Raw genomic sequence first — 230,686 nt, 5'->3', positions numbered from 1 at the left:
CGAAGAAGAGGGCGGCTTCTGGATCGACCCGCCGTTTGACACTGGCGATGGCACGGCGCGCGAACTGGTGATCGGCCTGCGCATGCCCCCCGACGCCAGCGAGCACGACGCGAGCCAGTGGCTCGACCAGGCCGTCGTGGCATCGCGCGCGCACGTACCGACGCTTGCGCGCCAGCGCATGCGCGGTCTGTCGCGGCGGCGCCTCGCGCGCGAGGAACGCGCGACCTACGCGACGGGCAACGATACGGTGCTCTTCGCCGTCGCGATGGAAGACGCGTGGTTCGATCGGGAGCAACCGTTCTGCATCGGAGGCCGGGCAGCGACGCCCGGGCACGCGCCCTGGGCCGTGCAGCTATTCACGCCGACCGGCGAGGAACCCAGGAACGGTCGCCAGCGGCGGGCTGCGCATGCTTGACGCCGGTGACAAGAGCGAGGAGCGTTTGCCGCTCATGCACGCCTTCGTCACGGCTTTCGCGTACGCGGAGCAGGCGCGCGGACGCTACACCATGCCGACCGCGAGCGAGACTGACGCGCACACCGACGTGCAACCCGCTGGGAAACCAGCGGCCGATCCGCACAGCACAGCCGATGCGCTCGCCACGCAACTTCAGGCCGCCACGCGCAAGCTCGCGCGTGACGCGATGGCGTGGACCGGGGCGGCGGGCGAAGCGGACATTGCGGCCGCGCAGTACGCATACGTCGCGCTACTCGACGAGCGGCTGTTGTTTACCGATTGGCCCGGCGCGAGCGCGTGGGAAACGCAGCCGCTCGAGGCGCGCATCTTCGGCACGCGCGCAGCGGGTGAGCGCTTGCCCGACGCCATCGAAACATTGCTCGCGCAGCGCGATCCGGCGCAACGCGACCTCGCGAATGTCTACCTCGCCTGCCTCACACTTGGCTTCAAGGGACTGTTGCGCGGCGAATCCGGCGCGCTGCGCCACGACCAATTGCGTCACGCGCTGTTCGCGTTCTCCGTGCAGCGCGATCCCGAACCCGACCGGATCGGCGCGCCGCTAGAACTCTCCGCACTGGCGCCGCGCGAAACGCGTCCGCTCACGCAGACGTTCCCTGACCGCATGCGCCTCGGGCTCTTGCTCGGGGGCGGCTGCGCGGTGATGGTCGGCATTTCGCATCTCTTGTGGCTCTTCGCGACGGCGCCCGTGCGCACAGCGCTCGACCAGTTCGAAGCGGTGTCGCTCGCGGGGGTACGGTCCGTGCGGGAAGGCGTAGTGACCGTGCCTCGCGTCCAGGCATCGCCATCACACGCGCAATCGGGTGCGCCGGCCGCGGATAACCCAGGTTCGCAACCCGGGGCACGGCCATGACCGACCGGCTCCTCGTGGTGTTGATCGTCCTCATCGCGCTGCTGATCGCGAGCCTGCTGCTAGTGTTGTTGTGGCGCTGGCTTCGCGCGCGCGACGACCGGCGGCCGCAACGCAGTTTCGCCGCAGTCATCCGCGCGGCGCAAGCGGCCATGGGTGTGAATGACGCGTACTCGGTGCCGCGGGTCCTCGCCACCGGCACGCCCGCCACGCTCGATGCGCTCGCGCACAGCTGGCGCCTCGCATCGGCCGGCGAGTCCGGCTGGTTTGGGCGTGTCTGGTATGACGCAGAAGGCATCCTGATCGCCGAGCCGGGCGACGCGCTCGGGGGCAACGCCGAGCGTCAGCGCGGTGCCTGGCGCCGCCTCGTGCGCTCAGTGCTGCGCAGTCGCCCTGGGCGGCCACTTGATGCGCTGCTCTGGGTGATCGCCTACGACACGCTATTCGACGAAAGCGGTGAGATGCGCACCGATACCCAAGCCGCGATCGAGGCCTCACGCACGCTGCTGACGCTCCAGCGTCAATTCGGCCAGATGCTGCCGATCTATGTCGTCGTGAGCGGGTGCGACGCGCTGCCGGGCTTCGACACGCTCGCCGCGCGACTGCGGCGTGACCGGATCGAGATGCCGCTCGGCTGGACTTCGCCTTATGCGCTGCGGCGTAGCTTCGAGACTGCGTGGGTCGACGAGGCGTTTGCTGGCATGTGCAGCGCGCTCGCGTCGACCATCACCGAACTCGGCACACTGGACGGTTCACTGAGCGGCGATGTGTTCCTGTTGCCGCGACGGCTCGACGGATTGCGCGAGCCGCTACGCGAATACATCGACCCGGCATTGCGCGGCGCCGCTGACGGCACCGCGCCGTTGTTCCGCGGCATCTGGTGTATCGGCGAAGTGCCGCGCGCGGATGCATCCGACGTCGTCGATACCGGTGGCGGGCCGTTGCTTGAAGCGCCACGCGCCGCCGCGCCGGCATTCGCCGCGCCGGCATTCGCCGCGCGCCTATGGCACGACCTGCTGATGCCAGGGCAGGGACTTGCCGTAGCGATTCCACGCGTGCTGGCAATGCGTACGCGGCGGCATCGCGTGATTACATATAGTGCGATCGCGATCGCTTTCTGCTGGTGCGTGGGGCTCGGCGTGGCGACGTGGCGCGTGCGCAGCGATGCGCGCGCGCTCGCGACCAGCTACGACACGCTAACGATGGCGAGCGTCGCGTGGCGCGATTCGCGCGGCGGCGATACGGCGGCGGCCCACGCGCTCGGCAGCGTGGCCGACGCCTTGACCCACGTGCCGCGCTGGCAGCTCTCGACGCCGTTCATGCCGCTTTCCTGGTTCGGCCTCCACGATCGACTCGAACAGGCCCAGTACCACGTGCTGAGCGGGCTCGTGTTCGAACCGCTGCACGAACGGCTCGTCAGCCGTCTAGCCGAACTGGGCTGCGCGGATGCCGCCGACCCATCCGCGAACGAGGCCGCGAATGGAGCCACGAGTACGAACGCGGCAGACGCGGCGCCACGGCCCCAGGATCTGCCGGAGTACGTGTCCGGCACGCAGCTCGTGACAAACGCGACACAGCTTGAGCGCCTCATCGCAAGCTATAACGAACTCGCCGAGCCGGGAGGCGGCAACGCGGTGATGCTCGCGCAGCTCATGCGCGGCGCTGTCGGCGTGAACCTGCCGCCCGATCACATCGTCGACCGGGCAGGGCTTGACGAGGCCGTGCGCGAGATCGGTGCCGAATCGGGCACGCTGCCGTGGGACGGCCCGAACGTGCTCGCCGCGCAAGCGCGTGCGAGCGTGTGCTTCGAAAGTGCGTTCGACCACTGGTTCGACGACATCTATCTCGACTCGTCGCTCACGGACAACGCCGCGCGGATCCAGACCACACTGACCGATCTGAAGACGCCGGGCGCATCGCCCACGACCGACGTGCTCGCAGATCTGGCCACGCGTATCGACACGCTCGCGAACCAGGTCGAAACGGCCGATCACGGCTGGGCCGGAGCCCACGGACAGGAACTCGTACCCGGGCTCACTGCGACCTTGGATACCGCAAAGCACCTGCATCTGATCGGCGCAACGCCCGTGGATGCCGTAATCAAACATGAGCAGGCCAGGCAGCGCGCCTTTGCCGAACGCTGGCTCGCGAGCGGCAACCTGCCCGGCGTGCTCAGCTCCAATCCTGCGAGCGGCCTGCGGCTTGCCGCCGATCTGCTGCCATTGCGCGACGCGCTGCGCACACTGCTCGATCAGCCGTTCGTGTCCGGCGAATCGAGCGGGGCCTCCGAGATCCGGGGCGTCGATACCGCTTCGGCACAGCGCGCGCTGACGGTGCTCGCGACATACCGGCAGTACGTCGCGGGGCCGCTCGCGCAAGCGCCTGAAACATGGCGCGGCGCATTGCTGGCAGCGGCCGGCAATTCGACCGTGCACAGCATGATCATGGCGCTGTCGGCGCCTCCTGGGCACGGCGCGCCCGAAAACGTCGCGTTCGCGACGCAGGCGCAGCACCCGTCCTTCGACACACTGCGCAAGAACGCGCTCGACCTCGTCGAAGCGTTCGATTCACTCGGCCGTCCGGATCTTGCGCAGGCGGTGGTACTGCGCGTGAGCGATAACGCGCTCGACGTCCTGCGCTCGACCGATGCCCAGTTGCAATCGCTCGAACCGTTCCGGCCGCCCCGCGGTGATTTCTCGGCCTGGAACGGCAGCCCTGGCGGATCGCAGCGGGCATTCGCTGCCGCAACACCTGAAGCACTCCAAACTTATCTCGCCGCGCAGGCAGGGGCGGTGGCCGACACGGCAGGCGGCGCATCGAGCGCACTCGACTGGCTCGTCACGCAAAACCCGCCGCTCGCCCCCGCGGACGCCCGGCTCGTTGCGCGCTGGAAGGCGCTCTTCGCCGACCTCGCGCAGTACCGCGCGAAGAGCCCCGCGAGCGCGCTGGTGGCGGTGCCGTCCCTGATCGCCAATCAGCTCGACAAAATGGACCTCGACATCTGCAGTGCGTCACTCGCCCAGGCCGACGTTCCCGACACGAACGATATCGTCGCGAGCGCGGGCACGCGGCTCATTTCCTCGGCGCGCGAGCGCTGCTACCGGCTGCAGATCGGCACGGGGCTGGGCGCATACGATCAACTGCGTGCCGCGTTCGCGCGCGACCTGGCCGGGCGCTTCCCGTTTGCCGCCGATGCGAACGCACCAGCGGCCGACCTTCGGCAGACAACGGCCTTCGTTGCGCTACTGGACGCGAGACTCGCTGATGCGCAACGTGGCATGAGCGCGGCGGCCGCAAGCGGCGCTGCGCACTCTGACGCGCAGCAGTTTCTGGCGGAACTGGCGCTCGCGAAGCCGTGGCTCGATGCGCTTGCAGCGCGAGGAGCGGACGGCGCCCCCTTGGGCGTCGACGTGACGGTCGAGTGGCGCATCGACCGCGCCGATGAAGCGGGCGCCGATCAGGTGATCCAGTGGTCACTCGCGAGCGGCACTCAGATGCTCACGTGGCCTGCCGTGGGCGGCACGCCGCTGCGCTGGGCGCCGGGGCAACCCGTTGCCCTCGGTTTGCGCTGGGCGAAGGACAGCCCCTGGCGACCGATGCAGGACGCCGCGCAGCCGACGCTTTCGATCGAAGGCGAAGACGCCACCTGGGCGGCGAACGACCCGTGGGCACTCCTGCGACTGATCCGCCTGCACGCAGTGCCGGGAGAGGGTGCGGAAGGCATCGCACGCATGCTTCTGAGCGTTCCTGTGCGCGACCGCAAAGGCGCCACTCAGACTGCGCGCATGTTCATGCGGGTGGACATGGCCGGGGCATCGAAGACCGCGCTCCTGTATCCGGATCTGCCGTATTCGGCGCCGGGGCTCGGTACGCCCGGCACCTACGTGCCTCGAACCACGAGTTACAGGCGACGACCGGCCAATGAGACAACGGCGCAGACGGGGCGCGAATGAATCCGATATTCGACATTGAAGCACTGCTCCAGCCGATATCGAGCGACCTGCCCGCGGGCGTTTCGCTGCTTCACGATCCCGCCGTCGCGGCGATCAAGGAGGCCCGCCGCGAGGATGACTCGACATTGCCGCTCGGAGTCTGGCAAAGCGAGCTAAAGGTCGCGGACTGGGCCGCAGTCGAAATGGGATGTCGCACGCTGCTGATCGAACGCAGCAAGGACCTGATGCTCGCCGCGTGGCTGGGCGAAAGCTGGCTGCTTCGGCATGGCTGCACGGCGCTGCCGGTTTGTTTTGATTTGGTCTACGAATTGTGTGCCCGTTATTGGGAGACGCTGCACCCATTACCGCGTGATGGCGATTTTTCCTATCGGACTGCGCCGCTGGAGTGGGTCGAGCGGAACTATCCGGCCCTGCTCGAGGGACGCATCGGTCTATGTGCGGGGCCGAACGGCTCCACATTGACGCTGGCGCGCTGGGAGCGTGCCCAGCGCGAAACCGTTGCTCTTAAGGATCGCAAGGATGTTCCGGCCGCCAAGCGCGAGGAATCCGCGCGCGCGATGGCGGAACTGATCAAGGCCGTACAGGCGGCTTCGCCGGCCGCTCTATTGGACCAGCTCCAGGCGATTGGCGCCGCTCGGGCGGCCGTCGAGAAACTCAACACGTGGTGCGACGAGGCGCTCGGTGCCGAAGCACCGGGATTCGCGCGGACGAAGAGCACGCTCGGCACGATGGACGGGCTCTTGCGGACGTGGCTCACGATGCATCACAACTGGAAGGAAGATGCGATGGTTGAAGTCGCGCCGATTCAGGTGGCGTCCGCGTCCGCCGACGCCGCACAGGAAATACGTGCAACCGCGCCGCCTGGTGTGCCGCAGTCGCGCGGCGAGGCGTATCGAATGCTTGCCGTTATTGCGGAGTACTTGATGCGCTATGAGCCGCACAGTCCCGTGCCTTATATGCTCAAGCGGGCAGTGGATTGGGGCGGGAAACCGCTGCCTGAGTTGCTGATGGAGTTGATGGCCGGGGAGAATGGCAGGGCGTTGGCGGGGGCGTTGGGGTTGTTGCCGGAGGGTGCGCAGTAGAGACAGGACCGATCTGAATCGAGGGAAAAGCGCCATGAGAGAAAAATATCTATACGTCGAGGCAACCGGACTGACCGACGAGCCGAAAACGCTCAGTACTTACGCCGCAAGCTTCTTCGGAAATCGAAAAACCACCCGAAAAAACGATGCGACAGTGGCGTCTAAGGTGCTAGTCGCGGCGCTGGCGAAGAAAGGTGGATCCACCACGACGGCGTTGATAGCTTATGAGTCGGCTCATCTCGAGATCGGTACGACGCCGGTCTCGACCGTGCAGACCAAGCTCCGTGACTGGATCAATCTGCAGCGTAGCGTCAACAAACCGCCACTAAAGATTTGGGGCAAGCCCGAACCGCTGCCGGTTCTCGAAATCTCGTTCGAGCCGGCCACGCCGACGGCCCAAGACCTCGTCATGGAGGTGAGAGCGAAAATCGGCTTGCAGCCTGCCGCGACTTGCATCGGCTACGTTTATATCGGCGATGGCCGGTTCGAAGCGCCGAATCCAGCGCTGCAGCCGCCCGGTGCACTCAACGCGGTGTGTACGAGGCGCGGATTTCCAGGTCAACACTACATTCGTTACAACCATCGAGGCACCGTGCGTTATGTACGGCGGTACGTAATCCGAGGCCTCAACCAAAGCGACGCCAGGCGCCTTGCAGCAAGTGAAGCATTGACGCCGCCTGAGAGCGGGAACGAGGCGCAACCAAACGAAATCGTGGATAAGCGACCAAGCCTGGAAAAGAATGCCGAAAGGCACGACGTCAAAATTCGTACCCAATTGACGTTGGAACAGCAACTCCTGAGTCACACGCGAGGCTGGAAAAAACGCTTCGTCTCGACGACGACGACTCAGCGCACCGTTTATTCGACCAGGGGCACGGAGTTTCTTAGTGTCTTTGGTGCGGTCATCATCGACCTCGCATTCGTCGACCCGGATACCATTTTCGATCTCCATACACCAGCCGCTCTGGGCACGTTTGGTGCGAGCGGCGCCAATTTGCACACAAAGAGGAACGATCCGTATGAAGAGGAGCGGCGGCTCGCCGCGCGAGACGTCGTTCGAACAAGGGAACTGCTGATTCATAATCAAGTGCCGTTCAACTCAATCAAGTTTGCCGACGACGGTGACCGGGTTGTCGGTGTCTCGTGTAACAGCGAAGGCACTGCAAAATTTTTATTCCAGGCGGTCGAAGCTGCGTGGAAGAAGCTAGGACCAACACCTCCCAGTTACAAAACAACTGAGACGCTTGAGTATCCGTGGGAAGGGCGATGGTATAAGTTCTACCTGTTCGCTACAGCCGCGGATGCGGAACGCTGCCTCAGCGCGTTCGAGTTCGCGCTTCCGTACAGCCAGGGCGAGCGCTTCAAGACATTCAAATTTCCGGCTCAACTGCCGGCGGGATACGACCGCAGTGCCACCTAGGCGGAAACGCCAGGTACAAAATTCTGCAAAGAGCGGGAACAAATTTCTGCAAACCAACGGAGAGCGTAGGTCTACACAATTTTGTTCCCCAACATTGTTCGCTTGGATCGGTCTCCGGCGACCGGCAGAAACAAATTTTTGAAAGAATATTTGCATAATTTTGTTCCGCTGCCCACCAGTTGACGCAATCTTGTAGCGTTTTTGATCTTACTGCCGGGATTGACATCCCGGCAGTATCCGCTACGAACCCCCAGTGTGCCTTCGAGGCACCAGGAGGATGCGAGTCTACGGCTATCAGTGGGGGGCGTTGGCCGATGGCATGTCGCGGATGAGGGACCGCCTCCGACCCAGGTCGTGTGAAAACGCAGGCTAAACGTGAGGTTCGAGAAAGGCGACCCTTCAGATCGCGCTGTATCGGCTTGGCAGTGGGTTTGGAAGGGTAAAGCGACACCCGAAAACCGAGTACTTTTGCGTTTCCAGACGGTCTCGACCCGTTGCGGTCGTTCGACACGTGACGCCCAGCGAAGCTGCTGTTGGCTCCTCAACTCGTGAACGGCTGGTATTGGGTGGTTCAGCCGAAAGGCGACTAATGCTGATCGTGAAACGCCCCTGTCGCTCGTCCGCATTCAATTCTGCTGCGTCACGCTCGATGTGGCAAAGCACTGAGAAGAATGGAAGGGCGTGCCGCGCAACCTGACTGCTGTGGTTGGCGTCCAACTCGAAGAACTTTCGGCGGGCATGAGCCGCGCATCCGATTTCGGCGACGCCCTGACGGCGGCCAGCAACGCCGACCCTAGCACGATGGAAAAGCTGTCCAGCGCTCGCGCTACGAACTCGCGCGCGGTGTTCGCGCGCCGCGTTGGGAATAGACGCAGGCCCGCACGGACCAGAATCGGGTCGCCCAATGCCTAACCTACAAGACGTAGCCTTGTGTTGTGTCCAGCGACTACTGGCCCCGTGCGTCAGCCCTTTCCGACGGACCACTTGCGACGGCGAAACGCTATCTCCAATGCGTTGGCGTTGGCGCTCACATTTGCTTGAAGAGGCCAACGCAAGCGCGACTGACCGGCAAGAGATCCGCACAGCCAACCAAATGAATACGGAACCGGCCGAGCAGATCGCGTTCAACCCGGTCAATTGCCGCATACGCCACGATGGCGCTTCGATGCACTTGCGCAAAACTGTCGGCGTCGAGACGGGGCACCAGATCTTTGAGTGACGTCCGGATAATGTGTCTACGCTCGCGGGTCACGACTTCCGTGTACTTGTCGGTCGCCTTGAAGTACAGGACGTCGTCGATCGACACCAGATGGGTCGCATCTTTCAGCCCTACCGTCAGCCATTTTATCGGCGCGGCGTCATTGGCCGAAACGATGGACGCTGTGTTGGTGAGATCTGGGGCAAGCCGGTTGCCGCGTTGCAATTTCGCAATGCAGCGGAGGAGCCGCTCGTCGTTCAGCGGCTTCAGAAGATAGTCGACGGCCGAAGTTTCAAAAGCTTGTACCGCGTACTCGTCGTAAGCGGTGACGAATACCGCTCGTGTGTTCGAAAGCAATCGCGCTATCTGGAGTCCGTCGACACCGGGCATCCGGATGTCGAGAAAAGCAAAATCCGGTTGTTTGGCATTCAACTCAGCTAACGCGTCCACGCCGTTATCCGATATCGCGACGATCTGTAGCTCTGGCCAGAAGTGCGCCAGACGCGAAGCGAGTTCGGCGGACAGGTTCGGTTCATCGTCGGCGATCAGGGCAGTTGGCATATCAAGGCATTGGAATAAGCAGCATCGCGGTCACGCCACGCGACGCATTCGAGTAGACGGATAACGATGCAGTCTCGCCGTAAAGGCTTTGAAGGCGAGTACGTACGTTCGCCAGCCCAACGCCACCATGCAGTCTGGTGCTGTTGCCGAGACCCCCCCTGTATCGACCACGCTCAACCTTAAAACCCCTTGTTCCTGATGGCCGGTGATAATAATCTCACCGCCGTGAATGGCAGGCTCGATGCCGTGAATCACGGCGTTTTCGACGAGCGGCTGCAGAAGTAACGGCGGGAGCGCTATCTCGTGAAGCGCTTCCGGGACAGAAATGGTATATCGCAACCGCTTCTCGAGTCGCATGCAAGCAATGCTGAGCAGAGCCTCAACGAGTTCGAGTTCCTCGTTGAGGCGCGACACGGGCTTGCGCGTGCGCCCGAGACGTGCGCGCAAATAGCGGTTGAGACTGTCGAGCATGGTCGACGCGCGTGCCGAGTCGCACTCGATCAGGCTCTGAACATTCGCCAGCGTGTTGAAAAGAAAATGCGGCTCTATCTGCGCCTGGAGCAGCGCGAGACGCGCGGCAGTTTCCGATTGCTTTGATTCAGCCGCCTCCCTGCGCTGGCTTTCGAGCGCGGCACGCATGTGGGAAGCGCGGACGAGCACCGAGGTGAAGGCGCAGAGAAGCGCCGTCATCAGAAAGGATGGCGCGAACTCGAGCCACGTCGCCATACTGGTATGTTCGAGAAGCGGTGGCACATGTGTGTCCGTCATCCCAGCGAGTTCCACGCCGACCACGACGCTAACGGGCGCGATGAACAATATCTGTTTAAGCATGCCGAGTCTGCCGTTGGCGAGCCGACTTACCAGTTCGTTGAGAAAGAGCGCGGTGAATCCGATAGCGTTCGAAATTATCAGATACGAAATAAGCGGTGCTTTACGACTGCCGGCCCAAAAATTCACCGCGATAAGGCAATTCAGCAGCACGTAGCTAGTCAGGAAAGCGGCTCGGCCCTTTCGGCTCGTTCCAAATCCCATCGATGTAGCTAATCTGATTTGCATAGCTCAGTAGTAGAAGGTCATCAGTGCTTGCACGATTTGCGATTGCGTTTGCGCACCGTAGTTACTGTACGATGCCCCGTGGTTGGTCTGCCATTGCAGCGCGAGATCGGTGCGCGGCCAATGGTAGCGCGTTTCGAGCCATGTGAAGTAGCTATGATCCACCAGGTCGAAGCGCGCCATGGCGGAGAGATCGAGATGGCGCACGAACGCATCTTGCCAGCTTGCATAGAGGAAGAGCGACTGCCGGGTCGTCAATTCCTGGGTGCTTGCCGCTGTGTTGCGATATTGCCAGTAGCGCTCTGGATCACCGGCCAGCGCGTCCCAGGTTGCGCGATCCGCGCTAATGCCGTCGTAATCGTATTCGAGGGTTACGGAAAGCTTGTTGGGGAAGGTGTGCGTGAGTCCGGTTGCCAGTTTCGAATGGAAGCTCGCCGGCTGCGAAGGGTACGCGAGCTCATTGCTGCGCCCTCCAGAGTATTCGACAAATCCGACGGTCGAATCGCCGAGCAGCGTGGTCAGGTTGACGCCGATTTGCGGCGCGATTCCAGCACCGCCGTAAAGCAGCCATTGAGGCGCGAACTCGCCGAATAGACGCTGGGTCCCACTGAGCATGTACCGGAAGTTCTGGTTCGTCGCGCCGAAATCTGGATTGAAAGGCGCATCGCTCGGGTTGTTCTGGAGCGGCGGTGAGACGAGCGCGGACATCGAACCGCCGGCCCATAGCAGTTGGCTACGCAGCATCACACTGCCCTGGCGGTTCTCTCGGAGGCTGGCGGGGTCGATAGACACGACGGAACGTATCGCATTGGTTTTGAAAAAGTCTGTTGGATTGAAACCCGTGGCGACGCCTTCGCGCAGGTTGATACGGCCAGCATCGACAATCATCGCCTGGCTGGGTTGCCAACTCAGATAGGCCTGTTTCAACGTGTTGACGATGTTGTATTGCCCTGAAGCGCTGCGCCAACCGGCATCCACGCGATTGGACAACACAGCTTGCCAATCGCTCGCCAGTTTGCCGTTGTAATCGACGCTTGCAGAAACACGGGCGTTGTCGTTGAGCTGTACGTTGTTGGTCTGGCTTACCGACGAATAGTTGCCTGCGGCGAATTCGAATGCCGCCTGCCAATCGCTGTGACTGACCGGCGTGGCGGTCGCCGAATCGGCAAGCATTAGTGCGTCTGCGTCGCCCGACGCCATGGCCGGGCTCGCCGCAGACAGACACCCTAACGCGATCGCGATCAAAAGGCGCACTCTTACTGCGATTTGAAACGCGAAAGGTACGCACGTTGCAGCCACGCATCGGGTATATCGCGCCACGCGTAGTCGCCATAACGCATGACGGTGACCCAGGCGGGATCGAGGCCGTCGATGATGATCATTTCAGTCGGCCGCGTCATGCCGAGTGCCGTCTGGAATCGACGGAAATACGTGGTTTTCAGTAAGTTGCCGCTCTCCGACATGAAGCGGGCCTTGATCGGCCATTTGCTCGCGCTGTCGATCCAGAGTTCGATGGCGTGATAGGTCACGTCCGGCGTACGCGCAGTCAGGTCCAGTTTGTAGCAGTGCCGGGTCTGACGGTCGCCGTCGGCGATATCTTCCTCGCCGCTCAGCCTCGCGTCGTAGTCTTTCGCCCAGTTCACGGTCACGACGTCACCATTGGACGCTTGTCCCAACAGGCGCTGTTGCGGTGACAGGCGCACACTTGCCTGGCTCGACGGGTCGTAGAACCAGAGGTCGTTGCCGTTCTTGAGCAACAGCTTGTTCGTGTCGCGAGCGGGACTCTGGAACTGGACGAGACTCCTGAACTGGCCGTCGGCCGGATCGGCTTTCGAATACACGGTCAACACGTCGGTCGCCGTTTGCTGCCCCTGACGAAACTCGATGAGGGTTGTGGTCAGGCTGAACGGCTTGTCGGGATTGCGGATGGCGTCACTGTCCATCAGCAGTTGTTGCGCTGAAGGCGCGGCGCAGACGGCGGTCGATGCCATCAGCAGTGCGCCGGCACGCGTAATGAGCGATGTGAGCTTCATGGTGGTGTCCGATGTATCAGGCGAAGCGCAGCGAATCGACGATGGGCATACGGGCTGCCCGGCGAGCAGGCCACCATGCCGAGAATGTTGCTACCAGCACCACACCAACCGCGTAACGCGCGATCATGGCGATCTCCCCCCATACGCGTACTGTCAACGCCACGGGTTCAGTCTGGCCAGGCGGTACCCAATGCAGGCCGGCGTGATTGATAAGAGCACCGGCCCCAAGGGCACACAAGACACCAACGGCAGCACCGCAGACGCCAAGCAGAAAGCCCTCGTAGACGAACATCCGGCGGATTCCAGCGCGCCGCACGCCGATTGCGCGCAATGTGCCGATTTCATTGGTTCGCTCCATGACCGCCATATTCATCGTATTGCTGACAGTGAACATGACGACGGTCGCGATCAGCACGGCAATGAAGCCGAAGACCGCGCCGAACATGCCGGTAATCTGGCCGTATTGCGCGTTGAGCGTGGCGAAATCCAGAACTTCGAGGGGCTCACCTTGCAACGACGATGAGAGCAACGCGTTCAGGCGTGCTCGCGCTTGCGGCAACTGATCCGTGTGATGAAGCTGCAACTCGATTGCCGTCACTTTGGATTGCCCACCGCCGTAGACCAGCCGCTGCGCTTGGGGAAGATGCAGTTGCACGAACATGTCGTCGACTTCTTTCACGCCCTGACGCTGCGCCTGGACGACATTCAATTCAGCGATATTGGGTGCGCCATAGGCATTCGATGCCAGCAACTCGATGTGGGCACTGGGTGTTTTAGGCTTGGCTGCGGTTTCATTGGCTGATAGCGCGGCAATGTCGGGCGGCGCGGCGGCGACCGTTTTCACCTGGACGGGGGCTTGCGCATCCTGTCCGGTGCAGTGGGGCACGTCGAGTTTGTCGCACAGGCGCAGTACGCGCGCCACCCCTGTACCAATCACCGCGGCGTCGGGGCCGCTGTCCGTTAGCTTCAACTGGCGGGGGCGGTCGGGAAACCCGTAATCATTCCACGTCCGCATGCGATTCTGATCGGCGACGACCATGCCGACACCGAACACGGTGCGCGATACACCGGCGGAAAAATTGCCGGCAATGCCGTTAATGGACAGGACCGGGGTAATGACTGTCACCAGCGATGCCAGCTGCGGATCACCGCGCAGTACGTCGATGACATGTTCATAGTTGTCGATGCCGTAAGACACGGGGTCGCCACTGCCGTACAGAAAGTAATTGCTGTGCTGCAATTGCAGATGGCCGCTCTGCCTGACGTAGTTGCTTTGCAGTCCGTAATTGATGTCCGTTGTGTAGCCGCCGAACAGGAGTACCGCGGCGAGGCCGCTGACCATGGCCAGCATCGTGGTCGAAGAACGGCGCCGGTTGCGTAGCAGGTTGCGGAAAGCGAGGAGGAGGGTTTTCATGATGGTTGTCCTTCGACTGTTTCGGCGCGACGGATTTCGACGACGCGGCCGTCGCGGATCACCACGACGTCATCCGCGCACGCGAGCACCTGCGGATCGTGTGAAGAAAACACGAATGAAGTCTGGCGCTCGAGTTGCATGTCTCGCATGAGCTTGATGATGGCTGTGCCGCTTGCGCTGTCCAGATTCGCGGTCGGTTCGTCGGCCAGCACCAGGGACGGACCCGTGACTAGCGCGCGGGCAATCGCGACGCGTTGCTGCTGGCCGCCCGATAGTTCGCCCGGCAGACGGTGGGCTTTATCGACGAGACCCACTGCGTTGAGCAGGTCGAGGGAACGTTTGCGACGCTCCGCCCTGGATGCGCCCAGCAGCACCAGCGGGTACTCGACGTTCTCGTATGCGCTGAGCACGGGGAGCAGATTGAACGACTGGAAGACAAAGCCGATATGACGCGCCCTGAAATCCGCAAGGCGGTCATCGGTCATCGCTTTAATGGATTCACCTGCTACGGTCAGATCGCCGCTAGTGACGCGATCGAGGCCGCCTAGCAGATTCAGCAAGGTTGTCTTGCCGCTGCCCGACGGGCCGGATAGCACGGTAAAGCGGCTGTCGGCGATGTCGAATGACCCGTTGGCCACTGCCACGACCGCAGCAGCTCCCTCACCATAGATTCTCGTTACCGCCCTCAAGCTGGCTGCGATCATGTGTAGCTCCAGTGTGGAATGACAGCGCGAGCTTAGGTAACAACACCGGCGACCGGTGGGCGGTGCGATGAGCAGTTCTCGAGGCCGACGAATCGCAGATACGGCCGATGGAGGATCGCAATGTGGAACCGCGTGCGATTGGCGGGAAGTGCGATGGCGATGCTGAATTGCGCTGCGTCGCCTGACGAAGTCGGTGTGCTGCCGTATGCGCCGATGTCCGAGTCGGCCCGTGATGTAAAAGTCGGAATTCGTCAACCAGTGTCCTGGTTGAACGCGGTGCCCGCGTCGGTCATCTTACGTCCGGTGCCAATCGGGGTGCTTGCGACGCTCGTTCGCTCCGGTGCAAGCATTGCTGTCGCGTTTGACAAGGCAAGTCGCGCTAAGGACTGACGGCGTGCGTCATGACATTGCTTCTCTGTATCGAGACAGAGTCAACGCCACGACGCCCGATAACAGACGTGACCGTTCTATGGGTCGCGCAGCAATCATCTGAAATGACCTATCACTTGCCCGCTGCCTCAACAGATTGAATGGCCGCATGCCCTGCAAACAGCCCTCGCCTCTACGCGGCCGCGTAGGACCGCATCGGGTCGACAAGACTCTTTCGCCATTCGCGTGAATGGTCATTCACTTCCCGTTGATAACCACCGATGGTGAACGGCTATTAGGGCTGATTTCTTTTCCGGACGGAGCATGAGTGCGGTCTCACGCGTGCAGCGCCCCGACCTCCCGCAGCGAGGCCGGTTTTGCCCACGTTCGCCAATTGAGACAATGACTTTCCTTTTGGCGGATGCCGTTGATTATCAACCGAGTGAAGATAGAGGGTATGTTCGCGAGCGACGCATAGCCTAGGTTTTCCCGGATAAGGCGCGGATTCAGGTTACCGTCGGCCATGTGCGAGCCTCAGATGCAGCGCAGCCGGTAGGTCGAGACACGCTCGAACTGTGCCGCACGCCCGGCAAATGCATCGCTCGCAAGTTCAGTTGTTCCGCAGCGGCGAGGAAAATTCCTTTCGCGGTTGTATTCAATGCGGCTCGCATGAGGGGCTTCATGGATTTGCCCAGCAGCGGGCAGCGGCTCAGGCACGACCGCCACGCCAAAGCAAGCTACAGCACAGTCACCACAACCGATGGCCGGAGACGTAAGGCAGCACGGGCGACCACCTGTCAGTTGCTTGCCGACACCGCGCGCCCGCATGCTGGGCGCAGCCCAACTCGCGTCGTCGTGCTTCACGCTGCGACGGCCTCCGTGCGGACCAAGCCCGGATGGCATAACACCTGCATGGTGTACCGCGTGCGACCGGCCGCTTGACACCCCTGCAATCTTCCTGTTCAAGGAGATACACCATGAACACGTTGAACATCCACGATCTCGACAAATTCGTAGAGCTCGATCACGAAAAGATGGCCGAGATTCAAGGTGGCCGAATGAAACTCCCGGGCGTGTCGGGTGGTTCGATACTTACCTCCGCCGACGGCGACCCCGTTGGCGTGTATGTCGACGGCGTGCTGCAAAACTCCGTGGTCGACGGCTACTACCACGGCTGATAGTAGGGGGCGCACAACCTTGTGCGCCCCTTGCATTGACCAACGCCGCCAGGCACGCGCAAGCGGTGCATCATTTTTAGAGATGACCGGATTCCAGTGTTACTGCCGTGAGGCAGTGAGCGCGCACGGAGGGGGCGCTCACTCGGCGCATCGTTCGGTCGTTCTGACGTGGGCCTCGCACAAGCAAACAGCCCTACACAACGTAAAGAAATAAATCCGAATCAATCCGGCCTACCTCTCAAAGATATTGTCGATCTTTACGTTCGCGTGTACGACCAAATGTCCAAGGACGGTACTTCTCAGAGGCCTTCGATACGAGCGTGTGGACGCAGGGTGTTCGACGCAAGTCTATGGTTGAGTGGGATGTTCTACTTTTATCTTGCAACTGTCCATGTCGTTTTGCGGAAACAGCAGCAGAGTCGCGCAGGTCAATCTACGGACGAACAGGTCACAGGCACGTCAGAACAGAGGCGACCGAGCGCAGGAGTACGACCGCATTGCCGTTGGAACCGGTCGACGCGGGGCGTGCTGCGTTGAATACCGGTTCCGGGTCAAGAGTACGCATCCACGGACGGCGAGCACGAGATTCGCAGCTACAGAGATCCGAATGGCAGAAGAGCGACCTGAAGCGGCCTCACGATCGACGAGGATCGAATGTCAACAACAATGGCCGAAATTTTGTCACCCGAAAGCCGGTGCCAATGGCTGAAGCGCCTCCGGTACCTGCCGTTGAAGCTCCTACGGCACGTTCAGTGGCTGTCAGTCCGACAATCGGCATTCGTTGGCGCTCCCCGGAGCAGCCGCAGCGCGACGCCAGATGAGCGCGTATGACGAGCCGGGGATCGGAGCAGCCTGCCAAGGAAGCGGAAAGGCCACAGTCGCTATGACTGACCCGCGCCTGGCATCGATTGCCTGCACGCCGAAGCGCCACAACGACATGAGTACTGGACACGCACTTCTTCTGTAACCTCGCTGTCGACGGCAAGGCCGTAGTCGATGAACAACTCCTCGCCCGCAGCAATAGCGACGAGCGCGTGAATGAACACACGGTCGCCGACCTCGATCGCTTCGCAGTTTGGCATGCAGGCATGGTTGAGGAAACGCGCACTGTTCCCGCCGCGGCTGCCATCGATCACGCGTCCGCTGCTCAGGCCGAACACGAAGGTATGTCCGGCCACCGATTGCTGGCGGGCGGCTGCACGACGCCAGGTGGTGACGTCACCCTTGTATTCGATCAGTCGCTCACCGGCGGCAAGCGGCCGCAATGCGAACAGCCCCTTGCCGTGCACCGGTGAGCGCCGTGCCGTGATACGTCGCAGTCGCATTGCGTTGCCCTTCATCCCGTAACGTGAGTTTGTTGACGTGTGTCCGTTCAGCGGCGAAGCATATCGCCGCCGTCGCGCATATTCAATGCGCCAATATAGGTAATTGTGTGCAACTAACGGTCGACCACGCAAGCGACTCTAGTCCGCTGCGTGGAGCCACAAACCAGCTTGCAGAGCCGTGGCGCAATTCGTCGCCAGCCGTTCACAGTCGCGCGAAATCCTCAGCTGTCAGCTCAAGGGGCTTGGTGGGATGGGCGAGCACCTTGCGCTCGGCGACCGCACGGATGCGGCCATAGCCGCTCCGGAAAGCCTCGAGGATGTGGAAGTCATCAGCGTTGGGTTCGAGCCAGAAGTATTCCTGGAGTGCCTCGACCGCAATCACGCATTCAACGATGCCATGCGGTCGTGCGAGGCTGAAGGACACGCCGCGGCGGGCGTCAAGCAACTGGGGTTCGAGGTCGAGTGTTTCCATGGCAGATCAGCAAACAATCCAGAGACTTATCTTTATGGCTGGATCGTGTGTCGATGTCCGGAGAAAACTTGATCGGTCCTTTCGCGACTCATACAGCACTTTTGGTGCTGCTCAAGGCAATCATCAAGGTGCTTGCCGTTGAACACCCGAAGCGCGCCGAATTACCTTGCCCAGTAGAGTTGGCGGCAAATCGCTGCAGAATGCGGTCCTCATGGCCGCAGGCGAGGGGCGCCGGACCGGACAAAACGCTTGCAGGCGTTAACCGCCGTGCTGCCTGCTTGCAAGGCGAGGCGACCTGCGAAAGTGCTAGCATCAGGTTAGCGAAATTCCCCGGTAGATGGTCGGACAGTGAGCAAACCCACGGGAAGAGGCAATCATGCGCGAGCTTCCTCGATGCCCGCCGCGTCAGCGGTTCACATTCAGGCAACGGACGACTGACGACCGCCTGCCGGTATTCGCCGGACGGCGGCAGGGAGGAGAGGGATGCAGAACGGCAGACCGCCGCCGCGGCGCGTGACGTACGAGACAGGGATCCGGATCGGCGGCTCCGGATGGTTCGGCCGATTGCTGGCTGCGGTTCTGGGCGTGATCGTGCTCGTGGTGGCCGCGATGCTTTCAGTGGTGCTGCTCGCCGTGCTGTTCGGAGTGGGCACGATCGTCGTCGGCTATCTCTGGTGGAAGATGCGCGCGCTGCGTCGGCAGGCGCGTGCGTTCGGAGACGACGGTCGGACCGTCGACGTTGAGGTGGTCCACAAGGACTTGCCCGACGACGACTCCGCGAAACGCTGACGATCGATCCCGCGTGCGCCTGCGGTCATCCGCTTTTCACATCGGCGATTTATCCCCAGCCGGCGGTTATCGAAGCCGTGACGCCCTCCAGGGATGATCGTAGCGCCAGAACACCGTAGAACCGCCGTTTTTCGCGCCAGAAGTACGTTCCCCCCAAGTTGAGAACTTATGGGTCTTTCATCCTTTGCGGAGGGGGGCGCATGAACGTGAATGGTGCGAGCAGAAAAATCGGCGCGATCCTGGCTATGGTCATCATGAGTAGTGGATCGATCGATGCGAACGCGCAGACGGGCATGAACACGCGGGCCGGCGCGACGGTGCAAAGCGTGGCGTACTCGACGTCGCGGCTTCAGAACAGGCCGGACAGTGCCGTGAGTCGTGACGTCCGCAGCGCCCTCAGACGCACACCGAACCTGGATGCTTCAGGGATTCGGGTCGGGGCGCGCCTTGGCATCGTTACGCTCACCGGATGGGTACCGGAGCGAAGGCAGATCGCGATCGCTGGCAACGCGGCAAGATCAGTGCGCGGAGTCAGGTCGGTGTCGAACCAGTTGATCTTGCGAAACAGCCGTTAAACAACGTCTCGCAAGCGGGTCGCGCGCAATCCCGGCGCGTTGCGCCACGGCCCCCGTTCGCGACGATGCCGCAGCCGCGGCACTGTCACGTTGCTGAGATGGTCGGGTAAGAGTCGGTTACGAAACGGTCCGACGCTGGTGCGATAAATTCGGCGCGTGCTTCCCGCATCGTGTCAAGGCGGCTCGCCGCAAGCCCGGCACGACCTGGCACCTTGACGAAGTATTTGTGACGTTGCGCGGCGAGCCTTACCTGTTATGGCGCGCCGTCGGTCAGCACGGCGTCGAGCTCGATATCCTGCTACAGAAGCGCCGTGACAAGGCTGCAGCCAAACGATTTTTCAAGAGCGTGCTTGCCTCGTGTGCTCAAGCACCGCGCAAGATCGTGACCGATCAAATGCGCAGCTATCCGGCGGCGAAAGCCGAGATTCCTGAGCTCGATCACATCAGGCACGCATTCGTCAAAGCAAGTGCGCGGCTGAACAACAGGGCCGAAAACAGTCATCAACCGACTTGCGAACGCGAGCGACACATGCGTGGTTTCCGCGATCCTGAACGCACGCAGGCTTTCCTATCGAGCTTCGGTCCGATCCGGCAGCACTTCGCGCTCAAGCGACATCTACTGCGCGCCTCGCTCTATCGCAAACAACTCGCCGCACGCTTCGACGCCTGGCATCGCTTCAGTGAGATCACCCGAGATCCGTCCGCTTTCTGAGCAAATGCGCGTCCTCTCCGCTATTGCGTCGCAAACCCCTTAACGTGACAGCGCCCCATCGCCACATCAAATCCAGAACGAATGTGATGGGCGGTTTCAAACGGTTCAGGAATGTCGCGACCACGATTTCAGGCATCGATCTGACGCATCATATTCGTCGCTATAGCTCGTGACCGGGCCGTGTGGAACAGAAAAGACCGCCATCCGGCAACTACCGATGCGTCGTCATCCTGCATCTGTAAGGTAGTTTGTCATGTGTCAGGGCGCGGTTACATCCCGCGAGGCTTTTTCGCTCACGCGGATAAAAGAGGCAAGCGCGAGCCGTCCGGGAACGCCGATGCTCGCGGCGATGGAATAAACTCCTGTTTCCTGTAACCGGCACCCTCGATGAAGCGAACTACTGATATCTCCCTCGCGCAGGGGAAGGAGTCGCATCTGCGCGCCCTGTTCCTGCGCGGGCTGGACGGCGATGGTGCCGGATACCGGCAATTTCTCGCGGAACTGGGCGGGCACTTGCGTGGCTTTCTGCGGCGGCGGCTTCACGATCGTGCGGCCGATGTCGAGGATCTCGTGCAGGAGATATTGCTGGCAGTTCACAACGCAAGGGACACATATCGCGCGGAGGAGCCGCTGACCGCATGGATCCACGCAATCGCACGCTACAAGCTGGCAGATTACTTTCGGGTGCGCTCCCGGCACGACGCGCTGAACGATCCGCTCGACGATGCAGCCGAATTGCTCGCCGCACCTGATCTCGAGCCGGCGCAAGCAAAACGTGACGTCGTGAAGCTGCTGGAGCAGTTACCTGATCGCCAGCGTCTGCCGATCATGCATGTCAAACTCGAAGGACTATCCGTGATGGAGACCGCGAAGTTGACTGGCTTGTCGGAGTCGGCGGTCAAGGTCGGCGTGCATCGTGGACTCAAGGCATTGGCTGCAAGGATTCGAGGAACGCGATGAATACGGATGAATTCATTTCCCTGCTGGCGGCCGGTGTTTCGCCGGTGGACCGTCACGTGATCGCGAAACGCTTTTGCGTCGCAGTACTGGTTGGCGCGGCTGCTGCGACGCTGATCACGGCGACGCTGCTCGGCATCCGGCGTGACCTCACCGAAGTTGCACTCAAGCCTATCTTCTGGGCCAAGATCGCGCTGCCGTTATGTCTGATGATAGGCTCGCTGTGGATGTCGACGCGGCTCTCGCGGCCAGGCGTGCGCGCGGGTGGCAGCGGCTGGTTGATTGCTGCGCCGGTCGCGGCGGTGTGGCTGGCGTCAGCGTATGTATTGATGGCTGCGCCCAAGGACGCTCGGCTCGCGATCGTGCTCGGCGAAACCTGGCGAGTCTGTCCGTTCCTTATCGCGATGCTGGCGGTTCCCGGCTTTGCTGCGGTGTTTTGGGCGCTCAAAGGACTGGCGCCGACGCGGCTCGCTGTCTCGGGTGCGGCGGGAGGCTTGCTGGCCGGTGCGATTGCGGCGCTCGCGTATTGCCTGCATTGTCCGGAAATGGGCATCCCGTTCTGGGGTGTCTGGTATTTGCTAGGGATGCTGGTGCCGACGTTGATCGGTGCGCTGCTCGGTCCGCGTCTTTTGCGCTGGTAAGTGCCATGGCCGCATGCGAGCCTCGATGACACCGGCTGCACGAAGTTCTCCCGCTGGTCCCGACGAACTCATCACGCTGCTCGACATTCGCGTGCTGGGCCTGTCCCAGTGCCTTCTCAGCGAGGGTTTTGTGCTTGATCTGGACGCTAACAACGCGCTCGGCATGCACTACATCCTTTCAGGCGGAGGGACGTTGCAAATCGCTGGGGCTCGCGCCGATGGAACACCTGCTGACCCGGCACATGGCGCTCGCGAACGATCTGCTGCCCCGCTCACGCCCGCATCACCGAGATTGCGCAACGTGTCGGCTACAGCTCGGCCAGCACCTTCAGCGTTGCCTTCACGCGGCACGTCGGCCGGCCACCTACGCGGTATGCGCGCGAGGAGCAGCCGACCCGGGATGGCGGGTAAGCAGGCGCAAACTGGTTGCCGGCAGGCGCGGAGCGCGAGCCTCAGCAGGCGATGCTCCGAGCGCACCAAGCGCCGGTGTGCGCACTGCGAATATCAATCCGACCGCCTGTCGGAAGCCGGATCGGTAATGAGTCTCGTGCCGCGTCGGAAGGTGATATAGGCCCAGAGCCAATCCAGCAGGACCTTCACTCTGTTCGGCCCGCCGGTGAGGAATGCGATATGTGCGGCGCCCCAGAACCACCATGCTGGCGCACCCCACATGCGGATGGGGCCGATTTCCGCCACTGCGGCCTCGCGCCCGATTGTCGCGAGGCTTCCGAAATGTCTGTATCGAAACGGTGGTGGACGACGGCGTCCCGCAAGCTGCGCGTCGATCACCCGCGCAGCATATTTTCCCTGCTGTTTCGCGGCAGGCGCCAACCCCGGCACCGCTGCTCCGTTCCAGCCCAGACTCGAAGCAGCGTCGCCAATTGCATAGACGCCTTCAACTGCCGGAACAGAGAGGTCTTCGTTCACCCTGATTCGTCCCGACGCGTCCTCTGGCTGGTTTAGCCATTTGGCAACCGGAGACGCCGCCACCCCGGCAGCCCACAGGATGGTGTGGGATGCAATTCTTTCTTTTCCGAGATCGGCGCCATCCTGATCCACGCCCAGCACTCTCGTATCGAGGTAGACCGTGACACCGAGCTTCCGAAGGGAACGTTCCGCGGCGGCAGACAGGGAAGGCGGGAATGTCGGCAGAACGCGCGGGCCCGCATGAACCACGATGACACGCGATATCGACGGATCGAAGGTGCGATATTCCTGCTCCATCCCATGGTGCGCCAGTTCCGCGATGGCGCCGGCCAGCTCGATACCCGTTGGTCCTCCGCCGACGACGATGAACGTTAGCCACGCGGCACGGGATGCTTCGTCGGCGGCCGTTTCCGCCTCTTCAAATGCCCGCAGCAGACGGCTCCTGATGGAGGTTGCGTCCTCTATGCTCTTCAGCCCGGGCGCGTACGGCGCCCAATGATCGTTGCCGAAGTAACTGTGACGTGCGCCGGTCGCCAGTACGAGATAGTCGAATTTCAGGCTGGTTACGCCGATTAGCACTTCGCGGGTGGCGGTGTCGATGCCCGTGACTCTCCCCAGACGTACCTGCACGTTTCGTTGTCCGCGAAAGAGGCTTCGGATCGGCGTTGCGATTTCCCCGGGCGACAACGCTGCGGTGGCGATCTGGTAGAGCAGCGGCTGAAACAGATGATGATTCCGCTGGTCGATGAGGGTGATCCGGCACTGCGAATTGCGTAGACCGCGAACTGCCTCGATCCCGCCAAAGCCACCGCCTACCACCACAACATGTGGATGCCGATCCAACCCGCCTTCCGCGCTGCCCGGGCTGTTGAGCACCCAGTGGGTGAATAACTGATCCACCGAAATGACGCCGGGCCCCGTGGCTACAAACATAAGTAATAGGAGGAGAATTGCGAGCCGGTCGTCCATGGACATCGCTATGCCAGCGAGTGGAACCATGGCGGCATAGATGAACATCGCCGGTCGCGTCATGCAGCCGAAAGCGATGCAGAATGCGAGCATCGCGGCGATCCATGATGGATAGACAAACAGTGTTACCAGACTGTGATGAGTGGCCTGATGGAACAGGGAGGGCGTCGATGCGCAAGCGAGACAGAGCGATGCCGCTATGCCTGCGCGCGAAACGAGCAGCAGCGCAGGTGACACATATCGTTCTATCAGCTCATAGAATTTCCCGATCTGTCGGACCGGCCCAAGTGGAGCCCACGCCAAGCCCCGCCCCAGCATCGCGTCGAGGGAAAACGTTCCCGGACCCAGCACGACCAGCCACGCGAGCAGGACCAGCGTTGCGCCGCCCGGACCGAGGGCGATCGATCCGTATCCACCAACGAGCAACACCAGCGCTATGGGCCGGGTGAGGAGGCCTGCGGTGAGCAGGAGCGGCACGATACCGTGAAGCGCTGCATCAACGCTGGACGGAGCATGCAATCTGACGCCGGTTACGCCGCCTTGATTGCTTTCCGCCATGGCCATGATCTGATGCACGAGCACGATCTGTCCGAACCAGACGCGCGTGGCAAGAAGAAGCCACGGCATGCAAAGCGCGCGTACTTTGGGAGCCAGGCGGAGCAGGCGTTTGAAGGCGTTCCGGAGCATACGGCACCATTTCGAGTGAACCATCACGGCAAACGGGGCGTCGACGCGAATCTCACCAGCGCAGACAATGCGGCGCGACGGCCGAGCCGACTGCGGTCGTGATGACGATCGCGAGCACGTACCAGACACCCCAAAAAGGACCACCATCTCCGGGCAACGGAGCGACTAGACGAGCAATCCCTGCGCGCCGGCCAGCAGACCCGTGCCCGCGCCGGCGACGGCGAGACGCGTCGGTGCGAGCTGCTTCATCGCGCGCGTCATCACGGCGAGCGAGGTAGCGAGAGCAGCACGACGTTAGCCGTCGTCGCGCGCCATGTCATGCCGAGCATCAGCTTGAGAAGCACCCAGAACATCGTCGTGAGGATCCGCTCGGGCATGTCGCTGCCCACACCGTCCGGCGCGACCAGCAGGACCGTGCTGCCGGCGAAGCCGTGCAACGGCGCGCGTAAGGCGCCTCGCGACGGCGTTGCGCTCGATGGACGACACGTCGCACGCGAGCTGGGCGACCATTCCTCGCGTTTTCATGAGCGGTACGCGCGGTCACCGAGCAGATAGTCGATCGATATTACGCCGGGACCCCACGCGGCGATGGCGAGCGCCATGGCAGCCCACGTGATATGGATCGGCCAGCCGTCCGGCACTGTCAGCTCGATGATGCACGTCATCAGAAGCAATCCGGCGGCCGCGAAGCGCGTGCCGAATCCGAGCACGAGCAGCACCGGAAACCCGACTTCGCCGCACGCGGAGAGGAACGCGAAGAGGGCGGGCGCTGGGAACGGATAGGGGCCGCCAGGCAGATGGAGCTTGAATTCGTCGGTGAATAGATCGATGGCCGTGTCGTTGAGCTGCAGGAAACCGTGCCACTTGAGGATGCCCGATTTCCAGAAGGGCACGGCAAGCGCGAGGCGCAGCATGAGCTGCACGAACGACGGTTGTGCGAGCCGTTCGATGAAGCGCCGGGCACATCCGATCGCGTGCGCGACGTTGCTCGCAAAAGACGGTCTGGAGTCTTGTCGAGTTTGCATGGTGGTTACGCTCCCAGTTGAACGGCTGCGAACACGCCGGCCGAAATCATCGCGGCCAGGCTGGCCGGTAGGTCGAAGGAGTCGCTCTCCTCGAAGGCGGCCTGAGCGGCGGCGCCGAGCGGCATGCCCTCGATGAGCGCGACGAGAAACGCCGCTCCGCCCGAGGGCAGGCGCGAGACAATCACGTCGCATTCGGGCCGCGTGACGAGCGCGTCTTCTGCGTCGCTCGAATGCAGCGGGGTGACGGGGCCAGGCGCGCGGTTCATTGCGAAGATCGCGACGGCCGGGTAGCGCGAGCGCACGATGCGCGCGGCCGGATGCGGGACGAAGCGCACCTGTGCGAGCGAACCCGGATCGATGCTCGCGAATGCCTCGGCCGCGAGCGGAACGGCATCCTCGGCGTGATACGCGTCGAGCCACGCGCGCTCGATGCGTGCCGTATCCGCAAGCCAGGGCATGTCACCCGCGTATTCGTAGGTTTCAATGAACGCCGGAAAATCGCGTCCGTACTCGAACAATAGCGGTGAAGCCGGTGGCGTTGCACGCACGTGAAAGCGGGCCATCGCGCGGAAGAACTCGACGCCCGTGATGCGCTGCACGGCGGGATAAATCGCGGCGAGCGCATCGATGAGGCTGACTGTGACGTTGTTGCGATAGACGTTATAGCGCTTGACGACGCCCTTGCCGTGCGTAGCCACGATGCCTTTCGGCGTGGCGAGTTCGGGGTTCGTCAGTCCCCGCGCAAAGGTCGCCGCGTAGTCGATCGTGTATTGCTCAGGCTTCATGGTCGACGCGCTCCGGGTGATATATATCGGATTCCAATCCACCTTTGCGGGCAAGTTCGCAGACAATTCTCCGGGCCGCCAGTGCTTGTGCGCGCAGTTCAGGCCACGCAGGCAGCTGGCTGTCCCATTCGATCAGCGTCGGCATTGGTCCGGTGCGCGCGATCACATCGCGGTAGAGCGCCCATACCGGATTGGCTACGGCGCGGTCGTGGCTGTCGATGAGCAGCGGCGCGTGTTCGTCGTCGAGTTGCTCGCTGTGGCCGGCCAGGTGAATCTCGCCGACATATTCGAGAGGAAAATCCGCGAGATAAGCGCGTGCTTGATAACCGTGATTGGTCGCCGAAACGAAAACGTTGTTGACGTCGAGCAGCAGCCCGCAGCCAGTGCGCTGTGCGAGAGCACGGATGAAGTCCGTTTCGGTCATCGTCGACGACTCGAACGCCACGTACGTCGACGGATTCTCGAGCAGCATCGGACGTCCAATGGCTTCCTGCACCTGATCAATGTGTTCGCAGACCTGGTCGAGCGCAGCCTTCGTGTAAGGCAGTGGCAGCAGATCGTTAAAGAACGTGCCACCGTGCGAGGACCACGCGAGATGTTCGGAAACGAGCGCTGGTTCATAGCGCGCGACCAGCTCGCAAAAGCGCGCGAGGTGGCGGGCATCGAGCCCATCTGGTCCGCCGATCGACATGCAAACACCGTGCAGCGAGACCGGATAGCGCTCGCGGATTGCGCTCAATGCGCGGTGCGGCGTCCCGCCAGCGCCCATATAGTTCTCGGCGTGTACCTCGAAGAAGCCGTCCTGCAGGCCGTGTTCGAGAATCGCCGCGAAATGTTCGTGCTTGAAGCTAGTGCCCGCGAGCCCGGCCGCCCCTGGCGCTGCGCAAAGGGGACGGTCGGAGCCCGCCGCTGATCGGATGGAAGTGTTCATGACCGTCCCCTCCCTTTCGTCGTCGTCGCGATCAGGACTTGATCGGCGTGAGCGAACCGTGGCCACCGCCCGGCACGACGATGCTCGCGCAGGTGCCGCCCTGAACGAACTTCCACGAGTTGCCCTGGAAGTCGACCGTCGACGTTCCCTGGCAGGTTGTGCCCGGACCAGCGGCGCAGTCGTTTTGGCCCTTCAGCGCGACGCCGAAGCACTTTTCCTTGTGAGCGGCCATCGCGGCGCTCACTTCTTCCTTCGTGAGCGGCGCGGCATGAGCGACCGAAGCGAGCAGGCTTGCAACGGCACCTGCGAGCAGGGCCGAACTAACAGTGGTTTTTGCGGACATGGACGTTCTCCAGTGATTGAGTTGAGAGGTATCCGTCGTGGATACACCAGCTAATTCGCGTGATTCCGAACGTCGGTTACACGGATCGAATCTTTTGCATGAAGCTTGGAGGGGGAGAGGGCGCAGGACGCTCGCAGGAACTGCAGCAGGTGCTTTCTCGCGAAAAAAAATAATTCCGGCTGTAACCGGGATGCGTAACCGAACGAACTAACGGACTGGGGCAACGAACGTCCGCATCTGAGTGCGGCTTGATGGTGGCCCTGAATTCTGGCTGCGTTGAGTGGATATGCGGTTCCGCCCGCAACTTCCGCTTGCATTTCATGTGACTTACTGGAACAGCTTGGGCTGGCTGGATCCTTACTCGCTGGAGGCGGCCACGCAGCGCCAGGCGGAATACAGCGCGCGTTTTGGTGAGAGCGCCTATACGCCGGAAATGGTGATCGACGGTCAGAAGGGACTTGTTAGTTCGAATCGACGTGCGGCAGAGGCGGCGATCAAGTTCGCTCAAAAAGCCGACGAGGCAGGCGTTGATGTTAGTGGCGTGCGTCACGGCGGGACGCTATCAGTCACGGTCGGGCCCGGCACCGGTCGGGGGCAGGTCCACGGTGGTTGGATATGACGTCGGTCACGTGACAAAGGTTGGGCGAGGCGAAAACGCGGGTCGCGCGCTCACGGAGTCAAATATCGTTCGCTATAAACAGATGTGTAGGAGAGCTGAGGTTATAACTGGCGTGCCGCCGAATGAGCGTCACCAGTCAGCGTGCGGAGTTCTGGTTTCGCCATTCCTGAATGGAAGGAATGAAACGGCCGTGGAACCAGTTCCGACTATTTGATAAGGAATCGAAATTGCATGGGATGGTAAAAAAATTGATGTATTTTTCCGTGCACGTTGTCTTGCGTCAGGTGTGTTTCCTGTACTGCCAATCGACGCGCCGACAGAAAAACGGACGTCCAGTGTAGTGGCAGTGCCCGCAGCGAAATCGAGTCTACCAAGTCAGGAGTTCGCCATGTCAATTGTCACGTACAGGTCATCGTTTCTATTTCGAACCATCGCGCTCGCAACTGCGTTGGGATTCGCTTCAATCAGTATCGCGCAAGCCGATTCCGAGGACGGCCCGCAAGGAGCGGTCTACGTTCTCTCAAACCAGCTGTCGGGAAACTCGGTTATTGTCTTTTCTCGATCTGCAAACGGAACACTTACCTATGCGGCTACCTATTCCACTGGCGGAAAAGGAGCGGGCACTGGATCCGATCCGCTAGGCTCGCAGGGTTCGCTGACGTTGGACTCGGGCTTTCTGCTTGCTGTGAATGCCGGCAGCAACGATGTTTCGCTTTTCGCGATCGACGGCACCAAACTGACGCTACTCGACAGAGAGCCATCGGGCGGTCAAATGCCCGTCAGCGTGGCCGTCAAGGGAGCCATCGCGTATGTGCTCAATGCCGGTGGCACACCGAACATCAGCGGCTATTTTGTCGACGCGTTTGGCAAGCACCTCGTTCCGTTACCCGGCTCGCAGCGATTACTTGCTGGCGGAACCACGGCCCAGCCTGCGCAAGTCAGGTTCGCGCCGGATGGCGACGAATTGCTGGTAACCGAAAAGGGCACGCAACTCATTGACACGTATTCCGTCGGTTTTACCGGGTACGCCTCGACTGCAACGCCTCACGCCTCAAACGGCGTTACGCCGTTCGGTTTTTCCGTCACAGCACGCGGTTTTGCAATCGTCTCTGAGGCCGGGTCCGGTTCGGTTTCCTCATATGAGGTCGTGAATGGCAAGCATCTTGATTCGATCAGTGCATCGGTCCATCTGGGGCAGACGGCCCCGTGCTGGCTTGTCACAACCGGCGACGGACGGTATGCCTATACCGCCAATGCCGGTAGCGGCACAATCAGCAGTCTGCAAATTGGCGCGGATGGTACGCTAAGTTTGCTCAATCCGGCTGCAGGTACGCTCGACGCGCCACTCGACATGGCGCTCAGCAGTCGCAGCAAATTCCTCTACGTACGGGAGGGAAACGGCGCGGTAAGTGGTTTTCGCGTGATGCCTGACGGCACACTCGAACCGATTGGGGCCGTAACTGGCGTACCGTCCGGAGCCCAGGGGATCGCGGCGCGCTAGGCACGTCGCCCGCGACAGGCGATCTGCCGCAGAAATCCTGGACAGAAATGAGTGTTAGTGTTTCGGGTTGTGATGTGATGAACGCTCCTTTGCCGTGGGCATCACGACCTGCCCACTTTGGCATGAATCTCTCGCTGTTTAGCGGGAGTCGTCCATCACATCACAACCAACTTGTACAAGATGTCGGTATTATCGCAACGTCGCGGCTCGCGGAATTCACCTTCACTTTCTCGGTTCCCCGTTGATAGGCCATCCAGATATAGATGGATCGTTGTTCAGTGTCGCAAATGTAGCCGCGACCACCGCGCCCATGCGGTCAGCGCAGCAGCGTTGGGCACGATGTCATCGGGGCTCGATATGGCCAAGCCGCTCCGTCAGCGATTGCGGGCGGCCATCGAACAGCGCCGCGTAGTAGACCGTGTTCGACAACACATTCTTGACGTAGTCGCGGGTTTCGTTGAAGGGAATCGTCTCCGCGAAAATCGCCCCTTCCACCGGACGTGGCAGGTTGGCCTGCCATTTACGCGGGCGCCCAGGGCCGGCATTGTAGCCGGCGGTCGCGAGCACGGCAGAACGGTCGAGCTGGTTGTAAATCATCGACAGATAATACGTGCCGAGCAGGATGTTCGTGTCGATGTCATTCATCCTCGCCCGCGAAATCGTACCGAGCCCGATCTTCCTCGCGACCCACGCTGCGGTCTCCGGCATCACCTGCATCAGGCCGCCTGCGCCAACGTCCGAGCGCGCATTGATGATGAAGCGCGACTCCTGGCGAATGAGGCCATACGCCCATTCGACAGCGAACCCGGTGGACTGCGCATCGCGCTCGACAATCGTGCGGAACGGCGCCAGGTAGCGCAGCGAAAAATCATGCTCGGTCTGCGTCCGGTCGGCGGTGCTCACAGCCCGGTCATAGAGCTCGATGCGGCGTGCGTACTCGGCGACTGCGAGCAGTTGCCGGTCGGTCATGCCGCGCAACTGCCAGTTCCACTCACGGTTGCCTTCCGTGCGCAGGTGCAGCGCATAAAAACGTATTGCCAGCTCGAAGCCCGGTGTCTGGCCGGCCTTCTCAACTTCCTCGTCGGTCACTTTGGTCTGTGGCGGAATTACGATCTGCTGGCCGAGCGCTTCGGAGGCCAACTGGCCATAGAAGGTGTAGGTTCCCGCGATCTTTCCGAATTCCTGGTCGGCTGCCGCCACCTCGCTTCTCTGCTTCAAGGCGCGCGCGTACCAGTAGACCCATGCGGGTTGCGCGCGCAGCGCGGCCGGCATCTGCTCAATCGACCAGCGCACCATCGTCCAGTCTCCTGCCAGCAGCGCGCTGCGCGTGCGCCACTCATAGGCCTGGCTCGACAGGGGAGCGTTCGCCGATAGCCGGTACCAGTCCACCGCGCCTGACAGCTGCCGGGTCGCCGCCTGATAGGCAATCGTGCCCCAGCCTATAGCGCGTTCCGCCAGGGTAAGCGACGGTGCGATCGCGGTGAAGATGGCCGCGGCCGCCGCCGGATCGCTGGCCGCCACCTGCGTGATGGCGAGCAGCGCGAGTTGATGGGACGCCACATCCATCTGGACGCCTTTCGCGAGCAGCAGGCGCGGCTGGTTCGTCGCCTGATCGAGGAGCAGCGGATCCGGGCGCGCCGCGCCCAGCGCATCGACCAGTCTGCCACCCGTCGTCGTCGCGCCCTGTTCGTAGGCCTGGCGAATCTGCTGCCAGACATCCTCCGAAGTGAACTGCCGGTTACGGTCGAGCGCGGTGATCAGATCGACGCAGCCGTCGCCGTACCACTTCGGCTCGACGAGCAGCGCGCGCGCCGCGTCGGCCACGTTCTCACCCCGCGCGGCGCGCGACTCGAGCGCATAGCACTTCACCTGCGTGTCGTCGTCCAGGACGAACTGTGAATATTGCGAATCGAAATCGTGCCAGTCGTGGCGCGCCCCCAGCACGCGCAGGTAGTCGTTGCGTAGACGGTCGGCAACCGCCTGTCCGTCGTAGCGTTGCAGAAACGACAGCACCGGTGCGTCCGGCGCGTCGAGATTCGCATGCCCCGCGCCGTTGAACAGACGCGGCTTGATCTGGAAATAGCTGAGATAAGCCGGCGCCGGATAATTCGGGATCAGGCTCGCCAATTGCGCGGCACGCGCGGGATCGTTGTCGCGGGCAGCGTCATGCAACTTGATGAAAATCTGATCGTCCGCGGAAAACGAGGAAAACCGGGTGGGATGTCTGGCTAGCACCGTGCCAGATATAACGAATGTCGCGGCGGCAAGGGCAAAACCGACCGCGCGAGACACCCGGTGAAGTCGTGTGGACATCGCTGTTTTTTCGTTGTTTCGGTGCAGGAAATTGAGTCAAAGCTTAGGCCGCAATGCGGCGAAGCGAAGCTTCGAAAAACACTGGACTCGGCCCGCAATTCGGCCCTTTGCGAGCCGGATGCCAATTCGCTCTGTCGTGGCGTAGGCGCGCGTTCAGCGAACACCCTGTTCTCGCCGGCGTCGCGGGAATGGCAGTCGCACTGGTCTTCGCCTTTCTCACGTTCGAAGCGATCCGTCAGGGCGTCACCAACGCCGTGATCACCGGGTTTGGCGTTACCGTCGTTGCGCTTGCTGGTGCCGCGGCGTGCCTCGCCTGGCTCGCCCATCGCGAAGAAATTGTTAGCCATCGTCGACTGCGTAGCCTTGCCGCGACTGACGCGCAATGGCGCGCGGCACAACGAAAACGCACCCCGCTGCCCGTCCTGTTCAAAGACATCGACCCCTTCGTGAGAACATCGCGGAAGGGCTGGAGAGTCGCGCGCGCATTGCCGTTCACGCCCAGGATTTCTGTTCACTGTCAGACTTGGCGGGGAGAGCTTCGGACTAGCCGCGGGGCCAGCATCGTCGCCACGTTCCCTGTCCGGGCGCGCTCGGGAATGACTGCCTCCATGCGGGTTTCACGGGACGAACTTCTTGCCGTGACGCGCGGCGACAGACGGACGATGCCCAAGGCGCCAGGACGCCAGCGCACGCCCAGATCAGATCAGGGGGAAGGATACAGGCGTACGCGGCAGGCGATCACCGCCGCCTTGCATCATGCCGCAAATTTGAAGGACTATCCGTCGAGCGGTTTATGAGCTACAGATGCATCATGCGGGCAATCCGACGGGTGTCGTGACCGTGAGTGCCGGCGTTGAGTCGCTGGTTCCCGTGCAAGGTTCAGACGGACCACTGGGCCTGATCGGGGCTGCCGACAAGGCCCTTTACACAGCCAAGGCTCACGGACGTAACCGGGTGTGCAGCGCTCGCGAATCGCTGTCGAACTGAACTCCCTGACGCGTCCATCCGGGACGAAGTACGGTGCATGCGCACGTCAATGCGGGTTTCCAACAGGCCGACTCACCCCCGTTCTTCCTAATCGGGGGTGCGAACTTGGCCGAGGCCGTGTAAAAACGTGCAGAACGGCCGGTTGGTGAAGTCCTGTCGGGAGCACGATTGCGTTGGACCGAGACGCAAGCGGATGAAGTGATCGAGCTTTGCCGGTGAACAACGTCGGCGCGCGAGTTCACGCGGCTGCCAGCTTCATTGCGCGCATTGTCTTTGCGAACCCGAGAATCCTTATGACGCGCTTGAGGTTGTGCCAGCACATGCAAACTCATTTCGGCCGCGACATGGCCCAAACGGCGCGTCTGGAAGTGGGTCGAACCCATCCAGTGCTTGAGTGTGCCGAACACATGTTCGACCGTTCGGCGTCGTATCGTCATGGCGTCGAGCTGGCGATCCAGCCTTGACTGCATTGTCTCGAGCACCGCTTCGTGTTCCCATCGTCGGATACGCCGGTAATCAGCCGGTGTGCACTGGCTTTTCATCGGACACTTTGGGCAAGCGCTGCTCCAGTAGGTACGCAGGGTCATTGGATTTTCGCGCTCGACCGAACTGAATCGGTAAGTCGCCCGTTGGCCCGCCGGACACAGGTACTGGTCGTCTTTGGCGATGTAGATGAAGTCGGCCCGGTCGAATCGTCCGTCAGCCTTTGCACTAGAGGTTCGCATTTTCGGCACTAGCGCCGCGATACCGGCGTCATCGCAAGCCTTGATCTCCGGGGCACTGAAGTACCCACGATCGGCCAGTGCCTTGATCGTCTTCTCGCCCATGGCATCGCGGGCGGCCTTTACCATCGGGCTCAACTGCGTCCGGTCGTTGCCGATGTTCGTCACTTGATGGGCCACGATGAGGTGATGCTTCGTGTCGACAGCCACCTGAATGTTGTAGCCGACCACACCTGTGCCCTTGGCTTGCGACATCATCGAGCGTGAGTCGGGATCAGTGAGCGAGACCTGCTTTCCGGATAAATCATTCAACAGTTCTGCGGCATGATTCAGATCGCTCATCTGTTCGCGCAGCGTTTCAATCTTTTCCCGTAGCCGTTCGGCTTTTGCTTCTACCTCGGCCGGTTGTGTTCGGTCGGCAGTCTCCAGTGCATCCAGATAGCGCTGAATGCCTTGCTCGATTTGTTCCTGACGCTTTGCAATCTTGTTGGGTGTGAAGTTGTTATCGCAGCTGTTGACCGCCTTGAACTTGCTGCCGTCGATGACCACGACTGCTTGCGTGAAGAGTTTCAGGTCACGGCATATCACCACGAAGCGCCGACATACGTTGCGAATGCCGGGACCATTACTGCGCCTGAACTCGGCAATCGTCTTGAAGTCTGGCGCGAGGCGACCAGTCAGCCACATCAGTTCGACATTGCGTTGACACTCCCGCTCCAGGCGCCGGCTCGATTGCACGCGATTGAGATAGCCATAAATGTAAATTTTGAGCAGAACGGCCGGATGGTAAGACGGTCGGCCTGTAATCGCGGGCGTGGCCCCGTCAAATCCCAGGGAGGCCAGTTCGAGTTCGTCTACAAATGCGTCCACTATCCGGACGGGATTGTCTTTGGCGATGAAGTCTTCGAGACATTCCGGCAGCAGCGTCGCCTGATTGCGGTTCGCACCTTCGACAAATCGCCCCATCTCCGCCTCTCGCGCTAACAGGTTGATTCAGTCCAGGTGATCGGCCGGGTTTTGACATGGCCTCGGCCGTAAGCCGACCCTCGCGGGTCTGACCTGAATGGCCGCGTTTGGCCGACTGTCGCACGACGTATTTGTCCGTAGCCAACCTGCTTCTGCCGTCCAGGAAAGAGTTCGAAAGCCGGCTCCCAAGCCAACGCGAGACGATCGCTGTCAAAGGTTGGACCTTAGCTCGTTGACAGCCGGTGCGCATGACCATCCTACGGCGGCCGCCGCCTTCGGTGGTGGCGTGTCGGCAGCGCTGCTGCTTCGCTCAGTTCGCGGGCGCCGCTGTGAGCGGTTCGAGCCCGGTTCTCGCAATCGCCGGCGCCGCTTCCGGCGACGACAGAAAACGGATTAGAGCCTCAGCGCCGGCCGGATTTTTCGCAGCGGTGGCGATACCCCCGGAGTACATCGTGTACCTTTGTAATTCCGCGGGCAAACTGCCGACCACAGTCACCCCCTTTACCGGCAACAGTTCCACGACCTGCTGTAACCCGAGTTCTGCTTCACCGTTCGCGACGATAGTCGCGACCCGCTCGTCCGGAACCATGCGGCTCCTGCTTTTCACGCTCCCCTCAATGCCCAGACGCGCAAACAGTTCGTTGCCAATATAGACTCCACTCTCGCTGTGCGGATAGACGATTGACTTCGCTGCGAGCAGCGTGCGGCGCAATGCGTCCGCAGAGCTGATGTCCGGTTTCGTCGCACCTTCGCGAACCGCCACGCCGATGGGCGAGCGTGCGAAGTCCACCTTGCTGCCAGGCACCACCGTGCCGGCGTTAATGTGATGGTCGAGCGCATCGCTGACGACGATCAGGACGTCGGCCCACTCGCCACGCGCAAGCCGCACGGGGATGGCATTCACGGCCGTGCCCTCTGCGGGCCCCCAGATGGTGAACAGTGTATCGCCGGTCGCTTCCTCGAATTGCGGGCCCAGTTCGCGATACGCTGGGCCAAACCAGCCCGACATCATTACCTTGACTTCGCCTGCCAATGCCGCGCTGCTACCCAGTAACGCGAGCGTCAAGCAGAACGCAAGTGCGCGAACCCTCAGCTTGTGGATAGTCACTGTTCCGCCCCATCTCAATCGGCTGGCCCACCCTTGACGCGCAGCTTATCCTGATGCCGGTCATGATGGGAAGCATCTGATCGCACCGGTGCAATCTCGCTGGCTGTGGCTCGACGACGTCGAACTGACCTCGTACCCCATGCGCCCTTCTACACGCTCAGCCCGGTACGTGTTGCGTCCGCCGACAAAATGAACCGTTGCCGATACACGGATGATCCGGGTCTGCGTGGTCGCGAGGTTGCCGATTGGAGTATGAGTTAGGCGTCGGGCGGGTTCGCTTGAATCTCAGCATCTGGATCAAAACGAAGCCGGCAACGACACACAACGATTTTCCCGGGAGCGCACGGAATGCGCGACGATGACATCGCTGTGACTGCTGCCGATTAGTTCTATCCTCTTGCAACATAAGCAGTCCTGTTCATAGCGGAAGCTCGCGCATCCCATCTTCGTTATTGCGACACAGCCCCGCCTGGCTGCAATGTCTTTCATCGTCCTTCCGATTTCTCCACGACGAGGGGCGGTAGCGGACAGTCGAGCGTATCGCAAATGGCGCGGAGCAGCTCTGCTTCACGGACACTGACCTGCTGATTCGCGAGGATGCAGCCCGCGCAGGCGGCGACGATCCGGCGCTTGATTGCCGGCACGGATTGATTGAGCGTTTGCAGGGCCGCATCGAACCCGGCGAGGGAGCATTCCTCGCGGGGCGGCAAGCGGTGCGTGTGGTCGCCGCCAATGTATCCGCGCATGCCCGTATCGAATGCACGGGCGGCCTGGTCGCGTTCCGGCTGGCCTTCCCAGGCCAATAGCGCCAACACCGTCGCGACCTGGGGCGCCAGTTTTTTCGGTGAGCTGTGCACTGGACGCGTCTGACGCTGAGGCAGGAACTGGGCGTCGAGATGGCGATGCAGTACACAGCGGAGCGCGTACTCGTACAGGCTCAGCCGCTGGTCGGCGACCATCAGTAACTCTACCTGGGCGCGAAAAGCACGGTGCTGGCGCGGTGACATCTGCCGCAGGGCCGGCAAGGCCAGGTCCAGCAGGGGCAGCCGATGCGTGTCCGGCAGTGCCTGGACAGGGACAACAAGCCGCAAGGCTTCCGCGAAGTCCTGCGGCTCAGCGCCGGCCTTCAGTTGGGTCAATTGGATTTCCCGCAGGTTCGCCCTTGGGTCCATGAGAAGAGCATAGACGAGGGCGCGAGCGCTGAACGGCTCCTGTACGGCAACCCGGAGCACCTCGGGCATGCTGTCGTGCAGCTCGTGGGCGTAGTCAATCACTTCCGGATCGATGTGCCCAACCCGGGACGCCGTGTCGGCAGCTAACCCCAACACCGGCATAGGCACCTGAGGAAGCCCCGGGAACGTTGGTGGCCGGGCGAATGGCGGGACTCGGCTGGGGCGGCGCTCTTCGAGGTCTTCCCGATCGACGCCGACCGGCCGCACTTCCGGGAACCGGCCGTCGAACTGGGGATTGAGCCGGCGAATGCGCTCGACGAGGGGCGGGTGGGTGGCCAGCAGTCCGGTGAGTCCCGCGCCGGCGAAGGCGTTGGCGAAAAACATGTGAGCGGCCTCGGCGGCCCGGGGGGTGTCGATGCGCGACCCCTCGGCCAGCCCGCCAATCTTCTTGAGCGCCCCGCCAATCCCGTCGGGGTTGCGCGTGAACTGGACGGCGCTGGAGTCGGCCAGGTACTCGCGCTGCCGGGACACCGCTGCCATGATCAGCCGACCGAAGAACGCACCCACCAGTCCCAGCACAAACACGCCCAGACCCAGCAGCATCATGCCGCCACGGGAATCCTGTCTTCCCGAGGAGCGTCCGCGGGACGCGAACATGAGGCTGCGGCCGATGATGGACAACACCATGATCCCGAAGATCAGGCCGATCAGCCGGATGTTGAGCCGCATGTCACCGTTGAGGATGTGGCTGAACTCGTGGGCCACCACGCCCTGCAGCTCGTCGCGGGTCAAGTAATTAAGGCAGCCCTGGGAGACGGCGACCACGGCATCGCCTGGGGCGTAGCCGGCCGCGAAGGCATTGATGCCTGCCTCAGGCAGAACATATACGGGGGGCACCGGCACTCCCGCAGCGAGGGCCATCTCCTCGACGACGTTGAGGAGCCGTTTCTCGCGCGCGTCGGTGGTCGTGCCCGGCACCTCCTTACCTCCCAACATCAAGGCGACGGCCTGCCCGCCGGAAGCGAGCTGGGCCACCTTGATCGCGCTGGCCCCGCCGACCACAATGCCCACCCCCGGCGCCGCGATCAGGAGCATGTCAGGTTGCCACCAGGGCACTGGCTCGTGGGCGCCATACGTGCTGAACGCCACCAACAGGCCGTACACGAGGACGATCAGAATCAGGATCGCGAGGACGAAATAGACCACTAGCTGGAAGGTCTTGCGCCTTGCCGAATCCTGCTGCTGAAAGAAATTAGTGGCCATGGTCGGCGCGGTTTTGGGCGCTTGAAGCGCGGAGCCGTGGCGGTTCCGCGCTACCGGAACGACACCTTCGGCGCGGCGCGCTCGGCCTCCGCGGTTTCGAGCAGTGCTGCTTCCTTGAATCCAAACATGCCGGCCACCATAACGGCGGGGAAGACCTCGCGCCGGATGTTGTACTCGGTGGCGGCGTCATTGAAGGCTTGCCGGGAGAAGCCGATCCTGTTTTCGGTCGAGGTCAGTTCCTCCTGCAGGGCGAGCATGTTCTGGTTGGCCTTGAGGTCGGGGTACGCCTCGGACAGGGCAAAGAGCCGGCCCAGGGTGCCGCCCAACTGGGCCTCGGCCTGGTTGAACCCCCGTATGGCCGCCGGGTCGCTGGGGTTGGCGGCGACTTTCTGCTCGGCCGCCATCGCGCTGTTGCGGGCCTTGATGACGGCGTCGAGCGTCTCCCTCTCGTGGCCCATGTAGCCCTTGACGGCTTCGACCAGGTTCGGAATCAGGTCGTAGCGGCGTTTGAGCTGCACGTCGATCTGGGCGAAGGCGTTCTCGAAGCGGTTCCTGGCGACCACCAGCCTGTTGTAAATGCCCATGAGCCAGAGCGCGAGCAGCAGCCCGACGCCCAGGAGCACGAGCAGGATGATGATGGCGGGAGTCATCGCTCCTGACCTCCGACGAGATGACCGTCCCATCGCATGACGACTGGTGAAAGACGCCGAGGGACAGTCGAGTAACAAATGTTAACACTTCCATCGACGCCTAACCAGGCTCGTCTCCAATCGTTCTATCATCAGCCAGGAGCATGCTTCATGATGCACCATTTGGCTATTTGGTTGATAAATCTAGAGATATCTGTAGTGGCGACGGTGCCGCGGGAGATTTTCTGCCCGAACGGATTACAGCGCTACCGGGGCGCGATGACGATTTCAGGCGCAGCGTCGAAACCGCGCTGAAATCAAGATGATCGTGATCGAGCCGATCAACACGCGCTACATACCCCGCTATTTCCTGAACCGGCAGCAGGACGCGTACGACGTCTGCCGCGAGGTCGGCGCGCCGAACCTGAAGGCGCAGTTCGACCTGTATCACTGCCAGATCGCCGAAGGCGACCTCGCGGTGAAGCTGAAGACGCTGCTCGCAGGCATCGTCCATATCCAGGTCCCGGGCGTGCCGCACCGCCACGAGCCCGACGAGGGCGAAGTGAATTATCCGTGTCCGTTCGACCTGATCGATTCGCTCGGCTACGACGGCTGGATCGGCTGTGAATACATTCCGAAATGCAATTTGTCGGCCGGTCTTGGCTGGATCTGTCGTTGGCTGCCGGCTAATCGTCTCGGGCTCGCCGTTCTGGTCGATCCCTTCCTGAAATAACGAAGAGCAGCCGCCTTGTCACGATGGACTCGTAGCAGGAAGTCAACCATCTTGCCCTCCGTGTCGGGCGGCACGGTACAAATACTTCCATTGGCCTTTGACCTTGACGTAAGTCTCACCGACGCGCCGGCTCCTGCCCATCACACGCATGCGATTGCGAAGCGCCTCTTCGAACAGCGGCCCGAGCTTGATGAGCCAGCCATGCACGCTCGAATGATCCATCTCGATTCCACGCTCCAGCATCATCTCTTCGAGGTTGCGCAGGCTCAACGAATACGCCGGATACCGGCGCACGCACAGCAGAATCACCGCCAGTGGATAGTGCAATCGCTTCGGTACCTTGCCAAGGCCACCGGGCAGCGTCTTGTGTAGCGTCTTCGTTTTGCCATCATGCTCGTCATGCGTTACGGGTCGACAGATCTCACTCGGCCGCGTTAATGCGACAGAGACTAGCCGTGAGCAGGCCGACGCTCTACAACTGAAAAAAACAAACTAATCGGTCGCGAGGTTCCGGCATCCATGAAACGCCACAACAATCCATCACCGGCCCCTGAGCGGGGCAGAACTGGCGCGGCAGGTCGAGTCGTTTCGGCGGGACATTCCTGAACCGCCTTTCGACAGTTTTCGAACGCGAAGTCCGGTTCGTGAGACATGGCGGACTCGCGCGCGATGTATCCCCGAAGCTATCGGTCGTCACCGACGGGCGAACAACGTTAGTCGTCGTTCGTCAGGAGAACTGCGAAACGACGTGTCGATTCGAACGCGGAAAACGCAATGACCAGGCCGACGGTGATCGGCACTGCGAGGAAGGCACCCGCGATGCCCCAGATGGACGACCACACTGCCAGGCTGATCAGGATTACTGCGGGGCTCAGGTTCAGTGAGCCGCCCATCAGCCACGGGTCGAGGAGATGGCCGACCACGAAGTTCGCGAGCGTGAGCGAGATGAACAGCACGAGCGCCGCGTTCCACTGGCCGAACTGCAGCGCGGCTAGCAGCGTCGGCACCGCGACCGAGATCCACGAGCCCGCATACGGGATGAAGTTCAGCAGGCCGATCAGCACTGCCCAAAGCTCCGCGAATTCGAGTCCGACGAGCCGCATGCAGATCCAGCTCGCGATGCCAAGGATCGCGCCAAGCAGGGTCTTCATAGCGAGATAGACGCCGATCTTCGAGTTGATCTCGTCGATTACCGACACGATCCGCGTCGAGCCGCCCGCGAAGTTCACGAGCTTGCGGCGGTATTTCGCGTGCTCGATGAGAAAGAACGTCGCATAAAGCAGCACGACGATGATCGCCGCGAGTAGCGACGACACCGACGACAGCGTGGCGGTCATGATCGCCTGCACGTTGACGCTCGCCAACAGATCGCGGCGGATCGCAGCCCAGTTCGCCTCCGTTTCGATGTGCAGCAGCGCGGCGAACCTCGTAAGCAATAGGAGCAGCGTCGCCTCGTACTTCGGCGCGACGGCCATCAGCCGGTCCCTGTCAGACAGCAGCAGGTCGACCGACAGATAGACCGTGAAGAGCATCAGCGTCGCAGCGATCGCGTGGCGCAGGCCGTCCCGCAGGGGAGCACCGAGGTAGGGAAGGCGGCGCAGCAGCTTGGCGAGACCGAAGACCACATACGTCGCGATGATGGCGAACGCAATCGGCACCAGCACGGGGCGGCCGACATACAGTCCCCACCCGAGCAGTGTTGCGAGCACGGCCGCACATGTGCATTTCAGCAGACCCTGGTTCATGCGTTTCCTCGCGAGCAGCGCTGCCTGCCGGGTTGTGGGCCGCCGGGTCAGTCGCAGCGGGACTTTTCGTCGGATAGCGTCGGATCGGTGGTGCGGTGCCTGCGCCGTCCTCGCCATAGCAGGCTGACGACGAGCGCGACGACACCCGCGCCGATCACGATCGCCATCGCAGCCGGCAGGTGCGAGCGGACCCATGGCACGTTGCCAAAGAAATAACCGGGCCCCGCGAGTGAGCATATCCAGATCACTGCGCCGCCGGTCGCGAAGCGCACGAAGCGGCGAAACGGCATCTTCGTCGCGCCGGCGACCGCGGGCGCGACCGCCCGGACGATTGCGATGAACGGAGAGTACAGCAGCAGCGCGGCGCCGTGACGAGCATAGAGTGTGCGCGTTCGCCCACTGACCTTGTCGATCCAGCCGCTGCGCTTCGGTTTCCATACCGACGCGACCGCAAGTGCGAGCGCATAGTTGAACACGGTTCCGGAAACGGCGGCCCCGACCAGCACCGGCGCGAGCCACACAGGCTGCAGCACGCCGACAGCGGCGAGTGCGCCGGACAGGAACAGCAGCATGTCCGCGGGCAGAATGACGAGCGGCAGTACGCCGACACTGCAGAAGACGATCGCCCCGACGATTGCGTAGGCCAACGGTCCATGCTGGACCAGCAGCGCTTCGAGGTCCTGTTCCAGTCGCAAGACGAATTGCATGAACGTCGCCATGTGTGCCGGCTACGTGTCCGTTTGTCGAGGGAGCAGTATAACGGCACGCGTGCGGCGGGCCCGCACTGTGCGGCCGGCGGGCGGAAGCGCCTTGCGCACCGAGGTCGCGAGCAGCCAGCTAGCGCTGTCTCCCCGACCGCGTGCTGGAACTGGCGGTTTTAAGGGTACCAAACCGCCTGCGGCAAGGCTCTGCTAGTGCGTATACGACGCCGCAGCCGACTCATCAGAAGCGTGCGAGTGAAAACCAATGCGTTCAATGCGTTGAGCGAGTCATGAGCCTGTTGTCCACAGGCTTGTGCCCAGTTTCTGTGGGTAACTTGAGCGGTTATCGAAACGCCCGCAGAGAAAGTTGAACGGGGTGTGAGGACATCGTTTCCGGTTCCTCGAAGTCACGCGGGCGAGGCCGTTTATGGGCGCCGGAGCGGGCGGCCGCTCGCTCGAGCGGCTCCCGTTACGACGACGGAAGATCGATGGTGACAGACGGCTATTCCGGGAAGCGACCTGGATAACAGGCTCAGATAAATCACGCGGCTTTAACCGCTGAAAATACCCAAAATGGAAGTTATCTGGTTAAATTCGCGGAAGCCAATCGAGTTCGTCCACGTATATCGTCGATACTGGCACGCGGCAATCTACCCGCTGTCCAAAAAAGGGATCGTCAAGACACATGGAGAATCTTCTCGTCGAAATCAGTCCCGACAGATGGGACTTCCTGCTGGATACGCTCACCGCGCTCTCGATTCGTCTGTGCGCCGCTGCGGCGATACTGGTGATCGGATGGTGGGTCGCGCGCCGCGCTTCGTTGTCGCTGCGCCGGCTGCTCGCGCGTCAATCACGCATGGACGCCACGCTGCGACCGATCCTCTGCGACATTGGCCTGTGGGGCATCCGGATTGTCGCGATCGTCGGCGCGCTGTCGCAGTTAGGCATCCAGACGGCCAGTATCATTGCCGTGCTTGGCGCCGCCGGTCTTGCAATCGGTCTCGCGCTGCAAGGCACGATGCAGAACATCGCGGCCGGCATCATGTTGCTGGTGTTGCGGCCGTTCAAGGTCGGCGACTATATCGAAGGCGGAGCGGGCAGTGTCGCGGGCACGGTCGTCGAAGTCAATCTGTTCACGACGCGCCTCACCAAACCCGACGGCATTTGCGAATACGTGCCGAACAGCGCGTTGTGGAGCAATTCGATCCGCAACTTCAGCCGTAATCCGATGCGCCGGCTCGATCTCGAAGTGGAGATCTCGATCGGTGACGATGTGGATCGCGCGCTTGAGGCGCTGCGCACCCTCGCCGCGGCCGACCCGCGTGCGCTCCGCGATCCCGCGCCGCAGGTTATGGTCATCCGCTTCGACGACAGCACGGCGGTGCTGAATATCCGCGTCTGGTCGAACACGGACATGTTCTGGACCATGCGGTGGGAACTCGCGCGCCAGGTGCGTCAAACACTGACCGACGCGCATTGTTCGCTGCCGTTGCGCACCCGCGAATTGCACATCGTGCCGAGCGCGACGGCCGCAACGGCCACCGACACAGCCGCCGGTCAGGCAGGGTCATCCGCGATCAGAAAACCGGAGCAGGGGGTGTAACCCCCGGTTCTTCGATCCCGCGAATTGTCTACAAGCCGGCATCTATCGTCACGTCGGCCAGTTCCGCAATGTCCGCCTTCGCTGCCGGATAGCTGCGCAGTTGGTCAGTCACAATCCTGCGCTCGCGTACGTCACGCTCACGTCGCGTTCTAGCAGCAACTCCTCGATATCGCGCAGGCTGAGGTTGAAGCGAAAGGGCTTGTGCTGATGGCAGGCACATCAAAAGCCGAATGAACAGAAGCATTCGAGACCTTCAAAATGCGCACCGATCTTGCTGATAGGTGGGAGTCCATATACGGCTATACGAATATCAAAGCTCTTCAGAGTGGTTCGATGTTTTCTTAAAAGGGGAACATTCCGGCGCCTCTTCGTGCTGGATCAGTCGCAGCAAAGGGCTGATGGCCTGGTTTAGCAGAGGCTGGCGGTGCCGCACCCAAATCTGCATCGGCTCCGGCAGACAGCCAATTCGCGCTTTGGGTGCAAGCGCCGTTCTGCCGAAAGAGACGCGCCGGCAACGGAAATCGATTGCCTGCGTCAATGATGCATGCAGAAGGCGCAGATACAGCGGCACACCATTGCCGGCTGCTTCGCGATCGAAACCGATGTGCCAGACGACCGCCGTCTCCGCATCCTTGAGCGTGACAACGAAGCCATAAATCTGGCTACCCTTAACGGCGACGTGGAAAGCGACGCATGCGCCGGCAGCTAGCGCTAACGCAGGCCAGTATTCCTGATCCAGCATAAACGGGCGCAAGCTGGCATGGGCGTGAGTCTGCAGATAAAGATCCTGCAAACGTCCGGCGACCGACGCCACCGTCTCAAGGCGTTCGATCCGGAATCCAGCCGCATCGAACGGTTTGTAGATCTGGGACCTGACGGCATTGCGGTACTTGGAAGCAAGACTGGCAAGATAGTCATCGTGGGTATCGATGCCTTCGGGTAGCGTCAGCACCATGTTGGGCTCGGTTTCGACGGCAGAATAGCTGAGGTTCCCGAGGCAGGAACTGGGTACCTTGTCGGCCTCCAGAATGTCCTTAACCAGAATCACGTTGGTCTGACCATCCAGCTTTTCGGATCGGCGGGTACGATAGAGTGCCTCCGCCACCGCAGGCCACAGTTCCGCAGGAGTGCTGCCGGGCGCGAAACAAACGCCGTGCTGCCCGTAACTGAGCAGGTTGCCGCAGACAAGAATACGCTCTCTGAGTGGAACTTTGAGCTTGGGCTTGCCTTGTTCACCAAAGTGTTCGAGGCTCACCTGGACGATTTGCATGCAGACTGTGGCCAGCGGTCCGTCGTCATCCGAGATCAAGGCGTAGCGCGGCTCGAGATTGGCCGGACCTGCCACTTCAATCATTTGCAGGTATTCAGGCGAAAAATAAAAGCTTTGCCCGGCAGTTACTGTGCGCCAATCCTCGACATTAAGCTGTCGCAGACGATGAGCAATGGCGATTTGAAAGCCACTGGCGCGACGCAGTTTCTTGCGTAGTTGCAGGCGGGTGTTCAGTGGCTTTGGAAGTAGTTTCATCGCGAACGGGCGAGGATGACCGGCAAACTCAATTGGATGCCACATCTTGCTTCGCTGCAATGTTATCTAAGGCGAATCCTTCGCATGGGGCACTCGAAGAATCTTACGACCGCTTTGGTCCCGCGGGTGCAGGTTTTGCGGTCTCGTCGACGCGTGCTGATCGCAGTGATTGAAGCCAGTCAAACGCGCCGCTGGGTTCAGGGGCACGCGTCGGATCGCAATGCCATCGGGTTTCCACACAACCTGGATTATTCGCCGCCCGCTCGTCCTCGGTCAGGTAGACGTCGAATGCTCGGGCTCGCCTTCAGGCGCGCGTGACGCGCATGCTATATCGGGGTATCCGGAAGATCGCCCGGCAGTTCGGTCTCAATCTGATCGATGGTCGGCGGTCCGGTCTCAAGGGCAGCCGGCACTTCACGCATGAGCTGATACTCGGCGACGCCCATCGTTCTGGCCACGCCGCGTAGCGCATCTTGGGGTAATCGGATAGCGCGGCGCGTACCAGAGCGAACCCGATTGAACGGCGTGAATAGCGGCTGCCCGTCGGATTAGTGCGCGGCCGCTGTCTGCGTGGATGAATCCAACCCGTTGAAACGGTTGCCGCCGGTGTTAGTGGCCGGAGAGCAGGACGTCCGCAATGATGCCAGTTGCGATAGCGGCGAGCACGTAATCTCCGTTCACTCCAACCCAGTGATAGCCTCGCGGCGGCGGTCGCAGTCCGTGGCCGCGCCAGTCGTCGACTACGTAGTTGTGGTCGCGGTATTCAGGCGGAAGCCGATCGCCCTGGCGCCAGTCGGCACGCGGCATCGGGCCGCCCGGCCGGCCGCTATAGGCCTCGTGCGGCATGGGACCATGACCGTGACCGGGCGGCGGACGCATGTCGTGTTGTTGCGGGCCGTGCGCCGACCAGTCATTGTGACGCTGCTTGTCGTGAGGCTGGGCGAAAACGGGGATCGACGCGCCAAGCAGAGCGGCGATCATGAAATGCGCGAGTAATTTTGATTTCATGGCTGCTTTGACAAAAGAAGTGATCGAGATGAAACAGTCGCGTTTGACGGCGACTACGTTTCCCGAGTCAGTTGGTGTAGATGTGAGTGCGCAGTGTTTCTGCGCACTTCCATGGAAAGACAGGCGGACGGTCGGTCAGTCGCTTGTCAGCCGGTTAGTGACCGAAGTAGACCGAGCCCGGGCCGGTGCGAGCTGCCTCGCTCTTGTAGACAGGGCCGCCCGCTGCGGACGAGCCGCTTACGACGCCACCCACTCCGGAGGTGTCGCCAACGCTTTCGATCTCAATCACTTCTTCACTGACTGCCACGACGGTCACCGGGTGACTGCCGCTCACGCCGGGCGTGCCCGCGTGTTGCGCAGCGACCTTGGCTTCGGCAGCCTGGATGTCCGCCGGATATTCGCGCGGGTTTGCACGGGCCGGGTTGTAACCCGCCGCTTCGATCTCGACCAGTTGCTCACGGACTTCCGCGCGGGTCAGCGGATGGTTTGCTGCGACGTTTGCTGCGGCAAAAACCGTAATCGGAGCAGCGAAGGCGATGGCAGCCACAAAGGCGGCGAGTCTAACGATGGGTCTCATGATTACTACCTCCTTGGTTTCTGTTGGGGCGCTACAAGCGTGTGCTTGTCTTCGACCTTTAAGGCGATTGTAAGGAAATAGTAATTAAGGGTAAACGCCTATTTTGTAACCATATTTTTCATAAATTGCAATAATCACGATCTATCTGTGCAGAATTGTTGATCGCCTGTACATCTTGAATGGCAATCCGGATTCAGGCACGGATGAGCAGGGGCCGCCCTGCGATCCAGACATCGGCGCGCCACCCATTTTCACCGTCAAGCCACGCCTCATGGCGCAGAGCCATTTCCGGGGATCGGAAATGATGGGCATCACTTTGATGTCTCCCTCAGCTTGAATGGCGTCGTCTTGAGCTCGACCACGACGTAGCAGCGCAACTTCAAATGGTCGAAGAGCAGATCGATGAAAAATTCATCGCCAGCGACCTCCAGCCGGTACTGGCGTCCAACGAATGCGAAGCCGGCGCCCAGTTCGAGCAGGAAGCGCGTGATGTGCCGCGTGAGCGCATGCTCGATGTCGCGCTCCTGGGCGTTCTCGGTCAACCCGAGGAAGTCGAAGATATACGGATCCTTAAGCACCTCACGCGCGAGATCCGATTGGGGTGGGGGCAGCCGGTCGGCGAAATTCGTCACCGCGTTGCCGGCGCGCGCATGGGCCGCCGTCTCGATCTGCATGGTCAGCACGCTGCGCGACCAGCCGTGCTCAAGCGATTTTTCCGCATACCAAAGTCGCTGGGCGGCGTCATCCAATTTGTCGAGCAGTGTCACTACGTGCGACCACGGCAATTGTGCAACGGCCTGTTGCACAAATTCCGGCTGTGGAAAGGCGTGCGCGAGCGCACGCATGTACTTGAGGTTGCGCGGCGAGAATCCGCGCATGTCGGGAAACGCCGTTTTGAGATCGCCTGCGAGCCGGTCGACAACGCTCGCGCCCCAGCCCTGTTTTTGCTGCCTGTCGAGAATGTCGCGGCCGATCTGCCAGTACAGTGCTACCAGCTCGCGATTCGCGCTGGCCACGGTGCGCTGCCGCGCGCGCTCGAAGGCTGCTTGAGCTCGGTAAACCAGTGGCGATAATCCTCAGCCCACGCGGGCGTACCCAGATCTTTGGTCATGCGCTTTGGTCATCGGGCACGGGTTGTCGCGCCCGGAAGGAAATTATCCCGAGGGAACCGGCTGTAGACAAGCAGAGCCGGCGTGGAGTCGTCTCGATTGTAGCATCGCACCCTTTTTGAAAAGTTGATAAACTTGATTATGTCAAATCAGGTATTTCCAGACGAAGGCTCAAAGTCTGGATCTCAGCAATAGCAAACACCGCACATGCTTCGCGCGTTTATTTGCAACTGGTCGAGCCGACTGGATCGTGGCGTCATAAACCCGCGGTGAAAGAGTGCTGTGCCTTCCCCGGTTCGCCGGCCGTGTCGCGGCAGCCTAATCGCGATAAGCGCGGGCGAGTTAAGAGTCGGCGCCGCAAACGAAGCGAACTGACAGTCAAGCTCGCCACTTGCAGTCTCACGAGCCTTCATGACTGACGCTTTACCCGAGAGGGCAAGAAGTTCTTTGCTCCAAGGCGGCGGTGCGCGCAGCGACTTTCCGGGAAGCGGCACCGCGAGAGCGAACTTTTTCTTTTTCGCAAACGTTTGCCTCCCGAGTATCAAGTCTCCGCTGCCCAAGCCGAAAACACGTACATCGCCACGAAACTTTGGAGACCCCGACGTGACGCGCGTAGTGCTCTTACTTGCCGTAATGTTTGTGACAGGCTGCGCACAACTGCAGCAGCCCAATACGGCTCAAGCCGAGAAACCTGCGGTGTCGAACGTGATCATGAAGTTCGACATTCCCGCCGATGCACTGGGCGCGCGCGATCCGCAACTGGCTGCGGTGCTCGCCAAGGCGGGCGCGCTCGCCGCCGCGCAGAAGCAGCCCACCGTGATCCGCGCGACGGCGCTGGGCCAGGACTTCAAGTACATCAACCAGGCGATCTGGCGAGGCGTGCCGCAGCAGGGGCTCAAACCCACGCTCGAAAACCTTACGGCCGGCTCTAACCAGACGTACAGCGTCTCGATAGAGCCGCTACATGCGGGGAACTGACACGATGCGCCTGATTGCTTTCGCCGCGGCATCGCTATGCTTAAGTTCGGCCGCATGGGCGGGCCAGCCCGCCGCCAGCGCGCCTGCAACTACGGCCGCCGCTGCCACCCCTGCCACCACAGCCTCTGCGGACAAGGTCTACCCGCCGCTACCCACGCTCGCCATGCTGCCGCCCTCCACCGGCGACGACGACGACCTTCCCGCGCCGCGCTCGACGTCGCACAACAAGAAGAATATGCACCAGCACGATTGCCACTGCGCGATGCCGACGCCGCGCCTCGTCGTCTCCGATGCGTCGCGCACCTATCTCAAGGACATCGAGCGGCAGCTCGATTCCGCGCTGGCGCAGTAAAGCAGGATCTGGAGCCTCGACCCATGCACCAGCACAAGACCAACGCCTTCCGCCCTTTGCGGTCGTGGGCCATCTGCGCCTGGGTGGCGCTGCTGGCGCTCGGCAGTTCGGCCGCGCAAGCCGCCCCGCCCGCCGACGACTGCTTCGAAAAGGCCGGCGCTTACCAGGGCGTCAATCCGCTCGTGCTGCGCGCCGTGGCGTGGCGCGAATCGAAAGGCGACGCGACCGCCATCAACCGTAACGCCAACGGTTCGATCGACGTGGGGCAATTGCAGATCAATTCGATCCACTTTCCGGAACTCAAGAGCCGGGGCATTCCGCACCGCGCGCTTACGGACCCGTGCGTGAATATCTTTGTGGCCGCTTGGCTGCTCAAGCAGAAGATGGTGCGGTTCGGCAACACATGGCGCGCAATCGGCGCGTATCACTCGGAATCGCCGCACGAGCGCGACGCCTACGCGCGCAGCATCCAAGCGATTCTCGTGAGCTGGGGGCAGTTGCAGCCGGAGCGGTGAGGTTCAAGCGCAGGCCCGATCGGGCATTTTGCAGGTTCCGAAGTGAACCGGCCATTGGAATGACTGCTTTCTGCGTTGCGTGAACCGCAACTATTGGCCGATTGTCCGCGTTCGGCTTTCAGTGCCCTTAGCCGGCGCTCGAAAACATACCCTCATGCCAATGGCCGCTTTGTGGCCTCGTAATTCAGCGGGTACAAGCGGGCAGGAAGGGACATTCGAGACTGTCTTTCCATGGACATTCGTACGGCAGCTAGCGGTCCGCCAAGCGTCATTCAGGGGTGGAAGGGCTTTAAGAAAGGGTTTCAAAAAGGGCTTCATAGGGGCTGGCAGAAACGGTTCTGCTGAGCGCGTTCGCCCTTGGTTGGCACGGCGCAATCTTGAACAACCTGCGCCGCCTGCACAGCAGCCTGCGCTACCTTTCACCGCTAGAGTTCGAACAGTTGCACGCGCAAATACAAACATCGTCGCATTGCGGGTTGCCCGCCGACGGGCAGCGTCATGGGCGAGAGAAGCACCCCGCTGCCAGTCCGTGGACAACCCGCGCCTCACCGTCACATGGAGGCTAGATCACATTCAATCTCTGAATGCACAACTGTCCGTCGAAGCGGGTCAACTTCGACATGCCGCGCAGCAGGTGTCATGACGCTTCGCTCAACGGGACTGGGCACGCCAGCGCGCCGCAGTGGCGTTGCAATTCGGCGGCAGCGTCCATTCAACGTCCCCGGCATTAGGTGGCATGCCGGCAAAGCCAGGATTGAGCATTGCCTGGGAGACGCGAAGTCCAAGTGGCCAACGGGCTTTGATGGAGGCCATGACCTGCAAGATTTCGGCGTCACTCAACACGTCCTTGAAGGCAGGCATATAACTGATCTGGGACGGGTGTGTCGCGCTGAAACGCCCGTATTTGATCATGTGAAAGATATCCGCATCGGCGTGCTGCCAGGTATGGCCAGATTCATCATGAGCGGGCGCACGCCGAGGTGCGAACTGATCTTCGAGTTGCCAGAGCGGCTGGCCCTGCAGGTTTCGGCCATGACACGACGCGCACTTACGCAGGTAAACGACCTTTCCTGCGTTGACCAAGGCAGGGTCGTCAGCATTAGCGATGCGCGATGCGGCATCCGCGGGTGTCTTGGCGTGTACTCCTGCCACGCCAAGGCCGAGAACGACCGCTGACACCGTCAACGCGCACGTCAGGCTTGAGCCGGAACGAGAACCTGAGTTCACAAGCCCTTTCCCCTCGACCGGTCGGCATCACCGGACGCGTTTGCGCAGTTCATCAGCAAGCTTGTGTCCAGGAAGATCCCCAGACAGCAGTGCGGAAAATTCGCCGTCTGGATTCAGCAGGAACAGGAACGAACTATGGTCCACCGTGTACGCGTCGTCCTTTAGCTTCCGTATGCGATAGAAGACGCGATACGACTTGGCTGCGACCTTGACTTGCTCGGGCGTTCCGGTCAGGCCCACGATCCTGGCATCGAATGATCCCAGATAGGCCGAGAGGAGTTGCGCCGTGTCGTGCGCCGGGTCGACCGTGATGAACAGAGGCTGGATTTTCCCGGCGAGCGGGCCCAGCGCCTCAAGGGCCACACTGACCTCTGTCAGCACGGTCGGACACACATCGGGGCACGAGGTGTAGCCGAAATAGATCAGCTGCCATTTGCCGCGATAGGACTGTTCGGTGACGGCAGCGCCTGCCGTAGTGACGAGCGCGAAGTGCCCTCCAATGAGCGAGGGGGGCTGGGCGAGAGCGATGGTCGCTGCGGCAGCGCACATACAGGCCGCCATGCATGCACAAACGCGCGCGCGAGTGCGACCTCTGGCAGAGCGCACTCCTGCCACTGGCATGCGATCATCCATTGGGGCGTGCAAATCGGTATTCATGAGCGCGGCAGCACCCGGACGATAGCCATCATGCCGTTATCTTCATGGCCCAGGATGTGGCAGTGGTAGACAAAGTCCCCCACGTCAGCCCCCCGGAAATCCATGCGAACCTTGATGCTGGGATAGGGTCCTGAGCCACTCCAATACGGTATTTGATAGGTATCGAAGAGCTGTTCCTGGTCTCCAGACACAGGCTCGCCGTTCACAGCCTCTAACAGAAAATGGATCTGGTGTATGTGAAAGACGTGGTTCTCACCCGTGCGATTCTCTATGGTCCATTCTTCCACCGAGCCTTGGTGGGTCGTTACGGCGGGGGGCTCGTTGGGGTCGAACAATCTCGGTGTCGCCCCGTCAACGGTGATATAAAAATTGGTTGGACTGGCGGGATTGTTCGGGTCCGAAACCACCTCCGAGAAGTAGAGCTTGCGCGTTGCGCTCGGAACGACCTTGTCCAGTCTCTCGAAACGCTGAGGACCGGCTGGAGCAAAGGTGCTGGCCGGGATCTGCGCCAGGCTCGTTCGCCCCACGGTCCTGACGAGAGCCAAGGGCCGTTGGGGATCACTGTCGCCCAAGGGGCCCGTATCGACCTTCAACGTTTTAAGGACCGCTTGCTTCACAAGTGCCGATGGGCCGTCGACGATGAATTCGGCACGTCCCGCCGCGGGCAACAAGATGTGCTCGCTCGTGAGCATGTGGCCGCGTCTTGTCCCGTCTTGCGATCCGGTCGGTACACCGTCCAGTGCCACAATATGCAGCGGTTGCGCAACGTCGTCATACGCGAGCTGGAGATCCAGAATGGAATCAGCCGACGCATTGACGACGCGCCAGAATTCTTGCTGGTCTTGCTTCATTTCGATCACTGCAGGCGTCAACGCCGGGTATGGTACCGGCACGTAGTTCACGGACAGATCCCATGACGGCACGGCACCGCCTGGCGTGAGATTGCCCGCGACGGTCTGGTCTCGGATCACCAGCACGCGCTCGGGCAGACCGGCCACGGCTGGCTGCAATTGCTCCATGCCTTCAACAATGATGGCGCCGGAAGCGCCGCCTTGCAGGGCCGCCTCGGCGAGTCCGTGAACGTGCGGGTGATACCAATACAGACCAGGAGGCTCGTCAATGGGGAATTGGATCGAGTAGTTGAAGCTCTCATTCGAATTGATGAGGGTGCGAATGACGTTGTCCGAATGGCAGGCGGGCGAAGTGTTCGTCCCGTGAAAATGCACGTTCAGGGACGTGATGGTCATCATCGCAGAGCCGCACTGATCGGACGGGCTGGACATGACTTCGATCGGGGCACCCGCAGGCGGCGCCGGCACGTCGTTGTGAACGAGCACGTCCAGGCGATCCCCTGGCTTGATGTGCAGCGTCGGTGCTTGCGCCCCATCCGGCGTCACGAAACAGAACAGGGTTCGGCCATCCGCATCCACCGTCGTGTAGTAGTTGAACTCAACGGAGAGGACGCCATCCCTGGAATACAGATTCGGGGGCGGGACGGCCACGCTCCCTGCCACGGGCCGCGGACACGGGTTGCTCGTTTGCGCAAGCGCGCAAGCCGGCACGATAAGGAGCGACACAATAGCGCACAACAGGCGCCAGGCAAGCCTTCGATATCTCGAGACACCCCTTGTGCATCCGCATTTGCGATTGCAGTCGCCGAGGTACCATTCCCTCCGCCACCGCAAGCAGTCAAAAACGCTGAAACTGGCAAACGAATCGCAGTTCTCGTTTTTCACGCGGCGCTCCAATTATGTTATTAGCGGAATCGGAAGTCTGGCCATGAGTCACCCCGACGCCGCTTAATGCGAAAAATTTCAGTGTGGCTGTGCGGTCATCGCTATTTCGATCAGGGCTTCAGTAGTGTGTTACAGCAATCCGTCATTCTGCGATGGCCGTGACACACACACCTTGAGCATTGATGGCGATGAGAACCAAAGCGACGCGCAACGCGATGGCGAGCTCGCGCATGATCTTCCTGTTGATTGAAATTGAGCGTCGATGTAGTTGACCACGAAACGCGAGTCACGATGTACTCGGGAATGTAGGCCACGCGCTCTCATAATGATCCGGTCGAATTGCTTCTCTGTGCGGAAAGTCACACTTCTTCGTCGCTATCCGTATTTGTGAATTTTGAAATGCTTGCGGACAGGATTTGCTTAAAGTAGTTAGATATCCGTGTGATATTTGCCGGACGACAGCTTCGCAATACAGTGTGCTCAATGGAGAAAGCGGCGCTTTTTCAAGGCTGTCTTCGACGTTTCGTTTCATTGATAATTTCGCTTCAGCGGCGAGCCCCGATTTGGCTTCCGATAAACTCGCGGTACTTTCGCAAACTTTGCGCGCAAACGACCGTTGTTGACGCATTGGATCTTGCTGAGCGCGGGTGACGGCAGAAACCAGCTTCCTGCTGCGGATGACGCGCCTTCCGACGGCTGAAAATAACTTGGCACCGGTCTTTACGTCGAAGGCACGTCGATCATCGCGACAACGGTTTGCCCACAAACTTCGCACGCGGGCGTAGCAAGAACCCTAAAGTGCGCTGCTCAAGCACGTGGGCAACCCAGCCGCTGGCGCGACTGAGGATCCAAATGGCCGTGGCCGAGCCGTCCGGCATACCCAACGCGCGTGTCAGTGTTACCAGTGAAATCGCGACTCCGGGGCGGGATTCGAGGCTACTCCGAACATCGTCCAGAAACGCTAGCGTGTTCCGCGTTGCCGCATTGAGTTTCGGTAGCGAGCGCGTCAGTTCAAGAATGAGATCTGCACGGGGATCACCGCCTGGATACATCGGGTGATTGAATCCGAACAGACTCGCACCGTATTCCTTAACCAAACCTACCCTCTGGGAGAGATCCTTCGCAGAGGTCGTCTGTAACAAAGCCGTCTCAACCTTTTGCGTAGCGGTACCTGTAGAAAAGCCCAGATGTGCCCCTATTGCCGCGGATACGCAGTTGAAAAGGTCAGCATTTGTCGAAGCCGCAATACGCGCGGCGAACGTGGCCGGCGCAAGTTCGTTGTCGGCAAGGACGATGAGCGCTCCATTCACGGCACTGACTGCTTCCGGCGTCTGAGCAATACCGTTGATGCGTAGAAGGAAAGTAGCAAGTGACTCATGCGGCTGGCGTTCAACATATCGACGTACGGACTGCAGAAAGCCGAGACAGCCCGCCATCGTCTGCATGATCAGTCGCGCGGCGGGCACAGATGCGCCGTCCGCAATCTCCTGCGCTCCACGGCCTTGCATGCCCAGTCCGAAGGTAACCATACCAAGCAAGTTGCCGATATCGCCAGAAACAGGGCTCTTTCGGTAGTGATCCAGCAACTGCCTCACGTCGACGGGAGTAGCAATTGCGGGCCACGGTGCGAAATTGTCCTGCCACATGCCCGTTATCAATAGCTGCGCGACCGATTCAAAAGCAACACCGGTTCGCGCCATCTCGACAGCAGACCGATTGCGGTAAAGCGGACCCTCGGACGTCACCTGGGTGATCGCAGACGCAACTACGGGCGCTCCCCAATGCATCGTCGATTCCGCCGCGGCCACTGCCGGCGGCCGCCCACGCTTGCGACTGCGCATGCGCTCGACGTCCGTCCGGTAGTACAGGCTCTTACGCCCATCCGGGTGAGGCGCGGTCTTGATCATTCCCCGGCTCACATACGCGTAGAGAGTACCGGGCTTGATACTGAGCAGTTCGAGCACTTCGGCACGAGTCAACAGATCTTTGAGCATTTACTTGCGTTTGAATCATCGAACGTAATCAACAAATTGTACCGCTGCGCCAGTGAACACCACGGAAGCTCGCCGTTCCGGGGTGTCGCGCTCGTTATGTTGATTTGAATTCTCAATCTTGATTATTAACTGCACGAAGCCTATCGTTTGCGCATCGTCGAAGCAATGCAGCAATTGCCGCGAAAAAGCCACTATCGGTCCAGGAGGAAGGGGAAACCATGCACGAACTCAAGCGCGACTTCGCGACTCGCCAAGCCATGTTCATCGATCAAACCGGTGCAAGTCCACGCGACAATCACTATTGGGAACCGCTCGTCATCACTCGCGAGGAAATCGAGGCTGAAGTGGCGCGGCTTGCGGCGCTGCCGGCTCCGGAAGATGGTCGCCGTCAATCCCTCATCGTCCATCCGGCTGCAGACCGCACTAGTCCGGGACTCGCACCTGGCATCCAGGTGGTGCTTCATGTGCTGCTGCCGGGCGAATCGACGCGACCGATGCGCCACAACGCGACCGAGGTGAACTTCTGCATCCGTGGTGGTGGCCGCACAATCGTTGCCGGTCGTTCGATCTCGTTCCGCCAGTACGACGTCTGGAATCACCCTTCTTACGTTGCATATCAACACATCAACGATACCGACGAGATTCAGGTTCGCCTTACCTATTCGAACGTTCCCCTTCTGCAGCACATGGAAATCTACGTCCCCGATTTCGACGTTGCGCTCAACGTCGAGAGCGGCCCCGCGATCACCCACGCCGACGACGATCCCCGGCGCAAGAATCCGTTTGGTACCTTCCCGATCGGCACCGAAGGCGGCCTGCTCATGCCGTACGAGACGCTGATCAACCCAACGGTTATCGAATCGAAGCCGCTTCACTTTGCCTGGGAAACCGTCAAGTCTGAACTCGACAAACTCGCCGCGCTGAGCAGCGACTACATCGGTCGACGCCTGTACATGATGTACAACCCCGCTACAGGTCGCACGAATGGCATCACGCCGAACTTCTTCGCGACGATGACGATTCGCCCGCCGAAGATCGTTGATCGGCCGCACCGTCACGTCTCCGCTGCAATCAACTACTACTTCTCCGGCTCCGGTCACAGCATGGTTGCCGGCAATCGTTACGACTGGAAGGCGGGTGATCTGATGCTGTCGGCTCCGGGCTGGGCAGTCCACAACCATGCATCGCACGACGAGTCGGTGTACGAACTGACTATTCAGGATCAGCCGCTCAATATCTACATGGAATCGCTGCTTTGGCAGGAGAGCATGAAAGAAGCTCCCGCACTGCTCGGCACACAGACCGGATTCCAGACCAACCGTAGTGCAGCTGGCGCCTGAAGGTGACAACCATGAACCAACTAGCTGCACTGCAAGGGTCGATTACTCCGATCGTCACGCCGTTCCGCAATGGCGCCGTCGACTACGAAACGTACGCACGCCTCGTCGACTGGCAAATCGCCAACGGCGGGCACGGTGTGCTCGTCAACGGCACCACTGCGGAACCCAGCTCACTCACGGTAAGCGAACGCAACCGGCTCGTGGACGTCGCGATCGAAGCAGCCGCCGGACGCGTCCCGGTTCTCGCGGCCACCGGCTCGCAGTCACTCGCCGACACGCTCGAACTGACTGCACATGCGGACAAGGCGGCGGTTGCCGGACTGCTCGTCGTAACGCCCTATTACATCCGCCCGCCTCAGCGGGGTCTTGTCGAGTACTACGCTGAAGTTGCGGCTCGGACCGATCGTCCGGTTCTGATTTACCACATCCCCGGACGCGCAGCGGTCAGCATGGACTTGTCCACCGTCAAGGCCATCAAGGAGCGTGCGCCGAATCTCGTCGGCATGAAACACGCGGTCAACGATATGGGCTTCGTTACCCACATGCTCGACGCATTCGGTCCTGACTGGCGTGTTTTCGTCGGGCTCGAAGAACTGAGCTTCCCGATGCTGGCGGTCGGCGCGTGTGGGCTCATGAACGCCGTGGGCAATCTCGCCCCGCGCAAGGTCGCACAACTTTGCGAAGCCGTCGAACGCGGCGATCTCGAAGCCGGCCGAAAGCTGCATTTCGACCTGTTCGAACTGAATCTCTCGGTCTTCTTCGATACGAATCCGATTCCCATCAAGTACATGATGAAGCGGATGGGCCTACTGCCGACCAACGAACATCGCCTCCCGATGGTGTGCGCGACACCAGAACTCGAGAAGCGCCTCGACGGCGTTCTCGAGCGTGCAGGCTTGATCTAAGGACGGTGCGCCTATGAACAGAAGATCAGACGAGATGGCAACTCTTGCGCTCCGCCGCCCAGATCTGTTGCGCGAGGCCGCCTACATCGGTGGTGAGTGGATCACCTCGAATAGCGGTCCGAAGTTCAGCGTACGCGACCCTGCCACGGGGAAGACGGTCGGGTACGTACCTGACCTGGACGTGGGCGCAGTGAAGACAGCCGTCTCGCGGGCAGCTACCGCCTTTGACAGCTGGAAACGCACGACGGCCAGACAGCGCGCGCAGGTGCTGCGGACATGGAACGAAAAGATCCTCGAAAACATCGACGATCTAGCGCTCATTCTGACGACTGAACAAGGCAAAACGCTTGCCGAGTCTCGCGGCGAGATTCGATACGCCGCGTCGTTCATCGAATGGTTCGCCGAGGAGGCAAAACGAGTGAACGGGGACATCCTCCCTGCTCCGGTTGAAGGCAACCGCATCCTTGTTCTGAAACAGCCGATCGGCGTATGCGCAGCCGTTACACCGTGGAATTTCCCTGCGGCGATGGTGACGCGCAAGGTTGGGCCGGCCCTGGCGGCTGGCTGCACAGTGGTCCTGAAGCCGGCCAGCGCAACTCCGTTCACTGCACTCGCGCTGGCCGTACTGGCTGAGGCAGCGGGAGTACCTCCCGGCGTGATCAACGTTGTCACCGGTAGCGCTCGCCGGATCGGTGATGAACTCTGCAGCAATCCGATGGTCCGCAAGCTGACTTTTACCGGCTCGACGGAAGTGGGAAGGGAGTTAATGGCCAAGTCGTCAGCGACCGTCAAGAAAGTCTCGATGGAACTTGGCGGCAACGCCCCGTTCATTGTTTTCGATGACGCGGACGTGCCAAAGGCAGTTGCTGCAGCGATCTTTTCAAAGTTCCGTAACTCAGGACAGACGTGCGTGTGTACGAACCGCTTTCTCGTGCAAAACGGTGTCTACGACGCCTTCTGCGACGCGTTCGAGCAGGCAGTGTCTCAACTGCGGGTTGGCCCCGGGACTGTCGACGGCGTAGATCAAGGGCCGCTCATCAATGCCGACGCCATCACCCACTTGAGCGGGCTGATCGACGAGGCACGTGTTCGAGGCGCCACTGTGACCGTCGGCGGCGAACGTCATCCGCTGGGAGGCAACTTCTTCTCGCCGACCGTCGTGCGCAATGTTGTACCTGAGATGCGGATCTTCCGTGAGGAAGCATTCGGACCAGTCGCCCCAATCATTCGGTTCAGTACGGAAGCGGAAGGTATCGCTCTTGCCAATGATACCGAGTGTGGCCTGGCAGGCTACTTCTTCGCGACGGGTATGGAGCGCATTGTGCGCGTATTCGAGGCGCTCGAAACGGGCATGGTCGGTATCAACACGGGTGCAATCTCGTCGGAAGTGGTTCCGTTTGGTGGTGTAAAGGCGTCCGGCGTCGGGCGTGAAGGTTCGCGATATGGCATCGACGACTACCTCGAAATCAAGGCCGGCGTGCTCGCGGGCGCGTTCTGACAAAGCAATCAAATGCTGGAGACAAAAATGAGCACACAGATTCCGCGTCTCGACATGGAGTCACTACGCCCTGATCTGGCTACCTATCTTGAGCCCAGAGTCAAGCGGCTTGGCTATCTCGGCGAGTTATTCAAATGCGCCGGGAATGCACCCGATGTCATTCTTCAGTTCATGCATTTCACTGACGCGCTCAAGGACGCCCTCCCCGACCGCCTCACGGAGCTTGGCGCATTGACCGTCGCCGGCTTTATGGAAAATCGGTACGAGCGGTACCAACACGAGCGATTGAGCGTGAAGTTGGGCTTTCCCCGCGACTGGATAGCTCAGGTTGCCAAACTCGACCCGGCCGCTGCCAACACATTCACTGAGGTCGAGACCGCTGCGCAAGTCTATGCGCTCGCCGCCCTCAAAAACCGCGGCATCGGTGTCGACCAAGAGTTCGAGGCTTTCGCGAGCCTTGTGCCCCCGTCGGAAGCAATGGCTTTCGCATTGCTGATCGGTCGATATATCACCCACGCCATCGTGGTCAACACGTTGCAGCTGGCGCCGCCGGTGCCTTCGATTTTCGAGGAATGATAGTGCCATGACTTCCCCAATCTGGATTTCTGAGCAGAACGTCGTGGACCTGATGAGTTTGCCGGACGCAATCGGAGCCCTCGAACAGGGGCTCGCGCTTCAGGCAAGCGGTGAGGCCCGTAACATGGTCAAGACGCACGTCGCATGGGATGAGAACAATCTGCATGCGATTGGCGCGACTGTTCCGGGCAGCGGTCTCGTGGGAACAAAGACTTGGGCGCACACCACTGGCGGCACCTGCCCTTTGCTCCTTCTGTTCGATTCGACCACGGGGCAACTGAAGGCGATTATCGAAGCATTCGCGCTCGGGCAAATGCGCACGGGCGGCATTTCGGGAGTGGCGACGCGTTGGCTCGCGCGACGAGACGCTGACGTATTGGCCCTGATCGGTACCGGCAAGCAGGCGCTCGCTCAACTCGCTGCCGTTGCAGCCGTTCGCCCGCTTCGGCAGGTTCGGGTGTTCAGCCCGAGTGTGGAGAAGCGTCGCGCATTTATCGAACGTGCGCGGCAAACTTTCTCGAACATCGAAATTGTCGAGTCAGGCTCCGTTGAGGAAGCGGTAAAAGACGCGCCCATTATCACGACGGTGACCCGCGCGACGCAACCGTTCCTCCTCGCTTCGATGGTTGCGCCTGGGGCTCATATCAACGCAGTCGGTGCAATCACGGAAGAACGCCTCGAACTGGCAGATGACGTGTTCTCGCGCTGCGCACGCGCGGTGGTAGACGATCTGTCGGCAGCCCAAAAGCTGTCAATGGAATTGATCCGGACATATGGCGAGGCACAACGATGGAACGAAGTATCGTCCCTGTGCGATGTCGTAGCGCGTGAGCGTGGCCGAAACGCTAGCGACGATATTACTGTGTTCAAGGCCATGGGCATGGGCGTGTCAGACCTGGCACTTGGGGTAGAGATCCTCGCTAGAGCCGCCAGAGCCGGTGTTGGCATCGAGTTACCCACGCCGCTTCGCATCGCTCCCCGCCTTGCCTGACGGGCAGACGGGCAAATCAGGGACGCGGTTCCGGGCAAGTCGTCAAAGACAATACCGGACGCTGCGCCTTCACATGCCAGCCGACAGATGCACTCACGCCATTGCTCCATCAATGGATCAATGAATTCGAATTTACCGTCTTTATCCAGGTAAGATTGAAGAGCATGATTTCTTCAACGAAATTTTTGAGGAAACCATCATGCAGCGGGATCGGAGTCTGACATGGCGGAGAGTGGACGCCACAGATCTTGACCTTACGGGTTTCCAGGTCGCCATAGTGGGTGGCACCGGTGGTATCGGACGAGCGCTGAGCCGTTTCCTGGCCTCACGAGGCGCCCGTGTCATTGTCGTCGGCCAAACCTTCCGAGACGCTGAGATCCCGGGGATCCAGTTCATCAAAGCTGACCTCAGTTTGATGCACGAGTCGCAACGGGCGGCAGATCTTCTACGCGCGGAGACACTGGATCTGGTTGTATTCACCACCGGCATTTTTGCGGCTCCCCAACGGCAGGAAACTTCAGAGGGCATTGAGCGCGACATGGCGGTCAGTTACCTCAATCGCCTGGTCATCCTGCGACGCATCGCGCCCAAACTGGGCACGGGACGCTCGGCGCCACGAATCAAGCCACGTGTTTTCGTCATGGGCTATCCGGGAACTGGTCAGATCGGCACGCTCGCCGACCTTAACTCCGAGTCGTCTTACGGAGCAATGAGGGCGCATATGAATACAGTTGCCGGCAACGAAACGCTTGTACTTGACGCGGCAAAGCGCTATGCGAACGCCACGTTCTTTGGGCTGAACCCCGGTCTCATCAAGACAAATATCCGTGACAACCTGTTTGGAAAAAACTCGTTGAAGTCACGCGTCACGGAAATGTTGATTGGTCTGCTAACTCCCACTGCCGATACCTACGTCCGGCGGATAGCTCCCCTGCTGGTTTCGCCCGACATCGAGCAGCGCAGCGGCGCCCTCTTCAACCGTCGCGGCGAGGCCATCCTTCCCTCACCCGGGCTGACCGACGAGTATGTTCAAAAATTTATGTCCGCGTCCGAGAAATTGGTCGCCAAGGCGGATGTTTCCCTCACGACAAGGTAACGGCGAACGCGTCTGACTGAAAGCCAACGACCTGGTCGGCATTTGCCTTTTTACTGCGCTCTACTTAACCGACAGCACTTAGGCACCTAGCCACTTTCTTATAGCAAGGAAAACGCATCATGACGCAACTGTTCACCCAAGTCCAACTGGGACGCTACGACCTGAAAAATCGGCTTGTCATGGCTCCAATGACCCGCAGCCGGGCAAATTTCGACGGCACGCCTGGCGATCTCGCAGCCGAATATTATGCACAGCGCGCCAGCGTGGGCCTGATCGTTACCGAAGGCACGCAACCGTCGGACGATGGACAGGGTTATCTCACTACACCGGGCATTTACACCGACGCGCATGTCGCCGGTTGGAAGAAGGTCACTTCCGCAGTGCATGCCGAGGGCGGGCACATCTTCTTCCAACTCATGCACGCGGGACGGATGTCGCATCCCGATAACACGCCGCATCACCGCCAAGGTGTTGCGCCCTCCGCAATCGCCCCGGGAACGGGCATGTTCACGGCAAAAGGTATGCAAGATATCCCCGCGCCGCGCGCCCTCACCACCGAGGAAGTGCATCAGACCGTCGCTGACTTCCGCTTCGCGGCGCGCCGTGCGATCGAAGCGGGCGCCGATGGTGTCGAGATCCATGGCGCAAACGCCTATTTGATTCAGCAATTCCTCGCCCCGAGCGCGAATACCCGCACCGATGAATATGGTGGCTCGATCGAAAATCGTGCGCGCTTCGCCATCGAGGTCGCCGCAGCCATCGCCGAAGAGATTGGTGCGGACCGCACGGCTATCCGTCTGTCTCCTGGCACGACCATGTGGGGCATCGACGAGGGCGCCGAAGGGCCCGATCTGTACCGCTATCTGGTCGGCGAACTCGACAAGCTGGGTCTTGCGTACCTGCACATCATGCATCAGGGCAACGAGCCGCTTCTTGCCGACATTCGTAAGTTGTGGAGCTCAACGCTCGTACTGAACCGTCCGGGTCGTCCGCGCGACCAGATCGGTGCCGATGTCGCTGCGGGGCTGGCTGAGCTCGAAGCATACGGCCAAATGGTCCTTGCCAATCCGGACTTTGTCGTCCGCTTGAAATCCGGCGCGTCGATGAACGAGGCGGATCGCAACACGTATTTCGGTGGAAGCGCGCAGGGCTATGTCGACTATCCGACCTTGAGCGCAGCAACAGCTTGAAGAGGTTTAGCCATGCATGCCGTTCTCCCAGTACAGCGGGCCAACCACGGTGGTCACTTCCGGGCCTATGGCCTGCGTGGGATGTCCAAACTGATCGACCCTTTTCTCTCAGTCGATCATGCCTGGATGAGTGCCCCAACCTTTCCCCCTCATCCCCACGCCGGCTTTTCGGCGGTGTCGTATCTCTTCCTGGATTCGGAGACAGGAATGGACAACCGGGACTCGATCGGCAACCGCAACCTGATCCGGCCTGGTGGTCTCCATTGGCTGGCTGCTGGCAAAGGCGTGGTGCACGAAGAAGTTCCTGCGGAAAGTGGCAAGACCGTTCACGCGCTGCAAATTTTTGTGCACCTTCCGCCTGAACTACGTGACTCGGCACCGTTCTCGCTGAGCATCGAGCCACAGGATGTACCTGTCCTTCAGTTTCCCGGAGCGAAGGTGCGTGTGCCCGCGGGAGCCTTCGCAAGCGCGCAGTCACCGCTGAATCTACCTACGCCTGTGACGATGCTCGATATATCCCTCGACGACGATGCCACGCTCGAGGTGCCTATTCCTGCCGGACATGTTGGCTTCGTCATGCCTATCTTCGGTACGGTCAACGTAGGTGATCGTCGATTCGGTCTGGACGACCTCGCGCTTCCGGTCTTCGAACCGCAGGCGCAGCCCCGCACGGCTACCATCCGGGCAACGCAGGGCGCCGCAAAGATAATGTTCTTCGGGGGCCGGCCAATCTCCCGGTAGGAGCCGGCAAACTCACGCTTTGTGCGTCGACAACAGGATGCTTGTCTCTGTGCTTGCAATCCCGTCAATCAACCGAATCGCCCCAAGCACGCGGTCAAAGCTTTCCAATGAATCCGCCTGCAACTCAGCGATCAAGTCCCATCGGCCATTAGTGCTGTGTATCGTGGCGACGTTCGGATGCCCGCGCAGCACTTTGACGACATCGGCCGCACGCTTGCCTTCGACCGCAATTGACATCAACGCACGGATCCTGTGCCGTTCTGCGACAGGTTTCAGTCGAACCGTATAACCGACGATCACGCCTCCGCTCTCCAGCCGTGCGAGGCGGTTCTGTACGGTCGCGCGCGCGACACGCAGTTCTTTCGCTAAAGCGACAACCGACAGCCTTGCGTTATCGCGCAGCAGGGCGATGAGCTGCCGGTCAACATCGTCGAGCGTAGTCATCCGTACCCTCCTCGCTTTGCATGTGGTCGCCGATCAGCGGCACTGCGCCGCTCTCGTCGCACCAGCTTCCTTGTCAAATTGCCAATCCGATTTGTCATCTTGCTAATTCTATCGACATAAATGACAGTTTTGGTGGCTATTTGTTGTCGGGGAGCCGGGAAATAATGCTGCATCGAACGGCCGTATGCCGCATCCGCCCCCTGGAGACAAAAGATGACTCGCTTCCTTGATGTTCCCGCGACCGCCCAATTAGTCGCACAAACCGGCATTACCCGATTCCTGGAAGAACTCGTTGACACGCTTCGCGCGGACTACCTTCGGTGGGCCGACTTCGATAAATCTCCAAGAGTGGCTTGCCATTCGAGTGATGGGGTGATTGAACTCATGCCGGTCGCGGACTCAAAGCTCTATGCGTTCAAGTACGTGAATGGGCATCCGGTCAACGCCACGCGCGGATTGCACACTGTTATGGCATTCGGCGCCCTTGCGGAAGTTGACACCGGTTACCCTGTTCTTCTTGCCGAGTTCACGCTGACGACGGCTCTGCGCACCGCAGCAACATCTGTGCTGGCCGCTCGCGTGTTGGCACGTTCTGACTCACGAACAATGGCCCTCATTGGTAACGGCGCGCAAAGCGAGTTTCAGGCCATCGCGTTTCACGCGCTACTTGGTGTCGATGAAATTCGTGTATTCGACGTTGATCCCATTGCTACCGACAAGCTGATCCGAAACCTCGCGGCGTATGACGGGCTCAAGATCGTACGTGCGAATTCGATTGCAAATGCGGTGCGCGGCGCTGACATCGTGACGACCGTCACCGCTGACAAGACATACGCGACAATCGTAACTCCCGACATGATCGAGCCAGGGATGCACCTGAACGCTGTTGGAGGTGATTGTCCCGGTAAAACCGAACTGCATGCTGACGTGCTCCGCATGAGCCGCGTATTTGTCGAATATGAACCGCAGACGCGGATCGAAGGCGACATCCAGCAACTGCCCGCTGACTTTCCCGTAGTTGAGCTGTGGCGCGTGCTTCAGGGCGAGGCCGTCGGCCGTCAGAGTTCCAGCCAGGTCACGGTCTTCGATTCGGTCGGCTTCGCGCTTGAGGATTATTCCGCGCTGCGCTACTTGTACACCTTGGCGCAACGGTACGACGCCGGCATCGACATTCCGCTCATTCCTCCCGCCAACGATCCCAAGAACCTGTTTGCGCTCGTAGAGGGGTCTTCCGGCAGTGTGCAGCATTCATCCGCACTTGAAGCAAACGCGTTTGCACGATGAAACTGAGACGGTTCGGCACACGAGCCGAATCTTCGTTGCCCTTCCTTCGCTTCCTTAAATGAACCTCGTATCGATCCAGGCTCCGGGTGCCGTCGTGATGATCCGTCCGCACCGTTTCCACCCGAATCCCGAAACCGCAACCGACAACGCGTTCCAGCATACAGACGCAACCGGCACCAATGGAGCCCACACCTTGTCGGCCGCTGCCTGCGACGAAGTCAGCGCCGCTGCGAAGGCACTAACGGACGTCGGCATACGCGTACACGTCTTTGACGACTTCGGCGAGCAGGATACGCCGGACTCCGTTTTCCCGAATAACTGGCTGTCGACGCATCCGGGCGGCCACGTCGGCTTGTACCCTATGGCGAGCCCCAATCGTCGTCGCGAGCGGCGTGTGGATGTGATAGACATGTTGAAGTCCGAATATCGAGTACAGGATGTAATCGACTATTCCGGCCTCGAGTACGATGGTCTATTTCTCGAAGGCACCGGTGCAATGGTGCTAGACCACGTCTCCAGGGTCGCGTATGCAGCCCGATCCCGGCGCGCCGACCCGATTGCGCTAGAGCGCTTCTGCACGAATTTCAACTTCGAGCCAGTCTGTTTTGACACTGCTGATGCGCAAGGGCGGCCGATCTATCACACCAACGTGATGATGAGCATCGCGACTGAGTTCGTACTGATCGGTCTCGATCTGATCGTTGACGACGTTCGCCGCGACGAAGTGCGTCGCCGTTTGAATGAGACAGGCCGGACAGTCATCGCACTTTCGCCCTCGCAAATTGCAAATTTCGCCGGTAACGCGCTTGAACTGTCGGGCCGCGACGGCCGCGTGCTCGCGCTGTCGCAGCGAGCATTTGACTGCCTCACGCCGCATCAACGCCGCCTGATAGAACGCACAGCACAACTACTGCCACTTGGCGTACCGACGATCGAGCTCGCGGGAGGTTCAGTCCGGTGCATGCTGGCAGGCGTCCATCTCTCCAGCCGACGTGGTTGATCTACGCGTAGCGTGTCACTGGTACGTTTCCGCGCTGCCCGCGTAAAGTATATTATTTGGAATAGCTATGATGTTTTTATAACGAATCGCACCATATCTGGAGCAATCAGTGGAGTTGCTTAACGACATGGCGTTGTTTGTCGAAGTAGTCAAGGCGAAGGGCTTTCGTGGTGCGGCCGACGCTTTGGCAATGCCGAACTCAACCCTCTCTCGACGAATCAGCTTGTTGGAGAAAGCGATCGGATTACGCCTGCTACACCGTACCACGCGCAAGGTCGAACTGACGGAGGCCGGACGGATTTACTACGAGCGCTGCAAACGTATCGTCGATGAGGCCCGACTCGCGCACGAGCAACTCGGTGAAATGCTGGCACAACCAAGCGGGGTTCTGCGAGCTTCCCTGCCCGTCGACTTTGCTGTGACTTACCTCACGCCGATTGTTGTCGAATTCGCGCGAGCCTACCCTGGCATCACCTTCGATTTTGATCTGACGCCACGACGGGTCGACCTCGTAAGCGAACCCTTCGATGTCGCGATTCGCATTGGCGAGCAGGAGAACTCACAACTGATCGCTCGTCCGCTAGCCTCGCTCAAAGCCTATCTCTACGCCTCTCCCGGATATCTACAACGCTCTGGAGAACCGACCGTTCCGCAAGACCTGAAGCAGCATGAGTGCTTCAATATTCAGAAACCCGGAAGTTGGACACTGTACAACGGAAAGCGTAACGTGACTGTTCCCGTGGGCTGCCGATTTTCCATCAATAGTGTTGGAATGATCCGCCGCCTTGCAACGCTCGATATGGGCATAATCCTTACGCCAGAGGAAATTGTCGCCGATGAACTTGCCGGCGGACGACTGCGCAGAGTGATGCCTCAATGGCACGGCGCCCCCGTGCCGGTGTACGCAATCACGGAGACCCGCCTTCTTCCAGCCAAGACTCAACGCTTCATCGAATTTCTCCAGGAGCGGTTGAGGCGGTGAGCCGACGTATGGACGCCGACTCAATCAGCTGCGTGGAAAGCGGCGTGGTCTATGACTACACCGGAACAGCCCTATAGGGCTAACGAAGCGGGCGGGGACCAGTGGCTGGTCCCTGGCCCCCCGGTGTATTGCTCAGGTTCCTACCTTCATTGCGTGGTCCACGAGGCTAGTTACAGCCGCCTCGACAACGATCGCCACGTCACTGACCATGCGCCAGCTCTCCGGTAGAACTCTCGATTCGCCACCGTGAACGGTTACGGCGTCACTCAAATGAATATCACGACTCGAGCTACCGACCATCACGTCAAATACGCCTGGCTCGACGACACGCTCTCCACGATCATTGGTGAAGTTCAGCATGTCCACGGGGATAGCCACCGTTACCCTACCCGTTTCGCCCGGACGTAGCTCGACACGCGCGAATCCCTTCAATTCCCGCACCGGACGAACGAGAGATGCAACCTTGTCACGCACGTAGACTTGAACGACCTCTGTGCCTTCCTGCTCTCCGACATTCTTAACGTCAAATTGCAGCTCAACCGTCCCGTCTTCTATCGCAACCGCATTTTGCTTCAGTTCCAGGCCACCGTACTGGAATTGCGTATAGCTCAGGCCAAACCCGAACGGAAAGCGTGAGCCAAAGTGGTAGGCAATCGGCGTGCCGGAGCTCTTCAACTTGTGGTTGTAGAAATAAGGCACTGCCCCCGCACTCCTGGGCACGGAAAGCGGCAAGCGGCCGGAGAAATTCTTGCGACCAGTCAACAGGTCGGTCAATGCTTCCGCACCGCCTTCACCCGGAGCAAACGCCATGATCTCCGCCGCGATCCTGTCCTCCAACCCGCCAAGGTTGTACGGCCGACCGCCCGTAAGGACCACCACCGTCGGAGTACCCGTGGCGACGACCGCTTCGAGCAGCGCCTGCTGTACGCCCGGCAGATCGAGGCTATCCGTGTCCGATCCTTCCCCGACTGTACCGGACTGGAACAGGCCGGCAAGATCGCCAACGAATACGACGGCAACATCCGCATTCGCAGCGGCTTCTATGGCGTCACCAATCTGATCCTTGTCCTGGCTAATGAGCGAGGAGCGATCTTCATTGATGGCGTCGTTCATTTCGACGTCGCCCGGGTAGACAGGTGCCCCCTGGCTCCGGTTCTTGATCACGTCGCAGCCTTTGGCATAGACGACAGCACCGTCATCGAAGCGGGCACGCAGTACCTGTAGCGGCGTCGGCATCGGCGCTCCAGCGTTCTCGCCCGCGTTGATCAGGTGAACAGGGAAGCTGTAACCCGCGAGCAATGCAAGCGGATCATCCGCCGTCGGCCCAATCACGGCCAGCTTTTCCAGCTTGCCGGGATCGAGCGGCAGCGTCCCGTCGTTGTGGAGAAGGACAGCGGACTCCAGCGCCACCTCGTACGCAACGCGTGACGCGGCGGCACTGCGCAGCTCGACCTTTTCCGCGTCGGCATACGGGTGTTCAAACAGGCCCAGACGGAACTTGGTCGCGAGAACCCGCGCGACGATCGAATCGATAACGGGTTCCGTAATCTCACCACGCTCCAGTGCCGTCTTGAGATGCAATGCGCACTCGTGACCCGGAAGCTCGACATCGAGGCCGGCATTAAACGACTGTGCCGCTGCGGCCGCGGCATCTTCCGCGACACCGTGATGCGTGTAAAGCAGGTTCACACCGGCGTAGTCGGCCACCACCAGCCCATCGAAGCCCCACTTCTCGCGCAAGATCTCCGTCAAGAGATTCCGGTCTGCGTGACACGGGACTCCGTCGATATCGTGATAGGCGGGCATCACAGAACCGGCGTTGGCCAGCTTCACGGCCATCTCGAACGGCAACAGGAAAATATCGTTGAACTCGCGCGGGCCGATATGAACCGGTGCATGGTTACGTCCGCCCTCACTCGCCGAGTGTCCCGCAAAGTGCTTCAGCGTCGCCAGAAGGTCTCGTTGCGGACCTTGAAGCCCCTGAACGTATCGATAGCCCATCACGCCGACCAGATACGGATCTTCTCCTAGCGTCTCCTCGGTCCGCCCCCACCGTGGATCCCGGGATACGTCCAGAACAGGCGCGAGGCCCTGGTGACAGCCAATCGAGCGTGCCTGCTGCCCGGTCACTTCCCCGACTTCCTCGACAAGATCCGGATTCCACGTTGCAGCGTAGTTCAGCGGTGCAGGGAAAAGCGTTGCGTCCTTGATCATCAGACCGACCAGGCACTCTTCATGGGACATAACCGGAATGCCCAACCGGGTTTCCTCGATCATCTGACGCTGCAGTTCATTGAGCGCGCGGACACCCTCCTTCGGATCGACCGTATGAGTCCCCAGCGGACGTGTAATGTGTCCCAAGCCGTGCTTAAGCAGCGCATCGATCGAAATATCGGTGGTTCGTTGCGCAAAGTCTGCGACTCGCCACTGGTGGTTCCCGTCCGAGGACAACTTGAGCCAGGCAGCGTGCAATTGTGCAATCTTCTCTTCCAAGGTCATTCGCTCAAGAAGATCTTGGACGCGATCTTCAATCGCGGCGCTCGCATCTTTATACAGCGGGGCCTCAGCGGCGTTTTTTGTCAACATTAAATTTCCCTTAATCATATATCCCCGGCCAAATCAGCCTCAGGAGCCCGCACGTACAGCGAGTCGGGTCCGTGAGATCCACGTGGATAAGTACAGAGCAGGCGCCCATCCTCAAGCGGAGCGCACGCTCTTATATCGAGCTACGGCGGTGAACGCTGAATGCTGTCTAGTCAAATCCGCCCTCGCTTACGTTAGCTGAAATGGGTGTCGGGCGGCCGCAGGTGCTTTCGATCGATATGGCCTTCTTTGCCGATGACGACTGCTCAAAGGCACTCATGACTTCCAGTACATGAAAGGCAAGTTCCGCTGAAGCTCGATGAGGACGCCCCGCTCGAAGCGCCGCAACCATCTCCGCAGCCCCAATACCACGCAGCCCGTGAAAACCAGGAACGCCCTCGATATACGGGTGGCTAACATGCACCCCTTCCCAGCTTTCTGCACCTTCGTAGAATATTTCGACGTTCCCCGTAAACTCGTTAGGATCAGGGATCAGCATCGAACCACGACTGCCGTACAGTTCGATAGGATTGTGCTTGTGCTTGAGGACATCGAAGCTCGTAACCACGCTTACTGTGGCACCACAGTGAAATTGCATTATTCCGGTCACGTGTGTCGGCACGAGTACCTTGATGACATCGCCTACTCTCGGGCCCGTTTTGACTTTGCGCTCGACGCGGGTGATTTTCGTGGACCCCAGCACTTCCTTAACCGGGCCAAGTAGTGCAACGAGGTTTGTCAGGTAATATGGACCGACGTCCATCATGGGCCCGCCTCCCGGGCCATAGAAGAATCCTGGATTGGGATGCCATGTTTCATGCCCGGGCAACATCACCATCGCAGTTGCACTGATCGCCTCACCAATCCCGCCTTCATCGTATAGGCGGCGAGTCAACTGGTGGCCACCACCGAGAAACGTGTCTGGCGCACATCCGAGGCGCAATTCACGAGCGCGTGCAATTGACATCAGCTCGTCGGCCTCGATCAACGAAACGCCCAATGGCTTTTCAGAATAAACGTGCTTCCCTCCAAGGAGCGCCTTCTTCGTCACATCGTAGTGCGACAACGGAGTAGTCAGATTAACGATCAACTCGATGTCCGAGTCCGACAACATATCGTCCAAACTCGAAGTCTTCAGATCGAACTGTTGGGCAACTGCCCTGGCATGTTGCTCATGGACCGCGCATATCGACCTTACGTCAAGAAAATCGAACGTTTGAAGATTTGCCACGTAGGTCGCGCTTATGTTTCCAGCGCCGACGATTCCAACCTTCATGGGTGATGTTTCGGTCATGAGCGTTCCGACATATCCAGATCAATTTACAGCCGAAACCACCGACGGCATGCGAATCCCCTGTTCGTCAAAGCAGTGGAGGCGCTTCCGGTCGGGGACCATCCGAACCGCCGTCCCATTCTTCAAAAAATGGTGGCCGTTTCGCCTCACGACAACCTCGCCGATATCCGCTTCCACATAAAAGATCGTTTCGTTACCAAGGTGCTCCGCAAAGCGAAGTCGCCCAACCCAGCCAGGCCCGTTATCACCCGTGCCTTCGTACAGTTCAATATGCTCCGGACGGATGCCGATGGTCGCCGCGCCTTCCAGGTTCGCACTTTCTCCCGAAATCAAATTCATCCGGGGCGACCCAATGAAAGTTGCCACGAACAATGTTTTCGGGGTGTCGTAGAGTTCGAGCGGCGTACCGACCTGTTCGATACGCCCACCGTTCATCACGACAATTTGATCTGCGAGTGTCATCGCCTCAACCTGGTCGTGAGTCACGTAGACCATGGTCGCCTTTAGTCTCCCGTGGAGATCGGCCAGTTCAACCCGCATTTGTGTACGAAGCGCAGCATCGAGATTCGAAAGCGGCTCATCAAACAGAAAAACCGAGGGGCTGCGCACAATTGCTCGCCCAATCGCGACGCGCTGTCGTTGACCGCCTGATAGCGCAGCCGGTTTGCGCTTTAGCAGGTGCGTGAGATGCAATACCTCGGCCGCGGACGCGACACGCTTTTGACGTTCCGCCCGAGGGACCTTGGCGAGTCGCATACCGAAATCGATATTCTGCTCCGCCGTCATATGCGGAAATAAAGCATATGATTGGAAGACCATGGAGATACCACGCTCTGACGGCTCCTCGCGCGTAACATCCCGTTCCCCAATCGAAATCGCTCCACTAGTCGGCTGCTCCAGCCCTGCGATCATCCGCAGCAGCGTAGACTTGCCGCAGCCAGATGGACCGACCAATACGGTAAACGAACCGTCCGGTACGAGGAGTGAAAGGTCCGGAATGATTGCTGTGGTACCGAAAGTCTTATTGATGTGTTGCAACGTGACTGCAGCCATGAAAATCTCTCCTGCTATCCGCGGCTATCCGCGAGTTATCCCTTGACCGCACCGCCGGTCAGACCGGCGACAATGTATTTCTGCGCGGCAAAGAAGAACACGATGGCCGGCAGGATAGTGAGAGTGACGAATGCGAGTGTTCGATTCCACTCAACCAGGTATTGCCCTCGAAACTGCATCATTCCGAGTGGCAAGGTATAGAGACTCCGTGAGTCAATGACTACGAGCGGGAGCAAAAAATTGTTCCAGCTCTGTACGAACGCGAAGACACCGACCGTCGCGAGGATTGGAGTTGAAAGCGGCAGCGTGAACTGCCAGAAGAACCGCAGATAACCACAACCCTCTACATAGGCCGCTTCGAATAGCTCCGGCGGCAATTGCCCGAAGAACGTCTTGAACAACATGATCGCAAGAGAAAGACCAAAGGCAGTTTGCGGCAGGATTAGCCCCCAGTGACTATCAAGCAAACCCAGGTCGCGAATCTTGATGAACAGTGGCAGGATGGCCGTCGCGAACGGAAACACGAGTCCGGCCAGCAGGTAGGTCTCGAGCATGCGCGAGCCAAAAAAACGCAACTGAGCAAACACGTAAGCGGCGGCTGCAGCAACGATCAGCGTCAGCATCACAGTAACCGTCGAGATGAACAGCGAATTTCCCATGTACTGCCAGAAATCGTGGCTCTCCAGAATCGAGCCGTAGTATTGCCCGTGCCAGACGGAAGGAAGTCCGAGTGGATTGCTTTGCAACTCGCCATTCGTTTTGAAGCCTCCAAGGAGCGCTATAGTCAGCGGCCCTAGCACGAAAAACGTGACCAACAACAGTACTGATGCGCGGAAAATATTAAAGATAAAATTTCGACTTCTCATCGCGTTGTCCTCCGCACGAGGTACCGCTGATACAGCAGCGAGATAGAAAAAGCGACAACGAAAAGCATGACACCCACCGCGCTACCAAATCCGATGCGCATCCGGGTCAGGCCAAATGTATAAAGGTACGTGACGATCGTCTGCGTCGAATTCGAAGGCCCGCCATTCGTCAACGGAATGACAACGTCGAACAGTTGCAGCGAACCAACGACGGCAAAGAATGCACTGACACCGATCGCGGGCCGAATCATCGGAACCAGTACGTTGGTGACAATTTGCCACCGACGTGCGCCCTCAATTTTTGCAGCTTCTACGAGCTCCGCCGGAACACCTTGCAAGGCGGCAACGTAGATCATCATGTGAAAGCCAAAATATTTCCAAATCACGACCAAAGTGATTCCGAAGAACGCCCATGTATGGTCGGTCAGCAGAAAGTACGGCTGCATGTGAAGCGCATTCGTAATCACCGCCACCAACCCACTGTCGCCGTCAAAGATAAATCCCCAGATCAAACCTGAAGCAATTTCCGCGATAATAAACGGGAGAAAGAAGAACAGTCTGAATATCGCGTTTACAGGAGTCTTTTTATAAATCAGCAGCGCAAGGCCAAGTGCGAATGGAAGCTGAACGAACAGCGACGCGCATAGGATGATGAGCGCGTTGAGGATAGCGCGGAAGAACACGTCATGATGCAGAATCAATTCGAAATTCTTCAACCCAACGAAATCAGTTGGCGTGCCAAAACCGTTCCACTTAAAAACGCTATAGTAGGCCGCATCAATGAATGGCCAGGCAACAAAGAGCGTGAAGAGCGTCAAAGCAGGCGGCAGCATAATCACGAGCGCCGCAGTTTTCCCACGAAAGAGGCTCGAAAAGCCGGTTCTCGGAGCAACCCTGGCGGTGTTGGGAGTCGTCACCTGATCCAGCCGGTGCAATATCGTCATCTGACCTGTCCTGAGTGTTGAGTGGAGTAGACGCCAAGTGGCGGGTGCACCTTGGCGTCGTTTCCATCAGCGCATCGACCACGCGCTCTGGATGCTGTCAGCAGCCTTCTGCGGTGAAGTTACGCCCTGCGCGAGGTCGGCGGCAGCGTCGTCGAATACCTCGCCTGCATTAGCGCCCAGCGCCTCGTTGAGAAAGTTCTGGTGATACGTGGACACGCTTATATCCTTGGCCATAGCCTGGAAAAATGGCTTTTTCAGTGAAGTGTCGGCACCCTTCACGACAGGGATAAAGCTGCCTTCGGCCGCGCCCGCCTCCTGGTACTTCAAGCTACTCAGGACCTTAAGAAACTCCACTGCTTCGGGCTTTGCGTCCTTTACGACAGCCCAGCCTGTGATCCCCCCGAAGGTATCCGTATATTCCCCGGCTCCACCTGGAACCATCGGAAAGCGAATGGTGTCGAGATTCTCGTCCGCGATGCCTTTGCCGTTAGCCGAATTCGCCTTCTGGGTGCCATAGTCCCAATCACCCATCAAGTGAAAGACGGCCTTGCCGTCCCCAAATTGGCCACTGGCTTGCTCGAAAGTCAGGCTCATGAAACCACGCTCGAACGGGTTCAGGTCGACGAGTTGCTTGAAATCGCTTCCAGCTTTGACAAACGCCGGCGCAGCGAATCCCTTTCCATTCCCCTTGAAGGCAGCCGTCATTCCCGACTTCCCTGCCTCACGCAGCATCAGATAGCTATAGTAAAAATGAAGGGGCCATTTGTCCTTTCCACCGACCATGATCGGCGTAACTCCAGCAGCTTTGGCCGTCTTCACTGCGTTCAGGAAATCCGGCCACGTTTTGATAGCCTTGTAGTCAATTCCTGCCTTCGCAGCGAGCGTCTTGTTTACCCAAAAGACTACTTCGCTTGTTCCCAGCGGGATGCCGTAAAGCTTGTTGTCGACTTTGAACGCCCCCACACTCGCCGGCGAAAAACTAGCGGCCCACGGGCCCGTCATCTTCCCCGTGATGTCCTGAAGAACACCAGACTGAGCCTGATCAGCGAGTACACCACCGCCCCAACTGAAGATAATGTCCGGCCTGTCGTTAGACTGAAGCAGTGTAGTCAGCTTCTGTTTGTACGCTTCGTTAGCGAGATAGCTGATGTGAACTTTGTCCCCAGAATGCGCCTTTTCGAACTCCGCGATCGCCTCGTTGTAGATTGCTTTTTCGTTGCCTGGCACCTCTGCCCTGAGGATGTGAATGGTGGTGTCCGCCATAGCCGACATCACCGGTAACGACAGAATCACCGCCGCGGCTGCGACGCAGCGATTCTTGAACTTAAGCTTCATGCTGTGCTCCTCCTCTTGTTTAAATAATCCCCGACGGCAGCGCCACCGGTTCCTCCAAACTGGACGGTGCTTCTCTGTGCTTTCAAACAACGAAGCTCGTTTCTGACGAAACTAAAAACAGGAACTTGCGCTTTCTTTCCCTATGCCGGTTTGCCCGCCACTCCGACCGCTGCGCGGTTGCTGGAACTTGCTGCCCGCCAGATTGTTCCCGAGCGACTTGTCCACCAGGGCGCTACCCGTCGTCGTGCCAGCACATTCAGCGAGTCGTCCCGACGACCCGAAAGGTTTTTCGCCCGGTCGTGACATCCGGTCAGTTCCAACGAATGAAGTGAGCCGCGAATTCGTACCGGTAACGCTAACGGTAAGAATCGTAGTTTGACGGCACTTGAGATGCTATGAGGGTTAACCCACCAGCTGTGGAAAAGAAGGTTGCCGGAAGCCCGTGGGGCAACGACACAGGCCGTGTTAAGCAGATAACATACGCTACTCTGATATCTGGAAGAGCGTGTGTCACAAACAGCAGACCACTCCAAACTGCTGTTAAAATACTGTTAGACAAGCCGCCGTTGCACCGAAATTAACGGCTTTATACCGGTAGCATCGGTTCGTCGGGCGTAATTTGCCTCCAGCCGCTACGTTTTCTGGATTTCATCGAGCTATGAGCAAGCAAAACCCCACCCTCGCAGACGTTGCAAAGATCGCCGGGGTGTCGCAGATGACCGCTTCCCGTGCACTCAACGACCGCCGTGATGTGTCGCCGGAAACGCGGGACCTGGTATTGAGGGTTGCTTCTGATATTGGCTACGTAGCAAATCGCAGCGCTCAAAAGCTGTCGGGAGCCCGCAATGGCATCATTGGAATCATCACTCCGATGCTGGACAATCAGTTCGCCAGTGAACTGATACTGGGCGTCGGTCGCGCGGCCCGGGCGGTTGGCTACGAGACACTGGTCTATACGATATTTGACGAAGACCGGCACACACACCGCAGCCTGATCAGCATGCTTCAGCAGTTTGCGGATGGGGTCGTTGCCATCCTTCCTCGAGACTCAGCGTATTCCGAGGCTCTCGTAGCAGCGCACGTGCCTGTGGTTTCAATTGATCAACGCGGGTCACTATCCAATTTCCCTTCCATATCAGTCGATAGCTACGGTGGTGCGGTGCTCGCAGTCGAACATCTCGCTAACCTTGGCCATCAGCGCATCGCCTTCATCTCAGGCGACGAATTGATCGAAGGCGTAAAGGATCGCCGAAGAGCATACTCAGACACCGTCGAACGCCTCGGTCTCGCGAACGATCCCGAACTGATAGAAGCCGGCGACTTATCGCAGCTCAAGGCCTTCGAAGCAGCATCTCGCCTTTTGAGTCTTCCCAATCCACCTACCGCAATCTTCGCTGCTAACGACCTCAGTGCGTTTGGTGTAATTGCTGCCGTGCGTGAAGCTGGTTTGCGCGTGCCAAATGACGTATCGGTAATCGGATTCGACGACATCCCCATGGCCGCCCAGGTTCACCCTCCACTGACTACAATCAGGCAGCCGTTCCAGCAGATGGCGCGAACCGCAGTTAGTACACTACTTGCAAGCATCAAGGGCACCGAAGACTCGACCGTTCGCATGACCGCACCCGCTGAATTGGTTGTGCGCGACTCGACCGGGCGGCCACCTGAGGCGCTTAAGAAGCGTGGGCGCCGCCACGTGAATCGCACCCAGGAAGAGTGGCCGCAAATCTAGAATTCGGCCGATTTCTCCGCGCGGACGGAACGCTCCCGACGCTGTCGCCGCCCTGGAATATTCAAGCCTGAACCTGCGTTCCGCAAGCTACGGGAAACGCATCGCCGCGCGTTCACCGCGCGAATCAGGTCAATACATTGCATTCTCGTGCATTGATTGCGACCTGGACCGGTCAATCCTCCTCTGCTGACACCCTACTTCCCGGCAATCCCACCTGGCCGGAACCGTTCAGCCAACCGCGTCGCAGTCCACGCCGATCTGAGTCACCTCTGAACAAAGTGCAGCTAGTCGGCGCATTGACGCTCGATCGTTCCATTATCGGGACGATGTGTTTCCTTCCCGCCAGCTCAGCAACCTAGCGGTTACGATCCGCTCATGAAGGGTCGCACAGATTCTCAATAGCACGATCCCCAAATAGTCCTTATCGCGTACTCGATAGTACCGATTTACCTAACTACGGGCGAACTGTTGCGGCCCACCGCCGGATCAAAGCAACCTCCATCGAAAACGCCGCCTCAAAAAGCTCCGGGATAGGGAGCGCGGCAAATGAAGTCACAAACAATTACACTAGGAGACTCAACGTGAAATGCAACGGCGCAATTCAGTTCGCAATACTATTGATAATTTTATTTGCGGCCGGGACATCGTACGCGCAAAGTAGCGTCACACTGTATGGCATCGTCGATAGTGGACTTCAGTTCACCAACAAGACATTTGATGCACAAGGACGTGATAGCAGCGGTAAGACCTTGGCGTTGATCGACAGCGGCCTGCTGCCTAGCCAGTTTGGTCTCACTGGCACCGAGGATCTCGGCAACGGCGTAAAGGCAACGTTCAAGCTTGAAAGCGGCATTAGCGTGGCAAATGGCGGGTTCAACGACTCAAATGGTCATCTGTTTGGCCGCCAGGCGTGGGTTGACCTGTCAGGTAACTTCGGAGATTTCAAAGCAGGCCTGCAGTTCTCATCGTTCTTCAATGCAATCTTCGCGACAGATCCGCGCAGCTACTCAAACTTCGGAAGCGCACTGGTTGTCTATGCCGACAATGTGATAGCTACCGGCGCCTTTAATGCGAATGCGATTTCGTACACAAGCCCGGATCTATATGGCTTCCAGGGAAGCGTTATGCTCGCGCTGGGCGGTGAAGCCGGCAACTTTCAGGCCGGAAGACAGTGTTCGGCGAGTCTGCGATACACCAATGGATCGTTGCTCATCAACGCCGCCTTTTACGACGGCAACGCCGGCGGTACGGTAAATACACCACTTCCGACCACGCTAGAGTTTGTCGGACGCGAGATTGGTGCGTCCTACAGCTTCGGCAAGCTGAGTGCATCGGCTGCTGTCGTGAACTATAACGTCGCAAATTCGTTCAACAACTATGTGTATAGCCTTGGCCTGCAATTCCAGGCCACTCATCAGTTAGCCCTGGACGCCGGCGTCTACCTGACCACGGATCAGAACGATCACGCAAATCGCTCCGTAATGGGCGCCATCGGGACGAGGTATTTCCTGTCCAAGCGCACGACCTTGTACGGACAGCTCGGCGCAGTTCACAACCGAGGTTCCATGAACTCCGGCCTCTCAGTAAGCGGCGCTCTGTATGGTGTTTCCGGTACGACGATTGGCTTTGATATCGGTGTTTCACACTTATTCTAGCCTTCCCGCGAGTTTTTTTATCCGAATAGCCGAAGAGCGGCCGCTCTCAGATCAAAGGCTCGAATCCTGCCACTCTCGATATCCGACGCTTGCGATACCCGCCTGATCCCCATGACGGAAAGAAAGCGGCAAGTGTCATGCGTAGCGAAACCAAAGGAGACACGTCATGCAATCGAAAGATCGTAGATACGAAAATCTGTTAGTTATACTTCTATTTTTTACCGTTGGTTCGGTATTCTTCGATCGACTTTCTATCAATTTCCTGTTTCCATTCATGCACGACGCCTTCGCGCTAACGAATGCGAGAATAGGCATCGTTACGTCTGCCCTCGCACTAACCTGGGCGGTTTCAGGCGTTGCGCTCGGGGCGTATGCGGACAAGAGGCGCCGCCGTAAGCCGGTACTGATCGTGGCGGTTCTTGTCTTCTCCCTCTGCTCGATTTCGTCGGGCCTCGCCGGCACATTTTCGGCTCTGGTACTCGCGCGTGCGTTGATGGGCTTTGCCGAAGGCCCCGTTCTTCCGATCAGCCAGTCATTGATGGCGTTTGCATCGAGCCCTTCACGACGCGGCTTCAACATGGGCTTCATTCAAGCCTCCGCAGTCGGGTTACTCGGCTCCGTTCTGGCGCCTGCGGTAATCGTACCTTTGGCGAGCTCACATGGATGGCGTTTTGCATTCTATTGCGCTGGAGTGCCGGGTTTGGTACTCGTACTGTTCTTGTCGATCTGCATTCGCGAACCCGGCGACACTGCGCATCATAAACTCGACGTTTCGAGCACGGATCAAACGAGTTCGCTCAGGCACGCACTGGGCAACAGGAATATTCTCATCTGCATGATCATGAGCTGTCTTTTCATAACGTGGTTCCTCGCCATCATTGCGTTCGGCCCCGCGTATCTGATTGAGAAACGACACTTCTCCCCGACTGCAATGAGTGTTTTCATGACCACGATCGGCGTTTCGAGCGTAATCTCGGGATTCGCGGTACCGGCGCTCTCTGACCGGATCGGGCGCAAGCCTACTCTGATTGCATTTTCGGCGGTTGCCGCCTGCGCGCCGATGGTCATCGGCTTCCTGAACGGCTCGCTCCCCGTGCTTTGTATCGCGGTTTTCGTGACCTATCTAGGTTACGGTTGCTCGCCTATATTCCTCGCAACGATTCCAGCCGAAAGCGTTTCTCAGCACGCCATAGGCAGGACAGTCGCCTCCGTGATTGGCGTTGGAGAGGTTATTGGTGGCTTCCTCTCTCCCACGATAGCGGGGTATGCCGCTGATTGGTATGGCCCAACGGCGCCTTTCCTGATTGCATCGGGATCAGCCGGTCTTGCGCTCATAATGTCCGTCTTTCTCCGAGAGACGGCACCAGGCAGGCGGCGCGATAGCGATGCGATGGAAAACAAGGTGCTCTACACGCCTGCCCGGTGACGAAATCGCATTCTGCGTTCACTCGAAGCGGTCGGATCGAATCCTTGACGTCGGAAATCTCTCATACCCGCGTTGGCACGCTTGCGCCAACGCAAACTTGCTGTGTGTTGTCTAAATCATCAATATTCGCCGTCTTCGGTTTTTATTCTTTTCACTGACCGGCGCGACACGCGGTGGCACCGCGTGTCTTCCGCCATAAGACAATATTGATTTTTAGCGGACCGAGGTCTTCACATCTTTTCTTCCGCTCGGCACAGCTTCCGCTTTGCCTGAAGATTGCAGAAATACGCCGCGCAAAATTGGGCGCACCAGACTGGCAGCTAGATGTACGTCGACGACAGGCCACCGTCCACGGGCAAATTGACACCTGAAATCCCGCGTGCGGCGTCACTGCAAAGGAACGCGACCACCGACGCAATCTCATCGCTAAATGCCGGACGCTTGACGCGCCCTGCCTCTTTAGCGACGTGATCCTGACCAAGCATTTGTACAAAATTGCCGAGAATAGGTGTAAAAACAGCTCCAGGTGCGACGCAGTTCACCCGGATACCTCGCTCGAGATATATTTTTTGGGATTGCGTTAGCGTCCACACAATCAGAGCCTCCTTCATGTACTGGTAGTAGGTATCTTGCGGCGGAGGATAATCCGTGAGCCAGGCAAGCCCTGCTTCAAAGCTCGGTGTCTCGGCAAGTGCACGATGCTCGGGAAGACGATCAGCCCACTGCCTGCCCAGGGCCGAGGATATATTGACGACGGCTGCCCCTTCCGGCATCCGTTCGATGAGTTTCAGAGTCAGATGCCGCAGGCCGAGGAAGTTGACGCGAGCCACCGTATCAGCCGGCACTGTTCCTGGTACACCGGCAATATTGGCGAGGGCATCCACGTGGTCGGGAAGCATCGCAATGGCGTCGTCGATCGCCGCCTTTTCCGAAAGATCGGCCCTGACGAAGCCATCGAGGGAAAGCGTCGGACTATTGCGATCGATACCAATTACTCTCGCGCCTTGCAAGCGCATGAGCTTTGCTGTATCGGCACCAATGCCGGAACTGACTCCTGTAACGACAACGGTCTTGCCATGGAACGTCATGGTATGCGTCTCCTTGAGAAATGTGGATGCGGTGCGTGGGATAAACGGGCGTGGCTGAAGAGACCGAACGGCGGTGCAATTTACATACGCCGTGGAATCACACAGAACAGCGAAGTCAAAACGGACATTGCCTTGAGCGCTACGGCGTGTTGTTACCGTAGCGAACGGCGTAAAAGACAATGATCTTCAGAAAGGGTACTTCGGTACTTCCGATTTAATGGTCATCCATTGCCAGCGGGTGTACTGGTCAATATCAGCCGGTCCGCCCACTGCTGTCCCGTTGCCTCCGAGACCAGGACCACCGAATGGGTTCGTGCCGTCATTGTTGACGGTTTGATCGTTGATGTGGATCATCCCGGCGTTCAGTCGCTCGCCGATAGCCATTGCGCGTGCGAGGTCGCGGCCTATGACTGCTGCAGCCAGCCCCCCACTGCTGTTGTTAGCCAGCGCGACGGCCTCGTCGTCAGTGCGGAAGCTGATCAGATTAACCACTGGACCGAACGGCTCCTCATCGAAGCTACGCATACCAGGTTTGACGCCGGAGAGTACGGTTGGCTTATAGAAGAGTCCCTCGTGGCTACCGCCTGCGTCAAGAGAAGCACCTGCCGCGACGCTATCTCTAACGAGACCATCAAATCGTTCTAGCTGACGCATGTTAATAAGCGGGCCGAGGGCCACCTCTGGACTGGCTCCATCACCCACACGCAATTGATTTGCCTTGTGCACGAGACGTTGCTTCAGTGCTTCTGCGACCTGCTCGTGCACAATGACGCGATTGCTCGCCATGCACACCTGGCCCTGATGAAACCACGCGCCGAACGCGGCAGCACTCGCGGCGGCATCGAGGTCGGCATCCTCGAGTATGACAAGGTTGTTGGCGCCGCCAAGCTCCAGCGAAACCTTCTTCAGGTGCCTGCCTGCAAGCTCGCCGATACGACGACCTACGGCGGGCGACCCGGTGAAGGCAATCATAGGTACCCGGTCATCCGTAACAAGGGTCTCCCCGGCATCAGCATCGCCCGGCAACATCTGGAACACGCCTGCCGGCAGCCCTGCGTGTCTGAACATCTCGGCCATGACGACGCCGCCAGCAAACGGTGTGCGCGGATCTGGCTTGAGCACCACTGAGTTGCCCAATGCTATTGCCGGAGCAACTGAGCGGATACCCAGAATCAGAGGAACGTTGAATGGTGAAATCACACCGATCACACCGTGCGGCACACGTTTGGCGATAGACATGCGACCAGGGGTGCTGGGCAGTACTTCGCCTTGTGCCTGCATCGGCAACCCGGCGGCGATCTGGCACAAGTAAGCAGCCTCCTTGACTTCACGCTGACCTTTGGCCAAGGTTCCGCCCGTCTCCCGGGCAATTGCCAACGCTAGCGGTCCGCAGTTGTGCTCCAGCCATTGGGCACAACGCTGAAGCATGGCAGATCGTTCTCGCGGATGTTTTGCCGCCCAGCCGGCCTGAGCGGCATAGGCATGTCCGATTGCTCCGCGCATGTCCTCCGAATCGGCGATTCCGCTCTTGCGCAACAGCAGCCCCGTCGCGGGCTCGAATACCTGTCGTGTGCCCCCATGTGCGGCGCGCCAGGCGCCGTTGTCGAACACGTAGCCAGCTTCCGCGTTTGCCTCAATAAACAAGAGGCTCTCAGAATCATTCATTCTGTCTCCTTGCGCCGCTTAAGCACGGCGAGATGTTTTGACGTTTATGGAGCTCTTACGGAAGTCGCGATTGCAGATGGGTCAAGTCAGCTGCATGACGACCCCTTGCTATGAATCTTACTAGCCGCGGAACGAACTGATAGAATGGCAACGCTACGTTTCAAAAATGGAACGATATCGTGGACACAGTTGACCCGAAGTCCCTTCTTGTTTTTGCGAAGGTCGTGGAATGCGGCGGAATCAGTGCTGCGGGGCGCCTCCTCTCCATGCCGAAGGCAACCATCAGCCGCGCGATCTCCGGGCTGGAGACTTCACTCGGTACGCGCCTGCTCGAACGGTCGTCACGAAAAATGCGCCTTACGGAATCCGGCGAAACGATCTTTGGCCACTGTCAGCGCATCGCAGAAGAAATCGAAGAAGCGAAGGCCGCAATTGGGTCAATGCAGAGCGCAACACGAGGTCATCTTCGAGTTGCCTCTCCGCTTACGTTCGGGCGCTCCTTGCTCTCGCCAATCCTGCCGCGATTTCTTTCCCAACACCCCGCGTTGCGCGTGGAGGTCGAGCTAACCAATCGACGCGTCGATCCGATTGAGGAGAACTTTGATTTCGTCATTCGCCTCGGTCCTCTTGCCGATACCTCGTTGGTCGCGAAGCAGCTGGGAATGATTCATTTTGTGCCGTGTGCAAGTGCGCAATATCTTCAGTCACACGGCGTTCCGAAACAGCCCCTGGATCTGACGCGTCATTCGGTCATCGATATCTTCGACACCGAGGGCAAGCACCACTGGACATTCACTCGCGCGGGGCAGCGAATTGAAGTCGAAGTTTCTCCACGTTTCGACGCGAACGACCCAATAGTCCGACGCGATGCGGCTCTCTCAGGAATCGGCGTGGCACTGTTGCCGTGGTTCCTGGTCGAGGAAGAAGTCCGAACGGGGCAGTTGCAAGTCGTGCTACCTCAATGGCGGTCAACGAGAACAAACGGAATTTACGCGCTCTATCCAAATCGGCGAAGCCTTTCCCTCAAGTCGCGTGCCTTCCTGGCTTTTCTGGAGGAAGAGATACCGCCCAAGCTTGCAGGTGAACCATCCACTCTGCGGCGACGTTCCCCGTAACGACGGTAGCTTTCTGTCCGGGTACTGTACGGGCGGTCGTATTCCGGGGCCCTGTACCCCAAAACCGCCCTTCCCTCCACGTGGCTCTATTTGTCTTCGCCCAGACGACGAAGGCATCGAGCCAAGTATGGCTGCTTGCGCTAGAGCCAGCTACGCCTCTTATTCGCGCCGCCTCACTACAGCGCGGCCGCCACTCCCTGCAAATCTTCGCCCTCTACGTCGCGTTGCCTGAACGTTGAGACTGGCTCAGAAAGCGATGCGAGGCGTCGAAGACGCTCGCACTTGAAGATTTTTCCTTTTTAACTGCCGGCAGTCTCCCATGATGTCTCGTGCTGGAGCGTTCCATCGACGGAACGTTGCGTTCCCTATTGTCGGCTTTTGGACATGAATTCGAAACACTATAGTTCGAGGACAATCTATGAACCCTTTTGTCAGGTAACGAATGAACGGCTCGCCCTCGCAAGAACGCACCGACTACACCGGCTTGACTCATGCACTTGCACAAGTCAACGCTCAACCTCTTTGGGATCGGTTTCGAAGTCTGGTGACCCGTGAGCCAACTCCACCCGATGAACCTCACATCTGGCCGTGGAAATCGATGCTCCCGTTGATAGAACGAACCGCGCGCGAAGTCAGCATGGACGATGCAGAAAGACGTGTTCTTCTGCTTACCAATCCAGCATTCGACGGGATGGTCAAGACGACGACCAACTTGAACGCCGCTCTTCAGATTCTCGAGCCGGGCGAGCACGCGCATGAGCACCGGCACCGTATCGCAGCGATTAGGCTTGTACTCGAAGGCAACTCGGCCACTACGGTGGTTGATGGAAAACATTGCGAAATGCGCCGTGGTGATCTGGTCCTAACGCCCTCGTTGTGCTGGCACGGACACTACAACAACGGTGACGAACGCGTCGTCTGGCTTGACGGCCTCGACTTGCCGCTCGCACTTCACAACCTTGGCGTCGTATCGTTCCAGCCTGGCCCTGCCAACGTGGACGTACAAGCGCCTCCTGCTGACGACGCCTTCACTCAGGGCGGCATCCTTCCCCAAGGGCTCTCGCACGAATCGCCTCACTCACCGATGTTCCGCTACAGCTGGGAGGCTACCAAGCGGACGTTCGAATCAACGCCGGCGGCATCGGACGGTTCCAAGCTGCTGCGCTACACGAATCCGAGAGATGGCGGAGCTGTAATGCCGACACTCGACTGTTACGCATTGGAACTTGCTGCCGCCCAGGAAACGGTCGCTCGCCGCACCACGTCAAACGCCATTGTCGCAGTGCTGGACGGCGAAGGCGAAACTCGAATCGGCTCGAAAGTAATCCGTTGGCGACGTAACGACGTCTTCACCGTTCCGCACTGGAACTGGGTCTCTCACCGAGCGGAGCATGAAGGTGCCCACCTCTTCATGATGACGGACCGCGAAGTGCTCGCGCGTCTCGGTTATCTGGTCGAAGAGATACGAGGCGGCGAGGCTTGAATACAAAACTGACCAAAAAGACACGAAATTCAGGAGATCAATTCATGACTATTGGTAACGAGGCGGGTCGTCGTATCGACTCGGACGTGGTCGTCGTCGGTGCGGGCATCGGTGGTCTGACACTTGCACTCGCCCTTCACAAGAAAGGGGTTCCTTGCCGGATTATTGAGGCTGCGCCGCAAATCTTGCCTTTGGGCGTCGGCTTGAACCTGCTTCCCCATGCGACTCACGTACTCAACCAGCTCGGGGTGCTCGAGGAGGCAGAGAAGAAGGGCGTGGCGACACGCGAAGTCTGCTTTTACACGCGAAACGGCCAACTCGTGAACAAGGCGCCTTGCGGACGCTTTGGCGGATACCCATTGCCGCAACTATCCATACACCGTGCCGATTTGCACGAAGTGCTCGTTCGTGCGGTAAAAGACCGGCTGGGATCCGACGCAATCGAGTTGGGGCGTCGATGCGTAGGTGTATCACAAGACTCGAATTCCGTCGAAGTCAAGCTTGTGGGGAATGACAAAGTCGAACTCGCGTCAATTTACGGTGGTGTCGTTGTTGCATGTGACGGCGTCCACTCCGTAGTTCGAACCCAGATGCATCCCGCAGAGGCGGTGCCGCGCTATGAGGGAACCACCTTGTATCGAGGTACCACTCGTTGGGAGCCGTTCCTGACTGGCGCCACCATGTTTTATCTTGGCGCGCATGAAACAGGCAAGCTGGTCATGTATCCGGTTCGAGACAACATCGATTCTGATGGAAAGCAGCTGATCAATTGGGTTATCGAGCTTGCTTCGAAAAACGACCAGATGTCGCGCGACTGGAACCGGACGAGCCGCGTTGAAGACTTCATCGACCATTTCGAAGATTGCCGTTTCGACTGGCTTGATATCCCGGCCGTGTTGCGGGCCGCCGACTCGATCTTTGAATACCCCATGGTCGATCAGGAGCCGCTCCCCTTCTGGTCCCAGGGCCGGGTCACGCTACTCGGCGATGCTGCTCATCCGATGATGCCCCGTGGTTCAAATGGTGCAGCCCAAGCGATCATCGACGCCATTACCTTGGCCGACCTTCTCGCTGAGTCGAGCGACCCCGTCGCGGCGCTTGAAGAATACGAGTCCAGGCGACTGGATGCGACCAGCAAGATCGTTCTCGCGAATCGTCAAATCTCCCCGGATGCGATTCTCAGGGTGGTGGAGGAGCGCACGGGTGGCAAGCGCTTTTCGGCCATTGAAGATGTTCTCTCTCAAGAAGAGTTCGAACAGTGGCAAATCCGCTATCGTCGCGTAGCCGGCTTCACTCACGAAGATCTTCAACACTAACCCAGATATTGCATCGCGCCCCTCCTGGGGCGCGGCTTCCATCATGAAACTCTGCTGGTTCAACAACAATCGATTGGGCGTTGTAGTGGGTGACGAAGTTCTCGACGTGACGGAGGCGCTACTCGCGTTACCCAAGCCGCACTACCCCGAAAATTACGGTGACCCGCTCATCGCTCACCTCGGCGAAGTCAAGTCAGCTATCGAAGACCTGCACGAGCAGGTACCTCGATACCCGGTTAGTGGCTCAATGTTTTTGAGTCCAGTCGCCTGCCCATCGAAGATCATCGGTGTGCCCGTGAACTACTCGGACCACGTGCGCGAAGCGAAAGATAATCCCGTCTTTAAGCAGTATGAAGGCGGAGTCGAAGAGCAAGGGCTTTTCCTCAAGGCTTCGAGTTCCTTGGTAGGGTGCAGCCACGGTGTTCAGTTGCGGTTTCCTGAGCGCGAAACGCATCACGAGATTGAGCTGGGTGTTGTCATCGGCATGCGCGCTTCGCATGTTTCAGAGAAGGACGCATTGAGCTACGTCGCCGGCTACGCGATCGCGCTGGATATGACGATACGCGGCAACGAAGATCGCTCGTTTCGGAAATCGGTTGACTCGTATTCTGTACTGGGGCCATGGCTAACCACCGTCGACGAGATTGCCGACCCGCAAGCACTCGCATTGAGCTTGAGCGTCAACGGGTCGGTCCGACAGCAGTCGAATACCAGTAACATGATTATGGGGATTGCACGTCAGATTTCGTGGGCTTCAAGCTATTACACATTGCTCCCGGGTGACATCATCATGACCGGTACTTGCGAAGGTGTCGGCCGGGTCGTCGCCGGTGACGTTATGCAGGCCACCATCGAGGGTCTCGGTTCGATAACAGTCGAGGTAACTGACTTCTAGCATTTGGCCCAGGCGGTCTCATGCCGGTTTGGGGTAGCCATATGATTACGCTTGCTGCAATTTGTATCCCCATTGAACGCCTCAAGCGCCTATGGAACAATGGACGGAGATCAAATATAGCAGGACAAAACGTGCATCATGGCTCATGACCAACAACGCCACCGGACCGTTCTGCATTTCGCGCTCTATGGCGCGGAAGCCGACCAATCCTGGGTCGACATGGTGCATTACGAACGCATTCCCCTGCGTGCCGGCCGTTTCGAGTTCGACATCAAACCGCATGTCCACGATGCGCTGATCCAGGTGCTCTATGTCACCGCAGGGGGCGGCGAAACCTTCATCGACGACAAGACCTGGTCAGTCGAAGCGCCATGCCTGATCGTCGTGCCGGCGCGCTCGGTACACGGCTTTCACTTCCGGGGCGACATCGACGGTCACGTCATCACCGCCGCGCAGTCTGCGCTGGAATCGCTGGCGATGACGGCCGCGCCCGAGTTGCTGGAGTTCATCCGCACGCCGACGGTGCTGTCGATCGATCCCGAAGTCGAGCGCGGCACACCTCTGGAGACCCTCTTTCAGTCGATCGGGCACGAGGCGGAGAGCCACGAGCGCTGGCAATTCACCGCAGGCGCAGCACTGACGATCACCCTGTTCGTCAAGATCGGGCGCCTCAGCGAGAGCGCCCGGCTTTCAGCCAGTTCCGAGCGGCGGACAATGGCCGCGCGGATCGAGCGGTTCCGCGCCCTGCTCGACCGCCATTGCCGGGAGCGGCGGCCGGTCGCCAGCTATGCCGACGAGATGGGCGTGAGCACCGGCCAGCTCTCCCGCATCTGCCGAGCTACCTTCGGGGTCTCGGCAATCGAGGCGATCGATGCACGCTCGATCCATGAGGCCAAGCGGCTGCTCGGCTATTCGACGCTCAGCGTGAAGCAGATCGCCAGCGAACTGGGCTTTCAGGATGAGGCCTATTTCGGTCGTTTCTTCCGCAAGCAGACGGGACTCCGGCCAACCGATTACCGCGCCGCCGCCCACGATCGATCCTTGCCGCCTGCAAAGGGAAGCGCGGACTGACTCGACCGCGCCCCCCATCCGGTCTAGGCCGACAACCCACCCAGCTTGACGAACAGGTGCTCCGGCCCGGAGTTGGTCAGATTGTTGCCCCGCACATACTGGATCGGCCTTGCCGGATCGAGCGCAATCTCGCCAACCTTGCGGGCCAGCGCCTTCGTCGCGATCAGCGTCTCCAGCTTGGCGAGCGGCGCGCCAAGGCATTTGTGCATGCCGTTGCCGAAACCCAGGTGGCCACTGGAATCGCGGTCGATGTCGAACGTCTCACCCTCGGCAAACTTGCGGCTGTCGCGGTTCGCAGCCGACAGCAGCAATCGCACCACCGCGCCCTTGGGCAGATCAACGCCCGCGACAGTGGTCGCCTCGGTGGTGATACGGCTCACGCGCTGGACGGTACCACGGTAGCGCGCCACCTCCTCGACGAAACGCTCAGCATCGGCGGGGTTTTCGCGGATACGTGCCAGCAGATTCGGCTGCTCGGCGAACATGCGAAAAGCGTTGGCGACAAGAATAGTCGTCGTGTCGTGCCCGGCGATGAAGACGAAGGCGCACAGCTCCTTCGCTTCCTTTTCCGAAAGCAGCCCGTCCTTCCACATGCGCGCGATATGCCCGCCGATCGACTGGCTGTCGGTGTGAGCGAGCCGCTCCATCGCCTCCTTCAGGTAAGTGAAGAAAGCCTGCGCGCTCTGCTCGTCGGTGCCGGTCCCCGGCGCATTGCGGGCGAGGCGCCCAAAGTAGCTAAAAGTCTCGTCCGACCAGAACTTCATCTTCTCCTCATCCTCGTTCGGCACGTCGATCATCGTGGAGATGGTCGAGATGCTGAGCGGGATGGCGAAATCGTTGACGACATCACCGCCGCCTTTGGCAATCATCGCGTCGAGCAGGTCCTCCGCCCTTTGCGCGATCTGGTCGATAAAGGGATCGAGCGCCAGCGGCAGGAAGGACGGCTGGACAACCTTGCGTAAACGCGAATGGTCGGGCGCATCGAACAGCGTCAGGAACGTCAGCGGCGGCGGGCTGACGACCTCGGAGGAAAACAGCTTCGGGCTGCGGATCGCCTGGTAGACATCGTCATAGCGCGAGAGGAACCACACGTCCGAAGTCGCCGACTGGCAACGCAGCACCGGCGCATGCTCGCGCATCCAGCGGTAGTGCTCGTAAGGGTCGCCTTGCGAGCCGTCGTCGACCACCTTGAATGGCTCCAACCCCTCGGGCCAGTCCAGTTCGTGTGAATAGGCCGGAAGGGTCCTGGCCGTAAATGGGCAGACCTGCGGCGGGTTCGCCGGCACGGCAGACGGGGGAGGCGGCGGCGCCGCGACCTTCGGTGCCGTCTTGCCCAGCGCCATACGCTCCAGCGCCCGGCTCATCGTGGCCTTGGAATGGAGGGCATGCAGCGCAATCACGTCCCGCGCCGCGTTCAGGTCACCCAGTTCGAAGGCGGCGACAATGTCCCGGTGCTGCTGGACGATATCGCCTACGATCTCGATCTGGTCGGTCAGCGCGCGAGCGATGTAGTCCTGCACGGCCAGTTGCCGGTAGAGCGCGATCAACTGGGCGTTCCCGGACGCTTCGATCGTGAACATGTGGAAGGCGTGGTTGGCCTCGATGTAGCGAGGAACGTCGGTGAAGCGCCGCCCGGACACGAACGGCGCCGTCGCCTCGGCGAGCTGGCGGAAGTTGATCAATTGTTCGCTCGACAGCCGGCCCATGGTCAGCTGAGCCGCCCCCAGTTCGAGAGCCATGCGCAAATCGAAGGCTTCATCGACATCAACAGGAGCGATGCGCTCCTCGCCGGTCTGAACCACCAGGCCGGTGCCGGAGAACTTCTCATAGTAGAAATTGCGCGGCGTTAGCCTTTCGGACGAGAGAAAATCGCGCACCGCATCAACCATCGGCGGCGGCCCGCAGAGGTAGACGTCCGCGTCGCCATCGTTGAGCTGGGAGGGGATGATGTGGTGGGTGAGATAGCCCTTGTTGGGATGGGCACTGTCGGGGCTGGAGACGGTGCAGGCAAAGGCGAAGTTCGGCAGGCGCTGTGCATAGGTTTCGAGCCGGTCGATGCCAACCAGATCCTCATCGCTGTTCACACCGAGGATCATGTGGATCGGATACGGGCTGCCGCCGTCCTCGACGATCTTGTCCAGCATCGAGAGGAACGGCGCGAGGCCCGTGCCCCCCGCCAGGAACAACACCGGCCGCTCGATGGGGCGCAGGTAGAAGCTGCCCATCGGACCGCGAAACTCGATTGGGTCCCCTACTTTGGCGGTTTCGCAGAGCCAGGTCGACATCGTCCCTTGACGCACATTGCGCACAAGGAAGGACAAGTGCGGCTTGGAAGGCCCCGAACTGAAAGAATAGGACCGTGTCTGATCGGTGCCGGGCACCCGGACGTTGACATACTGCCCCGGAAGGAAGCTCAGATCTGCGCGGTTCTCGAGTTCGACCGAGAAGGCGATCGTGGTGGCTGACGCACGTTGGCAGGCGACGATCCGTCCTTTGTGGGAGGACGGGCCGGTACCCGAGACATCGGAGTTCGTGGCGATCTGGATCACGCAGTCGGAACGTGGGCTCATCTGGCAGGTGAGAACCTTGCGGGCGCCCGCCTCCTCCGGGCTTAGCACATCTTCCACGCAGTCGCCCAGAACGTACTCGCCGGACTCGCAGACCGCCTTGCAGGTACCGCACACACCGTCACGGCAATCGAGTGGAATATTGATCCGGGCGCGAATGGCGGCATCGGTGACGTGCTCGCCCTCCTCGCACTCGATGAAGCGGGTCACTCCGTCCTCAAAACGGAGGGTTATCTGATGGGCCATGCCGGTGTCTCCTCTAGAGCCGCCCGAACCTGCCGCTTCGCTGGCGGTAAGTTCGGGCGGGGGCGCGTGCGAGGTAAGCCTGTTTCTCGCAAGCGCCCAGTGGGTTTAGTGACACCAATTTAGAGCCTGAACCGCGTTCCCCTCAACGGACAGAGACGACATTAACCCGGACAAATCGTGCATTGTGATGGAGCCGGATGATCGTAGAAATCTGGACCTCACCCGCCTTCGGTGCCCAGAAAATACACGTTGACCACATTGACTCCGCCGCGCTTCGGAGCGCACGGCGCGAACGCAATTCTTGTCTGATAGTGGGGTCTGTAGAGCGTCATCCCCAACAGCGGCTCCGAGAAGCGCAGAGGGTATGCTGAGCGGGTTGCCGGCGCGGAGATAGAAATGCGCCTGATGAAAAGACGGATGCGGGATCTCGGGGGGCCGGGCGGCGCGCCCCGAGATACATCCTCATGGAAGATGAGAGAGAATCAAGCGAGCATCACTGCTGCTTCACTCGATGGGCTCGTACGGCAAGCCAACGTAGTTTTCCGCGATCGTCTTGAGCCCGGCTTCAGAAGTCGTGTAGTAATCGTAGTCGGTACGCTGCATGCGTTTGTCGAAGGCGTCGCGGTCCGAGAACTCGTGCAGGAGATTCGTCATGAACCATGAGAAGCGCTCCGCCTTCCACACCCGGCGCAAAGCGATCGGCGAATACTTTTCCAGTAGATCGGTACGGCCGTCGCGGTAGACGCGAGTTAGGATTCGATACAGCGTGCTCACGTCGCTCGCAGCGAGATTCAGGCCTTTCGCGCCGGTCGGCGGCACGATATGCGCCGCGTCGCCAACGAGAAACAGCTTGCCGTACTGCATCGGCTCAACGACGTAACTGCGCAGCGGCGCGATGCTCTTCTCGAGCGAGGGACCCGTGACGACCTTCTGCGCCACGTCCTGCGGCAGGCGTACCTTCAACTCCTCCCAGAAGCGCTCGTCGGACCAGTCCTCGACCTTCTCGGTCAGGGGCACTTGCAGGTAGTAACGGCTGCGAGTCGTCGAACGTTGGCTACAGAGCACGAAACCCCGTTCGTGATGCGCATAGATCAGTTCATGATTGACGGGCGGAGTGTCGGACAGCAGGCCGAGCCAGCCAAACGGATAGACGCGCTCGTAGTGCGTGAGCACTTCCGAGGGGATCGTCTTGCGCGAAACGCCATGAAAGCCATCGCAGCCCGCGATGTAATCGCAATCCAGACGGAGTGTTTCGCCGTTCTTTTCGAACGTGACGTAGGGTGCTTCGCCTTTCACGTCGTGCAACTGAACGTTGGCCGCTTCGTAAATCGTGGTTGCGCCGCTGGCTTCGCGCGCCGCCATCAAGTCGCGCGTGACTTCGGTCTGGCCGTAGACCAGCACCGTCGAGCCACCTGTGAGCTTCTTCAGGTCGATCCGGTCACGCCGCCCACCGAAAACGAGTTCGATACCGTCGTGAACCAGCCCTTCGGCATCCATACGCTCGCTCACGCCCGCTTCGCGCATCAGGTCGACCATGCCCTGCTCGAGCACGCCTGCCCGGATTCGGCCGAGCACGTATTCGCCGGTCTGGCGTTCAAGTATGACGTTGTCGATGCCCGCCTTGTGCAGCAACTGCCCCAAAAGCAGGCCGGACGGCCCGGCGCCGATGATCGCTACCTTCGTCTTCATGACCGTTGTCTCCTGTGTTTCCCTAGTCCGTGACCTTCTACTTTGCTCGTCGAGCCCCAATGCTGGCGCCACGGTTGAATTGCATTTTTCTAGAAATACACAGCGCTGTTAAGGCAATTTTTTCGATTAAAATTGGACTTTTCGAAAGTCCACACGGACCGATATAGCGGCGACGAACCCATGAAGCACCCGACGCAGCACAGCATCCCCGTCTTCATGTTATACGGGGAAGGGCCTGACTGGAGCACACTTGACTTGCTGCACTGCGAGTCAATCCCCGAGCGAAGCAGAGTGCACGACTGGGAAATCCGGCGGCACACGCACGCGGATCTCGCGCAACTCCTGTACGTCCAGAAAGGCGTCGCTGAGATCGAAATCGAGGGAGAAAAGACGCGCATAGACACGCCATCGGTCCAGGTCGTGCCGCCTATGTGCGTGCATGGCTTCCAGTTCTCGCCGGAAGTCGACGGATACGTGATCACGATCGCCGCGCCCCTGGTGAACTGGCTCCAGCAGCAAATCGATGCGCCTCGCAGCGTTCTCGAGCACCCGGCCTGTTATTCAGTCGGCGAGGACCTTCCGTACCTGAACACCCTGTGCAGCAGGTTGAACCAGGAGTATGGCCTGCCTGCACCTTCAAGGGACCTGATGCTTCGCTCGCTTGTGAGTGCGCTCGTCGTATGGGTCAGTCGTCAGGGTCAACAAGGCGAGGAAAGGGGCGAATCTCAGGATCGTGGTCACGCCCATCTGAAGGCCTTTTCTGACTTGATCGAACAACATTACCGGGAACATCTTCCAATCAGCCGCTACGCCGAACATCTGCGCGTGACACCGGTGTACCTGAATATGGTTTGCCAGCGAATCGCAGGCAAGAGCGCCCTCGCGCTCGTACATCAGAGATTGTTGCTCGAGGCGAAGCGCAGTCTCACCTACACCTCGCTCAATATCAATCAGGTATCCGATTTTTTGGGCTTCACGGAGCCGGCGTATTTCACAAGGTTCTTCAAGAGATTCACTGGCGTTACGCCCAACGCTTTTCGCAAGCGAAAATGATTGCACTGCTGCCGACATCGGACTGTAGTGCAGAATAGTTCGCGCGCCATGAATGAGCAGGATTCGCAAGTATGTGCCACCACGTCGGCTGATGGCTTGCAGGCGTGGTTTGCCTCCGGTTAAGCCCCAAAAAGGATTAACGAAAATGCGAAAGATCAAGTGGACGTTGTGGTTGACGCTGGCCGTCGTCACGCTTGCATGGCTCGCGTCGGACAATCCGCTTCCGCGTCCGGTTACGGTGTTCTCGTTGCGACAGGTCTGGACGCAATACACCGGGCTGATGGCGATCGCGGCAATGAGCGTCGCGCTAGTGCTGGCGAACCGTCCGCGCTGGCTGGAAAAGCCGCTCGGGGGCCTCGACAAGATGTACCGTCTGCACAAGTGGCTCGGCATCGCCGGGCTGACGTTCGCGGTGCTGCACTGGCTGCTCGTCAAGGGCGTCCAGTGGGCGGTCGGCTGGGGCTGGCTCGCGCGTCCGTCTCGCGGGCCGCGGCCTCCGGTCACTTCGGCCGTGCAGCAGTTCCCGCGCGACTATCAGGGGCTCGCCGAAACCGTCGGCGAATATGCATTCTATGCGGCGGTCGTGCTGATCGTGCTCGCACTGATCCGGCAGTTCCCGTATCGATGGTTCGCGAAGACCCACAACTGGCTCGCCGTGCTGTACCTGCCCCTTGCGTTCCACACGGTCATGCTGCTGCGCTTCGGCTACTGGCGCGCGCCGGCCGGCGTCCTGGTCGTGGTGCTGCTCGCGGCCGGTATTGTGTCGGTCGTACGCGTGCTAGCCGGGCACGTCGGTGCGCAGCGCAAGGTCGAAGGACGCATCGCGTCGCTCACCTGGTATCCGGAGCTGCGCGTGCTGCAGACGGCCATTGATCTGCAGCACGGCTGGCCGGGGCATGCGTCGGGGCAGTTCGCGTTCGTCACGTCGGACCGCAGCGAAGGCGCACATCCTTATACGATCGCGTCCGCGTGGGACCCACGCGCACCGCAGGTGGTGTTCTTCACGAAGGAACTCGGCGACCACACGAGCATGCTCAAGGACCGCCTGAAGGGGGCATGCCGGTGACGGTGGAAGGGCCCTATGGCTGTTTCACTTTCGCAGACCAGCGCACGCACCAGATCTGGATCGGCGCGGGCATCGGCATCACACCTTTCATCGCGCGGATGAAGGAGCTGGCGCAACATCCGGACCGCCGTCATCGGATCGATCTATTTCATACGACCGCGGACTTCTCGCAGAAGGCGATCGATCAGCTCGTCGCCGATGCGAACGCAGCACAAGTGCAGCTTCATCTGCTGGTGGATGCGAAGCATGGCAGATTGAACGGCGCGCGCATTCGCACGGCGGTTCCCGACTGGGCAAGTGCAAGCGTGTGGTTTTGCGGGCCGCCGGCATTCGGCGAAGCGGTGCGCAACGATCTCGTCGCGCACGGTCTCGACGAGGCCGACTTTCATCAGGAGCTGTTCCAGATGCGCTAGGTCGTCGCGGCGTTCCGGTCAGGCGAAGAGGTCGATGATGGTGCCCAGCGCACCGATTGCCGGTGCGACCTTCCCTGCGACGCTGGAAACCTTCACTGCGACGCTGGAAACCTTCGTTGCGGCGCTGGAAATGTCGCTTACGACGTTCTCGATTGATCGCAGAGGATTGGACTTCGATGACACTGCCGTTGTGTGCTGATACCTCGGTGTGGTCGCTACGGAACTGATACTCACGTACGCCTCCAGGAAAAATGAAAGAAGTTGCCGGCAGCCGCCCCGAATAGCAGATTGCAGAAACAGAAATGCTTCAGGAACTGCGACCTATGCTCACCGCGCCGTAATACCGAGTACTTTGAGTAAGACCTTCGTAACGTGCAATCGCCGTTCTGTCCGATGACGACATCACCAAGCCTGAAACCCCGAATTTATTGGATGCCGGGCCCGAACAAGGTTGACAGCCCGCCAGTCAATTGTCGAAGTATTCAGCGCGAAACGTCGCCGAACTCTTACGGCATATCAGCGTATGCAGGAAACGCCGAAATAATATGGAACATTTCCCTTACATGCAAGGGTGAACGTTTGCATTTTGGGCGCCGATTGACGAGCTGGTGAATATAGGCGGCTCGTATCTGGCAAGTCCTTGGACAAGGTCATCGTTGATGACAGCACATTGGACCTGGGCCGGCAGATGAGCTTCGATGGGCGACCAGCGCATTGGGTAACGCTTGCACACGCGCTGATTCAGCACCTGATTGACTGCAAACCCGACCGTTGCGGTCGAGTCAGGTCTGCCACGACGGCGTCGTGTGCCGTAGTTGATCCGCGGATTCACCCGACAGATGGTCAGCGTCCACTGCGCATCGTCGTTGGGGGCGCCGAGACTCATGTGCCGGCGCTCGCGTACGTCCGGTCTAGTTCAGTCAAGGAATGTAGCTCAGCCCCCTGGCGCACCAGAGCCCTCGAGCCTGAACCACACGACCGGTCGCGAGCGCGACCGGTCGTGTGGTTCGTCAGAACTGATATCCGATGCGAATGTTGCCCTGCTGCGCGGAGGCATGCGTGGTGTTGATCAGCGTGTCGTAGCTCAGCGAAACATCGAGATGCTTCAGCGGATGCAGCGTCACGCTTGCGCCTGCCGTCAGATACCCGCGCGGCAGGCTCGTGCCCGGCGCGGTAAACACCGTTCCGTCCTGCGACGCGACGCTGAGCGCACGGTTCGCATCGAGCAGCTCGTGCGCGTAGCCGAGACGCAGTTGCGCATTGACAGGCCGGATGGCATCGCCGAACACCTTGTCGAGTGTCACGCCCACATACGGTTGCAGGCTGTGCACGTTATCCGTACCGACGTTCAGGTCCTGCCCCGCCGCGCCGCTTTCATCGAAACCGTTCGCATGGAAGTACGCATAGCGCAACCCGACGCGCGGCGTCACCGTGACGCTGCCGAAGCTCATCGGCAAACTGGCCTGGCCGCCCACGTTCAGCTCCTGACCCATGTGGTCGCCTTCGGCCGTTCCGGTGGTGCCAAACGGACGCTTTTGCGTAAGGAAGTCGAGCCCCGCGCCGGCGGTAGCCGCAAGACTCACCGGCCCCACATTGCGTGCGCCGTACAGCGCTGCGCGCAGCGTGTCGGTGGTACCTGAGTCGCCCGTCACCGCTTCGTTGATGTCGGTGTGATCGTAGCCGACCGCCACACCCCCGATGTAGTCGCCATACCTGCGCTCGAGACCGGCAAGGAACCCGTAGCGGTTGCTCCGGAAATCCGGTGCGCCGTTCGTGCCGCCCACCTTCGTCTGGCTGCCCGTGGCGGTGATCCAGCCCGCGGGGGCTGGAGTCACGCCCGATGCCGATCCGAGCCGATCGAGCAGCGCGGCGTTCTGCGACTGTGCCCCGAGGATCGCCGAGGTGCCCAGCGCCGTGTAGATGCTGGTGCCGACCGGGTCGATCACGCCGGACAGCGTGAGTTCAACGGCATTCCCGCTGTAGTCGACGGAGGACGACAGCGAGGCGACGTAAGCCGCGTTCGTGCTCGCGGTGCCCGTGGTCGTGACGCTGCTGAATTCGCCGCTGATGCCGTTCGACGCCGACACCAGCGTGTACTTTGACCCCGGCGAATACGTGCCCGGATCGTAGGTGATCGCGAGCACGCCGTTCAGCGTTGCGCTGCCGTTGACCACCAGTTTGGAGGCAGCGGTGGGACTGACTTCGATGGACAATGTCGCGTTGCTCGCCTGCGTATAGTTGCCGCCGATGGTCAGCGTGCCGACGGAGCCGCCTGGGGCCACCGTGCCGCTGTTGCTGACGTCGCCGGTTACGGTGCCATGGCCGCGCAGCGTGCCGTCCGCATCGACCGTGACGTTGCCGCCGAGCACGGCCTGTGAATTGTCGATGTCGCCCACTTCGAGCAGACCCGCCGCGATCTCCGTGGTGCCCGCGAACGAAGCGCTGTTGCCGTCGAGGATCAGCGTCCCCGTACCCTCTTTGATCAGGCTGCCCGTGCCCGTGAATGCGCCGCTGAATGTGCCGCTCGCATTCGTGAGTGTCAGCGTCTGGCTGCCGAGCGCAACCGTACCGCTACCGGACAGGTTCTGGACCGATGCCCCCGAGTTGGTGCCGGAGATATCGAGCGTGCCGTTGTCGAGGACGTCACTCGATAGTGCGATGCTGCCGGCCCCCGACAGCGCCAGCGTGCCGCTGCTGATCGTCGTCTCGCCCGAATAGGAGTTCACGCCGGACAGTGTCAGTGTGCCGGTGCCTGACACCGTTACGCTGCCCGAGCCGGAGATGATTCCACTGACGTTGAGGTTGTTGTCATTGCGGATTGCCAGCGCCGCATTTGCGTCGTCGAGCTGGATGTTGCTGCCCAACGTGATGCCGGTATTCGCCGCACTGATCGTCGCGCTAACACCGCCCGTGCCCAATTCGATGGCACCGCTCGTGGTCGAGCCCGTTTCCAGGGTGAGCGTGTTGACGCCACCGGTGAAATAAATCGCATCGGCTTGCGCCCCGCTGTTGCCTGCCAAGCCACCGGCGATGGTGCCGAAGTTCGTGATCGCGAGATTCGCCCCACTGATGCCTGCGCCACCCGCCCCCGCGCCGCCACCACGGACCGCCGAGCCCCCCGATCCGCCAGTAATGGTGCCCTCGTTGTAGATTGTCGTACCCGCCGAGCCAATGACGTCTATTCCGTCACCACCGCCACCACCACCGCCGCCCGTCCACAATCCATTAAAAGAATCGCCGCCTTGGCCGCCGTTTCCGCCGGTAACGGAGCTGAACGGCGAAACGATCAGGGTTTCACCGGCGGCGGTAACGGTTACGCCCGCGCCACCGCCACCACCGCCGCCCCCGCCGGAGTAGCCCAATTGAGAATTCGTGCTCGATGTACCGGCCGCACCGGCAGTGCCGCTAACTGATCCGCTGACAATTACCGATCCAGACACATTTTGTCCCGTTAGGCCTCCGCTCCCGCCCGCGCCGCCTGTCCCCGCTGTACCGGCATGGCCATTACCGTTACCCCCCGCTCCGCCAGTGCCATAGTAAACGCCAGCCTGATAGTTGTAGAACCCTGATCCGCCTTGACTGTCCGCGTACGCGATCGAGGTTACGCCCGTCAGCGTCAATGCGACCAGGCCCGCCACGTGGACGCGCGCGACGCGGGACCGGCTGCATTTCCTCGATGATTTTCCAGCACAAGTGGTCAGTTCCGACACAGCCTGCCAGGCCCCGATTGCTGTGTTCCAGATAACGCGGTACGCGTGATTCATGAGTAATTCCTGTCTTGTTGTTCTGATTTGACAGAGCGACTGATGCAGCTATTCAGCTAATCAGCCGTTCCCGACCCAAGCGGTTCAATGGCTCATTCGCAACAATAACGGCGGCCAGCGCCTTAACTTGAGTGCTGGAAAGGCAGGTGTATATACGCAAACGTTTTACGTGGATTTGCCTTTCCGAATTCCCATTCAGGCCGCATTAGCCACGTCAAGAATCTGTGCGCTAATGCCAGCCTTCCCGTTTTTCTGGAGCAGGGCGGACATTTCGAAACGGGCCGACCAGCCAATGCAATTCCGCGACGAAAAAACAGCCTGCATCGGCACTGTCAACTTGAGGGAGTTCGACGACGCTGATGGATGAGGTGCTTTGGCTCAGAAAGCATTCGACGGAGTTTGGGTGACGTTCGTCAATTCGCGCCATGCGGCGAACCTGCCCGCGCGGTGTTTGCGATAGAGAGAAGCGAGAGGCAGATATCGTTTCAGTGCGAAGTGCTCCCGGATCGGAAACCGGTGGCCGTGATAAAGCGAATCCGTTTTCGTCATCGCCTCACGTTCCGCTCCCTCCAACGTGGCATCGCCCAGCCGGGCCTCGATTGCTCGTCGACATCAATAGTTGAATGCATCGACAAGAAGACAGCGCTCCAGGCAAATGGATTTCAACCCGTGTAATGGCTATGCATCCGGGGACTTGCCGCTCGGTTGATTCGCCCGGGGCGAAGCGCTACCGCCGCGCGTTCGGTGCTATCCGCACCTCCGCGCGCGCCGACGACGCTCTGCACCAGGCTGTCCATTTCACCGATCACGTGGGCCAGTTCGGCTGTAATCACGGCGAATTCGCGTCCGAACTGTCCAGCACGCGCCGCAGCAACACGCGCATTCAGCGCGACGATATTGGCACGCATCGAGATCGCTGCCACTTCATGGGCGACGGCCATCTGCCGCCGGCGTGCAGCCTCCTCGACACTCTGCATTTCGTCCTGATACGCCTGCGTAATGGCCTGTAGTAGTTCCAGCAGCGGAGAGGCTTCGGCGGTGAGCCGGCCAATAGCTGCGTCGCGGCGTACGCAAACCGGCTCGGAATTCCGTTCGAGCGCTTCGATGGCGTCCGCTGCGACTCTCATAAAGCCACGAATGCGCTCGTCCGCCCTCTGCGAGCCAAAATAGAGGTCATGGAGCTCCTTCGAGAATGCGCCGGGCAAACGATCGTCGCCGTCGACTAACTGGGCGTGCGCTTGTGCGAACGTCGCGAGGCACGTGCGTGCGACGGCAAGCGCCGCCGCTTCGCCGCGTACGCTCAGCAGAACGTGTAGCACGATGCGCTGCGAGAGCATGCGCTGCCGCCCCGCGAGGTTGATGAGTTCGCCAACGATTTCCCCGGATACCGTATCTGTAAGTTCCCGCTTGTTCATCATAAGTAACACGCCCGATCCCGAGAATGGTCCGATATGCGAGGCGAATTGTGGTGCCTCGTTTCACGCAAACAAAAAAAATCCCGAAGCGCACCGGGCATGCAAACCATGCACACCGTGTCGCTTCGGGACGCCATTGCCCCCGCTTGTTCAACTATCCGCCGCCTTGCGCGCGGTCTTCGATTGATTGGGCCGCCGTTGGCCCGATCCTTTCCATAGAGCAATACGTGTGCCATCGGGCGCTCCACGGCACATCACGCGGCAGCGGCCAATAATCAGCGCGGCTGCGGTCAAGCGCTGCCCCATTTGATGTGCCGGTCGCGCCTACTGTTGGTGCAGCGCACCCCATGCGGGCGCGTGCTGATTCGACCGGCCTCTCGCTTCCCGTACCCCGGCTTCTCTCACTGCGCGCCAAGCCGGCGCACTGTCCGCATTGCCGAGGACGTCCCTTTCAGGCGGGCATTGACGAGTTCGTCGAGATTGAATGTCGAGTGCTTGCCGACCTGGGGAAGGCAGTCACGCACCCACGAATCTGCCGCGTGGCGCCCGGTGTCCCGCAAGGCACGGAAAAATTCAATTGAAGGGGTGCCCTTCGAAGCCGCACCAATCTGGCTCATGAATCTGTCGGATCGGATCGCGTGAAAACGCTTGCGTGTATAGGGCTTGCCACGATGAAGCAAGCCCGGGTTTTCGTCGCTGAGCGCATTGATCAATTCGATCTGACGCACCTCCGATACCCACGATGCGCCAAAGCTCAACTCATTGATGCGATTGACGATCTGCCGGGGAAATTGCGGCGGATCCTGCTCGCGAAACAATGGATCAATGAGCACGCTGAGGATATCGCTCGTCGAATCGACGAGCGGGTCAAGCGCGGGATTCGCCATGTAGCCCCCGTCCCAGTAGAACTCGTCGTCGATTTCAACCGCCTCGAAAATCGTCGGCAGACAGGTCGACGCAGTCAGAACTCGCGCGTCGATTTCCTCGGGCTTGAAGATCCGCAGCGCGGTGAGGTTGACGTTTGTCGCTGCGACATAGAGTTCCGGTGCGCCGTGTTCGTGCCGCTTGATCACGGAGAAGTCGGGGATGACCTGCTCCACGATGGACGTGAGAGGATTTTTCAGCCACGGCGTCGCGTATGGCGAGCTGATCTGCTGCAACATGCCTTGTCCAATTACGAACGGATTCAGGTCCACATTCCAGCGAAACGGCGCCCCCAGGAAATCCGTGGGGAAGTTGTAGAACGGGTGCCAGTAAGAGCAGCCGCCGACGAGTGTCCAAAGTTGCTCCAGCGCTTTCCTTGCGTCGTCGACACTTCTGTCCAGCCCATATGCACACGCGGCGCCATTCAACGCGCCGCCGCTCGTGCCGCTGATGGACGTGATGACGAGCCTGTCCTGCTCGACTTCGTCGAGCAGGCGATCGAGCACGCCCCAGGTAAACGCTGCATGCGCGCCGCCACCCTGAAGCGCGAGCCCAATCTGCGGTGCATTGTGCTTTGGCATCATCTTTCCCTGTATCGGTCGATGGTGAGGGAACGGACTGCGCTGAACTTCTAAGGATAGGAAATTTCAGGAGACGGCGAATCGACCAGAACCCTGCTGTGTGCTCTGGCGCACAAAGATATAAGCGAGCGATCGGCGACTTGCTCGCACTTGAGGTGAAGCTCTCGGCGCGGATGCCTTATCGGCGGATCGTTGCAATGATGCGCGAGCATCAAGGACGATGGTGTTATGGCAAGACGCCGATGCGTACCTTCCTCGATTCACTGGAACTCGCCAGGGAGAAACTCATCCCCCATTGATCGCTTTTTTCTATCGGCTCGACTACCTGTCAGATTGAGTTTCGGCTAATACAGACAAGCTGGCACAGAACCACCAGCCTGGCGCCGAATCACGAACTGGCGTTGCTGTTTGACACGGCGACGTTTGTTAATGATCTCAGGCGGTAAATTGTCTTATCCGCAGTCGCTGGTCACATCAGAACGTCGCCCACGTTTCGGCAGCCGCGGCCTTCGACGCGACGATGGCGGCGCCGGTCGTGGCGCCGGACGATCGCGCGGCTGTTTTCGCTATCGTGTGGGTACTGGCCGACTTCCGCGCGGGCATGCGCGGCCTGCTCTCCTGAGCGACCATTCGCGACACGGAAGCATCCGTGTCGTCGACCTTGAACACGGAGACGGCACCGCGTAGTTCGACGGCCTGCACTTCGAGCGAGCGGGCCGCCGCGGCCGATTCTTCGACCAAAGCGGCGTTTTGCTGGGTCACCCGATCCATCTGGCTGATGGCGGAATGGACCTGCTCGATGCCTGCGGTTTGCTGCTCGGATGCAGCCGATATTTCCGCCACGACGGACGACACGTTTTTGACCGCCTGCTTGATCTGCTCAACGGTAGCGACGACCTCGCCAGCCTGCCGCGAGCCGTCCTGAATCATCCCTACCGACGTTTCGATCAACTCCTTGATTTCCTTGGCCGCTGCCGACGAGCGCTGCGCGAGTGTGCGCACTTCGCTCGCGACCACGGCGAACCCTCGACCCTGCTCCCCGGCACGCGCTGCTTCTACTGCCGCGTTCAACGCGAGAATGTTGGTCTGAAACGCGATGCCTTCGATGAGTCCGGTGATTTCCGAGATCTTGGTCGCACTGTCGTTGACCCGGCCTATCGTCTCGACCATCCCCTGCATCGCCGCGTGGCCCGTGTCGGCGATATTGCTGGCGTCTATCGCGAGCAGATTGGCCTGATGGGCGTTGTCGGTATTCTGCTTCACCGTTTCGGTCAACTGCGTCATGCTCGCAGCGGTCTGCTCGAGAGAGGCGGCTTGCTCTTCCGTTCTGCCGGCCAGCGCAGTATTTTCCGACGAAATTTGCTCCGCTGCCGCGCCGATCGCCTCGATGCTGTTTCTCACGTCACCGATCATTCGCACGAGACTCCCGTTCATCGTCTGCAACGCGCGCATCAGTTGACCCATTTCGTCGTTTGTCTTCACCTCGATGCGCGACGTCAGGTCACCTCGCGCGACGCGGTTGGCCGAGTCGACGGCCTCTCGCGCCGGCCTGGCGACCGAGCGGGTAATCAACCATCCTCCGGCGACAGCAAGCGCGATCGCCGCCGCGGCCAGTGCTGCGATCATCAGCTCTGCGGTACGCGCGGCGGATGCGGCTTCCTCGCCGCTTTGCGTCATCAGGTCGGACTGAAATTTCACCAGCTCATCCAGCGCGTTGAAATAGGCATCCTGCTCCGTGCGCAGTTCGCCGAACATTGAGTCACGCGCTTCGTCCTTGCGACCCTGTCCAATCAGGTCAACGACTTTCGCGCGTGCAGCGACAAACCCGGCTTGCTTCCCTTTCAGGTCGTCAAAGAGCTGCCGTCCCCGTTCAGAATGGATGAGGGCGCTGAGCTTTTCTGCCAGCGCCGTATTACTGCTGCGCGACTCTGCGATTTTTTCCAGGTACGTCCTGGCCTCGTCAGCGCTACCGGTGAGCAGTGCATTGCGTAGGTTTCGCGCGGCAAGATTCGCATGGTCCTTTATTTCGTGAGCGAACTCCGACTTCACATACGTCTCTTGTACCAGTTGCTCGATACGCTGTTTCGAGGCGCTCAATTGAATCATCGCGACCGCGGAGACTCCGATTAACAGAAGGATTACCAAGCCGAATGCGACGGCAAGACGGGAACCAATTTTCAGGTTTTTCATATTTTTTTTGTAAGTGGACTTGCCTCGGCGAAACCCGACACGCGGTTATGCAGGAGCACTCCTTTTCGAACAGTCTGATCCAGTTTTGTGTATGCCGTGTAGGGCGGCCTGAGTGTTGAATGCGGGGGTCCGTGTTCCTCGCCGATCCCGCTTTGCATGCCGTCCGAACGCGAATTGCAACGGCCGCTATTCGTGCTCGACGAGGAACACTGAGATTGCGCCGCGTAGTTTCCGGGCTTGCTCGCGCAGAATACCCAACGCCGAGGCAACGCCCTTCACGTGTTCCACATTGCCTCCAAGGGCCGTGGCCACCGGCGCGATACGCGAGCAGGAACGACTCATGCCGGCCCCTCGTACGACTTGGGTCGTGATTGTTGTGCGGATGGAATGCCTGCCGCGTTTCGGCCGCCATCGAGCCGATGTGGCGCAACCAGCTTCGCCACTTAGGCATTGCGCGGAACAATCAATAGGATGCCCGCAAGCGCCAACCAGACAGAGCGTGCCAGAGCGCCGCCTCGTAGTGCGAATGCAGACCGTCGTTGCTCTCAGGTGGATGTGGCCGGGCTGTTTCCGCGACTACGTTGCAATTGCGAGATCAGTTTTACCCTAGACAGGCTATTAATCTTACAAATAAGACATTGACCTAGCAAGCTTTTTGTTGCAGCGCATCGATTGCTTCGAGTGAGCCCTCTAATTCAAAATCTAAGCTCAGCCCAGTTTTGCAACGTAAGCGGCCGGCGAACCCGCCTTGACGAACGGTGAGCTAGGCGGCAGATGTAAGAGGCCGCCGGTCATGTGGCAGCAATGCGGCGATGTCGCTCGCCCTATGAGTGGGGAAGCGCGTCAGGATGTCTTTCAGATATGCGCGAGGTTCGTGGCCGTCGAGTTGCGCTGAGCGGATGATTCTCATGATTGCAGCCGCACGTTGGCCAGCGCGCAACGATCCGGCGAATAACCAGTTGGCCCTGCCGATTGCCCATAAGCGGATCTGATTTTCTACCCGGTTGTTGTCTATGGGAACGTGTCCGTCATCGAGATAGCGCGTAAAACGCCAACGATAGAAACGACTTCGCTCTCCGGTCGGTACGCGATGATGTCCCACTTGCGGAAATGCGTAATCCGCAGTTCAGGTAACAGATCATCGCGAGCAACATCGCAGGCTGCGAACGTCCGCAACTTCACGCAATAGTCGAAGATTGTGTCGGCGTATCGTTCGCCGGCCTGTGCAATACGTTGTTCGAATGCCTGGAGGTGCGCCAGCGCTTCCGGAGCAAACGGGATGCGCCAATTCATTAACGTGTTGGCGCCGCCGGATCCGCAGACGCCAAACTGACAGAAGAAGATCATGCGTTCTGCGTGATCGCGAGCAAGTCGTGACCAATAAGCATCTGGCATCAGAGTACCGATACTCCGGCAAGGGCCACACGCCAGGATTTGTACTCGCTGCAATTTGCTCGCCGCTTCCCTATAAATAAATGAGGGGAGGCGATGGGTTCATTGCATCAGGCCACATCGGAAGAAATGCGTGCTAGCAAGCCGTTGACGTCCCCGATTGTCCGTAGCGGGCAACCATGTTGGTGAACCTCATGTCGTCTTCGATCCTTCGAATAGCAATTAGCGGATCGATCGCATCCATACGCGCTAGCGCATGGAATGCTCTACGCTATATTTGTGCCGGCCGCGGTTTCGCTTTAGTTCACGCCCATCGGTGCGCTGTCGTCACAGACGTCGGTTGTCACGTGCTCGAAATAAGTCCTTCACAGTTCCAGGCAAAGCGATCGCCATGGAGGTGCGCTATGTTTCATCCAACCTTATCTCGCACCTGGTTTTACGCCGCCGTGACATCGGCATGTCTGACCGGTTATCCCTGCGCGCACGCCACCGCGATCTCCGGGTCGGCCAAGGACACTCCCGCTGCCACGTCAGCGTCTGCCACTGCGCCAGCGAAAGAAAAGCGCGTCGAGGCCGACAGCGCGAGCGCACCGATCGACTTTCCGGCGATTGTCGAGCGCTATGGACCGGCTGTCGTGAACATCCGCGCGACGGCTCAGGAGACGGCGCCGGCGGGTGCGGCGCCCTCGCCTGCTTCGGGGCCCGAGTCCGAAGCTATCAATGGTGACGATCCCATCCTTGCGATCTTCAAGCGATCCGCGCAATCGCAAGACGGCGCGGGTGGTTCGCCGCGCGCGATGTCCGGCGTCGGCTCGGGTTTCATCGTGAGCCCGAATGGTCTCATTCTGACGACGGCGCATGTCGTCGATCAGTCCGATGACGTCACCGTCCGACTGACCGACCGGCGCGAATTCAAGGGAAAGGTAGTGGCCGTCGATGCGCAAAACGATGTCGCTATCATCCAGATCGACGCGACGAAACTGCCAACCGTCAAGCTCGGCGATTCGGCGCATGTGCGCGTCGGCGAGCAGGTGCTGACGATCGGTTCGCCTGACAGTTATCAGAATACCGTCACGGCAGGCATCGTCAGCGCGACCTCGCGCACGCTCTCCGATGGCAGCACGTTTCCGTTCTTCCAGACAGACGTGTCGCTGAACCCCGACAACTCGGGCGGCCCCGTGTTCAACCGCGCGGGAGAAGTCATCGGCATCGACGTGCAGGTATACGGCGATGGCGACCGTGCCCAGAGCCTGACGTTCGCCATCCCGATCAATACGGCGAACCAGGTGCGCTCGCGGCTGCAAACTCAGCAAGGCGAGGACGTGAACGCGCGCAGCAATCTTGGCATCCAGGTGCAGGACGTCGATCCGAGTCTGGCGGGTGCGTTCGGTCTGCCACGCGCGGCCGGTGCGCTGGTGATTGCCGTCGAACCCGGCAGCCCGGCGGCAGCGAGCAACCTGAAGCCCGGCGACGTGATCGTGCAACTTGCCGACAAGCCGATCGAAAAGTCGGCGGATTTCGTCGCGCAGGACGCGGCAATGCAGGGCGGAACGAAAGTCCCGGTCATGCTGATCCGCAATCACAAGCAGATGACGTTGACGGTGCACCTCGGCTCATCCGCTCAACCCGCGAGTGCGGTCGAGGTAGCAGGCGCGGGCGCGGCAGCAGGCGCGGGCGCGGGCAATGCCGGCCCGCTCGATCATCTCGGGCTGACGATGCATCCGCTGACGGACGACGAGCGGCGCACCACGGACCTCGCCGAAGGCCTGATGGTCGAAGGCGCGTGGGGCGCGGCGGCCAACGCCGGCATCAAACCAGGCGATGTCGTGCTGTCGCTCAACGGCGCGCTGGTCGAGTCGCAGGATGAACTGGCATCGCTCGCGGCAAAGGCTGGCAAGAAAGCGGCATTGCTGATCCAGCGCGATCACGCGCGCCGCTTCGTCACCGTCGATCTCAAATGAAGGGAAAGTGCCTGGTTCAGAGCGGGCAATCGCTACGCGCCGCCCGCTCCTTCTTTTTTGCTATCGACCGGAAGAGTCCGTCTCAGCCGCTTCTGAGGCAACCACGAAAGTTCTGCCCGGCCAAACCGGGGTGAATGTACTTTGCGTGCGAAATCGGATCGGGGACCACACTTTGAGCCGATTCGGCTCCACTAATCGCACCAGAACCCAGTCAAAGACCTGCACCGCAGGCCGGTGCGCGGATATCCTGGCGCAAAAACGCGCCGTTCCGCAAACGTCTCAAACGGTCGTGGCATGCGACCGGGCACCGGACCGGTTCAGGTTTTCCGGGAAAACGCGATGCCTGATATCGCCATTACGATAAGTTTTCTTATCTTAATGCATTGTTCTATGAGCAAAACTCACGCTCATGAAATCGCGTTCGACCCCCGCACCCTCGTTGCCCGCCCGCACTATCCCTGCAGGTCGACGGCAGGCAGACCGGCTTTCATCGGGAAACGGACGAACCGATCATCTCGTTCGCCGCGCCGCCAGGATATGAGACGTATCGCTGCCGGGGCTGGTACGGTGTGATTTGCCCGAAACTCGCGTTAGGTCGCGCCATACCTCGGAAGGGTCCGCTGCCTGGGATAGCGCGTTGCGAAGCACTCCGCGGCTCTTGAAGGCTCTTTGCAAGATCCTGCACGATGTGCGGGAGGCGTGCACCAGCGCGGGCACATTTGCGACCCATCAGGGATCAAAGCTGGATTAAGACGCAACCCCTAGCCGGCGTTCACGCCACTCGAAAGGCCTTGCCCGGCAAGGATCTCCGGCAACAACTCGACCACTGGCACAGTTGCTGCTCACTTGAGTTCCAACTTGTATCCAAGATTGAACTCATGTCTCAGGATGCCCGCTTCCGAGTCCGCGCTCTGCTCGACTCCTATGCAAGCAACAGCACGACACCACGCCAGGTTGTCGAGACGTTGATCGCCCGGACTGAGGCCTCCAGTCGTCCGGAAGTCTGGTTATCGCGCGTGAGTGCGGCAGATCTAGCCAGCCGCGCTGCCGCGCTCGAAGCAGCGCACGCGCAACTGGGGGCTGCCGTCTTCGAGCGGATGCCGCTTTTCGGCGTACCGTTCGCAGTGAAGGACAATATTGATGTCGCCGGCATGCCGACCACCGCGGCCTGCGACGCCTTCGCATACACACCCCGCACCTCGGCGTTCGTAGTCAATCGACTGCTCGATGCGGGCGCCATCCTGATCGGCAAGACGAATCTCGACCAGTTCGCGACAGGCCTGGTTGGCACGCGGTCACCATATGGCGCCGTGCGCCAGATCGAATCCGATCTGCACATTTCTGGCGGATCGAGTTCGGGTTCGGCGGTCGCGGTCGCGGCCGGGCTCGTCGCGTTTGCACTCGGCACGGATACGGCAGGCTCCGGACGTGTTCCTGCCGGCTTCAACGAACTCGTTGGTTTGAAGCCAACGCCAGGCCTCGTGAGCAATCGTGGCGTGGTACCGGCGTGCCGAAGCCTCGATTGCGTATCGATCTTCGCGCACGATGTTGGTGACGCCTGGGAAGTCCTATTGCAGATGGCGAAGTACGACGGGGAGGATGGCTATGCGCGCCGCGTGCCGTCACTCGGGGTTACCCATACGGTGCCGCGTCTCGCTGTGCCAGAGCCGTTGACCTTCTTCGGGGATGCGCACGCGCAACAGGCGTTCGCCTCCACGCTCGACACGATCGCAACGCGCCTGACGATGACGCCGGTGCGCGTGCCGTTCGAACCCATGCAGCGAACCGCGGCTCTCCTGTACGACGGCCCCTGGGTGGCTGAACGGCGGGCAGCGCTCGGGGCCTTCTTCGAAACCCATCGCGCCGATATCGATCCGGTTGTCGCGGAGGTCATTGCGAAGGCGGACAGCTACAGTGCCGCCGATGCGTTCAAAGGCCAGTACGCCCTCGTCGCACTGCGCCGCGAGGTCGAAGCGCTGTTCGAGGCAATCGATGTACTGATCGTACCGACCACCCCCACGCATCCGACTTTCGACGAAGTGCGCGCGGACCCGATCCGCACCAACAGCCAGCTTGGTGTCTACACCAACTTCGTGAATCTGCTTGATCTGTGCGCGCTGGCCGTGCCAGGCGTGCGCCGGGCCGATGGCCTGCCGGCAGGGGTAACGCTGATCGCACCGGCGGGCGCCGACCAGCGGCTCGCCGTACTCGGCGCGCAAATCCAGGCGCTCTTCATGGCGCACGCCGCGGCCGACGACGCCGCCATCGCCGACAGACCACTGCCGTTCGAGGAGCCAACTGTGACGCTCGCCGTCGTCGGTGCGCATCTGCGAGGGCAGCCCCTTTGCTGGCAACTGCTCGAAGCGGGTGCGCGTTTCGTCGAAACCACCACCACATCCGCGCAGTACCGCCTTTATGCGCTCGCCGGCACGTCACCGGCCAAGCCGGCGCTGGTGCGCACGCCACACGAGGCCGGCCAGCCCATCGAGATTGAGTTGTGGGAAGTGCCGCTGCGCAGCTTTGGCGCTTTTGTTGCCCGGGTGCCCGCACCGCTCGGCATCGGCAGCGTGCAGACAGCCGATGGACTCGTGGTCAAAGGCTTTATCTGCGAGCCCTCGGCGGTCGGCCCGGGCAGCGGCGCGCGTGACATTACCGGGTTCGGCGGCTGGCGCGCATGGCTCGCCGCCGAGGCCGAAGCACAAGCCTGAACCGCTATGCAACCTTGAATTTAACGAATCGAATTCACGAGGAGTCCAACCATGACCAAGCGTCGCGATTTTCTCAAGGGGGCAGGCGCCCTCGCCCTGGGCAGCGCTTTCCCGTTCGGCCTCGCCTTCGGCGCAGAACGACTTACGGTCGGTGTTATCTACGTCGGCTCGCGCGGCGACTACGGCTACAACCAGGCCCAGGCGCAGGCGGCTGCCGTCATCAAGAAGCTGCCGAACGTGAAGGTCGTCGAGGAAGAGAACGTCCCCGAGACCGTCGCCGCGCAAAAGACGATGGAAGCAATGATCGAGCAGGACGGCGCGACGCTCATCTTCGCGACCTCGTTTGGCTACTTCGATCCGCATGTGCTGAAGATGGCCGCGAAATATCCGAAGGTCCACTTCGCGCACTGCGGCGGCCTCTGGAAGAGCGGCAATCCTGCCAACATCTCGAGCTACTTTGGGTACATCGACGAATGCCAGTACCTGAACGGTGTCGCGGCGGGCCATGCGAGCAAAACGAAGAAGCTCGGCTTCGTCGCGGCCAAGCCGATTCCGCAGGTGCTGCGCAACATCAACTCGTTCACGCTGGGCGCGCAGTCGGTCGATCCGTCGATCACTACGCACGTGATTTTCACAGGCGACTGGTCCATGCCGGTGAAGGAAGCGGAAGCCGCGAACAGTCTCGTCGATCAGGGTTGCGACGTGCTCACGTGCCACGTGGATGGTCCGAAAGTCGTGATCGAGACGGCGGAAAAGCGCGGCGCGATGAGCTGCGGTTACCACGCAAGCCAGGCGGCGCTGGCGCCGAAGGGCTATCTGACCGGCGCCGAATGGGACTGGGCAACGCCCTACAAGCTCCTCGTCACCAATGCGCAGACGACCAAGCCGCAACCGAACATTCTGCGTGGCGGCCTGCGCGAAGGCTTCGTGAAGATGTCGCCGTATGGCGCGAAGGTGACGCCGGATGCCCGCACCAACGCCGACGCCGTGAAGGCGAAGATGGTCGCGGGCGACTACGTAATCTTCAAGGGGCCGATGAAGGACAACAAGGGCGGCAGCGCCATTGCGTCCGGCACGAGTTACGCGCAGACCGATATCGCGCTCGAAAGCATGAATTACCTGGTTGCCGGTGTGGTCGGCCAGATCTGAGGGTCGTTTGCGTCCTCGCGAGGAGTCGTGATGTCCGCTTCCCTTTCTCCCGCTCAAGGGCAGTCGCGAAGATTGCCCGCAGGCCTCGCGCGCCTGCTGCTTGCCGTGTTGCCCGCCTTGCCGACGCTCTGCGCGGTCGCAGCCACGCTGGTCCTCTTCGGCGCGTTCCTGCTCGTCCAGGGACAGCCGGCCGTCGAAGCCCTTGGCCTCATTAGCCAGGGCGCTTTCGGCTCGTCGTTCGCGTGGCAGAACACCTTGCTGCGCGCCGCGCCGCTCATGCTCACGGCACTGTGCGTCGCGCTGCCCGCTCAGGTCGGTCTGATCGTGATTGGCGGCGAAGGCGCACTTGCGCTGGGTGGCCTTGCCGCGGCTGTCGCGCCTCAGTGCCTGCCGCACGCCACGCCCTGGTTCATTGCCACGCCTCTGATGGCAATAGCCGGCATGCTCGCCGGAGGACTGTGGATCACTGCAGTGGGCGCGATGCGGCAATGGCGTGGCGTGAACGAGACCATCAGCAGCCTGCTGATGTCGTACATCGCCATCGCCGTTTTCAAGTTTCTTGTCGAAGGACCGCTGCGCGATCCCGCAAGCCTCAACAAGCCGTCGACGCTACCCGTTCCCGACGCCATGACCATCGGTGCGCTGCCGGGTCTCGACGTCCACTGGGGGCTCTTCTGGGGCGTGCTCGCGTGTCTCGCCGCGTGGGTGCTCGTACGCCATAGCACGCTCGGCTTTGCCATGCGGGTGACGGGCGGCAACGTGCGTGCGGCGCGCCTCGTCGGCCTGCCGGTGGGCAAACTTGCGCTCGCCGCCTGCGCGCTGGGCGGAGCATCGGCGGGACTCGCCGGGATGTTCGAAGTGGCGGCTGTACAGGGCAGCGCGAATGCATCGCTGCTCTCGGGCTACGGCTACGCGGGCATCCTGGTCGCGTTCGCGGCGCGGCAGAATCCGTTCGCCGTGATCGTGTGCGCGCTGATGGTGGGCGGCATCGAGGCGAGCGGCAGCCTGCTGCAACGACGCCTCGACCTGCCCGACGCCGCCACGCTCGTGCTGCAGGGCCTGCTTTTCGCGAACCTTCTGGCCTGGGAGGCACTGGCTCCTCGCCTCGCCGCCTGGCGCGTGAGGCTGCAGACCGCCGCGCTCGACGCCTCTTCTGTTTCGCTGGAGCGTACTCACCATGTCTGACCTTCATTCGCCCGTGGCCGTGCTGCTGCTTTCGCTCTTCGCGGGAGCCATCCGCGTGAGTACGCCCTACCTGTTCGTGAGCCTCGGCGAATGCCTCACCGAAAAGGGCGGCCGCGTGAATCTCGGCCTCGAGGGGATTCTCGTCTCCGGTGCCATGTGCGGATACGCAGGCTCGTATCTGTTCGGGTCGCCGTGGCTTGGCGTGCTCACGGCGGCAGCGGCCGGTCTTGTGCTCGGGTGCCTGCATGGACTCGTCTGCTCGCTGCCGCGTGTCTCCGATATCGCGTTCGGCATCGCACTCATGCTGTTTGGCACCGGCCTTGCGTTTTATCTCGGCAAGCCGTTCATCGAACCGCAGGCGCCCATGCTTCCGTCGATCGATCTCGGCGCGTGGGCCGCCTCGCCGCAGGTGCACAACGCGCTGCACATCAACCTGCTCTTCGTGATTGGCGTCGTGCTTGCCGTCGCCCTGCAGTGGGGTCTGCGCTCGATGCGCTGGGGCATGACGCTGCGGCTCGTGGGCGAGAACGCCGAGAGCGCCCGGGCGATGGGCTATCCCGTCACGCGCGTGCGCGTCATCGCGACGGCGGTGGGCGGCCTCTTCGCGGGAGTGGGCGGCGCCTATCTCTCGCTTGTCTATCCCGGAAGCTGGAACGAAGGACTCTCGAGCGGCCAGGGTCTCATGGCCGTCGCGCTCGTGATCTTCGCACGATGGCAGCCGCTGCGCTGTCTCTGGGCCGCTCTGCTGTTCGGCGCCGCCGGGGCACTCGGCCCAGCCCTGCAGGCGATCGGCGTGACCAGCGGCTACTACCTCTTCAACGCCGCCCCATACGTGCTGACGCTCTCCCTCATGATCGTCAACTGCCGCCCCGATCGAACGCTGGCGGGCGCACCTGGCGAGCTGAGCCTGACGCGGTGAGTGCAAGCGCCATCTGACCGATCGACCTCGGCATCGCCCGATACTCACACAGCGCGCCTACGGAGAATCAACATGACCCGCTACATCGAAGCCCGTCCCTATCCCTGGCCTTACGACGGCAACCTGCGCCCGGACAACACGGCGCTCGTCATCATTGACATGCAGACCGACTTCTGCGGCTACGGCGGCTATGTCGACAAGATGGGCTACGACCTCTCGCTCACCCGCGCACCGATCGAGCCGATCAAGCGGGTCCTCGCACCGATGCGTGAACTCGGCTTCACGATCATCCACACGCGCGAAGGGCATCGCCCGGATCTGTCCGACCTGCCCGCGAACAAGCGCTGGCGCAGCCGCCAGGCGGGCACGAACGGCGTGGGTATCGGTGACGTCGGACCGTGCGGACGCATTCTCGTGCGCGGCGAGCCGGGCTGGGAAATCATCGACGAACTCGCGCCGCTGCCCGGCGAGATCATCATCGACAAGCCCGGCAAGGGCTCATTCTGCGCGACGGACCTCGAACTGATCCTGCGCACGCGCGGCATTGCCAATCTCGTGCTCACGGGCATCACGACCGATGTCTGCGTTCACACGACGATGCGCGAAGCGAATGACCGTGGCTTCGAATGCACCTTACTGGCGGATTGCTGCGGCGCGACCGACAAGGGCAACCACGACGCCGCGCTCAACATGGTCCTGATGCAGGGCGGCGTGTTCGGTACGGTATCGAATTCGGCGGCGCTCATCGCCGCGCTGGAGCAATGACCATGGCCACCGCGACGCGCGCGCTCGGTGTCGAGGTGATCGGCGCGAGCAAATCATTCGGTGCGTTCCGCGCACTCGACGACGTCACGCTCAAGGTGGCGCCAGGAACCGTCCACGCCCTGCTCGGGGAAAACGGCGCGGGCAAGAGTACGCTCGTGAAGGGTCTCGTCGGCTACGGCGTGCTCGATCAGGGCGCGATTCGGGCCGACGGGCGCGAAGTGCACATTACGTCCCCGCGCGATGCCCAGGCGCTCGGCATCGGCATGGTCTACCAGCATTTCACGCTCGCGGCGGGGCTTAGCGTCGAGGAGAACCTGCTTCTCGCGCGCGGCAAGCTGCCATGGAAGATCGACTGGCCGGCCGAGCGCGCGGCGCTCGACGCGTTCATGCGCCGCATGCCGTTTCGACTTGAACTCGACGCACCGGTGTCATCGCTCGCGGCGGGAGAAAAACAAAAACTCGAAATCCTCAAGCAACTGTACCTGGAACAACGCTTCCTGATCCTCGACGAGCCGACATCCGTGCTCACCCCTCAGGAAGCCGACGAAGTGCTTGGCTTGATGCGTGCGCTGGCCTCACGCGGAGACCTCACGGTATTGATGATCACGCACAAGTTCCGCGAGGTGATGGCCTATGCCGACAGCGTGACCGTGCTGCGCAAAGGGCGATTCGTCGGCACCTGTGCCGTTGCCGATACCGACCGTGACCGGCTGGCCGCGTGGATGATGGGCGACGACGCGAGCGTCGAAACGCGTGAGGGCGCCGCCGAAGACGCCGGCGAGATACGGCTTGCGCGCCGGCAGCGCTCGCCGGATGCGCCGGTACGGCTCGCGCTGTCGAAGCTCTCGGTCGTCGACGACCGCGGCCACGCCGCCGTGCGTGAGGCAACGTTAAGCGTGTGTGCAGGAGAGATACTCGGGCTCGCGGGCATCTCGGGCAACGGCCAGAAGGAACTGATCGAAGCGCTGGTTGGCCAGCGCAAGGTTCAGTCGGGTGGGATGAGCGTAGAGGGCGCGCCGTATGCCGCGACACGTGAAGAGATGACCCGCATGCGGGTGTTCGCGCTACCCGAAGAGCCGCTGCGCAACGCGTGCGTTGCAGGCATGAGCGTGGCCGAGAACATGGCGTCGCGGGATTTCGACCGCGCGCCGCTGCGGCGCGGTGGATGGTGGCTCGACCGTCGCGCGATGCGCTCGCGCGCCGAGCGCTTGATCGCGGAGTTCAATGTGCGGCCACCGCTGCCCGAGCGCGCCATCGGCACGCTTTCTGGTGGCAACGTGCAGCGCGCCGTACTGGCGCGCGAGCTTGGTCAGGACGTCAACGTCCTGATCGTCGCGAATCCCGTGTTCGGACTCGACTTTGCCTCTGTCGCGGACATTCATGCCCGCATTCTCGCTGCACGAGATGCCGGTGCAGCTGTCCTGCTCGTGAGCGAAGACCTCGACGAGCTGATGGAACTCGCCGACTGTATCGTCGTGATGGCCGGAGGACGTCTCGTCTACGAGACCGCTGCAAGCGAGGCCGACCGCGTGGTGCTTGGGCGTCACATGGCGGGTCATGGCGATGAGGGCAGCCCACAGACGGCCGAGCCCGCAGTGCTGCACGCGAGCGCCTGAGCGACGCCTGAACGACAAGACAAAGGGGAAACGAAAGCGATGACTACCGTCGCGCGGGCGAAACCCGCTCCGTTCACTTTCGATGCGCGCCATACGGCGCTCATCGTCATCGACATGCAACGCGACTTCATCGAGCCCGGTGGCTTTGGCGAAGCGCTGGGCAACGACGTTTCGCTGCTTTCAGGCATCGTGCCGACGGTCGCGCGGCTGATCGCGCATGCGCGCTCGGCGGGATGGCAGCTCGTGCATACGCGCGAATCGCACGCTCCTGACCTTAGCGACTGCCCGCCGGCCAAACGGCTGCGCGGCAAGCCGAATGCGCGCATTGGCGACGAAGGACCAATGGGCCGGATCCTGATTCGCGGCGAGCCCGGCAACGCCATTGTCGATACGCTGCAGCCACTCGACGGCGAACTCGTCATCGACAAGCCCGGCAAAGGCGCTTTCTACGCGACCCGGCTCGGCGAGGAGCTGTCGATGCGAGGCATTACGCACCTCGTGTTCGCGGGCGTGACGACCGAGGTCTGCGTACAGACCTCCATGCGCGAAGCAAACGATCGAGGCTACGAGTGCCTGCTGATCGAGGATGCAACGGCGAGCTACATTCCCGCGTTTCGCGACGCCACGATTGCGATGATTCATTCGCAGGGCGGCATCGTCGGCTGGACCGCTCCGCTCGACGCCCTGCTGGAGGCAGCCTGATGGCGCTGGAACTGAACCGTCCCGAGGTCGTTGCGCAGGTGGAAGCGGCTTTCGAGGCATATGAGTGCGCGCTGATCGACAACGACGTCGATACGATGAATGCACTCTTCTGGGATGCGCCCGAGACCGTACGCTACGGCATTGCCGAGATCCAGCATGGTGGCGAGGCCGTCCGCCGCTGGCGGGAGACGTGCGCACCGGTACCACGCTCGCGGCGGTTGCATCGCACCGTGGTGACGACGTTCGGCGCCGACTACGCAACGGTGAGCACCGAGTTCACGAGCGACGCAACACCTTTGACGGGCCGCCAGATGCAGACCTGGGCGCGCCTGCGCGAACCCAACGATGCGTTTGGCGGCTGGGCGATCGTCGCTGCTCACGTAAGCCTCATCGAGCCCGTCTAAGGGCCGATAATAAGGAACCGGCCTTCGTCGCCCGACATGGCAACGATGCGCCGCAAAACTCTCGACGTTTTCTACAGTCAACTCATGGACGACTTGCCCGAAGTGGACGCCGATACCTCAGCAGCATCTGGCACGAAGGTGGCCTATAGCGCGAACCCGCTTGCAGAACAGGTGTATCTGCTGATCAAGCAGGACATCTTCAACTTTCGACTGTTTCCTGGCGACCGCTTTTCCGAAAACGACATTGCCCAGCACTACGGCGTATCTCGCACACCTATGCGCGACGCGCTGTTCCGTCTGCTGCGCGAAGGGTATCTCGAGGTGGGATTCCGGCGTGGCTGGAAAGTTTGCGAGATCGACTTCAATCGGCTCGACCAGCTCTATGACCTGCGCATCGTACTCGAGCTGGCGGCGATCGAGCGGCTCTCCGGCGCTCCCCACGACGTCATGAACGAGCTGCGGGCCATATGGTGCGTCGACGAGGGCGACCGCGAAAGCAATCCGGCCACGATGTTCGCGCTGGACGAGGGCTTTCATCGCGGTCTCGTAAGTGCCGCCGGCAACAATGAAATGCTGCGCGTGCATAACGAGGTGACTGAGCGCATCCGCATCGTGCGGCGGCTGGATTTTCTCAAGGCGCATCGCACGAGCGCGACCTATGACGAGCATTCGAAGATGCTCAACCTCATCGATCGCGGCAAGTTCGGCGAAGCAGGCATCCTGTTGCGCGCCCACATCACGCAAAGCAAGCTGGAAGTGCGCAAGATCACGCTGTCGATGCTCGCAACCGCGCGCAATGAGAAGCTGCCGTTCGTCAGTTAGTCCCGGTGGCCTGTGGCGGCCTGGTCTTCATCCGAGGGTTGTGGTGCAAATTCGGTAGGCGGGCAAAAAATGGCACCCGGTCGTTGCGTCTTCTGCTGCATGACCATTGCTCGCGATCCGACGTGGCTACCTTGGCAGACCTCGTACATCAGCAGATCAGAAGTCCAATAGACCTTGCCCGTATCGAGCGAGACATAGGCTTTATGCTCCGTTGGCGGCGCGTAGCTGACGAAGTCCAGCAAGCTTCGATCAAACGGGCGTGGAATAGCTGGCGCAATTCGCTTTGGTTATGTCCGCAGAGCATCCATACAGCGCCCTTTGCCGACTCATACGACGGACTATCATCCCAATTGATCGCCCACGTGGCATAGCACTTGTTATTTGCCCCGCTCCCAATACCAACGCCTCGGCGCTACTCCGCGGTTCGAAGACTCGCGCGTGCTGTTTGCTCGTAGGAGTTCGCATGACCAATGACACAGCGTTCGCTCTAGCCGGTCTCGGCGGGTTCAACGCGCACGGTGCCGGATTTCTGCAAGCCGCCGTCGACAATGATTTCCGCCCCGACCTCGTCACTGCCACCAGCGGTCAGATACTCGTTCTTGCCAATTACCTGAGCGGCGAGAAGGATCTCCGCGACGGCTTGATCACTCCGGGCATTGCAGACAATCCCTATGCGCAACTGCAAATCGCGCTGTTTGGTTATCCCGGAGTTTTCAAAACCGCCTATAGCGATGCGTTCCAGAGACTTCTGACTCCTCCGTCGTTCAGTGAAAGCATCGTCGACATCTTCGCCGATCGCCTGCTGCCTGCCCAACAGTACATACCTGCAAGGCCCGACAAAGTGATCGAGCATGTGGTGGAAATCTTCAACTCGAGCGGCACGGGCGTGGTGTTCAACGCATACGATCCCATCTCAGGCAACGGTGTGCTCTATGGAAACGACGCGGCGCGTAAGCGCATGGACCCGCACAGTGCCATTCCAATTCCGCCGAAACCTCATCCTACTGACATACGATACGCGCCCGAAGGAAAATTCGACTCCCCTATCCTTCCTGTCACGGCGCAAGCCGTCAAGTCCGCTCTCTGGCTCTCGCTCTACGGTTTTGGCGGCTTGCCGGGCGGCCAGATGGACGGCGCTTATCACCGATCGTGCATTGTTTCGGAGCTCCACAATTTCCGCTGCGTGATCGTTGTGCGCCCGCTTGCCGACGGATGGCTGAACGCACGACTGCCACGCAGCTGGTTCGATGTGCAGGACTGGCAATGTGAAATGTGGTTCTCAGTAGGCTACAAAGCGGAAGTCGATGCGATGAAGCGGATTAACCAACTCATTCGTGACGGCTTCATCACGAATTCAAAGTTCAAAATCGTCGAACTGCACGAGATCGAACCGCCTACCCCGGCTGGCTATTTCAACTTTTTCGTCGAGCGCGAGGATGTTTTCGAAGGTGCTCGGGTACGCGGCGATGCCCTGTTCAAGCGGTTGCGCAATAAAGACTAGCGACCCGCAAATCAGATCGGCGTGTGTTCTGTTGGCCCGTCAGGCAGGCATTGAGATGAGGACGCAGACCGTAACCTTCGAGTATCACCCGGGACGCGCCGACATCAGGTTCAGCGCCGTCCGCTTATGGGGAAGCTGGGATCAGCATGGCGTGCCGTCGGCTAACTGGACCTGCACGAACATGGTCGAAGTGCAGGCGGCCGCAGGCGCGAAGTACTGGCAAGCCACGGTCGAGTTCGCGCCTGAATCGGTGGGATCGACGTTCCGCTGGGGAGCCAAAGCTGACGGACCAGCCGGCGATGATGTGTGGGCGATCGCTGCCGAAGTCGACGACGAGAGCTGCACCGACCGGGTACTTTCGTTCGCGCTGGACGTCAGGCAGTCAACGCAAATCTACCGCCTCACGTGGTGCGACCTGCTCGGTGTCCAACGGCAACAGCGTGCGGATACCGCCGACGGTATAGTTTTCTCGGCATGGGCACCCAACGCCCGTAACGTATCCCTGGTGCTCGCCGATCCCAAAACCGGGTACGTATCCGACGACGGCACCGGTGCGCTTAATACCATAGCGATGGAAAAAGAGGACGGCGGAATTTGGCGTGTCGGATCAGTTACCTCGCCCTCTCTCCAGTCATTCGAAGCACTCGTCGGCCGGCCATACATGTTTGAGATCGTAAAGGACGACGGGACCAACGCGTTTCGCAGCGATATCTGGTCGCTCATGCAGATCGGCGCAGGCGATTTCGACCCGCAAGGCGCGCACTATGCGGGACCGCCGCAAGCGCTCGACGGCCCCAAGAGCTGCTCTGTGGTGTGTGATCCGTCCAGGGTTACCAGCGGTCCTGCTGGTGAAGTGGAGGCTGGCCGCTTCTGGGCCGACGAGTTCGATGAAACCCGGCCATTGCCTAACCGTATCGAAGATCTTGTGATTTACGAGTTGCATGTAGGCGCATTAGGTTTCGCTCATGCAGGGCCGGGCACGCTTGATGACGCCGCCGCGTTCGTGGACCATCTTGTCAGCGTGGGCGTTAACGCAGTCGAACTGCTTCCCATCGCCGAGTTCGACAAGGAAGCCAACTGGGGCTACGGGACATCCCATTTCTTCGCGATAGATCAGGCCGCAGGCGGCACGGACCGCATCAAGAAATTCGTCAAGGCCTGCCATCGCCAGGGCATCGCGGTCATTCTCGACGTCTGCTACAACCATCTGGATGCGGACGCCGAGCGGGCCGAGTGGGCCTACGATTCAAACGATCCCACGCGAAACATCTACTACTGGTACGAGGGCAATCCAGCCGACTACGCGAATCCGAGCGGCGGCTACATCGATAACCTGTCGTCAGGCTGGGCGCCGCGCTTCGATGTGGAGGCGGTTCGGCAACTCTTCATTTCAAGCGCGGCGTTTCTGGTTTCAGTCTGCCACGTCGACGGATTCCGGCTCGATCAAACCAGTTCGATCCACCAGTACCCTACTCTGCACGCAAACGGACAACCCGCTGGCCGCGCCGCAGCCTTCGGCGTCAAGTTTCTGAAACAGTGGACCCGAACCATGCGGCTCATCAAGCCAAACCTGTTTCTTTGCGCCGAGGATTACTCCGGCTGGTCCGCATTGACCGAGCCTAGCCTCGCAGGTAACGGCCTTGGATTCGACGCGACCTGGTTCGCCGATTTTCACCATAATCTGGTGGAATTCAAGGACGGCCCACAGGCACAGCTAGTGAAAATGGCCGGATACGGAGACGATCGCCCTCTTTCAATGACATCATTTGCCGGCGCGCTCGGGGCGAGCGGGACCGCCAAAGTCGTGTACAACGAATCCCATGACGACGTCGGCAATCGGGACGGCTCAGCCCGCACGATCGTGACGGCAGTCAATGGTGCGCCTCTGATCGGCGCCACACGGGTGTGGGCCGAGGCGCGCGTCCGCTTCGCGGCGGCCATGACGCTGCTGTCCGCGGGAACGCCGATGTTCTTCATGGGAGAGGAAGTGGGCGCGGCGAAGCCCTATCGCTATAACGACTTCCTCGACAACAGGGAAGACATCGCCGGCCTCGCGGCGGGCTCCGGCACACGGCTTTTCGCCTTTTACACCGCGCTCGTTGGGCTCAGCGTCAAGCACGGCGCGTTCCGTTCGAGAAGCATCGAGGTCTCGGTCATCCATGACATCAATCGCATCATCGCGTTTCACCGCTGGGACGACGCCGGCGAGTTTCTGGTGATCGGTTCACTCGGCAACGCGCCGTATGAATCTGGCTATTGGCTAACCGGGGATCGTCTTCGCAATACCTCTTGGCGCGAGGTATTCAACAGTGACGCGATCGAGTACGGCGGCCAGAATGTCAGCAATGGCACAGCCCAATTGCGCTCAACGGGCGACGCATTGAACGTGGTCCTGCCCGCATGTGCAGTTGTCGTTCTGCAACGGACCTGATGCGGATCGCCCTGAACAGGTTGCTGCCGCTGTTTGAAAAGGCATTTCGCCGTCGCAAGCGCCCGGCGTGACAAGGCCACCGCGCGCCGCTACTTCCTGTCCGGCATCGAAAGCGCACATGATCCACAAGGGGTAATGCGACCTGCTTCGACGTCAACACACTGTCAACATCCCCGGCATTGATCGTACCGGACACCTCACGTAAATTCTTCTCCACGGAAACTCAACAAGGAGAAGCGAAGTGCAAATCACGGTGGTCGGGTATGGGAATGTCGGCACGGCAATGGTCAAGCAGTTGACCGCTCCCGGTCACAAGGTCGAAGTCACCGGCCGCAAGCTTGAAGGCGCGGAAAAAGTGGCCGCGCAATATGGAGCAAAAAGCACTTCGCTGGTTAGCGCTGCGAAAGAGGCCGAACTCGTCGTGCTCGCCGATGATCCCCGGCTTCGGCAAGAACGGCGTCGTCCAGCAACGTTATGAAGCGCGCGATCAGGCCGTTGACGATACGCGCGGCAACTTCAGGATCGCCATGGCGGCGGTGCCGCGCTTGTGATGATGCGCTCGGGCGCAGTGTGTGCGTGCATGCGCTGCGCCTTCGATCAAAAATCGCGGGCCGACAATTCACGCGGCGTTGAGACTAGCCATAGGCACCGTCAACGCCATCGGGGTGCGCCACGCAGGTCTGGTTCCGCCCGCGCCGTTTGGCGGTATAAAGCGCCCGGTCAGCCGCCTCCACCAGACCGCTTCCATCGCCGCCATCGGCTGCTCGTTGCACCGCAACGCCAAGGCTGACGGTGACAATGCCAGTGCCGCTTGCCGCGTGGGGAATCCGCAGATTTTCAACACCCTGCCGGATGCGCTCGGCGACTACCAGCGCGCCCTGCTGGTCGGTTTCCTTCAGAATCAATCCGAATTCTTCGCCCCCGTAGCGGGCCACTACGTCTGAGGGACGTCTGGCCGAAGAGGCGATAGTCTGCGCAATCGCGCGCAGACACTCATCGCCAGCCCGGTGGCCGTAGTGATCGTTGTAGCTTTTGTAGGCGTCGACATCGGCCATCACAACCGCCACGAAACCGCGCTGGTCGGTCCGGGCCTCCTTTCTCCATTGGAATGCCAGTTCGCGGTCGAAGTGCCGACGGTTGAACAGACCTGTCAGGCCGTCGCGGAAGGCGAGTCCGTGCAGTTCTACTCGCTCATCTGCGAGGCGTTGCTCCGCCACTTTGCGCTCCGTTATGTCATGCGCTGTGGCCGTGAGCGCCTCCGGTTTGCCGGAAAACGCGTTAATGACGGGGCGAAGGTACGTTTCCATCCACAGGACACGGCCATCCGGACGCCGGAAGCGACTGACCTGGTATGCCTCGGTCGCGCCCGTTCCCAGGTTCTCAATGACCATGGCCAGTGCATGGCGGTCGTCGGACAGAACGAGGTCCGGATAACGCGTCCCGATGAGGCCGTCGGGGGCAATCCCTATCACCGCAGTCGCACGCGGCGAAACGTAGGTGAGCGTGCCGTCGAGGGTCATGCTCATGACGATATCGGTCGCGTTCTCCGCGAGAATTCGATATCGCCGCTCACCCTCACGAAGTAGCGCGATGAGGCGGTTCCGTTGGGCCTGGGTCGCGCTGATAGGTAACGCGATGCCAAGCGCGGCCACAAGGAAAAGCTGCAGCGCGAAGATGCGGCCCTGCATGCTTTGATAGGGAAGCATCCAGAGCGGTCCTGACCCGTGCATCGTGAACGACACCGCGATGGTCAGGCACAGCAGCAAACCAACCAGTACACCGGCGAGGTCGGCGAGAAAGGCGAGCAGCACGATCGGCGGGAGCGCCCAGTACAGCAGTTCGAAGCGGCTTTGCCCGAATACGCCTGCCGTGACGACACAAACCAGAAGCAGCAGAAAAGCTGTTTTCCAGCGGCGGTCGGCACGCAGAAGATGGGTCACTTCCCCGGTCCACACGACTACGGCCGCCGGCGTGAAAATGGCGAGACTCAGGGCATCTGAGACGAACCAGTTGGCCAGATTCGGTAGCTGGTACCCGGTCAGTTGACCACGCAGCAGGGTCGTCGCAACCAGCCCGGACGCGATGGGCGCGACCAGGACGCCACCGGTCAGAAATCGGACGAGCGCCCTCGGACGAATCAGTTCGGCGACGGTCGAGATACCTGGGGCAAACAAAAACGCCACTAATACCTCGAGGATATCGGCGGACGAATAGGAGAAAGCCACCCGCAGGCTTTCTCCAAACAATAGATTGGCAGCGAGATTGCCGAGCACACCGCCGGCAAACACCCAATGTCGCTGCCTCGGCGGCGCCACCATCATTTGTGCAAGCAGGACTGCATTGGTCAACCAGATAGGCGCGATTTCGCCAGCCATGGTCTTGAGTATCCCGCTCGCAAGACACGCGACTGTCGTCACCGCGAGTGCCAGCATTAACACCCCGACGTCCCTGGTCCAGCGAAACGATGGTAGCTTGCCGACAGTTGCCCTATACCCCGGAGTTGGTCCCTCGGATGGCTGCTCCATTTGTTATCTCTCAGTTTTTTTATTGTTTCGAATCCGGTCGTGCGCCCTTCCGGATCTCGTCGACCACAAACGACAGGGCGGCCATCTTTTCCAACAGATGCGATCGCCGTCCAGAGCGGTCATGTTGAATCATCCGTCGGCCCAGCACATCGTAGACCCCAACAAACTCACATGACATCAAACATGTAAAGCTTCGCGGGCGTGTCCGCGATTATCGCCCGGCGCTCGTTTTGATCAGGAAGAATCGCATGCAGCAGGTCGAGCGTGCGCGCAAAATTCACCTGTGTCTCGAATTGCGTATGGGGCCAGTCGCTGCCCCACATCAGACGGTCCACGCTGAATGCCTTCGTCAGAAGCTTAACCGCCCCGTGCACATGATCGTGGTCATGCCCCGGATTCTGCCAGTTTCGATAGGCAGCCGATACCTTCACCCACACGCGCTGTGTGTCCCCAAGTTCGAGAAGACGGCGAAAGCCCGGATCATCTATGCCTTGAGTCGGGTCAGGCCTGCCGAAATGATCGACCACGACGTTCATGCCTTCATCCAGAAGCGGTCGGACAATGCGCTCGAGACGTGCCGCTTCGGCGTGCACTTCGACATGCCATCCAAGTTCCCGGATATGCGTGAGCGTTTGCGCGCTCGCCCAGCGATGCAATGGCAAATCGGCATGCCCGATCAGATTCAGCCGGATACCGACGATTCCCGCACGCGCCATCGCCGTCAACGTGTCACGTCCGCAGTCCGGCTCGATGACGGCGACGCCGCGAAGCCGTTCAGGCGCGCGACGTAACGCGTCGAGCAGATAACTGCAATCGGTGCCGAGAAAGCTGGGCTGCACCAATACACCGTGCGACACGCCGTGTTCATCCAGTTGCGCCAGGTAAGTATCGAGCGGCGCATCGTAGTCGGGTGCGTACCGGCGCTGTCGGGCGAGCGACAAGCCGCGCTCGAATACATGTGCATGCGCATCAATCGACGCGATAAGGGAAGGACGATGCACCGCCAGTGTTTGACTCGCGTCCGGACCCTGCTTCTCCATCATTGATGTTCCTCTATCATCCTTCAGCGACCTCGTGACAACGGTCTTCTTCAATGCCTGTGCGCCTCCATCAGACCGCCTGCATGCCCTGCTTCAGGCGCGACTTCACCGAGGGCGCGGCCGCGCGTTTCCGGCAGCATCAGTACGGACAGCACCACGATCGCGTAAGCCAACCCTGCATCGATGCCGATGGCCGTTCCGAGCGACATGTTCGCCGACATGTGGCCCACGAGCACCGGAAAGCCTGCCGACACGACGCGGCCGAAGTTATAGCAAAAGCCGACGCCGGTGCCGCGGATGCCACGCGGATAGAGCTCGGTGAACAGCGCGCCCATGCTCGCCGGAATCCCCGCTGCGAAGAAACCGAGCGGAAAGCCGAAGAACAGCATTGCAGTGTTGCCGAGTGGCAGGAACAGATAAGCGACGACAGTCAGCACGCAGCAGATGGCAAACAGGAGGATGGTCTTGCGTCGCCCGATACGGTCGAGCATTTGGGCGCTCGCGAGACACCCGCAAAAGAATGCGACGATCACAACGGCGAGATAGCCTCCCGTGCCGAGCACGGACAGATGGCGTTCGGTCTTCAGAAACGTCGGAAGCCAGGTCATCAGCGCGTAGTATCCGCCATGCGCGCCGACACCGAGTAATGCGCCAATGAGCGTCATGCGCAGCACTTGCGGAGAAAAGATGCCGACGCCCGGTCCAGATGTCCGTGCATCCTGTTGATGCGCTACGCGCGCGAGCGGCGCTGGCTCCTGCACGCCACGTCGAACATAGAGGATCAGTAGCGCCGGCAGGATGCCGATCGCGAACATCGCGCGCCACGCCAACGCGCCGGGTAGCACCGAGAACATCAGCGCATAGAGGAGCACCGCCGCTCCCCAACCGACGGCCCATGCGCTCTGTACGCTGCCCATCGCCTTGCCGCGATGCTCGTTGCGAATCGTTTCGGCCATCAGCACGGCGCCAGCCGCCCACTCTCCGCCAAAACCGAAGCCCTGCAAGGTCTTCAGGATCAGAAACTGTGGATAGTTCTGCGCGAACGCACAGAGAAACGTGAACACGGAGAAGAACGCGACCGTCCATTGCAGCGTTTTGACGCGTCCGAGCCGGTCGGACAACATGCCCGCCACCCACCCGCCAAGCGCGGACGCCACCAGCGTGGCTCCGCTCACCAGTCCCGCTTGCGTGCGGCTGATCGACCATTCCGCGACGATGGCCGGAATCACGAGACTGAACATCTGCACATCGAGTGAATCGAGTGCCCATCCTCCGAAGCACGCCCAGAACGTGCGTCGTTCACTGCCGGATATTTCGCTAAACCACTTGAACATTGCTGTCTCCTGCGATCGCGATCCGTTCGTGAGGATCGGCATTTTGTTATTAGGGGCGAGCGTCAGCGGATCTCGGCCTGATAGATGAACTCGCTGGCGGGACCGCGCGAACGCCGCCATTCGAGTGGTTGCCTGTCGTATCCGTACGCGAGTCGCTCGATCACCACGGCGGGCGTGCCCGGCTCGATGCGCAAGAGCCGGGCGTGCAGCGGATCGATCGCTTCTACGGTCAGTGTTTCGGTCGCAGAGGCCACGACCTGGTTGCAGTGCGCCTCGTACACGGGATAGAGCAGGTCGCCGATCTCCGTCAGCTCAAGTTGCGCGAACGCCGCAAAGCGGACGTACGGCAGCCATATCTCCTCGGCGAGCATCGGCACGCCGTCGATCAGACGAAGACGCGACATCTGGATGACCCGCGCGTTATTCGATATCTGCAATGTCGCAGCGACGGCGGATGGTGCATCGACGACCTCGCGGCGCAGGATGCGGCTCTCGGGAATGCGCCGCTCGCCCTGCCGCGTCTGGAAACGAAAGAAGCGGAACAGCGAGCTGTCGAAGGTGGCGCGGCGAACGAACGTCCCCCTGCCCTGGAAGCGCTCGAGCAAGCCCTCCGCGACGAGCAGATCCACCGCCTTGCGGACCGTGCCTACAGCCACGTCATGGCTTTTGGCGAGCGCCTGCTCGGTGGGAATGGCTTCACCCGGCCGCCAGTGGCGGGCCGCGATCAGCGCCACCATTTCATCGCGCAGGCGCTGGTAGCGCGGCAGCCGGTCACTGGCGTGCATCTTCGTCTCCTTCGATATTCATATATATGATTGCATGAGTCAGCTTTCTATCGACCTAGTATTAACCCTTGCTTTCCCCATATTAGAACGGATAGCGGGTTAATACCCATTGCCTGTCTTGGCAAGTCAACAAAACATATATATGAATTTCAACCGGAGACCTTCTGTGAATTCAACCCCGCCCTCCGAGCAGGCTGTCGTGAAGAAAATTGCGTGGCGGCTCATGCCGCTTCTCATCGTGATGTTCCTGATCGCCTTCATCGACAGACAGAACGTCGGCTTCGCCAAGCTGCAGATGGTGCATGCGCTCGGGATGTCCGAAGCGTCATATGGCCTGGGAGCTTCGCTTTTCTTCATCGGCTACCTGATATTCGAAGTGCCAAGCACGCTCGCGTTGCATCGCTACGGCGCGCGCCTGTGGCTCGCGCGGATCATGGTGACGTGGGGCGCCGTCACGGTGGCAATGGCCTTCACGCATTCGATGGGCCTCTTCTACGTGTTGCGGTTCGCACTGGGCATTGCCGAAGCCGGCTTCTATCCTGGCGTGATCTTTTATCTGACGCTGTGGTTTCCGCAGAGCCATCGCACGCGCATGCTGGGCTTCTTCACGCTTGGCAGCGCGCTCGCCAATATGCTCGGCTCGCTCGCCGGCGGTTTGCTGCTGTCGCTCGATGGCAGCCTCGGTCTGGCTGGCTGGCAGTGGGTGTTCGTGGCAACGGGCACACCGGCTATCGTCATCGCGTTGATCGCGTTGCGCTATCTGCCGGAATCGGTCGAGCATGCGCCGTTTCTTTCCGGCGCTGAAAAGAACCTGATGGTGGCTGCGCTCAAGCGTGAGGCGCCAGCCGAAGCCGTTTCTGAACATCCGTGGCGCGCGCTCGTCGACAAGCGCGTGCTGATGTTCGCATGCGGCTACATGATGATGTCGACGTCGCTCTACGGCGTGACCTACTGGATGCCGACGCTTCTGAAGAGTGGCGGTGTCTCGCATTCAATGAATGGGTTGCTCAACATGATTCCCTGGATGCTCTCCGCGCTACTCCTGCTCTGGCTGCCGGCGAAGCTCAAGCACGAAAGCGTCGTGCTCAAGGCAATGACGGCGGTGGCGAGTGTTGGCGTCATCGGCTTCGCGCTGAGCCTCGTGCTGCCGGGCCTGCCGCTGCGATTCGCTGCGCTCGTCCTGGGCGGCGCGTGCATCCCGCTGCTGTATCCGTGTTTCTGGTCACTGCCTCCGCGTTACTTCACGGGCGCCCGCGCGGCGGCGAGTATCGCGGCAATCAATTCGATTGGTAACCTGGGCGGCTTCTTTGCGCAGAACCTGATGCCCTACATCGGAAAACTGGCCGGCAACACGAGCGCGCCAATGCTTGTGCCCGTCGTCTGTCTGACGCTGCTCGGCACGGGTATGTCGGTCGCGTGGGCATCGAGTGGTCGCGGCGCGCGTGCGCGTGTCGCAACTGGGCAATAAGAAGAATGCGACTTGCGCGATTGTGTCGCGATACGGCAGGCAAGGCGATGAAGTTGTGTCATGGCAAGGATTGCTTACATAACCAACCAATAGATTATCTGTTCGCGGCAGTTCGCCCGACGCAATCAGCTTTCATCCGCTCTTTCCTGTTCACATGCATCGTTTCGATGCCTGATCGAATGATGCGGGCGCAGCGACAATTCCTGATTTCCTTCGTTGGCCTGGTTCGGCGTTTGGTGGCCCAATGGTCCGGCTTCTGCGTCTTGTCAGACTGGAATGCCAAAACCAATTCTCCACAGGATGTCCTCGACCCTCTGCGCAGCGGTCTGCGTCGTCGCTGCCTTGAGCGGCGTCCGGTTGCCGAGCAGGGGATGAGGCGTGTTCAGGAACGTTTCGGCGTCGGGCCCGGACAGGTGCTACAAAGCATCTAGCAACGCACACTTCCGGTCGGCTTGCCGCGCGAGACGCTTGCCGCTGGCGAAAAATTCGGCTTCCGTGTCGATATCCTTCGTCATTGTCTCTCCCACGATGTTTCAGTCCACCGCGTCACTGCGGATTCCGAGGCGATTAACTTAAACTCGCTGGCCTCCACGATTGCCGGTTCGGTTCAGTGACGGTGTGTATGTGCAGACAGGAAAAGGTATATGTCGAATCGACATGGTCACAATCAATGGGGGCCTGTGGTACCAAACTGATGTGATCGGCGCGTTTCCCCTGCGCGAAATGGCGATCTGCATCCCGGCGTCGATTCCTCTTCATCTTTTCATTCCGCGATGCTGTCCGATCAGACATCGCATGAAAACTGAGGCGCCGGATTTACGAATAGCTCGCACGGATAAGACGAAATACGAAGCTCGCGCCGTCGTTCGTCAGGTATCCATAGGTATCGTGGATCTCTAAGCGATGAGTAAAAAAACGTACGATAGACACGTCGGCTCATTTCCACCAGCGGCAGGGGCGACTCAAATGGCACTTTGGCGGCCAAGTGGCCACTACCCTTCAAGCGCCCTGGATACAACGCCCCACGCTTCGTTCATCCCGAACGCTGTACCGCGCGAAGCCTGCGGTCCGCAATCCATACAATTGTTATGGGCCAACCGTCACATTTCGTTCATCGGCTACCGGATTGCCATCATCGCCGATGAGCGAAAATAGCACTTTTGCATTTTCACCCGGGTTGGCATGTAGTGTGTCAGGATCGAAAGAGGCGCTGAAAAACGGGGCGACCATACCAGCGTGGGCTTCTTGCGACGCATTCGCCAGCTTGACCTCGGCGGCGCCCCTGAATTGATGAGGCTCAGACTCGTCTGATCGCCTTGACCCATGCGAAAAACAGGCGGCAGCACGATGGTCGGTGCCTTCGACTCCTGTGGCACCGAATTGAAGTCGCCGTCATCCACCCATACCTGAACGTGTACCGGATAGTTGTCGACATTGAACAGCTGCAGGGACTGTTCAGTGGCACCCACTGCGAACGTCACCCACGACCGCAGCGGCCTGAGCGCTCCATATAGCCAATGGCAGGTACGCACTGTCGAGAAAAGCAACGACATCACCGCAATTCCCGAACTGCTCGATGTGCTCATGCTCAGGGGGCAATCGTGACAATTGACGCGATGGGCTGCCAACAATAGATCGCGCGCAAGATTGTCGATGCGGGCGCAGAGTACGTGCTGTAGGTAAAGGGAAACCAGCCGACGCTGCAGGCGACCATGCGCGAACCGCTCGAGATCGCTGCACACGAGCCGCAGAAATTTGGGGAAGCGAATACCGTGAAGTCGAGAAAGGCCACGGACGTATCGAGACGCGCCGCGACATCGCGATGGCCTGCCTGAAGCCTCTGGGTGCACCGCTGTCGCCGCGTGCGCAATCGATCGCCCTTGTGAAGGCGACTCGCGAGATCGGCGACACCGTATCGGTCGAACGTCGCTATTACGTCGCGACGTTGCTCTGACGCAAAGGTTATCGCCCACGCGGTCCGGTCTCACTGGGCAATCGAGAATGACGTGCACTGGTCGCTGGACGTCTCCTTTGGTGAGGACCAGTGTCGCGTGCGCGTGAACAATGCCGCACAGAACTTTGCCACCCTGTCGAGCATTGCAATGAACCTGCTGCGACAGGAAAAAGCAGCCAAAGACGGCCTGGAAATCCCGCGCATGCTCGCCTGCGCAAACGACCGATACCTCGCTCAACTCCTTGGCTGGCAAGCCTTCCAGACAATCTAAAACATCGATTAACGTTTCATGAGATGGCCCTGTACACCGTCTTTGGACCTGTCCGTTGTTGACGCTCAAATAGGACCAGCCCGATCGACCAGACTGGTCGTAGCCGACATAATTTGCTTCGAGATCGGCACACAACTTAAGCGTAACTTTCTCGACCTTGATCGAACCTGCAACCTTCGTGAAATCTGGATTATTCAATCTTAATTCACGCGATTTGGCGGTGGTGCTGTGCAGGTTGCGCGATAGGGAAGAAAGATTACAGGCTTAACCGGTTTCCGTGAGGGCGGGCAACTGCATGCCCTCAATCAATCAACTTATTTTTTACACATTGTAGGACTACTTATGAAATTCAATCGCTTTGGAATTATCGCTGCAGCAGTTGCAATGGTCGCGGCCTTGCCGATGGCCTCGCACGCTGCTGACGGCACTATTACCTTCAACGGCTCCATCACCGCTCAGACGTGCAACATCAACGGTAATGGCTCTGGCTCGATGGATTTCGTAGTGCCGATGGTGACGGTATCTGCATCGGCGTTGGACGTCGCAGGCAAGACCGCTGGCCGCAAGCCGTTCGACATCTCGCTGACGGGCTGCACGCCTGATTCGGGCAACGTTCACACGTACTTTGAACCGGGTCCGACGACCGACGCTGCCACTGGCAACCTGGTGCTGGATGCGGGCGGCGCGGACAACGTCCAGATCGGCCTGCTGAACGATGACTTCAGCCCGATCAAGGTCGGTTTTGCCGATGCTTCGCAGAACTCCAAGTCGGTCGCCATCGCCAACGGCGCGGCAACGCTCAAGTACCACGCTGAGTACGTGGCAACCGGTGCAGCGACTGCCGGCGCGGCCAATTCGAGCGTGATGTACTCGCTCGCATATCAGTAATCAGCCTTAGAGCTCTGCCTTAGAGCTCTGCCTCAGAGCTCTGTCGCGGAGCGAACTCATGGTCGCTCCGCGCTTTTCCGCTTTTTTCGTACTTACCGACCCGCACTAACATGAAACAATCGATCAAGACTCTTCTGACTACCGGTGTCCTCGCGCTTGGATTCGCGAGTGCGCTGCAGGCGCAGGCTTCCGTTGTCATTGCCGGCACGCGGGTCATCTACAACGCCGGCGATACCGAGCAGACCATCAAGCTGACCAACGACGGCAAATCGCCGGCTTTGACGCAAGCCTGGCTGGACAAAGGTGATCCGAAGGCTGCGCCATCCGCCATCGATGTGCCCTTTACCATCACTCCGCCGTTCGCACGCGTCGACCCAGGCAAGGGGCAGACCTTGCGCATCCTGTACACCGGCGAGCCGTTGCCGCAGGACAAGGAATCGGTATTCTGGCTCAACGTCCTTGAAATACCACCCAAAGCGACTGCCAATGAAGCCGACGTCAACAAGCTGCAAATGGCGTTCCGCTCCCGCATCAAGATGTTTTTCCGTCCAGCTGGCCTGAAAGGCAACGCAGGCGAAGCGCCTGCACAGATTAGCTGGCGTGTGGTCAAGACTGACAATCGCGCCGCACTCGAAGCCTACAACCCGACGCCCTACCACGTGTCGTTCGCGACGCTGGAACTGACAGGCGGCGGCAAGACCGCGAAGTTTGAAGACGGTGGCATGGTCGGGCCGGGTGAAACCCGGGACTTCCCGCTCTCGGGCGAAGTGTTCCAGGGCGCTGACGCAAAGGTGCGTTATCACGCCATCAACGACTACGGCGGCCCTACCAAAGGCGAGTCGATGCTGAACGCAGCACCGCAAACGAAGTAACTCAATAGCAGTCGGCTTTGTCCGGCTGCCCATCTCTACAAGGCACCCTCCGTTGAAAATGCTGCGCGAAGCGGCAGGGGAGGGACTTTTCTGACGTTTGGAGTCGGCGGCAGTGCAACAAAGACAATTTCGTCCCTTTCCTTCACGGTTGTCCCCTGTCGGCGCGGTGGTGTTGATGCTCTTCACCAGTGCCGGGGCGTGGGGTGCTGCCTCTGAGTCCAGTGCTTCCTTCCAACTGGCCGAAGTCGAATTCAGCGACCAGTTTATTCAGCAGCCAGGCGGCGCGCGCGTCGACCTCAGCCGCTTCAACAAGGGCAACGTGGCGCTGCCTGGCGACTACCGGGTCGACCTGTACGTCAACGGCGCCTGGCTTGGCCGCTCGGAGGTGCAGGTGCGCCAGGTGGGCACCAACAGCAGCGACGTGCAGGCGTGCTTCGATCGCGCGCTGCTGGAGCGCGTTGGCGTGGACCTGATGAAGTTGCCGGCTGAGACGACCGCGCGTCTGGACGAAGGCACCGATGCCTGCATGACGCTGCCGTCACTGATTCAGGACGCTACCGCGACGTTCGACAACGGGGAACTGCGGCTCGATGTGACCGTGCCTCAGATAGCGCTCGCCCGCCAGGCGCGCGGCTATGTCGAACCGCGCTACTGGGACGATGGCGTGCCCGCCGCCCTCCTGCAATACAACGCCAACGCTTACCATTCCAATTCGTACGGGGTGAGTTCTACCCAGAGCTTTGTGGGACTGAATGCCGGCATCAACGTCGGACCCTGGCGTTTCCGCCATAACGGCAACCTGACCTCAGGTAACGACACTGGCACCCATTATCAGAGCGTGCAGACCAACCTGCAGCGTTCGATTGCGCCGCTCAAGAGTCAGCTGACCATCGGCGATGCGTTCACCGATGGTGCCGTTTTCGACAGCGTCGGCTTCCGGGGTGTGCAGCTGGCCAGCGACGATCGCATGTACCCGGAGTCGCAGCGCGGCTACGCACCGGTCGTCCGCGGCATTGCTAACAGCAACGCGCGCGTGGAGATTCGCCAGAACGGCAACCTCATCTATGAAACGACGGTGGCGCCCGGGGCTTTCGAGATCAACGATCTCTACGCCACCGGCTACGGTGGCGACCTCACCGTGGTGGTCACCGAAGCCGACGGCAGTGCCCATACTTCCACGGTGCCGTACGCGGCTGCTGTGAACTCACTGCGCCCCGGCGTTACGCGCTTTAATGTAACAGCCGGTCAGTACCGCAATCCAACGGTGAACATCCATCCGGTGCTGTTCCAAGGAACGGTCCAGCATGGCTTTACCAATCTGATCACAGGCTATGGCGGCATCGTAGCCTCGGAGGGCTACATGGCTGCGCAGGTTGGCGCCGCACTGAATACGAATTTTGGCGCCTTTGGCCTCGACGTCACCCAGTCCGCCACCCGCCTGGACCATCAGCCCAACCGCAACGGCCAGAGTCTTCGCTTGAGCTACAGCAAGCTGGTCGAGCCTACCAACACCAACCTGTCCGTGGCGGCTTACCGCTACTCGAGCCGCGGTTACCTGGGGCTCGCTGACGCCATGGCATTGCGCGACCTCGATCAGCACAACATGGGCTATGCGGCTAACAGCATCCAGCGCGGTCGCATGCAGATCACGGTGAACCAGGACCTGCCCGCGGGCTATGGCTCGTTTTACCTCACCGGTTCCACGCAGAACTACTGGGACCGCAGTGGTACGGACACGCAGTTGCAGGCCGGCTACAACAACACCTACAAGCGGATTAACTACAACCTGGCGTTCTCGCGTCAACAGGACACTACTACGCGCAAATGGGACAACCGTGTGATGATGACTGTCGGCATTCCGCTTGGCACGGGTGCGCACGCACCGCGCTCGACCACCTCCCTGCAGGGCGGCGGGAACTCGGGTACCACCGTGCAGCAGAACGTGTCAGGCACACTCGGCGCCGATAACACCTTTGCATATGGCCTGAACGCCGGTCACAGCAGCGGTGGCAACGTGAGCAGCAACACCACGGCGGGCGCCAACGTCTCCTACACTTCGCCGGTTGCCACGTTCACCGGCAATACCAGCAAGAGCAGCGCCTATACGCAGGCCGGCGTTGGTGTGAGCGGCGGCATCGTCGCGTATTCGGGCGGAGTTGCCTTCACGCCAATGATGAGCGACACACTGGCGATCGTAGAAGCGCAGGATGCGGCCGGCGCGCGCGTGGCCAACAGCAGCGGCGTGCGCGTCGACCCGTGGGGTCACGCCATTGTGTCGACCCTGAGTCCGTTCGCCAGTAACCAGATCGAGATCGATCCAAAGGGTCTGCCGATCAATGTGGAATTGAAGTCGACCCAGCAGTCAGTCGCACCGACCGCGGGCGCCGTGGTGCGGCTCAAGTTCGAAACGGAGAACACCGGGCACGCCGCGATCCTGGGCATCCGGACTGCCGACGGTAATCCGGTGCCGTTCGGCGCGCAGTTGACGACCGAGCAAGGAGAGAACATTGGCACCGTCGCGCAGGCAGGTCGAGGTATTGCGCGTGGCCTGAAGAGCGACACTGGCCGCCTGCTCGTGAACTGGGGCGACAGCGAAGCCGAGCGTTGCTGGGTCGATTACTCGTTGCCGAAAGCGGACGCGAAAAGCAGCGCTTCATACAGTGTGGTCGATGTCGTATGCAAATCGTAGCGCGCGCCTGATGTTATTTCAGTCGATATACATGCTGATTTTTATTTCGCGAAATGAATATCTAGTCCGGCATTGATCGATGATTTTTGAAGATTGATTCATATCGGATCTGGAGAAAGAAATGACCGCAAACCACTTTAATCTTTTGTGCATGACGATGAATTGCTGGAATGCCTCAATACGAAACTGACCCGGCCCCGAAGTCCGGTTGGCATGCCAGCGGAAAATTCCAGGGCGGATCGCTCTGGAATAGCTCGGCACAACGTCACCCAGTGATTTCGCCTGATCACAACTTATCGCGCAGGACTGGTTTATGAAGAAATTGATTCAAATATTTTTAGGCATTTTGATCGTCGCCTGTTCATCTGGCGTCCACGCAGCGTGCTTAATCTCTGGCGTAGGCTCGATGTGGCTTACTTCAGCCCCTCCGGTTATTGACCCCGGCAATTCACAGCCTGGTACGGTTCTGTTTTCCAGTGTCTTGACGCCAGCAAACCGCACCACGATATTGTTTAAGGGATGTACTCAACTCACCGCAACCGGCACTGGCGCTAAAGGGCCGTATAACACCTTCTCGACGGGAATTCCGGGTGTCGGCGTGCGCTTTTCATGGCCGGGCTTTGGGGGAGCAGGCTATTTTCCCGTGACTAGGAATGTGTCGGATCCGTACACCTTGGACCCTGCATATCTGAGCAATCCAACCTTTGAGTTGGTTCAGACCGACACGATTAAGCCGGGAAACTATTCCTTAGGCCAACTTGTGTTTGGAGTCTCGGGCGGGGGCGACGTGGCTTACTTCTACATTGGTCAAGGTATCAATAGCAATCTTCCTGTCGTAATCAAACAGCGTCCGACCTGCGGCGTCACCACTCCTTCGATCCAGGTGCCTTTAGGCAGCGTCCCGCTCAAGAGCTTTTCCGGCGTGGGGAGTACATCGCCGATCCAGCCTTCGTTCAACATCGCCCTGTCTTGCGCGGGCGGTAGCGACGGAGTCGTGACGAGCGTCTACACAACGTTGACCGACCAGACCAATCCAGCCAATGAGTCGAACACGCTGTCATTAAGTGCAAGTTCGACGGCAAGCGGGATCGGTATCCAGGTGCTCAACGGTAATAACGTCATCAGCTACGGGCCGGATTCAGCCGTAGTCGGGAACCCTAACCAGTGGCTAGCGGGCAGCACCGGAAACGGGGCTTTCAATATTCCGTTGACGGCGCGCTATGTGCAAACCGCGCCTAACGTGACAGCCGGAACAGCAAACGGGATAGCCACGTTCACAATGAGCTATCAGTAACATGTGCGCCGGTCTTGCCGCGCGGCACTGCCGGCAGGCGTGACAGGGGTGCGCCTGAACCGGCCGCATGCGGATGCCCTTCCCCTGCGCGCGCTGCCCATCGTGCGGCGCGCGAACGCGCTGGGCCTCGGAGCGCCCGACGCCATTGTGGAACACACCGAAGATGCGCCGCGTCGACGCCCGGCTTGACGACCTGAGGCGCCTTCGAGCGGCGCGTGCTCGCCGATGCCAGCGCCAGATCGAAGCGTGCTTCGCGTTTCCGTAACGTCGTTCGCCGGATTCAAGCACGCGGTTGACACAAATGCGAAGTCGGTGACAGCACCGGACGCGCCGCGTTTCCCAGCTCTGTTTCCGTCGCAGAACGGTTCATAAAGCACGGCCATTGCAGCAAGCGCCTGTGCGCTTGCCACCGAGTAGAACATGTTCCTGCTTTCGCGGCGCACACTGACCAGACCATTTTCGCGCAGTACAGCCAGTCGCTGGGACAGGCTCGGCTGGCGAATGCCAAGCTGCGCCTCCAGTCCACCGACGGACAGCTCCTCCTCGGATAAGCGGCACATGGCTAGCAAGCGATCCGGATTGGTAAGTACCTTGAGCAGAGTACAAGCTTGTAATGCCCCAGCCTGCAAGGCGCGATGGTCAAGGGAGGATTCGGGAGAACTCATCGAAGAAGACGATTTATCGTTCGAATAATCTATTGGAAGCTTATGTGAAATGCTTGGTTTGAGGTGCGAGCCAAGGTGAATAGACTCTGTCCCCGCTAGAAATTCCAAAACACTATTCGGGGAAACACATGAGACTACAAGGGACCGCTCGCGCACTCACTGCCATCGTCGCGGCAGCACCGGGCTTTGCGTCGGCCACCAACGGCTATTTTTCCAACGGCTATGGCGTTGCGTCGCAGGGTATGGCTGGCGTAGGCATTGGCCTGCCACAGGATGCACTTGCCGCAGCTGCCAACCCCGCAGGCATTGCCTTCGTTGGCAACCGTGTTGATGGCGGCATCAGCCTCTTTCTGCCAAAGCGCGGCGCAGAGATATCGGGCAACGGTTACGGCGCCGACGGCGACTACGACCGCAACAATCGCTCGATCTTCGCGCTGCCCGAATTCGGCGTGACGTACCAGTTCCTGCCGAACGCGTATGCGGGTCTCGCACTGTATGCAAACGGAGGGCTCGACACCGGCTACGCCCATAATCCGTATCGGGCGTTCGGCGCCAGTGGGTCTGCAGGTGTCGATCTCGAGCAGCTGTTTCTTTCTCCGACGATTGCCTACAGACTGTTCGATCGGCACGCGTTCGGCATCGGCCTGAACATCGCGTATCAACGCTTCACGGCAAGCGGGCTGCAGCCATTTACCGGCATGTCGGTCGCGCCGGGCAATGTAACCGATCAGGGTGCCGATTCGACGGTTGGGGTTGGCGTACACATTGGTTATACCGGTGAAATCACACCGACACTGACCGTCGGCGTGACGTGGGCGTCGAAGATTCACGGCAGGTTCGACAAATACAAAGGTCTCTTCGCGGATGGCGGCTCATTCGACATCCCGGAGAACTACGGCATCGGGTTTTCCTGGAAGATCACGCCGGCATGGACGGTCGCGGCCGACTTTCAGCGCATTCTGTACGGCAACGTGAATTCGATCGCGAATCCGCTCGCCAACCTGTTTGCAGGCAATGCGTTGGGATCGTCCAACGGCCCGGGTTTTGGCTGGCGCAATACGAACGTAATCAAGATCGGCACCAGCTACGATGTGACCAGCCATCTGACGGTCCGTGCAGGCTATAGCCATTCGAGCCAGCCGGTGGCCAGTAGGCAAACATTCATGAACATCCTCGCACCGGGTGTCGTACAGGATCAGGCGACGCTCGGCGCCACCTGGAAGACCGATGCGAAGACATCGTTCGGCCTCTTCTACGGACATGCGTTCAAGAAGACGGTAAGCGGCGACAACTCGATTCCCGCTGCCTTCGGAGGCGGCAATGCGAATGTCCATCTAGCCGAAGACGTGGTCGGCGTTTCGCTCGGCAAGCAATTCTGAGTCTCGCCATCAGGCGCCGTCGAGCTCAAGTTCCAGATTTATCCGTGCCACCACCTGGCGAATCTGAAAAAATCGGCACGTCGGCGTTTCCCCTCCTGTCCGAGATAAAAAGCGACCCAGTCGCCATCGACATTCGCAATCGCGACGGTTCGTCCGAAGACATCGAATTGATACTCCTCTCCCATGCTTGCCCTCAGTCCAGACGCCTCGTGAGGAAGTTAGCGGATGTCGACGATCGCATCGCGCACGTCGACATGTCGCGGGATGACCCGCTCGCGGTAGGCCAGGTCAGCTGCATCCTGCCGCGCCTTGACCACCTCATCCGTGAGCGGATAGTGGACACCCCATTCGAGTCGCGGCAGTGCTCTCGACCAGACATCGCGCCGGACACCCGTATTCTGCGACAGAAACTCCGCTGTTTGTGCCGGGTGCGCAAGTTCGGACGCCGTCTGCCTGTCGAGCACGTCGAATAGCAAACGCAGTGCTGAGGGATAGCGTCGGGCGAAGTCGCGCGAGCCGATATAGAAGCCGTATTGCGGGACCGACAACTGACCGATCGTGAGGATCGTGCGCGCACCCGTGGAAAGCTCGGTATCGGCATAGCGAGGATCGGGCACGGCCCACGCATCGATAAAGCCCCGTTCAAATGCAGCGCGAGCGTCGCTGTAATTCAGATAGACGAACTGGACGGACGTCACGGGCACGCCTGCGTCGCCGAGAGCTTTAAGCACGAACAAATGCCCTTGCGATCCTTTCGCAAAGGCGATCTTCCTGCCTTTCAGATCATCGATCCGCTTCACGGGAGACTTCGCGGGGACGATCAGACCATAGCTTTTCTGTAGCTTCGGTGCGAACGCAACATACGCCACGCCGGGTGCCGCACCCGCCTGCGCGAGAATGGGTGGCGTCGATCCGACTGCGCCGACGTCGACGTTCCCTGTGTTGATCGCCTCGACGAGCGGCGCGCCGTAGACGAACTCTTTCCATCTGACCGCGACGCCATGCGTCGCAAACGCTTTTTCGAGTTCGCCGGACGCGCGCAGCGCTACCAGCGGATCGCCTTTCTGAATGCCGATGTTGATTTCTCTGGGCCAGCTTGGATCTGCATGAGCCAAAGATCGAACGCTAAAGCAAACAATGAGCGTGAGGAAAATGCGCCACAACGTGCTGCGAAACGGCTGCATGATGGAAGTCGCCTCGCTGCGAGCGTCAGGGTGCAAAATGCAGATTCGTGGGACGGGCAAGACCGTAGTGACCGCGCAGTGTGCCGTCTTCGTAATCGCGCCGGAAAATTCCTCGCTTTTGCAGGATCGGAATGACGTGATCGACGAAGATGTCGAGTTGCGCCGGCAAAACCGGCGGCATGATGTTGAACCCGTCTGCGGCGCGGCTTTCGACCCAATCTTCAATCGCGTCCACGATGCGCTCAGGCGAACCCGCAAGCGTGAAATGTCCGCGCGCACCTGCAAGTTGCCGAAGCAGTGCGCGCAACGTCGGACGCTCACGTGCAACCAGAACGGTGATGACGGCGGCTCGGCTCTGCGCAGCCTGGACCGTTGACGGATCGGGAAAATCGTCGCGCGAGAGCGGCTGATCGAGTGGGAGCCTGCTGAAATCGTGTCCGCCGAAGCGATTCGACAGGCGGCTCAGACCCACGTCGATATCGGTGAGTCCGTTGAGTTCTTCGAGCAAGGCCTGTCCTTCTGCGTCGGTCGAACCGATCGCGGCGCTGAGGCCCGGCAGGATCACGAGTTCTTCTGCACGCCGCCCCTCTGCAGTCGCGGCGTATTTGAGTTCGGCGTAGAAATCGGCCGCAGACGCCTTGGTGAGATGCGCGGTGAAGACCGCTTCCGCATGGCGCGCGGCAAACGCTTTGCCCGTCGCCGACGACCCTGCCTGGACGAGAACAGGCCGCCCTTGAGGCGTGCGCGGCAAATTGAGCGGGCCCGCGACGCTATAGAAGCGTCCCTTCCAGTCGATTCGCCGCACCCGGCTGCGATCGAGGAATCGGCCGCTCTCGGCATCGTCGATGATCGCGTCGTCAGCCCAGCTGTCCCATAGCGCCTTAACGACCTCGACGAATTCGTCTGCCCGCGCATATCGCTCGGTGTGCTCTGGCGTGTGTTCCTAGCCGAAATTCGGCGCAGCGCCGCCGACCCACGAGGTCACGATATTCCAGCCGATGCGGCCGCCCGAAATATGATCGAGCGACGCGAACTGGCGGGCCAGATTGAATGGCTCCGTGTAAGTCGTGGAGGCCGTGGCGATCAGCCCGATCCGCGTCGTTTCCCGCGCGAGCGCTGAGAGCACCGTAATCGGCTCGAGGGCGCCGCTTGCGACGTGGCGCGCGCCATCTCCGAGTTCGAGCGTGTCGGCCAGGAAGATCGAATCGAAACGGCCCGCCTCCGCTCGCCTGGCCAGATCGGCGAAATAGCTGATATCCGTCAGCGCCTTGCGCGTCGCGCCAGGATGACGCCAGCCGGCTTCGTGGTGCCCGCGGCCGTGTATGAAAAGATTGAGATGAATGGATCGGGACATGGACGCTCTTTGTCGTGGCTGTTAGGCGTGCTCACGGATTGATGACGGGAACTCGCCAATTCTATTGATAGCGGCAAGCGGCTCAAACGAACAAAGGCAGATATCGATATCACGTGCGAAGCAGTGCGTGGTGCTGTTGCGTAGATGCTTTCATTCTCGATGGCCCTGAAATTCTCAACATGCGAGAATTATTCTCATATGTTGATAAATTCGACGCCTCGGGGTAATCTTCGGCGACGCTCGCGCGGTATCGAACCCCGCAAGACCACTCATCCCCCGGAAAAGACACAAGGGCCGGCAGCAACACGTCCCCCAAGGAGGCTCAATTGGTGACAAGAAAACTCAAGGCCGCGATCATCGGATCGGGCAATATCGGCACGGATCTGATGATCAAGATCCTGCGCCATGGCAAGCACCTCGAAATGGGCGCGATGGTCGGCATCGACCCGGCCTCCGACGGGCTGGCACGCGCCGCCCGCATGGGTGTGCCAACCACGCATGAAGGCGTGGAAGGCCTGATCAAGCTGGCGAACTTCGCCGAGATCGACGTCGTTTTCGACGCCACTAGCGCTGGCGCCCACGTAAAGAACGACGCCCGCCTGCGAGAAGTCAAGCCGGGCATTCGCATGATCGACCTGACCCCAGCGGCAATCGGCCCGTACTGCGTCCCGGTGGTCAACCTGGATGACCGCCTCGATGCCCTGAACGTCAACATGGTCACCTGCGGCGGCCAGGCGACGATCCCCATGGTTGCGGCGGTGTCGCGCGTGGCGAAGGTCCACTACGCCGAGATCGTGGCGTCGATTTCCAGCAAATCGGCTGGCCCGGGCACGCGCGCCAACATCGACGAGTTCACCGAGACGACCTCGAAGGCGATCGAGGTGATCGGCGGCGCGGCGAAGGGCAAGGCCATCATCGTGCTGAACCCGGCGGAGCCGCCGCTGATCATGCGCGACACCGTCTACGTGCTGAGCGCCGCCGCGAACCGGGTCGAGGTCGAAGCCTCCATCGAGGAAATGGCCGCCGCCGTGCAGCAGTACGTGCCCGGCTACCGCCTCAAGCAGAAGGTGCAGTTCGACGAGATCCCGGCGAGCGCTCCGCTGAACATCCCCGGCCTCGGCAAGTTCAGCGGTCTGAAGACCTCCGTGTTCCTGGAGGTGGAGGGCGCCGCCCACTATCTGCCCGCTTACGCCGGCAATCTCGACATCATGACTTCCGCCGCCCTTGCCACCGCCGAACGCATGGCGCAGGCCGCACTGACCGCTTGAGGAGACACCCCGCTATGCCCTTCAACCCCAGCAAGAAGCTCTACATTTCCGACGTGACGCTGCGTGACGGCAGCCACGCCGTCCGCCATCAGTACTCGATCCAGAATGTCAAGGACATCGCCCGCGCGCTCGACAAGGCCCGCGTCGACTCCATCGAGGTGGCCCACGGCGACGGCCTGCAGGGCTCCAGCTTCAACTACGGCTTTGGCGCCCACACCGACCTGGAGTGGATCGAAGCCGTGGCCGGCGAGATCTCGCACGCCCAGATCGCCACGCTGCTGCTGCCCGGCATCGGAACCATCCACGACCTGGACAACGCCTACAAGGCTGGCGCGCGCATCGTCCGCGTGGCCACGCACTGCACCGAGGCCGACGTCTCGCGCCAGCACATCGAGCGCGCCCGTGAGCTCGGCATGGACACGGTCGGCTTCCTGATGATGAGCCACATGACCACGCCGGAGAACCTGGCAGTCGAGGCGAAGAAGATGGAAAGCTACGGCGCGACGACCATCTACGTGGTCGACTCCGGCGGCGCGCTGAACATGGACGATGTCCGCGCCCGCTTCCGCGCCCTGAAGGCCGTGCTCGACCCGTCGACCCAAACCGGCATGCACGCGCACCACAACCTGTCGCTGGGCGTGGCCAACTCCATTGTCGCCGTCGAGGAAGGCTGCGACCGCATCGACGCCAGCCTGGCTGGCATGGGCGCAGGCGCCGGCAACGCACCGCTGGAAGTCTTCATCGCCGCTGCCGAGCGCATGGGCTGGGACCACGGCACCGACCTCTACGCGCTGATGGACGCCGCCGATGAACTCGTGCGCCCGCTGCAGGACCGCCCGGTGCGTGTCGACCGCGAGACTTTGGCGCTGGGCTACGCCGGCGTGTATTCGAGTTTCCTGCGCCACTCCGAAGTCGCAGCGAAGAAGTACGGCATCAAGACGGTCGACATTCTGGTGGAGCTTGGCAAGCGCCGCATGGTCGGCGGCCAGGAAGACATGATCGTCGACGTCGCGCTGGACCTGCTGAACAAGGCATAACTTGCCCGATAGCCGTGACGCCCCAACGGGACAACCGCTTGGGCGTCACGCAAAAATTATCCTGATGTACGGCGGCCTGTTTGTGATCGGCTGCGGCGGGATCTCGCTGATCGCCGTAGACGGGAAGTCGGACTGCAGCACAAAGCGCCTCTACGACTGATCCGGCGTCCGGTAGCACCCTCGCCAAAGCGCCGCCGAATACCCCGGCGGCGTTACACTTATCGGCATGACCAATACCTCCCGTCCCACCCCCACCCTCTCCAGCCAGACGCTTTTCCGCGGACTGGACGTGGTCGACGCCGTCGAGGCCGGCTATCAGACCGTGCAGGACATTGCGGACCACACCGGCCTGCCGTTCAGCACGACGCACCGGCTGGCGTCGGCCCTGGTGCAGGCCCGCTACCTTCAATTCGAGCCCCGGCGAGGCTACCGGCTAGGCGCCCGGCTCCTGGAGCTCGGTTTCGCCGCCTACCGCGATTCCGATATCACACGCAGTGCGCGGGCAGGAATGGAAGAACTGGCCGAGCAGACCAGGGACACCATCCACCTCGCCCAACTCGACGGCGACGAGATCATTTACCTCGACAAGATTGGTGGGCAGCGCCCGATCAGCGTCAATTCCCGCATCGGCGGCCGCAAGCCAGTCTGCTCGACCGGCGTGGGCAAGGCCCTGATCCTCGACGAGAACGAGGACAAGTGGAGAGTCCGCTACGCATACGATGCGAAGCGGGGCAACGTGCATGTTCCGCTTGATACCTGGCTCGCCGCCATGCGCAAGTATGCCGTGGGCGGTTATGCATTTGACGTCGAAGAAGACGCCCCGAGCATTTGCTGCGTGGCGGCGCCCATTCGGGATGCCAGCGGTCAGATCGTCGCGGCAATCAGTGTCACGGGGACGACCGACTACACCGACAAAGCGCAACTACGAACTCTGATTCCGATGGTACGGCGGGTCGCGGAGTCCATCAGCGAAAAGATTGGTGGCGTGGCGGTGGATCGGAAATTCGTCGGGCGGCGGTAGCACCGGAATCACAGCGCGCGGGGCCCACACCAGGACCGACTTCGCCGAACGCTGCGCGTGGTGCGGTGTACCAGTTGCTCATCCGGCGCCTGTTTGAGATCCCCGATCAATGCACTGAGTGCGCTTTGAGTGACTCCAACCTGCCCCGGATACAGACCTCACAACACGAACACCCTTCCCTCTTCGAGGGGATGCGGATCGAAACGGTGCAGCGCGGCGTCGAGTTCCTGCATGATCTGCGCCGCGTGCACTGGCTTGAGATGCGAAATCAGCAGTTCGGCATCGAACGAGACATCACGCAAATCCGAGGCGAGCAGGCTCGGACAATAGTGCTTCGCCGCGATCGCCGTCGCGCGATGCGCGTCCGGGTATGCCGTCTCGACAATCACATGACGCAGTTGCGGCATCGCGCTGACAATGGACCAGAACGCCGGATTCGTTGTCGTATCGCCGCTGAAAACAAGGCTGCCCGCACCGCTATCCAGCGCATATCCCACGGCGGGCACGACATGCTGTGCAGGTAGCGCGGTGAGCTTTCGCCCGCGCAGGTCCGTGCTGTGTCCGACCTCGAGCGCGGCAAACCGCACGCCCGGCGCCGCGGCCGACGGGATGACCGTGAAGTCCGGCCAGATCAGATTGTTGAACAGATGCGCGTGAAGGATGTCGAGCGTGACTTGCGGCGCGTGCACCGTCAACGGCTGCGTACGATATTCGGCGGCCGCGTCGACCATGAGCGGGAGGAACGCAATGTGATCGAGATGCGAATGCGTGATGAACACATGATCGATATGCGCCAGCTCGGCCAGGCTCAGTTGGCCGACGCCCGTGCCCGCGTCGATAAGAATGTCGTCGTCCACCAGCAGCGACGTGGTACCGCCGCCCGCGCCGCAAATGGCACCGCTACAGCCGAGAATTCGCACTTTCATGCTACGTCCTATTTGGTGTCGAAAGTCGTGATGCCATCCCAATCCGTGGCCACCCGACTCTCCCGTAACGCCATGATGCGCTCCTGGTAGAACCTGTAAAGACCACATTGCGGATGGTCCGCGATCAGCGCTTCCAGCAGCGCTGCCGCCCCGTCCCAGTCATGCAGCCGGTAGCGTTCCAACACCGCATGCCAGCGCGCGAGTTCGTCGCGTCGCGCGTCGCTGGCGTGCGCCCATGCTTCGCTGGACATCAGCGGCTCGAACAGCGCGACCGGCGTATTGCGCCCCGCCACCCGCACGCGGTCGATTTCCCGGAACACGACTCCACTCACACGCTCGCGGGTCGCCTCGCCGACGATCACGTCCACCTTGTAATGCCGAGTAAGCCCTTCGAGACGCGCCGCGACGTTCACCGCGTCGCCGAGCACCGTATAAGCCCTGCGCACGGTCGAACCCATGTCGCCAACCGTCATCGGCCCCGTGTTGATGCCGATGCCGATCGATAACGTCGGCCAGCCTCGCGCCTCCAGCGTGCTGTTCAACTCGACGAGCGCCGCGCGCATATCGAGCGCGGCGGTGACGGCATGGTGCGCGTGCTCGCTGTCGTCGACGGGCGCGCCCCAGAATGCCATGATCGCGTCGCCCATGTATTTGTCGAGCGTGCCGCGCTGCCGGCGGATCGCCGCGGTCATCGGGCCGAGGTATTCGTTCATCAGTAGCGCGAGCTGCTCGGGTTCCAATGCTTCGGCAATCGCGGTGAAACCCAGCACGTCGCAGAACAGCACGGTCAACTCGGCTCGCCGGCCGGTCATGCTGTAGCTTTCCGGATTCCGGCTCATCTCCTCGACCAGTTCGGGGGGCACGTATTGACCGAACAGCTTCGCGAACTTGCGCTTCGCCCTCGACTCCACGAAATACGCGTAAGACATGTTCAGCACGAACAAGGTGCCGATCGCAATCAGCAGCGAGGCGATCGGCAGCACCCAGGAACCGTAGCGCCACAGCGCGATGTCGGCGCCCACCACGGCGAGCGCCGTAAGCGCGCTCAGCAACGTCGCGCGTCCGGGCATCCTCCACGGCCACGCGAAGCTCATCAAGGCACCGGTCACGAGCAGCGCGATTGCCTCGAGCGCGCCGCTCGAGGCGGGCCGCGACAGGATCGTGCCGTCGAGCATGCCCGCGATCAGATTCGCGTGCACCTCGACACCCGGATACACCTCGCCGACCGGCGTAGTGCGCTGATCGACGAGGCCCGGCGCGGTCGTGCCGAGCAGCACAATCTTGCCGCGCAGTGCGCCCTCGGGAATGCGTCCCGCCAGCACGTCCGCGACGGAATAGTAAGGAAAACTACGTTGCACACCGCGCCAGGGCACGAGCGCCGCGCCGTTTTCGTCGACCGGAATCGAGACTGGGCCACGCGGCGAGCGCAGCGAGATGGCCGACAACGTGGAATCGGGATCGTCCGCGTCGGCGAAAACGGGCGAGAGCGCCGCGTCGTTCCACAGCGCGCGCACGACCGCGAGCGACAGCGCCTCGTAAATGCCGCCCTGATATTCGGTGACGAGCGGCACGCGCCGTACCGCGCCGTCGAAATCGATCACCGGATTGAAAAAACCGCCGCGCCGCGCGGCTGTCTGCAGGGGCGCCAGGTTGCCGCCGTGGCTGCTCCAGTCGAACAGCGTCATCGGATGGACGCCAAACGCGGTGGCGGGCAGCGCGGGCGCCGGTATGGCTCCGGAGCTGCTCGCCTGGTTCGCGAAGTAATAGCCGAGCACGACAGCATGCCCCCGCAGCGAGCGCGCAAGGCGCCCGTCGTAATCGAGCACGCTCGACAGGCCGCTCATGACACGCTGGAACGCCGGGTCGCCGCGCAGTTCGTCGCGGCTCAGGCGGTTCAGCAACGGCAGCCCCGAACTGTCGTCCGCTTCGGCGAAGACGATATCGAAGCCGAGCACCGCAGCGCCATCTTGCTCGAACAGCCGCTCGACCAGCGTGGCAATGCGCGCCCTGTCCCACGGCCAGCGGCCCAGTTGCGCGAGACTCGCTTCGTCGATGTCGAGAATCACAATCCGCGAGTCGACGGTGCGCGGCATCAGCAGCCGCACTTGCGCGTCGTAGATCATCGCGTCAAGCGAATCGATGAAGCGCACGGTGTAACGATGCAGCGCCTGCCCGCACAGCGCGAGAACGATGACGAGGCTGGCTACGTAGCGCAATCCATACCGTTTCATGACCACCTCGCCTAATACGCGGCGGCGCGGATCTGCTCGTTCGCGACGACCAGACGCGCCGCCAGCACGCGCACCACGAACGCGTGAAACTGCGCGGCCAGCGCCGGATCATCGGTTTCGAGCCGTTTGAGGGTCGCGAGCGTGAACCGCTCGACGACCGTCGGTACCTCGGCGACCACATCGGCGCTGCGGCGCGATCCCGTGTAGACGGCCATTTCGCCGACAATCGTGCCTGCGCCGAAACTGCGCAGCCGAATGGACCCGCCATCGTCCAACGTGAGCGCGACCATCACACGGCCGGAGTTGACGAAGTACACGGCGTCGCCAGGATCCATCTGACGGAACAGGCATTCGCCCGCGCGAAGCGTGATGCGTTCAAAGTGCGGACGCAGTGCGCTCAAACCGTCAGGCAGGTTCGCAACCCGGCCGGAGTCGGCGAGCGATGCGGGCGCGCCTTGCGCATTTGCCAGCATCTGATCCTCGATCCATTCAAGGCCGAGATCGAGGCTCGCGAATTCGCGCGCACCTTCGGTCAGAATGCCGCTTTTGCGAAACCACTCATGCAGGGTCGGCGGCAGGCCAGTCAGCACCAGTTGCGCGCCTTCGCGCGCGCAGGCCTCGCGAAGCCGCACGAAACTCGCCGTGCTGGACGCGTCGACACCATGGACCCGGCCAAAATCCACCAGCACATAACGCACCTTGGGCGCATCCGGCGGCCGGTGCGCACCCTTCGTTTCAATGCGCGCGCGGATATGCGTCAGGATCGAATAAGCGGTGCCGAAAAAGAGAAAACCTTGCAGGCCGATCCCATAGAGATAGCGAGCCTGCTGATCGAGCAACCCGTTCTGTTCGATCGTGCGTTCGACGCGCGAGCGCTGGCTGCTGCCGTTGAACTCGGCGCGAATGCAGTTCACGCGGCCATAGCGCACCACGAACAGCAGGCATGCGGCGACCACGCCCAGCACGACGCCCGCGACGATGCCGTAGCCCGCGATGATCGCCATGATCGCTGGGATCAGCAGGTAGTCGTGCCAAGGCAGGCGCTTGTAGGCGTAGAACAGCCATTCGATCAGCACAGCACCGCCGAGGTAAATCTGCAGCCCGATCATCACCGCTTTTGGAAACAGCGCGATCACGTCCGGTAGGCCGCCAATCAGTAGCACGCACATCAACGCGGCCAATACCCCAGCGCGCCGCGTCGTCGCGCCCATGCGCCAGTTCATCAAGGTGCGGCTTATCGACTGGCAGCCGGCAATGCCGCCCAGCAGGCCGGCCAGCAGATTCGCGACGCCCGCGGCGCGCAGTTCGCGGTTGAAATCCACGTCGTGCGACGTCGTCACGCCGATGCTGGTCGCGTTCAGCAGCATCGTCATCGCGGTGACGGCCGCGACCGCCAAAATTTCCGTCGCGCGTGACAGGATCGGCCCGAACCACACCTCGCGCAACTGCGTCACGGGCAGTCGCAGATCGCGAATCGACTCCGGGCTGAACAGCAGGCCCGCGCGGCGCGCGTCGTCGATACTGAGTCCGGACGCATGCAGGCCCACGTAGAACACAGCGATTCCGCACGCGATGATCGCTGGCACCACCGCCACGCGCTTCGACAGCCGGGTAACGACCAGCAGGCCCACACCGACGAGCAGCGCGGGCGCCACCGTGAGCCACCGCAGATGCGCCAGCAACGGCAGCGTGGCGAGCGTGATCGGCACACCCGTCGCGATACGAGCCGCACCGGAGAGAATCAGAAGTCCGGTGCCGGCCAGGAAGCCGCCTACCACCGGGAAAGGCACGTACTGAATCGCATTGCCGCGCTTCCAGCGCGCCAGTGCGAAGAGCAACGCACCGGTGGTGAGCGTGGCGAGCGCAATCGATACCAGTACCGTGGCGAGCGCCGCCGCGTCGTCGCCGCCGCGCGCGCGCACTTCCGAACTGATGCCTAGCGCGAGACCGGCCAGCAGCGCGGCCGGATTCGAGTCCGGGCCGCCGATCATGAACGGTACCGAACTGGTCAACGCGATCACCAGCGCAAAGACCACGCAACTGACCAGCGCAGTCGGCATGCCGATTTGCAACCATGGTTCGAGACCCGCGCTGAAAATCAGCGCACCGTAACCCACCGCATACGACAATGTCAGCGCCGCCCCCAGCGAGGCCGCCCCGATATCGACGCCCAGCGCCGACAGTTGCGCCGATGACGGACGGCGCGCCTCGTTCTTCATAACATCCATTGCGATTCACTCCAGCATAAGATGGCCGCTCGGCGCCGCCAGCCCGCGCAGCGGCTCACCGGCACGCAGCCGACGGCACCACCGGCGTCACAAGATTGGCAGGCAAGAGCCTGAACGACGCGCTCACGCCCGGCACGATCAATCCTTCTCCGGCGCTCACAGTGCGTTTGTCGACGGCATTGGCGACCACGATCTGACCGTCGTACACGACAATCTGGTCGCCTTCGCAATCCACGGCCGGGCTGCAATCCGTAACCGAATACTCGGTGCCGCGAATGCCGATGGTCGACGTCTGCGTCTTCAGCCGGTAGTTGTCCGCACTGCCCTCTTTGCCGACGAGACCATCGAGCACACGCAACCCGCCTTTGACCAGCGACAGGAAGCTGCGGTCCTTGCGTGCGTCGTTCGCCGCGTAGTTGAATTCGTCGACGCGAAATATCGAACCCGGCTTCAGGTAGACGCGCTGATGATCCGTGAACACCATCACCACTTCAGACGCGGCACCCGTTTCGACGGTGTCGCCGTTGGCGATCTCCGTGCCGAGCGCGGCGAGCCGCTTCGCGCCGCTGGCAGACTGAATCGCGACACTGCCCACCAGCGCCGTGACATTGGCCACGCTGGCGGCCGCGGCCGTTGCGCAGACCAACCAGAACCCGAGGCCAAGGCACGCGCTCCGCGCTCGCAGTGGGGCGGCGAACGGACCCGCTCGAGTGCGCCGGTTGCGCCGATTGGGAAGGAAGAGTCTCACGCGACTGTCTCCATGTGCCCCGCGTCAGAACGACTTCGCGAGAGTGGCCCAGACGCGGTTCGCATGGCCCGCGCCGGCAGTGGATGGCACGTACCCGAGCGTGTGCGCATACGAAACCTTCAACGAATAGTTGCCCGGTGCGTTCAGCCAAGCACCGACGCCCGCCCCTGACAGCCTCACGTGATTCGAGCCCGCCGCGTACGGGTGCACGACCCACGTGCCATCGCCCGTATCCAGAAAGCCGATCAGCGTGATGAGCACAGGCACGGCCGACTGCCGGATTGACTGCCGCAATTCCAGCGTGGCGACGTAGCCTTCGTCGACCGCGCCGACGCCGGTTGCATACGCGCGAACCGCAAACGGGCCGCCGAGTGAAATCTGCTCCGCTGAGTCGAGATTGCGGGAGCTCTGCTGCCCGTTCACGGACAGATAAAGCTGAGTCGAGCCGCCCAGTGCCTGGGTGTGGGTGAACGCGTAGACAAACTTGCTGAAGGCGCCGGCCGTCTGCGCGATGACCTCTTGCGGCGTGGCGTTGCGTTGGCGCAGATTGCCTTGTTGCCCGCTCACGTCGAAGCTGCTGAAGCTTGTCGCCGAGGTCAGATTGCCGGACAGCCTGAGCTGCGCGACGTCGCTGGTACGGTCATCGGCTGTGTCGAACGCGCCGAGGTCGTCCGCCAGGATCTTGTGATCGACGCCGAGCGTGACGAGCACATTCGCCACGTTCGTGCGCAGCAGCGGATAGGCGAAAAAGGTCGACACGACATTCGCGCTGCCGTGCGCGTCGAGAGAGCTGAACTGGCCGCCGACCACGTAAGTGGAGCGCGCGTAGCCGACGCCCCACGCCAGGCCGCTACCGCCGAGCGGGACGGTGTAGTCCACGTCGCCATAGGTCTGGCCGGTTACCGAAGTCAGCGCGCGCGCGGTAAGTCGATCGCCGAATCCCAGCGGATTGTTCCATTGCAGCGCGCCGACCAGGCGCGCAGTGCCGGTGCTCGATTCGCCGTAGTTATCGATCTGCACGCTGCCGGCCAGCGGCGGCGCGGCCGGAATCTCGAAAGCTAGATCCGACGTGCCGGGCGCCGCACCCGAGGACACCACAGCCTTCGCGCCGGTGGTGCCGCTCGCATCCTGCATCAGTAGCGTCGCGCGTTCGAGACGCTGTTCGTCAAGCACGTCGCCCAGCCGCGCCGCCGACGCGAAACGCGCCAGCACCGCGTCGCGCGTGCGCGACTGATTGACGATGCGGATCTCGCCGTAGTGGCCTTCGGCGATCGCGATCCGCACCACGCCGTTGGCGATTTCCTGCGGCGGCACGTAGGCCTGCGCAACCAGATAGCCATGCGCGCGGTAGTACGCGGTGATGCGCGCGGCGGCGGCGTCGAGGTCGTCGAGCGAGCGCGCTGGACCGGTTTCATCCTGGACCAGCGCGAGCAGCGTCGAGGTGGCGATGACCGTGTTGCCGCTCAATTCGAAACCGCTCACCGCAAAGCGAATCCCGCCCGGCTGCCCGGACGGAACCGGCGTCCTTTGCGGCGCGATCTGCAATTGGATGCCGGCCGGTGGTGGCGGCGGAATCTGCTGTTGCTGTTCGCGCAACACGCTTCCGGCATTCGGAAGCGCGCCTGGGCTCAGGTTCGGACTCACTTGCGCATGCAGTTCCGGCGCCCACGCCGGTAGCCACGCCGCGAGCGCCACAATGACCCGGCGCCTGCGCACGGCGCGATGCGCCGCGGCCATGCGGCGGGCCGGCCCGCGCATGCGGCTTGCTCGCTCATCGCTCATTTCCGGCATACGTTGCCGGGCCACGCATCAGGCGACAGGCTGTTGGACTGATCGCTCGCGACCTGCACGAGCGTCGCTGGCTGCAACGAAGCGGTCATGTTCTGCACGCGGGCGCCGCGCGCGAGGTCGGCGCCGGTTTGCGCGGCGACGGTCTGCCACGCACCGATCGGCGTCGGCACGCTCGCCGTGACGGCCGGCTCGGATGGCGTCGTGCCGGTGGGCGGCTCGGGCGGTGAAGGTGCAACAGGAGCGACCGCCTGCGTCACCTGCAACGTGGCGCCGCTTTGCGTGCTGACGCTGTAACCGGCCGGCTGCGTGCCGCCGGCCGTGAGGATCAGCGCGTAAGGGCCCACCGCGGCGTCTGCCGCGGCGCCGGCGCTCGCGAGCGTGTAGCTGAGCGGCGGGTGGACGGTGGCGCTATCGGTAAACGCATTGTCGTATTGCGCGCCCGCGTAACGCAGGCTGACCGACACGTCGCCAGCGTCGAGCTGGCGAGTCGTGCCGAATGCCTTGCTGATGTCGTTCGCCGTCAACGTCGCCTGCTGCATGGCGGCGAAGCCATAGCGATTACCGGTTGCCGTGAGTGCGAGGCTATCCATGCCCTGCATGTAAGGATCGCCCCACAACGCGAGGTTGCCGCTTTGCAGGCCGCCGAATACGTCGGCATCCGGACTTTGCGAATCGATCAGCCATCGCCCGTTCGGCGTCACGACGGCATCGGCGCCTGCATGATTGATGAAACTCGACGCGGACGCCAGCGTCACCGCCGTGCCCTGCGCCTGGCTCGACACCGGAGCATCGAGCGTGAGCGAAGTCGCGCGTAGCTCGGTCGTGCTGGTGGTCGTGACGCCGACCGTGCCCGCCACCGTGCCGACGACTAGCGGCATCTGGTCGTCCAGCGTGACGGACGCAGCCCGCGCAGCCAGCGTGCCGACCTCGTTGAACGGATGATCGAGCCGGTAGACGCCATCGCTGCCAATCAGCGCGAGGTTCGCCGCCGCGAGCGGCGCGTTCTGCGTGGCGATCGTGCCGGCGCTGAGCACCACGGTCGCGGCAGGCGCGTCGATCGCCTCGTTTATGGAGATCGAGTTGCGGGCAATCAGCGACAGCATCGTAGACACTCGCCATGCCAACGCGTCGTCTATCTCGATCGTTCCGTTGTGCTCCGACGTCGCCTGAACCGCGATGTTGTTGTCGCGAAGCAGACGCGACAGCGCGGTGCCCGTGATGTTGCCGCCGTTCGCGGCAATCGTGAAGTTCGCCGCCGAGATCAGCCAGTTGCCGGTCGCGCCGGAGCGCGACGCAGTGTCGACGCTCGCGTCCGAGCTCACGTTCACGCGTGCCCCGCTGGTTTCGATCGAGCCGCCGGCGCCGCCGTGCGGCGCGGAGGCGTCGAGTCTGCCGCCGACCTGCACCGTCCCGCCTTCGGCCAGCAGTACGATGACGCCATTCTGATTGGCGACGCTGTGCGCCCGGATCACGCCGCTGTTATTGACGACGCTTGCCAGCAATGCCCCTTCGGCGCGCGCCTCGAGCCAGGCCTGGCCGCCGTCGGTTTGAATGAGGCCGCCGTTCGATGCCAATGCGTCAAGCACGCCCTGATCGATGGACAACCCGAGCATTGCGTGATCACCTAAGGTGACCGTTACACGATCGCCCGCGGCCAACGCCGCGGTCCCGCCCGGCGCTATCACGGCGCCGCGATTGACAGCATGCGTGCCGATCAGCGCCACGTATCCACCAGGCGCGGCCTCGACGTGTCCTAAGTTGACGACCGCGCCGGACCGCGGCTGTCCTGCGAAAGCGTAACGCCCGCTGATGAAGTCCTGATTCGACAGATTCAGCGTCGAGGCAATCAAACCGCCTACGTTAACCTGCGCGCCGCTGCCGAACAGCACGCCATTCGGATTGACGATAAACACCTGGCCATTCGCGTCCAGCTTGCCGAGCAGGACAGATGGACTTTGACCCACCACGCGATTGAGAGCGATAGCGCTAGCATCGGGTTGTCTGAACGTGATGGACTCGTTCGCATTCGTGCTGAACGCATTCCAGTCGATCACAAGCCTGCCAGTGTTCTGCTGGATCGTGGTACTGTCGCCGGCCTTGACGATGCTGCCGGAGCCGGCTTCGATCTGACCGCAAAGCGGCGCGGCGTTGACTACCGCGGCCACCGAGCCAATCAGCATAGCCACAGCGAACGCGGAGAATCGTGACGTGCACGACCGTCCCCATGCATGAATTTCGCCCGTCATGATGTTCGGGTCCCCTGGCGTTGCCTTAAGCGAGCAGCACTCCGAATTCGAAGTGCGCCTTGACAATCAATTTGCTCTTTCTCGGGATACCTGATTATTAGGCTTTCTTGATTCCCGAGGTTGGCCTATTACTCATTCTATTGACACTGAATAGCCGCATCTTGTGTCTACACAACGGCCGCCGAAAATCTAACACAACTCCTCGTTCTTCTGAATGGCTGCATCGGACAATCTAGCTCGATCGCATTGTCCAATGACAGCACATTCGACGCTCAACCGCATGCCTAAAGGCTGGCACGCTTAATCGGCGCTATGTGCGCAGTGCCACACAATGATTCAAACAGCTGCACACAAGCATTGATCGGACAGTCAGTCGCCTTTAAGCGCCAACCATGAATTGACCGATAAGCGACCCTACAAATTACCGGACGCGACTTCGATAACCAATTTAAAAAATTGAAGGAACTCAAATTAGCCCGAAAGTTTCTCGGCCTCGAGACTGAAGACGCGCAATGTGGCAAAAAACACTGACGATCAGCTGCTTCTTCCTCGTCACGGGTACGCTCGGAGCGTGGAAGAGTTCGCAGTTTGAGCGTTTTTTCTTTTGCCAGACTTTTTAGATGATCATTCGCAAAAAGAGAGCGGCGCGATAAGACGGCCGCAAAGCGCCCTTTTCGGCGAGCGCTGCGATCAAAACCGGTACTGCGCAACATCGTTACCGATCAACTGCACAGTTATTCCGCAGCGAAGGCAGATATCCGTGAACTCGCGCAGGTCAAACACACTTTTGTCAAAGCGGCTGCGCGCACAAACAGCCGCGCCTGGAATAGCCACCAACTGACCCGCAGGCGCGAACGCCAGATGTGCGGCGTTCGCGATGCGCTATACTTTTATCTATGGATATGAAACCGATCTCGCTGAAACTGCACGGTTGGTGGCACGCCTGAATCCGGCGGCCCAGTTTCCTACGTATATCGCAAACGTGATGCCGCCAGCCCTGGCGGCATTTTTGTTTCAGCGTGCCGACGGCTGGTGCCATCAATAATATGAGGCTCCAGTCCATGAAGTACGCAAACCGTCCTACCATCCTCACTGGCGACCGGACTACCGGCCCGCTTCATCTCGGCCACTATATCGGTTCCTTGCGCGCCAGGGTTCGGCTCCAGGATGAAGCACAGCAGTTCCTGCTTCTCGCGGACACACAGGCGTTGACCGACAACGTCGGCCGGCACCAGAAAGTAACCGAGAATGTCATTGAAGTAGCGCTCGATTATCTTGCTGTTGGCATCGACCCGGCGAAGTCCACCATCCTCATCCAGTCGCAGGTGCCGGAATTGGCGGAGCTGTCTCAGTATCTGCTCAACCTCGTGACGGTCGCGCGTCTCGAGCGCAACCCCACAATCAAGGAGGAAATTCGCCTACGCGGATTCGAGCGTGACATCCCTGCCGGCTTCCTGACGTATCCGGTCAGTCAAGCGGCTGATATCACTGCGTTCAAGGCGACGCACGTGCCAGTGGGCGATGACCAGCTACCGATGATCGAGCAGACCAACGAATTGGTGCGCCGCTTCAACAACACCGTCGACCGATCTGTACTGGTCGAATGCGAGGCTGTGCTGTCACAGGTCACTCGATTACCCGGCATCGACGGCAAAGCCAAGATGAGCAAATCTCTAGGAAATGCCATCACTCTGGGTGCCACTCAGGACGAAATCACGACGGCGGTCAACAACATGTATACCGACCCGAATCACTTGCGAGTCAGCGACCCGGGTCGAGTAGAGGGTAACGTCGTGTTCGCGTTCCTCGATGCGTTCGACCCCGATGTACAGAAAGTGGACGAGCTCAAATCGCACTATCGTCGCGGGGGACTGGGCGATAGCGCGGTCAAGCGGGTGCTAAACGAGCGACTCCAGTCACTTATCGAGCCGATTCGTGCGCGCCGTCGCGAGCTGGAGGAAGACCGGGGCGAGGTGCTCGCGATCTTGCGTCGCGGTACGATGCGTGCGCGGGAAGTGGCCGGAGAGACGCTGTCGGAGGTCAAAGGCGCGCTGGGCTTGAACTACTTCCAGAGCTGAGCGGCTGCTTTCGACTACGTCGCACTTGCCCACGCAGGTGACAAGCGACAGCTACCTGGGGAGAACTTGACGATCGGAATCCGCGCGGGGGGAGCGTGACCGGCTGAAGCGGACCGGTCAGCGACCACTCGCGCGAGACACCATCTGGTCCCGCGGCTGTCACATAGCCTTTAGTCAACACCTGGCTCGCGAAGCCCCCGCATTGTTCGTTACGTCAGTACCCACGGCCAGGTTATTGGCGAATGCCGTTCCGGATGAGGCAAGACACGCTACTCCGGTTACGACAGCCACGGCATGCGCGACTGCCATCCCAATCGCACGGGGGGATTTATTCGGCTTTCCGCGTGACGACGCATGCTCTGACACGACCACCCACGAACCACTCACTTCATTCGAGATGCCGATACGCGACTTGTTTTTAATATAACCTTCTAAAAAATAGTGAACGTTAGATTTCTGTTTATTCGTTTAGAATTACACCCCCACTGTCTTTCAGGAAATCGGGTGTTCGGCCTATATAGTCATTTGAAATGGGCTGCAAGCGTGCCAGATGCAGATCTGATAGATGCTTTCAACTTTCATTAAATTCAGATCGATCAATTTATCCTGCAACAGGATCCATTATTTTTAATAAAAAATAGATGCAGACTTAAAGAATTATTTAATTTTGCCAAGTTATAAAATCGAGTCAAGAAAATAACCTGTGGATGACCAGATTTCACAAAAGCTCGCAAATTTTTTCATCTACAACGCAGAAGAATCGGGCCGGAAAGCGGAACAAAATTCTGCCGAGCCTGGAGAATTTTCGGTGCTCCGAGGCGATCGTTTAAATTGATTCGATATTTTATATTCTCAAACCGAAGCGAATAATTCAACGCAAAAACCCGATAAATAGAGCGATGATTACCATAATTTTTAATACGACCGACAACTCTTCGCATTTTGGAAATTGGAAACTCCACCTTCGCTAAAATCCCCCCTGAATAGGCCCGGTCCGAATCATAAGTTCGCAATTTAGACCTATTGACCACCCCGAATAGTCAACACCATCGCATGAATCGACCAGTCAGATTCAGGTCGGTTTTCCTGTGTCGACATCTTCCGAGGTTGTATCTGCTATGAATTTACTGGCTCCGCGGTCGACACCAATCCGCTCTCTATTCCATAACGCACCAAGTCAGCGTCTCGTTCGATACTTAGTTTGAGCATTGCCGAGCTCTTTTGCGTACTTATCGTTTTTTTACTGCGACGCAAAAGCTCAGCAATTTCAGTAACCGACATCCCGGACACGAAGAAGCGCACGACTTCCAGTTCGCGTCGGGTCAATAGGGAGCCGGCCGTGCTACCGCGAGTGCCCGGCTTGATCGCGGCTGCAATCGCTGCCATTCGCGGCGACAGGTAGCGGCCGTTCGCGTACGCGGCATGCACCGCGATCGTCAGATTACTAATCGGATCCGCCTTGCTGAAAATACAGCAGTTCCCCGACTGCATCAGCAGGCGCAAAACCACCGGATTTTCCATCATGCTCAGCACAACCAGCCTGACGTTCGGATAGCGCTGGTGAATGGCAGAGAAAAGCGCCAGTCCGTCGCCGTAACTTCCGCCGGGCATCACGTAGTCCGAGACCACCACGTCGCAGGGCGAGTTGGTCAGTGCGGCCATGAGTTCAGTCGAATTTCGCGCCGTGCCAACCACGGAGATCGTACTGCTTCTTTCGAGTTCGTATCGCACACCTTCGAGTATCACTGGATGATCGTCGGCGAGTATTACGCGGATCGTGGATGAGGTCATAGTCGACTTTCGTGGTAATGGCAACTAGCGGCGTTCAGGCCACCTTGAAAATTGCGGGGGCGGCCCTAGCGATCAAGACAGGTTTCGAGAAGCGCGACGGGTATAGGGGTAAAGCGTCAGCGGGAATAACCATCGTCGGAGGATTGGGACATTGTTGGCCACGCTAACGTCAGCAACCGCGCCCGAATCACCTCATTGCAAAGCCGCGGCAACACAGCTTTCGCCTGCTTGCATGCAGATAACTTTAGTGAGTCGCAAAGCATCGAATCATCGCCTCGCACTCAGACTGTCCCGACCCTGTCGATTGCCCTGGACGGTCCGCTCAAACATCCGTGCGACAAGTCTCTGCCGCCAGTTTCTGCTGCACCGCCCGCCTTATTGCCGAAACAGCCATCATCACGCGGATAAGGCGCTGCTGATCGCAGAGCACTGCAGGTCATGACGGAATTCAAATTGAATTTCTCCGAGGTGCTTCTCATGCCATGTCCTATCGGACGACGGCAAGGGGTAGACTTTATTTCTGCGCCCTTCCATCAGTAATAGGCGCAGTCCTATAAATGAGAAAAATTCAGAAAATGGGACCAGGCCTAGCTTCGTGTTCGACGCGGAATAGATAGGGAATCGGACAGGACATGTTCTTCATCCCAGTGACGCGCGACACGCTCGCCCAACGTGTGTCGCCAACCAGACGGATTCACCTGGTTCACGAAGTGCGGAGCAATGCAGGACAAATACAGCGCCCCACACTTGAAGCAACCATATATCGAGTCGAAGGCTACTCGATAGTCACGATGGCTCAGCACAATTGCCCATGCCAGAGTAGTCCTTCCGGATCGTCATCGAGCGACAGCCGGGCCTATGCGACTGTGAAAGTCAAGTTCCCGGGCTCGCACCTGTCAGGCATGCGATCGTCGCAGCAACCATCCGGTCCAACAATGGCTGCCGGTCCACGGGAACGCAGGTATCCCATGAGCGCTTCGGGTATGTAGATTTTTTGAAAAGCGCAGGATCGCTTCCCGTGCTCAATCTGTGGAGGGAGGACTGTCCGAAGTTTTCTGCGACGAAGTCACCATTCCATTTTCCAATGCATATCGGAACAGATCAATTTCTCGTTCAATGCCGAGTTTTTCCATCGCCTTCGATTTCTGAGTGCTGATGGTTTTCTTGCTGCGACACAACCGCTCGGCAATCTCGTTCACTGTCAGGCCCGATGCAAAAAGACGCACAACTTCCGATTCGCGCTGACTCAGGACGTCCGATGAGCCCCTGCCGCGGCGGTTCCAGTCTATCGACTTGACGATCTCGTTGATCGTCGGCGAATAGTATTTCGCGCCGTGATAGACGGCATGAACGGCGGGGATAAGGTGGGTGACAGCATCGGACTTGCTCACGATGCACGTGACACCTTGCTTCACTAGCGCACGTATTACCGCCGGGTTGTCCAGCATGGTTAGGACAACGATCTTGATGTCAGGATACCGGCGATTGATCAGCGAAAACAGAGCAATTCCATCGCCGTATTCGCCCGCAGGCATCGCGTAATCGGATACGAGAACATCGCATTGTGTGCTCGATAGAAGCGCGATTAGCTCAGTCGAATTCCTGGCTGTACCTACCAGCTGGATGGTCCTCACCTCTGAAAACTCATGTTCGATACCACTGAGCATGACGGGGTGGTCATCAGCGAGTATGACCCGAATTTCGGACGCGACCATGTTGTCAACATCATTGAAATGGGACATCAATATGATAGCCACCACGACGTATATGTGCTCAGCGGGTTTACCTTCACATTACGCGATCCCTCGCTTCCCTTTGGCCAAATACATGAGGCGTTTAACTCACCGCGCCGGAGTGTTCCGTCTTCGTCTTCGTCTGCGACTTCTTCTTCGACGGAACTCAATCAGATGAGCGCGCTGTTGACTTCGCTCGAAGCACAGCTAGCTACCGCAGGCGTCCACGTCAAACATTGACATCGCGACCGATCGGCCTCGAAGCGGCGCGCCTTGAACAACTGAAGCACGTGAGAGCAGATCCTCCTTGGTTTTGACGCGGCGCAATCCGCCGCCCTTCCCTTGCCACGCGAGCGCCTTGAGTTCTTCAAAGCCTTGCGTAAGCGTTCGCGCGCGCGACGAAATGCTAAGGGTATCCCGATGCTATTCCGCTCATCCACCGACAGTAAATTTCTATTGACCGACCGGTCGGTTAATTTATACTGCGTCAACTTGCCACTCTTTCTGGATGGTGCCGATGTACACGCAATCCCTCGATATCCCCGGCCATGTCGCGCTGCCCGACGCGGCGGCGGATTCGCCCGAACAGGCGCGCTTTGACGCGGTCATGGCCGCCGACGGCAAGATCGAGCCGCAGGACTGGATGCCCGACGCGTACCGCAAGACGCTGGCGCGGCAGATCTCCCAGCATGCGCACTCGGAGATCGTCGGCATGCTGCCCGAGGGCAACTGGATCACGCGCGCGCCGAGCCTGAAGCGCAAGGCGATCCTGATCGCCAAGGTGCAGGACGAAGCCGGCCACGGGCTGTACCTGTACAGCGCGGCCGAAACGCTCGGCGTCTCGCGCGACCAGCTCATCGCCGCGCTGCATGCGGGCAAGGCCAAGTATTCGAGCATCTTCAACTACCCGACGCCCACCTGGGCCGACGTCGGCGTGATCGGCTGGCTGGTCGACGGCGCGGCGATCATGAACCAGATCCCGCTGTGCCGCTGCACATATGGCCCGTACGCGCGCGCCATGATCCGCATCTGCAAGGAAGAGTCGTTCCATCAGCGCCAGGGGTTCGATGCGCTGCTCGCGATGATGGCCGGCACCGAGGCGCAGCGCGAGCTGGTCCAGCAGGCGGTGAACCGCTGGTGGTGGCCGGTGCTGATGATGTTCGGCCCGAGCGACAGGGAGTCGGTGCACAGCAACCAGTCGGCGCAATGGGGTATCAAGCGCATCACCAACGACGACCTGCGCCAGAAATTCGTCGACGCGACCGTCGGGCAGGCCCGGGTGCTCGGCGTCACGCTGCCCGACGCGGACCTCAAATGGAACGCGGCGCGCGGCCAGTACGACTACGGCGCCATCGACTGGGACGAGTTCTGGCGCGTGGTGAACGGCGACGGCCCGTGCAACCGCGAGCGCCTCGCGACCCGCGTGAAGGCCCATGAAGACGGTGCATGGGTGCGCGAAGCCGCGCTCGCCCACGCCGCCAGGCAGCGCCAGCGCGCGCAGCAGCACGCGGCCTGAGTGGCCCGGCACAACAGAGCAATCAGGAGATCAGCAATGAACAGGGAATGGCCGATTTGGGAAGTGTTCGTGCGCAGCAGGCAGGGACTCGACCATAAACACTGCGGCAGTCTGCACGCCGCCGACGCGCCGATGGCGCTGCGCATGGCGCGCGACGTCTACACGCGCCGCCAGGAAGGCGTGAGCATCTGGGTGGTGCCGTCCGCGGCGATCACGGCCTCCGCGCCGGAGGAGAAGGCCGAGCTGTTCGAACCGGCGGGCGACAAGATCTATCGCCACCCGACGTTCTACACGCTCCCCGACGAAGTCAACCACATGTAGGCGCGGCCATGTCCACTACGTCCACCACGTCCATCACGCCCGACCATCTGCAGTACGTGCTGCGCCTTGCCGATACCGCGCTGATCCTCGGTCAGCGCAACACCGAGTGGTGCGGCCACGGCCCGATCCTCGAAGAGGACATCGCGCTGTCGAACATGAGCCTCGACCTGATCGGCCAGGCGCGGCTGCTGTACACGCACGCGGCCGCGCTCGAGCAGCAGCTCACCGGCCGCGCGCGCACCGAAGACGACTACGCGTACTTCCGCGCCGAGCGCGAGTTCGCCAGCTACACGCTCGTCGAGCTGCCGCATTACGGGCCGCTCGCCGCCACCGCGCAGGCGCAGAAGGACTACGCGGTCACGATCGTGCGCAACTTCCTGTACGCCACGCTGATGAGGCATCTGTGGCGCGCGCTGACGCACTCCAGCGACGAACAGCTCGCCGCGATCGCCGCGAAGTCGGTCAAGGAAACGCAGTACCACGTGCATCACGCGGGCGAGTGGCTGGTCCGTTTCGGCGACGGCACCGACGAATCGCACCGCCGCGCGCAGGCCGCGCTCGACTACCTGATGCCGTACACGTACGAGTTCTTCAGCGCGGACGCGGTGGAAGACGCCATCGCCGCGGCCGGCATCGGCCCGCGCACCTCAGAACTGGAAGCCGCATGGCTCGACGACGTGCGTGCGACGCTCGACGAAGCCACGCTGACGCTGCCCGCGGCGGTGAGGCACGTGACGACGGGCAAGCACGGCGAGCATTCCGAACACATGGGCTTCGTGCTGGCCGAGATGCAGAGCCTCGCGCGCCAGCATCCGGGCGCCAGTTGGTGATCACGCGATGACGACCCCGACCGCCCTGCCCGCCCCGTCCTGCCCGCGCTGCGGCTCGGCGCACACCGAGCGGCTCGCGCAATTCGGCTCGACGGCCTGCAAGGCCCTGTATCGCTGCCTCGACTGCCGCGAACCCTTCGACTACTTCAAACCGTACTGATATGGCCACCCCGCAATTCCATCCGCTGCGTATCCGCGAAGTGCGCCCCGAAACGGCCGATGCGGTCTCGGTCGCCTTCGAAGTCCCGCCCGAATTGCGCGAGCACTATCGCTTCACGCAGGGCCAGTTCGTCACGCTCAAGACGCATATCGACGGTGAGGAAACGCGCCGCTCGTACTCGATCTGCGTGGGCGTCACCGACTACGATCGCGACGGCGAGCTGCGCATCGGCATCAAGCGCGTGCGCGGCGGGCGCTTCTCGAACTTCGCGTTCGACACGCTGCAGCCCGGCCACACGATCGACGTGATGACGCCCGACGGCCGTTTCTTCACGCACCTGAACGCCGGCCAGGGCAAGCAGTACCTCGCGTTCTCGGGCGGCTCGGGCATCACGCCGGTGCTCGCGATCATCAAGACCACGCTCGAGATCGAGCCGCGCAGCACGTTCACGCTGGTGTACGGCAACCGCAGCGTCGACCAGATCATGTTCGCCGAGGAGCTCGAGGACCTGAAGAACCGCTTCATGAACCGCTTCGTGCTGTATCACGTGCTGTCGGACGATCTGCAGGACGTGGAGCTCTTTAACGGCGTGCTCGACCAGCAAAAGTGCGCGGCCTTCATCGAACAGCTGCTGCCGGCCGACGCGATCGACGAAGCGTTCATCTGCGGCCCCGCGCCGATGATGGACGCCGCCGAGGCCGCGCTCAAAGCGGCCGGCGTGCCGCCCGCGAACGTGCACGTCGAGCGCTTCGGCACACCGCTGCCGCAGGCGGGCGTGCCGAGCGTCGAAATCACCGGGGACACCCCCGCGGCCGAGCTAGAAATCGTGCTCGACGGCAAGCGGCGCAAGCTGCGCCTGCCGTATCAGGGGGTCAGCGTGCTCGACGTCGGGCTGCGCGCCGGTCTCGCGCTGCCCTATGCGTGCAAGGGCGGCGTCTGCTGCACCTGTCGCGCGAAGGTGCTCGAAGGCGAAGTGAAGATGGAAAAGAACTACACGCTCGAAGAGCACGAGATCCGCGACGGGTTCGTGCTGACCTGCCAGTGTCATCCGGTGAGCGACAAGGTCGTCGTCAGTTACGACGAACGATAAGCACCACCGTTTGACAGCCCTGGTTTTTACGGCACCGCAGGCAATCCTGCTGCCAACGCTTCGCTCACCGACGCAGCTTTCGTCGCCAATCGATTCGGTGTGGTCCAACACCGGCATCACGTTGCATCGCGCGAAGCCGCCCATGTCTGATCGGACAACGCCGCCCCATTTCGGACGCAAAGCCTGAATCGCCCACTATCTTTACCTAGAAATACCATGACCGAAGCCTTTATTTGTGATGCCATTCGCACTCCATTTGGACGTTATGCAGGTGTACTGAAGGATGTTCGCGCAGACGACCTGGGCGCAGTGCCGATTCACGCATTGATGCAGCGCAATCCATCGGTGGACTGGCAGCAGGTTGCAGACGTCCTCTATGGGTGTGCAAACCAGGCCGGCGAGGACAATCGCAACGTCGCGCGCATGTCCGCTTTGCTGGCCGGATTGCCGATCGACGTCGCCGGTTCCACGATCAACCGCCTGTGCGGCTCGGGGATGGACGCAGTAGGCAGCGCCGCGCGCGCAATCAGGGCGGGCGATGGCGAGCTTTACATTGCAGGCGGCGTGGAAAGTATGACGCGCGCACCTTTTGTGCTCGGCAAGTCGGCGTCAGCGTTCTCGCGCTCTGCTGAAATCCATGACACGACGATCGGCTGGCGCTTCGTCAATTCCCTGATGCGCAGTCAGTATGGCGTCGATTCCATGCCGGAAACGGCCGAGAACGTGGCCGACGATTTCAGCGTGGACCGCGAGTCGCAAGACCGGTTTGCGCTGCGTAGCCAGCAGCGCGCCGCGCGGGCGCAGGCGGACGGCACGCTGGCCCAGGAAATCACTGCAGTGCTCATTCCGCAAAAGAAGGGCGAGCCCCTGGTGGTCGATCGCGACGAACATCCGCGCGAGACGTCGCTCGAGGCACTGGCGAAACTAAAAGGTGTCGTGCGTCCCGACGGAACCGTCACAGCGGGTAATGCTTCGGGGGTCAATGACGGTGCTTGCGCGCTGTTGATCGCAGGTGAAGAGGCAGCGAAGCGCAACCATCTGACGCCGCGCGCCCGCATCATCGGCATGGCCACCGCTGGCGTCGAGCCGCGCATCATGGGCATCGGGCCCGCGCCGGCAACCGGGAAGCTTCTGGCACGCCTCGGTATGACCCTCGACCAGTTCGACGTGATCGAGCTGAACGAGGCCTTCGCCTCGCAAGGTATCGCGGTGCTGCACCGGCTCGGCGTGGCGGCAGACGATCCCCGGATCAATCCGAACGGCGGCGCGATCGCATTGGGTCACCCGCTCGGCGCTTCGGGCGCCCGATTGGTCACCACGGCCACCTACGAACTGGAGCGCCGCAATGGACGCTTCGCGCTTTGCACGATGTGCATCGGCGTAGGCCAAGGCATCGCGATTGCGATCGAGCGCGTTTGATCGGAGTCGCCAGCATGTCGCGCGCATTGACAGTGCCGCCTGCCTCGAAATAACCCACTTTCCTGTATCTGGAGACTTCCGTGGTCCGACGCAATCCCCAATCCGACGAACTCGAACCGATCGAACGCGCCAGCCGCGATGAGCTGCAGGCCCTGCAACTGACGCGTCTGAAATGGTCGGTCCGCCATGCCTACGACAACGTGCCGCATTATCGGCAGGCGTTCGATGCCGCCGGAGTGCGTCCTGACGATCTGAAGGAACTCTCCGATCTGGCAAAGTTTCCGACCATGTCGAAGAAGGACCTGCGCGACAACTATCCGTTTGGCCTCTTCGCCGTGCCGCGCGATCAGGTGGTGCGCGTGCATGCGTCGAGCGGGACCACGGGCAAACCGACGGTCGTGGGCTACACGGCACGCGACATCGATACCTGGGCGGACATCGTCGCGCGTTCGATCCGTGCTGCCGGCGGCCGTCGCGGCGACACGTTGCACAACGCGTTCGGCTACGGCCTGTTCACGGGCGGGTTGGGAATTCACTATGGAGCGGAGCGGCTCGGCTGCATGGTGGTACCGATGTCCGGCGGTCAGACCGAAAAGCAGGTTCAGTTGATTCGCGACTTCGAACCCTCGATCATTCTGGTCACGCCGTCCTACATGCTGAATCTGATCGACGAGATGACGCGGCAAGGGATGAATCCGGCCGAGTCGTCACTGAAGGTGGGTGTCTTCGGCGGCGAGCCGTGGACCCAGGCCATGCGTAGCGAGATCGAAACGCGGGCCGGAATCGACGCGCTCGACATTTACGGCCTCTCCGAAGTGATGGGCCCGGGCGTCGCGGCGGAGTGCATCGAAAGCAAGGACGGTCCGGTGATCTGGGAGGACCACTTCTACCCGGAAATCATCGACCCTGTTACCGGTGAAGTACTCCCCGATGGAAGCGAGGGCGAACTGGTCTTCACGTCGCTCACGAAGGAAGCCATGCCGGTCATCCGCTATCGGACCCGCGATCTGACTTCGCTCATGCCGCCCACTTCCCGCTCGATGCGCCGGCTTGCCAAGATTGTCGGACGCTCGGACGACATGCTGATCATTCGAGGCGTCAACGTGTTTCCGAGCCAGATAGAAGAGCTCATTCTCGCGATTCCGAAGTTGAGCGCGCAGTATCAACTGACGGTCAAACGTGACGGACATCTGGATTCGCTGGGCGTATGCGTCGAAGCCCGGCCGGAAGTCGGCGAATCGCTGAGCGACCACGATCGCACGGCGCTTGCACGCGAATTGCAGCATCGAATCAAGACAATGGTTGGCGTGTCGACGACGGTTTCGGTGGCGCTCGCCGGACATATTCCATTGACCGGCACCGGCAAGGCGAAACGGGTCGTCGATCTGCGCGGCGCGAATCTGTGATGGTTCTGCTCTTCGGGCGCGAGGAAAGTGCCGAATCGTGTGGACTCCGTATTTTGAAGAGCAAAAGTTTGCGGCCGATTGCTCTGCGGAGGCAGGCTGGCGCACGCGGTCAACACACTGGCAAGAACGCTTACGATGAGACGCTGAAGCTCCGTCATGTCCGCACCTCGCTGAAGGATTTCACGGGACACTCCCTTGGGCGACGTGACGGACTTGTAAAAATCTGATGCTGGTTCGACGCAGCCAACGCAATGTGCGGATCTACACGCCGTCAGCCAGGCGCGACGAGAGTACAGAATACGTCGTGTCGCCCGGGACTCACGCAACTCATCGTGGTGACTCGTTATCCCAGAGTTGCACCCCGCCACAGATCCTGTGGCGTTTACGCACTCTCGCGTTCTCATTTTGAGAATTGAATCTACTGCTGAATAGAGTTCGGTCTCATTCGGTGAGAATCGTTCTTTACACACGACAGATCCCTTGTCAGCTACTTCATCTGATCGCATAGTTTGTCAATTGATCTGCATCAATTCTGGACGGTGTCCGCGGACCTATCGTTCATTGCAGGCGCGGGATCATTGTGCGCTCGAACTGATTCCCCCCAATCAAATTACCGAATCAGCTCGGCTCCCAATTCCCCGCACAAGGCTTCTGATGACCGCGGGTCGTGTTGATCTGTGCGGATGACAACGGATCAATCAGCGCAATGAGCGCTCCCGGAAACGACCTTTCCGGATCGCCATTTTTTGACAATCCCCCTCTCTTTGAACGATTTGTGGAGCGAGACAACATGAAAATCGTGTCAAGTATCGTCGCGGCTGCAGCGCTTTGCGCGTGCGCCGCGCAACCACCTTCCGGCGTGCAATCCCTCGGAACCAGCCAGCATCCGCCTAGTGCCGTCGGCCAATGCATTGCCCAAAAATGGGCTGACAAAACGCAGCAGCAGGTCGTGTCGCAGACCACGTTGGCGAACAACATGGCGATGGACGTGTACGTTCCCGGCCAGCAACCGCCCGATGGTGCGGCCGCCGTCGTGCGTCCGAACTACCAGGGTGCAGGCACGTGGGTCGGTTTCCGTTCCTCGAGCGGCGCCGGTAGCGGCGCGACGGGCGACGTCAGCGCCTGCCTGTGACGCTTTGGGGCGAGCCGGCTATCAGTTGAGCCGACTTCAATGAAGATTCGACCACGAACTTAAAGGGAATGGCTATGCACCTTTCCCCGGCCCCGCGAGCGCGGAGACGCACTCTGGATGCTATCCACTCCCGGAAGATCATAAAAAATATTTTCTCGTCCGCGGCAGGATCGAATAATGCGGGTGAAGTACGTCACGGCAGTGCTTTAATGTGATCAATCCATGGAGAACATATCATGCTCAAACGTTTGGTATTGACGCTCACAATTCTGCTGATGTTGCCTATTTCCGCTGCTCGGGCCGATGAATATAGCGACACACTCAATCTGTTCAGGAACGCGGGAGAAAGCGGCGTTCTTCTGCAAAATGCCTATGCCTACGCTGTTTTCCCGAAGATAGGCAAGGGAGGGGTCGGAATAGGTGGTGCCCACGGCAAGGGCCGTGTCTATGAGCAAGGGAAGCATATCGGCGATACGTCGATGACTCAGGTGACTGTGGGCTTGCAACTAGGCGGCCAGGTGTACAGTGAACTGATCTTGTTCGAGGATGAACGAGCCCTCAAAGAATTCACCGCTGGCAACTTTGAATTCGGCGCGGATGCCAATGCGATCGCGATTACTGCGGCGGCTGGCGCGCAGGCAGGCACGACGGGCACGTCTGCTAACGTTAGTGGTGGCAAGAAAGATGCTAAAACTTCGGGCGGCTATAAAAAAGGCATGGCTGTATTTACGGTGGCCAAGGGTGGGCTGATGTATGAGGCTAGCGTTGGCGGCCAGAAGTTCTCTTACAAGCCTCGTTGATTTTCGCGCAGTGATAGCGTAGGCCCTGGAAAGTCCGACACTCAAGCGAAGCCGACGCTTGAATATCTGAGCAATGGCCAGGGCCAAAAAACCTCGGGCTTCGATCTGATACAGCAGCTCACTGATCTGAAGCAGATACGTATTGCGGTCGGCTCAGTGAACCGAAATCAGCGTTACACCGACGAAGCCGTCGAAGCCTCCCGCCCCGTACGACGCCGATACAGTCCAAGCGTCGCGGCAAGCCCGCACAGCGCAGCGAAACTGAGCCAGTAGCCGGGCGCAGCCTTGTCATGCGTGGCTTCGATCAGAAAGGTCGACACGGCAGGCGTGAAGCCGCCGAACAACGCCGTCGCGAGACTGAACGCCAGCGAAAAGCCCGCAACGCGTACTTCCGCGGGCATGACCTCGGTGAGCGCGGCGACCATCGCGCCGTTATACATGCCGAAGAAGAAGGAGAACCACAACAGCACCATCAGCATGCGGCCGAAGCTCGGCGCCGCGGCAAGCCATGACAATGCCGGATACGCGGTGAAGATCGCCAATACGGTAATGGCGAGCAAGATCGGCTTGCGGCCGATCCGGTCCGACAGCGCGCCGCCGATCGGCAGCCAGATGAAGTTCGAGACGCCCACGAGCAGTGTCACCATCAGGCTGTCCGACGTCGACAGTTTGAGGACGGACTTGCCGAAGGTCGGCGTGTAAACCGTGATGAGGTAGAACGTGGTGGTCGTCATCGCGGTGAGCAGCATGCCTGCGACCACCGTGCGCCAGTTGCTGAGCAACAGCGCGAAGATTTCACGCGTCTGCGGATGATGCGGGCGCGCCTCGAACGCGGCGGTTTCCTGCAGCGAGCGGCGCAGCATGAAAAGGAACGGCACGATCGCGCAGCCGATGAAAAACGGAATGCGCCATCCCCACGCGCCGATCTGCTGCGCGCTCATCCAGTGATTGAGCCCGTAACCGAGCGCCGCCGCCATCACGATAGCGACCTGCTGGCTAGCCGACTGCCAGCTCGTGTAGAAGCCCTTTGCGCCGGGCGTCGCCATTTCCGAGAGATACACCGACACGCCGCCCAACTCCGCGCCCGCCGAGAAACCCTGCAAGAGCCGTCCGATCAGAACGAGCGCGGGCGCGAGCAGGCCGATGGTCGCGTAACCCGGCACACACGCGATCAGTATCGTGCCGCTCGCCATGATCGACAGCGTGACGATGAGGCCGGTACGCCGCCCCACCTTGTCGATGTAGGCGCCGAGAAAGATAGCGCCGAGCGGACGCATCAGAAAACCCGCGCCGAACACGGCGAAGGTCAGCATCAGCGAGGCGAACTCGCTCGACGCCGGAAAGAAGATCTTCGAGATCGAGGTGGCGTAGAAGCCAAACAGAAAGAAGTCGAACTGTTCGAGGAAGTTGCCGCTCGTCACGCGCAGTACGGTCGCGACTTTCGACCGGCGCGAGCCGTCTGGGGTGCCGGCGATTGGCTTTGCGAGGTTCATGGATGGGTCTCCTGTCGTTGGTATGGCCGCCAGCGCCGCCTCTGGCGCCTAGTCCGAGCCAAGGCCCAATGTATTGGGCTGGCGCTTTTCGATAGACGATTTGAGCAACGCCGCCGAGCGGAAAATGCCATGCGCGAACTTGCCGTAGGGAAGCGTCGCGAACAACGCGATCACGATGCCCAGATGCACGGCCAGCAGCCACGGCATCGCTGCCGTTTCGCGAACCGCCAGCAACCCGAGGCCCGACGCGCTCGTGAGCAACAGCAGCGCGATAAAGGCACGGTCCAGCGGGCGCTGGCGCGCATCGCCCTGTTCGGGATGGCGCTTCAGGTTGAGCCACAGGAGTCCCACCGGCCCGACGATCAACCCGATCCCGCCCGCCGTACCCAGCAGCACCGGCACGCTGAGGTAAGCATACGGCGCTTCCAGGCCGAACAGGTAGTGATAGAGCGTCGCCACCGCCGTTGCCGCGAAACACAGCATAAACCCGTAGAACGTGAAGTGATGAAAGCGCCGCCGCGCGAGCGTGAAGGCATCGTCGGATTCGTTGCAGCCGTCGCCATGTCCGCCGTCGAGATACTTCAGCGTCAACGCGTTTTTTGCCGCTTCCGTCACAGCCAGCGTGCTCGCTTTCGCCGTACCCGGCGACACGTCGCGCCAGAAGCGCGTCACGCCGATGCCGAGCGCCACGATGGCGAACAGGAAGACCGCTCCGAACATTGCCGCGAGCAGGTTGTGCGGAAAGATCGCGTAGAAGTTCGCGGGCGCGACGTTGCCGCTCAAACCGCCATGCAGCGCCGTGCCGAGCAGCAGAAAGAGCGCGAGCCCTGCCGCCAGCGCAACTGAAAGCGTCACGCCATTACGCTTGTACAGGACGCCTAGCGCCGCCGGCCACGCGTATTCCGTGTAAGTTTCGAGACGCACTTTCGCCATCGCCTGCGGCACATTGACAGCGAATTCGTGCGGCGGCGCGTACTGGCACGCGTGGTAGCAGGCGCCGCAGTTATGGCAGAGATTGGCGAGATAGTTGACGTCGGCCTTGCCGAATTCGAGTCGCCGCGTCATCGCCGGGAACACGGCGCAGAAACCTTCGCAATAGCGGCAAGCGTTGCAGATCTGCATCTGTCGCGCGACTTCGCCTTCGTTTTCGGTCATCGGCACGATGGGAATGACGCGGGCGCCGCCGCGAGTGCCGTTGGCATCCTGCTTCGATTCGAACGCATCGGCGCGCGTGCGTTCGGGCGCGAGCGTTTCAGTTTGCTGCACAGGAAGCCTCCGTTGTATGCAATGCGGCGCGCGCGGCCTGGGTGCCGGCAATGCGCCCGAACGCCGTGCCGATCGACATGCCGACGCCCGCTGTATAACCCTTGCCGAGCACGTTGCCCGCCATCATCTCCCCCGCGACGAAGAGGTTCTCGCTCGCCTCGCCGCCGAAGTGCACCTGGGCGCGATCGTTGGTCTTGAGGCCGAGATACGTGAACGTGATGCCCGGGCGCAATGCGTAGCCGTAAAACGGCGGCGTATCGATGGGGCGCGCCCAGTGCGTCTTGGGCGGCGTGATGCCTTCGGTATGGCAGTCGTCGAGCGCGGTGTGATCGAAGGTGCCGACCCGGCATGCCTCGTTGTAACGCGAGAGCGTTTCCACGAAGCGTGCTTCCGGCAGCTCCAGCTTGCGCGCCAGTTCGGGCAGCGTGTCAGCTTTCACACCCGGAAAGACGGGTGGCATGAAGCGGCCGATGGCCTTCGAATCGATGATCGAATAGCCGATCTGCCCCGGCTGATGCGCAACGAGGCGCCCCCAGATCGCATAGCGCTTCGGCCAGAAGTCCTCGCCTTCGTCGTAGAAGCGCTCCGCGTCGCGATTGACGACCAAGCCCAGCGACACGCAGTCGATCCGCGTGCAGATGCCACCGTCGTAGAGCGGCGCGCGCGCATCGATGGCCACGCAGTGCGACTGCGACGGATCGCCGATCATGTCCGCGCCGGCATCCATCATGTGCCGGATCAGCACGCCCTTGTTGAAACGCGTGCCGCGAATCAGGAAGTTGTCGGCGGGCCATTCTCCCCGCTCGTTTTGCCCCCAGGCCTCGCGCAGCCATTCGCGGTTGGACTCGAAGCCGCCAGCCGCCAGCACGCAGGCGCGCGCCTCGAAGCGCTGCTTGCCGCTGATAGCCGCGACGAAACGGCCGCCATCGAGTTCCAGCGAATCGACCGGCGTCTCATAGCGAATCTCTACGCCTAGCGCCTCGGCACTCCGGTAGTAGGCATTCACGAGCGCCTTGCCGCCGCCCATGAAAAACGCGTTGGTGCGCGCGACATGCAGCGCGCCGGACAGCGGCGGCTGAAAGCGCACGCCATGCCGTTGCATCCAGGGACGGCATGAGGACGACGCGCGAATCGTCAACCGCGCGAGATGCTCATTCGTGATGCCGCCCGTGACCTTCAGCAGGTCTTGCCAGAACTCCTCTTCTGGATAGGCATCGACAAGTACGTCCTGCGGCGCGTCGTGCATGCAGCGCAGATTGCGAGTGTGCTGGGAATTGCCGCCGCGCCATTCGCGCGGCGCTGATTCCAGCATCAGAACCGAAGCGCCGGCTTCGCGCGCCATCAATGCCGCGCATAGCGCAGCATTGCCTCCTCCGATCACGAGTACATCGACCATCGTGTTGGCCTCCTTTCGGACGCACTCTAAAGGCCGCGCTCGCCATCCGCCATCAGCGGGCCGTCAACAGGTCTTCACTTTTCGTGAAGCCTTCGGCCTCACGCAGGCGCGCGCCGGGCCAGCGGCCTTCGCGCACGAGCTCGCGCGTGACATCGGCAAGCACCACGCGCGCCGCGAGCCCCGCGGGCGAAAGCTCGTCGTCGGAGATGCTGGCGAGCATATTGGGCCGCGTAGCGTAGCTCTCAGTCACGGGCACGCTTGCGAGTACCGCGTTCTCCGGCCGTGCCAGCGCGGCGCCGGGCTGGATGGTCGCGGCGCAGCCCGTGCGCACGAAGTCCATCAGCAGCGCGAGGCCGTCGACTTCGGCCACGATGTTGGGCTCATATCTGGCACGCTTGAACGCGGCGGACAGCTGCGAGCGCAGGCCGTGCGCGCTGCTCGGAAGCACGAGGGAAAGCTTGCCGAGTTGCCCGAGACGGACGTTCGCGCCGGACGGCATGCCTTCGAGCTCGTGCCGGCCGATCACGAAGAGCCGTTCGTCGAGCAGCGGCACCACGCTCCAGCGCTGCGCGGGCTCCGCGCGGAACAGCACGGCAAGGTCGATCTGGCGTGCGCTCAACATCGAGGCGAGATATCCGGAGAGGCTTTCGACGATGCGCAGGCGCACATCGGGATAGCGCGCGCGCATGGCCTGCATGAAGGCGACGCCGAGCACGCTGGCGGTACTGGGCGCCATGCCGACACTGACGTGGCCCGAGAGCCGGGCGGCACGCGCGGCGAGCGCGGCATCGTCGATATGGCGCAGCGCCAGTTGTGCCTGACGCCAGAACGCGAGACCGGCGTCGGTCGGCACGACGCCGCTGGAGGTGCGTTGCAGGAGGCGAGTCGACAGTTCGCCTTCGAGACGGCTGATCTGCTGACTCAGCGCGGAAGTGACGACGCCGAGTTCCAGCGCGGCCTTTCCCATGCTGCCGTGTTCCACGACGCTGAGGAAATAGCGTAGTTGTCTGAGTTCCATTTCACGATCGGCGAGGACGAGAATCGGAGCTATTGTCGCAGGTGCAGACGGCCCCTCACGGCTCTCGTTTACGTGAATAAATCGTCATTGGCCGCTCATGATTCGTCGCCCTTCGGGCTCAATTCATGAAACAGGGTACCCGGCCAGCGTTCAGTCGCGGCCAGCTCGCGCGCCACGTCGGCGATCACCACGCGCGTAGCTAGCACCGCGGGTGAAAGCTCGTCCTCGTGACGTCCCGCGATCAACGTCTGACGGCGCGCATCGGAGTCGCTGACCAGCAGTGCCCGCAACTGGCGGCCCGGATCGCGGCAGATCACCGAGCCCGGCTGCAGGGTTGCACCAAGCCCCGCGCGAACGGCGTCCATCAGCAATGCGAGGCCGTCGATTTCGAGGCTGATATTCGGCCGCACGCCCGCGCGCTCAAATGCGATGTCGAGGATCGCGCGCAGTCCGTGCGAGCCGCTCGGCATGACGAGCGGCAGCTCGCCGAGATCGGCCAGGCTCAGCGTGCTCGATTGCGGAAGGCCAGCGAGGTCGGCGCGAGCGAGCAGGTAGACGCGTTCCTCTATTAGCGGCCACAGGCTCCAGCGCCGCATGACATTGCCGCGCGCGACCAATGCCAGATCGAGCTGACGCGCGTCGAGCATCGCGCTCAAATGCCCCGACAAGGCTTCGACCAGATGCACGCGCAGCTCGGGATGACGCTCGCGCATTGCCAACAGCAACGGCATGCCGAGCACCGAGGCGGTGCTCGGCGGCAAGCCGACCGTGACGTGCCCGACGAGCCGCCGGTGCCGCGCCGCCTCCACCGCGTCGAGCGCGTGCTGCAGGGTCATTTGCGCATGGCGCAAAAAGGCGAATCCCGCATCGGTTGGAATAAGCCCCGTGCGCGCGCGACGAAACAGCGGCGTCGCGAGTTGCGCTTCGAGCTTCTCCAGGTCGCGGCTCAGCATCGACGCCGCCACGCCCAATTCCGATGCAGCTCGCCTTATACTGCCCGATTCGGCTACCCGCACGAAGAACCTCATCTGCCGCAGTTCGATAGGCAGATCGAGCGGGTCTTCATCGGCAAAATCCAGATTTGCTGTCGACATGGGTTGCATTCGGTGAACGAAAGACATGCGGCACATCCGACGCGCCGCGCAGGGATGAGACATGGACATGCGTCAGCTGAAGTACTTCGTACAGATTGTCGAGAGCGGCAGTCTCTCGAAAGCGTCGCGGCAGCTCTTCATCGCGCAACCGGCGCTCAGCCAGCAGATGACCCGCCTCGAAGAGGAAGTCGGCAGGCCGTTGCTGGTGCGCTCTTCGCGCGGTGTCCGGGCGACCGAGAACGGCGAGGCGCTTTACCATCACGCGCGCTTCATTCTGCGTCAGCTCGATCTGGCCGTGTCGGTCGCGCGCCGCGATCACGCGAACGTGAGCGGCCGCGTGAATCTGGGGATGGCGCCCACCACCGTCTGCGCACTCGGGCTGCCCCTCATCAAGCATCTGAGGGCGAAGTACCCGGGCATCGTGCTGAACGTCGTCGAGGCGCTGTCGGGGCACCTCGAACACATGACGCGCCTCGGTGAACTCGATCTCGCGATTCTCTTCAGTGCGACCGCTGCGCCTGACCTGCCCGTCGAGTCTCTGCTCGAAGAAGAACTGTTCGTGATCGTGCCGCGCGACAGCCAGATGATCTCGCCGCATCGCACCGACGTTACGCTGAGCGAGCTGGCGAAGCTGCCGCTCATCCTGCCGAGCCCCGGCCACGGACTGCGCCGGCGCATCACGATCGAGTTCGACCGCATGAACCTGTGCGTCGAAGCGGTCGCGGAAATCGACTCGTTGCCGCTGCTCATGCACTGCGTGGCGGACGGCATCGGCGCGACGATCAAGCCGATGGCCGCTGTGCACGCGCTGCAGAACGCGCCGGAACAATGGCGCTGCCTGCGCATCTCCGACGCACAGATGGTTCGGCGCAACTACCTTTACGCGCTTGCGCCGGAAAAGCTGTCGCAGGCGGCGGTCATCGTTCGCGACGAGCTCAAGCACGTGATCCGGATGCTGATCGAGCGCCACGAGTGGCAAGGCGTGCAACTGATGTTGCCGCACGATCTGCCCGAGCCCGAAGACATCGAGCTTCACGACCTTTCGTTGCACGACGCGGAAACTTGACGGTTTCATCGCGGCCCTCACGCCGTTGCGGCTCGACTCATCGCTGCGGATTCCTGACGAGCCGCGATTGCGGCCAACCTTCCCGCGCGCCGGCCGGATGCGAACGCCCACGCCAGGTGATGGCCGTGCCCCTTCAATAGCAGCCCGCCCTGCCCCGTCGATCCCGCCGCAAAGAGCCCTGCAATCGGCTGTCCGCTCGCATCGAGCACGCGATGTTGCTCGTCGACCCGCAAGCCGCCCTCCGCGTGCACGAATACCGCGCGCACCGGGCCGAGCGCGATGAACGGCGCCCGCGTGAGCGCCTTCGGTCCACCCATGCTTTCACGCAGCGCGGCCGCGGACATGCCGGTGAGCGCGGCCAGTTCATCGACGGTTTGCGCTTCCCGATAGACGTCCGGCCGGTTGCGGCGGTAATCGGCCAGATAGGCGTAGGCGACGCCCGGCGCCGTCGAGATGAAATGCGGCCATTGCGAATAGCGTTCGGCGATACGTCCGTCGATCACGATATAGCCGACGCCGTCCGGCTGATCCGGCAAGCGATAGGCAGGCCGGTCGGTCTCCTCGCCAAAACGTTCGCCGCGCGCATTGACCAGCACCGCGCCGTCTTCGAACAGCGAAAGCGACGGTGCGAGCGCCGTCGTCAAAAACTTCATGAGAAACGGGCGCAGGATCGCATCGGGCACATGCCGCATCGACCATTGCATGAGCGCCGCGAGCGAGCGCCACGGTGGCAGCCGGCGGATGAAGTTCTCCTTCACCGGCGCAATAAAGCGGATTTCAGGGCCGAGTGCGAGATCGCCGTTGACGATTTGCGCGCCGCAACGCTCCGCGAGCAGCTGACCGTCCCCGGTCGCGCCAGGATTGACCGCGGCGACCTTCGCCTCCTGCGGCCCCATGAAGCGCGCCTTCAGCTCCGGGCTGTTGGTGAAGTCGCCTGCGGCGAGAATGACGCCGCCGCGCGCATCGATGCGTCGCTGCGCGCCACCGTCGCGCCCGGCCAGCACGCCGCGCACGCGTCCATCTTCGACCACGAGTTCCGACACACGTGTGCTCACGCGAATCTCGACGCCAGCACGGCGTGCGCGCCGCGTCAGGTGATAGATGAACGAGCGCGAGTTCGGCAGCACGTTGTGCATGCGCGGCACGCGATGCGGCGGCTCCGGCATGGGCCCCATGAACCGCACGCCGCTGTCGAGCAGCCACTGGAACGTCTCGGGCATCGCGTCGCACAGCATGCGGCGCAAGGCGTCGTTGTCGCGCCCGGCGAGCTCGCCCGCGAAGCCCGGCATGTCCTCCCAATGCGCTTGCGGCGTGTCAGCGATACCCTGGGCGCGTTGATGCGGTGTTTGCGACGCGCTCACCGAGCCGATCGACCACGCCGTCGAGCCGCCCGGCGCGTCGTTTTTCTCGAGCAAGACGACGCGCACCCCGGATTCCGCCGCCTCGATCGCCGCCGCGAGTCCCGCGCCGCCCCCGCCGACCACCAGCACGTCGACGGTTTCGTCTGCCGGCGCAAAGCGTCGATTCGGTGTCAGCATGGCTTGCGCTCCTCGCGCTCAGACGAGCGCGCCGTTGGCCTGGACGATCTGACCGTTGACCCACGAGGCCTTCGCCGACACGAGGAACGAGACGACTTCGGCCACTTCAGCCGGCTGGCCGACACGGTTCATCGGGCTCATCGCGGCGGAGCGCTGCATCGCTTCGTCGGTCTTGCCCGCGCGGAACAGGTCGGTATCGACTGGCCCCGGTGCGACTGCATTCACACGCACCGTGCGCGATGCGAGTTCCTTCGACATCGACCGCACCAGGCACTCGACGGCGGCCTTGGTCGCACTGTACGGACCGACGCCCGGCACGGCGTGACGCACAAGCGAGGTGGTGAGCGCGACGATCGCGCCACCGTCGCTCACCTCGCGCGCGGCTGCGCGCAGCACGTGAAACGCGCCAACGATATTCACCTCGACGAGACGCTGGAAGTCGGCGTCGCCGAACTGCGCGAGCGGCGCGGGCGGAACGTTGATGCCAGCGTTCGCGATCACCACCTGCAACGGACGGCCGAAGTCGCGCACGGCGTCGCGGCAGACGGCATCGACGGCCGCGGCATCGCGAATGTCCACTTGATACCCGCGAATGCGCGAGCCATGCGCATCGGCTTTGCCTTCCAGCTCACGGGCCGCTTCGGCCTGGGCCGTATAGGTGAATGCGACGTCCATGCCATCGCGCACGAGCGCTTCCACACACGCGGCGCCGATGCCACGCGAGCCGCCAAACACGAGTGCGAGTTGTCTGTTTTCGTTCACTGCTAGTCTCCGGTTGAAAGCGATTCGGCCCCCGCACCCTGACGCGCGAGCGCGGTGCGGGTGGCCTCGACGGTTGCCTTGATGCCGCGTTGCAGGTCGTAACGCGGCTCGTATCCGAGTTCGGCGCGCGCGCGGCTGATGTCGAGCGCGCCCTTCTTCGCGCTGAGCACCCTGCCGCCATGACGATATGGCCCACGGCTGCCCACACTGATGCGCGCACCCGGGATCGTGCGGTTGACGGCCGCTGCGATGTCCGCGATCGTTGGTGCGGCGCCCGTTGCAATGTTGTAGCTGTCGAAGCGATGCACCGGCTTGTCGAGCACGAGCAGCAAGCCTGCGACGGTATCGTCGACATAAACCTGATCGACGGCGAAATCCGCGCCGTCCGGGTCATGCAGCGTCTCGCCGCGCAACGCGGCTTCGACATAAGTGCGCGGCACGCGCAGCCGCGGCAGATGCGGTCCGTACACCCAGCAGGTGCGCACATTGAGGCATTCGAGCCCGTGCTCGCGCGTGTAGATGCGGCCGTAATGCTCGACCGCCAGCTTCGTCGCGCCATACACGCTGGTGGGGTTTTGCGCGTGCTCCTCATCGATCGACGGCGCGCCGAAATCGCCGTAGGTTTCCTCGGTGCTGACATGCACGACGCGCTTCACGCCCGTCAAGCGCATCGCCTCGAACAGGTTGAGGGCACCCTCCACGTTCACGCGATTCGCCTTGATCGGAATATCGGCGCACTGAATCACGCCGACGATCGCCGCCGCGTGGATCACCGCGTCAGGCCTGTGCGTCTGCATCAGGCGCAGCACCTGGGGCCACTCGCACAGATCCGCGGCGATTGCCGTGAAGTTCGGCTGGCGCGCCGCGAGCGCGGCCGTTGCCGGGCTGATCGCGATATCGGTGCCGACGACGGCGTCGCCGCGCGCGAGCAATGCCTTCACGATTTCGGTGCCAAGCCAGCCGCTCGCACCGGTTACCAGAATATTTTTCATCGTCGTGTCTCGTCGTGCCGCCTCAGCGCGGCTGCGGCTCCTCGTCGGTGGGCGGGCTCGTGATCACCAGAAACACCAGCGTGTCGGTGCCGGTGCAATGGAATTCGTGATGCACGCCAGGCGGGATGTAGGTCACGTCATTGGCGCGAACCAGACGGCGCTCGCCATCGACCGTTAGCACGCCCTCGCCGGATAGCACGTGATAGATCTGCTCCTGCACTTTATGCACGTGATTCTCGACGTAAGCGCCTGGCTCGTAGCAGGAAATCCGGTGATCGAAGAAGCGGCTGCCGACCGTCTCCGGCGTCACGATCGCTTTCGATAGCGCCTGGTTGAAGTGGCCCGGATACTGCACCCACAGCAACTCGGCGAGGTTGCGCGTCACGGCCTGCTGTTCCTTCGCCGCGTTCCGGTAATGTTTGTCGTCGGGAATGATGGTCGTCATGGTCAGTTCTCGAAGCCGGGCAAGCCGGCAGGCAAATGCTGCTGGTCGTACTGGGGCGCGAAGCCGAATGCCGTCAACGCGCGGTGGCTACGGAGGATCGCGCCTTCCGGCGCGGCCGCGATGATTTCAAGCATGCAAGCACCTTCGAAGTGAATGTCTGTGAGGGCGTCGTGCACCTGCGCGAACGGCACGTCGCCAAGGCCAACCTCGTCATGGCGCCACGCGTCGCGGCGGGTGTCGGACAAATGCACGAGGCGGACCAGCTCGCCCAACTGCCGCAGGCCGGCGCCCGGCGACTCTCCGATGAAATGCGCATTCGCGACGTCATAGCAAACGCCGAGCGAATCCGACCCGTAGCTGCTTACGAACGCGCCGAGCGTGTGCGCATCGGGAAACGACGCGAACGGCACGTTTTCGAGCGCGAGTGTCACGCCCCGCCGTTGCGCGTGCGGCAACAGCGCGTCGAGCGACTCGCGCATCCATGCATCGCGCTGCGCGGGCAGCGGCGCAAACAATGGGCTCATGCGGCCGGGCACGACAACGAGATCGGTTGCGCCGAGATCCGCCGCCAGATCGATCGCGTCGAGAAACAGATCGATCGAATAGCGACGCATGCGGCGCATCGGGCTCGCCAGGTTGTGATCTAGGCTCGGCACGTTCAGCGAACGCACGCTCAAGCCAACCGCCGCCATCGTGCTGCGCAGTTTTGCGCGTTCGCCGGACGGGAATTCTTCGAGTGCGAGATGCGGCGGATTCAGCACCAGCTCGAACTCACGGTAGCCCAGTTCGCCCAGCCGGAGCACACATTGCTGCGCTGGCGTCGACCAGATATAGCCGTAAGTGTTCACGCCGAGCGGCCGCGCGCCCTCTCGTGCCGCCGCCATCACGCGGTCTTCCTCAAAAGGTGTTCCGTGTCGGCGGCCGACACGCCGAGCAGCCGCTCCTGCAGCGCGGTGTCAGCCGCAAGCTCCGACGCGCTGCCGCCAAACGCGACGGCACCGTTCACGAGCACATAGGCACGGTCCGCCGATGCGAGCACCGAATCCGCCTGGTGCTCCACGATCACGAGACTTGCTCGCGACGTCAGCTTCATGACGGCTTGCCGGACCTCGTGCACGACCGCCGGTGCGAGCCCTTCGAACGGCTCGTCGAGCAGAATCAGCCTGCTCGGCACCATCAGCGCACGGGCGATCGCCACCATCTGCCGCTCGCCGCCGGACAGACTCGCCGCTTGCGAACGCATCAGGATGCGCAGCTTCGGAAACAGCTCGCAGATTTCGTCGAGCGGCGCACCGCCGGCACGCGCGCCGATCTTCAGGTTGTCCTGCACCGTGAGGTTCGGGAACAGCCGCCGCCCTTCGGGCACCAGCGAGATGCCGAGCCGGTTGATAAGATCCGGACGCATCGACGTGACGTCGTTGCCATCGAACGTCACACGGCCGCTCGCCGCGTGCAGCGTTCCCGTGATCGTGCGCAGCAGGGTCGTCTTGCCCACGCCATTGCGGCCAAGCAGTGCGACGACTTCTCCCGGATAGATGCAAAGGTCGATGCCTTCGAGTACGGTGCTGCCGTCGTAGCCTGCCCTCACCTTCTCTAGCTCCAGCAGTGGGCGTCCCGTGGGCTGCGCGGCTGCCGGCAAGCTGCCGCTGGCCGTGGTCTCCTTGTGCCTGTCCTGGTCCGACGCGCCGGCGTCACCGAGATACGCGCTGATCACCTGAGGGTCGCGTGCCACGTCCGCCGGCAAACCGTCGGCGATCAAGCGGCCCTGGTGCAGAACCGTGATGCGGTCTGACAGTGCCAGCACGCGATCGATGTCATGCTCGATCAGCAGCACCGCGTGCGAGTTCGCGAGGCGCCGGATCAACGCGGCGACGATCTTGCGGTCCGCTTCAGCGAGGCCGGCAAGCGGTTCGTCGAGCAGCAGCAGCTTCGCGCTGGTCGCGAGCGTCATGGCGATTTCGAGCAACCGCTTCTCGCCGTGGGACAGCTCCGCACACAGGTCGGCGGCCCGATCCGCGAGACTGACCGCCTCGAGCAGCGACCAGACACGTTCGTTCGCTTCGTCGTCCGCGTAGGCGTCGAGCCAGAAACCGCGCCATTGACGCCGCGCGGCCTGCACGGCGACACGCACGTTTTCGAACGCGCTCAGGTTCGGAAACACGCTCAGGATCTGGAACGAGCGCGCAAGGCCAAGACGCGCGCGCTTGTGCGGCGACAACCGTGTGATGTCGCTGCCCTCGAAGACGATGCGGCCTTCATCGGGCAGGATGAAACCCGTCAGGATGTTGAAGAACGTCGTCTTGCCCGCGCCGTTCGGTCCGATGAAGCTGTGCAGCTGATTGCGCTTGACGTCGAGCGAAATCTCGCTTTGCGTGACGATCGAGCCGAACCGCTTCGACAACTGCTGCACCGAGAGCACGGCCTCGCCTTCGTCGCCGCCTGCATCGGCTGGCCGGTACGGCACGATACGCGCCGGACGCGCGGGAATGCCGTGACGCGTGAGCGTCCAGCGCGGACGCTTGCCGAAGCGTTGCCAGAATCCCTGAATGCCTTCCGGCGACAGCAGCGCCATGACGATGATGACCGGCGCAAAGAACAGCCACCAGTTTTCGGTGATGGCGCTCAGCCGATCTTCGAGCACGATGAAAGTCACCGCGCCCCACAGCGGGCCGAGGAACTGATGGACACCGCCCAGCACAGCCATTAGCACCGGGTCACCGGCATGCGACCAGTTCAGGTTGTTGGCGTACACACCCTGCAACAGCAGCGCCATCAGACCGCCCGCCACGCCGATCACGCCGCCCGCGACGACCAGTGCGATCAGGCGCGTCGTATAGACGTCGTAGCCGAGACTGGTCACGCGTTGCTCGTTGTCGCGCAGCGCCTGCATCAGCCGGCCGAACGGGGCATGCGCGATGCGCCAGAGCAACCACGTCGCGGCAAGCACGACCACGACCGTGAACGCGTGAAACGACAGCGCCGAAGCGAACAACGGACGCGCGACGTTCTGCATGCCGTTCTCGCCGCCCGTGACCGAAGTCCACTTGTACGCGATCTCGAAAGCGATCTGGGAACACGCCAGCGTCAGCAGCGAAAAATAGAGGCCCTTGCGGCGCAGGATCAGCGCGCCGATCACGAGCGCGAGCAGCAGGGAAAAGCCCATGCCGATCAGCACGCCCGTGATCTCGTTGCCGCCCCAGGCTGCCGACGCAATCGCCAGCGCATAGCTTGCGCAGCCGAAAAAGAACGAGGCGCCGAACGGCACGAGGCCGAGATAGCCGATCAGGAAATTGGTGCCCGCCGCATAAAGTGTATAGATCGCGATCTGCGTAATGCGGTCGATCGGCAGGCCGATGGCCAGCGCGAGAGCCGAGCCGGCGATCAGCACCACGGCCATCACGATGACCGGATTGCGCCACGGGCGCAGCAGGTTCCGCGCGTGCGCGTTCGGCTGCGCGGCGGCGGAACTAGTCGTATTCGTGCGCAGATTCATTCGAAGCGCTCCCAATGTTCTCCAAACAACCCGCGTGGACGCAGCAGCATGACGACGAACATCAGCGCATACATCGACGCCGCCGCCGCATCCGGCTGGAACTGAATCGTCAGTGACATCACGACGCCGACCGCCAGCCCGGCGACGACAGCACCGGCAAACGATCCGAGACCGCCGATCGCGACGACGACGAACGCCGGCATGATCGCGTTCTGCGACATCGAGGGCGACACGGTCCACAACGGCGCGGCCAGCACGCCTGCAATCGCCGCGAGCGCGCAGCCGAGCCCGAATACGCCTGTCATCACTCGCGGCAGATTGATGCCGAGCAGCTGGACCATTTCCGGGTCGCGGCTGCCGGCGCGCAGGACCCGCCCATACGGCGTCCACGCCAGAAATGCTGCAAGCGCGACCAACGTGCCGAGCGTCGCGAACAGGACCGCCACGCGATATTTCGTGATGAGCAGCGGTCCCGCCTCGACGATGCCCGCGAGGAATTCGGGCTGATTGAACGGCTTGCCGTCAGCGCCCCAGAAGAAACGGATCAGCGCCTCGATCAGCAGCGAAAGCGCGAACGTTACGATCAGGCTGGAAAGCGGCTCCTTGCCGTATAGCCGCCGGATGATCGTCATCTCGACGACCATGCCGATCACGCCGACGAGAATGGGGGCGAACACCACCGCGGGCCAGCCGTACATCTGAAAGAGCTGGTACGCGACATAAGCCCCCAATGCGAAGAAAGCGCCGTGTGCGAAATTGATCACGCCCAGCAGACCGAACGTGATGGACAGGCCCACGGCGATCAGCACGTAGATAAAACCCAACACGAGTCCGTTGGCCGATTGGGAAACGAGCATATCGAGCATGATGGCTCCTGGTTGGGCGATGGCGCGGCCGCTACAGCGCCGGCATCTTGCAGCCGATCTCCTGCTGGCTGCCGAACGCCTTTTCGGTATCGGCCGACGTGCTCGAGGTATCGCGCACCACGTCGAAATAGTCGTATTTGTCGGTGATCTTCGACTTCACTTTCACGACCACGGATGGGCGAATCAGCTGGTGATCCCACGGACGGTAGTAGACCGGCAAGGCGCCGTCGGTGTCCTTCCACTGTTCGAGCTGGGTGACGATCGCCTGCGGGTCCGTCGACTTCGCCGCGTTGATCGAGTCAAGCAGCGAGCGCATGGCGATCCAGCCCGACCATGACTTGTCCGACGGAGGACGGCCGTATTTCTTCTCGAAGTCGGCGGTGAACTTCTTCTCGATTTCGGGGTTCTTCGGGTTGTTGTAGTACCAGGGCTTCACGAAGGTGCCGGTGGATGCCTGCGGCCCCACGTCCCAGAAGTCGGTGTCGGTCACCGCGACGGCCACGTACGGAATCTTGCCCGTCATCGCCATCTCGTTCCATTGCTTGAGGAAGTTCGAGAAGTCGCCGCCGACGAGGCCGCCCAGCACGGCGTCCGGCTTTGCCTGGCGGATCTTGAGTATGTAGGAACTGTAGTCGGCGGTATTGATCGGCACTTCGTCGACACCGACTTCCGTCATGCCGTCCTGCTTGAGCCGGTCGCGCGCGGCGCGCAGGATGTCCTGACCAAATGCATAGGATGGCGTAACAAAGTAGACCTTCTTTCCGGTCTGCGCAAGGTACGGCATCAGGCCCGCGATCTGCACCGGCACGGTTGCCTGGGTGCGGAACGTGTAGCGGCTGCACTCCTTGCCGGTGATCTCGCGCGCGGCGGCGCCGGGCAGGATCAGCGGAATCTTCTCGCGGTTCGCGACGCTCATCATCGCGAGCGCGGAGGAGCTGTAGTTGCCGCCGACTACCGCGACCACCTTGTTTTCGCCGATCAGCTTCTGCATGTTCTGCTGCGCGACCTGAGGGTTCGCTTCGTCGAGCCAGACGAGTTCGATCGGCCTGCCAAGGACTTTCCCACCGGCCTGCTCGACCGCCACTTCGCTGCCGCGCTCGAGGAACTGGCCGATCGACGCGCCGGGCCCCTGCTTCGAATAGATAAGCCCGATCCGCACCGGGTCATTGCCCTGTGCGAATGCTGCGGCGCTGAATGCGAGACCTGTTGCGATGGCGAAGAGCGAACGAAACCCTACCCGCGCGCGCGGATTCCGGAACTTCATGGTTGTCTCCTTGTTTTATGATGGTCCGCCCGCCAGTTGGTATTGCGCGGACGCCCGGGTACTTCCCTGCTGCTGCGACGCTGTGCTGATGTCGTGATGGACCGCTATGCGATGTAGGGTTTGCCGTAGACCGGCTCTTTGTACGGAATCGGCGGCAATTGCCAGGTTCCGGTCGAAGGCGGCCTGACCTCGGCGTCGACGTGCACGTCGATGACACACGGTCGCCGGTTGCGAAGCGCCTGCTCGACCGCATTGCCAAGATCCTGAGGCCGCGTGATGGTCACTCCGTCCGCACCGCAAGCACGCGCCCACGCCGCGAAGTCCGGGTTGTAGCGCTCGCCCGATTGCCCCTTGTAGAAAGCGGTGCCGATCTCGCGGCCGTCGAACAGGCCGTACTGCAGATCGCGAATCGCGCCCCACGCGAAGTTGTTCCAGATGATCCAGACGACCGGCAGCTCGTATTCGACTGCCGTGCAAAGCACGTACGGCGTCATCGTGAAGCCGCCGTCGCCGACCACCGCGACACACGGCCGGTCAGGCGCCGCAAGCTGCGCGCCGAGGATGCCGCACACGCCGAAGCCCATCGACGAATAGCCCCAGCTGTTCAACATGCTTTGCGCGCGCGCCGGCTTCCAGAACTGCATGAACCAGTTGTGATGGACACCCGAATCGAGCGAAAGGATCACGTCGTCGGGCAGGGTTTTCTGCAACGTACCGACGACGAACTCCGGCCGCAGGGGGCTCGTCGAATCGCCGAAATGCGGGCGCACGAACGCCTCCCACTGGCGTACCCAGCCCAGCACTTCCTCGGTCCACGGCGCGTAGCGCTTCGCCTCGATCGCCGGGTGGCGCGGGAGCGCGTTCAGCAGCTGGCGCGTGAACACCTTCGCGTCCGCGACGATGCCGATCGTCGCCGCATAATTGCGGCCGAGCTCCGTCGGGTCGATATCGACGTGCACGAGCTTCGTCTTCGGGAAGTTCCACGAGTAACCCGCATGCCAGCTCGACGACGACCGGTCGTCGAAGCGCGTGCCGATCGTAATCACGAGGTCGGCGTGACGGCCTGCCTCGTTCGCCGCATAAGCGCCGTTGCGGCCGATGAAACCGAGCGTCAGCGCGTCGTTCGCCGGCACGCAGCCCATGCCGTTCGGCGACGTGATGACGGGAATGTGCAGCGTTTTCTGCAGCTCGGTCAGCTCCGGGCCGGCCTCGGCAAGCGTCGCGCCGTGGCCGATGAACAGCACCGGCTTGCGCGCGGCGGCGAGCAGCTCCAGCACCGCGGCAACGTCCGCATCGCTCGCTCCGGGCCGCACCGGCCGCCCGAGCTGCGAAGCCGGGGGCAGCTCGACGTCGGCCTCTTCCTGGAACACGTTGTAGGGAATGTCGAGGTTCACCGGGCCCGGGCGGCCCGTCACCATCGTGTCCATGGCCTGACGCAGCGCGAGCGGAAGCATGTCGACGCGCGAGGGCTGGAAGGCGCGCTTGACGACCGGGCGCATCACCTGGGCGAAGTCGGCCTGATTGTGGCGGTAGAGCTCCTGGAACGGCCCGCGATTATGCTGCGAAGTCGGCACGTTGGCCGTGATCGCCATGAACGCCGAGGAGTCCGACAAGGCGGTGGCGAGCGACATCACCATGTTCGCCGAGCCCGGTCCGGTGGACGTGAGCGTCGCCACCGGTTTGTGTTTGACGCGGAAATACGCGTCGGCCATGTGTCCCGCGCACTGCTCATGGCGCGGCGAGATCAGCTTCAGCGAGTCGCGGACGTCGTACAGCGCATCGAGTATGCCGACATTGCCGTGCCCGCAGATCCCGAACACATAGGGCACCTTCTCCTTGACCAGCGTCTCGGCGATCAGTTGACCGCCTTTCATCATCGGCATTGCGTCGTCCCCTTCATGTACTCAGCGTGATCAAACGTTCTTCGCTCATCTCTCGCACGGCATAGTGCGGGCCTTCCCTGCCGAAGCCTGAATCCTTGCTGCCGCCGTAGGGCATCAGATCGACGCGCGAGCTCGAGGTCTCGTTGATGTGCACGCCGCCGACCTGCAGCCGGCGCGCGGCCTTCAATGCCGCGTCGAGGCGGTTCGTGAAGAGCCCCGTGGCGAGACCGTATGGCGTCGCATTGACGAGGTCGATAGCCTCGTCGAGCGTATCGAACGGCACCAGCGACATCACCGGCCCAAATACCTCCTTGCAACTGACCGGCGTGTCCGCAGCGACGTCGGCGAGCAACGTGGGCGGCACCAGCGCGCCTTGGCGCGCACCGCCTGCCAGCCGGCGCGCACCGCGGCACACCGCCTCGTCGATCCAGCGCTCGATGCGCTCGGCCGCCGCGAGGCTGATCACCGGGCCGACGAGTGTCGACGGCTCGCTCGGGTCGCCGTAGCACAGTTCATTGACCAGTGTGCTCAGTCTCGCTTCCACTTCGCCGATCCGGCTGCGATGCACGAGCAAGGTCTGGATCGACGTGCAGACCTGACCCGCCTTGCGGTAGCTCGCCGCGACGATTTTCGGCAGCGCCTGATCGAGGTTCGCGTCGTCGTCGACGATGGTAAACGCGATGCTGCCGAGTTCCATCTGCGTGCGGCGCAGCCCGGCGCGCTGCTGGATCGAGCGCCCGACCTCGGTGCTGCCCGTGAACGCGAAAAAGCGCACCGCCGGTTCGTCGATCAGCCAGCCGGCGACATCCGCGCCGCCGTGGACGACGTTGATGAGTCCTGGCGGCAAGCCCGCTTCGAGCAGGCTCGACGCCATCATGTTCGCGATGGCGGGCGTGTGCGTCGATGGTTTGAGCACGACGGCATTGCCTGCGGCGAGCGCCGGCGCCACCTTGTGCGCGACCGTGTTCAGCGGTGCGTTGAACGGCGTGATGGCGCAGACCACGCCGAGCGGTACCCGCATCGTGAAGCCGAGCCGGCCACCTTGTTGCGGTGCGCCGTCGAGCGGCACCATCTCGCCGGCGAGCCGGCGCGCCTCTTCGGCAGAGAGCCGGAAGGTTTGCAGGCAGCGCCGGACTTCGCCTTGCGCATCCGTGAGCGTAAACCCGCCCTCGGTCTGCAATGCGGCAACGAGCTTCGGCGTCTCGCGTTCGAGAATCGCCGCGGCGCGCTCGAGCACGGCGCCGCGTTCGTACGGTGTCAGCGTCGACGCTTCGAACGCGCGCTGCGCCGCGGCTACGGCGGCGCGCGCCTGCTCATGAGAGGCCACGTGCAGCCTTGCGCAGGGCGTGAGACGGTATTTGTCGAGGACCGCCATCTGGTCGCCGCCATCGGTCCAATGGCCGTCGATCAGCAGTCGTACTTCGGATAGCGAGGTGGGTGATTCAATCATCGAATTGAACTCCGTGCGATGGGGCCCAGTGTAGGTCCTTGCTTTCGCGAGCAAAACTAGTGATTTCCGAGAGCACCTATACGCTCAACTTATAGCCGGGCGCGTGCTGCGCCGCGATGCGACGGGCGTACAGACATCGGACAAGGCGTACTCCATCGACCAGACGTGGTCGTTCACGACGGGTCAGGTGACGACGGCAAAGCAGATCGGTGGTGCCGTTCCGCAGCAACATGAGGGGGCGCAGCCGAACTGAGGCAGATAACCCGCCTCAAGGTTATTGGAAATCGGTCGTTAATGAGCAGCGGAGCCGATGCATCCGTATCTCGCGCGGAAGGCGCTCCGCTGCCGGAGTCACGTCTCACCATAGGCTTCGTGAAAACAATACGGTGCGTGGCGATGCACCTTGCTTGCCGCAACAGCTGATTCCACCAATAAGAAGAGGATCAACGATGCCCAACCTCCGTCTCATTGCGGCCGCAGTGACACTGGCTAGCCTGGCGGCATGTTCGACCACCTACACGGTGGACGACGGCCGCCAGGTCGACGAGAAGCTTCTCGCACAGATTCGCACCTATGCTGATGGCGAACGGGCGCTGCGTCCGGCAATCGTTCGCTCGGCCGACCTCCACGATCAGGACTGCTCCCACCAGTGGGAGCTGCCATTCGACGCCTACACGACCTACCCCCTCAAGGATGATGACGCGAAGGTGGCGTGGGTGCGCGGCGCGGGCATCGACGAGCATCTGCGCGTGATCGCGACGTCGGCCGCGGCTGATCTTGCCGTCGGCGACATCCTCGCGGAGATCGACGGGTACGAGTCGAAGAACGCCGTGAAGATGCAAAAAGAGCTGATCTCCGATCGCGATCATGGCAAGCCCTTCGACGTGAAGCTTGAGTCGGGCCGCACGGTGAAAATCACGCCGGTCGAGGTCTGCCGCGGGCACATCGTTCTGGGTGAGCCCGGCAAGCATGCGGATGACCAGGAGTATCACTGGCTTGCCGTCCATCAGCCGCTGCAGATCGCGGCGGCTCACCTGAGTCCGGACGAGGCGCAATGGGTCGTGCTGTGGACCCAAGGCCTCAGTGAAGAGGCAGGCGTACGGATGCGTGTATGGAAGACGGGTGTTGGGCTGGTCACATTCGCGGGTGAGGTGGCGTTGACTGTAGCGACCGCCGGCGCCGCGGCGGCCGCGGCCGCAGGTGCGACGGCCGCAGGTGCGGCGGCTGGGGCTTCGGTCGGCGCCACCCTCGGCGCGGCGGCAACGAGCATGGCCTTAGTCGTGTTGCCGCGCGAGGCGGCTTCGATTGCCGGGTATGCGGTGTCCAATACCGCGAGCCTTCACGGTATCAACTGGGTGGCGTCCACGGGATTCCACAAGGCCGACAAATGGGCGTTTGCCCATATGGACAAACTCGGCATGAACCCGGCTGCCGGGGAAGCTCTCGAAAAGCACCTCGCGTCCGCCGGCTCGACCCGCAATGCCTTCCTGCTCGATGACGAGCGGGAAAAGCAGATGTCGACCCTTCTGGCATCGCTGCCCGCACAGACTCAACCGGTTCAGGCGAAAGACGAAAATGCGCCGGCGCCCACGTTGCCGGCGGGGTCGACAGCGCCGGTCGAGTTATCGACTGCGCCCGGTCCGGTTCAGGCTGAGACCGTCGCCGCGCCGATCGACGACTCCTCGATCCATCAGGCCGAGACGATCCAGTAGCAGACTGGAGACCTTGCTGCTGAATCAGTCGGGGCAACGGAGGCAAGGTACGCCCACGCTCGAAGCGACTGATGGTTTCCTGCTCGACGCCCAACACTTCTGCAGGGCGTTCCTGGGTCAGCTCGCGGGCAAGCCCGTCATGCGCAGTCGCCTTTCCCACCTTCTTTGCCACTTTCTCCATCTGCGTCGCCATATCCAAGCAAGTTGTCGTAAACCGGCATGCAGCGTGGTACTGGCGCGCAACCAGGGTAACGATACTGAATGTCGCAATGAGATATTTTGTGAATATCCCTCTGTCCATGGCAGGAAGAAAGTTACGGAAAGGAAGCGGAGGCATCACCTCGACAGGCGATAAGTCGCGAAATGTCGTGCAGAAAAAAATCTAATCGCATAACCAGAAGCACATCGCGGCCCATCTGCCTAAAGTCTGAGAAACAGGCTGCCGATATTCACCATGCCGTCCTAATTTCGTGGAACAGGGGCGGATGAAGATAATCTGAGTAATTTGAGAGCTTCGCACCAGACGGGGGAGAATTGAAGGGAACGATACTTGTAATGGCCGGCATTGCGCCCGTGCTCGCACTGACCGCAGGCACGAAGAATAAACAACGGCAAAAACCGACAGAAATGAAATCCCTACGAATCGCCGCACTGCTCTCTTCCGTCGCATTTACCGCGATGACGACCGGATGTGCAACCATCACCGGCGGAACCACACAGAATGTATCGGTGACGACGCAGAAAGCTGCTGCCGACATCGCTGGAGCAAACTGCGTATTGACAAATTCCGAGGGCAACTACGAAGTTACAACGCCAGGTCGTGTCAAGGTGCATCGCGCGAAGGATGACCTGAACGTCAAGTGCACCAAGCCCGGCGAACCGGACGCGACGACTACCGTTCAATCATCGACTCGCAAGGGCGCACTTGCCGGCAACCTCATCATGACCGGAGTCGTCGGCACACTCGTCACTGGCGGTATCGACCGCGCTACCGGCGCGTGGTGGGCCTATCCCGATGACATTACGGTGTCTTTCGGCAATCCGGAAACGCAGCAACCGGTTGCCAACGCATCGGTACCTGCTGCCAGGTCAACACCGGACGTCGGGAGCGATTCAACGGCGTCAACGAATTCCGCCTCGACTCACTCGGACTGACCTCACCGGCATCGGAGTACTGTGCCAGGACGGGCGCTTTGTGGACCCTGGTCCGGCAAGGCGGTAACACGTTCCTGCTCGACACGGACCAACAAAAGCAGATGGATACCCTGATAGCGAGCCTACAGGCAAACGCATCCCGACACGAAGAACTGCCTGTGTCTTCTGACACGGCTGCAAACACGCCCGGTGCGGAGGTGGGGGCGCCTATCGCGGAACCCACAACCGCCTCGCCGCTGGAAGCTCTTCCGACTGAGTCGCCGGCGCAATCCGCTCAAGGTGTTTCGATGGCGGACAAATCGGCGGCCAACTCACAAGCTACCAGTTGAATTGTCGCCTGCTCGCCCTCGCATTTTCATCCGAACGACCTCCCCGACCGGCATGCGCATTACGCGGCCTCCAGCGTCTGAAAAAAACAATTTGATAGACACAAGACGACAATGAACAAATCTCTAATCGCAGTAAGCATGTGCGTTCTCCTCTCCGCCTGTGCCGCTAATCGTGACGGCGTGGGCATTGGCTTTGGCTCGGGTCCTAACGCATCGGAACTGGCGAAGGCCCGTTCTGAAATGGAGCAAAGCGCGCTTTCGACGTCGGCCAAGCACGTGGCCAATGCGGTCCTGACCAGGAATTCACGCGGCGGACTCGTCCTGATTGGCACCGTCGGTCCCTTACGCACGTACGATGGCGACGACGCCCGGAAAAATTACGAGAAAGGCTATGTGAATAGTGCCAGGCAGTGGCATCCGGAACACCCGGAGCCCTATATGACCGAAGCCGACTACACACAGCAGGTCGCGGGATGGACGAGCGTTGAGACCTATTCCATTCCCGGCGTCATGAGCATGCGAGTTCCAGCACAGGTTCCCTATTCGGTCGTGAAGGAAATTTCGTTTCCCTCCACGTTCGCATCATTGATGATTCAAAAGACGGGTGACCTCGTCGCGGGACTCTCGAACGATGACGGTTGGGTATTCGTCACCCAGGTCCTGTGCAAGGACTCGACTACCGAAGACGGCGGGAAGAGTTATCGCGTGTGCGCCGCCAACTATGAACGCGGGCGATTCGACGCTGCTACCGGACGTGAACTCGACACCAGTCTCGCCCCGAAGGAGAATGGGACGATGATTGACACTTCGACTTACAAACGACTCCCACCTGCATCGACAGCAAACCGCTGACCCTTTGCCGCCGAAGAGGTGGAGAGATTGAGACACGCTGCAAGTCCGCATCACTGCGTCTAACACGCGGAGCTTCGGCTCCGCGTCATGCAAAGACACATCATGCGTTATGCGATACGCAAAGCCGTTATTCGATTCGTTTTTCTGGAAGTTCTCACGGCCGCTATTTTTTCCCCAACTTTCCGGATTGCCTTGCGAACGCCGTTTCGGTCTTTGCCGTGCTCCAGCCCAGCGCGTGCGTGTAACGCCCCATGGGCAGGTACTCACCGGTCGTCTGGAATCGTCTTTCCGGGAAGGGGGTGGCACAACCGCTGAATCCAGCTTATCGAAGTTAGAACGAGCTACGCTCTTAAGGTACACGTCGACCAAGTCACCATCGTGCAAACGACCGATGCCGTCAGGAACTCGGTCGGTCGTACTGATGGGGACACCCTCCCGCCCAAATCAAGGCGGCGGGAGGCATGGCAATAGCCTGTTAGAACACGCCCGAAACAACTCGCACGAGACCGCTACGCAGCGGCGTGACCGCGTCGTTGAAGTCGAGGTTCACCTTGTTCGCGACGCTCATCACGCGCGTCTGGTAGGTGCGGTAGTCCGTGTCGTCGTTGTAGGTAACAGTCGTGCCGCCACTGTTGCCCTGGTGCACGTTGTGCATCGAGCTTTCGTGGCTCTTCACGCCGCTGCGCTGACGCTCCTTGATCTGCACATCCGTGATGGCCGTGTAATACACGTCCTTCACCGCTGAGTTGGCGACCAATTCGACCAGTCCGCCAGCGAGGCCCGCGCCGACAATCGCGCCATTGCGAGCCCCCATGCCGGCAGCGGCGCCCGCCGCCAGGAACGCGCTGCCAAGCGGCGCGCCGTACCCGCCGAACGCCATATGCGCAGCCGACGCCGACACCTTGCCAACTTGCAGAATGTTCGCCTGCAGGATGAATTGCGCCTTGTCCGGGTCGGTGACAACGCGGTAGCCCTTGGCCGCGATGGCCGACGTGACGTCCGCCGCAATATCAAAGTCCTGCTTGTCGGACGTATTGCGCACTTGAACGAAGATGGTTCGCTTGGCTTCCGGCGTCGGGTCGAGGAAGATGGTGTCGGACATCTTCGTCTGGACATCCAGCTCGCGCTTCTCGATGGCTAGCTGGGTGGCTGCGCACCCTGCGAGCAGACTGGTCGAACCAATTGCCGCCAGAGATGCGGCGACGAAAATAGTTTTTGCGTAACGCTTCATTTTTTTTCTCCGTGAGCCATAACAGCGAGCATGTAGTGTGGTTTTGCACGCAAACTTTCTTATCGGCATCTCACGCGGAAAATTGAGGGGCCTTATCAACCGCGTGGTGGTTGGACTCCCGATTGCACGCGCGGCAACTGTTAAATAACGACGAATCGCCGCACTGCTCTCTGCCGTCGGACTGACCGTGATGACAACCGGATGCGCGACTGTCACCGGCGGAACGACACAGATGTCTTCGGCGAAAACACAGAAGAACTCCGCCTACATTGATGGCGCAACATGCGTTCTCACAGATTCGGAAGGGAAGCCGGTTCGTGAACAGCCGCCCTGCGGGATCGGTGTGCGTCGGGAAACGCAAACGTTTGGCGAGGCAGTCGTCCTGTTTGCTGTCGGTGGAAGCATTGCCGAAGCTGGCCGGGAAGCAGAAAGCCGTGCGGCAACCGCGCTTGCTGACACATGGGTGTAATGCCAGGTTGCTGCAATCCACGCTGCCGTATCTGGCATCTTTTTTTCGCGACTCTGCGCGCGATAAAAAATAAGCGTGGTGGGTTGCTCCGGACTCATCGTACGCATAAGCCTATCCCCAAGAGGAATTCAAGAGCCATGGCTTCAATGATCCAGCGGACGACCCTGTTCGCCTGCCTCCGCGCGGCTTGCATCGCGGCATGCCTGTCCATCGCTGCACCTGGAGCCCATGCCGCGGATCTCGTGATCGCAGGCCGGGACGACATCTACGGCCGCGGTCTCGCGCAAGCGGTGGACGGCTACAAGAAACAGCACCCGGGCGTCGACATCGAGTTGCTGAAGCTGCCGAACAACGACCTCTATCAGAAGCTGAAGCTCTCGTTGCGGGAAAACACGCGCGCCTATGACCTGGTCATGATGGACGACACCTGGTCTCCTGAATTCATCGCCAACGGATGGCTTCAGCCGCTGCCCGCCACGCTCGCGGATGCCGACATGGTGACCTCCACGGTCTCCCTGGGACGCGCGCCGACGGGCACCTTGTACGCGATGCCGATAGTCGGCAACGTCGAGATGTTCGCCTATCGCAAGGATCTGCTGGCGAGTCGCGGCCTGCAGCCGCCGCGCAACTGGGACGACGTGCTGAAGATCGCACAAACCATCGGTGCCGCCGACAAGGACGTTTCGCCTGTCGTGTTTCGCGGCGTAAAGGGCAACCCCGTCGTCACCGGTTTTCTGCCGATCCTGTGGGCGTATGGTGGAGAAGTCGTCGACGCGGACGGCAAGGTCACGATCGATTCACCAGAGGCGCTGACGGCGCTGAAGATGCTCCTCGCCCTCAAGAAGTGGGCACCGAAGGACGTCGACGTGTATGGCGCCGGCGAAGTGCGCGACGCGTTGCAGGGCGGCATGGCCGCTCAGGCCATCGAAGTGTGGCCCGCCTGGCTGCCTGCTCTCGACGATCCGGCGAAGTCGCGCGTCGTCGGCCAGATCGCGTTGCAACCTCCGCCCGGACAGGTCAAGGGGCCGGCGCCGATGCTCGGCATCTGGCAAATGGGCATTGCGAAAGATGCGGCGCATGCGAAAGTGGCCGCGGATTTCCTTGCCTATCTGACTTCGTCGGCCACGCAAACGCAACTTGCCATGCTCGGCATTCCGCCGACCCGCAAGAGCGTCTTCGCCAATCCGACGCTCGTCAAGCAATATCGCTGGTATCCGGACCAGCTCAAGGCGCTCGAAGCAGGCCGCGCGCGGCCTCGCGTTAAGGACTGGCAGCAGATCGAGGCAATTCTCGGCGACGCGTTGCAACTCGCGCTGACGGGGCAGGCCGCGCCCGACGCGGCCTTGCATCAGGCCGCGCAGAAGATCGCCCAGGCCAACGCGGTATCGCGGTGACCGCGCAAGCAAGCGTGGGAACGGATCGATGAGCCGGTTGCGGCGTTACCTGCCGCTGATCGTCCTGATGAGCCCTGCCGTGCTCGTGCTCGGCGTGCTGGCGCTCTACCCGGTGGCGCGTGTCCTGATCGATTCCGTTTGCTCGGTGGATTACGCGTCGGGACATCGCTCGTTCATCGGGCTCGCCAACTATCGATCGGTCATTGCGGACGACGAGTTCGGCACGAGTTTCGTCAATACGATCCAGTTCATGATCGTGGCCTCGATCGCTGAAGTCCTGTTCGGACTCGCGCTCGCGCTGTTGTTCGTCCGCGCGTTTCCGGGCCGGCGCATCGCGCTGCCGCTCGCCGTGCTGCCGATGATGCTCTCCACGCTCGTGTGCTCCGCCATCTGGCGCAACTGGCTCAACTACCGAGGCTTCCTGAATGCGCTGCTCGCGGCGGCGGATCTGCCGCCAGTGCCCTGGCTATCCGATCCGCACCTCGCGCTCTGGTCGCTGATGCTGGTCGATGTGTGGCAATGGACGCCGATGGCGTTCCTCGTCATCCTCGCGGGGCTACAGTCGATTCCGCCTGAAATCGCGGAAGCGGCGCGCATCGACGGTGCGAACGACTGGCAGTGCCTGCGCTACATCACGCTGCCGCTCGTTGCGCCGCAGGTCGCGCTCGCCATGCTGCTGCGGTCAATCGACACATTCAAGCTGTTCGACAAGGTGTACGCGTTGACGGGCGGCGGTCCGGGCAATGCCACGCAGACGCTGTCGACGTACATCTACGACACGGGCTTCCGTTTCTTCAACGTTGGGCCTGCCAGCGCGGCTTCGGTACTGATGCTGGTGACGTGCGCGGTGCTGGTCTCGGGATACATATGGAAATCGGCCGTCAAGCGCGACCGGTGATGCCGGCCGCGCGCTTTCAGGGTTTCGCGCGACGCTCATCCGGTGCCGCGGTACGTGGGCTGCTGCGGCTCGGCGCGCTAGCGGTGCTGCTGCTGCCGTGCGTATGGATGGTTGGTGCGGCCTTCACGCCAACGCTGGAACGCCTCGCTCATCCGCTTGCGTTGTGGCCTTCAGCGCCCACGTTCGAACATTTCGCAGCGGTATGGGAAAACGGCATGGCCCAGCCGGTGCTGAACTCGGTGTGGGTCGCGCTGGGCGCCACGTTGCTCGCACTCGCGCTGGCCTTTCCGGCCGCCTATGCCCTCGCGCGACTCGCATTTCCGGCGCGACTCGATCTGGTGTTCCTGATGCTCGTGCTGGCACTCAAGCTGATGCCGCCGATTACGGTGGCCGTACCGCTGTTTTCGCTGGCAAAGTGGCTTCATCTGCTCGATTCGCTGTTCGGTCTGATACTCGCGTATCAGTTGTACACGTTGCCGATGGCCATCTGGATGTTGCTGCCGTTCGTGCGCGATGTGCCGATCGAATTCGAGGAGGCCGCGGCGCTCGACGGCGCGAACCTCGCGCAGCGCATCGTCTTCATCGTCATGCCGCTTTGCGCGCCAGGTCTCGTTGCCACTGCCATCTTCGTGTTCATCATTGCGTGGAACGAGTTTCTGCTGGCGCTGCTGTTCGTCTCGTCGCCGAGTCATTTCACGCTCTCGCTCGCCATGGCGGGCTATGTCACCGAGAACGGTATCGACTGGGGAGAGCTGATGAGCGCGGGTCTGATTTCGTCAGTGCCGACGCTTCTGCTCGCGGGTTATGTGCAGCGCTATCTGATGCAGGGTTTTTCGGGCGGGTTGAAGTAGCGTGCGCCCTACCCTGATCGACCCCACCGTTTCGCTGGCTGACTGGATGTCGGCAATCGATGGCAACCGATTGCTTTGCGCACTGACCTTGCCGGGCAGCCACGACACCTGCGCCTACACAGTGGATGACCGGCTCGCACGCACGCAACAGGCCACGCTTGACGATCAGTTGCACCATGGCGTGCGGGTCCTCGACATTCGCTGCCGCCATGAGCGCGACCGCTTCGCGATTCATCACGGCGGCATCCCGCTGGGTCTCACCTTCGACGATGTGGTGCGGACCTGCGGTCAGTTTCTCGCGCGTCACCCCGGCGAATCTATCGTCATGTCGGTGAAGGACGAGTGGCCCGCGCGTGACTGCACCCGCACGTTTGCCGCGACCTTCGAATGGTACGTGGCGCAATACGCGGACGCGCGCTGGCACCTTGCCCCTGAACTGCTGCCGCTACGGGCGGTACGCGGGAGCATCGTGCTGCTGCGGCGCTTCACGAGCGAAAAACCGCTCGGCATCGATCTGACGGCCTGGTCCGACAACGCGATGTTCGATATCGACAATGTGCCGGCGCCGTTCACCATTCAGGATGAGTTTCGCGTGCCGGTGCCGGCATCGATCGCTTACAAATGGCACGCCATCGATTCGCTGCTGGACCTCGCTCCCGGTCTGTGCGGCGAACGTTGGGTCATCAACTTTTGCAGCGGCACCGGGATGGCGGCACCGCCGGTCGTCGTGGCGTTGGGCGATGCACAGCATCGTGGTATTCACGAGCGTCTTGTCGAGCGACTCGCGGCGCGTTCGGAGCCGTCCGGCAGCGTGATGCTCGATTTTTGCGACTGGAAGAACTGGTGCCTCGTTCGTGCGTTGATCGGATGTAACTGGAGTCGGTAAGGCACATTCTTATCATAAGGTGCCGATCTACGCGTTAAACTTGGCCGCATGAAGACGCACCGCCTCCCTTTACCCTCCCCTCGCATCGAAGAACCGCCAGGCTTCCCCGCTGCCGACGAGCTCGCCGTGCTGCGCGCCTGGTACGCCGGACTGCCCGTGCGCAAAGCGGTCGAGCGCTATCAGCCTGCGTCGCTTGGCGACGGCAAATCCGCGCGCGGGGTGCTCGGACGCATCCGGCGCAGGCTGATCGCACTCGCGCGGGCCCTGCATCGTGACGATCTTGCAGCCCTGTTCGATCACCCCGCGGACGATCGGGCGCACCACGCGAAGGCAGTCGCGCAGGCCGTCGATGTGCTGCGCTCGGCGCGTCCGCCCGAACCGCAAATCACCGACGACATCGCGCAATGGCTCGCACCGCGCGCCGTGCGAGTGCTGCATGCTCACGACATCAACACGCTCGCCGATCTGACCGTACGCATCCCGCGTCGCCGCCAGTGGTGGAAAGCCGTACCGGGCCTCGGCGCGGCGAGCGCCCGCGCAATCGAGCAGTTCTTCGCGGCGTGGCCTGCTCTCACTGAAAAGGCGCGTGCGCTCATCATCGCGAGCCGCCGCGGCGAGCTCGTGCCGTGGGAATCGCTGCAGGTGCCGCACGAAGTCGATGGCTCCCAGGGTACATTCCGCGCACCGAAGGCTGCGTGCACACTTGACGCCGCCAACGACTACGAAGCGGTGCAGACATGGCTTGCACTGCACGAATCACCCGCCACGCAGCGCACCTATCGCAAGGAAGCCGAGCGCCTGATCCTGTGGGCGATCGTGGAGCGCGGCCGCGCGTTGTCCTCACTCACGACGGAAGACGCGATCGCCTATCGCGCGTTCCTGCGCCACCCGTCGCCGCGCGAGCGCTGGATTGGACCGGTGCGTGCGCGCACGTCGCTGGACTGGCGGCCGTTCAACGGCAGCCTGTCGGCCCGCTCGGTCGCGCATGCGCTGTCGATTCTGGGCGCGCTGTTCCGCTGGCTCATCGAGCAGCGCTACGTGCTCGCCAATCCGTTCGCCGGCGTGAAGGTGCGGGAGGCCGCCCGCGCCAACGCGCTGGACACTTCGCACGCGTTCAGCGAGGGCGAATGGATGCTTGTGCGCACGATCGCCGATGGACTCGAGTGGTCGTATGGCTGGTCAGCCCCGGCCGCGCAGCGGCTGCGCTTTCTGCTCGACTTCGGCTACGCGACGGGGCTGCGCGCGAGCGAACTCGTCAGCGCGACGCTCGGGCACGTCGAGACCGATCCGCGCGGCGATCACTGGCTGCGCGTGCGGGGTAAGGGAAACAAGCTGGCGCGCGTCGCTCTGCCGCCGCTCGCGTGGGACGCCCTTGCGCGCTACCTGGCTGAACGGGACCTGCCCATCACGCCTGTGCGCTGGCGGCCTGAAACGCCGGTCATCGGCAGCCTCGAAGCAGACAGCGATGCGGCGATCAGCAGCGTGCGCCTATGGGGTGTGCTCAGGCGCTTCTTCCTGGTCGCCGCGAAAAGTATCGAAGCCGATCATCCGCCGCTTGCGGACACGCTGCGTCGCGCGAGTCCGCACTGGATGCGCCACACCCACGCGACGCATGCGCTCGGGCGCGGAGCGGAACTGACGACCGTGCGGGACAATCTGCGGCACGCTTCGATCGCGACGACGTCGATCTATCTGCACAGCGATGAGGTGAAGCGGGCACGGCAGATCAGCGACGTGTTCGCTGCGCGCAAGTGAAGTCGTATAGTCGGCGATGCCAAGGCCGAGCACCATGACAGTCAGCGCCGGCGCGAGGCCGAGGTAATACTCGACCCGCAACGCGACAATTCGGACCGAACCTACATGATTTTGAGACAGCGAGACTTATGCTCTATTCAAACTTAACGGAGCTAATCATGAGTCCCATCACCCTGATCGAAACCACCCACCTTTACAACCGCGCGGGCATTACACGTCATAGTCATTTCCGCCTGAAACCTTCACGTCTGCTTGCGTTTGTGCGCAAACTATTCGCTGCACGTCGTCAGTCCTGAACACAGCGGCTGTCAACGCGGCCGCACTATCACAGTACAGAAGCTGCTTCGGATTTCGCCGCTTCTGCCGCAGCCACGCTTCCATCCCAGTTGGGCAACTCAAGGCCCGTTCCTTCATCAGCCGGACGCCAAACTGCGACCGTCCAGCTGACAGCGATCACCAGGTTCACGTCGACACCTAAACGAAACGCGCTTCGTTCAGATCGGAGAGAAGTGTCGGACCTGTCGGTTGCCAGCCCAACCGCGCCCGCGTCTGCGCACTTGATGCCGGCATATCGAGCGCGGCGAACATCGCCATCCATCCGAAGTACGACGGCGCTTCCTCGCGCGCAATCGAGACGACAGGCACCTTCAGGCCCCGCCCCAGCGCCTCGGCAATCTCGCGGGCACTGACACCTTCTTCGCCGACCGCGTGATAGCGTGCACCGCGTTCGCCCTTCTCGATCGCCAGCCGGTACAGTCGCACGACATCCGACAGATGTCCCCCCGGCCAGCGGTTACTGCCATCCTCCACATAGGCGCACACGCCTTTCTCCCGCACGATCTGGATGAGCGGCGTAATAAGGCCTTGCCTGTACGGGTTATGCACCTGCGGCAGGCGCATCACCGACACATTGACGCCCGCCTCCAGCAGTGCATTGCCGGCCAGCTCAGATCCAATGCGCGGGTTCGGGTGATCAGTGTTGAACACATCCTCGATGGCCGGCTGCCCGTTATCGCGGCTGCCAACGCCCGTGCCTGACGTGATCAGAAGCGGACGATCCGAGCCGGCCAGCGCCGAACCAAGTGCCTCGATCGCGCGCTTGTCCTTCTCGCAGTTCTCCACGAAGTGCGAGAAATCATGATCGAACGCAAGGTGGATGACGGCATCTGCCTTCGCGGCGCCGATGCGCAGGCTGTCGGTGTCTTCGAGCGTGCCGCGATGGACGTCGGCGCCCGCTGCGCTCAGCGCCCGCGCGCCCTGATCAGACCGGGTCATGCCGATAACCTGATGCCCGGCTTCGATAAGTTCGGGCACCAAAGCCGAGCCGATAAACCCGGTTGCTCCCGTCAGAAAGATTCGCATGGTCAAGTCTCCAGGATAGCCACCCGCGCACTATGCGATCATTCACTATGCTATTGAAGTAGTGAGCTTATCCCGGTAAAGCGACTAACAGGTTAATCATCCCAGTGAACACCGCCCAAACTCTCGGGGACTTCCTGCGCAGCCGCCGCACGCGGCTCGATCCGGCCAGCTTCGGATTCTCGGGCCGCAGGCGTACGCCCGGACTGCGCCGGGAAGAAGTGGCCCAGCGCGCGAATATCAGTTCGACGTGGTACACGTGGCTCGAGCAGGGCCGTGGCGGCGCGCCTTCCGCCGCGGTGCTGGAGCGCATCTGTGCCGCGCTGATGCTGACGAATACCGAGCGCGAGCATCTTTTCATGCTGGGCCTCGGTCGACCGCCAGAGGTGCGCTACCAGTCAACCGATGGAGTGGACCCGCGCTTGCAGCGCGTGCTCGATTCGCTCGACGCCAGCCCGTCGATCATCAAGACCGCGACGTGGGACGTCATAGCGTGGAATCCTGCCGCAGCTATCGTGCTCACCGACTACAGCACGCTGCCGCCGGGCCAGCGCAACATCCTCCGCTTCCTGTTCGGCGACCCGGCCGTCCGGGCAAAACAGCACGACTGGGAGAGCGTCGCGCGCTTCGTCGTGGGGACGTTCCGCGCGGACGTTGCACGCGCCGGGCTCGCTTCCGAAGTGGGCGACATGGTGGATGATCTGTGCCGCACCAGCCCTGATTTCGAGCGGATGTGGCGAGAAAACCAGGTATTCAGCCATAGCGAAGTAGAGCACGTTAAGCGCCTTTTGCATCCCCAGTTCGGAACCATCGAGATGGAGTTTTCACTATTCGCCGTCGATGGCCGGCCAGACCTGAGCATGCTCGTGTACACACCGCTCGACGCGCAAATCGCAATGCGCATTCGCAGTGCCGTCAATTCTCCGCCAAAGACGAGCCGTCTTTCGGCCTGACATATGGCCGACCCAGCTTCCGAGTACCCGACTACGCTAGTCAGATAACCGTAAAGAATTTAGGGTTATTGCCGTTAGAGCGCAAATTGACCGACATCCCGGCGCGCCCCAAATGGAGCGCCGCGCCTCGCTAACGACTTTCATGCGCAATAACCAGCCCGTAACCCAACGCGAATTCGATTTCTCCGCCTCCGACATGCTTGTCTCGGCGACTGACGTGAAGGGAAGAATCCAGTACTGCAACCCCGCTTTCATCGCGATCTCAGGCTACGCGCGAGAAGAATTGCTCGGCGCGCCACACAATATCATCCGGCATCCCGACATGCCACGCGAGGCCTTCGCCGACCTGTGGAACAGTCTCCAGGCGGGTTACCCGTGGACGGGGCTCGTGAAAAACCGCCGCAAGAACGGTGACCATTACTGGGTATGCGCGAACGTCACACCGGTCGTTGAAAACGGAAAGACCGTCGGCTATCTGAGCGTCCGTACCAAGCCTTCGCGTGACGAAGTCAGGCTCGCCGAGTCGACCTACACGCAGATGCGCGAAGGCGCTTTGCGCTCGCACAAGTTGCAACGTGGAAAACTGGTGCGTACCGGGCTAGCCGGCAAGCTGCTGGCACTAACGCGTTTCTCCGTGGTGGCGCGCATCGCGATCGGCTATGCGATCGCGCCACTTGCACTCCTGCTCGTGGGTGCATTCCAGTACGATGGGATGCCGCCGTCGCCGTTCTGGACCGCGGCGGCAATCTCCGCTGTGCTGGCCGGGTGCGCCTGGTTCGCGCTCAATAAGCAATTGGGTGCGCCGATCGCGCGGCTGTCCAATCTCGCCACCCGAATGGCTGCCGGTGATTTGACCGTTGAAATGAACGTTTCGAGGAACGGCGATTTCGCAGATGTGCAGAGCGCCCTGAACCAACTCAAGGCGAACCTTGGAGCCATCGTGCTGGACGTGCGAGGGCAGATTGGCCAGGTGGTCGACGCCGCTCGCGAAATGTCGAGCGGCAATGCCGATCTGGCACGTCGCACTGAAATGCAAGCCGCCTCGCTCGAGGAAACGGCAGCGACAATGGAGCAATTCACCACGACCGTTAAAGCCAATGCAGACGCAGCCGCGTCTGCGCTCGGATTTGCCCGGGAGGCGCAGGACGCCGCGGCGCTTGGCGGTGAGATCGTGGGTCACGTTGAGCGCACCATGTCCGGCATCACATCGGCGTCGAAGCGTATTGCCGATATCACAGGCGTGATTGATGGAATCGCCTTTCAGACCAACATCATTGCATTGAACGCGGCCGTTGAAGCCGCCCGTGCTGGCGATGCCGGTCGATCGTTCGCGGTCGTCGCCACCGAAGTCCGCATGTTGGCGCAACGTTGCGCGGAGTCTGCGAAGCAGATCAAGTCCGTGGTGGATCTGACCGTCGCGGAAGTCTCGCAAGGAACGGAACTGATCGACCGTACCGCGTCGCAGATGAAAGTGATTGACGAGACGGTCAGACGCGTACTCACCATCATCGACGATGTCTCCAATGCAAGCGACGAGCAGGCCAAGGGCATCACGCAAGTGAATCAGGCAATCACCCACCTCGATAGCGCGACCCAACAAAACGCCGCGCTCGTGGAGCAAGCGGCGGCCACCTCGCAGCGGCTGGTCGACTCGGCTCATGTCCTTGATGAAGCCGTGCGCCTTTTTACGATTGCCGGGTCAGCAGCCGGATCGTGACTGACACCGCCTGCGCCATCAACAAGCGATTCGCGAGCGGCGGCCCATCCTTCACAACACCGATGCCAGTTTGGGCAATCGAAGCAAAAGTCCAGCAATCAGATAGCACAGCGCGCAAGCGAGGCTACCCGTGATTGCGAACTTCAGGAAAGGCGCTGCCGGTACGTTTCTCCACGCCAACGCGACGGCTACCAGTACGGGCGGATGAATAATGTAGATCGTGTAGGCACGTCGCGACAGCGGTTGCCACACGCCAACCAGTCTGTCGAAGCGTTGTTGGAAATTTCTTGCAAGGAACAAGATCGTTCCCCAGGCGACAAATGGCTCCCAAAACGCGTAGACCATTGCGAGCGGACGACCGCGCAGTTCAGGAAAGTACCGGCCAATAAAGTAGACAAGCGGCAATATAGGTAACGTCATCAGGGTAACGCGCCACCATAGCCCGACTTGCCGTTCCGGCAAACGTTCGATCCAACGCGAGCGGGCTGTATGGCAACCTGCTGCGTATAACACGACATAGCTGGCAAAGTACCCGAGTTGAAGACCCCATACGTTGACCCCCACGGGCCATCTGGACCGCAATGCCAGCGCCCCGATACCAGTGAGCGACGCCGCACCGGCCAGCGTCTTATTGGACGGGAATCGTTCCCGAACCGGCCGGTCTGTTGAGTAATTCCTGGGGCGCGAGAATGCAGTGCTCCAAAGCGCGGCAGCCACACTGAAGATCAACAAGGCCTGGGCAAACCACATGGGTCCGTTTTCGAAAGTACCGTATCGCCAAAGATAGAGCAGCGTGCCAACGAACGAATGGCCTTGGCCTACCTGTGCTAATGCGATTGTCGCGGGTCCGATCAGAAAACCGTACACGAGTAAGGGAGCGCCAAGCCGCAGAAAGCGGTCGGCCACGAAACGGCCCGGCCCCTTGCGATCAATGGATCTTGACGTGTAGAGGCCCGCCAGGAAAAAAAACAGACCCATGAAGAACGCCTGATTGATCGTGCAGAAGAGCACCAACACCACGGATTCGACGGATTTATTCGGGGCTACCTCGTGGTAATACCACCCGCCGATCGCGCCGTAGGTAATTGCGCAGTGATGAAATACGACCAGCAACGTCAGGCAAGCCCGCAACGCGTCGAAACCGGCGTTTCGACGCGTCACTGTTTTACTCGACTCGACCGCGAGGTCGAGCGGGGCATTTTGAGTGCTCATTACACTGCCTTATCTGGTTCGTCAGCCATTGCCATTGCCCGTATAGAGACGGGACACAACCCTCTAACCCCTTCGGATTGAAGCGGATAACGCCGCGACGATGCGTGCTCGATTCCTGAACGCAAGACCGTAAAATACGCTGTCGTTCTTACAGCCCCCTAACCAGCTCGAAGGCTGCCGTAGCTCCGGTGTCAATGCAGCATCGTGATGGGCCTGGGACTCAGCCGCCACAACTTCGCAAGCATAGTTTGGCGGGTACTACCGGATAGCCACCTCAAAGGGTTGCGATTTCTTTCCAGGGGTATCGAATCTGCTTATCGGGGTCGACGCGAGACATCCTCAGAAGCGCTCCTGATGCCTGACTCGCGAGGTTCGCCAAGGCCTGCCGTTGCGAGGTTCCGCGGGAGACCATCGCCAGGGCGCGCGGGCGCGTTCACCAATGCGCGACGCAAGCAGAATATTGCGTATGTGGTTAACCCGCTCTTTCAACCCGCGGCGCGCGTGCTTATCGTGCTGGGTGCGGATTCGCGCGCAAGACGGCGCGTGACGTCTTCTGCAGCGAAGGGGCGACCGTCACATCGGCGTGTCGAAAAAGCGCTCGCAGAAGCGAACAGATACCTGCGCCGCCGGCATGGCCGGACGGGATCGCAGGCGAGCGGACCACAATCGAGAGGCCTCCGTAGAGGGGACTAAAAGATGTTCGGATGCAAGATGATTAACGTCAACGCCTTATCCGCCCGGCCTGCTCTAACGTTGGTCCTCGGGCGAGCGCACCGATCCCGTGACGGCTATGTCCATCCCGTCCACAGTCCCCGCGAAAAGATACAGCACGGCCAATAGCCACTGGCGGGCTCAGCGCGGCATTCGCCGTGACCGCCCCTGCCCCCAACCGACCAGCCAAACCCCGGCTTAGGGTGTGCAAACCGTTACGCCGGATCCCGTTCACCGTGTTCTCACAGACAGGAACGAGGGGTCCGATTTTCAACGTTGTTACGTGGGTTACTAGCAAGGAAATCGAATGCAAAACAAAAAGCGCACTTTGCTTAAAGCCGCGGCCGCACTCATGCTGGCAGGTTCGAGCGTGGTCGCCCATGCGGACGATGTGGTCAAGGTCGGGCTCATCGTCCCAATGAGCGGCCCGTTCGCTTCCACGGGGCGCCAGATCGACGCGGCGGTCAAGCTGTATATCGCCCAGCATGGCGACACTGTCGCGGGCAAGAAAATCGAAGTCATTCTGAAGGACGACACCAACGTTCCGGATACCACCAAGCGCCTTGCGCAGGAGCTGATCGTCAAGGATCACGTCTCCGTGCTGGCCGGCTTCGGGCTGACCCCGCTGGCACTCGCCGCCGCTCCGCTCGCGACCCAGGCGAAGGTGCCGATGGTCGTGATGGCCGCGGCCACCGCGATGGTCACGGAGCAGTCGCCTTACATCGTGCGCTCGGGCTTCACGCTGCCGCAGAACACGTTGGGCATCGCCCGTTGGGCGCCGAAGAACGGAATCAAGAAGGTGGTCACGCTGGTGGCCGACTACGGTCCCGGCATCGACGCGCAGAACTCCTTCAAGAAGGTCTTCGAAGCGGAGGGCGGCAACGTCGTCGAGCAACTGCGCGTGCCGGTCGCCAACCCGGACTTTTCGCCGTTCCTGCAGAAGGTCGCCGACCTCAAGCCTGACGCGCTGTTCATCTTCGTGCCGTCCGGCGCCGGCGCCGTGTTCATGAAGCAGTTCGCCGAGCGAGGCCTGAGCAAACAGGGCATCAAACTGATCGGTACCGGCGACGTGGTGGACGACGACATCCTGAACGCCATGGGTGACGTCGCGCTGGGCGCGGTGACATCGATGCACTACACGGCTGCGCTCGACAATCCCGAGAACCACGCCTACGTTACTGCTTTCGAAAAAGCCAACCCCGGCATGCGCCCGAACTTCCACAGCGTCGGCGCCTATGACGGCATGCACCTGATCTACGCGGCGCTGCAAGCCACCAAGGGCGACACCAGCGGCGACAAATTGCTGGCAGCCATGAAGGGGCAGAAATGGAACAGCCCGCGCGGCCCGGTGGAACTCGATCCGCAGACGCGTGAAATGATCCAGAACGTCTACATCACCCGGACGGAACGCGTGAACAACCAGCTGTTCAACGTGTCATTCGACAAGGTCGAGGCCGTCAAGGATCCCGCCAAGATCAAATAACTTCGTTAAAGCAAATCAGGCGGTATCCAGATACTTCGACTTGCCCGCCGCGCCCCTCGCACTGCCAGGGGCGCGGCGTTCTGGCGGTAAAAATTCATGCTAACCATTCTCTTCGACGGCATTGCCTACGGCATGCTTCTGTTCGTGCTGGCGAGCGGTCTGGCCATCACGCTGGGGTTGATGAATTTCGTCAACCTCGCGCACGGTGCCTTCGCCATGGTGGGCGGCTACGCCACCGTGCTCGCCATGTCGCGTCTCGGCGTCCCCTTCTTCTGCGCATTGCCCCTTGCGTTCGTCGCGTCCGCCGTACTTGGCGGCATTCTCGAACGCACGCTCTACAAGCGCGTCTACGGGCAATCCGAGCTCAACCAGGTGCTGTTCACGATCGGCCTGACCTTCATGGTCATGGCGACGGTCGACTACTTCATGGGTTCGAGCCAGCAGTTCCTGAACCTGCCGCAATGGCTCCAGGGCCGCACGGTGTTCGCCGGCATCGGCATCGGCTACTACCGGTTGTTCGTGATCCTCGTCTGCGTGGTACTCGTCATTGCGCTCCAGCTGATCCTCACCCGAACCCGCTTCGGCAGCCGCCTGCGTGCATCGGTCGATGATCCGCGCGCGGCGAGCGGCCTCGGCATCAACATCAACTTTGTGTTTCTGACCACCTTCGCATTCGGCTCAGGCCTCGCGGGCCTCGGCGGCGCGCTGGGCGCGAACATGCTGGGCCTCGATCCGATCTTCCCGCTCAAGTTCATGATCTATTTCCTGGTCGTGGTCGCGGTGGGCGGCACGACCTCGCTGACCGGTCCGCTGCTGGCCTCGCTGCTGTTGGGCATCGCCGACGTGGCAGGCAAGTACTACATCCCCGATCTGGGGGCGTTCATCATTTACGGCGTCATGATCATCACCCTGATGTGGCGACCACAAGGTCTATTCGTCAGGGCGGGGGGCAAATGAAGTCGGCAACTTCTAACGAAATGGGTGCATCGACGATTGCACCCAACGTCCGCAGCATGGGCAGGCAGTGGTCACGCTGGCGCCCCGCGGAAATCATTTTCTGGATCGCGGCCCTGGGCGCCTGCCTGATACCGCTGAATAACTACCTGCTGCTCAATGAGATGGCGATCCTCGCGTTGTTCGCGGTATCGCTGGACCTGATCCTCGGCTACACCGGGATCGTCTCGCTGGGCCATGCAGCCTTTTTCGGTCTCGGCGCTTATTCGGCTGCGTTGCTGGCCAAGTACTTCAATCTCGATCCGCTGCTGGGCATGCTGATCTCGTGCGGGGTGGCGGCGCTTGCGGGCCTCGTCACCAGCGTGCTGGTGATGCGCGGTTCGGATCTCACGCGCCTGATGGTCACGCTAGGCGTGGCTTCCATCCTGCATGAACTGGCCAACAAGCTGGGCTGGCTCACCGGCGGGGCTGACGGCATGACGGGCGTGCCGATGGTGCCGCTCTTCGGGCACTTCGAGTTCGACCTGTTCGGCAAGGTGGCCTACACCTACTCGATCGTCACGCTGTTCGTGCTGTTCGTCGTCGCGCGCGCCGTGGTCAAGTCGCCGTTCGGCATGTCGCTGCAAGTGATCCGCCAGAATCCGCTTCGCGCGGCAGCGATGGGCGTGCCGGTCAACCTGCGCCGCACCGCCGTGTACACGCTGAGCGCCGCCTACGCCGGCGTGGCCGGTGCCCTGCTCGCGCAGACCACGGGTTTCGCATCGCTCGACGTGCTCGACTTCCACCGCTCGGCCGACGTGCTGCTCATGCTGATGATCGGCGGTGCGGGCTATCTCTATGGCGGCATCATCGGCGCAGTCGTGTTCAGGTTCATGCAGGACTGGCTGTCGGACATCACGCCGCAATACTGGCAGTTCTGGATCGGCCTGCTGCTGGTGATCATCGTGATCGTCGGTCACGAGCGGCTCGTGCGTCCTTGGACGTGGTTCCGTCGCAGCGGGAGCAAAGCATGACGATCGCACTGCAGACATTCAATCTGGTCAAGCGCTTCGGCGGCCTCGTCGCCACCAACGACGTGTCGATCACGGTCGAGAAAGGTGCTCGCCAGGCCCTGATCGGCCCCAACGGCGCCGGCAAGACGACGCTGATCAATCAGCTGACCGGCGTGTTGACGCCGACTTCGGGCCGTATCGAGCTCGAAGGCCAGGACATCACCTCGCTGTCCGTGCACAAGCGGGCCCGCGCGGGCCTCGTCCGCACGTTCCAGATCAATCAGCTTTTCAAGGAGATGACGCCCGCCGAATCGCTGTCCGTGGCCATCTCCGAACGTGATGGTCTCGGCGCTCGCTTCTGGCGCGCGCTGGGTCATCGCGGCGAAGTCATGGACGAGGTCGCTTCGCTGCTCGATCAGTGCAGGCTGACCGACGTCATGCATCGCGAAACTCACGTGCTGCCCTACGGCAAGCAGCGCCTGCTTGAAATCGCGCTGGCACTGGCGGCAAAGCCGCGGGTGCTGCTACTGGACGAGCCAGTGGCCGGCGTTCCCGACGGCGAACGCCGCGAGATTCTCAACACGGTCGCCGCATTGCCCGAAGACGTGACCATTGTGCTGATCGAGCACGACATGGACCTGGTGTTCAGCTTCGCCGACCGCATTTCGGTGCTGGTGAGCGGCGGCCTGCTGACGGAAGGCGCATGCGCCGACATCGCCCGCGACCCTCGCGTGAAGGCTGTGTATCTGGGCGAGGAGTTGGCTGGAGGCGAATATGTCTGAATTGTTGAAGCTGGAAGGAATCGTAGCGGGTTACGGCGAGGCCAAGATCCTGACGGGCATCGATCTGGCCTTGGGTCAAGGCCAGGCGCTGGCGCTGCTGGGCCGCAACGGCACCGGTAAAACCACGCTGATCAACACCATCGTCGGCCACACGAATCGTTTCAGCGGGCGGGTCTGGCTCAATGGCAAGGACGTCACCGGATTCAAGCCGCACCAGCGCGCCCTGGCCGGCATTGGCTGGGTGCCGCAGGAACGCAATATCTTCAAGTCGCTGACGGTCGAAGAGAACCTGACCGCGATCGCCGTGCCCGGCCCCTGGGATCTGGCTCGAATCTACAGGATGTTCCCTCGCCTGGAGGAGCGCCGCGCGAACATGGGCAACCAGCTCTCGGGCGGTGAGCAGCAGATGCTGGCGATCGGCCGCGCGCTGATGCTCAATCCCAAGGTGCTGCTGCTCGACGAACCGCTCGAAGGCCTCGCGCCCATCATCGTGCAGGACTTGATGCGCATCCTCTCGGACATCATCCGCGACGAAGGCCTCTCGGTGATTCTCGTCGAGCAGAACGCCCGCAAGGCCCTGAGCATCACGCACAACGCCGTGGTGCTCGAGCGCGGCTCGGTCATTCATGCGAGCACAGCGGCCGAGCTATTGGCCCAGGATGACAAGATCGATACCTTGCTGGCCGTGTCTCAACACTGAGAGGGGTTGGATGCTTCAGCCGGGCTACGCCGCGAAAGCAGCGACCGCCCGGTTGAATGCATCCGGTCTCGCGACGTTCATTCCATGCGACGCCCCGCCGATCGTTTCGCGTTCGGCAAACTCGATCCACTGTTCCAGCTTGTCGACTGTATTGCGGAACATACGGGGGCTTTTCTGGCCATCGATCAACAACGTGCGGCACTTGATGTCGCGCGCTGCTTCCGGCGTATAGGCAGGAAGCGGATCGAGCAACTGCTTGGGCAGCGTGAGCGCGTTGTCGAGCGCCATGCGGCGAAAACTCTCCGGGCTTTTGCTCCAAAACCCCGGCATGCTCACGGAATCCACGAACATCGACAAGCCCGCGTCGAACTCGCCCCGCTCGATCAGTTCCGCGACACGCGCTCGCAGGACGTTGGTCGCCGGCGGCATGAACGCGGGCTGCCCCCTCGATTCGGTTTGCAGCGGTCCGCCGGGATCCGCTAGCGTCAGCGTTTTCACAAGGCGCGGATATTCGCGTGCGAGATGGAAAGCCACGCAACCGCCGCGTGAGTGACCGACCAGATGAACGGGAGCAAGGTCGAGCGCCGTGATGAATCCGGCGATCTCCTCGACGTGCGCTTCCCAGCTGAAGTCGCTGCGCCCAAACGCGTCGATCTCGGGCCAGTAGTGGCTCAAGCTCGGAGCGAAGCAATGAAAGCGACCCGAAAGGGAGGCCATCTGGGCGTCCCAATAGCGATAGTCACACAGCGAGCCGTGCACGAACACCATGGGCTCGCCACGCCCACACTCGACATACGGTACGGTAAGACTCGATGCGGTGGTCACAAACGATGGCGCAGACGAGCCATAGGCCGTGGCGAGAATCGATGGGCTAATACGTGCATTCATCACTGCGCTCCTTTTTGCCGACACTATCGATGGTGGGCTGACAAAAGAAAATCGCATAATATTGATGGGATCAATCTATTTTTCTGATACCACCGATCATGACAACGGAAATGAAGGCGCTCGATCTGGACGTGCTGTCGATGATCATCGCGGTTGCGGACACCGGCACGATCAGTCGTGCGGCGCAAGTCGTGCATCGCTCGCAATCGGCGGTGAGCATGCAGATCAAGACGCTCGAGACGGCGCTCGGCAAGACGCTTTTCGTTCGCAAGCCACGCAGCGTGGTGCCCACGCAGGACGGCGAAATGCTGTTGACCTACGCACGACGGATGATCGCGCTGCGTGACGAGGCGTGGGCTGCGGTGGTACGGCCCGACGTGACCGGACGCGTGGTCATCGGCGTGCCGGACGACTATGCGACGTCGCTGTTCCCACCCATCCTCAAGAAATTCTCGGCGACCTATCCCAAGGTAGAGATTCAGGTGGTGGGGCTGCCAAGCGTTGCTCTCGAACCCATGTTGAAGGACGGTACCGTCGACCTGGTCTGCGCGACGCGCGTGAAAGGCTTGCATGGGGAATTCCTGCGTCACGAACCCATGGTGTGGGCCGCGGCGCCAGGGGCGACCGAGATCTGGCGCGAAAGACCCTTGCCCATCGCCGTGTTTTTACCCGGCAGCGTCGCACGAGAGAAAGCCATACGAAGTCTGGAGCGAGCGCGCATCACGTATCGGACGTCGTATGAAAGTCCGAGTCTGCTGGGCCTGCTGACGATGGCCGAGGCCGGACTGGCGGTAACCCCTTTGGCAAAGTGCGCGGTACCGGCTCACTTCTCGCTGTTGGGCGCCGCGAACGGCCTGCCGGAAATCGGCACGCTCGAAGTCGTGCTGGCGCGAAGTGCCGCGTCGAAACGGCCTCCGTGCGATTTTCTCGCGGAACGCATTCTCGCTGACCTCAAGAATTAACACCGAGATCGACGATCACGCGCCCCATGTTGTCAGCAGAACCTCAAACGCCGCACAGATTCCGGATCAGCTTGCCCCAGGCACGGCCACTTGCGCGTCAGTCGCATCGAGCGCTTTCCGGTTCGCAGCCATGCGCCCGTAAAGCAGCAGCGATCCACCGCCGAGGAGCGCCAGCAGACCTAGAATTTCGAAGCCCAACATATAGGAACCGGTAGCGGCATTGATCAGCCCGACGAGGAAACCCGCGAGCGTTCCACCGCCGCCAGCGCCGATTCCGTTCATCATGCCGGCGGCAGAACCCACCGCCTGCGGCTCGGCCGAAGCTTGCAGAATCGACCAGATATTCGGCGTGTAGCTACTTGCGAAGTACCCGAGCGCGAGCGTGATAAGAGCGAGCTTGGCGTAGCCGCTCGAGACCAACGGCAATAACATCAGTAACAGTCCTGGGAGAATCAGACCCAAGGCGGCGATGGTCACCCGTCGGCCGGTTCGGTCGCTGATCCAGGCCATGAATGGCGCGAACACAACTGCCGCGACGTACGGGAGCGCGCTCGCAAAACCTTGAGATGCGCCGGTAAAGCCCACGGAACGCACGGCAAGGGAAATCCACAGTGTCACGCCCCAGAAGAGCATGCCTTGCATCACGTAGCTGAATAGCAGCAGGAAGAAAGATGGCCCCCCGAGCGAAGCAAGTGTGAGCCGTGCCGCCACCGCTCCGCGCGATGGCGGCGGATACGGCGCTTCCGATTCCGGCTTGAGTTTGACGACATAGAGAGGGACGATCACCACAAGTCCCAGACCGCCGGTCAGGAAGAACAATACTCGCCAGTCGAACGCGTGATAGATCGGCGTCAGAAACGCAAAGCCGATCGCCAGCGCGAGGAACTGCCCGTAATACTGGATCACGGCATTGGCTTTGGTCCGCTCCGCGGGTGCGAACCAGGCCTTCGCGAAGCGGGACTGCTGCGGCCAGTACACCCCTTCGCCGATTCCAAGCAAGACGCGGCAGACCAGCAGAACAGCGACGGAACTTGTGAAACCCACGAACAAAGTCGCTAACGACCACAGAGTGAAAGTCCAGATGGCAACGTGCTTCGGATCCCATTTACGCGTGAGAATCCCGCCCAGCACATTGGCCACTGCGTAGCCGATCAGGAAAGCGGTAAGCGCCCAACTGGATGTGATCGCCATGCGTGGCCCAGCGAAGCCCAGATCCCGCGCAACGGACGGCAATGCCACCGAAAGTACCGTGCGGTCGAGATACGCCACGAAGAGACCTAGCAGCAGGCTTCCACCGATACTCCACCATCTCTGACGAGTAATCATCGTCGTCTCCTGAAGATCAGCGCGGCGACCGGCTCACCGACGGCGCCGCGCTGAATACGGTTGCACCGCTTCTGTGGCGATGTGGATTCCAGTAGCGGGAAAAGCCCCGCCGTTGAATGGCACGGCCCCTCGGCCAATCAACCCTTAAGCGCGGCGCCCTACTTCCGTTTCCTCCTTGGTCCACCCGGCGACGCGCTCGCTGAGCGTCAACCCCAGCCCCGGACGCGTGGGCACGATCATCCGGCCGTCGCGGGTCTGGAGCCTCTCGTTGAACAGCGGTTCGAGCCATTCGAAGTGTTCTACCCACGGCTCGCGCGAGTAGCAGGCAGCAAGATGGACGTGAAGCTCCATCGCGAAGTGCGGCGCGAGCATCAAGCCCGCATGGTCCGCGAGTGCCGCCACCTTGAGAAACGGCGTGATGCCGCCGACGCGAGGCGCATCCGGCATCAGATAGTCAGCACCACGAAGGCGAATGAACTCCCAGTGCTCCGACACGCTGGTGAGCATCTCGCCCGTCGCAATCGGCGTGTCGAACTGCGCGGCGAGCGCCGCATGGCCTTCGGCGTCGTAGCAGTCGAGCGGCTCCTCGATCCAGATCAGGTTGTACTGTTCAAACGTGCGGCACATGCGCTGCGCGGTAGGCCGGTCCCATTGCTGGTTCGCATCGACCATCAGCGGGAAACTGTCTCCCAGGTGTTTGCGCACGGTCTCGACGCGGCGGATATCCAGCGCGCAGTCGGGCTGACCAACCTTGAGCTTGATGCCGCCGATACCCTTCTCGCGCGACACGTCCGTGTTGGTCAGCAACTGATCGAGCGGCGTATGGAGAAAACCGCCGGACGTGTTATAGCAACGCACCGAGTCGCGATGTGCGCCAAGCAGTTTGGCGAGCGACAGATTCGCGCGTTTTGCCTTGATGTCCCATAGCGCGACATCGAAGGCACCGATTGCCTGCGCCGCCATCCCGCTGCGGCCCACCGAGGCGCCCGCCCAGGCGAGCTTGTCCCACAGTCGGGCGATGTCGCTCGGGTCTTCACCCAGCAGCGCCGGCGCGATTTCCTTCGCATGCGCAAACTGGCCAGGACCGCCGGCGCGCTTCGAGTAGCTGAAGCCGAGGCCGCGATGACCGTCGGCAGTTTCGATCTCGACAAAGAGAATGGCGATTTCCGTCATCGGCTTTTGTCGGCCGGTCAGGACTTTGGCATCGCTGATCGGATTGGCTAGCGGAAGATAAGTCGAGGCGAGGCGAATCCACCTGATCTGGTCGTTGGAAGCGCCGGAAACAGGAGAGCCGGTAGCGTTCATGAACGTTGTCCTTTGCAAAAGAGGGATTGATGCACGGCTTCAACTGCCGTGACGAGGATTCAGGACGGCGGCAGGAACGTCGCGTGGCGTAGTCTCTTCGGACTCCTCCGCTTCAATGCGTGTGAGCTTGCCGACAATGAATAGATAAGAGAAAGCGCCGAGCAGCGACAGCGCCGCGATATAGGTCAGGGCGACTTCGAACGAACCGGTGCTCTTGATCATCCAGCCGATCGCCAGCGGCGTGACGATACTGGCGAGATTGCCGCAGAGATTGAAAATGCCGCCGCTGATGCCCATCGCGTGCTTCGGCGAAACGTCGCCGACGATGCACCATCCAAGATTGCCGACGCCCTTGGCGAAGAAAGCAAGCGACATCACGAGGATGACAATCGTGGTCGAGTGAACATAGTTCGCCACGACAATCGTGCTCGACAACACGAGGCCGCTAATGATCGGTGTCTTGCGCGCCGCGGTGAGGCTGAAGCCACGCCGGAGCATGCGATCCGACCACAGGCCGCCGACCAGGCCGCCGAGGCACCCCGCGACGGCCGGTATCGCCGCGGCCACGCCGACCTTGAGGATCGACATGCCCTTCGCTTCGATCAGGTAGGTCGGAAACCAGGTCAGGAAAAACCAGGTCATCGATGTCAGGCAAAACTGCCCGATGTAGACGCCGATCATCATCCGGTTGGCCACGATCGAGCGGACCTCTGTCCATTTGAATGGCCGCGGGCTGTCGCCCATCGCAGGGAGTCCGCCACCCGCCGAGATGTACTCCAGCTCCGCCGCATTCACGCGATGATCGCGCTGGGGTTCGCGAACGGCTTTCAGCCACCACACCCCGAGCAGCACCCCGATCGCGCCGGTCGAGAAGAACACGTAGTGCCAACCCCAACGGCTGACCGTGTAGGTCATGACCGGGGTAAAGACGGCAAGCGCGAAATATTGCGCGAGCTGGAAAATCGAGGTGGCGAGCCCACGTTCCGCGTTCGGAAACCACATCACCGTCAGCCGGCTGTTACACGGAAATGCGGGGGACTCCGCGACACCCATCAGGAAACGCAGCGCGAACAGCGCTGCGAACGCGGACGCGAACAGGTGAACGTACCCTTGCAAAAACGTGAGTGCCGACCAGACGATGAGACTTAGACCGAGCACGACCCGGGCACCAAACCGGTCGAGGATCATGCCTCCCGGGATCTGCATGGCCGTATAAGCCCAACCGAAGGCCGAAAACGCAATGCCCATGGTGAGCGCGTCGAAACCCAGTTCGTGACGCATGCTGGGCGCCGCGATCGACAACGTCGCGCGGTCGACGTAGTTGAATACGGTGACGATGAAGATCATCGCGAGGATGAACCATCGCACGTTCGTCCGTCTGGCGGCGTTCGTTCCCACTGTCCTGTCTCCTTGATCTGTTACGGCGTTTGAGCGTCGGCCGCAACTCGTGTGTGAACGGCATCTCGAGATCGACCCTGGACTCGATCATACAATGATTGCGCAATCATTCAAGCGAAGATGATTGCGCAATCATCATGGTTTACACTGAGGTGTCTGCCAAAGGTCCTGCTCATGCGTCGTCAGTCGTGCGGGTTCATGATCTAATTTGCACGCTGCGTGTCACCTTGCAGCGTGAAAACTATCTTGTAAGGCGGCACGAATACGCCGATGGGGTTACGCGGAAAATGGCGAGAAGAAGTCAGCAGGCAGAAGATGCTCCGGCGTCGGGCGTCGGCGGGGAAAGCGTCACGCTGATCGATGTGGCACGGGTAGCGGGCGTCGCACCGATGACCGTATCGCGTGCGCTTCACCGTCCGGAACTGGTGCGCAGCGATACGCAGAAAAAGGTTCTCGATGCGGTGCGCGCCACCGGATATGTTCCCAACATGCTCGCGGGCGGACTGGCAAGCAATCGCAGCCGGCTGGTCGCGATCCTGCTCCCCACGATCGCCAACTCGATCTTTGCGGACACCGTCCAGGCCCTCATGGATGGGCTGACGTCGTCGGGTTATCAGATCCTGCTGGGTCTCACCGCGTATTCGACGGCACGTGAGGAGGCACTGGTCGAGGCGCTCCTTGGTCGGCGGCCGGATGGCATCGTGCTCGCCGGGACGAGTCACACTGCGTCCACGGTAGAGCGGCTCTCAAAAGCGAGGATCCCGGTTGTCGAAATCTGGGATCTCACCGACAGACCGATCGACATGGTGATCGGCTTCTCGCACGAGCAGGTCGGAAAAGAAGTCGCTCAACATCTCGTACAAAAAGGCTATCGGAAATTCGGGATTGTCTCCGTCGATGACCCACGCGGCCTGCGACGTTGCGAAAGTCTCAAGAGCGAGCTGGCGAGGCTGGGCATCGCGGAGCCTTCATTCGAAGTACTCCCGGCGCCGGCGACTTTGCAAGCCGGCCGCGAAGGGGTCAGCCGGCTGCTGGCCGCCTCTGCGCCCGAAATCGTGGTGTGCAGTTCCGACACGCTTGCGCAAGGTGTTCTCGCGGAGGCGGCCAGCCGTGGACTGAACGTCCCTCGCGACATCGCGGTGATGGGCTTTGGCGATCTGAGTACGGCGGCGCATGTGTACCCGGCCTTGTCCACGGTTCGCATCGACGGCGCGATCATCGGCATGAAGACAGCGCAGGCGCTGATAGGGCGGCTTTCTGCTGACGCGCTCCGTGGCAAAACCCAATCAGAAGTCAGGATCGATACCGGATTTACGATCGTCGATCGGCAAAGCACCTGAGCCGCGCAGTTACCACACCAACCACCTCAGGAAGCCTCCCCTTCCCCCATCTGGCGCGACGCGCACAACCGCCACGAAGCCTTCGGCGCGGCAACCGTTTCCGCGACGTCGCGCCACCAGCGTTCACCGCGATGCACCGCGTTCAGATCGAGCCGCTCGCCCATGCGCGGTGTCGACAGCGCGACACCGCGCGCAAGCGCGAGCCCCGTCACCCGTTCGAACGGTTCCTGCCAGCGGTGCATCGCGAGGTCAAACGTGCCGTTATGAATCGGCACGAGCCAGCGGCCGCGCAGGTCGATGTGCGCCTGCACGGTTTCTTCAGGCTGCATATGAACGTACGGCCACATCGCATCGTACGCGCCGGTTTCGACCAACGTGACGTCGAATGGTCCGAGGCGCTCGCCGATCGTGCTGAAACCATCGAAGTAGCCGGTGTCGCCGCTGAAGAAAACGCGCAGATCGTCATCGACGATCACCCACGACGCCCACAACGTGCGGTTGCCGTCGAACAGGCTGCGCCCGGAAAAGTGCTGCGCGGGCGTCGCGGTGAACTGGATGCCCTCGACCTCTGTGCCCTCCCACCAGTCGAACTGCCGTACCTTCGCCGCGTCGATGCCCCATTCGATCAGCCGATCGCCGACGCCAAGCGGCGTCAGAAACACCTCGGTGCGCTGCGCCAGCGTGATGACGGTTTCGCGGTCGAGATGGTCATAGTGATCGTGCGACAGGATCACGCCGTGCAGTGGCGGCAAATCGGCAAGCGCGATCGGCGGCGCGTGAAAGCGCTTCGGACCGAGATTGCGGAATGGAGAGGCCCGCTCGGCGAACACGGGATCAGTCAGCCAGAACTTGTCGCGCAACTTCAGCAGCATCGTCGAATGACCGAGCCGGTACAGGCTGCGGTCGGGCGCCGCGTCGAGTTGCTCGCGCGTGAGCGTCTCAACGGGCAACGAGTCGGTCGGCACGGTGCCGCGCGGCTTGTTGAACAACACCGTCCACACGAGACCGAGCGCTTTGCGCAGGCCTTCCGTCGGACGCGGTTTGACATTGCGGAAGCGCTCGCCGTCGTGCTGCGGCGACAGGTTGAACATCGCACGGCTACGTCGCGCGGCGCTTACGCCGAGCATACGGTGGACAAGGGCGGGAAGCGACGTCATGAAGTTGGCCTTCCGGAGAAATGTACACTCGGCAGTGTAGTTTATTTTCAAGAAAAGTAAACTGCCCAGTGTAAAATCTTTGTATGGAATCCAGTGCCCCCCAACAACGTCTGACCGACCGCAAGCGCGTCGCGATCGTCGGCGCCGCGATCGAGGAATTCCTCGCGGCCGGCTACGACGCGACCAGCATGGACCGTATCGCCGCCAGCGCGAACGTCTCGAAGCGCACGGTCTATAACCACTTCCCCAGCAAGGAAGCGCTGTTCGCGGCGATTCTCCAGCAGTTGTGGGACGCGAGTCACGACGGCGATGCGCCCTCTTATCGTGCCGACCAGCCCTTGCGCGCACAGTTGCTCGATCTGCTGGAACGCAAGCTGCGGCTGATGCACGACGAGTCCTTTTTATCGCTTGCACGAGTGGCGATCGCGGCTGGCATACATTCGCCGGAACGCGCACGGGAGATGGTCGCTCGCATGGGGGAGCGCGAGGAAGATCTGACGGCGTGGGTCCGGGCAGCTGCCGCGGACGGCCGCATCAAGACCGATGATCCTGCCTTCGCGGCGCTGCAGTTGCAGGTGCTCGTGAAGGGTTTTGCTTTCTGGCCGCAAGTGGCGATGGGACAAGTGCCGCTCGATGCCAGGGAGCAAAAGCGGATCGCCGAAGCGGCAGCGGATATGTTTCTTGCGCGGTATGCGTGAACCGGTTCGCCGGGTTGCCGAGTGACGGCGATCGCTCCCCGCGGCAGCTCGCTTGCATCCGCGCCAAGCTGACGAGCCGGGCGTACGATATCACCGTGTCGACGTCGATTTTCAGGAGGTGACATGAACGCGGTGTGCCCGCTGCACGGGCCAACTACCATTGTTCGCACGAACGCCTACGGATTTCCCGTCTACGCGTGTTGCTGCAACGACGTGCCCTATGTCACACCACCGGATGCGTGTACACGGGCGCCGGCGCAACGCGGAAGTGAACGACCGCCCGAAGAACCGAAGAAGCGGAAGGAACCAGGCTGACTATCAAGTCTGCTGTGTCTAGGGCCGCTGAAACGTGCCGCGTGTTCGCCCTCTCGCCAATTCCAAGTCAAATGAATGCCCACGAACCTATCAAGCGGCCGACACAGCCAATGGCCCGCCCGGTGCTGGTCTGGGACGCGCCGGTGCGACTGTTTCACTGGCTGGTCGTCGCGCTGGTGACGGCGGCTTATGTCACTCTGAAACTGAACTGGATCTTCTGGCACGTGCGGGTCGGCGAGACGCTGCTTGCATTGGTCATTTTCCGGCTGCTGTGGGGCTGCTTTGGCAGTGAGACCGCGCGCTTTCGCAGTTTCGTGGCATCACCCGCGGCTGCGCTTCGCCATTTGCGGCGCCTGTTTCATCGCGAGCCGGATGTGCAGGTAGGTCACAATGCGGCCGGTGGCTGGATGGTGCTGTTGCTGCTCGCCTTGCTGCTGATCGAGACGCTGAGCGGGCTCTACGTCAACAATGACATCGCCGACGAAGGCCCGTTGAGCGAACGGGTGCCGGTATGGCTCGCCAACGCAATTTCGGACCTGCACGGGCTCATTTGGTACGTGCTGCTCGCCGCAGTGGCGCTGCACGTGCTTGTGATCGCACTGTACGCAGTAGCGAAGGGACACAACCTGCTGCGTCCGATGCTGACCGGCTACAAACTGCTACCCCCGTCCATCGATGCGCCACGGCAGACGCCAGCGCTGCTGGCGCTGCTTGCACTCGGCGTCGGCACCGCTGTGGTGATGCTGCTTGCGGCTTATCTCTGAGCGTGCCGCAAGCCTGATCTCGGGGCGCGGCTACGGTGGTTGCTTCAGTTGCCGTTCGGCGGCATCACCTGGCCGCGAATCTCGCCACCCGGATTGTTCTTGGTGTGAACGTTGATGTACATGTCACCGGCTTCGAACATCTTGGCTTCGTCCGGAGATAGCGTGGCCTGACCGGTCATCGGGCTTGTCACCTCCATGGCGCCTTTCTGCGAGATCCAGACCTTCGGGCTCGCGTTTTTACCTGCCGCAGCGGGTCCGTGGAAATGCGCCATCGTGGTCGGACTCGTCAATCCGCTGAAGCTGATGTCCCAGGTTACGACCCGCGTGCTGGAGTCGTACGTGAGCTTTGCGCTGCCGCTGCCCGGAGTCGTCACCGGTGGAACCTGTTGAGCGCCCGTCAACGGCACACTGAATGAGACGGGCGCCGCTTGCGCCAACGTCAACGTACCCGCCAAGGCCAAACTACTGAACACCATGAAAGCGCGTTGCGAGATGGATCGTGACATTTGGTTTTCTCCTGTTGGATTTGCCCTTGCCGGGCGGGCCATTATTGAAGAGGGCTGAAGACCTCGTCGGCGTTGTTGGAAGCCAAAGAAGTGAAACAAGGATAGTCTCAAGCGGCCCGTAACGCGTAGAAAGAATCCAACGGCGGTTCCGGCAGCGCTGTCGCTCGGGCAGCTGATTTGCATCTGGAATCTGCCGGAGAGCTTACGATGGCATGTCGGCCTTTGCTAACGTTCGGGTGCCGGCGTTAGACTGCGAGCGCGCTCTCGATTGGAGGACTCCATGAAACGCCCCTTGGCCACGGTAATCGTCGTGTGGGCCGCCTTCCTGCCCGGTGCCTATGTTCTTTCGTCGTCCGCCATCGCCGAAGTTACGCAACACCAGATGGACGTTGCACAACACGGTGCGCAGGTGATGCCGTTCTCCCTTACGGCCACCACTCACATCTTTACGAAGACTGCGGACGGTGGGATTCAGCAGGTCGTCACGAAGCATCATGACCCGAAGCAGGTCAGCCTGATCCGCGGGCATCTGGCCGGGATCGCCCGGCAGTTTTCGGCGGGCGATTTCGCGGCGCCGGAGCAGATCCACGGCAACGATATGCCGGGACTGGCTGTGCTGCGTAAAGCTCAGCCGGGCGAACTGAAAATTCGCTATGGCGACTTGCCCAATGGCGGCGAAATCGTCTATCGCTCGGACGAGCCTCGCCTCGTTGCCGCGCTGCATGACTGGTTCGACGCACAGCTGTCCGATCATGGCCATGACGCAATGGCAGGGCACGATCCCGGCATGATGAATCATCATTCGATGGACGCCTCGTCAGCGCAATAGCCCATGGATACGGCCCCGGGGAGGAAAATGCCCCTGAAAGACCTACACTGATCGAACAACAACCTGATCGCACGAGAGGACTGCCATGCCGTTCCGATCGAATACACGCAATCGCGTTACCCACCGCTGTATTTGCCTTGTTGCGGCTTTCGGCCTGTCCGCCGCGTGGATTCCCGAGTGTGGCGCGGACGACGCCGTTCCAGCGGCGACTTCGCAAGCCGTCCCGAGCGGCGCGTCGGTCGACACCGAAACCGGCACCGTCAGCCTGATCGACCAGAAAAACGCGATCATCGTCGTAACTGTTCCGGGCCACGACGACCTGAGTTTCGACGCAAAAGATCACCGGGACGCGCTCGACGCCGTCAAGGTCGGCGACAAGGTCACGACCCGCTATCTGGAGCCGTACGTCACCGAACTGTCCGTCGCGAAGGGCGAACCGCTCACGCGCCTGAACCGCACGGTCACGCTGACCCAGCATATCTCTGGCGCTGGAAAGGAGGAGTTTCAGGCGCTCAGAGTCTTCCGGGGCGTGGCCGAAGTCACCGGCGTCGATCGCAAGCTCAACCTGCTCACGGTCGAGGACAAGGCTGGTACGGTGCATTCGGTCCGGGTCAGCCGCCCCGAACTCGTGAAAGTGATGCAATCTCTCAAGCGCCATAATCACGTGCAAATCGCGTATGAATCCGAGAGCACGGTGGTAGTCACGCGCTAGGTTCAAATGCATCCGTCATTAATCGAAGGACAACGTACCTTCAGAACGCCTCACAAAGCCGCTAGGCAGGCAACCGGAATACGGCAGTAACTTGCTTGAGCTGTGCGGCCTGTTCGTTCATCGATTGTGCGGCCTGGGCAGTGTGACCGACGAGCGCCGCGTTCTGCTGGGTCACCTGGTCCATCTGACCGATCGCAAGATTGACCTGCTCGATGCCGTTGCCCTGCTCGTGCGAAGCAGTCGAAATCTCGCCGTTCAGCGTCGCCACCCGGCGAATCGCTTGCTCGACCTCTCCCATCACGTGGGCGACCTCCCCCGCGTGAACCATGCCTTCCTTAACGGTCTGCGATGAACGCTCGATCAGGCTTTTGATGTCCTTCGACGCATTCCCGGCGCGCTGCGCGAGACTTCGCACCTCCGTCGCCACGACGGCGAAACCTCGGCCATGTTCGCCCGCGCGCGCAGCCTCGACCGCGGCATTCAACGCGAGAATGTTCGTCTGGAACGCAATGCCCTCAATCATCGATGTGATATCGGCAATCTTGTCTGAGCTGGTGGTGATGTCGCCCATCGTAGACTGCATCCGGCGGACCACCGAGTTGCCCCGGTCGGCCACGTCGGCAGCCGTTGCCGCCAGCGTGGTGGCCTCACGCGCGTGGTCGACGTTCTGCTTCACCGTCGTCGTCAACTGTTCCATGCTGGCCGCCGTTTCCTCAAGCGAAGCGGCCTGCTGATCGGTCCGTTGGGACAAGTTCAGACTGCTCTCGGCAATCGTGCCGGATGTTCCTGAAATCGATTCGGCCGTCGCCTTGATGTTGCTAACGAGACCAGCCAGATTCACCCGCATCGCATCGAGCGACACCATCATGCTCGTGCGGTCGTCCGGATAGAGCGAAAGCTTTGTCGTCAGATCGCCTTGCGCCAGATCCTTTAGCGCCGTGCGCGCGACGTTCGGGTCGCCGCCGATTTCCCGGCGAACCGTGCGGGTCAGCACCCAGGTCATCGCGGCCGCACACAGCAGCGCAACGGCCGCCAACGCGATAGCCAGTCTGACGCTGTTGTCAGCGTGCGCCTTCGCATTCGTGCGGACGATTTTCGTCTGCGCCTGCGTGCGTTCAATGTCCTCGAGCAGCGCGCCGCGCAATTTTCTCCACGCCGGGGTCTCTTCGTTCACGAGAAGCTGGTTCGCCTGCGTCAGATCATTGCTGCGAATCGCATCGAGAACTGTCTTCTGCGAGGCTTGATGCGCTGCGCGCAATGTCGAAAGCTTGTCGAACGACGCGGCCTCGGACGTGCCGCTCGCATACGCAGCGGTCGCGCGCGCGACGGCTTCGTATCCCTTTTCGGCTGCGTCGAAGTTCTTGAAGCCTGTCGCGTCGGTCGGCTTGAGCAGGACATTGCGCAGTGCCTGGCCCATTTGCAGTCCATCGGCGTACATTTCCTCGAAGCCGCCGGCGATTTTCTGGTCGACATCGATATAACGTTCAAACTCTGCCTGCGCACTCGTCAATCCCCAGATGCAAGCGGTGACCGCGATCGTAAAAATCGCGGCCGGTACGGCGAAGCAAGCAATCAGCTTCCTCTCAAAGCGCATTTCTTGTTCCCTTCTTATTGGATACCGTTGCGTTACTTTGAACCGAGGACGTGCCCATTGACGGCACGCCCGTACATGGACCACTTTGTGTCGTGATAACGCTCACGCGTGGCCTGGACGGACCCCGCATATCTGGGATCTTGCGGGCGCTCATGACTGTCCATGAACATCGCCACATCCCACGCCTCCTGATCCGTCAATGTGCCGCCCAGTCCGAGAGGCATGTTCGCCTTGATGAATCCCGACGCATTCTGCAGTTCGTGCATCCCCGCGCCCCAGTTGAATGAATGCGCGCCCCACAGAGGCGGGAAGACGGTTTCGCCGTGGCTCGCCTGCCCTTGCCCGTTGTCGCCGTGACAGAGCGCGCAACGCGCCGCATAGACGGTCGCCCCGCGCGCGTAGTCCGGCGGCAATGCCGGTGCCGGTAGCTTCGGATAGCCGCGTCCGGCCAGCTCCGCGCCGACCGGTGCGCCCTTGGCCAGCCAGAACGCGTAGGTTTCGAGGGCAACCAGGATAGGGTCACCGTTTGGCGGCGCCTTGCCGTTCATGCTGTACTGAAAGCAACCCTGCATGCGTTCGGCGAGCGTATTGACACGACCGTTCTTGGCGCGCCAGGCCGGGTACGACACATACGCCGCCCAGAGCGGGCCGGCATCCGCCTTGCGCCCGGCGTCGAGGTGACAACTCGCGCAATTGAGCGTGTTACCGACGTACTTTCCGGCGAAGGCTCCGGTGTGCATGAAAATCTGCTCGCCTAGCTTAACGGTTGCGACGAAGTCGCCGGCGGCCGGCATGTCGGCTTCTGCCGGTGGCGTGAACGGCAGCGCGGTGACTGTGGCGACGCGCGCCTCCGGCAACTGGGCCGGTGCCGATGTCCCCTGAGCGTGCGCGTGCGCCGCCGCGAGGTGGAGGATCGCTGCGCCGAGCAACCGACGAACCTGAAAACGTTTGCTCATCATTGCGCCTCCTTGCCGGCGGACGGTTGCGCGGACGAGTCGTGCGCGCCATAGTACGCGGCCACGGCAGCGATATCCGCGTCTGACAGTTTCTTTGCGATGACCGACATCAAGCCGAGCGGACCGGCGGGGCGCCGGCCGTCTTTCCACGCGTGCAACTGGTTGGACAGATAAGCGGCGGGCTGGCCGGCCAAAGGCGGAAAGTGTTCGCCTACGCCAGCCCCACCCGGACCATGACACATCGTGCAGGCTGGCAGGCCGTCGCTCCAGCGTCCTCGCTCGGCAAGCCACGCTCCAGGCTGCGCCGGTACGACGGGCGCGCTCGTGGATGCCGGTGTGACGGCTGGTAGCGCGCTGAAGTATTGGCTGAGCGCGGTGCGTTCATCCGCGGATAGCATCTGAGCGACCGGCTGCATCACCTCGCTCTCGCGCTGACCGGATGCGAACGCGTCGAGTTGCTCCTTCAGATAGGTCACGCCAACCCCGGCCAACCGGGGAAACCCTGCTGCATCGTTGCCGGTCCCGTTCGCGCCGTGGCAGCCGGCACATAGCATCACGCGCTGCGAGAGGCCGTTCGGCAGATCCGCGGGCGGCGGAGCGGCGGTGGTCGAGGCAGCCGCCGCCGCAGAGATAGCGCCCGTCGCGGCGAGTAAGACCGTGAAGCGTATGAGTGGTCTGCTACGCACTTGTTTTTTCATATCTCCAATTGCCCGAATGTTCAGCGCAGAACGCTCTCCGGACTGTTTTATTTGCGTTTTGTTGATGACGCGGATTTCACGTCTGGTATTGCGGACGTGCTAACGCATCATTCCGTTATCTGGTTGACGGCAATTTGTAGGCAAACTTCAGCATTTGCTTTCGAATCGGACGCGGCGATCTTTTATGATTTTCTCCAGCATTCAAAACTTAACTGCCGTGGAATCTGATAAATGACGGATTTATACTTCGGCGTCTCCCGTCGTTCCACTACGACACCACCAAGGGATTCAGCAATGCGTCGGCTCGGGTAGTTCTCTTCAGCAACGGGATAGGTGAATCGCTCGATACTGAGCTCCGAGCTTGCCCATTCTGCAACGAGACGGACAGCCTCCCTGCCAATGCCTTCGCCGTGGCGATTTTCGCGAACCCAAATGCCGAGTACTGCACTAGCGTCCTTGACGTGATGAAGTCCGGCCAAGCCGAGGAATTCGCCGCTATTTCGTTCGCGAACCGCGAAGACAAAATCCGCACGTTCAGCCATCGCAGGTAACCATGCCTGCCAAATGCGATCAAAGGTCTCTCTGTCAGGGGCCGGCTCCCATGACATCCAGCGAGTAAGTGAAGTCGTGATGCAAGGAAACGCTTCGTCAGCATCACTTGCGGCGAAGGGTTTAGGCGAAAGGCGAGCTGATTCTATGCGAATCGCATCCGGGGGCCGCGGCATCACTTACTCTCCTCTTCTGCAAACGGCTACATGCAGATTCCTCCCCCGTCCTCCGCAAGCCCTATGCCACGTCAATAGCGATGGGACGCCGCATGATGCACCAACAGCTGTAACGAAAAATCCCCACAAATGCGCATGACGCGAACTATTTTCCAGGTAAAGACCTCGGCGGCAGTGAGCGCTGGTTTTCCGGTCGGGCCAGCCAAGCGCAAAAGCGGTCTTCCCTTTTCGCGAGGCGCAACATGACATCAATTTTCAGACGACTATCCCGTTCTGCTTCCCGGGGCTTTGCAGGTGGCAGCGTCATCGCGCTCACGTGCGCGATCGTCCCAGGTGCCGAGGCGCAAACGCTCGGCCCGCTCGTCCAGGTCGCCGCTGGCGATCCGTTCAGCGGATGCACTGCCGATCAGCTTAACGCGCAGCAGTCCGCATTCGGGAGCGTCCTTTATCCAGCCACATCGATCGAGCCATGGGTGGCGGCCGACCCGACCAGCACGTCTCGCCTGCTCGTCGGCCACCAGCAGGACCGCTTCAACGACGGTGGCGCACGCGGACTGGTCGGCGTCATTTCCAGCGACGCGGGCAGCAGCTGGACCAATTCGATCCCGACCGGCGTGACCAAGTGCACTGGGGGTGCATTCCGTCGCGCGTCCGATCCCTGGGTTGACTTTGCGCAAGACGGCACGGCGTTCTTCATGTCGTTGGTGTTGGACCCCATGAAGCCGACGACTCCATTTGGGGCGCGCAATAGCGGGATGCTGGTCAGCCGTTCGGTCGACCACGGCGCGAGCTGGCAAGCTCCGGTGACGCTGGTCCGCACCAACTCGCCGCACGCGCTCAATGACAAGAACTCGCTCACCGCCGATCCGACCGCGAACGGTTACGTCTATGCAGTGTGGGATCAACTGAGCGTGTTCCCGCCAAGTCAGGCCGGCGATCAGTTGATCGCGGGAAACGATGGTGTCGAAATCGCGCGTCAATTGCGTACCGCTGCAGCGGGTGGTGCCCCGAGCTTCAAGTTCAATTTCACCGGCCCGAGCTTCTTCTCGCGATCCATCAACAACGGCGTGACCTGGAGCACGGCCGTCCCGATCTACCAACCGGGCACGAACGCACAGACGATCGACAACATCGTACGGGTGTTGCCTGATGGGACCCTGCGCGACTTCTTCACTGCGATCGGCGTCACAGCGTCGGGGCTCAGCATCGGCTATATAACGTCCACGGATAAGGGCGCGAGCTGGAGCGCGCCGACGTTCGCCAACGATATAAGTGTGGTCAGAGTGGTCACGCCGGACACCGGCCAGCCGATACGAGATGCGTCCATTCTCTACAGTGTCGCTGTGAACCCAGTCACGGGGGCAATCTATCTCGCCTGGCAGGACGATCGCTTTTCGACCGCCACCTGCACCACACCCACTGGATCAATCCCGATCGACGGGATCGTCTTCAGCGAGTCGGATAACGGCGGGGCCACCTGGTCGGCGCCGGTGATGATCAACAAGACGCCGGCGAACGCCACGAATCCGTGCCGTCAGCAGGCCTTCATCCCCGCGGTGGTGGCGTCGGGCGATGGCAACACGGTCGTGGTGACCTACTACGACTTTCGTAACGACACGAACACGCCTGCCGGCTTCGAGGGCACGGACTATTTCGCGCTCTTCTGCCCGACCTCGTCCGCGTGCACGAGCTCCGCTAACTGGGGCAACGAGCAGCGACTGACCACGGCCTCGTTCAACATACTCAATGCACCCGTGGCGGGTGATCACTTCCTCGGCGATTACATGGGTCTGACTGCTAGCGGACCCACGACCGTGTACCCGGTCTTCGGCGTAGCCACGGGTCTGAACGTGACGTCCGAATTCACCCGCCAAATCTCGGGATTGCCTTGAGCGCAACAGGCGGTGATCGGGGGTCGCCGCCTGATCCTTCGGGACTGCGACCGCTACTGTCATCAGACATAGCGCACGCGCGCCCGACCCGCCAAGAGCCGTAGGCCGGCGCGACCGTCATGACCTCGCAAAAGGACGTTGTGGTCGATTTGCACGACGGCCTTGAGCCCGCGTTCAGTTCAGTCACCGTAACGGACGCGCACATGAATGCCGTCACCAGCGGCAAGGCTGTCGCCGACGCGACGAACAGGAAACGTATGTCGGTCGCCTTGAACCCACTGACTCCGGGCGTTTAAACCGTCTCGTGGATCCGCTCGGGCCGACTGCCGCCCGATGCAGTTGCCCGAGACCGACCCACAAGTGACCTTCGCACACCTTGATTGTGTTGAAAAAGTCTTGTTTTGGTCGGAGACGCAGGAGTTCGCAGCACGTTTTCGAGTTGTGGCGATCGGCGAAGCGGCGACCTTGAACGAGGCAACGGTCCCCCGTTGCTCGTCATGCAACGGTCTGGTTCATCTGCTTGCTTCCAG

194 protein-coding genes and 23 pseudogenes (2 of these 217 running past the window's edge) are annotated in these 230,686 nt (G+C 61.2%); 112 read left to right on the top strand and 105 right to left on the bottom strand.

The window, feature by feature from the left end; all coding sequences use genetic code 11:
* The 5 genes in view from tssK to L0U81_RS31405 are tightly spaced (at most 34 nt apart) and all read left to right on the top strand, a layout consistent with a single transcriptional unit that may run on beyond the window.
* A protein-coding gene (tssK, locus tag L0U81_RS31425) for a type VI secretion system baseplate subunit TssK (protein ID WP_233809716.1) crosses the window boundary here: on the top strand, nt 1-415 show its final stretch. 953 nt of this gene lie to the left of the window's left edge; 415 of the gene's 1,368 nt are visible here — the last part of the coding sequence; the start codon falls outside the window, past its left edge; the stop codon is at nt 413-415.
* Nucleotides 408-1,325: a DotU family type IV/VI secretion system protein gene (locus L0U81_RS31420; protein WP_233809714.1), complete on the top strand. Its 918-nt coding sequence runs from the start codon at nt 408-410 to the stop codon at nt 1,323-1,325. Before tssK ends, L0U81_RS31420 begins: the two co-directional genes overlap by 8 nt.
* Nucleotides 1,322-5,275, top strand: a complete 3,954-nt coding sequence (locus tag L0U81_RS31415; protein ID WP_233809712.1) for a type VI secretion system protein — start codon at nt 1,322-1,324, stop codon at nt 5,273-5,275. Before L0U81_RS31420 ends, L0U81_RS31415 begins: the two co-directional genes overlap by 4 nt.
* Nucleotides 5,272-6,357, top strand: a complete 1,086-nt coding sequence (gene tssA / locus L0U81_RS31410) for a type VI secretion system protein TssA (RefSeq protein WP_233809710.1) — start codon at nt 5,272-5,274, stop codon at nt 6,355-6,357. Before L0U81_RS31415 ends, tssA begins: the two co-directional genes overlap by 4 nt.
* 34 nt (nt 6,358-6,391) lie before the next feature.
* Nucleotides 6,392-7,777, top strand: a complete 1,386-nt coding sequence (locus L0U81_RS31405) for a hypothetical protein (RefSeq protein ID WP_233809708.1) — start codon at nt 6,392-6,394, stop codon at nt 7,775-7,777.
* 609 nt (nt 7,778-8,386) lie between these two features.
* Here L0U81_RS31405 and L0U81_RS31400 read toward each other — a convergent pair.
* The 7 genes and pseudogenes from L0U81_RS31400 to L0U81_RS31370 all read right to left on the bottom strand — a co-directional run.
* Nucleotides 8,387-8,545, bottom strand: a pseudogene (locus L0U81_RS31400) (IS66 family transposase); the annotation flags it as partial.
* Between the two features lie 259 nt (nt 8,546-8,804).
* Entirely contained in the window at nt 8,805-9,536 is a 732-nt protein-coding gene (locus L0U81_RS31395) for a LytR/AlgR family response regulator transcription factor (RefSeq protein ID WP_233809706.1), read from the bottom strand.
* 1 nt (nt 9,537) lies between these two features.
* A pseudogene (locus tag L0U81_RS31390) lies at nt 9,538-10,568 on the bottom strand (sensor histidine kinase).
* Between the two features lie 27 nt (nt 10,569-10,595).
* Nucleotides 10,596-11,762 carry a hypothetical protein gene (locus L0U81_RS31385; protein ID WP_233809704.1) on the bottom strand — a complete coding sequence of 389 codons (1,167 nt, stop codon included), beginning with the start codon at nt 11,760-11,762 and terminating at the stop codon, nt 10,596-10,598.
* A gap of 83 nt (nt 11,763-11,845) precedes the next feature.
* Nucleotides 11,846-12,622 (bottom strand): outer membrane lipoprotein-sorting protein, encoded by a 777-nt coding sequence (locus L0U81_RS31380; RefSeq protein ID WP_442793472.1) that lies wholly within the window; start codon nt 12,620-12,622, stop codon nt 11,846-11,848.
* 16 nt (nt 12,623-12,638) lie between these two features.
* Nucleotides 12,639-14,036 carry an ABC transporter permease gene (locus L0U81_RS31375; protein ID WP_233809702.1) on the bottom strand — a complete coding sequence of 466 codons (1,398 nt, stop codon included), beginning with the start codon at nt 14,034-14,036 and terminating at the stop codon, nt 12,639-12,641.
* Nucleotides 14,033-14,740 carry an ABC transporter ATP-binding protein gene (locus L0U81_RS31370; protein WP_233809700.1) on the bottom strand — a complete coding sequence of 236 codons (708 nt, stop codon included), beginning with the start codon at nt 14,738-14,740 and terminating at the stop codon, nt 14,033-14,035. The genes L0U81_RS31375 and L0U81_RS31370 overlap by 4 nt, the downstream gene beginning before the upstream one ends.
* A 120-nt stretch (nt 14,741-14,860) precedes the next feature.
* On the opposite strand from L0U81_RS31370, the gene L0U81_RS31365 reads away from it, so the two are divergent.
* Nucleotides 14,861-15,130: a hypothetical protein gene (locus L0U81_RS31365; RefSeq protein ID WP_233809698.1), complete on the top strand. Its 270-nt coding sequence runs from the start codon at nt 14,861-14,863 to the stop codon at nt 15,128-15,130.
* Between the two features lie 513 nt (nt 15,131-15,643).
* On the opposite strand, the gene L0U81_RS31360 is transcribed toward L0U81_RS31365, so the two are convergent.
* A complete protein-coding gene (locus tag L0U81_RS31360; protein ID WP_233809696.1) occupies nt 15,644-15,826 on the bottom strand; it encodes a hypothetical protein in 183 nt (60 codons plus the stop codon).
* Nucleotides 15,827-16,086: 260 nt separating this feature from the next.
* Here L0U81_RS31360 and L0U81_RS31355 point away from each other — a divergent pair, with 260 nt between their 5' ends.
* Nucleotides 16,087-16,287, top strand: coding sequence for a hypothetical protein (locus L0U81_RS31355; protein WP_233809694.1), 201 nt, complete (start codon nt 16,087-16,089; stop codon nt 16,285-16,287).
* A gap of 881 nt (nt 16,288-17,168) precedes the next feature.
* Here L0U81_RS31355 and L0U81_RS31350 read toward each other — a convergent pair.
* Together L0U81_RS31350 and L0U81_RS31345 are read right to left on the bottom strand one after the other, a co-directional pair.
* The gene (locus L0U81_RS31350) at nt 17,169-17,612 is read right to left on the bottom strand and encodes an SET domain-containing protein (protein ID WP_233810089.1); all 444 of its coding nucleotides are present in this window, start codon (nt 17,610-17,612) and stop codon (nt 17,169-17,171) included.
* 202 nt (nt 17,613-17,814) lie between these two features.
* Nucleotides 17,815-18,084 carry a DUF1488 family protein gene (locus tag L0U81_RS31345; RefSeq protein WP_233809692.1) on the bottom strand — a complete coding sequence of 90 codons (270 nt, stop codon included), beginning with the start codon at nt 18,082-18,084 and terminating at the stop codon, nt 17,815-17,817.
* Nucleotides 18,085-18,567: 483 nt separating this feature from the next.
* On the opposite strand from L0U81_RS31345, the gene L0U81_RS31340 reads away from it, so the two are divergent.
* From L0U81_RS31340 to L0U81_RS31315, 7 genes and pseudogenes are all read left to right on the top strand, one after another.
* Nucleotides 18,568-18,873 carry a hypothetical protein gene (locus L0U81_RS31340; protein ID WP_233809690.1) on the top strand — a complete coding sequence of 102 codons (306 nt, stop codon included), beginning with the start codon at nt 18,568-18,570 and terminating at the stop codon, nt 18,871-18,873.
* A gap of 200 nt (nt 18,874-19,073) precedes the next feature.
* Nucleotides 19,074-19,448: a BON domain-containing protein gene (locus L0U81_RS31335; protein WP_233809688.1), complete on the top strand. Its 375-nt coding sequence runs from the start codon at nt 19,074-19,076 to the stop codon at nt 19,446-19,448.
* Between the two features lie 106 nt (nt 19,449-19,554).
* Nucleotides 19,555-20,160 (top strand): annotated as a pseudogene (locus tag L0U81_RS31330) (IS6 family transposase); the annotation flags it as partial.
* 56 nt (nt 20,161-20,216) lie between these two features.
* A pseudogene (locus tag L0U81_RS33915) lies at nt 20,217-20,309 on the top strand (IS6 family transposase); the annotation flags it as partial.
* Between the two features lie 238 nt (nt 20,310-20,547).
* Nucleotides 20,548-21,120: a sigma-70 family RNA polymerase sigma factor gene (locus tag L0U81_RS31325; RefSeq protein ID WP_233809686.1), complete on the top strand. Its 573-nt coding sequence runs from the start codon at nt 20,548-20,550 to the stop codon at nt 21,118-21,120.
* Nucleotides 21,117-21,758 carry a DUF1109 domain-containing protein gene (locus L0U81_RS31320; protein ID WP_233809684.1) on the top strand — a complete coding sequence of 214 codons (642 nt, stop codon included), beginning with the start codon at nt 21,117-21,119 and terminating at the stop codon, nt 21,756-21,758. The genes L0U81_RS31325 and L0U81_RS31320 overlap by 4 nt, the downstream gene beginning before the upstream one ends.
* A gap of 206 nt (nt 21,759-21,964) precedes the next feature.
* Nucleotides 21,965-22,169 (top strand): annotated as a pseudogene (locus tag L0U81_RS31315) (helix-turn-helix domain-containing protein); the annotation flags it as partial.
* A gap of 93 nt (nt 22,170-22,262) precedes the next feature.
* On the opposite strand, the gene L0U81_RS31310 reads toward L0U81_RS31315, so the two are convergent.
* From L0U81_RS31310 to L0U81_RS31280, 6 genes and pseudogenes are all read right to left on the bottom strand, one after another.
* Nucleotides 22,263-24,281 (bottom strand): NAD(P)/FAD-dependent oxidoreductase, encoded by a 2,019-nt coding sequence (locus L0U81_RS31310; RefSeq protein ID WP_233809682.1) that lies wholly within the window; start codon nt 24,279-24,281, stop codon nt 22,263-22,265.
* Nucleotides 24,282-24,393: 112 nt separating this feature from the next.
* Nucleotides 24,394-24,866, bottom strand: a pseudogene (locus tag L0U81_RS33755) (DUF1109 domain-containing protein).
* A complete protein-coding gene (locus L0U81_RS31295; RefSeq protein WP_233809679.1) occupies nt 24,863-25,366 on the bottom strand; it encodes a DoxX family protein in 504 nt (167 codons plus the stop codon). Before L0U81_RS31295 ends, L0U81_RS33755 begins: the two are co-directional and overlap by 4 nt.
* A gap of 5 nt (nt 25,367-25,371) precedes the next feature.
* Entirely contained in the window at nt 25,372-26,151 is a 780-nt protein-coding gene (locus L0U81_RS31290) for an HvfC/BufC N-terminal domain-containing protein (protein WP_233809677.1), read from the bottom strand.
* Entirely contained in the window at nt 26,141-27,082 is a 942-nt protein-coding gene (gene bufB, locus L0U81_RS31285; protein ID WP_267957349.1) for an MNIO family bufferin maturase, read from the bottom strand. The genes L0U81_RS31290 and bufB overlap by 11 nt, the downstream gene beginning before the upstream one ends.
* Before the next feature lie 31 nt (nt 27,083-27,113).
* Nucleotides 27,114-27,425 carry a BufA1 family periplasmic bufferin-type metallophore gene (locus L0U81_RS31280; RefSeq protein ID WP_233809675.1) on the bottom strand — a complete coding sequence of 104 codons (312 nt, stop codon included), beginning with the start codon at nt 27,423-27,425 and terminating at the stop codon, nt 27,114-27,116.
* Nucleotides 27,426-27,711: 286 nt separating this feature from the next.
* Here L0U81_RS31280 and L0U81_RS31275 point away from each other — a divergent pair, with 286 nt between their 5' ends.
* Nucleotides 27,712-28,044: a DUF1223 domain-containing protein gene (locus tag L0U81_RS31275; protein WP_233809672.1), complete on the top strand. Its 333-nt coding sequence runs from the start codon at nt 27,712-27,714 to the stop codon at nt 28,042-28,044.
* Between the two features lie 388 nt (nt 28,045-28,432).
* Nucleotides 28,433-29,545, top strand: coding sequence for a lactonase family protein (locus L0U81_RS31270; protein ID WP_233809670.1), 1,113 nt, complete (start codon nt 28,433-28,435; stop codon nt 29,543-29,545).
* 342 nt (nt 29,546-29,887) lie between these two features.
* On the opposite strand, the gene L0U81_RS31265 is transcribed toward L0U81_RS31270, so the two are convergent.
* On the bottom strand, nt 29,888-31,858 hold the full coding sequence (locus tag L0U81_RS31265; protein WP_233809668.1) for a lytic transglycosylase domain-containing protein: 1,971 nt from the start codon (nt 31,856-31,858) through the stop codon (nt 29,888-29,890).
* A gap of 188 nt (nt 31,859-32,046) precedes the next feature.
* Here L0U81_RS31265 and L0U81_RS31260 point away from each other — a divergent pair, with 188 nt between their 5' ends.
* The gene (locus L0U81_RS31260; protein ID WP_233809666.1) at nt 32,047-32,655 is read left to right on the top strand and encodes a hypothetical protein; all 609 of its coding nucleotides are present in this window, start codon (nt 32,047-32,049) and stop codon (nt 32,653-32,655) included.
* Between the two features lie 7 nt (nt 32,656-32,662).
* Complete coding sequence (locus tag L0U81_RS31255; RefSeq protein WP_233809664.1) at nt 32,663-32,845, top strand: hypothetical protein; 183 nt, start codon at nt 32,663-32,665, stop codon at nt 32,843-32,845.
* A 238-nt stretch (nt 32,846-33,083) separates the two neighbouring features.
* Here the strand turns inward: L0U81_RS31255 and L0U81_RS31250 are convergent.
* The 4 genes and pseudogenes from L0U81_RS31250 to L0U81_RS31235 form a co-directional block, all read right to left on the bottom strand.
* Nucleotides 33,084-34,533 (bottom strand): annotated as a pseudogene (locus L0U81_RS31250) (IS1182 family transposase).
* A gap of 310 nt (nt 34,534-34,843) precedes the next feature.
* Entirely contained in the window at nt 34,844-35,566 is a 723-nt protein-coding gene (locus tag L0U81_RS31245; RefSeq protein WP_233809662.1) for a substrate-binding domain-containing protein, read from the bottom strand.
* A gap of 560 nt (nt 35,567-36,126) precedes the next feature.
* The gene (locus L0U81_RS31240) at nt 36,127-38,076 is read right to left on the bottom strand and encodes a M48 family metallopeptidase (RefSeq protein ID WP_233809660.1); all 1,950 of its coding nucleotides are present in this window, start codon (nt 38,074-38,076) and stop codon (nt 36,127-36,129) included.
* Between the two features lie 50 nt (nt 38,077-38,126).
* Entirely contained in the window at nt 38,127-38,726 is a 600-nt protein-coding gene (locus L0U81_RS31235; protein ID WP_233809658.1) for a LemA family protein, read from the bottom strand.
* Nucleotides 38,727-39,012: 286 nt separating this feature from the next.
* Between L0U81_RS31235 and L0U81_RS31230 the strand changes: the two are divergent.
* Nucleotides 39,013-39,387 (top strand): annotated as a pseudogene (locus tag L0U81_RS31230) (TIM barrel protein); the annotation flags it as partial.
* A gap of 6 nt (nt 39,388-39,393) precedes the next feature.
* Here the strand turns inward: L0U81_RS31230 and L0U81_RS31225 are convergent.
* Nucleotides 39,394-39,839, bottom strand: a pseudogene (locus tag L0U81_RS31225) (IS6 family transposase); the annotation flags it as partial.
* Nucleotides 39,840-39,854: 15 nt separating this feature from the next.
* Here L0U81_RS31225 and L0U81_RS31220 point away from each other — a divergent pair.
* A pseudogene (locus L0U81_RS31220) lies at nt 39,855-40,039 on the top strand (IS3 family transposase); the annotation flags it as partial.
* A 112-nt stretch (nt 40,040-40,151) separates the two neighbouring features.
* Here the strand turns inward: L0U81_RS31220 and L0U81_RS31215 are convergent.
* Together L0U81_RS31215 and L0U81_RS31210 are read right to left on the bottom strand one after the other, a co-directional pair.
* Nucleotides 40,152-41,183, bottom strand: a complete 1,032-nt coding sequence (locus L0U81_RS31215) for an AI-2E family transporter (protein WP_233809656.1) — start codon at nt 41,181-41,183, stop codon at nt 40,152-40,154.
* Nucleotides 41,184-41,230: 47 nt separating this feature from the next.
* Nucleotides 41,231-41,890 (bottom strand): DedA family protein, encoded by a 660-nt coding sequence (locus L0U81_RS31210; RefSeq protein ID WP_233809654.1) that lies wholly within the window; start codon nt 41,888-41,890, stop codon nt 41,231-41,233.
* A gap of 679 nt (nt 41,891-42,569) precedes the next feature.
* On the opposite strand from L0U81_RS31210, the gene L0U81_RS31205 reads away from it, so the two are divergent.
* A complete protein-coding gene (locus tag L0U81_RS31205; RefSeq protein ID WP_233809652.1) occupies nt 42,570-43,487 on the top strand; it encodes a mechanosensitive ion channel family protein in 918 nt (305 codons plus the stop codon).
* 120 nt (nt 43,488-43,607) lie between these two features.
* Here L0U81_RS31205 and L0U81_RS31200 read toward each other — a convergent pair.
* From L0U81_RS31200 to L0U81_RS31180, 5 genes and pseudogenes are all read right to left on the bottom strand, one after another.
* A pseudogene (locus tag L0U81_RS31200) lies at nt 43,608-43,679 on the bottom strand (IS6 family transposase); the annotation flags it as partial.
* Nucleotides 43,680-43,797: 118 nt separating this feature from the next.
* A complete protein-coding gene (locus L0U81_RS31195; RefSeq protein ID WP_233809650.1) occupies nt 43,798-45,057 on the bottom strand; it encodes a GNAT family N-acetyltransferase in 1,260 nt (419 codons plus the stop codon).
* A 564-nt stretch (nt 45,058-45,621) separates the two neighbouring features.
* The gene (locus tag L0U81_RS31190) at nt 45,622-46,020 is read right to left on the bottom strand and encodes an RcnB family protein (protein ID WP_233809648.1); all 399 of its coding nucleotides are present in this window, start codon (nt 46,018-46,020) and stop codon (nt 45,622-45,624) included.
* Nucleotides 46,021-46,174: 154 nt separating this feature from the next.
* A complete protein-coding gene (locus L0U81_RS31185) occupies nt 46,175-46,597 on the bottom strand; it encodes a DUF4148 domain-containing protein (RefSeq protein ID WP_233809646.1) in 423 nt (140 codons plus the stop codon).
* Nucleotides 46,598-46,929: 332 nt separating this feature from the next.
* Nucleotides 46,930-47,708, bottom strand: a pseudogene (locus tag L0U81_RS31180) (PDDEXK nuclease domain-containing protein); the annotation flags it as partial.
* A gap of 601 nt (nt 47,709-48,309) precedes the next feature.
* Here L0U81_RS31180 and L0U81_RS31175 point away from each other — a divergent pair.
* From L0U81_RS31175 to L0U81_RS31165, 3 genes are read left to right on the top strand one after another with little or no spacing between them, the layout of a single operon-like run.
* Nucleotides 48,310-48,684 carry a hypothetical protein gene (locus L0U81_RS31175; protein ID WP_233809644.1) on the top strand — a complete coding sequence of 125 codons (375 nt, stop codon included), beginning with the start codon at nt 48,310-48,312 and terminating at the stop codon, nt 48,682-48,684.
* A 4-nt stretch (nt 48,685-48,688) separates the two neighbouring features.
* A complete protein-coding gene (locus L0U81_RS31170; RefSeq protein ID WP_233809642.1) occupies nt 48,689-49,036 on the top strand; it encodes a hypothetical protein in 348 nt (115 codons plus the stop codon).
* Nucleotides 49,037-49,059: 23 nt separating this feature from the next.
* Nucleotides 49,060-49,551: a lytic transglycosylase domain-containing protein gene (locus tag L0U81_RS31165; RefSeq protein WP_233809640.1), complete on the top strand. Its 492-nt coding sequence runs from the start codon at nt 49,060-49,062 to the stop codon at nt 49,549-49,551.
* 651 nt (nt 49,552-50,202) lie between these two features.
* Here L0U81_RS31165 and L0U81_RS31160 read toward each other — a convergent pair.
* From L0U81_RS31160 to L0U81_RS31145, 4 genes are all read right to left on the bottom strand, one after another.
* Nucleotides 50,203-50,778: a c-type cytochrome gene (locus L0U81_RS31160; RefSeq protein ID WP_233809638.1), complete on the bottom strand. Its 576-nt coding sequence runs from the start codon at nt 50,776-50,778 to the stop codon at nt 50,203-50,205.
* Nucleotides 50,779-50,805: 27 nt separating this feature from the next.
* A complete protein-coding gene (locus L0U81_RS31155; RefSeq protein ID WP_233809636.1) occupies nt 50,806-51,327 on the bottom strand; it encodes an SCO family protein in 522 nt (173 codons plus the stop codon).
* Between the two features lie 104 nt (nt 51,328-51,431).
* Nucleotides 51,432-52,937: a multicopper oxidase family protein gene (locus L0U81_RS31150; RefSeq protein ID WP_233809634.1), complete on the bottom strand. Its 1,506-nt coding sequence runs from the start codon at nt 52,935-52,937 to the stop codon at nt 51,432-51,434.
* A gap of 974 nt (nt 52,938-53,911) precedes the next feature.
* Nucleotides 53,912-55,165 carry a citrate synthase family protein gene (locus L0U81_RS31145; RefSeq protein WP_233809632.1) on the bottom strand — a complete coding sequence of 418 codons (1,254 nt, stop codon included), beginning with the start codon at nt 55,163-55,165 and terminating at the stop codon, nt 53,912-53,914.
* A gap of 218 nt (nt 55,166-55,383) precedes the next feature.
* Between L0U81_RS31145 and L0U81_RS31140 the strand changes: the two genes are divergently transcribed.
* The 8 genes from L0U81_RS31140 to L0U81_RS31105 all read left to right on the top strand — a co-directional run bounded on the left by L0U81_RS31140 (nt 55,384) and on the right by L0U81_RS31105 (nt 63,502).
* A complete protein-coding gene (locus L0U81_RS31140) occupies nt 55,384-56,505 on the top strand; it encodes a cupin domain-containing protein (protein WP_233809630.1) in 1,122 nt (373 codons plus the stop codon).
* A gap of 11 nt (nt 56,506-56,516) precedes the next feature.
* The gene (gene dapA / locus L0U81_RS31135; RefSeq protein ID WP_233809628.1) at nt 56,517-57,410 is read left to right on the top strand and encodes a 4-hydroxy-tetrahydrodipicolinate synthase; all 894 of its coding nucleotides are present in this window, start codon (nt 56,517-56,519) and stop codon (nt 57,408-57,410) included.
* A 34-nt stretch (nt 57,411-57,444) separates the two neighbouring features.
* Complete coding sequence (locus tag L0U81_RS31130) at nt 57,445-58,908, top strand: NAD-dependent succinate-semialdehyde dehydrogenase (RefSeq protein ID WP_233809626.1); 1,464 nt, start codon at nt 57,445-57,447, stop codon at nt 58,906-58,908.
* Nucleotides 58,909-58,935: 27 nt separating this feature from the next.
* Nucleotides 58,936-59,484, top strand: a complete 549-nt coding sequence (locus tag L0U81_RS31125) for a hypothetical protein (protein ID WP_233809624.1) — start codon at nt 58,936-58,938, stop codon at nt 59,482-59,484.
* Between the two features lie 7 nt (nt 59,485-59,491).
* Entirely contained in the window at nt 59,492-60,475 is a 984-nt protein-coding gene (locus L0U81_RS31120; protein ID WP_233809622.1) for an ornithine cyclodeaminase family protein, read from the top strand.
* A gap of 199 nt (nt 60,476-60,674) precedes the next feature.
* Complete coding sequence (locus L0U81_RS31115) at nt 60,675-61,571, top strand: SDR family NAD(P)-dependent oxidoreductase (RefSeq protein ID WP_233809620.1); 897 nt, start codon at nt 60,675-60,677, stop codon at nt 61,569-61,571.
* A gap of 119 nt (nt 61,572-61,690) precedes the next feature.
* Nucleotides 61,691-62,761 carry an alkene reductase gene (locus L0U81_RS31110; protein ID WP_233809618.1) on the top strand — a complete coding sequence of 357 codons (1,071 nt, stop codon included), beginning with the start codon at nt 61,691-61,693 and terminating at the stop codon, nt 62,759-62,761.
* Nucleotides 62,762-62,773: 12 nt separating this feature from the next.
* Nucleotides 62,774-63,502, top strand: a complete 729-nt coding sequence (locus L0U81_RS31105; RefSeq protein WP_233809616.1) for a pirin family protein — start codon at nt 62,774-62,776, stop codon at nt 63,500-63,502.
* Nucleotides 63,503-63,514: 12 nt separating this feature from the next.
* Here L0U81_RS31105 and L0U81_RS31100 read toward each other — a convergent pair whose 3' ends face one another.
* Nucleotides 63,515-63,946, bottom strand: a complete 432-nt coding sequence (locus L0U81_RS31100; RefSeq protein ID WP_233809614.1) for an Lrp/AsnC family transcriptional regulator — start codon at nt 63,944-63,946, stop codon at nt 63,515-63,517.
* Nucleotides 63,947-64,159: 213 nt separating this feature from the next.
* Between L0U81_RS31100 and L0U81_RS31095 the strand changes: the two genes are divergently transcribed.
* The 3 genes from L0U81_RS31095 (at nt 64,160) to L0U81_RS31085 (ending at nt 67,212) form a co-directional block, all read left to right on the top strand.
* Nucleotides 64,160-65,230 (top strand): ornithine cyclodeaminase, encoded by a 1,071-nt coding sequence (locus tag L0U81_RS31095; RefSeq protein ID WP_233809612.1) that lies wholly within the window; start codon nt 64,160-64,162, stop codon nt 65,228-65,230.
* Between the two features lie 58 nt (nt 65,231-65,288).
* Nucleotides 65,289-66,230 carry a citrulline utilization hydrolase CtlX gene (gene ctlX / locus L0U81_RS31090; protein ID WP_233809610.1) on the top strand — a complete coding sequence of 314 codons (942 nt, stop codon included), beginning with the start codon at nt 65,289-65,291 and terminating at the stop codon, nt 66,228-66,230.
* 109 nt (nt 66,231-66,339) lie between these two features.
* A complete protein-coding gene (locus L0U81_RS31085; RefSeq protein ID WP_233809608.1) occupies nt 66,340-67,212 on the top strand; it encodes a LysR family transcriptional regulator in 873 nt (290 codons plus the stop codon).
* A gap of 132 nt (nt 67,213-67,344) precedes the next feature.
* On the opposite strand, the gene L0U81_RS31080 is transcribed toward L0U81_RS31085, so the two are convergent.
* The 6 genes from L0U81_RS31080 to L0U81_RS31055 form a co-directional block, all read right to left on the bottom strand.
* Nucleotides 67,345-69,798: a glycoside hydrolase family 3 N-terminal domain-containing protein gene (locus tag L0U81_RS31080; protein WP_233809606.1), complete on the bottom strand. Its 2,454-nt coding sequence runs from the start codon at nt 69,796-69,798 to the stop codon at nt 67,345-67,347.
* Between the two features lie 166 nt (nt 69,799-69,964).
* Nucleotides 69,965-71,089, bottom strand: coding sequence for a Gfo/Idh/MocA family protein (locus tag L0U81_RS31075; protein WP_233809604.1), 1,125 nt, complete (start codon nt 71,087-71,089; stop codon nt 69,965-69,967).
* 21 nt (nt 71,090-71,110) lie between these two features.
* On the bottom strand, nt 71,111-72,142 hold the full coding sequence (locus L0U81_RS31070; protein ID WP_233809601.1) for an ABC transporter ATP-binding protein: 1,032 nt from the start codon (nt 72,140-72,142) through the stop codon (nt 71,111-71,113).
* A gap of 35 nt (nt 72,143-72,177) precedes the next feature.
* Nucleotides 72,178-73,008, bottom strand: coding sequence for a carbohydrate ABC transporter permease (locus L0U81_RS31065; protein ID WP_233809599.1), 831 nt, complete (start codon nt 73,006-73,008; stop codon nt 72,178-72,180).
* Complete coding sequence (locus L0U81_RS31060; RefSeq protein WP_233809597.1) at nt 73,005-73,952, bottom strand: carbohydrate ABC transporter permease; 948 nt, start codon at nt 73,950-73,952, stop codon at nt 73,005-73,007. The genes L0U81_RS31065 and L0U81_RS31060 overlap by 4 nt, the downstream gene beginning before the upstream one ends.
* A gap of 66 nt (nt 73,953-74,018) precedes the next feature.
* Complete coding sequence (locus tag L0U81_RS31055) at nt 74,019-75,287, bottom strand: extracellular solute-binding protein (protein WP_233809595.1); 1,269 nt, start codon at nt 75,285-75,287, stop codon at nt 74,019-74,021.
* Between the two features lie 658 nt (nt 75,288-75,945).
* On the opposite strand from L0U81_RS31055, the gene L0U81_RS31050 reads away from it, so the two are divergent.
* The 3 genes from L0U81_RS31050 to L0U81_RS31040 all read left to right on the top strand — a co-directional run bounded on the left by L0U81_RS31050 (nt 75,946) and on the right by L0U81_RS31040 (nt 80,100).
* Nucleotides 75,946-77,019 carry a LacI family DNA-binding transcriptional regulator gene (locus L0U81_RS31050; RefSeq protein WP_233809593.1) on the top strand — a complete coding sequence of 358 codons (1,074 nt, stop codon included), beginning with the start codon at nt 75,946-75,948 and terminating at the stop codon, nt 77,017-77,019.
* A 581-nt stretch (nt 77,020-77,600) separates the two neighbouring features.
* Nucleotides 77,601-78,674 carry a porin gene (locus tag L0U81_RS31045; RefSeq protein WP_233809591.1) on the top strand — a complete coding sequence of 358 codons (1,074 nt, stop codon included), beginning with the start codon at nt 77,601-77,603 and terminating at the stop codon, nt 78,672-78,674.
* Between the two features lie 166 nt (nt 78,675-78,840).
* A complete protein-coding gene (locus L0U81_RS31040) occupies nt 78,841-80,100 on the top strand; it encodes an MFS transporter (RefSeq protein WP_233809589.1) in 1,260 nt (419 codons plus the stop codon).
* A 320-nt stretch (nt 80,101-80,420) separates the two neighbouring features.
* Here L0U81_RS31040 and L0U81_RS31035 read toward each other — a convergent pair whose 3' ends face one another.
* Both L0U81_RS31035 and L0U81_RS31030 read right to left on the bottom strand, forming a co-directional pair.
* On the bottom strand, nt 80,421-81,188 hold the full coding sequence (locus L0U81_RS31035) for a coniferyl-alcohol dehydrogenase (protein WP_233809587.1): 768 nt from the start codon (nt 81,186-81,188) through the stop codon (nt 80,421-80,423).
* Nucleotides 81,189-81,374: 186 nt separating this feature from the next.
* The gene (locus tag L0U81_RS31030; RefSeq protein ID WP_233809585.1) at nt 81,375-82,853 is read right to left on the bottom strand and encodes an aldehyde dehydrogenase family protein; all 1,479 of its coding nucleotides are present in this window, start codon (nt 82,851-82,853) and stop codon (nt 81,375-81,377) included.
* 179 nt (nt 82,854-83,032) lie between these two features.
* Here L0U81_RS31030 and L0U81_RS31025 point away from each other — a divergent pair, with 179 nt between their 5' ends.
* The 5 genes from L0U81_RS31025 to L0U81_RS31005 all read left to right on the top strand — a co-directional run bounded on the left by L0U81_RS31025 (nt 83,033) and on the right by L0U81_RS31005 (nt 88,733).
* The gene (locus L0U81_RS31025) at nt 83,033-83,968 is read left to right on the top strand and encodes a LysR family transcriptional regulator (RefSeq protein ID WP_233809583.1); all 936 of its coding nucleotides are present in this window, start codon (nt 83,033-83,035) and stop codon (nt 83,966-83,968) included.
* A gap of 442 nt (nt 83,969-84,410) precedes the next feature.
* Nucleotides 84,411-85,451 carry a cupin domain-containing protein gene (locus L0U81_RS31020; protein WP_233809581.1) on the top strand — a complete coding sequence of 347 codons (1,041 nt, stop codon included), beginning with the start codon at nt 84,411-84,413 and terminating at the stop codon, nt 85,449-85,451.
* Nucleotides 85,452-85,495: 44 nt separating this feature from the next.
* A complete protein-coding gene (locus tag L0U81_RS31015; protein ID WP_233809579.1) occupies nt 85,496-86,767 on the top strand; it encodes a flavin-dependent oxidoreductase in 1,272 nt (423 codons plus the stop codon).
* Between the two features lie 43 nt (nt 86,768-86,810).
* Nucleotides 86,811-87,662 (top strand): fumarylacetoacetate hydrolase family protein, encoded by an 852-nt coding sequence (locus L0U81_RS31010; protein WP_233809577.1) that lies wholly within the window; start codon nt 86,811-86,813, stop codon nt 87,660-87,662.
* A 138-nt stretch (nt 87,663-87,800) separates the two neighbouring features.
* Nucleotides 87,801-88,733, top strand: coding sequence for a helix-turn-helix domain-containing protein (locus L0U81_RS31005; protein ID WP_233809575.1), 933 nt, complete (start codon nt 87,801-87,803; stop codon nt 88,731-88,733).
* Between the two features lie 23 nt (nt 88,734-88,756).
* On the opposite strand, the gene benC is transcribed toward L0U81_RS31005, so the two are convergent.
* Nucleotides 88,757-91,546: a benzoate 1,2-dioxygenase electron transfer component BenC gene (benC, locus tag L0U81_RS31000; RefSeq protein WP_233809573.1), complete on the bottom strand. Its 2,790-nt coding sequence runs from the start codon at nt 91,544-91,546 to the stop codon at nt 88,757-88,759.
* Between the two features lie 504 nt (nt 91,547-92,050).
* Nucleotides 92,051-93,235 (bottom strand): 4-hydroxybenzoate 3-monooxygenase, encoded by a 1,185-nt coding sequence (gene pobA, locus L0U81_RS30995; RefSeq protein ID WP_233809571.1) that lies wholly within the window; start codon nt 93,233-93,235, stop codon nt 92,051-92,053.
* Nucleotides 93,236-93,415: 180 nt separating this feature from the next.
* Between pobA and L0U81_RS30990 the strand changes: the two genes are divergently transcribed.
* The 4 genes from L0U81_RS30990 to L0U81_RS30980 all read left to right on the top strand — a co-directional run bounded on the left by L0U81_RS30990 (nt 93,416) and on the right by L0U81_RS30980 (nt 95,966).
* Nucleotides 93,416-94,288, top strand: coding sequence for a helix-turn-helix domain-containing protein (locus L0U81_RS30990; protein ID WP_233809569.1), 873 nt, complete (start codon nt 93,416-93,418; stop codon nt 94,286-94,288).
* Nucleotides 94,289-94,433: 145 nt separating this feature from the next.
* Nucleotides 94,434-95,354 carry a ferredoxin reductase family protein gene (locus L0U81_RS30985; protein ID WP_326489887.1) on the top strand — a complete coding sequence of 307 codons (921 nt, stop codon included), beginning with the start codon at nt 94,434-94,436 and terminating at the stop codon, nt 95,352-95,354.
* A complete protein-coding gene (locus L0U81_RS33750) occupies nt 95,345-95,767 on the top strand; it encodes a hypothetical protein (RefSeq protein WP_326489886.1) in 423 nt (140 codons plus the stop codon). The genes L0U81_RS30985 and L0U81_RS33750 overlap by 10 nt, the downstream gene beginning before the upstream one ends.
* A 34-nt stretch (nt 95,768-95,801) precedes the next feature.
* Nucleotides 95,802-95,966 carry a hypothetical protein gene (locus L0U81_RS30980; protein WP_233809567.1) on the top strand — a complete coding sequence of 55 codons (165 nt, stop codon included), beginning with the start codon at nt 95,802-95,804 and terminating at the stop codon, nt 95,964-95,966.
* Between the two features lie 435 nt (nt 95,967-96,401).
* Here L0U81_RS30980 and L0U81_RS30975 read toward each other — a convergent pair.
* From L0U81_RS30975 to L0U81_RS30955, 6 genes and pseudogenes are all read right to left on the bottom strand, one after another.
* A pseudogene (locus tag L0U81_RS30975) lies at nt 96,402-96,587 on the bottom strand (ISKra4-like element ISBte2 family transposase); the annotation flags it as partial.
* Nucleotides 96,588-96,777: 190 nt separating this feature from the next.
* A complete protein-coding gene (locus tag L0U81_RS30970; RefSeq protein ID WP_442793485.1) occupies nt 96,778-99,129 on the bottom strand; it encodes an autotransporter outer membrane beta-barrel domain-containing protein in 2,352 nt (783 codons plus the stop codon).
* 276 nt (nt 99,130-99,405) lie between these two features.
* Nucleotides 99,406-99,531 (bottom strand): annotated as a pseudogene (locus L0U81_RS33910) (ESPR domain-containing protein); the annotation flags it as partial.
* Nucleotides 99,532-99,909: 378 nt separating this feature from the next.
* Nucleotides 99,910-100,041: pseudogene (locus tag L0U81_RS30965) on the bottom strand (IS6 family transposase); the annotation flags it as partial.
* Between the two features lie 152 nt (nt 100,042-100,193).
* Nucleotides 100,194-100,949, bottom strand: a complete 756-nt coding sequence (locus L0U81_RS30960; protein ID WP_233809563.1) for a type IV pili methyl-accepting chemotaxis transducer N-terminal domain-containing protein — start codon at nt 100,947-100,949, stop codon at nt 100,194-100,196.
* Nucleotides 100,950-101,347: 398 nt separating this feature from the next.
* Nucleotides 101,348-102,451, bottom strand: a complete 1,104-nt coding sequence (locus L0U81_RS30955; RefSeq protein ID WP_233809561.1) for a patatin-like phospholipase family protein — start codon at nt 102,449-102,451, stop codon at nt 101,348-101,350.
* 140 nt (nt 102,452-102,591) lie between these two features.
* Here L0U81_RS30955 and L0U81_RS30950 point away from each other — a divergent pair, with 140 nt between their 5' ends.
* The gene (locus tag L0U81_RS30950) at nt 102,592-102,750 is read left to right on the top strand and encodes a hypothetical protein (protein ID WP_233810115.1); all 159 of its coding nucleotides are present in this window, start codon (nt 102,592-102,594) and stop codon (nt 102,748-102,750) included.
* A 175-nt stretch (nt 102,751-102,925) separates the two neighbouring features.
* On the opposite strand, the gene L0U81_RS30945 is transcribed toward L0U81_RS30950, so the two are convergent.
* From L0U81_RS30945 to L0U81_RS30930, 4 genes and pseudogenes are all read right to left on the bottom strand, one after another.
* Complete coding sequence (locus tag L0U81_RS30945) at nt 102,926-104,641, bottom strand: methyl-accepting chemotaxis protein (protein ID WP_233809559.1); 1,716 nt, start codon at nt 104,639-104,641, stop codon at nt 102,926-102,928.
* Nucleotides 104,642-104,827: 186 nt separating this feature from the next.
* Nucleotides 104,828-104,983, bottom strand: a complete 156-nt coding sequence (locus tag L0U81_RS30940; RefSeq protein ID WP_233809557.1) for a hypothetical protein — start codon at nt 104,981-104,983, stop codon at nt 104,828-104,830.
* Between the two features lie 421 nt (nt 104,984-105,404).
* Nucleotides 105,405-105,698, bottom strand: a pseudogene (locus L0U81_RS30935) (IS66 family transposase); the annotation flags it as partial.
* Entirely contained in the window at nt 105,653-105,988 is a 336-nt protein-coding gene (locus L0U81_RS30930; RefSeq protein WP_233809555.1) for a type II toxin-antitoxin system RelE/ParE family toxin, read from the bottom strand. The pseudogene L0U81_RS30935 and the gene L0U81_RS30930, both read right to left, overlap by 46 nt.
* A gap of 449 nt (nt 105,989-106,437) precedes the next feature.
* Here L0U81_RS30930 and L0U81_RS30925 point away from each other — a divergent pair, with 449 nt between their 5' ends.
* From L0U81_RS30925 to L0U81_RS30880, 10 genes are all read left to right on the top strand, one after another.
* Nucleotides 106,438-107,994 carry a trypsin-like peptidase domain-containing protein gene (locus L0U81_RS30925; RefSeq protein ID WP_233809553.1) on the top strand — a complete coding sequence of 519 codons (1,557 nt, stop codon included), beginning with the start codon at nt 106,438-106,440 and terminating at the stop codon, nt 107,992-107,994.
* A gap of 878 nt (nt 107,995-108,872) precedes the next feature.
* A complete protein-coding gene (gene atzF / locus L0U81_RS30920) occupies nt 108,873-110,702 on the top strand; it encodes an allophanate hydrolase (RefSeq protein ID WP_233810085.1) in 1,830 nt (609 codons plus the stop codon).
* A 51-nt stretch (nt 110,703-110,753) separates the two neighbouring features.
* A complete protein-coding gene (locus tag L0U81_RS30915) occupies nt 110,754-111,851 on the top strand; it encodes a BMP family ABC transporter substrate-binding protein (protein ID WP_233809551.1) in 1,098 nt (365 codons plus the stop codon).
* A gap of 30 nt (nt 111,852-111,881) precedes the next feature.
* Nucleotides 111,882-113,036, top strand: a complete 1,155-nt coding sequence (locus L0U81_RS30910; protein WP_233809549.1) for an ABC transporter permease — start codon at nt 111,882-111,884, stop codon at nt 113,034-113,036.
* Entirely contained in the window at nt 113,029-113,955 is a 927-nt protein-coding gene (locus L0U81_RS30905; protein WP_233809547.1) for an ABC transporter permease, read from the top strand. Before L0U81_RS30910 ends, L0U81_RS30905 begins: the two co-directional genes overlap by 8 nt.
* Before the next feature lie 72 nt (nt 113,956-114,027).
* Complete coding sequence (biuH, locus tag L0U81_RS30900) at nt 114,028-114,720, top strand: biuret amidohydrolase (RefSeq protein ID WP_233809545.1); 693 nt, start codon at nt 114,028-114,030, stop codon at nt 114,718-114,720.
* 2 nt (nt 114,721-114,722) lie between these two features.
* Nucleotides 114,723-116,336 (top strand): ABC transporter ATP-binding protein, encoded by a 1,614-nt coding sequence (locus L0U81_RS30895; RefSeq protein WP_233809543.1) that lies wholly within the window; start codon nt 114,723-114,725, stop codon nt 116,334-116,336.
* A gap of 39 nt (nt 116,337-116,375) precedes the next feature.
* Nucleotides 116,376-117,038 (top strand): cysteine hydrolase family protein, encoded by a 663-nt coding sequence (locus L0U81_RS30890; protein ID WP_233809541.1) that lies wholly within the window; start codon nt 116,376-116,378, stop codon nt 117,036-117,038.
* On the top strand, nt 117,038-117,442 hold the full coding sequence (hpxZ, locus tag L0U81_RS30885) for an oxalurate catabolism protein HpxZ (protein ID WP_233809539.1): 405 nt from the start codon (nt 117,038-117,040) through the stop codon (nt 117,440-117,442). The genes L0U81_RS30890 and hpxZ overlap by 1 nt, the downstream gene beginning before the upstream one ends.
* An 84-nt stretch (nt 117,443-117,526) precedes the next feature.
* Nucleotides 117,527-118,264 carry a GntR family transcriptional regulator gene (locus L0U81_RS30880; RefSeq protein WP_233810083.1) on the top strand — a complete coding sequence of 246 codons (738 nt, stop codon included), beginning with the start codon at nt 117,527-117,529 and terminating at the stop codon, nt 118,262-118,264.
* On the opposite strand, the gene L0U81_RS30875 is transcribed toward L0U81_RS30880, so the two are convergent.
* Entirely contained in the window at nt 118,261-118,506 is a 246-nt protein-coding gene (locus L0U81_RS30875; protein WP_233809537.1) for a hypothetical protein, read from the bottom strand. The genes L0U81_RS30880 and L0U81_RS30875 overlap by 4 nt on opposite strands.
* Before the next feature lie 221 nt (nt 118,507-118,727).
* Between L0U81_RS30875 and L0U81_RS30870 the strand changes: the two genes are divergently transcribed.
* From L0U81_RS30870 to L0U81_RS30860, 3 genes are all read left to right on the top strand, one after another.
* The gene (locus tag L0U81_RS30870; protein WP_233809535.1) at nt 118,728-119,765 is read left to right on the top strand and encodes a hypothetical protein; all 1,038 of its coding nucleotides are present in this window, start codon (nt 118,728-118,730) and stop codon (nt 119,763-119,765) included.
* 55 nt (nt 119,766-119,820) lie between these two features.
* The gene (locus tag L0U81_RS30865) at nt 119,821-122,196 is read left to right on the top strand and encodes an alpha-amylase family glycosyl hydrolase (RefSeq protein WP_233809533.1); all 2,376 of its coding nucleotides are present in this window, start codon (nt 119,821-119,823) and stop codon (nt 122,194-122,196) included.
* Between the two features lie 241 nt (nt 122,197-122,437).
* A complete protein-coding gene (locus L0U81_RS30860) occupies nt 122,438-122,674 on the top strand; it encodes an NAD(P)-binding domain-containing protein (protein ID WP_233809531.1) in 237 nt (78 codons plus the stop codon).
* Between the two features lie 157 nt (nt 122,675-122,831).
* Here the strand turns inward: L0U81_RS30860 and L0U81_RS30855 are convergent, their stop codons facing one another.
* The 4 genes from L0U81_RS30855 to L0U81_RS30840 form a co-directional block, all read right to left on the bottom strand.
* On the bottom strand, nt 122,832-124,628 hold the full coding sequence (locus L0U81_RS30855; protein WP_233809529.1) for a bifunctional diguanylate cyclase/phosphodiesterase: 1,797 nt from the start codon (nt 124,626-124,628) through the stop codon (nt 122,832-122,834).
* Between the two features lie 260 nt (nt 124,629-124,888).
* The gene (locus tag L0U81_RS30850) at nt 124,889-125,764 is read right to left on the bottom strand and encodes an amidohydrolase family protein (protein ID WP_233810081.1); all 876 of its coding nucleotides are present in this window, start codon (nt 125,762-125,764) and stop codon (nt 124,889-124,891) included.
* Between the two features lie 47 nt (nt 125,765-125,811).
* Complete coding sequence (locus tag L0U81_RS30845; RefSeq protein ID WP_233809527.1) at nt 125,812-127,095, bottom strand: MFS transporter; 1,284 nt, start codon at nt 127,093-127,095, stop codon at nt 125,812-125,814.
* A gap of 62 nt (nt 127,096-127,157) precedes the next feature.
* Complete coding sequence (locus tag L0U81_RS30840) at nt 127,158-127,880, bottom strand: GntR family transcriptional regulator (protein WP_233809525.1); 723 nt, start codon at nt 127,878-127,880, stop codon at nt 127,158-127,160.
* A gap of 142 nt (nt 127,881-128,022) precedes the next feature.
* Here L0U81_RS30840 and L0U81_RS30835 point away from each other — a divergent pair, with 142 nt between their 5' ends.
* On the top strand, nt 128,023-129,348 hold the full coding sequence (locus L0U81_RS30835; RefSeq protein ID WP_233809523.1) for an MFS transporter: 1,326 nt from the start codon (nt 128,023-128,025) through the stop codon (nt 129,346-129,348).
* 94 nt (nt 129,349-129,442) lie between these two features.
* On the opposite strand, the pseudogene L0U81_RS30830 reads toward L0U81_RS30835, so the two are convergent.
* Nucleotides 129,443-129,598: pseudogene (locus L0U81_RS30830) on the bottom strand (IS6 family transposase); the annotation flags it as partial.
* Between the two features lie 407 nt (nt 129,599-130,005).
* Between L0U81_RS30830 and L0U81_RS30825 the strand changes: the two are divergent.
* On the top strand, nt 130,006-130,248 hold the full coding sequence (locus L0U81_RS30825) for a hypothetical protein (protein ID WP_233809521.1): 243 nt from the start codon (nt 130,006-130,008) through the stop codon (nt 130,246-130,248).
* Nucleotides 130,249-130,434: 186 nt separating this feature from the next.
* Here the strand turns inward: L0U81_RS30825 and L0U81_RS33905 are convergent, their stop codons facing one another.
* Both L0U81_RS33905 and L0U81_RS33900 read right to left on the bottom strand, forming a co-directional pair.
* Nucleotides 130,435-130,578, bottom strand: a complete 144-nt coding sequence (locus tag L0U81_RS33905; RefSeq protein WP_442793470.1) for a hypothetical protein — start codon at nt 130,576-130,578, stop codon at nt 130,435-130,437.
* A 107-nt stretch (nt 130,579-130,685) separates the two neighbouring features.
* Nucleotides 130,686-130,901: pseudogene (locus tag L0U81_RS33900) on the bottom strand (fimbria/pilus periplasmic chaperone); the annotation flags it as partial.
* On the opposite strand from L0U81_RS33900, the pseudogene L0U81_RS33895 reads away from it, so the two are divergent.
* From L0U81_RS33895 to L0U81_RS30795, 7 genes and pseudogenes are all read left to right on the top strand, one after another.
* Nucleotides 130,870-131,024, top strand: a pseudogene (locus L0U81_RS33895) (ISAs1 family transposase); the annotation flags it as partial. The pseudogenes L0U81_RS33900 and L0U81_RS33895 overlap by 32 nt on opposite strands.
* 146 nt (nt 131,025-131,170) lie before the next feature.
* Nucleotides 131,171-131,302, top strand: a complete 132-nt coding sequence (locus L0U81_RS33610; RefSeq protein ID WP_267957348.1) for a hypothetical protein — start codon at nt 131,171-131,173, stop codon at nt 131,300-131,302.
* Nucleotides 131,280-131,573 (top strand): ISAs1 family transposase, encoded by a 294-nt coding sequence (locus tag L0U81_RS30815; RefSeq protein ID WP_326489891.1) that lies wholly within the window; start codon nt 131,280-131,282, stop codon nt 131,571-131,573. The genes L0U81_RS33610 and L0U81_RS30815 overlap by 23 nt, the downstream gene beginning before the upstream one ends.
* Before the next feature lie 342 nt (nt 131,574-131,915).
* Nucleotides 131,916-132,461, top strand: coding sequence for a fimbrial protein (locus L0U81_RS30810; protein WP_233809517.1), 546 nt, complete (start codon nt 131,916-131,918; stop codon nt 132,459-132,461).
* 110 nt (nt 132,462-132,571) lie between these two features.
* Nucleotides 132,572-133,333 (top strand): fimbria/pilus periplasmic chaperone, encoded by a 762-nt coding sequence (locus L0U81_RS30805; protein WP_233809515.1) that lies wholly within the window; start codon nt 132,572-132,574, stop codon nt 133,331-133,333.
* Between the two features lie 112 nt (nt 133,334-133,445).
* A complete protein-coding gene (locus L0U81_RS30800; protein WP_233809513.1) occupies nt 133,446-136,022 on the top strand; it encodes a fimbria/pilus outer membrane usher protein in 2,577 nt (858 codons plus the stop codon).
* Between the two features lie 313 nt (nt 136,023-136,335).
* On the top strand, nt 136,336-137,316 hold the full coding sequence (locus tag L0U81_RS30795; protein ID WP_233809511.1) for a fimbrial protein: 981 nt from the start codon (nt 136,336-136,338) through the stop codon (nt 137,314-137,316).
* A 356-nt stretch (nt 137,317-137,672) separates the two neighbouring features.
* Here L0U81_RS30795 and L0U81_RS30790 read toward each other — a convergent pair.
* A pseudogene (locus tag L0U81_RS30790) lies at nt 137,673-137,981 on the bottom strand (ArsR/SmtB family transcription factor); the annotation flags it as partial.
* Between the two features lie 128 nt (nt 137,982-138,109).
* Here L0U81_RS30790 and L0U81_RS30785 point away from each other — a divergent pair.
* Nucleotides 138,110-139,360 (top strand): OmpP1/FadL family transporter, encoded by a 1,251-nt coding sequence (locus tag L0U81_RS30785; protein WP_233809509.1) that lies wholly within the window; start codon nt 138,110-138,112, stop codon nt 139,358-139,360.
* A gap of 38 nt (nt 139,361-139,398) precedes the next feature.
* Here the strand turns inward: L0U81_RS30785 and L0U81_RS33890 are convergent, their stop codons facing one another.
* From L0U81_RS33890 to L0U81_RS30775, 3 genes and pseudogenes are all read right to left on the bottom strand, one after another.
* On the bottom strand, nt 139,399-139,545 hold the full coding sequence (locus L0U81_RS33890; protein ID WP_442793469.1) for a DUF7661 family protein: 147 nt from the start codon (nt 139,543-139,545) through the stop codon (nt 139,399-139,401).
* Between the two features lie 33 nt (nt 139,546-139,578).
* Nucleotides 139,579-140,475 carry an aliphatic sulfonate ABC transporter substrate-binding protein gene (locus L0U81_RS30780; RefSeq protein WP_233809507.1) on the bottom strand — a complete coding sequence of 299 codons (897 nt, stop codon included), beginning with the start codon at nt 140,473-140,475 and terminating at the stop codon, nt 139,579-139,581.
* 94 nt (nt 140,476-140,569) lie between these two features.
* Nucleotides 140,570-141,898: pseudogene (locus L0U81_RS30775) on the bottom strand (LLM class flavin-dependent oxidoreductase).
* 326 nt (nt 141,899-142,224) lie between these two features.
* On the opposite strand from L0U81_RS30775, the gene L0U81_RS30770 reads away from it, so the two are divergent.
* The 3 genes from L0U81_RS30770 (at nt 142,225) to L0U81_RS30760 (ending at nt 145,224) form a co-directional block, all read left to right on the top strand.
* Nucleotides 142,225-143,166, top strand: coding sequence for an acetaldehyde dehydrogenase (acetylating) (locus L0U81_RS30770; RefSeq protein ID WP_267957347.1), 942 nt, complete (start codon nt 142,225-142,227; stop codon nt 143,164-143,166).
* Nucleotides 143,167-143,180: 14 nt separating this feature from the next.
* A complete protein-coding gene (dmpG, locus tag L0U81_RS30765; RefSeq protein WP_233809505.1) occupies nt 143,181-144,203 on the top strand; it encodes a 4-hydroxy-2-oxovalerate aldolase in 1,023 nt (340 codons plus the stop codon).
* A gap of 226 nt (nt 144,204-144,429) precedes the next feature.
* Nucleotides 144,430-145,224 (top strand): IclR family transcriptional regulator, encoded by a 795-nt coding sequence (locus L0U81_RS30760; protein WP_233809503.1) that lies wholly within the window; start codon nt 144,430-144,432, stop codon nt 145,222-145,224.
* A 158-nt stretch (nt 145,225-145,382) separates the two neighbouring features.
* Here L0U81_RS30760 and L0U81_RS30755 read toward each other — a convergent pair whose 3' ends face one another.
* From L0U81_RS30755 to L0U81_RS30730, 6 genes are all read right to left on the bottom strand, one after another.
* Entirely contained in the window at nt 145,383-146,150 is a 768-nt protein-coding gene (locus L0U81_RS30755; RefSeq protein ID WP_233809501.1) for a 3',5'-cyclic-nucleotide phosphodiesterase, read from the bottom strand.
* 8 nt (nt 146,151-146,158) lie between these two features.
* Nucleotides 146,159-148,381, bottom strand: a complete 2,223-nt coding sequence (locus L0U81_RS30750) for a CHASE2 domain-containing protein (protein WP_233809498.1) — start codon at nt 148,379-148,381, stop codon at nt 146,159-146,161.
* 11 nt (nt 148,382-148,392) lie between these two features.
* Nucleotides 148,393-150,609: a SulP family inorganic anion transporter gene (locus tag L0U81_RS30745; RefSeq protein WP_233809496.1), complete on the bottom strand. Its 2,217-nt coding sequence runs from the start codon at nt 150,607-150,609 to the stop codon at nt 148,393-148,395.
* A gap of 55 nt (nt 150,610-150,664) precedes the next feature.
* Nucleotides 150,665-151,225 (bottom strand): FecR family protein, encoded by a 561-nt coding sequence (locus L0U81_RS30740; protein WP_233809494.1) that lies wholly within the window; start codon nt 151,223-151,225, stop codon nt 150,665-150,667.
* A gap of 156 nt (nt 151,226-151,381) precedes the next feature.
* Entirely contained in the window at nt 151,382-153,115 is a 1,734-nt protein-coding gene (locus tag L0U81_RS30735; protein ID WP_233809492.1) for a ShlB/FhaC/HecB family hemolysin secretion/activation protein, read from the bottom strand.
* Between the two features lie 20 nt (nt 153,116-153,135).
* The gene (locus L0U81_RS30730) at nt 153,136-155,328 is read right to left on the bottom strand and encodes a two-partner secretion domain-containing protein (RefSeq protein ID WP_233810075.1); all 2,193 of its coding nucleotides are present in this window, start codon (nt 155,326-155,328) and stop codon (nt 153,136-153,138) included.
* A gap of 702 nt (nt 155,329-156,030) precedes the next feature.
* Here L0U81_RS30730 and L0U81_RS30725 point away from each other — a divergent pair.
* The 3 genes and pseudogenes from L0U81_RS30725 to trpS form a co-directional block, all read left to right on the top strand.
* Nucleotides 156,031-156,276 (top strand): annotated as a pseudogene (locus tag L0U81_RS30725) (DDE-type integrase/transposase/recombinase); the annotation flags it as partial.
* Complete coding sequence (locus L0U81_RS30720) at nt 156,272-156,439, top strand: hypothetical protein (protein ID WP_233809490.1); 168 nt, start codon at nt 156,272-156,274, stop codon at nt 156,437-156,439. The pseudogene L0U81_RS30725 and the gene L0U81_RS30720, both read left to right, overlap by 5 nt.
* A gap of 16 nt (nt 156,440-156,455) precedes the next feature.
* Nucleotides 156,456-157,472, top strand: a complete 1,017-nt coding sequence (trpS, locus tag L0U81_RS30715) for a tryptophan--tRNA ligase (RefSeq protein WP_233809488.1) — start codon at nt 156,456-156,458, stop codon at nt 157,470-157,472.
* A gap of 174 nt (nt 157,473-157,646) precedes the next feature.
* Here trpS and L0U81_RS33885 read toward each other — a convergent pair whose 3' ends face one another.
* The 3 genes from L0U81_RS33885 to L0U81_RS30705 all read right to left on the bottom strand — a co-directional run bounded on the left by L0U81_RS33885 (nt 157,647) and on the right by L0U81_RS30705 (nt 161,005).
* Entirely contained in the window at nt 157,647-157,859 is a 213-nt protein-coding gene (locus L0U81_RS33885) for an ESPR-type extended signal peptide-containing protein (RefSeq protein WP_442793468.1), read from the bottom strand.
* A 729-nt stretch (nt 157,860-158,588) separates the two neighbouring features.
* Nucleotides 158,589-159,263 carry a response regulator transcription factor gene (locus tag L0U81_RS30710; protein WP_233809486.1) on the bottom strand — a complete coding sequence of 225 codons (675 nt, stop codon included), beginning with the start codon at nt 159,261-159,263 and terminating at the stop codon, nt 158,589-158,591.
* 1,022 nt (nt 159,264-160,285) lie between these two features.
* The gene (locus L0U81_RS30705; RefSeq protein ID WP_233809484.1) at nt 160,286-161,005 is read right to left on the bottom strand and encodes a response regulator transcription factor; all 720 of its coding nucleotides are present in this window, start codon (nt 161,003-161,005) and stop codon (nt 160,286-160,288) included.
* A 508-nt stretch (nt 161,006-161,513) separates the two neighbouring features.
* On the opposite strand from L0U81_RS30705, the gene paaA reads away from it, so the two are divergent.
* From paaA to L0U81_RS30660, 9 genes and pseudogenes are all read left to right on the top strand, one after another.
* Complete coding sequence (gene paaA / locus L0U81_RS30700; protein WP_233809482.1) at nt 161,514-162,512, top strand: 1,2-phenylacetyl-CoA epoxidase subunit PaaA; 999 nt, start codon at nt 161,514-161,516, stop codon at nt 162,510-162,512.
* Between the two features lie 36 nt (nt 162,513-162,548).
* On the top strand, nt 162,549-162,833 hold the full coding sequence (gene paaB / locus L0U81_RS30695; RefSeq protein ID WP_233803764.1) for a 1,2-phenylacetyl-CoA epoxidase subunit PaaB: 285 nt from the start codon (nt 162,549-162,551) through the stop codon (nt 162,831-162,833).
* A gap of 8 nt (nt 162,834-162,841) precedes the next feature.
* Nucleotides 162,842-163,663: a 1,2-phenylacetyl-CoA epoxidase subunit PaaC gene (paaC, locus tag L0U81_RS30690; protein WP_233803766.1), complete on the top strand. Its 822-nt coding sequence runs from the start codon at nt 162,842-162,844 to the stop codon at nt 163,661-163,663.
* A 16-nt stretch (nt 163,664-163,679) separates the two neighbouring features.
* Nucleotides 163,680-163,823 (top strand): annotated as a pseudogene (locus tag L0U81_RS30685) (PaaD-like zinc ribbon domain-containing protein); the annotation flags it as partial.
* A gap of 1 nt (nt 163,824) precedes the next feature.
* Nucleotides 163,825-164,913 carry a 1,2-phenylacetyl-CoA epoxidase subunit PaaE gene (gene paaE / locus L0U81_RS30680; RefSeq protein ID WP_233809480.1) on the top strand — a complete coding sequence of 363 codons (1,089 nt, stop codon included), beginning with the start codon at nt 163,825-163,827 and terminating at the stop codon, nt 164,911-164,913.
* Nucleotides 164,914-165,129: 216 nt separating this feature from the next.
* Nucleotides 165,130-166,332: a 3-oxoadipyl-CoA thiolase gene (gene pcaF / locus L0U81_RS30675; protein ID WP_233809478.1), complete on the top strand. Its 1,203-nt coding sequence runs from the start codon at nt 165,130-165,132 to the stop codon at nt 166,330-166,332.
* 80 nt (nt 166,333-166,412) lie between these two features.
* On the top strand, nt 166,413-167,738 hold the full coding sequence (gene paaK / locus L0U81_RS30670) for a phenylacetate--CoA ligase PaaK (protein WP_233809476.1): 1,326 nt from the start codon (nt 166,413-166,415) through the stop codon (nt 167,736-167,738).
* A 790-nt stretch (nt 167,739-168,528) separates the two neighbouring features.
* Nucleotides 168,529-168,870, top strand: coding sequence for a hypothetical protein (locus tag L0U81_RS30665; protein WP_233809474.1), 342 nt, complete (start codon nt 168,529-168,531; stop codon nt 168,868-168,870).
* Nucleotides 168,871-169,106: 236 nt separating this feature from the next.
* Entirely contained in the window at nt 169,107-169,670 is a 564-nt protein-coding gene (locus L0U81_RS30660) for a YSC84-related protein (protein ID WP_233809472.1), read from the top strand.
* 173 nt (nt 169,671-169,843) lie between these two features.
* On the opposite strand, the gene L0U81_RS30655 is transcribed toward L0U81_RS30660, so the two are convergent.
* From L0U81_RS30655 to L0U81_RS30635, 5 genes are all read right to left on the bottom strand, one after another.
* Nucleotides 169,844-171,163, bottom strand: a complete 1,320-nt coding sequence (locus L0U81_RS30655; protein WP_233809470.1) for an MFS transporter — start codon at nt 171,161-171,163, stop codon at nt 169,844-169,846.
* Between the two features lie 48 nt (nt 171,164-171,211).
* A complete protein-coding gene (gene tcuB / locus L0U81_RS30650; protein ID WP_326489885.1) occupies nt 171,212-172,429 on the bottom strand; it encodes a tricarballylate utilization 4Fe-4S protein TcuB in 1,218 nt (405 codons plus the stop codon).
* Nucleotides 172,416-173,825: an FAD-dependent tricarballylate dehydrogenase TcuA gene (gene tcuA, locus L0U81_RS30645; protein ID WP_233809468.1), complete on the bottom strand. Its 1,410-nt coding sequence runs from the start codon at nt 173,823-173,825 to the stop codon at nt 172,416-172,418. The genes tcuB and tcuA overlap by 14 nt, the downstream gene beginning before the upstream one ends.
* Before the next feature lie 52 nt (nt 173,826-173,877).
* Nucleotides 173,878-174,843: a LysR family transcriptional regulator gene (locus L0U81_RS30640; protein ID WP_233809466.1), complete on the bottom strand. Its 966-nt coding sequence runs from the start codon at nt 174,841-174,843 to the stop codon at nt 173,878-173,880.
* Nucleotides 174,844-174,938: 95 nt separating this feature from the next.
* Nucleotides 174,939-175,937 carry a LysR family transcriptional regulator gene (locus L0U81_RS30635; protein ID WP_267957343.1) on the bottom strand — a complete coding sequence of 333 codons (999 nt, stop codon included), beginning with the start codon at nt 175,935-175,937 and terminating at the stop codon, nt 174,939-174,941.
* A 67-nt stretch (nt 175,938-176,004) separates the two neighbouring features.
* Here L0U81_RS30635 and L0U81_RS30630 point away from each other — a divergent pair, with 67 nt between their 5' ends.
* Entirely contained in the window at nt 176,005-177,003 is a 999-nt protein-coding gene (locus L0U81_RS30630) for a LysR substrate-binding domain-containing protein (RefSeq protein ID WP_233809464.1), read from the top strand.
* A gap of 17 nt (nt 177,004-177,020) precedes the next feature.
* Here L0U81_RS30630 and L0U81_RS30625 read toward each other — a convergent pair whose 3' ends face one another.
* The 10 genes from L0U81_RS30625 to L0U81_RS30580 all read right to left on the bottom strand — a co-directional run bounded on the left by L0U81_RS30625 (nt 177,021) and on the right by L0U81_RS30580 (nt 189,696).
* Nucleotides 177,021-178,541: an FAD-dependent oxidoreductase gene (locus tag L0U81_RS30625; RefSeq protein WP_233809462.1), complete on the bottom strand. Its 1,521-nt coding sequence runs from the start codon at nt 178,539-178,541 to the stop codon at nt 177,021-177,023.
* 18 nt (nt 178,542-178,559) lie between these two features.
* Nucleotides 178,560-179,303, bottom strand: a complete 744-nt coding sequence (locus L0U81_RS30620; protein ID WP_233809460.1) for an SDR family oxidoreductase — start codon at nt 179,301-179,303, stop codon at nt 178,560-178,562.
* A gap of 2 nt (nt 179,304-179,305) precedes the next feature.
* Nucleotides 179,306-180,295, bottom strand: a complete 990-nt coding sequence (locus L0U81_RS30615; protein WP_233809458.1) for an NAD-dependent epimerase/dehydratase family protein — start codon at nt 180,293-180,295, stop codon at nt 179,306-179,308.
* A gap of 22 nt (nt 180,296-180,317) precedes the next feature.
* Entirely contained in the window at nt 180,318-180,740 is a 423-nt protein-coding gene (locus tag L0U81_RS30610; RefSeq protein ID WP_008917511.1) for a cupin domain-containing protein, read from the bottom strand.
* A gap of 2 nt (nt 180,741-180,742) precedes the next feature.
* Complete coding sequence (locus L0U81_RS30605) at nt 180,743-181,624, bottom strand: sugar phosphate isomerase/epimerase family protein (RefSeq protein ID WP_233809456.1); 882 nt, start codon at nt 181,622-181,624, stop codon at nt 180,743-180,745.
* Complete coding sequence (locus L0U81_RS30600; protein ID WP_233809454.1) at nt 181,624-184,233, bottom strand: branched-chain amino acid ABC transporter ATP-binding protein/permease; 2,610 nt, start codon at nt 184,231-184,233, stop codon at nt 181,624-181,626. The genes L0U81_RS30605 and L0U81_RS30600 overlap by 1 nt, the downstream gene beginning before the upstream one ends.
* The gene (locus L0U81_RS30595; protein WP_233809452.1) at nt 184,230-185,099 is read right to left on the bottom strand and encodes a branched-chain amino acid ABC transporter permease; all 870 of its coding nucleotides are present in this window, start codon (nt 185,097-185,099) and stop codon (nt 184,230-184,232) included. Before L0U81_RS30595 ends, L0U81_RS30600 begins: the two co-directional genes overlap by 4 nt.
* A 31-nt stretch (nt 185,100-185,130) precedes the next feature.
* Nucleotides 185,131-186,363 carry an ABC transporter substrate-binding protein gene (locus tag L0U81_RS30590; protein ID WP_233809450.1) on the bottom strand — a complete coding sequence of 411 codons (1,233 nt, stop codon included), beginning with the start codon at nt 186,361-186,363 and terminating at the stop codon, nt 185,131-185,133.
* A 104-nt stretch (nt 186,364-186,467) separates the two neighbouring features.
* A complete protein-coding gene (locus tag L0U81_RS30585; RefSeq protein ID WP_233809448.1) occupies nt 186,468-188,246 on the bottom strand; it encodes a thiamine pyrophosphate-binding protein in 1,779 nt (592 codons plus the stop codon).
* A gap of 13 nt (nt 188,247-188,259) precedes the next feature.
* Nucleotides 188,260-189,696 (bottom strand): aldehyde dehydrogenase family protein, encoded by a 1,437-nt coding sequence (locus L0U81_RS30580; RefSeq protein WP_233809446.1) that lies wholly within the window; start codon nt 189,694-189,696, stop codon nt 188,260-188,262.
* 449 nt (nt 189,697-190,145) lie between these two features.
* On the opposite strand from L0U81_RS30580, the gene L0U81_RS30575 reads away from it, so the two are divergent.
* The 3 genes from L0U81_RS30575 (at nt 190,146) to L0U81_RS30565 (ending at nt 193,744) form a co-directional block, all read left to right on the top strand.
* Nucleotides 190,146-191,408 carry a YgdI/YgdR family lipoprotein gene (locus L0U81_RS30575; RefSeq protein ID WP_233809444.1) on the top strand — a complete coding sequence of 421 codons (1,263 nt, stop codon included), beginning with the start codon at nt 190,146-190,148 and terminating at the stop codon, nt 191,406-191,408.
* Nucleotides 191,409-191,963: 555 nt separating this feature from the next.
* On the top strand, nt 191,964-192,563 hold the full coding sequence (locus L0U81_RS30570) for a hypothetical protein (protein WP_233809442.1): 600 nt from the start codon (nt 191,964-191,966) through the stop codon (nt 192,561-192,563).
* Between the two features lie 440 nt (nt 192,564-193,003).
* Nucleotides 193,004-193,744 (top strand): hypothetical protein, encoded by a 741-nt coding sequence (locus L0U81_RS30565; protein WP_233809440.1) that lies wholly within the window; start codon nt 193,004-193,006, stop codon nt 193,742-193,744.
* Between the two features lie 475 nt (nt 193,745-194,219).
* Here the strand turns inward: L0U81_RS30565 and L0U81_RS30560 are convergent, their stop codons facing one another.
* Nucleotides 194,220-194,975, bottom strand: a complete 756-nt coding sequence (locus L0U81_RS30560; RefSeq protein ID WP_233809438.1) for a complement resistance protein TraT — start codon at nt 194,973-194,975, stop codon at nt 194,220-194,222.
* A 232-nt stretch (nt 194,976-195,207) separates the two neighbouring features.
* Here L0U81_RS30560 and L0U81_RS30555 point away from each other — a divergent pair, with 232 nt between their 5' ends.
* From L0U81_RS30555 to L0U81_RS30525, 7 genes are all read left to right on the top strand, one after another.
* On the top strand, nt 195,208-195,444 hold the full coding sequence (locus L0U81_RS30555) for a hypothetical protein (RefSeq protein ID WP_233809436.1): 237 nt from the start codon (nt 195,208-195,210) through the stop codon (nt 195,442-195,444).
* 137 nt (nt 195,445-195,581) lie between these two features.
* Nucleotides 195,582-196,838: an ABC transporter substrate-binding protein gene (locus L0U81_RS30550; protein WP_233809434.1), complete on the top strand. Its 1,257-nt coding sequence runs from the start codon at nt 195,582-195,584 to the stop codon at nt 196,836-196,838.
* A gap of 28 nt (nt 196,839-196,866) precedes the next feature.
* Nucleotides 196,867-197,736 (top strand): carbohydrate ABC transporter permease, encoded by an 870-nt coding sequence (locus L0U81_RS30545; RefSeq protein WP_233809432.1) that lies wholly within the window; start codon nt 196,867-196,869, stop codon nt 197,734-197,736.
* Complete coding sequence (locus L0U81_RS30540; protein ID WP_233810068.1) at nt 197,736-198,587, top strand: carbohydrate ABC transporter permease; 852 nt, start codon at nt 197,736-197,738, stop codon at nt 198,585-198,587. Before L0U81_RS30545 ends, L0U81_RS30540 begins: the two co-directional genes overlap by 1 nt.
* A gap of 1 nt (nt 198,588) precedes the next feature.
* On the top strand, nt 198,589-199,473 hold the full coding sequence (locus L0U81_RS30535) for a phosphatidylinositol-specific phospholipase C (RefSeq protein ID WP_233809430.1): 885 nt from the start codon (nt 198,589-198,591) through the stop codon (nt 199,471-199,473).
* Between the two features lie 48 nt (nt 199,474-199,521).
* Complete coding sequence (locus tag L0U81_RS30530; RefSeq protein WP_233809428.1) at nt 199,522-201,228, top strand: site-specific integrase; 1,707 nt, start codon at nt 199,522-199,524, stop codon at nt 201,226-201,228.
* Nucleotides 201,229-201,386: 158 nt separating this feature from the next.
* A complete protein-coding gene (locus tag L0U81_RS30525; protein ID WP_233809426.1) occupies nt 201,387-201,524 on the top strand; it encodes a hypothetical protein in 138 nt (45 codons plus the stop codon).
* Between the two features lie 29 nt (nt 201,525-201,553).
* On the opposite strand, the gene L0U81_RS30520 is transcribed toward L0U81_RS30525, so the two are convergent.
* Nucleotides 201,554-201,694: a hypothetical protein gene (locus tag L0U81_RS30520; protein WP_233809424.1), complete on the bottom strand. Its 141-nt coding sequence runs from the start codon at nt 201,692-201,694 to the stop codon at nt 201,554-201,556.
* A gap of 8 nt (nt 201,695-201,702) precedes the next feature.
* Nucleotides 201,703-202,590: an SDR family oxidoreductase gene (locus tag L0U81_RS30515; RefSeq protein ID WP_233809422.1), complete on the bottom strand. Its 888-nt coding sequence runs from the start codon at nt 202,588-202,590 to the stop codon at nt 201,703-201,705.
* A 104-nt stretch (nt 202,591-202,694) separates the two neighbouring features.
* On the opposite strand from L0U81_RS30515, the gene L0U81_RS30510 reads away from it, so the two are divergent.
* Both L0U81_RS30510 and L0U81_RS30505 read left to right on the top strand, forming a co-directional pair.
* Nucleotides 202,695-203,540, top strand: a complete 846-nt coding sequence (locus L0U81_RS30510; protein ID WP_233809420.1) for a helix-turn-helix transcriptional regulator — start codon at nt 202,695-202,697, stop codon at nt 203,538-203,540.
* 142 nt (nt 203,541-203,682) lie between these two features.
* Nucleotides 203,683-205,257 (top strand): methyl-accepting chemotaxis protein, encoded by a 1,575-nt coding sequence (locus L0U81_RS30505; protein WP_233810066.1) that lies wholly within the window; start codon nt 203,683-203,685, stop codon nt 205,255-205,257.
* Between the two features lie 51 nt (nt 205,258-205,308).
* Here L0U81_RS30505 and L0U81_RS30500 read toward each other — a convergent pair whose 3' ends face one another.
* On the bottom strand, nt 205,309-206,469 hold the full coding sequence (locus L0U81_RS30500) for an acyltransferase family protein (RefSeq protein ID WP_233809418.1): 1,161 nt from the start codon (nt 206,467-206,469) through the stop codon (nt 205,309-205,311).
* Nucleotides 206,470-207,487: 1,018 nt separating this feature from the next.
* Between L0U81_RS30500 and L0U81_RS30495 the strand changes: the two genes are divergently transcribed.
* From L0U81_RS30495 to L0U81_RS30475, 5 genes are all read left to right on the top strand, one after another.
* Complete coding sequence (locus L0U81_RS30495; RefSeq protein WP_233809416.1) at nt 207,488-208,663, top strand: ABC transporter substrate-binding protein; 1,176 nt, start codon at nt 207,488-207,490, stop codon at nt 208,661-208,663.
* A gap of 96 nt (nt 208,664-208,759) precedes the next feature.
* Nucleotides 208,760-209,620, top strand: coding sequence for a branched-chain amino acid ABC transporter permease (locus tag L0U81_RS30490; RefSeq protein ID WP_233809414.1), 861 nt, complete (start codon nt 208,760-208,762; stop codon nt 209,618-209,620).
* A gap of 20 nt (nt 209,621-209,640) precedes the next feature.
* Complete coding sequence (locus L0U81_RS30485; RefSeq protein ID WP_233810064.1) at nt 209,641-210,630, top strand: branched-chain amino acid ABC transporter permease; 990 nt, start codon at nt 209,641-209,643, stop codon at nt 210,628-210,630.
* Entirely contained in the window at nt 210,627-211,391 is a 765-nt protein-coding gene (locus tag L0U81_RS30480) for an ABC transporter ATP-binding protein (RefSeq protein WP_233809413.1), read from the top strand. The genes L0U81_RS30485 and L0U81_RS30480 overlap by 4 nt, the downstream gene beginning before the upstream one ends.
* The gene (locus tag L0U81_RS30475; RefSeq protein ID WP_233809411.1) at nt 211,384-212,091 is read left to right on the top strand and encodes an ABC transporter ATP-binding protein; all 708 of its coding nucleotides are present in this window, start codon (nt 211,384-211,386) and stop codon (nt 212,089-212,091) included. The genes L0U81_RS30480 and L0U81_RS30475 overlap by 8 nt, the downstream gene beginning before the upstream one ends.
* Before the next feature lie 24 nt (nt 212,092-212,115).
* Here L0U81_RS30475 and L0U81_RS30470 read toward each other — a convergent pair whose 3' ends face one another.
* On the bottom strand, nt 212,116-212,979 hold the full coding sequence (locus tag L0U81_RS30470; protein ID WP_233809409.1) for an alpha/beta fold hydrolase: 864 nt from the start codon (nt 212,977-212,979) through the stop codon (nt 212,116-212,118).
* A gap of 110 nt (nt 212,980-213,089) precedes the next feature.
* Between L0U81_RS30470 and L0U81_RS30465 the strand changes: the two genes are divergently transcribed.
* Nucleotides 213,090-213,941: a LysR substrate-binding domain-containing protein gene (locus tag L0U81_RS30465; RefSeq protein WP_233810062.1), complete on the top strand. Its 852-nt coding sequence runs from the start codon at nt 213,090-213,092 to the stop codon at nt 213,939-213,941.
* 66 nt (nt 213,942-214,007) lie between these two features.
* Here the strand turns inward: L0U81_RS30465 and L0U81_RS30460 are convergent, their stop codons facing one another.
* The 3 genes from L0U81_RS30460 to L0U81_RS30450 form a co-directional block, all read right to left on the bottom strand.
* Nucleotides 214,008-215,267: an MFS transporter gene (locus L0U81_RS30460; protein WP_233809407.1), complete on the bottom strand. Its 1,260-nt coding sequence runs from the start codon at nt 215,265-215,267 to the stop codon at nt 214,008-214,010.
* 144 nt (nt 215,268-215,411) lie between these two features.
* On the bottom strand, nt 215,412-216,572 hold the full coding sequence (locus L0U81_RS30455) for an L-talarate/galactarate dehydratase (RefSeq protein WP_233809405.1): 1,161 nt from the start codon (nt 216,570-216,572) through the stop codon (nt 215,412-215,414).
* 39 nt (nt 216,573-216,611) lie between these two features.
* On the bottom strand, nt 216,612-217,919 hold the full coding sequence (locus L0U81_RS30450) for an MFS transporter (RefSeq protein WP_233810060.1): 1,308 nt from the start codon (nt 217,917-217,919) through the stop codon (nt 216,612-216,614).
* A 188-nt stretch (nt 217,920-218,107) separates the two neighbouring features.
* Here L0U81_RS30450 and L0U81_RS30445 point away from each other — a divergent pair, with 188 nt between their 5' ends.
* Nucleotides 218,108-219,310 (top strand): LacI family DNA-binding transcriptional regulator, encoded by a 1,203-nt coding sequence (locus L0U81_RS30445; RefSeq protein WP_326489884.1) that lies wholly within the window; start codon nt 218,108-218,110, stop codon nt 219,308-219,310.
* A gap of 26 nt (nt 219,311-219,336) precedes the next feature.
* Here the strand turns inward: L0U81_RS30445 and L0U81_RS30440 are convergent, their stop codons facing one another.
* Nucleotides 219,337-220,467 (bottom strand): MBL fold metallo-hydrolase, encoded by a 1,131-nt coding sequence (locus L0U81_RS30440; RefSeq protein WP_233809403.1) that lies wholly within the window; start codon nt 220,465-220,467, stop codon nt 219,337-219,339.
* A gap of 83 nt (nt 220,468-220,550) precedes the next feature.
* Between L0U81_RS30440 and L0U81_RS30435 the strand changes: the two genes are divergently transcribed.
* Both L0U81_RS30435 and L0U81_RS30430 read left to right on the top strand, forming a co-directional pair.
* Complete coding sequence (locus L0U81_RS30435; RefSeq protein ID WP_233809401.1) at nt 220,551-221,165, top strand: TetR/AcrR family transcriptional regulator; 615 nt, start codon at nt 220,551-220,553, stop codon at nt 221,163-221,165.
* A gap of 386 nt (nt 221,166-221,551) precedes the next feature.
* Nucleotides 221,552-222,244, top strand: a complete 693-nt coding sequence (locus tag L0U81_RS30430) for a cytochrome b/b6 domain-containing protein (protein WP_233810056.1) — start codon at nt 221,552-221,554, stop codon at nt 222,242-222,244.
* A gap of 44 nt (nt 222,245-222,288) precedes the next feature.
* Here L0U81_RS30430 and L0U81_RS30425 read toward each other — a convergent pair whose 3' ends face one another.
* Nucleotides 222,289-222,750: a CHRD domain-containing protein gene (locus L0U81_RS30425; protein ID WP_233809399.1), complete on the bottom strand. Its 462-nt coding sequence runs from the start codon at nt 222,748-222,750 to the stop codon at nt 222,289-222,291.
* A gap of 280 nt (nt 222,751-223,030) precedes the next feature.
* Here L0U81_RS30425 and L0U81_RS30420 point away from each other — a divergent pair, with 280 nt between their 5' ends.
* Both L0U81_RS30420 and L0U81_RS30415 read left to right on the top strand, forming a co-directional pair.
* Complete coding sequence (locus tag L0U81_RS30420) at nt 223,031-223,579, top strand: aspartate carbamoyltransferase (RefSeq protein ID WP_233810054.1); 549 nt, start codon at nt 223,031-223,033, stop codon at nt 223,577-223,579.
* Nucleotides 223,580-223,664: 85 nt separating this feature from the next.
* Entirely contained in the window at nt 223,665-224,291 is a 627-nt protein-coding gene (locus tag L0U81_RS30415) for a hypothetical protein (protein WP_233809397.1), read from the top strand.
* Nucleotides 224,292-224,352: 61 nt separating this feature from the next.
* Here L0U81_RS30415 and L0U81_RS30410 read toward each other — a convergent pair whose 3' ends face one another.
* From L0U81_RS30410 to L0U81_RS30395, 4 genes are all read right to left on the bottom strand, one after another.
* Nucleotides 224,353-225,885: a methyl-accepting chemotaxis protein gene (locus tag L0U81_RS30410; RefSeq protein WP_233809395.1), complete on the bottom strand. Its 1,533-nt coding sequence runs from the start codon at nt 225,883-225,885 to the stop codon at nt 224,353-224,355.
* A 32-nt stretch (nt 225,886-225,917) separates the two neighbouring features.
* Complete coding sequence (locus L0U81_RS30405; protein ID WP_233809393.1) at nt 225,918-226,844, bottom strand: c-type cytochrome; 927 nt, start codon at nt 226,842-226,844, stop codon at nt 225,918-225,920.
* Nucleotides 226,841-227,539, bottom strand: a complete 699-nt coding sequence (locus L0U81_RS30400) for a c-type cytochrome (RefSeq protein ID WP_233809391.1) — start codon at nt 227,537-227,539, stop codon at nt 226,841-226,843. Before L0U81_RS30400 ends, L0U81_RS30405 begins: the two co-directional genes overlap by 4 nt.
* 182 nt (nt 227,540-227,721) lie before the next feature.
* Nucleotides 227,722-228,264, bottom strand: coding sequence for a GNAT family N-acetyltransferase (locus L0U81_RS30395; protein WP_233809389.1), 543 nt, complete (start codon nt 228,262-228,264; stop codon nt 227,722-227,724).
* A 473-nt stretch (nt 228,265-228,737) separates the two neighbouring features.
* Between L0U81_RS30395 and L0U81_RS30390 the strand changes: the two genes are divergently transcribed.
* Together L0U81_RS30390 and L0U81_RS30385 are read left to right on the top strand one after the other, a co-directional pair.
* Nucleotides 228,738-230,156 carry an exo-alpha-sialidase gene (locus tag L0U81_RS30390; protein WP_233809387.1) on the top strand — a complete coding sequence of 473 codons (1,419 nt, stop codon included), beginning with the start codon at nt 228,738-228,740 and terminating at the stop codon, nt 230,154-230,156.
* A 119-nt stretch (nt 230,157-230,275) separates the two neighbouring features.
* Nucleotides 230,276-230,452: a hypothetical protein gene (locus L0U81_RS30385; RefSeq protein WP_233809385.1), complete on the top strand. Its 177-nt coding sequence runs from the start codon at nt 230,276-230,278 to the stop codon at nt 230,450-230,452.
* A gap of 199 nt (nt 230,453-230,651) precedes the next feature.
* Here the strand turns inward: L0U81_RS30385 and L0U81_RS30380 are convergent, their stop codons facing one another.
* A protein-coding gene (locus L0U81_RS30380) for an IS1182 family transposase (RefSeq protein ID WP_233805282.1) crosses the window boundary here: on the bottom strand, nt 230,652-230,686 show its 3' end. Its footprint extends 1,381 nt past the window's final position; 35 of the gene's 1,416 nt are visible here — the last part of the coding sequence; the start codon falls outside the window, past its right edge; its stop codon occupies nt 230,652-230,654.

The sequence above is a fragment of the Paraburkholderia sp. HP33-1 genome (genome assembly GCF_021390595.1).
Lineage (GTDB): Bacteria > Pseudomonadota > Gammaproteobacteria > Burkholderiales > Burkholderiaceae > Paraburkholderia.
Note: the sequence above shows the minus strand (reverse complement) of the source record. Positions and strands in the feature narration are given on the sequence as shown.

Bases quoted from the DNA above. Each gene is read 5' to 3' on its own strand.
- L0U81_RS31420 (WP_233809714.1), top strand. From the start codon at position 408: ATGCTTGACGCCGGTGACAAGAGCGAGGAGCGTTTGCCGCTCATGCAC.
- L0U81_RS31415 (WP_233809712.1), top strand. From the start codon at position 1,322: ATGACCGACCGGCTCCTCGTGGTGTTGATCGTCCTCATCGCGCTGCTG.
- tssA (WP_233809710.1), top strand. From the start codon at position 5,272: ATGAATCCGATATTCGACATTGAAGCACTGCTCCAGCCGATATCGAGC.
- L0U81_RS31405 (WP_233809708.1), top strand. From the start codon at position 6,392: ATGAGAGAAAAATATCTATACGTCGAGGCAACCGGACTGACCGACGAG.
- L0U81_RS31395 (WP_233809706.1), bottom strand. From the start codon at position 9,536: ATGCCAACTGCCCTGATCGCCGACGATGAACCGAACCTGTCCGCCGAA.
- L0U81_RS31385 (WP_233809704.1), bottom strand. From the start codon at position 11,762: ATGCTTGCCGATTCGGCGACCGCCACGCCGGTCAGTCACAGCGATTGG.
- L0U81_RS31380 (WP_442793472.1), bottom strand. From the start codon at position 12,622: ATGAAGCTCACATCGCTCATTACGCGTGCCGGCGCACTGCTGATGGCA.
- L0U81_RS31375 (WP_233809702.1), bottom strand. From the start codon at position 14,036: ATGAAAACCCTCCTCCTCGCTTTCCGCAACCTGCTACGCAACCGGCGC.
- L0U81_RS31370 (WP_233809700.1), bottom strand. From the start codon at position 14,740: ATGATCGCAGCCAGCTTGAGGGCGGTAACGAGAATCTATGGTGAGGGA.
- L0U81_RS31365 (WP_233809698.1), top strand. From the start codon at position 14,861: ATGTGGAACCGCGTGCGATTGGCGGGAAGTGCGATGGCGATGCTGAAT.
- L0U81_RS31355 (WP_233809694.1), top strand. From the start codon at position 16,087: ATGAACACGTTGAACATCCACGATCTCGACAAATTCGTAGAGCTCGAT.
- L0U81_RS31350 (WP_233810089.1), bottom strand. From the start codon at position 17,612: ATGCGACTGCGACGTATCACGGCACGGCGCTCACCGGTGCACGGCAAG.
- L0U81_RS31345 (WP_233809692.1), bottom strand. From the start codon at position 18,084: ATGGAAACACTCGACCTCGAACCCCAGTTGCTTGACGCCCGCCGCGGC.
- L0U81_RS31340 (WP_233809690.1), top strand. From the start codon at position 18,568: ATGCAGAACGGCAGACCGCCGCCGCGGCGCGTGACGTACGAGACAGGG.
- L0U81_RS31335 (WP_233809688.1), top strand. From the start codon at position 19,074: ATGAACGTGAATGGTGCGAGCAGAAAAATCGGCGCGATCCTGGCTATG.
- L0U81_RS31325 (WP_233809686.1), top strand. From the start codon at position 20,548: ATGAAGCGAACTACTGATATCTCCCTCGCGCAGGGGAAGGAGTCGCAT.
- L0U81_RS31320 (WP_233809684.1), top strand. From the start codon at position 21,117: ATGAATACGGATGAATTCATTTCCCTGCTGGCGGCCGGTGTTTCGCCG.
- L0U81_RS31310 (WP_233809682.1), bottom strand. From the start codon at position 24,281: ATGCCGTGGCTTCTTCTTGCCACGCGCGTCTGGTTCGGACAGATCGTG.
- L0U81_RS31295 (WP_233809679.1), bottom strand. From the start codon at position 25,366: ATGCAAACTCGACAAGACTCCAGACCGTCTTTTGCGAGCAACGTCGCG.
- L0U81_RS31290 (WP_233809677.1), bottom strand. From the start codon at position 26,151: ATGAAGCCTGAGCAATACACGATCGACTACGCGGCGACCTTTGCGCGG.
- bufB (WP_267957349.1), bottom strand. From the start codon at position 27,082: ATGAACACTTCCATCCGATCAGCGGCGGGCTCCGACCGTCCCCTTTGC.
- L0U81_RS31280 (WP_233809675.1), bottom strand. From the start codon at position 27,425: ATGTCCGCAAAAACCACTGTTAGTTCGGCCCTGCTCGCAGGTGCCGTT.
- L0U81_RS31275 (WP_233809672.1), top strand. From the start codon at position 27,712: ATGCGGTTCCGCCCGCAACTTCCGCTTGCATTTCATGTGACTTACTGG.
- L0U81_RS31270 (WP_233809670.1), top strand. From the start codon at position 28,433: ATGTCAATTGTCACGTACAGGTCATCGTTTCTATTTCGAACCATCGCG.
- L0U81_RS31265 (WP_233809668.1), bottom strand. From the start codon at position 31,858: ATGTCCACACGACTTCACCGGGTGTCTCGCGCGGTCGGTTTTGCCCTT.
- L0U81_RS31260 (WP_233809666.1), top strand. From the start codon at position 32,047: ATGGCAGTCGCACTGGTCTTCGCCTTTCTCACGTTCGAAGCGATCCGT.
- L0U81_RS31255 (WP_233809664.1), top strand. From the start codon at position 32,663: ATGCATCATGCGGGCAATCCGACGGGTGTCGTGACCGTGAGTGCCGGC.
- L0U81_RS31240 (WP_233809660.1), bottom strand. From the start codon at position 38,076: ATGGCCACTAATTTCTTTCAGCAGCAGGATTCGGCAAGGCGCAAGACC.
- L0U81_RS31235 (WP_233809658.1), bottom strand. From the start codon at position 38,726: ATGACTCCCGCCATCATCATCCTGCTCGTGCTCCTGGGCGTCGGGCTG.
- L0U81_RS31215 (WP_233809656.1), bottom strand. From the start codon at position 41,183: ATGAACCAGGGTCTGCTGAAATGCACATGTGCGGCCGTGCTCGCAACA.
- L0U81_RS31210 (WP_233809654.1), bottom strand. From the start codon at position 41,890: ATGCAATTCGTCTTGCGACTGGAACAGGACCTCGAAGCGCTGCTGGTC.
- L0U81_RS31205 (WP_233809652.1), top strand. From the start codon at position 42,570: ATGGAGAATCTTCTCGTCGAAATCAGTCCCGACAGATGGGACTTCCTG.
- L0U81_RS31195 (WP_233809650.1), bottom strand. From the start codon at position 45,057: ATGTGGCATCCAATTGAGTTTGCCGGTCATCCTCGCCCGTTCGCGATG.
- L0U81_RS31190 (WP_233809648.1), bottom strand. From the start codon at position 46,020: ATGAAATCAAAATTACTCGCGCATTTCATGATCGCCGCTCTGCTTGGC.
- L0U81_RS31185 (WP_233809646.1), bottom strand. From the start codon at position 46,597: ATGAGACCCATCGTTAGACTCGCCGCCTTTGTGGCTGCCATCGCCTTC.
- L0U81_RS31170 (WP_233809642.1), top strand. From the start codon at position 48,689: ATGCGCCTGATTGCTTTCGCCGCGGCATCGCTATGCTTAAGTTCGGCC.
- L0U81_RS31165 (WP_233809640.1), top strand. From the start codon at position 49,060: ATGCACCAGCACAAGACCAACGCCTTCCGCCCTTTGCGGTCGTGGGCC.
- L0U81_RS31155 (WP_233809636.1), bottom strand. From the start codon at position 51,327: ATGTGCGCTGCCGCAGCGACCATCGCTCTCGCCCAGCCCCCCTCGCTC.
- L0U81_RS31145 (WP_233809632.1), bottom strand. From the start codon at position 55,165: ATGCTCAAAGATCTGTTGACTCGTGCCGAAGTGCTCGAACTGCTCAGT.
- L0U81_RS31140 (WP_233809630.1), top strand. From the start codon at position 55,384: ATGCACGAACTCAAGCGCGACTTCGCGACTCGCCAAGCCATGTTCATC.
- dapA (WP_233809628.1), top strand. From the start codon at position 56,517: ATGAACCAACTAGCTGCACTGCAAGGGTCGATTACTCCGATCGTCACG.
- L0U81_RS31130 (WP_233809626.1), top strand. From the start codon at position 57,445: ATGGCAACTCTTGCGCTCCGCCGCCCAGATCTGTTGCGCGAGGCCGCC.
- L0U81_RS31125 (WP_233809624.1), top strand. From the start codon at position 58,936: ATGAGCACACAGATTCCGCGTCTCGACATGGAGTCACTACGCCCTGAT.
- L0U81_RS31120 (WP_233809622.1), top strand. From the start codon at position 59,492: ATGACTTCCCCAATCTGGATTTCTGAGCAGAACGTCGTGGACCTGATG.
- L0U81_RS31115 (WP_233809620.1), top strand. From the start codon at position 60,675: ATGCAGCGGGATCGGAGTCTGACATGGCGGAGAGTGGACGCCACAGAT.
- L0U81_RS31110 (WP_233809618.1), top strand. From the start codon at position 61,691: ATGACGCAACTGTTCACCCAAGTCCAACTGGGACGCTACGACCTGAAA.
- L0U81_RS31105 (WP_233809616.1), top strand. From the start codon at position 62,774: ATGCATGCCGTTCTCCCAGTACAGCGGGCCAACCACGGTGGTCACTTC.
- L0U81_RS31100 (WP_233809614.1), bottom strand. From the start codon at position 63,946: ATGACTACGCTCGACGATGTTGACCGGCAGCTCATCGCCCTGCTGCGC.
- L0U81_RS31095 (WP_233809612.1), top strand. From the start codon at position 64,160: ATGACTCGCTTCCTTGATGTTCCCGCGACCGCCCAATTAGTCGCACAA.
- ctlX (WP_233809610.1), top strand. From the start codon at position 65,289: ATGAACCTCGTATCGATCCAGGCTCCGGGTGCCGTCGTGATGATCCGT.
- L0U81_RS31080 (WP_233809606.1), bottom strand. From the start codon at position 69,798: ATGTTGACAAAAAACGCCGCTGAGGCCCCGCTGTATAAAGATGCGAGC.
- L0U81_RS31075 (WP_233809604.1), bottom strand. From the start codon at position 71,089: ATGACCGAAACATCACCCATGAAGGTTGGAATCGTCGGCGCTGGAAAC.
- L0U81_RS31070 (WP_233809601.1), bottom strand. From the start codon at position 72,142: ATGGCTGCAGTCACGTTGCAACACATCAATAAGACTTTCGGTACCACA.
- L0U81_RS31065 (WP_233809599.1), bottom strand. From the start codon at position 73,008: ATGAGAAGTCGAAATTTTATCTTTAATATTTTCCGCGCATCAGTACTG.
- L0U81_RS31060 (WP_233809597.1), bottom strand. From the start codon at position 73,952: ATGACGATATTGCACCGGCTGGATCAGGTGACGACTCCCAACACCGCC.
- L0U81_RS31055 (WP_233809595.1), bottom strand. From the start codon at position 75,287: ATGAAGCTTAAGTTCAAGAATCGCTGCGTCGCAGCCGCGGCGGTGATT.
- L0U81_RS31050 (WP_233809593.1), top strand. From the start codon at position 75,946: ATGAGCAAGCAAAACCCCACCCTCGCAGACGTTGCAAAGATCGCCGGG.
- L0U81_RS31040 (WP_233809589.1), top strand. From the start codon at position 78,841: ATGCAATCGAAAGATCGTAGATACGAAAATCTGTTAGTTATACTTCTA.
- L0U81_RS31035 (WP_233809587.1), bottom strand. From the start codon at position 81,188: ATGACGTTCCATGGCAAGACCGTTGTCGTTACAGGAGTCAGTTCCGGC.
- L0U81_RS31030 (WP_233809585.1), bottom strand. From the start codon at position 82,853: ATGAATGATTCTGAGAGCCTCTTGTTTATTGAGGCAAACGCGGAAGCT.
- L0U81_RS31020 (WP_233809581.1), top strand. From the start codon at position 84,411: ATGAACGGCTCGCCCTCGCAAGAACGCACCGACTACACCGGCTTGACT.
- L0U81_RS31015 (WP_233809579.1), top strand. From the start codon at position 85,496: ATGACTATTGGTAACGAGGCGGGTCGTCGTATCGACTCGGACGTGGTC.
- L0U81_RS31010 (WP_233809577.1), top strand. From the start codon at position 86,811: ATGAAACTCTGCTGGTTCAACAACAATCGATTGGGCGTTGTAGTGGGT.
- L0U81_RS31005 (WP_233809575.1), top strand. From the start codon at position 87,801: ATGGCTCATGACCAACAACGCCACCGGACCGTTCTGCATTTCGCGCTC.
- benC (WP_233809573.1), bottom strand. From the start codon at position 91,546: ATGGCCCATCAGATAACCCTCCGTTTTGAGGACGGAGTGACCCGCTTC.
- pobA (WP_233809571.1), bottom strand. From the start codon at position 93,235: ATGAAGACGAAGGTAGCGATCATCGGCGCCGGGCCGTCCGGCCTGCTT.
- L0U81_RS30990 (WP_233809569.1), top strand. From the start codon at position 93,416: ATGAAGCACCCGACGCAGCACAGCATCCCCGTCTTCATGTTATACGGG.
- L0U81_RS30985 (WP_326489887.1), top strand. From the start codon at position 94,434: ATGCGAAAGATCAAGTGGACGTTGTGGTTGACGCTGGCCGTCGTCACG.
- L0U81_RS33750 (WP_326489886.1), top strand. From the start codon at position 95,345: ATGCCGGTGACGGTGGAAGGGCCCTATGGCTGTTTCACTTTCGCAGAC.
- L0U81_RS30980 (WP_233809567.1), top strand. From the start codon at position 95,802: ATGATGGTGCCCAGCGCACCGATTGCCGGTGCGACCTTCCCTGCGACG.
- L0U81_RS30960 (WP_233809563.1), bottom strand. From the start codon at position 100,949: ATGATGAACAAGCGGGAACTTACAGATACGGTATCCGGGGAAATCGTT.
- L0U81_RS30955 (WP_233809561.1), bottom strand. From the start codon at position 102,451: ATGCCAAAGCACAATGCACCGCAGATTGGGCTCGCGCTTCAGGGTGGC.
- L0U81_RS30945 (WP_233809559.1), bottom strand. From the start codon at position 104,641: ATGAAAAACCTGAAAATTGGTTCCCGTCTTGCCGTCGCATTCGGCTTG.
- L0U81_RS30940 (WP_233809557.1), bottom strand. From the start codon at position 104,983: ATGAGTCGTTCCTGCTCGCGTATCGCGCCGGTGGCCACGGCCCTTGGA.
- L0U81_RS30930 (WP_233809555.1), bottom strand. From the start codon at position 105,988: ATGATCTTCTTCTGTCAGTTTGGCGTCTGCGGATCCGGCGGCGCCAAC.
- L0U81_RS30925 (WP_233809553.1), top strand. From the start codon at position 106,438: ATGTTTCATCCAACCTTATCTCGCACCTGGTTTTACGCCGCCGTGACA.
- atzF (WP_233810085.1), top strand. From the start codon at position 108,873: ATGTCTCAGGATGCCCGCTTCCGAGTCCGCGCTCTGCTCGACTCCTAT.
- L0U81_RS30915 (WP_233809551.1), top strand. From the start codon at position 110,754: ATGACCAAGCGTCGCGATTTTCTCAAGGGGGCAGGCGCCCTCGCCCTG.
- L0U81_RS30910 (WP_233809549.1), top strand. From the start codon at position 111,882: ATGTCCGCTTCCCTTTCTCCCGCTCAAGGGCAGTCGCGAAGATTGCCC.
- L0U81_RS30905 (WP_233809547.1), top strand. From the start codon at position 113,029: ATGTCTGACCTTCATTCGCCCGTGGCCGTGCTGCTGCTTTCGCTCTTC.
- biuH (WP_233809545.1), top strand. From the start codon at position 114,028: ATGACCCGCTACATCGAAGCCCGTCCCTATCCCTGGCCTTACGACGGC.
- L0U81_RS30895 (WP_233809543.1), top strand. From the start codon at position 114,723: ATGGCCACCGCGACGCGCGCGCTCGGTGTCGAGGTGATCGGCGCGAGC.
- L0U81_RS30890 (WP_233809541.1), top strand. From the start codon at position 116,376: ATGACTACCGTCGCGCGGGCGAAACCCGCTCCGTTCACTTTCGATGCG.
- hpxZ (WP_233809539.1), top strand. From the start codon at position 117,038: ATGGCGCTGGAACTGAACCGTCCCGAGGTCGTTGCGCAGGTGGAAGCG.
- L0U81_RS30880 (WP_233810083.1), top strand. From the start codon at position 117,527: ATGGACGACTTGCCCGAAGTGGACGCCGATACCTCAGCAGCATCTGGC.
- L0U81_RS30870 (WP_233809535.1), top strand. From the start codon at position 118,728: ATGACCAATGACACAGCGTTCGCTCTAGCCGGTCTCGGCGGGTTCAAC.
- L0U81_RS30865 (WP_233809533.1), top strand. From the start codon at position 119,821: ATGAGGACGCAGACCGTAACCTTCGAGTATCACCCGGGACGCGCCGAC.
- L0U81_RS30855 (WP_233809529.1), bottom strand. From the start codon at position 124,628: ATGCTGGCACTCGCGGTGACGACAGTCGCGTGTCTTGCGAGCGGGATA.
- L0U81_RS30850 (WP_233810081.1), bottom strand. From the start codon at position 125,764: ATGATGGAGAAGCAGGGTCCGGACGCGAGTCAAACACTGGCGGTGCAT.
- L0U81_RS30845 (WP_233809527.1), bottom strand. From the start codon at position 127,095: ATGTTCAAGTGGTTTAGCGAAATATCCGGCAGTGAACGACGCACGTTC.
- L0U81_RS30840 (WP_233809525.1), bottom strand. From the start codon at position 127,880: ATGCACGCCAGTGACCGGCTGCCGCGCTACCAGCGCCTGCGCGATGAA.
- L0U81_RS30835 (WP_233809523.1), top strand. From the start codon at position 128,023: ATGAATTTCAACCGGAGACCTTCTGTGAATTCAACCCCGCCCTCCGAG.
- L0U81_RS30825 (WP_233809521.1), top strand. From the start codon at position 130,006: ATGGTCACAATCAATGGGGGCCTGTGGTACCAAACTGATGTGATCGGC.
- L0U81_RS33905 (WP_442793470.1), bottom strand. From the start codon at position 130,578: ATGGTCGCCCCGTTTTTCAGCGCCTCTTTCGATCCTGACACACTACAT.
- L0U81_RS33610 (WP_267957348.1), top strand. From the start codon at position 131,171: ATGGCCTGCCTGAAGCCTCTGGGTGCACCGCTGTCGCCGCGTGCGCAA.
- L0U81_RS30810 (WP_233809517.1), top strand. From the start codon at position 131,916: ATGAAATTCAATCGCTTTGGAATTATCGCTGCAGCAGTTGCAATGGTC.
- L0U81_RS30805 (WP_233809515.1), top strand. From the start codon at position 132,572: ATGAAACAATCGATCAAGACTCTTCTGACTACCGGTGTCCTCGCGCTT.
- L0U81_RS30795 (WP_233809511.1), top strand. From the start codon at position 136,336: ATGAAGAAATTGATTCAAATATTTTTAGGCATTTTGATCGTCGCCTGT.
- L0U81_RS30785 (WP_233809509.1), top strand. From the start codon at position 138,110: ATGAGACTACAAGGGACCGCTCGCGCACTCACTGCCATCGTCGCGGCA.
- L0U81_RS33890 (WP_442793469.1), bottom strand. From the start codon at position 139,545: ATGGGAGAGGAGTATCAATTCGATGTCTTCGGACGAACCGTCGCGATT.
- dmpG (WP_233809505.1), top strand. From the start codon at position 143,181: ATGCCCTTCAACCCCAGCAAGAAGCTCTACATTTCCGACGTGACGCTG.
- L0U81_RS30760 (WP_233809503.1), top strand. From the start codon at position 144,430: ATGACCAATACCTCCCGTCCCACCCCCACCCTCTCCAGCCAGACGCTT.
- L0U81_RS30755 (WP_233809501.1), bottom strand. From the start codon at position 146,150: ATGAAAGTGCGAATTCTCGGCTGTAGCGGTGCCATTTGCGGCGCGGGC.
- L0U81_RS30750 (WP_233809498.1), bottom strand. From the start codon at position 148,381: ATGAAACGGTATGGATTGCGCTACGTAGCCAGCCTCGTCATCGTTCTC.
- L0U81_RS30745 (WP_233809496.1), bottom strand. From the start codon at position 150,609: ATGGATGTTATGAAGAACGAGGCGCGCCGTCCGTCATCGGCGCAACTG.
- L0U81_RS30735 (WP_233809492.1), bottom strand. From the start codon at position 153,115: ATGCGCGGGCCGGCCCGCCGCATGGCCGCGGCGCATCGCGCCGTGCGC.
- L0U81_RS30730 (WP_233810075.1), bottom strand. From the start codon at position 155,328: ATGCTGATTGGCTCGGTGGCCGCGGTAGTCAACGCCGCGCCGCTTTGC.
- L0U81_RS30720 (WP_233809490.1), top strand. From the start codon at position 156,272: ATGCGCTATACTTTTATCTATGGATATGAAACCGATCTCGCTGAAACT.
- trpS (WP_233809488.1), top strand. From the start codon at position 156,456: ATGAAGTACGCAAACCGTCCTACCATCCTCACTGGCGACCGGACTACC.
- L0U81_RS30710 (WP_233809486.1), bottom strand. From the start codon at position 159,263: ATGACCTCATCCACGATCCGCGTAATACTCGCCGACGATCATCCAGTG.
- L0U81_RS30705 (WP_233809484.1), bottom strand. From the start codon at position 161,005: ATGTCCCATTTCAATGATGTTGACAACATGGTCGCGTCCGAAATTCGG.
- paaA (WP_233809482.1), top strand. From the start codon at position 161,514: ATGTACACGCAATCCCTCGATATCCCCGGCCATGTCGCGCTGCCCGAC.
- paaB (WP_233803764.1), top strand. From the start codon at position 162,549: ATGAACAGGGAATGGCCGATTTGGGAAGTGTTCGTGCGCAGCAGGCAG.
- paaC (WP_233803766.1), top strand. From the start codon at position 162,842: ATGTCCACTACGTCCACCACGTCCATCACGCCCGACCATCTGCAGTAC.
- paaE (WP_233809480.1), top strand. From the start codon at position 163,825: ATGGCCACCCCGCAATTCCATCCGCTGCGTATCCGCGAAGTGCGCCCC.
- pcaF (WP_233809478.1), top strand. From the start codon at position 165,130: ATGACCGAAGCCTTTATTTGTGATGCCATTCGCACTCCATTTGGACGT.
- L0U81_RS30665 (WP_233809474.1), top strand. From the start codon at position 168,529: ATGAAAATCGTGTCAAGTATCGTCGCGGCTGCAGCGCTTTGCGCGTGC.
- L0U81_RS30660 (WP_233809472.1), top strand. From the start codon at position 169,107: ATGCTCAAACGTTTGGTATTGACGCTCACAATTCTGCTGATGTTGCCT.
- L0U81_RS30655 (WP_233809470.1), bottom strand. From the start codon at position 171,163: ATGAACCTCGCAAAGCCAATCGCCGGCACCCCAGACGGCTCGCGCCGG.
- tcuA (WP_233809468.1), bottom strand. From the start codon at position 173,825: ATGGTCGATGTACTCGTGATCGGAGGAGGCAATGCTGCGCTATGCGCG.
- L0U81_RS30640 (WP_233809466.1), bottom strand. From the start codon at position 174,843: ATGGAACTCAGACAACTACGCTATTTCCTCAGCGTCGTGGAACACGGC.
- L0U81_RS30635 (WP_267957343.1), bottom strand. From the start codon at position 175,937: ATGTCGACAGCAAATCTGGATTTTGCCGATGAAGACCCGCTCGATCTG.
- L0U81_RS30630 (WP_233809464.1), top strand. From the start codon at position 176,005: ATGCGTCAGCTGAAGTACTTCGTACAGATTGTCGAGAGCGGCAGTCTC.
- L0U81_RS30625 (WP_233809462.1), bottom strand. From the start codon at position 178,541: ATGCTGACACCGAATCGACGCTTTGCGCCGGCAGACGAAACCGTCGAC.
- L0U81_RS30615 (WP_233809458.1), bottom strand. From the start codon at position 180,295: ATGAAAAATATTCTGGTAACCGGTGCGAGCGGCTGGCTTGGCACCGAA.
- L0U81_RS30610 (WP_008917511.1), bottom strand. From the start codon at position 180,740: ATGACGACCATCATTCCCGACGACAAACATTACCGGAACGCGGCGAAG.
- L0U81_RS30605 (WP_233809456.1), bottom strand. From the start codon at position 181,624: ATGGCGGCGGCACGAGAGGGCGCGCGGCCGCTCGGCGTGAACACTTAC.
- L0U81_RS30600 (WP_233809454.1), bottom strand. From the start codon at position 184,233: ATGAATCTGCGCACGAATACGACTAGTTCCGCCGCCGCGCAGCCGAAC.
- L0U81_RS30595 (WP_233809452.1), bottom strand. From the start codon at position 185,099: ATGCTCGATATGCTCGTTTCCCAATCGGCCAACGGACTCGTGTTGGGT.
- L0U81_RS30590 (WP_233809450.1), bottom strand. From the start codon at position 186,363: ATGAAGTTCCGGAATCCGCGCGCGCGGGTAGGGTTTCGTTCGCTCTTC.
- L0U81_RS30585 (WP_233809448.1), bottom strand. From the start codon at position 188,246: ATGCCGATGATGAAAGGCGGTCAACTGATCGCCGAGACGCTGGTCAAG.
- L0U81_RS30580 (WP_233809446.1), bottom strand. From the start codon at position 189,696: ATGATTGAATCACCCACCTCGCTATCCGAAGTACGACTGCTGATCGAC.
- L0U81_RS30575 (WP_233809444.1), top strand. From the start codon at position 190,146: ATGCCCAACCTCCGTCTCATTGCGGCCGCAGTGACACTGGCTAGCCTG.
- L0U81_RS30570 (WP_233809442.1), top strand. From the start codon at position 191,964: ATGGCCGGCATTGCGCCCGTGCTCGCACTGACCGCAGGCACGAAGAAT.
- L0U81_RS30565 (WP_233809440.1), top strand. From the start codon at position 193,004: ATGAACAAATCTCTAATCGCAGTAAGCATGTGCGTTCTCCTCTCCGCC.
- L0U81_RS30560 (WP_233809438.1), bottom strand. From the start codon at position 194,975: ATGAAGCGTTACGCAAAAACTATTTTCGTCGCCGCATCTCTGGCGGCA.
- L0U81_RS30555 (WP_233809436.1), top strand. From the start codon at position 195,208: ATGTCTTCGGCGAAAACACAGAAGAACTCCGCCTACATTGATGGCGCA.
- L0U81_RS30550 (WP_233809434.1), top strand. From the start codon at position 195,582: ATGGCTTCAATGATCCAGCGGACGACCCTGTTCGCCTGCCTCCGCGCG.
- L0U81_RS30545 (WP_233809432.1), top strand. From the start codon at position 196,867: ATGAGCCGGTTGCGGCGTTACCTGCCGCTGATCGTCCTGATGAGCCCT.
- L0U81_RS30540 (WP_233810068.1), top strand. From the start codon at position 197,736: ATGCCGGCCGCGCGCTTTCAGGGTTTCGCGCGACGCTCATCCGGTGCC.
- L0U81_RS30530 (WP_233809428.1), top strand. From the start codon at position 199,522: ATGAAGACGCACCGCCTCCCTTTACCCTCCCCTCGCATCGAAGAACCG.
- L0U81_RS30525 (WP_233809426.1), top strand. From the start codon at position 201,387: ATGAGTCCCATCACCCTGATCGAAACCACCCACCTTTACAACCGCGCG.
- L0U81_RS30515 (WP_233809422.1), bottom strand. From the start codon at position 202,590: ATGCGAATCTTTCTGACGGGAGCAACCGGGTTTATCGGCTCGGCTTTG.
- L0U81_RS30505 (WP_233810066.1), top strand. From the start codon at position 203,683: ATGCGCAATAACCAGCCCGTAACCCAACGCGAATTCGATTTCTCCGCC.
- L0U81_RS30500 (WP_233809418.1), bottom strand. From the start codon at position 206,469: ATGAGCACTCAAAATGCCCCGCTCGACCTCGCGGTCGAGTCGAGTAAA.
- L0U81_RS30495 (WP_233809416.1), top strand. From the start codon at position 207,488: ATGCAAAACAAAAAGCGCACTTTGCTTAAAGCCGCGGCCGCACTCATG.
- L0U81_RS30490 (WP_233809414.1), top strand. From the start codon at position 208,760: ATGCTAACCATTCTCTTCGACGGCATTGCCTACGGCATGCTTCTGTTC.
- L0U81_RS30485 (WP_233810064.1), top strand. From the start codon at position 209,641: ATGGGTGCATCGACGATTGCACCCAACGTCCGCAGCATGGGCAGGCAG.
- L0U81_RS30480 (WP_233809413.1), top strand. From the start codon at position 210,627: ATGACGATCGCACTGCAGACATTCAATCTGGTCAAGCGCTTCGGCGGC.
- L0U81_RS30475 (WP_233809411.1), top strand. From the start codon at position 211,384: ATGTCTGAATTGTTGAAGCTGGAAGGAATCGTAGCGGGTTACGGCGAG.
- L0U81_RS30470 (WP_233809409.1), bottom strand. From the start codon at position 212,979: ATGAATGCACGTATTAGCCCATCGATTCTCGCCACGGCCTATGGCTCG.
- L0U81_RS30465 (WP_233810062.1), top strand. From the start codon at position 213,090: ATGAAGGCGCTCGATCTGGACGTGCTGTCGATGATCATCGCGGTTGCG.
- L0U81_RS30460 (WP_233809407.1), bottom strand. From the start codon at position 215,267: ATGATTACTCGTCAGAGATGGTGGAGTATCGGTGGAAGCCTGCTGCTA.
- L0U81_RS30455 (WP_233809405.1), bottom strand. From the start codon at position 216,572: ATGAACGCTACCGGCTCTCCTGTTTCCGGCGCTTCCAACGACCAGATC.
- L0U81_RS30450 (WP_233810060.1), bottom strand. From the start codon at position 217,919: ATGATCTTCATCGTCACCGTATTCAACTACGTCGACCGCGCGACGTTG.
- L0U81_RS30445 (WP_326489884.1), top strand. From the start codon at position 218,108: ATGGTTTACACTGAGGTGTCTGCCAAAGGTCCTGCTCATGCGTCGTCA.
- L0U81_RS30440 (WP_233809403.1), bottom strand. From the start codon at position 220,467: ATGACGTCGCTTCCCGCCCTTGTCCACCGTATGCTCGGCGTAAGCGCC.
- L0U81_RS30435 (WP_233809401.1), top strand. From the start codon at position 220,551: ATGGAATCCAGTGCCCCCCAACAACGTCTGACCGACCGCAAGCGCGTC.
- L0U81_RS30430 (WP_233810056.1), top strand. From the start codon at position 221,552: ATGAATGCCCACGAACCTATCAAGCGGCCGACACAGCCAATGGCCCGC.
- L0U81_RS30425 (WP_233809399.1), bottom strand. From the start codon at position 222,750: ATGTCACGATCCATCTCGCAACGCGCTTTCATGGTGTTCAGTAGTTTG.
- L0U81_RS30420 (WP_233810054.1), top strand. From the start codon at position 223,031: ATGAAACGCCCCTTGGCCACGGTAATCGTCGTGTGGGCCGCCTTCCTG.
- L0U81_RS30415 (WP_233809397.1), top strand. From the start codon at position 223,665: ATGCCGTTCCGATCGAATACACGCAATCGCGTTACCCACCGCTGTATT.
- L0U81_RS30410 (WP_233809395.1), bottom strand. From the start codon at position 225,885: ATGCGCTTTGAGAGGAAGCTGATTGCTTGCTTCGCCGTACCGGCCGCG.
- L0U81_RS30405 (WP_233809393.1), bottom strand. From the start codon at position 226,844: ATGATGAGCAAACGTTTTCAGGTTCGTCGGTTGCTCGGCGCAGCGATC.
- L0U81_RS30400 (WP_233809391.1), bottom strand. From the start codon at position 227,539: ATGAAAAAACAAGTGCGTAGCAGACCACTCATACGCTTCACGGTCTTA.
- L0U81_RS30395 (WP_233809389.1), bottom strand. From the start codon at position 228,264: ATGCCGCGGCCCCCGGATGCGATTCGCATAGAATCAGCTCGCCTTTCG.
- L0U81_RS30385 (WP_233809385.1), top strand. From the start codon at position 230,276: ATGACCTCGCAAAAGGACGTTGTGGTCGATTTGCACGACGGCCTTGAG.